The organism is Sinorhizobium psoraleae (assembly GCF_013283645.1).
GTDB classification, from domain to species: Bacteria; Pseudomonadota; Alphaproteobacteria; order Rhizobiales; family Rhizobiaceae; genus Sinorhizobium; species Sinorhizobium psoraleae.
On the sequence record NZ_JABEKV010000004.1, the window covers coordinates 1 to 223305 of the forward strand.

The window sequence follows — 223305 nt, forward strand, 5'->3', positions numbered from 1 at the left end:
GCACGACGCGTCATTCCGGCTATGGGGTCAGCTTGCGCATCCGCAAGCGCATCGAGGAGGCATTCGGCTGGATCAAGACCGTTGCAGGGCAGGACAAGACGAAGTTCCGTGGCCGCGACCGCGTCGGATGGGCCTTCACCTTCGCGGCCGCCGCTTATAATCTGGTGCGGTTACCGAAACTGATGGCGGTGTTGTCATGAGCGCGGCCTCGAACTGCGGCCTGATTGGCCGCTGGCGGATCGTCGAGGCGGATCTGTGGAATCGGGACTATCTCGACCTGGTCGCGCCCGCCACAATCACCATCGGGGCTAATGGTCATGGCGAGATCGCCTTCGGTGCGATGCAAGCGGGCCTCGATCTCGGCTACAGCACGTCCATGGTCTCCTTCACATGGGCCGGATGCGACGAAATGGACGAGGTCTCGGGTGACGGACATGCCGAATTGCTTGACGATGGCACGATCGAGATCATTTTCGCATACCACAACGGCGACGAGGCCATCCTCAAGGCCAAACCGGAAACTTCTTCAACAGCCTGCTAGACGTCTGGATGATAGGCCGGGTCGTCGATCAGGCGACGGAGATGTTCGATCGCTATTGGAACAGCGCCTCCGTCCTGCCGATCGCGGCGCTGCGCACGCCGCGCAAGCAATATCTGCCGGCCCTGCGCGAAACGCTCGATGCGCTTTCCCGCACCGCCGCCGCACGTTTCTATCTGGAACGGGTAGGCAAGGCCGTCGCTGAGAAGGGGTGCTTTCGGGGCAGCCGACCGCTCCACCGGAGCGCCGATGTCCGTATCGCTTTCGATCCGCCTGAAAAGGCGCTGATGCAGAAGCGCCAGAATTGGCTGCTGCGTGAACTCTTTCCGCTGATCAATGCCACCAAGCGCGAGTTGCGCATCATCTCGCCCTATTTCATACCGGGCGCCGAAGGAACGCGCGAACTGACGGCTCTCGCCAGGAAGGGGGCGAAGGTGGCGGTGCTGACGAATTCGCTCGCGGCGACGGACGTCGCCGCCGTGCATGGCGGCTATATGAAGTATCGCAAAGGGCTACTGCGCGGCGGGATCGATCTTTTCGAACTCAAGGAACGCGGCGATTTCATCGACCGTCACCGCATGTCGCTGTTCGGCGCCCGCAACGCGAGCCTGCACACCAAGGCCTTCGTTATCGATGGGATGATCGGATATGTGGGCTCGATGAATTTCGATCCGCGCTCCGCCTCGCTCAACACCGAGATGGGTGTCGTGTTCTCGGATGAGGCGCTGGCCGCAGAGCTGCAATCGATATTCGACGACGAGACCTTGCCGGAGACGAGCTATCGGCTGGGGTTGGAGAACGGCAGGCCGGTCTGGCGCGATCGCACGAATGGAACGGAAAGATTGCTGCGGCGCGAGCCGGATGCCGGCATTCTTCGGCGGTTGATTGCCGGCGCAATCCGCTTCTTGCCGCTGGAATCCCAACTTTGAAGCGCGCGCTCTTCATGCGCGGGCGCGGTTTACCGATTGTTTACTGACGCATTGGGAATGCCTGTGAGCAATCCTGCAAGGAGGGCGTGTGCAGGAGAGCGGACCTTGAGGCGGATAGCCCGCGACCATTATGTCTATTGAATGTTCGCGACTTGAAGTGAAGGGCATTGACACTCTATGTAAGGGTAGAGGCTTATCCGATGATTCCCGGTCCGCGAAGGGATTGCGGGCCCGATTGATGAAGGTTCGATATGAGAAATCCAGTTGATACGGCCATGGCGTTGGTGCCGATGGTTGTTGAGCAGACCAACCGCGGCGAACGTTCCTACGATATCTATTCGCGTCTGCTCAAGGAGCGGATCATCTTCCTGACGGGCCCGGTCGAAGATCATATGGCAACGCTCGTCTGCGCCCAGCTGCTTTTCCTCGAGGCTGAAAACCCGAAGAAGGAAATCGCGCTCTACATCAACTCGCCGGGCGGCGTCGTGACGGCCGGCATGGCGATCTACGATACGATGCAATTCATCAAGCCGGCGGTCTCGACACTCTGCATCGGACAGGCGGCATCGATGGGTTCGCTGCTGTTGGCGGCGGGCCACAAGGACATGCGTTTTGCGACGCCGAATTCCCGCATCATGGTGCATCAGCCTTCCGGCGGCTTCCAGGGTCAGGCATCCGACATCGAGCGGCATGCAAAAGACATTCTGAAGATGAAGCGCCGGCTGAACGAGGTCTATGTCAAGCATTGCGGACGGACCTATGAAGAGGTCGAACAGACGCTCGATCGCGACCATTTCATGAGTTCTGACGAGGCTTTGGACTGGGGGCTGATCGACAAGGTGATCACGTCGCGCGAGGCCGCCGAAGGCGTCGAATCGGCTTGACATCAAGCGTTTGTGTCGCCACCGATGCAATTGTGACACATTTGTAATTGCTAAGGGGCTTTATCGGCAGGGTAAAGCCGTTAATATGAACCAAAGCGCTATGTTGGAGTTTGAAACATAGCGGTCGGGTTTCGGCGGGAGAGTCGTTGCGGCCGAAATTCAGGCGTTTGCCTGTACGGTGAGTACTCCCAAGAACCTTGCGAAGAGCGGTGGGCTTTTACGCAAGGCGGATTGAGTGGTCCGGGATATCTTTCCGAAGGTGTCCGGCGTGCTGGAAGGAAGTGGAAATGAGCAAGGTCAGCGGTAGCAACGGCGGTGACTCGAAAAATACCCTCTATTGTTCGTTTTGCGGCAAGAGCCAGCATGAGGTTCGCAAGCTGATCGCAGGGCCGACCGTATTCATCTGTGATGAATGCGTGGAACTTTGCATGGACATCATCCGCGAAGAGAACAAGACCTCGATGGTCAAGTCGCGCGATGGCGTTCCGACTCCGCAGGAAATCATCAAGGTTCTCGACGAATACGTCATCGGTCAGCAACAGGCCAAGCGCATCCTGTCGGTCGCCGTGCACAACCACTACAAGCGCCTCGCGCATGCCGCCAAAAGCAGCGACGTGGAACTGGCGAAGTCGAACATCATGCTTGTTGGCCCGACCGGCTGCGGCAAGACGTATCTGGCCCAGACCTTGGCCCGGATCATCGACGTTCCCTTCACTATGGCCGATGCAACGACCTTGACGGAAGCGGGTTACGTCGGTGAGGACGTCGAGAATATCATTCTGAAGCTGCTGCAAGCGGCCGACTACAATGTCGAGCGCGCGCAGCGCGGCATCGTCTATATCGACGAGGTCGATAAGATTTCGCGCAAGTCGGACAATCCTTCGATCACCCGCGACGTCTCGGGTGAGGGCGTGCAGCAGGCGCTCTTGAAGATCATGGAAGGAACCGTGGCGTCCGTGCCGCCGCAGGGCGGCCGCAAGCATCCGCAGCAGGAGTTCCTGCAGGTGGACACGACCAACATCCTCTTTATCTGCGGTGGTGCGTTTGCGGGCCTCGACAAGATCATCTCGGCCCGCGGTGAAAAGACGTCGATCGGCTTCGGCGCCACCGTCCGCGCTCCGGAAGATCGCCGCGTCGGCGAGGTATTGCGCGAGCTCGAGCCGGAGGATCTCGTCAAGTTTGGCCTTATCCCCGAGTTCATCGGCCGTCTGCCGGTTCTGGCGACGCTCGAGGATCTCGATGAGGACGCATTGATCCAGATTCTTTCGGAACCGAAGAACGCTCTGGTCAAGCAGTATCAGCGTCTGTTCGAAATGGAGGACGTCGAATTGACCTTCCACGAGGACGCTCTGCGGGAAATCGCTCGGCGCGCGATCGTGCGCAAGACTGGCGCGCGCGGTTTGCGTTCGATCATGGAAAAGATCCTGCTCGACACGATGTTCGAGCTGCCCACGCTGGAAGGCGTTCGCGAGGTTGTGATTTCGGACGAGGTAGTCAAGGGAACCGCGCGGCCCCTCTACATCTATTCGGAGCGGTCCGAAGAGAAGACCAACGTTTCGGCCTAACGGCGCCATCACGATTGTTTGAGAAAGTCCGCCACGTGCGGGCTTTTTCATATTGTGCAATAGCTGTTGAGATACGGCCGCAGCCCGTTCGATTTAATGAAACGGTTGTTGCTAAAGTGCGGCAACAACGCGATGATGCGACGATTCAGTGAAGGCTCGTTTGCTGCCTGTCGTTGATGTTTCAGCGTCCCGTCGCAAGGTCCGCAACAGCGTCCGAGCATAGGGATCGGAAACTATCCGTGAAGGAGGAGGCTGCGCCGTACCTTGAAAAGGCCGCTCTTGCTCTCCACTTTCATGTAGAAAATATGACAGCCGGGAGTGCCGTAGGGCTCCCGGGAACGGGCCCGAAATCGGGACGGAAAGGAAATGATATGACGAACAAAACGTCCTCGGCGACTGAAAGCGCGACCTATCCGGTTCTGCCGCTGCGTGACATCGTAGTCTTCCCGCACATGATCGTGCCGCTCTTCGTCGGGCGGGAGAAGTCGATCCGCGCGCTGGAAGAGGTTATGGGCACGGACAAGCAGATAATGCTTGCCACCCAGATCAACGCCACCGATGACGATCCGGAACCGTCCGCCATTTATCATGTCGGAACCATTGCCAACGTATTGCAGCTGCTGAAGCTTCCCGACGGCACCGTCAAGGTCCTCGTCGAAGGGCGCGCGCGTGCGGAGATCGATCGTTATACCGAGCGCGAGGAATTTTATGAAGCACAGGCCAATGCGCTCCACGAACCGGAAGAAGATCCGGTCGAGATCGAAGCGTTGAGCCGCTCGGTGGTGTCCGAATTTGAAAGCTATGTAAAGCTCAACAAGAAGATTTCTCCCGAGGTCGTCGGCGTCGCAAGCCAGATCGAAGATTATTCGAAGCTCGCCGACACGGTCGCATCGCACCTCTCCATCAAGATCGTCGAAAAGCAGGAAATGCTGGAGACGACGAGCGTGAAGATGCGCCTCGAAAAGGCCCTCGGCTTCATGGAAGGCGAGATTTCGGTTCTCCAGGTCGAAAAGCGCATCCGTTCGCGCGTCAAGCGCCAGATGGAGAAGACCCAGCGCGAGTACTACCTCAACGAGCAGATGAAGGCGATCCAGAAGGAGCTTGGCGACAGCGAGGACGGCCGCGACGAGATGGCCGAAATCGAAGAGCGCATTGCCAAGACCAAGCTCTCCAAGGAAGCGCGCGAGAAGGCTGATGCGGAGCTGAAGAAGCTGCGCCAGATGAGCCCGATGTCGGCGGAAGCCACGGTCGTGCGCAACTATCTGGACTGGCTGCTCGGCATGCCCTGGGGCAAGAAGTCGAAGATCAAGACCGACCTCAACCACGCGGAGAAGGTGCTCGACACCGATCACTTCGGCTTGGACAAGGTCAAGGAACGCATCGTCGAGTACCTTGCGGTACAGGCGCGCTCCTCGAAGATCAAAGGACCGATCCTGTGCCTCGTCGGCCCGCCCGGCGTCGGCAAGACCTCGCTCGCCAAGTCGATCGCGAAGGCAACGGGCCGCGAATATATCCGCATGGCACTCGGTGGCGTTCGCGATGAGGCTGAGATCCGCGGCCACCGTCGGACCTATATCGGCTCGATGCCCGGCAAGGTCGTCCAGTCGATGAAGAAGGCGAAGAAGTCCAACCCGCTCTTCTTGCTCGACGAGATCGACAAGATGGGCCAGGACTTCCGCGGCGATCCGTCCTCGGCGCTTCTGGAAGTGCTCGATCCGGAACAGAACTCGACCTTCATGGATCACTACCTGGAAGTCGAATATGACCTCTCCAGCGTGATGTTCATCACCACCGCGAATACGTTGAATATTCCGGCGCCGCTCATGGACCGCATGGAGGTGATCCGGATCGCCGGTTACACCGAAGAGGAAAAGCTGGAGATTGCGAAGCGGCACCTGTTGCCGAAGGCGATACGCGACCACGCTCTGCAGCCGAAGGAATTCTCGGTGACCGACGATGCTCTGATGGCCGTCATCCAGACCTATACGCGTGAAGCCGGCGTCCGCAACTTCGAGCGCGAACTGATGAAGCTCGCCCGAAAGGCTGTGACGGAGATCCTCAAGGGTAAGACCAAGAAGGTCGAAGTGACGGCGGCGAACGTCAACGACTATCTCGGCGTGCCGCGGTTCCGCCACGGCGAGGCCGAGCGCGACGACCAAGTCGGGGTGGTCACGGGACTGGCTTGGACCGAGGTCGGCGGCGAACTGCTGACGATCGAGGGCGTCATGATGCCCGGCAAGGGCCGCATGACGGTCACCGGCAACCTGCGCGACGTGATGAAGGAGTCGATCTCGGCAGCGGCGTCCTACGTCCGTTCGCGCGCGATCGATTTCGGCATCGAGCCGCCGCTTTTCGACCGGCGTGACATCCACGTGCACGTGCCAGAAGGTGCGACACCAAAGGACGGACCGTCGGCTGGCGTCGCCATGGCGACCGCCATCGTCTCGGTTATGACCGGCATACCGATCTCCAAGGATGTCGCCATGACCGGCGAGATCACCTTGCGCGGTCGCGTGCTGCCGATCGGCGGCCTGAAGGAAAAGCTGTTGGCGGCCCTGCGCGGCGGTATCAAGAAGGTGCTGATCCCCGAGGAGAATGCCAAGGATCTGGCCGAGATTCCGGACAATGTGAAGAACAGCCTCGAAATCATCCCGGTTTCGCGGATGGGCGAGGTCCTCGAACATGCCCTGTTGCGTCGCCCGGAACCGATCGAATGGGATCCGGCGAACCAGCCTTCGCCGGTCGCAGCGGTCGATTCGCAGGACGAAGCGGGCGCTTCGATCGCGCACTGATCAAGTCGCGAAAGGGGCGTGGGACTGTGTCCCACTTGCGCCCCTGGCCAGAAAAACAAGGAAGACCGGCCTTTTGCCGGTCTTTTTTGTTGTAAAAGCCTTCCGCAAGCCTTGCATTCCAAGGGATTAGGCGCAATTGGGAATGGCAAGACGTGGGCGATGCGCAAGCCGCCCCGGCTTAGGAAGACAGTCGTTTCGAACCATATGAAAGGGGTGGAAACATGAACAAAAATGAGCTCGTGTCTGCCGTTGCTGAGAAGGCCGGACTTTCCAAGACCGATGCATCTTCTGCAGTTGATGCAGTTTTCGAGACCATCCAGGCTGAGCTGAAGAACGGTGGCGATATCCGCCTCGTCGGTTTCGGCAATTTCTCCGTGACCCGCCGCGAAGCCTCGAAGGGCCGCAACCCGTCCACGGGCGCGGAAGTTGACATCCCGGCACGCAACGTGCCGAAGTTCACGGCCGGCAAGGGCCTGAAGGACGCTGTCAACTAATCTGGTGTTTGCGGGGGTTCGAGAACCCGAGCGAACATCGCACCCTGTCTTGCCCGTTTCCCTCGTGAGAACATAGGCAGCAGAGAGGTTCATGTTTCATCTGCCGCGGAGCCGCTTGATGGCGGAAGCACGCAAGCAGATCAATTGAGGCCCGGTCCGCCCGGGCCTCTTTTCGTTTCTATCTCCTGTCATTGAGCTGTTACAGGACGGTTGCAAAAGCCTCCCATCCGGCGCGTGAAACGATCGAGCGATTCCGGATGCCAACAGTGGCACATGCGTGAGGGATATTTGCTCATGTGTCGCGACACGGAGGGACACATGAAGACATTTTCAATCACCGCAGCATTGGCGGCAGCGCTCGCCGCATCGACGGCGTCAGCCGTACAGGCAGAACAGGTTTTCAACCGCATCGCATCCTTTGCCGTCGCCGACAATCTGCCGGAAGGTGCGGATCGCAAAGCCGCGACCTCGGCCGAAATCATAACGGCAAGCGAAGATGGCAAAACGCTCATCTACTCCGACAGCCCCGGCAAGCGCATCGGCTTCATCGACATCACCGATGCCAAGGCACCGAAAGCGGGCGGCATCGTCTCTTTTGATGGCGAACCGACATCGGTTGCTGTCGCCGGCACGAAGGCCCTCGTTGCCGTCAACACGCGCGAAAGCTTCACCAAGCCCTCCGGTCTTGTCGCCGTCGTCGATTTTGCGACGAAGAAGATCGATGCGACCTGCGACCTTGGCGGCCAGCCGGATTCGGTTGCGATCAATAAGGACAAGACGCTTGCCGCAATTGCGATCGAAAACGAGCGCGACGAAGAGGTGAATGACGGGGAGATTCCGCAGATGCCGGCGGGCGATCTCGTCATTCTTTCCTTGAAGGATGGTGTCGCCGACTGCGCGAGCATCAAGCATGTGGCGCTGACCGGTCTCGCCGATGTGGCCGGCGAAGACCCGGAGCCGGAATTCGTTGCCTTCAACGGCAAGGACGAAATCGCCCTGACGCTGCAGGAAAACAACCACATCGTCATCATCGACGGCAAGTCTGCGAGCGTGAAGACGCATTTCTCCGCTGGCACCGTCGACCTCAAGGGCATTGATACCAAGCGTGACGGCGCCATGTCCTTCGACAGCGAACAGGCAGGCCGCAAGCGGGAGCCGGATGCCGTGAAGTGGCTCGATGACAATCGCCTGGTTGTTGCCAACGAGGGCGACTACGAAGGCGGAGCGCGCGGTTTCACGATCTTCGATACGACCGGCAAAGTGCTGTTCGAGTCCGGCGCGGGCTTCGAGCATGCGATTGCGGCGATCGGCCACTATCCGGACAAGAGATCATCCGCGAAAGGCGTTGAGCCGGAGGGTCTCGAAGCGGCGCGTTTTGGTGACGACAATCTCTTCTTCGTTCTTTCGGAGCGCGCCTCGATCGTTGGCGTCTACAAGGACACCGGCGCCGAACCCGAGCTGCTCCAGCTTCTCCCCTCCGGAGTATCTCCCGAGGGCGGAGTCGCGATTCCGAGTCGGGACCTGTTTGCGACGGCGAACGAAGTCGATCTCGTCGAAGACGGCGGCGCGCGCGCCCATGTCATGATCTATGAACGCGCGGAAGGCGATGCCGCCTATCCGCAGATCCGCTCCTCGGAGAAGGACGGACTGCCTATAGGCTTCGGCGCTCTTTCGGGGCTCGCTGCGGTCGAAGACAAGCCGGGCTTCCTGCGCGCCGTCAACGATTCGGTCTTCGCGTCCCGGCCGACGATTTTCACGATCGACGCCTCGCAGAAGCCGGCCGTGATCATCGAAGCTCTGCCGATCACGCGCGACGGTGTGCCGGCTCAGAAGCTCGACATCGAAGGCATCGCCAATGATGGCGAAGGCGGCTTTTGGCTCGCCTCGGAAGGCAACTCGGACAAGCTTTACAGCCACGCGATTTTCCATGTGAACAAGAAGGGCGAGATCAAGGAAGAGATCGCACTGCCGGAAGCGCTGCGCGCGAACGAGATCCGCTATGGCTTCGAAGGCATCGCGACGGTCGGCGAGGGCGACGATCAGGTTCTCTGGATGGCGGTTCAGCGCGAATGGAAGGATGACGAGAAGGGCTTCGTCAAGCTCGTCTCCTATAATCCGGCGACCAAGGAATGGGGTGGCGTGCGGTATCCGCTCGACAAGTCCGAAGATGGCTGGGTCGGCCTTTCGGAAATCTCCGTCCACGGCAGCTACGCCTACATCATCGAGCGCGACAATCTGATCGGTGAGGCAGCTGGGCTCAAGAAGCTTTACCGCGTTTCACTTGCTGATCTGAAGCCGGCTGCATTCGGCGGCGAACTGCCGGTCGTCAAGAAGGAAGAGGTGCGTGACCTCATTCCGGAACTGAAAGCGCTGAACGGTTATGTCGTCGACAAAGTCGAGGGCTTTACCGTCGATGCGGCTGGCAACGGTTATGTGGTCACGGACAACGACGGCGTCGACGATTCCTCCGGCGAAACCCTGTTCTTCTCCATCGGCGCCATCGACGCGATGTAAGCGCAGCGCCTGGAGAAAATGAAAGAGGCCGGGACATGACGTTCCGGCCTCTTTCTGATTTTCTGGGAACTTCGTGGATGGTGGGCGAGTCTAGCGCGCGACGGCCACCTCAGCCTCTTCGGCTTCTTCCTTGCGTTTGCGAATTTCGTCGGTCTTCTCCACGAGTTGCCTGACGATTTCGTAAAGCTGGTCCAGCTGCTCGTCGTCGAGTGCCGAGAAGATTTCCTCGATAAGCTGCTTGCGCGGATGTTCGGCCGCTTCGAGCACGACCCGGCCGGTCTCGGTGATGGAGACGATTTTTGCGCGACGGTCCTCGGGATCAGGCTTCCTCATCACCAGACGGTCGCGCTCCAGCCCGTCGATCGCCTCGGTGACTGTGCGTGGCGCGAAGTTGAGCGCACAGGCGATATCGGTGGATCGACAAGGGCCGAGCTTGCTCAGAAAGAACAGGAACTTGCTTCGGGCAAGCGATACGCCTTCCTCCGTCATCGACTCGTTCACCAATCGATGAACGCGATGATAAAGTTCGAACAGCTTCTCGGAAACTTCGATTGTCTTCTTCATGACCGTCATAGGTATATGTTGAGGTGCCATGTCAAATGGCAGTAACACTATTGATAGTTACAATTGGCACATTTGTCGACAAAAACCTCCTAATTCTTAAGGTGCGCTTGTTCAGCAAAAGGAAACGGCCCGCGTTGTAGAGGGCCGTCTGTATTGTGAGGCGAAGAATTGCTGTCTGCGGTTGTATCGGGTCGGCGCAATCGGCTGCGCGATCCGTTGAAAGGAGAGCGATCTTGTTGATGAGGCCGACGGGGATGGTGACCGGATCACCTGTGGTCGAGTGATTAGGCGCCATTGACGGGTGAGGCAACGCCGGGCCATGGTCCGGCCATGCCCTTCCGCTTCGTCCACACCGCAGACCTCCACCTCGATTCACCCTTGCGAAGCCTGGCCCTCAGGAATGCGGAGCTCGCCGATCTCGTGCGCGGCGCCACCCGAGGCGCATTGGCAAAGATCGTCGACCTGTGTATCGCCGAAAGCGTCGACGCCCTGTTGATAGCCGGCGACCTCTATGACGGCAGCCAGACCTCCATGAACACGGCGCTTTTCCTCGCCGGCGAGCTGCGTCGCCTGGACGGGGCCGGCATCAGGACGTTTCTCATTCGCGGCAACCATGACGCCCAATCCCAGGTGACGCGCGAGCTGACGCTGCCACCTTCCGTTCACGTCTTCCAGGGGCGGAGCAAGCCGATGCTTGCCAAGACACTGGCAAACGGGAGGACGGTTCATGTCCACGGAATGAGCTTCGCCAATCCGCACGCACCGGAGAGCCTGCTGCCGTCATTTCACCCGCCGGTCGCCGAAGCGATCAACATTGGCATGCTGCACACGAGCCTTTCCGGCTCGCCGGGACATGATCGCTACGCGCCCTGCAGCGTCGTCGATCTCCAACGGCACGGCTTCGACTATTGGGCGCTCGGCCATGTTCACCAGCGCCAGGTGCACAGCACGCAGCCCTTTGTCGTCATGCCGGGCATGCCGCAGGGTCGCGACATCAACGAAGCGGGTGCGAAGGGCGTAACCGTTGTTACGATCGACGACGACGGACGTGTCGAGATTGAGGAGCGCTCGATCGGCGCGGCCGTGTTTGAGCGGCTTTCCGTGGATATCACCGGCGCCGTGGAATGGCGCGACGCATTGGATCTGGTGACCCGTGGACTCGCCCGACTCCGACACCAGATCTCGGCGGAGAACCTCATTCTGCGTTTATCGCTGACGGGCGCTTCTCCGCTTGCCTGGCGCCTGAGAAGAGACGCGGATCTTTTGGAAACCGAACTCACGAACATTGCTGCTGGGCTCAGTGGATGCTGGGTAGAGAAAATTGAGCTTCACTGCCGGGAGCCGCGAGATGAATACCATCGGCCTTCGCGAGAGCCGGTGGAGGAACTTGCCGCCCTTGTCGAAAACGAGGTGCTACCGGGCTTCGGCTTTCGGAAGGAAATAAGAGCTGTCGCCGAAGAGCTCTTGCAGCAGTTGCCGCTCGAGCTGCGACAGACGCTGGCGCCCGATGAAAGCGCGCTCGAAGAACTGGTGATGGGTGCCGGGCTGATGGGGAGCGCGGATGTGCTGGCGCATCTCCACGGCGCCGCCGCCAAGGGTGGCGATTGATGCGGCTCCAGCAACTCGATCTTGTGCGCTACGGCAAGTTCACCGGGCGGACCCTCGATTTCGGCGACGCCAAATCCGGGCAACCGGACTTTCACCTTGTCTACGGTCCGAATGAGGCCGGCAAGTCGACGTTGTTTGCCGGTTTTCTCGATCTGCTTTTCGGAATCGAGCGCCTCAGCCCCTATGGCTTTTTGCACCCGTACCAGACGATGCGTGTCGGTGGCATCGTCGAAACCGGCGGTCGGCGACATCACGCCTACCGCATCAAGCGCAACGCAAACAGCCTGATCAGCCACGACGAACAGCCGCTGCCGGAAAATCTCTTTTCGGCCGCCCTCGGCTCTATCGATCGCGCGACCTATCGAATGATGTTCTCGCTGGACGATGACAGCATTGAACAGGGCGGGGAAAGCATTCTGAAGAGCGAAGGAGAGCTTGGTTCGCTCCTCTTCTCGGCGAGTTCCGGTCTGCCGGATAGCAGCGCCGTGCTGGCGAACTTGCGCGCCGAGGCGGATGCCTTCTACAGGCCGCAAGGGCGAAAGCACGGACTCGCCGAACTGAGGGGCGAACTCGATGCGCTGAAGGTCGAGCGCAACGCGGTCGACATCAATGCGCGCGAATATGCGTCGCTTCGCAAGACGCTGGCAAGCGCCCGCGAGCGCCATGACAGGGCGTCGGCGCAGCGCACGGAATTGCGCGTTGACCGGGACCGGGTGCGTGCGCAGCTCGACTGTCTGCCGCTTCTCGGGCGGCTGCGCGCGGCGCAGGAAGAACTCGCGCGGCAAGAAGCTCTGCCGCTGCCGCCTTCGGAATGGTGGAGCGAACTGCCGGCGCTTCGCAAAACGGAAGCGGAAATCGCCGCCCGGTTTGTACAACTGAGCGAGGAATTGCGCCTCCGGCGCGAAGAGCTGGAAGACCTGCCTCTGGACGACCTGGCGCTGACGCTTGTGGACAGGTTTAAGGTGCTTCGCGAAACCGCGCTCGACGCCCGCTATCTGACGGCCGCGAGGGACATGCCGTCTCGCCTTGAAGAGCTTGCCGTTACGTCAAGCGGGATCGACGCCTGTCTCGTCCGTCTCGGTGAGGCGGGCAATCCCGATCCCGTCGCACTACTCTTGCCCGCCGCAGTCGGCGCCCGGCTGCAGGATCTCGTACGGCGACATGCGATGCTCGCCGAAAGGCTCTCATCCGCACGCGAGGAGGCGGGGAAAGCAAAGCGGCAGTGGCAGGAGGCCGACCGCAATCTTTCCGGGCTGGGTGGAGGCGGGAAGGACCTCAGCCATCTCACCGAACGTCTGCGGCTGGCTCGCCAGAGCGATTGCCTGCTTCGTCAACAGGCAGCAAGACGCGAGGTCGACCGACTGGAGGCGGAACTTTCCGACAAGCTCGAAGCGCTCCGGCCGTTCGACGGAAATGCCGACGAGCTTGCGGCGGTTTGCGTTCCGGCGCCGAGCATGGTCGAGGCCTGGCGGGCGGAGGCAGCGCTGCAGGCGGAACGGAGATTGCGCCTCGACGCCAGGATTGCAGATGAAAGCGAGCGTCAGGCTGGAGACGAAGCGCGTCTTGCGGCGTTCAACTCTTTCGGCGGCGCGGTGGACGACGCGGCCGCGGGCGAGTTGCGCCAGCGGCGCGATCTCGCGTGGCAGGCGCACCGCCTTCGGCTGGATGACGTCACGGCGGGCGCCTTCGAGACGCTGCTGAAGGAGGATGATCGAGCCACCGCGTTCCGTTTGAGGCAGGCGGAACGGCTCGCAGAGATACGCGGCCTGACATGCGCGATTGCCGAACGGCGCGCCCGCTTGCAGGAACTTGAAGAGCAAAGAAGAGCAGCGGTCAGGGAGCGCGGGGAGTTGGACGCGGCGGTGGGTCAGGCCGCGAGCGCCTGCGGTTTACCTAACGTCATGCTGTTGCCGCAACTGGACGCCTGGTTGGCGACGCGTGCCGCCGCCTTGGAAATACGGGTGGCTTTGCGTGCGGCGCGCCAGCAGCACGAGCGGGCGGCCTGCGAAGAAGCGACAACCGTCAGCACGCTTCAGGACGAACTTGCCCGGGTTGGAGTGACCGGGAACGTGCCAGGACGTTTGGACGGCCTGCTGGCGGTCGTTGAGCGTGTCGTCTCCGAGGCGCAGACGGCCGCCGCCGCGCATCGTGCTGCTGTTGAGCAGCATCGCAGGGCTTCGGAATCGCTGGAAGGCCGGGAGGCGGCGCTTGCGATCGTCGAGGTTGAGATGGCCGCCTGGCAGCGGGAATGGGACGAGGCGCTCGCAACGACCTGGCTGGCTCGCCGGATCGAGCGGCCTGTTCCACAAGAGATTGGGCCTATGCTCGCCGTCTTGCAGGACTTCGACAAGCTGATGCAGCGCAAGGCTGATCTCGATCATCGAATCGCAGGCATGCGCAAGGACCAGGTTGCGTTCTGCGACGCGGTTTCAAATCTGGCCGAAACATTCGGGCTGAAGCAGACCGCAGGCGACCCGCTGGTTCTCTTCGGATCCTTGCGCGACCGAATCAGTACTGCTCATCAGCAGCAGGAGCGCCGCGGGGCGGTCCTTGCGGGCATCGAGCGAACGGAGGAGAACCTAAGAGCGCTGCGCGCGGAGGAGCGACTCCATCTCTGCGCAAAACAGGTCATTCTCGATTTCTTTGGATGCACCACGCTTGATGACGCCGGCGCTTGCCTTGACGCAGTGCGCGAGCAGGAGAGGTTGCGGCAGAGGCTCGCCGAGCTTGAGAATGATCTTGTCACACGGCTTTGCGTGGCCACATGCGAAGAGGCCGAGACAATCCTCGCAGCGGTCGACGAGACGAAATTGCGCCACGACCTCGCCAGGTTGGAGGAGGCGATTGACGCTGCCGATCGCGATGTCAGCGAACTGCATGCGGAGGTGCGGAGTGCGGAAAAGGCGATTGCCGGCGTCGAAGGTGGGGACACGGTCGCTGAATTGGAGCAGCGGCGCCGGACGTTGCTTCTAGACATCGAAAACAGGGCGATCGGTTATTTGCGACTAAGAGCCGGCGTTGTTGCCGCCGAGCAGGCGCTACGGCTGTTTCGCGAGCGCCATCGCAGCGCCATGATGCAACGCGCTTCCCGGATGTTCATGAAGATCAGCGGCGGCGAATATTCCGGCCTCTCCACGCATGCGGACAAGGGGCAGGAATTCCTGATCGCGAACGTCGCCTCGGGCGGGTCGAAGCTCGCCGGCGATCTTTCGAAAGGCACACGGTTTCAGCTTTATCTCGCTCTCAGGATTGCCGGCTACCACGAGGTTGCTGCCGCCAGGGAGGCGCTACCGTTTATCGCCGACGACATCATGGAAACATTCGACGACGATCGCGCCGGCCGTGCCTTCGAGCTGATGGCGGACATGGCGCGAGTCGGGCAGGTGATCTATCTTACCCACCACGAACATCTGTGCGATGTCGCGCGGGACGCGTGCCCGTCAGTAACCATTCACAGGCTTTAACCGAAGCGCGCCCGCTTCACGCTGTCTTGGATATTGGATCGACAACACGGAGGACTCCCCGATGGAAATCATGGAATGCGGATCGCGGCCTTCTGTGCGCGGGGCGGCGGAGTACTTCACCGGATCGGTGCGGCAGGATCCCGTGCTGGAGGCACCTGAGCCGGCGCGCGTTCGCGCCGTCACCGTGACGTTCGAGCCCGGCGCACGCACGGCCTGGCATACGCATCCGCTCGGCCAGACCTTGATCGTGACGGCTGGCCGTGGACTCGCACAAAGCTGGGGCGGGGCGCTGCGTGAGATTCGCGCGGGCGACGTCGTGTGGTTTCCGCCGGGCGAAAAACACTGGCACGGCGCCGGGCCGGACACGGCCATGACCCATATCGCGATCCAGGAAGCGCTCGACGGCAAAGTCGTGGATTGGCTCGAACACGTAACGGTTGAGCAGTATAGCGGAACGTGACGAGGAAATGTTATCAGGCGAGACGCGTGCCGTTGCGCTCACATCGTTGACGATATTGGGATGAAATGGTGGGCGATGAGAGACTCGAACTCCCGACATCCTCGGTGTAAACGAGGCGCTCTACCAACTGAGCTAATCGCCCGTTCGCGTTTCGAACACGTGTCCGCCGCGTCGGTGGGCGTGATCTATGCGCAACGGGGAAAAACCGCAAGAGCATTTGCGAGGTTTTTTCGATTTTTTTTATGAACACCGTTTTCGCGCACCGGAGCGCATCTTCCCCGCCTGTGGACAAGCTCCCGCGAGTGTGGCGGTGTTGTCAGATAAGGCACGGCTTTCTCGTTGAGGTATCCGGCGGCAGCCGCGGCCAACGGCAAAGAAAGTGTGCGGGGGCGACAGGTCACCCGCTGGCGTCTCGGTCCGTGCCTGATTTCGTGTCGCGAAGTCGGCTGTGGATCAAAATTCGCTCCGTCACGGATTTGTCTTCAAACACGCTTGACACCCAAATGCGAACCGCTTAGTTAGCCGCTCATCGAACGGCAGGGCCGCTTTGATGCGGGGCGCACGAAAGTCGCTCCGGCCTAGTCAAGATGATGCGGGTGTAGCTCAGTCGGTTAGAGTGCCGGCCTGTCACGCCGGAGGTCGCGGGTTCGAGCCCCGTCACTCGCGCCACTCTTGAAAGGCAAACCAGCGGCATTCTCAAAATGTGCCGATGATGTAATAATGACCACGCGTGGTCATGATGCGCGGGTGTAGCTCAGTCGGTTAGAGTGCCGGCCTGTCACGCCGGAGGTCGCGGGTTCGAGCCCCGTCACTCGCGCCACTCTTGAAAGGCAAACCAGCGGCATTCTCAAAATGTGCCGATGATGTAATAATGACCACGCGTGGTCATGATGCGCGGGTGTAGCTCAGTCGGTTAGAGTGCCGGCCTGTCACGCCGGAGGTCGCGGGTTCGAGCCCCGTCACTCGCGCCATTTCTCCTGTCCTTCGATCGGTTCTGATGGTCCGGATTTTGGCATTTTTTGCATTGCGGCAATCTGTCTCGGTGGGCCATCGTCTACGGTAAGGTTCGTCGATTCCCGCAAATGCGCGTTTTGTCGCTGCTGCGCCGAATAATGCCGCTTCATCCGGTGTCGCGAAGCGGTTTAAATGCCCCTTGAAGGCTTGCGCGCGGGCGCGGGCTGCGCTAACCACTCTGGCGTTGCAACATATTTTTCGGCCTGCGAGATTTGTTGTTCAAGTGCCTCTCCGGCGCTCTCCCGCAGGCAGGGACGGATAACAATGACTGAACTTCTCGGTTCCTATGTTCCGATCGCGATTTTCATTGGAATCGCTCTTGTGATCGGCCTCGCACTCCTGGTCGCCCCCTTCGCCGTCGCCTTCAAGGCGCCTGATTCGGAAAAGCTGTCGGCGTACGAGTGCGGCTTCAACGCGTTTGACGACGCCCGCATGAAGTTCGACGTCCGTTTCTATCTCGTGTCGATCCTCTTCATCATCTTCGATCTGGAAGTGGCTTTCCTCTTCCCTTGGGCCGTTTCGTTCAGGGAAATGGGCTGGTTTGGCTTCTGGTCGATGATGGTCTTCCTCCTGGTGCTGACGGTCGGCTTTATCTATGAATGGAAAAAGGGAGCGCTGGAATGGAATTGATGTCCGGCACCACGCTCGTTGCGCCGCAGCCGAAGGGGATTATCGATCCCTCGACCGGCAAGCCGATTGGCAGCAATGACGCTTTCTTCGGCGAGATCAACAATGAGCTCGCCGATAAGGGTTTTCTCGTTACCTCAACCGACGAACTGATCAACTGGGCGCGTACCGGTTCGCTGATGTGGATGACCTTCGGTCTTGCCTGTTGCGCCGTCGAAATGATGCAGATGTCGATGCCGCGCTATGACGCCGAACGTTTCGGGTTCGCGCCGCGTGCCTCGCCGCGCCAATCCGACGTCATGATCGTCGCCGGTACGTTGACCAACAAGATGGCGCCCGCGCTTCGCAAGGTCTACGACCAGATGCCGGAGCCGCGCTATGTCATCTCGATGGGCTCCTGCGCCAACGGTGGCGGCTACTATCACTATTCCTATTCGGTCGTACGCGGTTGCGACCGTGTCGTGCCCGTCGACATCTACGTGCCAGGCTGTCCTCCCACGGCAGAAGCGCTGCTCTATGGCGTGCTTCTGCTGCAGAAGAAGATCCGCCGAACCGGCACGATCGAGCGCTAACGGCAGGGGGTTCTTTGACATGAGTGAAGCCCTGAACGAGCTTGCCTCCTATCTTCGCGAGATGCGCGGCGCGCTGATCGTCGACGCAGCCATCACCTTCGGCGAACTGACGGTGACGACCAAGGCGGAAAACGTCGTGGCGCTGTTGACGTTCCTGCGCGATGACGTGCAGTGCGCCTTCGTCAACCTGGTCGACGTCTGCGGCGTCGACTGGCCGCAGCGGCCGGATCGTTTCGACGTCGTCTATCACCTGCTCTCGCCGCGGCAGAACCTGCGCATCCGCGTGAAGGTCAAGACTGCAGAAGGTGAGCCTGTGCCGTCTGCGACGGCTGTTTACCCGGGCGCAGACTGGTTCGAGCGGGAAGCCTACGACCTGTACGGCATTCTCTTCACCGGCCATCCGGACCTGCGGCGCATCTTGACGGATTACGGCTTCGAGGGCCATCCGCTGCGCAAGGACTTCCCGGTCACCGGCTTCGTCGAAGTTCGTTACGACGACGAGGTCAAACGCGTCGTCTATGAGCCCGTCGAATTGAAGCAGGAATTCCGCAACTTCGATTTCCTCTCGCCGTGGGAAGGGACCGAATACGTCCTGCCCGGCGATGAAAAGGCGAAGGCACGCTGAGTTAAGTCGGCCCGTGACGATCCGCCGAGGATGTCATCCGGCCTGGAGCAATCGGTATGACCGAACACAACGTCCGCAACTTCAACATCAACTTCGGTCCGCAGCACCCGGCGGCGCACGGCGTTCTACGCCTCGTGCTTGAGCTCGACGGGGAGATCGTCGAGCGCGTCGATCCACATATCGGCCTCCTGCATCGGGGCACCGAGAAGCTGATCGAGACCAAGACCTACCTGCAGGCGATACCTTATTTCGACCGGCTCGACTACGTCGCGCCGATGAACCAGGAGCACGCCTTCGCGCTTGCCGTTGAAAGGTTGACGGACACGCAGGTGCCGATCCGGGGACAGCTTATCCGCGTCCTCTATTCGGAAATCGGCCGTATCCTTTCGCATCTTCTCAACGTGACGACGCAGGCGATGGACGTCGGCGCGTTGACGCCGCCGCTCTGGGGCTTCGAAGAGCGCGAGAAGCTGATGGTCTTCTACGAACGCGCCTGCGGTGCCCGCATGCACTCGGCCTATATCCGTCCGGGCGGCGTGCATCAGGACCTGCCGCACCAGTTGGTCGAGGATATCGGCAAGTGGATCGACCCGTTCCTGAAGACCGTTGACGATATCGACGAGCTCCTCACCGGAAACCGCATCTTCAAGCAGCGCAACGTCGATATTGGCGTCGTCAAGCTGGAGGATGCATGGGCCTGGGGCTTCTCCGGCGTCATGGTGCGCGGCTCGGGTGCCGCCTGGGATCTCCGCCGTGCACAGCCCTATGAATGCTATTCCGATCTCGAATTCGATATCCCGATCGGCAAGAACGGCGACTGCTACGACCGCTATCTGATCCGCATGATCGAGATGCGCGAGGCGGCAAAAATCATGCGCCAGTGCGTGAACCGTCTGCTCGGCGACGCGAAGGCGGGGCCGGTCTCGTCGATGGATGGCAAGATCGTGCCTCCGAAGCGCGGCGAGATGAAGCGCTCGATGGAGGCGCTGATCCACCATTTCAAGCTCTACACCGAGGGCTACCATGTACCGGCCGGCGAAGTTTACGCCGCGGTCGAAGCTCCAAAGGGCGAGTTCGGCGTCTATCTCGTCTCCGACGGCTCCAACAAGCCGTACCGGTGCAAGATCCGCGCCCCGGGCTACGCGCATCTGCAGGCCATGGACTTCCTCTGTCGCGGACACCAGCTTGCCGACGTCTCGGCTGTGCTGGGCTCCCTGGACATCGTTTTCGGCGAGGTAGACCGCTGATGCGTCTGGCGCCGCTTGCCGTTCTCGGGCTTCTTGCGTTCACTTCTGCGGCATCGGCCCAGGAGGAAGTGGACAGCGCGTCGTCCCAGGCCTTGCGCGGCGGCTCCATGTCCGCACTCCTGTCGAAGGGCTATGAGATCAAGGCCGCGGTCGCCAACGGCACGCGCTACATCGTATTTTTGCAGAAAGACCAGTCAGCCTATGCCTGCGAATTCGTCTCGGTGGCGAAATCGCGGTGTGGTTCGATTAACTGATAAGGTGTCCACTAGAATGTCCGTTCGTCGACTAGCCGAAGACACTGTCCAGCCAGCGAGCTTTGCATTCAACAAAGAGAATGCTGCCTGGGCCAAGGCAACGATCAAGAAATATCCGAAGGGCCGCGAGCAGTCGGCGGTCATCCCCCTGCTGATGCGCGCGCAAGAGCAGGACGGCTGGGTGACGAAGGCGGCGATCGAGTCGATCGCAGACATGCTCGGCATGCCCTATATCCGCGTTCTCGAAGTTGCGACTTTCTACACGCAGTTCCAACTGAAACCCGTCGGTACGCGCGCGCATGTGCAGGTTTGCGGAACGACGCCGTGCATGCTGCGTGGCGCCGAGGATCTGATCAAGGTCTGCAAGAGCAAGATTGCTTCGGAACCCTTTGCTCTGAACGAGAGTGGGACGCTGTCGTGGGAAGAAGTCGAATGTCAGGGCGCCTGCGTGAACGCTCCGATGGTGATGATCTTCAAGGATACTTTCGAAGACCTGACGCCTGAGCGGCTGGAACAGATCATCGACGGTTTCGAAGCAGGCAAGGGCGCGGAGATCAAGCCCGGCCCGCAGATCGATCGCGTCTATTCCGCGCCCGTTGGCGGTCCGACGACATTGCTGACGGCGGACCCGGCGATTAAGAACAGCCCCGCTCGGGCAAAAAAGGCGTCGAGCGAGCCGGCTGTCAGCGTGCCGCCGGCGAACGCGGGAAGGCCGAAGACCGCAAGCGCCGTCACCAACCCGACATTAAAGACTCCGGCGACCGCAAGAAAAGAAGCGGCCGCAATCGCCAAGACCGAAGGCGAGACGATTGACAAGTCCAAGCCGGCGAAGCCTGCGGTCACGGGCCGGCCATCCCTCGAGGACAAGGATCGCCCGGCGGGCATTGAGAAGCCGGCTGTCGTCGACGATCTCAAGCTGATCTCGGGCGTCGGCCCGAAGATCGAAGGCATCCTGAACGAGCTTGGCATCTACACCTTCGCCCAGGTCGCTTCCTGGAAAAAGGCCGAGCGCGAATGGGTCGACGGGTATCTGAATTTCAGGGGCCGCATCGAGCGCGACGATTGGGTCAAGCAGGCCAAGGCGCTCGCCAAGGGCGGCGAAGCCGAATACATCAAGGTTTTCGGCAAGAAGCCGCGGTAAAGAGGTGAACCATGCTAAAAGATGAAGATCGCATCTTTACCAATCTCTACGGCCTGAAGGACAAGTCCCTGAGCGGCGCCATGGCGCGCGGCCATTGGGACGGGACCAAGCAGATCCTTGAAAAGGGCCGCGACTGGATCATCAACGAGATGAAGGCTTCCGGCCTTCGCGGCCGTGGCGGCGCGGGCTTCCCGACAGGCCTGAAGTGGTCCTTCATGCCGAAGGAAAGTGACGGCCGGCCGCACTATCTGGTCGTCAATGCCGACGAGTCGGAGCCGGGGACCTGCAAAGACCGCGACATCATGCGCCACGATCCGCACACGCTGATCGAAGGCTGCCTGATTGCGAGCTTCGCCATGGGTGCCCACACTGCCTACATCTATGTACGCGGCGAATATATCCGAGAGCGCGAGGCGCTGCAGGCTGCGATCGACGAGTGCTATGACGCGGGCCTGCTCGGAAAGAACAACAAGCACGGCTGGGACATGGACATCTACGTTCATCACGGCGCCGGCGCCTATATCTGCGGTGAGGAGACCGCGCTGCTCGAAAGCCTCGAGGGCAAGAAGGGTCAACCGCGTCTGAAGCCGCCATTCCCGGCGAACATGGGTCTCTACGGCTGCCCGACGACCGTGAATAACGTCGAGTCGATCGCGGTTGCCCCGACGATCCTGCGCCGCGGCGCCGGCTGGTTCTCCTCCATCGGCCGGCCGAACAACGTCGGCACGAAGCTGTTCATGATTTCCGGCCACGTCAACAAGCCGTGCACGGTCGAAGAGGCGATGGGCATCACGTTCCGCGAGCTGATCGAAAAGCACGCCGGCGGCATCCGCGGTGGCTGGGATAACCTCCTGGCCGTCATTCCGGGAGGTGCGTCGTGCCCGGTGGTCAAGGCCGAAGACATCATCGACTGCCCGATGGACTTCGACGGCCTGCGTGAGGTGAAGTCGTCCTTCGGCACCGCTGCCGCGATCGTCATGGACCGGTCGACCGATATCATCAAGGCGATCGCCCGCATCTCGGCATTCTTCAAGCACGAGAGCTGCGGTCAGTGCACGCCGTGCCGCGAGGGCACGGGGTGGATGTGGCGCGTCATGGAGCGCATGGTGCAGGGCCGCGCGCAGAAGCGCGAGATCGACATGCTTTTCGACGTGACGAAGCAGATCGAGGGGCACACCATCTGTGCGCTCGGCGATGCGGCCGCCTGGCCGGTTCAGGGCCTCATCCGCAACTTCCGTCCCGAGATCGAAAAGCGCATCGACGAATACACACGCAACGCGACGTCGCACGGCGCGGTGCTCGAAGCAGCGGAGTAACGACCGATGGCCGGGGTACGCAGAGACGGACAGAGCAGCGAGAGGGTCGGCGTAGCCATTCCATTCGCACGGCCCCTCGACGTCGACCCGGCCGATCCGTTCGGCATGGCCGAATGGATGAAAAGCATGCAGAATCTCCCGCCGTACCCGCTGATGGCGCATCCGGCGGCGGCGGTTGCCGCGGCAACGGCGCTTGGTTTCGGCCTGTCCAGTCACATCGCCGGCATCATGTTCGGCGCCATGCAGGGCGCTGTCGGTGCCATGCAGAAAGGCATCCCGGCGCCGGCCGAGCCGGCGCCAACGGCTGCACCGGCCAGACAGGCGGTGCAGCAAGCGCCAGAAGCTTCGCCAGCCCCCGTTGTTGCGCCGTCTTCCAAGGTATCCAGGCCGAAGGCGAAAACGAAGGCGCCCGCCAAGGTGTCGAGGCAGGTTGCGGCCGATGACCTCAAGCGGATTTCCGGCATCGGTCCGAAGCTTGAGCAGGTCTTGAACGCCAGGGGCATTCGCCGCTTTGCGGACATCGCCGGCTGGAGCGAGGCGGATGTGGCGCGGCTGGATAAGGAACTCGGCTTCGACGGCCGCATCCTGCGCGACGACTGGGTGGGGCAGGCGAAGGCGCTCAAGGGCGCGTGATGAGAGATGAGGCGATGACCCTCTGCGGCCATCGCCAGCAAGCGGCATGGCTATAAAGGAATTGTCTGCCGCCGAGAGGCAGGCGGACGGAAGACAGGATTGAGTGCGAAGATGGCAAAGCTGAAAGTCGACGGAAAAGAGATCGAGGTCCCGGATCATTTCACGCTGCTTCAGGCGTGTGAAGAGGCCGGCGCCGAGGTTCCGCGCTTCTGTTTCCATGAGCGGCTTTCGGTTGCCGGCAACTGCCGCATGTGTCTGATCGAGGTGAAGGGCGGGCCGCCGAAGCCGGCCGCTTCCTGCGCCATGGGTGTGCGCGATCTGCGCCCCGGCCCGAACGGCGAAGTGCCGGAAGTCTTCACGACCACGCCGATGGTCAAGAAGGCACGCGAAGGCGTCATGGAATTCCTGCTGATCAATCATCCGCTCGACTGCCCGATCTGCGATCAGGGCGGTGAGTGCGACCTGCAGGACCAGGCCATGGCCTTCGGCATTGACAGCTCGCGCTATCAGGAGAACAAGCGCGCGGTCGAGGACAAGTATATCGGCCCGCTGGTGAAGACGGTAATGAACCGCTGCATCCACTGCACGCGTTGCGTCCGCTTCACGACGGAGGTCGCCGGCATTGCCGAACTCGGTCTCATCGGTCGCGGCGAGGACGCCGAGATCACCACCTATCTCGAGCAGGCGATGACGTCCGAGCTGCAGGGCAATGTCGTCGACCTCTGCCCGGTCGGCGCCTTGACGTCCAAGCCATTCGCCTTCACCGCACGCCCGTGGGAACTGAACAAGACCGAATCGATCGACGTCATGGACGCGCTCGGCTCGGCGATCCGCGTCGACACGCGCGGCCGCGAAGTCATGCGCATCATGCCGCGCGTCAACGAGGACATTAACGAGGAATGGATCTCCGACAAGACCCGTTTCATCTGGGATGGCCTGAAGACACAGCGCCTTGATCGCCCCTACGTCAAGAAGGACGGCCGCCTTCAGCCCGCAAGCTGGAGCGAGGCGTTCCAGGCGATCAAGGCTGCCGTTGCGAAGACCTCGGGCGACGCGATCGGCGCGATCGCCGGCGATCTCGCTTCTGTCGAGGAAATGTACGCGCTGAAGGAACTCGTTTCGTCGCTCGGCTCGCAGAATATCGACTGCCGGCAGGATGGTGCAGCGCTCGACCCGTCGCTTGGCCGCGCGAGCTACATCTTCAACCCGACGATTCAGGGCATCGAAAGTGCTGATGCGCTGCTTATCATCGGCTCCAATCCGCGCTTCGAAGCGTCCGTGCTCAATGCGCGCATCCGCAAGCGCTGCCGCATGGGCAACTTCCCGATCGCCGTGATCGGCGAACAGGGCGAACTGCGTTACGAATACGAGTATCTCGGTGCTGGCAGCGAGACGCTGGCCGAACTCCTTTCCGGCAAGGCCAAGTTCTTCGCGACCTTGAAGAAGGCGCAGCGCCCGCTGATCATCGTCGGCCAGGGCGCGCTGGCAGGGCAGGGCGGTGCGGCCGTTCTCGCAAACGCCGCGAAGCTCGCGGTCGCGGTTGGCGCGGTCGGCACAGACTGGAACGGTTTTGCCGTTCTTCATACGGCTGCCTCCCGCGTCGGCGGGCTCGATCTCGGCTTCGTCCCCGGGGAGGGCGGCAAGTCGGCAGCCGATATGGTCGGCAGCGCGGAAGTGCTGTTCCTGCTCGGCGCGGACGAGCTCGACCTTTCGGCGCGCAAAGCCGGCTTCACCGTCTATATCGGTTCGCATGGCGACAACGGCGCACATGCAGCCGATGTCATTCTTCCGGGCGCGACCTACACCGAAAAGTCCGGAATCTGGGTGAACACGGAAGGGCGGGTGCAGACGGGCAACCGCGCCGGCTTCGCTCCGGGCGATGCGCGCGAGGACTGGGCCATCATCCGGGCGCTTTCCGATGTGCTCGGCCGAAAGCTGCCCTTTGATTCGCTTGGTGAATTGCGCGCGAAGCTCTATGCGGCTCATCCGCATTTCGCCGAGAATGACACGATTGCTGCGGGCCGCAGCGATGAAATTGCCGCACTCGCACAAAAAGCCGGTGAGATGGCGAAATCCGTGTTTGCGTCTCCGGTCAAAGACTTCTATTTGACGAACCCGATAGCGCGCGCATCCGCCGTGATGGCCGAATGCTCGGCTTTGGCACGCAACAATTTCAAAGCTGCGGCGGAATGAGCGCGAGGGAATAGAGTATCATGGACGCTTTCGTTTCGACCTATGTCTGGCCTGCGATCATCATGGTCGCCCAGTCGCTGCTGTTGCTGGTCGCGCTGCTGCTCTTTATCGCCTATGTTCTGCTGGCCGATCGTAAGGTCTGGGCGGCCGTGCAGCTTCGCCGCGGCCCGAACGTCGTTGGCCCGTGGGGACTGTTTCAGTCCTTCGCCGACCTCCTGAAATTCGTCTTCAAGGAGCCGGTCATTCCGGCCGGCGCCAACAAGACGATCTTCCTGCTTGCGCCGCTGGTCTCGGTGACGCTTGCTCTTGCCGCCTGGGCGGTCATTCCGCTCAACGCGAACTGGGTGATCGCGAACATCAACGTCGGTATCCTCTTCGTCTTCGCCATATCTTCTCTCGAAGTTTATGGCATCATCATGGGCGGATGGGCGTCGAACTCGAAGTATCCCTTCCTCGGCGCGTTGCGTTCCGCCGCGCAGATGGTGTCCTACGAAGTCTCGATCGGCTTCGTCATCGTCACGGTCCTGCTTTGCGTCGGCTCGCTCAACCTGACGGACATCGTCATCGCTCAGAGCGACGGTCTCGGAACGATGATTGGCCTGCCGGCCTCTTTCCTCGACTGGCACTGGCTGTCGCTCTTTCCGATGTTCATCGTGTTCTTCATCTCGGCCCTTGCCGAGACGAACCGTCCGCCCTTCGATCTGCCCGAAGCCGAATCCGAACTCGTCGCGGGCTTCATGGTCGAATACGGCTCCACCCCGTACATGATGTTCATGCTCGGCGAATATGCGGCGATCTGCCTGATGTGCGCGCTGACGACGATCCTGTTCCTCGGCGGCTGGCTGCCCCCGGTTGACATCTGGCTGCTGAACTGGGTCCCGGGCATCGTCTGGTTCGTGCTCAAGGCCTCGTTCGTCTTCTTCATGTTCGCGATGGTCAAGGCGTTCGTGCCGCGCTACCGCTACGATCAGTTGATGCGCCTTGGCTGGAAGGTCTTCCTTCCGCTGTCGCTCGCCATGGTCGTGATCGTCGCATTCGTTCTGAAGCTGATGGGGTGGGCTTGATGTCCGCTCAAGCTTCGCTGAATACCGCCGGTGTCTTCGATGCCGGCAAGTTTGGAGGTAAATGATGGCCGGTCTTTCGCAAGCCGTCAACTCGCTGTTCCTCAAGGAATTCGTCGGCGCATTCTTCCTGTCGATGCGCTATTTCTTCAGGCCGAAGGCAACCGTGAACTACCCCTTCGAAAAGGGCCCGGTCAGTCCGCGGTTCCGCGGCGAACATGCGCTTCGCCGCTATCCGAACGGGGAAGAGCGCTGCATTGCCTGCAAGCTGTGCGAGGCGATCTGTCCCGCCCAGGCAATCACCATCGAAGCCGGCCCGCGCCGCAACGACGGCACGCGTCGCACGGTGCGCTACGACATCGACATGGTGAAGTGCATCTATTGCGGTTTTTGCCAGGAGGCCTGTCCGGTCGACGCCATTGTCGAGGGGCCGAACTTCGAATTCGCCACCGAAACGCGCGAAGAGCTTTACTACGACAAGGAGAAGCTGCTCGCCAACGGCGACCGGTGGGAACGGGAAATCGCGCGTAACATCGCGATGGACTCGCCCTACCGCTGAGGCTATCCGCGTGACGCTGCATCGCGCCGCTTCCGAGCGGTGCATGTGAAACAGGTACTGGGCATTTGGCCGGACCGTGTCCGGCATTGCCCGTGGAGTGGGGGCAGGCGCCTTCACGCCGAGCAAGACGAAAAAGGCACCGATCATGGGTCTGCAGGTTCTTTTTTTCTATCTCTTTGCCTTCATTGCGGTGGCATCGGCATTCATGGTCATTGCGGCCAAGAATCCGGTTTACTCCGTTCTGTTCCTGATCCTGACCTTCTTTAACTCGGCAGGGCTCTTCCTGCTGACGGGGGCCGAGTTCCTCGCGATGATCCTGCTCGTCGTCTATGTCGGCGCGGTGGCTGTTCTGTTCCTGTTCGTCGTCATGATGCTCGACGTCGATTTCGCGGAGTTGCGTGCGGGCGTGCTTGAATATGCGCCGATCGGCGCGTTGATCGGCTTGATCCTTGCGGCCGAGCTCATCGTCGTCGTCGGGGGCACCACGTTCTCGCCGGAAATCGCCAAGGGCATCTCGATGCCGATCCCGGCGGCAACCGAGCGGACGAATACCGCCGCACTCGGCGACGTTCTCTACACCCACTACATCTACTTCTTCCAGATCGCGGGGCTCGTGCTGCTCGTCGCCATGATCGGCGCCATCGTGCTGACGCTCCGTCACCGCCAGAACATCAAGCGCCAGAGCATTCCGCGCCAGGTTGCCCGCACACCGGAGACCGCCGTCGAGGTGGTCACGGTCAAGCCCGGGCAGGGCATCTAAGCCGGACGCGAGGTCGAGGAACTACAACATGGAAATCGGAATTTCCCACTATCTGACCGTCAGCGCCATCCTGTTCACGCTCGGCGTCTTCGGCATCTTTCTCAATCGGAAGAACGTCATCGTCATCCTGATGTCGGTGGAACTCATCCTGCTCGCGGTCAATATCAACATGGTGGCCTTCTCGGCCTTCCTCAACGACATCACCGGTCAGGTCTTCGCGCTGTTCATCCTGACTGTGGCGGCCGCCGAGGCGGCCATCGGGCTTGCAATTCTCGTCGTCTTCTACCGCAACCGCGGCTCGATTGCCGTCGAAGACGTCAACATGATGAAGGGCTGATTGGGCTATGGACACCATTATCAAGGCTATCGTCTTTTTGCCTCTGATCGGCTTTCTCATTGCGGGTCTTCTCGGCACGCAGATCGGTGCGAAAGCATCCGAATATGTGACAAGCGGATTGATGATCATCGCGGTCGCGCTGTCCTGGCTCGTTTTCTTCGATGTCGCGCTCGGCGAAGAGGAAATGATCAAGGTCTCGGTGTTGCGCTGGATCCAGTCCGGCAGCTTCGATGTCGAATGGGCCTTCCGTGTCGACACCCTGACCGCGGTCATGTTTGTGGTGGTCAACACGGTTTCGACGCTCGTGCACGTCTATTCGATCGGATACATGCATCATGATCCGCATCGGCCGCGCTTCTTCGCCTATCTATCGCTCTTCACCTTTGCGATGCTGATGCTGATCACGTCGGACAACCTCTTGCAGATGTTCTTCGGCTGGGAAGGCGTGGGCTTGGCGTCCTATCTCTTGATCGGCTTCTGGTACAAGAAGCCTTCCGCCAACGCGGCGGCGATCAAGGCCTTCATTGTCAACCGTGTCGGCGACTTCGGTTTCTCGCTCGGAATCTTCTGCGTCTTCGTGCTCTTCGGTTCGATCAACCTCGAAACCATCTTTGCCGCCGCACAAAGCTACCTGCCGGCGGAAGGCGCCGAGGCAGGGGAAGCCGTCATCACGCTGTTCGGTATGCAGCTCGACAAGGCGCATGCCTTGACCGCCACCTGCCTGCTGCTCTTCATGGGCGCAATGGGCAAGTCGGCGCAGTTCCTGTTGCACACTTGGCTGCCGGACGCGATGGAGGGCCCGACGCCGGTGTCGGCCCTCATCCATGCCGCAACCATGGTCACCGCCGGTGTCTTCCTCGTTGCCCGCATGTCGCCGCTGTTCGAGCTCTCGCCCGATGCGCTGACGGTCGTTACCCTGATCGGTGCCATTACGGCATTCTTTGCCGCAACCGTTGGCCTCGTGCAGAACGATATCAAGCGCGTCATCGCCTATTCGACCTGCTCGCAGCTCGGCTACATGTTCGTGGCACTCGGCGTCGGCGCCTATGGTGCCGCTATCTTCCACCTCTTCACGCACGCCTTCTTCAAGGCGCTCCTGTTCCTCGGCGCCGGTTCGGTGATCCACGCCGTCGATGGAGAGCAGGACATGCGTTACATGGGCGGATTGCGCACGCACATCCCGGTCACCTACTGGATGATGTTTATCGGTACGATCGCGCTGACCGGCGTCGGCATTCCGGGAACCGTCATCGGCACTGCTGGCTTCTTCTCGAAGGATGCGATCATCGAATCCACCTTCGCCTCGCATGGTGCCGTTTCCGGCGTCGCCTTCATCCTTCTCGTGATCGCCGCTCTGTTCACGAGCTTCTATTCGTGGCGTCTGACCTTCATGACGTTCCACGGCAGGCCGCGGGCTTCTTCGGACGTCATGCATCACGTCCACGAGTCACCGCAGGTGATGCTGGTGCCGCTCTATATCCTCGGCGCCGGCGCGCTCTTCGCGGGCTTCCTGTTCCATGATTATTTCTTCGGCCATCACTATGTCGAGTTCTGGCAGGGCTCTCTCTTCACGCTGCCTGAAAACGAAATTCTCGAGGAATACCACCACGTTCCGCTTTGGGTGAAATGGAGCCCGTTCGTGGCCATGGCGCTTGGTCTCTATACCGCCTGGTACATGTACATCCGCTCGCCGGAGACGCCGAAGTATCTCGCGCAGCAACACCGTGGTCTCTACCAGTTCCTGCTCAACAAGTGGTATTTCGACGAACTGTACGATTTCCTCTTCGTCCGCACCGCAAAGCGTCTCGGCACCTTCCTCTGGAAGGAGGGTGACGGCCGGGTGATCGACGGCTTCGGACCGAACGGTGTTGCGGCACGCGTTCTCGACGTGACCGACCGCGTCGTCCGGCTGCAGACCGGTTACCTCTATCACTACGCGTTCGCCATGCTGATCGGCATCGCTGCGCTCGTTACATGGATGATGCTCGGGAGTTCCTTCTGATGACCGATTGGCCCGTACTTTCCGCGGTCACCTTCATGCCGCTCGTCGGCGTTCTGCTTCTCTTGCTGACAAGGGAAGACAGCGTCTACGGCCGCCGCAACATCCTGAACGTGTCGTTGCTGACGACGATCTTCACCTTCGCCGTATCGCTCTACATCTGGTATCAATTCGACGCCTCGAACCCCGGCTTCCAGATGGTCGAGAAGCGCGAATGGCTCGGCACCGGCATCTCCTATCATCTCGGCATTGACGGCATTTCCGTTCTGTTCTTGCCTCTGACGGCTCTCTTGATGCCATTCTGCGTGCTCGCAAGCTGGCTCACGATCGAGAAGCGCCTGAAGGAATACATGATCGCGTTTCTGATACTGGAAACGCTGATGCTGGGCGTCTTCGTCTCGCTCGATATCGTGCTCTTCTACGTGTTCTTCGAAGCGGGCCTCATTCCGATGTTCATCATCATCGGCGTCTGGGGCGGCAAGGATCGCGTCTATGCGAGCTACAAGTTCTTCCTCTACACGCTGCTTGGCTCGGTGCTGATGCTGCTCGCCATCATGGCGATGTACTGGCAGGCTGGCACGACCGACATCACGGAACTGCTCGCCTACAAGTTCCCGCGCGGGATGCAGACCTGGCTGTGGCTTGCCTTCTTCGCCTCCTTCGCGGTGAAGATGCCGATGTGGCCGGTTCACACCTGGCTTCCGGACGCGCACGTCCAGGCGCCGACCGCGGGCTCCGTGATCCTCGCCGGCATCCTGCTGAAGCTCGGCGGCTACGGCTTCCTGCGCTTCTCGCTGCCGATGTTCCCGCTCGCGTCGGACTATTTCGCGCCGTTCGTCTTCACGCTCTCGATCATCGCAATCATCTACACCTCGCTGGTGGCGATGATGCAGACCGACATCAAGAAGTTGATCGCCTATTCCTCGGTGGCGCACATGGGCTATGTGACCATGGGTACTTTCGCCGCCAACACGCAGGGCGTCCAGGGCGCGATCTTCCAGATGTTGTCGCATGGCGTCGTCTCCGGCGCGCTCTTCCTTTGCGTCGGCGTCGTCTATGACCGGCTGCACACCCGCGAGATCGCTGCCTATGGCGGCCTCGTCAACAACATGCCGAAATATGCGGTCGCCTTCATGGTCTTCACCATGGCGAACGTCGGCCTTCCGGGCACCTCCGGCTTCGTCGGCGAAGTACTGACGCTGGTCGGCGCCTTCCGCGCCAATACCTGGGTCGCCTTCTTCGCGACCACCGGCGTCATTCTGTCGGCCGCCTATGCGCTCTGGCTCTACCGTCGGGTGATCTTCGGTGCGCTCGAGAAGGAGAGCCTGAAGGCGCTGCTCGATCTGTCGGCGCGCGAGAAGCTCATTCTCTACCCGCTGGTGATCCTGACGATCTTCTTCGGTGTCTATCCGGCGCCGGTCTTCGATGCGACGGCGGCTTCCGTGGATCTGCTCGTCAACAACTACTCCGCAGCCCTGCAGGCAGCGCAAGACGTTGCGCTTTCGGTGCAATGACCACAGGACGTGACTGGACATGACTGCTGAAACCCTCTTTGCAAGCCTGCAACTCTCGGTCCCCGAACTGATCCTCGCGGTCGGCGCGATGGTACTGTTGATGATCGGCGTCTTTTCGAGCGAACGGTCCACGCCGACGGTAACCGGGCTTGCGGTCGCACTGCTGATCATCGCAGGGCTGTGGCTCGTCCTGAAGACGGGCGAGGGCGAGGCCTATGGCGGCGCCTTCCTCTCCGATCCCTTCGCCAAGTTCATGAAGGTCCTGGCGCTGATCGGCTCCATTACTGCGATGGTGATGACCGTCGGTCATGCCCGCTCGGCCCAGATCGATCGTTTCGAGTTTCCGGTGCTCCTGGTTCTGGCGACCCTCGGCATGCTGCTGATGATCTCCGCCAACGACCTGATCTCGCTCTACCTGTCGCTGGAATTGCAGTCGCTCGCCCTCTACGTGGTAGCGGCAATCAATCGTGACAGCATCCGTTCGACGGAAGCCGGATTGAAATATTTCGTTCTCGGTGCCCTGTCATCGGGCATGATGCTTTACGGCATGTCGCTCGTTTACGGTTTCACCGGCCATACCGGCTTCGACGAGATCGCTGCGGCGCTGACGGCGGAAGGCCGTTCGCTCGGCCTGGTCTTCGGCTTGGTATTCATTCTCGCCGGCCTCGCCTTCAAGATTTCCGCGGTTCCGTTCCACATGTGGACGCCGGACGTCTACGAGGGCGCACCGACCCCGGTCACGGCCTTCTTCGCCGCCGCTCCGAAGGTCGCGGCGATGTCGATCCTCGTTCGCATCGTCATCAACGCCTTCGAACCGGTGGTGGCCGACTGGCAGCAGATCATCGTCTTCATCTCGATCGCTTCCATGCTGCTCGGTGCCTTCGCGGCAATCGGCCAGAGGAACATCAAACGGCTGATGGCCTATTCCTCGATTGGCCACATGGGCTATGCCCTGGTCGGCCTTGCGGCCGGCTCGATGGCCGGAGTGCGCGGCGTGATCCTCTACATGCTGATCTACATGATCATGACGCTCGGCACCTTTGCCTGCATTCTCGCCATGCGCCGCAAGGAAGGCGAGCACGTCGAGAACATCGATGATCTTGCCGGTCTCTCGCAGACCAATCCGTTCATGGCAACGGTGCTGACGATCCTGATGTTTTCGCTGGCCGGCATTCCGCCGCTCGCAGGTTTCTTCGCGAAGTATTTCGTGTTCGTGGCCGCAATCGAGGCGCATCTCTACGCGCTCGCGATCATAGGCGTGCTCGCGTCCGTCGTCGGCGCCTATTATTACCTGCGCGTGATCAAGGTCATGTGGTTTGATGAAGCCAAGGGTGAATTTGCCCGCACTGCTGGCGAACTGCGTCTTGTCTTCGGCCTTTCCGGTCTGTTCGTTCTCGGGTACGTGCTGATCGGCGGTCCGCTCGGAAGCGCCGCGGAAGTTGCGGCCCGGACCTTCTTTTGACCGGCGGGAAGGGCGGCGGCCGGATTTCGCTTGACGACTTCCGGCACGTCGCACTTGCCGAGACCGTCTCGACCAACAGCGAGTGCCTGGCGAGGGCGCGCGAAGGCGACCCAGGCAATCTCTGGATCACCGCCGGGCGCCAGACGGGCGGTCGCGGCCGTCGCGGCCGCGCCTGGTTTTCCGAGCCTGGCAATCTCTACGCATCGCTGCTTCTCATCGATCCGGCACCGATCGCGCGCCTGCATTCCCTGCCTCTTGCAGTCGCGGTGGCGGCGCACCGGGCGATCCGGATGGTGATGCCGCCGGCGGCAGCGCCGGTTGAGATCAAATGGCCAAACGACATCCTCATCGATGGAAAGAAGGCATGCGGCATTCTTCTCGAAGGGGAGGAGCTTGCCGATGGCCGCCGGGCGCTGGTCATCGGCTTCGGAGTGAATGTCGGTGTCGCGCCCGAGGGGGCGCTCTATCCTGCGACATCTCTTCGTCGCGAAGGGGCGTCGGCGTCTCCCGAGGAACTGTTCGCACATCTCTTTCTCGCCGTGGCCGAGATGCTCGCGCTCTGGGATCGCGGCACCAGCGTCGGCAAGATCATTGAGCTTTGGCGTTCGGCGGCGCGCGGCATTGGCGAGACGATCACGGTCAACCTGCCGGATCGATCGCTTTCGGGCCGTTTTGTCGGTATTGACCACGACGGCAGGTTGTTGCTCGATACCGGCGCCGGCACGCAGCAGGCGATCGCCGCCGGTGATGTATTTTTTGGATGATTGAAGAATAGGGGCGCGCAAAGATATGGCGCAGGAAGAAGAACTGGTGTTCTTGCCGCTCGGCGGCGTCGGCGAAATCGGCATGAACCTCGGCCTTTATGGCTATGGCCGGCCGGGCAACCGCCAGTGGATCATGGTTGACTGCGGCGTGACCTTTCCCGGCCCGGAACTGCCGGGCGTCGAACTGGTCTTGCCGGATATCGCCTTCCTCGCGGAGGAGCGCCGCAATCTGAAGGCGATCATCATCACGCATGCGCATGAGGACCACTATGGTGCGTTGAACGATCTTTGGCCCGGCTTGAACGTTCCGGTCTATGCCTCGCCCTTCACCGCCGGCATGCTTGAGGCGAAGCGCGATTTCGAAAAGAGCCGCGGCGAAATTCCGATCACGATCTTCAAGCAGGGTGACCGGATCAATGTCGGCCCCTTCAGCATCGAGGCGGTCGGCGTCAATCATTCGATCCCGGAACCGATGTCACTCGTCATCCGCACGCCGCTCGGCACCGTTGTACACACGGGCGACTGGAAGATCGATATCGAGCCGTCGCTCGGCCCGATCACGGATGAGGCGCGCTTCCGCCGGGTTGGCGAAGAAGGCGTGCTGGCGCTCGTCTGCGACTCGACCAACGCACTTCGCGATGGGGTTTCGCCCTCCGAACAGGAGGTTTCCGAAAGTCTGGCCAGGATCATCGCCAACGCTGAAGGTCGTGTCGGCATCACCACGTTCTCCTCGAACGTCGGCCGCATTCGCTCCGTCGCCGAAGCGGCGGAAGCAGCGGGCCGAGAGGTGCTGCTGCTCGGCAGTTCTATGAAGCGGGTCGTGGACGTAGCGAGGGACCTCGGCCTGATGGAAGGGCTGAAGCCGTTCCTGGCGGAGGACGAGTTCGGCTATATTCCGCGCGATAAGGTCGTCGTGATCCTGACCGGCAGCCAGGGCGAGCCCCGGGCAGCGCTTGCCAAGATTGCCCGGGACGAGATGCGCAATGTGGCGTTTTCCGCCGGCGACACGATCGTCTTCTCTTCGCGAACCATCCCCGGCAATGAGAAAGCCATCAACGATATCAAGAACGGTCTGATCGAACAGGGCATTCACATCATCACCGACAGTGAGGCGCTGGTGCATGTTTCCGGTCACCCGCGGCGCAACGAGCTGCAGCAGATGTATCAGTGGGTCAAGCCGCAGATCGTCGTGCCCGTCCACGGCGAGGCAGCCCACTTGACGGCGCATGCCGAACTGGCGCTGCATTCCGGGGTCGCCAGTGTACCGCGGCTGCGCAACGGCCAAATCTTGCGCCTGGCTCCAGGGCCGGCGGAAGTGATCGACGAGGCGCCACACGGCCGCATCTATAAGGACGGAACCCTGATCGGCGATTTCGACGAGATGGGCATCGGCGAGCGGCGCAAGCTTTCCTTCGCCGGGCACGTCTCCGTCAACGTCGTGCTCGACAACCGCTATGATTTCCTCGGTGATCCGGTTGTCGTGCCGATCGGGCTTCCGGAGTTCGATGACGAGGGCGAGGACATGAATGACACGCTCTATGACGCAGTGCTCGGCGCAGTGGAAAGCATTCCTCGGGCAAAGCGGAAGGATCTGGCCATGTTGCAGGAAGCGGTTCGCCGCGCCGTGCGCAGCACGGCCAATCAGGTCTGGGGCAAGAAACCGGTCGTCACGGTCTTTGTCACCAAAGTCTGATTTCCTCGCCACCAAGGTACGATGTAAACGGTCACGCAGCCATCGGCTTTGGTCTTTGAGCGAACGGAGCATTCGATGTTGGGAAGGGTAAACCACGTGGCGATCGCCGTGCCGGATTTGTCTTCGGCCGCTGAAAGCTATCGTTCGACGCTCGGTGCAAACGTCACCGAGCCACAGGCGCTTCCCGAACACGGTGTCACGGTTGTGTTCGTAACGCTCCCGAACACGAAGGTGGAACTGCTGGAACCGCTGGGCGAGGCATCTCCGATTGCCGCCTTCCTTGCAAAGAACCCGGCGGGCGGCATGCACCACATTTGCTATGAGGTGGCGGATATCATCGCGGCGCGCGATCGGTTGAAGCAGGCGGGCGCGCGGGTGCTCGGCGATGGAACGCCGAAAATCGGCGCGCACGGCAAACCGGTCCTGTTCCTCCATCCCAAGGATTTTCAGGGTACTCTGATAGAGTTGGAACAGGTGTGACAGTCGGGCGCGGCCCACTTGTTTGCCGGCTGGGCTGAGGAACGCTATAAGGCGGACGCCATAGCCTTGGCGGCAGTTCCGGCGGAAACGCGCCGGCGCTCGGTCTGTCCAGCGATTTGAATTGAGACCCGCAATGTCCGCTTTTTCGACCCTTGCCATCTACTTCATCATCTGGTGGCTGACGCTGTTTGCCGTTCTGCCTCTGGGAGTCCGGACGCAGGCCGAGGAAAACGATGTCGTACCCGGCAGTGTCGAAAGCGCTCCAGCGCGGTTTCGTGCACTTCGTGTCGTTTTGCTGACCACTGTCATCGCTGCGGCCATTCACCTCGGTTGGTACGTCGTTTCTGTCAAACTCGGATACGGGATCGATTCTATCCCGCGGTTCGCTCCGGAATTTTACTGAACGGCCGCCGCGCCTGCCGGGTGGATGGCAAAAAAACATGCTACGGGCGAAGCCGACAGCCGTGTCGCCAGCGTTCTGCCACCCCATCTCGTGACGGCTCCTACAGGGCCGCGTGTCTCATCAGACGCGCCAAAGGAGCCTGTAGCACGTTGAATTGCTGCATGTTTTTGGCGCTAAATCGAATACGACTAAGGAAACATGAGCAGGAGATGCGGATAGCATTCCTGCCAGCCCCTCGGCGCCAACGGGAAATTCGCGGCCTTGACAACCGGAGAATTGACATTTTTGAAAAGTGCTTCGGTTCTGGGGTATTGTGAAAAAGCAAAAAAAAACAAGGCGTAAAGCCTTGTTTTTAAGTTTCGCGTGATCTTTAATCCGTTTCCGGCGGCAGCGGACGAGCGCGCCTAAGATCTTATCCTCCCAAGACTTGACCGCGAATTTCGGCAAGAATTTGGTCTTCTTGCCTGTTTTGTGAGCCGAAATTAGCTCAAACATTGGGCGCTGTCATCTGCTTTTTTTGCATTTTTGCTACAGTCTGACAAAATTTTCCCGTTGACAGGAGCCGTCATTGTCCTGTTACTACCGTGCTCTTTTGACGCAGGCGAGCTCGGCGCATTTCCTGTCAAATCCCATCTGTTATGTGGCTTTCTTCCCGCCGCGGCAGGGTTTTCTTCCGCTCGCGAAGCGGTTATGAACGCTGAGCTCGAATGCTTTCCACACCGGCGGTGCCGGAGGAGAAATTCAAGAGTACGATCGCAGTAAGGCAAAGCCGCTTCTCCTCGCTTGCAGGTGGACGGCGGCCGAAGCACAACGTCATTTCGCCCGAATCCGCCGATAGTGCGAAGTCCACCAAGTTCTGGAACCCGTCATGCGCCTGTCCCGCTATTTCATGCCCATCTTGAAGGAAAATCCGAAGGAAGCGGAAATCGTTTCCCACCGTCTGATGCTGCGGACGGGCATGATCCGCCAGCAGTCTGCCGGCATCTACACCTGGTTGCCGCTCGGCAAGCGCGTGCTCGACAAGGTCAATGCGATCATTCGCGAAGAGCAGAACCGCTCCGGCGCGATCGAGCTCCTGATGCCGACGCTGCAGTCGGCAGAGTTGTGGCAGGAGAGCGGGCGCTACGATGCCTATGGCAAGGAAATGCTACGCATCAAGGACCGGCAGGACCGGCCGATGCTCTATGGTCCGACGAACGAGGAGATGATCACGGACGTGTTCCGCTCCTATGTGAGGTCCTACCGCGACTTGCCGCTGAACCTCTATCATATTCAGTTGAAGTTCCGCGACGAGATCCGTCCGCGCTTCGGCACGATGCGTTCGCGCGAGTTCCTGATGAAGGACGCCTATTCCTTCGATCTTAACCGCGAAGGGGCGGAACATGCCTATAACAGGATGTTCGCCGCCTATTTGCGCACTTTCGCCCGCATGGGCCTGCGCGCCATTCCGATGCGCGCCGATACCGGCCCCATTGGCGGTAATCTCAGCCACGAGTTCATCATTCTCGCCGACACCGGCGAGTCCGAAGTCTTCTGCCACAAGGATTTCCTCGGTTTCGATATTCCGGGTGAGGAAACCAATTTCGATGACGTCGCCGGCCTGAAGACGATCTTCGAGAAATGGACGTCGCGCTATGCGGCGACGTCGGAAATGCATGACGAGCCGGCTTTCAACGCGATCCCCGAGGGGGAGCGTCTTTCCGCGCGCGGCATCGAGGTTGGCCATATCTTCTATTTCGGCACAAAATACTCCGAAGCGATGGGCGCGAAGGTGCTTGGGCCGGACGGCAAGGAGCACGTCGTGCATATGGGCTCCTACGGCATCGGTCCGACGCGTCTCGTGCCGGCGATCATCGAAGCGTCGCACGACGAAAACGGCATCATCTGGCCGAAGTCGGTCGCCCCGTTCGATGTGGTGGTAATCAACATGAAAGCGGGTGATGCCGCTTGCGATGCGGCCTGCGGCACGCTCTACTCGGATCTCGGCAAGGCTGGATTCGACGTGCTTCTGGACGATACCGATGATCGCGCCGGCGCGAAATTCGCGACCGCCGATCTCATTGGCGTTCCGGTTCAGATCATCGTCGGCCCGCGTTCGGTCGCGAATGGCGAGATCGAGGTCAAGGACCGCAAGACCGGCGAACGCGAGACGATGACGATCGAAGCCGCGATCAACAAGCTGGTTGCGACCAGATAGAGACGAAGGAAGCGAAGATGACCGCGGCGACGGAAGACCAGGTGCAGGCTGCCGCTCCGTCTGGGGCGCCTTCCAGTCGTCCCTTTTCCGCGTTCGAGCGCATGGTAGCCTGGCGCTATCTGCGCTCGCGACGGAAGGAAGCCTTTATCTCGGTCATCGCCGGCTTTTCCTTCATCGGCATCATGCTGGGTGTGGGGACGCTGATCATCGTCATGGCGGTGATGAACGGATTCCGTACCGAGCTTATTTCGCGCATCCTCGGCATGAACGGCCATATCATCGTTCAGCCGCTCGATGGACCGCTCACCAACTATGCCGATCTCGCCACCAAGTTTTCCGCGGTCCCCGGCGTCACCATGGCGATCCCTATGGTCGAAGGGCAGGTTCTCGCCCAAGGGCTGGGTGACGCGTCAACAGGAGCCCTCGTTCGCGGTGTCCGTGCCGACGACCTCTCGAAGATGAAATCCATCTCGGAGCACATTCAGCAGGGCGATCTTGTCGGCTTTGCGTCGGGCAGCGGCGTCGCCATCGGTTCGCGTATGGCCGAACAACTGGGCATCCGTGTCGGTGGCACGATCACGCTGACGTCGCCGAATGGCGATGTGACGCCCATGGGCATGAATCCTCGCGTCAAGGCCTATACGGTCTCGGCGATCTTCGAGATCGGAATGTCGGAATACGACGCAACGATCGTCTTCATGCCGCTCGAGGAGGCGCAGCTTTATTTCAATGCGGAAGGTCTCGTCCAATCGATCGAGATTTTCGCCGAGCATCCGGACGCCGTCGACGCCTTGCGCAAGCCCCTTGAAGACGCGGCCGGCCGGCAGATCTTCATCAGCGACTGGCGCGACCGCAACAAGACCTTCTTCTCCGCGCTCGAGGTCGAGCGGAACGTCATGTTCATGATCCTGACGCTGATCGTACTGGTGGCGGCCTTGAACATTATTTCGGGCCTCATCATGCTGGTGAAGGACAAGGGCAGCGACATCGCGATTCTCAGAACGATGGGCGCGACATCCGGGTCGGTGATGCGCATCTTCTTCATGACCGGGGCTGCCATCGGCGTCACCGGCACCATCGCCGGGGTGCTCCTTGGCGTCGTTGTCTGTCTCAATATCGAATCGATCCGTCAGTTCTTCTCCTGGATTTCGGGAACGACGCTCTTCAATCCGGAACTTTATTTCCTGAGTCAGCTTCCTGCGGATATGAATGCCGACGAGACCGTCGCCGTCGTCATCATGGCGATTGCCCTTTCCTTCCTTGCCACGATCTTTCCAGCCTGGCGCGCCTCGCGCCTCGATCCGGTGCAGGCCCTGCGATACGAATAATAAGGACAATAACGCAAATGAATGCGCGAGTGGCACTGCAGCTCTCCGGCATCGAGCGGCACTATGGCGAGGGCGACACCTACCTCCCGATTCTCAAGGGCGTCGATCTCACGCTGCGGGCCGGCGAGACGGTCGCGCTCGTGGCACCCTCCGGAACCGGAAAGTCGACGCTCCTGCATATTGCCGGCCTGCTTGAGCATCCGGACGCGGGTGAAGTCGTCGTGAGCGGGTTGGCCTGTAATGGGCTTAGCGATGACCGGCGCACGGCGATCCGCCGCAAGGAGATCGGCTTCGTCTACCAGTTCCATCACCTTCTGCCCGAATTTTCCGCGCTGGAAAACATCATGATGCCGCAACTGATCGCCGGCCTTTCCAAAGCGGAAGCGGCGGAGAGAGCGACGGCGTTGCTCGATTACATGCGCATCGGGCACCGGGCCAGTCATCGGCCGACCGAACTTTCCGGCGGCGAGCAGCAGCGTGTCGCGATCGCCCGCGCCGTGGCCAATGCGCCGCTCGTTCTCCTGGCCGATGAGCCGACCGGCAATCTCGATCCCGAGACCGCAGGCTATGTGTTCGAGGCGCTGGAGGCTTTGGCGCGACAGTCGGGGCTGGCCGCGCTGATCGCGACGCACAACCACGAACTCGCCTCGCTGATGGATCGCCGCGTAACGATCGAGGATGGCAAGGTCGTCGAACTGAAGTAGCCATACGGCAATTCAAAGTGTCTGCAGCGACTTTTGCGCGTCTGGGGTGACGCGCAGCGCTGTCGCGTCAGGGAACGATGAGGCCACCGCGATATTCAAGCTCATAGGCTTCTTCGCCATCGACGAAAATCACTTCGCGGCCGGAAAAGTGATCTGTCGCGCCGCGGCTGCTATCGACATAGCAACCATAGGCGTGCTGATACTCCATGCCGCCGAGGAAATGGCGCTTCTCACGATACATCGTCTGTAGCGCGGCCTTGATAACGGCGCCGGCTCGTTCAGCATCGATCAGGTCCGGACGAACGATGCGGCCGAAGTAATTCATGGCCCAGCGCGGATTGCCCTCATGCCAGACCGCCTCTTGGCCGGCAAAATCCGTTCCGCCAAAATAGCTGTCGAGATAGCTCCACACGCCGCGCCGATGTCCGATATCGCGAGAGCCGGGTCTGCAGGCGGGAAGCTCGGCGCCGTTGCCGACATAGGTCTTCGATTTCGCCTCGACGATGAAGTCGGTGAGTTCCTGTATGCTGAACATGAGCGTGCTCCCAATTCGGCCGCCGAGGATGCCGGAACATTGCCGCCATGTAAAGAACAAAACAGGAACATACGTGTGAATTGTGTGGCTACGAGTTGCCTGTCTTGGTGTCGACCTCGGGGAAGCCGTGAGTCGTTGGTGCGCTTGGTTTAGCCTTCCTTGACCGAATCCGGAGCGGCACAGTCGTGGCGCCACGCCGGCTGCGCGGGCGCATTAACCATGAAAGCTGAATAGCGGGACCTTTTATGCAGCCTTGCTTGACTATGGAACAAAAAAAGAACAAAAGAAAAACAATAGCGGAAAAGGAGCCATGTTATGACTGATTTCGTTCGTGATCTCGCCGCCTTCGCCTCGATGAGCCTCTTCATCGCCAGCATTTCCGTGATTGCGCTCGGATTGTAACCCTCCTGCTTCGGTGTCGTCTCGCAGGGTAGGGCCGCGTCGGGTTTGCGCTTTCCTCGGATGCAGTGTTGAAAAAGACGGCGGTTCCGGTCGTTACACTGGACACGGGGGACCGGACACGGGATACCCTCTGCTCCTACAGCGCCGCGCGTCTTGTCAGACGCGCAAAAGGACGCTGTAGCACTTTGAATTGCTGCATGTTTTGTCCCTGAATCGGCTACGATTTAAGCAACATGCGGTAGCGCGAATCGGAGTACGACGATGGCGAATGACGAAGGCCTTGGGCAGCGGGCAACTGCGACGGATCCGCAGTTTGTTCACTTGCGTGTGCATTCGGCCTTTTCGTTGTTGGAGGGTGCGCTGCCGTTGAAGAAAATCATCGGCAAGGCTGTCGCGGATGAGCAACCGGCCATAGGCATTGCCGACACCAACAATCTCTTCGCGGCCCTCGAATTTTCGCAGAAGGCAGCGGATGACGGCTTGCAGCCGATCATCGGCTGTCAATTGTCGATCGACATGGAGGACGAGGCGGAAGGGGAACGGCGCGGCCACCATCACCAGCTTGCTAAGCTGCCGTCGCTCGTGCTGATCGCCGCAACCGATGACGGCTATGTCCGGCTCGTCGACCTCGTCAGCCGCGCCTATTTGGATGGCGAGGGCAGCCAGTCCGCGCGAATAACACGGTCATGGTTGGCTGAGGGCGGGACCGATGGTCTGATTGCGCTGACGGGCGCGGCCGGCGGCCCGATTGACATGGCGCTGAAGGCGGGTTCGTCGGCTCTGGCGGAGACGCGCCTGAAGGCGTTGATCGAGCTCTTCGGCGACCGGCTCTATCTGGAACTGCAGCGGCACGGCAACTATGACCGGCGCCACGAGAGCCGCCTGGTCGAACTCGCCTATCGGTTTGATGTCCCGCTGGTGGCGACCAACGAGGCGTTCTTTCCTTCGCCAGCTGACTATGACGCGCACGACGCACTGATGGCGGTCGCTCACAACGCGATGGTCTCGGATGACAGCCGTTTCCGACTGACCCCGGATCATTACCTGAAGAGCCGCAAGGAAATGGCCGCGCTCTTCGCCGATCTCCCTGAAGCGTTGCAGAACACGATCGAAATCGCCCGGCGCTGCTCCTTCATGCTGAAGACCCGCGGGCCGATCCTGCCGCGCTTCACCGGCGCTTCGGATGATCCGGAGGAGGCCGAGCGCGCGGAGGCGGCAGAGCTTCGCCGGCAGGCGGAGGAGGGGCTTGAAGGTCGCCTGGCGAAGCTCGGTATGGCGCCGGGCTACAAGGAAGAGGATTACCGCGAGCGGCTGGCTTTCGAACTCGGCGTCATCGAGCGGATGAAGTTTCCGGGCTACTTCCTTATCGTTTCGGACTTCATCAAATGGGCCAAGCAGCATGGCATTCCCGTCGGACCGGGCCGCGGCTCGGGTGCCGGGTCGCTCGTTGCCTATGCGCTCACGATCACGGATGTCGATCCGATGCGTTTCTCGCTGCTGTTCGAACGCTTCCTCAACCCTGAGCGCGTGTCGATGCCGGACTTCGATATCGACTTCTGCCAGGACCGGCGTGAAGAGGTCATCCGTTACGTCCAGGGCAAATACGGTCGCGAGCAGGTGGCGCAGATTATAACCTTCGGATCGCTGCAGGCGCGTGCGGCTTTGCGCGACGTCGGCCGCGTGCTCGAAATGCCCTATGGCCAGGTCGACAAGATCTGCAAGCTCGTGCCGAACAACCCGGCCAATCCGACTCCGCTTTCGAAAGCGATCGAGGAGGAGCCGCGGCTGCAGGAGGAGGCGGAAAAGGAGCCGGTCGTGGCTCGCCTTCTCGATATCGCCCAGAAGATCGAGGGTCTCTACCGCCATGCCTCGACGCACGCCGCCGGCATCGTCATCGGCGACCGGCCGCTCTCGAAGCTGGTGCCGATGTACCGCGATCCGCGCTCGGACATGCCGGTCACCCAGTTCAACATGAAATGGGTGGAGCAGGCCGGTCTCGTCAAGTTCGACTTCCTCGGCCTGAAAACGCTGACGGTACTGAAGACCGCGGTCGATTTCGTCGCCAAGCGCGGCGTTGACATCGATCTTGCGAGCATTCCGCTGGACGACACGAAGACCTACGAGATGCTTTCCCGCGGCGAGACGGTCGGCGTGTTCCAGGTGGAAAGCGCCGGCATGCGCAAGGCGCTGATCGGCATGCGGCCGGACTGCATCGAGGACATCATCGCGCTTGTCGCGCTCTACCGTCCCGGCCCGATGGAAAACATCCCGGTCTATAACGCCCGCAAACATGGTGAGGAAGAGATCGAGTCGATCCATCCGAAGATCGACTATCTGCTGAAGGAGACGCAGGGCGTCATCGTCTACCAGGAGCAGGTGATGCAGATCGCGCAGGTGCTCTCGGGCTATTCGCTCGGCGAGGCCGATCTCCTGCGCCGCGCCATGGGCAAGAAGATCAAGGAGGAGATGGACAAGCAGCGCGCCCGCTTCGTCGAAGGCGCCGTCAAGAACGACGTGTCGAAGCCGCAGGCCGACCTGATCTTCGACCTGCTCGCGAAGTTCGCCAACTACGGCTTCAACAAGTCGCATGCGGCCGCTTACGCCATCGTCTCCTACCAGACCGCCTATATGAAGGCGCATCATCCGGTCGAGTTCCTCGCGGCATCGATGACGCTCGATATGTCGAACACGGAAAAGATCAACGATTTTCGCCAGGACGCCATGCGCCTCGGCATTGAGGTGATCGCTCCGTCGGTGCAGACGTCCTTCCGCCATTTCGAGACCGGCGACAACCGCATTTATTATTCGCTTGCCGCCATCAAGGGCGTCGGCGACTCGGCCGTCGAGCATATCGTTGCCGTTCGCGGCGACCGCCCGTTTGCGAGCCTCGAGGATTTCTGCCTCCGGATCGACCCGAAGCTTCTGAACAGGCGCGTCTTCGAAAGTCTGATCGCGGCTGGCGCATTTGATTGCTTCGGCTACGACCGGGCCGAACTCATTGGCGGGCTTGACCGGATCCTGGGCTTCGCCCAGCGCGCGCAGGAAAACAAGGTGAGCGGCCAGAGCGATATGTTCGGCGCCGGGGCAGCGACCGGACCGGAACGGATCGCGCTGCCGGCCTACACGCCCTGGCTCGCCTCCGAGAAGCTGCACCGGGAGTTTCAGGTGCTCGGCTTCTATCTTTCTGCCCATCCGCTCGATACCTACAACAAGCTGCTGGCGAAGATGCGCGTGCAGACATTTGTGGATTTCGCAGCGGCGGTGAAGCAGGGGGCGACCGCTGGCCGGCTGGCGGGAACGGTGACCTCGAAGCAGGAGCGCAAGACGCGTACCGGCAACAAGATGGGGATCGTCGCCTTCTCCGACGCGTCGGGTCAGTTCGAAGCCGTTCTCTTCTCGGAGATGTTGAACCAGTACCGCGATCTCCTGGAGCCGGGCAAATCGCTGGTCATGACGGTCGCCGCCGAGGAGCGGCCGGAAGGAATCGGCCTTCGCATCCAGACTTTGCGCTCTCTCGAAGAGGAGTCGCTGCAGATGCAGAAGGCGCTGCGCGTCTTCGTGCGCGACGCCGGCCCTCTGCGCTCCATCGCCTCCCATCTCAACACGAAGGGCGATGGTCTCGTTTCCTTCGTCGTCATCAAGGAAAACGGCCAGCGGGAAATCGAGGTCGAGCTCAACGAGAAATACCGGATTTCGCCGGAGATCGCGGCGGCGCTTCGCTCGGCCCCAGGGGTCGTCGATGTCGAACTCGTCTAAAGTGTTTCCAGGAGTGTGTTTAGCGGTTGTCCGGTCGGAATTGCATAATTCCAAAGGCTTCGAGGCGGACAGTCGTCAGCGTGGGCCAGAGCGTGTGATGGTGATGAAGTCCGTTCCCTCGCCAGTTTCCTGTCCGCTCTCCGCATCGGATATCGACAAGGACGATCCGTTGACGAGAAGAGCTGCGATCCGTTTACGCACATCAGGGGGTACCGTGAGCCGATCCAGCGTTGCTTGAAGCGCGTTGGAATCAAACAGATCGGTATCGATGGAAATGCCGAGTCGTTTTTTCGTCGACGCGGGAAGGTGATTTTCCAGGGAAACGCCAAACCATTTGCCGCTGCCGCTTGCCGCATCGAGATCCTGGAACTGCAGGAAGTGCGTTCCCAGGGCCACCTCCGGCTGCTCGATGTGGATGTCGGCCGAGAGGAGCGGCTGGAACTGTTGACGCACGAGCAAGATGCCGTTCGACGGTTTCTCGCGACCGGCTTTGCGGAACACCGCGTCAATCAGTTCCGGGGTTATTTTGCCGTCAGCTGGAAGACCTTGAGCCGACTGGAAAGCGCTGATAGCGTCAAACGTGGCGGGACCGGCCCAGCCATCCGGGACGCCGGCATCAAAGCCGAGGCTGCTCAGCAGCGTCTGCAACTCGCGAACGACGTCGCGAGTGCTGCGTCGGGTGATCAAAATGCGAATCGGTAGTTGGGATTGGCCGGAGACGGCAGGCACGGCAGCCGTCTTTATCATTGCCACTTTGAGTGTGTCGGTCTCTTTCTGACTAAGCGCCGGACGCAAAGGGACGTCGGAAAGCGGGGCCGGCTCTTCCTCATGCGCTTGGTTCGGCTGGAAAAGCGTGGCGTTCGAAACCTCGGCGGGGATCACCGGACGATCCGATATCAGAACGTGCATTCCGTGCCTGGTCATCTTGAACAGTTTCGCCGCAAATTTGCTGGGCAACCGCACGCAACCGTGAGAGGCCGGGTGTTTCGGCACATGGCTGGAGCCATGCAGGGCAATTCCTGACCAGGTCAGTCGCTGCATGAACGGCATCGGTGCGTTCGAATAGATGTTGGACTTGTGGTGACGGCGTTTCTCGAGGATCGAGAAGATGCCCGTGGGCGTCGAGTGACCGGCCTTCCCGGTCGATACCTTTGACTTGGCTACGACGGCATTGCCGTCATAGACGGTGACCGATTGCTGCTGCGTCGAGACGATCACCTGCAGCGGTGTATCGCTGGCTGCAAACACGGACGAGGCCGACGCCAGCAGGAGGGCAAACCCGCCTCCGAGAGTGAAACGCAAAACCATCCGCTCATTCCAACGCAAGAACTGTCGAATGAGCCTATCCGCCAATATTTAAGGAATTCGATCACAGCGGCCGTCCCCGCGCGAGAGCATTATTGATCGCGACGCCGGTGGCCGAAGGTGTAGCCCGTCTCGACGGTTGTCTTGCCGAACTTGTCACGCAGCTTGTTGATCGCATCTTCGGCAGCCGCGCGTCTCGTCGCCCCCGGGTCCACCAGATCCGGCGGATCGGCAAGACCGGGATCGGACAGGTCGCTAACGCCTATGCCGATGAGCCTGTATCGGGTGCCGTCGGCTTCTTTTTCCAGAAGCTGAAGGCCGGTGCGGAAGATACGATCCGCCAGGCGCGTCGGGCTGTCGAGCCGCCGGTTACGCGTGCGGGTCTTGAAGTCGGCGGTCTTTAGCTTGAGCACCACGGTTTGCCCGGCAAGCTCTGCCTTGCGCAGCCGCAGCGCCACCTGTTCGCTGAGCCTCCTCAGATGGGGGATCAGTTCTTCCGGACGCGAGAGGTCGTCGTTGAATGTGGTTTCCGACGACACGCTTTTCGCTTCCCCGTCCGTTTCCACGATCCGCTCGTCCTGACCGCGCGAGAGGCGATAAAGCCTTTGGCCCATCGTGCCGTAGCGGCGCATGAGGTCGGCTTCCTCCATCATCTGCAACTGGCCGATCGTGCGAATGCCATCCCGCTCGAGCGTCGCGGCAAAGGCCTTGCCGACTCCCCAGATCAGCGTCACGGAACGCTCCTTGAGGAAGTCGACGGCCTCGGCCTGTCCGATGACGGAAAAACCTCGCGGCTTCTGCAGGTCGGAAGCGACCTTGGCGAGGAACTTGCAATAGGACAGGCCGACCGAGACGGTGATGCCGATTTCCCGCTCCACCCGCTTGGCGAACCGGGCGAGCGTTCGGGCCGGAGGATCATGGTGGAGCCGCTCGGTGCCGCTGAGATCGAGAAAAGCTTCGTCTATCGAAAGCGGCTGCACAAGCGGCGTCAATTCCAGCATCAGCGACCGCACTTCGCGCCCGACGCGGGAATATTTCTCCATGTTCGGCTTGATCACGACCGCCTGCGGACAGGCTTCCAGCGCCTTGAACATCGGCATGGCGGAGCGCACCCCGTGAATGCGGGCGATATAACACGCGGTGGAGACGACGCCGCGTTTACCGCCTCCGATGATCACCGGCTTGTCGGCGAGTTCCGGATCGTCGCGCTTTTCAATCGAGGCATAGAATGCGTCGCAGTCGATATGCGCCAAGGTCAGCTTGTAGAGTTCGGAATGGCGAAGAAGTCGCGGGCTGCCGCAGGAAAGGCACCGCCGCGCCGCGACGGTTTGTTCCCTGAAGCAGTCTCGGCAGAAGCCAGGAATCGATGCAGCGCTGTCGGGCATATCCGGAACAAATGTTGAACGCGGCGACTTTACGCTCTACGCTACTGAGTCTCAAGGCGGAGATCGGAGGGGAGTTTGGATATCGCCCTGGAATTTCAACCGGTCACGGCAGAGCGCTGGCAGGATTTCGAACAGCTCTTCGGCCGGCAAGGAGCCTTCTGCGGCTGCTGGTGCGTTGCCCTGCGACTGCCGCACGCGATTCGCACCCGCATGTCGGCCGATGAGCGCAAGGGCTTCATCAAGGATCGGATTGCCGCCGGACCGCCACCCGGCATCCTCGGCTATTGCGAAGGGGCGCCCACCGCCTGGGTGCAGGTCGGCCCGCGTTATGACGTGCCCCAATTCAATTCGCCGCGCACGGTTTCTCGACCACTCGCAGAGGGCGAGGCCGAGGACGCGAGTGTCTGGGCGCTGAGCTGTCTCTTTCTACTGCCGCGGTTGCGGGGCCATGGATTGAGCCATCGCCTGCTTGGTGCGGCGATCGATTACGCGCGAGCCGGGCGCGCGCGCTTTCTTGACGCATGCCCGATCGACCACGCCAAGCAGTCGAAATCGGCGACCCTTTGCATCGGCTCCACCGCGATCTTTGACCTTGCCGGTTTCGAGACCGTTGCGCGACGCAAGGACGGCAGACCGCTGATGCGGCTGGATTTGAGTCAATGAGTGCAACAGCGGGCATCACCTGGGCATTGCATTCGGCGGGCGTGGCCTTCCGCCGCAAAACGGCGCGCCGACAGGGCTGCTCAAGGCGCGGCGCTGACTCAGCGGCTTGCCGTCGAACGTCCGACGTGAGCGCGGATCAGGCGCGCTGCATCGGCCCAATCCGCAACGGTATGGATGCCTATATCCGGGACCGGGGCGAGGGCGCGAAACTCCGCGTTTGCCATCAGGTTTATGAGGAGGCAGGGAGGTGCGTAATCCCTTACCGAGTGGAGATTGCGCAGGATGTCGTCGATAAAGACGACCGGGAGCTTCCGGGCGCCGTGCAGTCGCTCGACCAGCGGACCTTTGGGCTCTTCGGAGGCGAACAGCGGATAGGGGAGGCCGAGGGCGTCGAGCAACGCACGCCGCACGGCAGCGTGGCGTGGTGGCATCGCTGTCAGAAACACGATGTCCGCCTCGGCGGAGAGTTCCGCGAGCGTCTTGACCACCAGCGCGGCCGGTATCTGCCACTGCTCCTGCGCGGCGTAGAAGGCGTCAAGCAGCGCCTTCACAGCGGCTTCGCTCGCCGCCTCACCGTTTTGCAGGTCGACTATGTTGCCTGCCAGGCGGAAGGAACGAGGCAGCAGCCTGTGCCGACGACTTTCGAGGAAGAGCTTGAAGGGCGTCAGGAATTCGAGGACGACTTCATCGACATCGCTGACGATCAGAGGCCTGTTCCCGAGAACGATGTCATCGGATCGGTCGGTGGCCTCGCTCAGCTATCCTCGAAATCCGATGCACCGGAGAGAAGCTGGTGCGCCCGCACGACGTCTTCCGGGGTCGTTTGCGTTGCCGCGCAAAAAGCCATCAGCGTCGGTTCGTGGTCCATCAGGAAAGCAACCAAACCGCCCATGAAACCCGGCTCGCCGATTGCCGCGCGCAGCGAGCCGGGATCGGTTCCGGTCAGGGCGAGGAAACGCGACAGAAGTTCCGGTTCGTCAGCGAGCCAGGCGAGGATCGCGATCGCCGTTTCGTCAGCACTCTTCATGGTGTCGAACCCCGCGTCATCTTGCGCCCGGAATTACCTATTTTTCAACCAAATAGCGCTAGCCTCGCGACTGAGGAAATGGGCCGAGTCGTTGATTGTGCAACTTATATCTCTTCAGTGGACTTGCAAGGCGGCGGCGGACAGCAAGGTATCGACATGCCCAAACAGGTGATGATTGTTGAGGACAACGAGCTGAACATGAAGCTCTTCCGCGACCTGATTGAGGCTTCTGGCTATCAGACGATCCAGACGCGGAACGGCATGGAGGCGCTCGAGCTTGCGCGCAAGCACCGGCCCGATCTGATTCTGATGGACATCCAGTTGCCCGAGGTTTCCGGCCTGGAGGTTACGAAATGGCTCAAGGAAGACGATGAACTCCATGTCATTCCGGTCATTGCGGTGACCGCCTTCGCAATGAAGGGCGATGAGGAGCGTATACGTCAGGGCGGTTGCGAAGCCTATGTCTCCAAGCCGATTTCGGTTCCGAAATTCATCGAAACGATCAAGACCTATTTGGGCGATGCCTGAGCGTCGGGGAAGATTGAGATGACAGCGCGTATCCTCGTCGTCGATGACGTACCAGCCAATGTGAAGCTCCTCGAGGCGCGTCTGGTGGCTGAGTATTTCGACGTTTTGACGGCCGGGGACGGGCAATCGGCATTGGCGATCTGCGAAAGGACGCCGGTGGACCTGGTGCTGCTCGACATCATGATGCCGGGCATGGACGGGTTCGAGGTTTGCGAGAGGTTGAAGGCAAACAGCCGTACCGCGCATATTCCGGTGGTCATGGTGACCGCGCTCGATCAGCCGTCCGACCGCGTGCGCGGGCTGAAGGCGGGGGCGGACGACTTCCTCACAAAGCCAGTCAACGATCTGCAACTGATGTCGCGCGTGAAAAGCCTGGTGCGGCTGAAGAATGTCAGCGATGAATTGCGTCTGCGGGCGCAAACGGCACACACGATCGGCCTTCAGGAACTTGCGCGGCCGGATCGCCCGGACGAACCGGGCAACATCCTCCTGGTGGACGCACGCGCCTCATCCCAGGAACGGCTTGTGCGCGCGCTGAAACCGATCGCCGACGTTTCGGTCATATCGGATCCCCAGGCTGCCTTATTCGAGGCGGCCGAAAGCAGTTTCGATCTGGTCATCGTCAACGCAAACTTCGATGACTACGATCCGTTGCGCTTGTGCTCGCAGCTGCGCTCGTTGGAGCGCACACGCTTCATCCCGATCCTGCTCGTCACCGAGCAGGGGCGTGACGAGATGGTCGTTCGGGCGCTCGAACTTGGCGTGACGGACTATGTGATGCGTCCGGTCGATCCCAATGAACTTGTCGCTCGCTCGCTCACGCAGATCCGTCGCAAGCATTGCAATGACCGGCTGCGGGCGAGCGTCCAGCAGACGATCGAACTGGCGATCACCGACGATCTCACCGGTCTTCACAATCGCCGATACCTGGACAACCATCTAAAGCTGTTGATGGACCGCGCCGCTGCCCGCGGTCGCCCGCTTTCCATCTGCATTACCGATATCGATCGCTTCAAATACGTCAACGATACCTATGGCCATGACGCAGGCGACGAGGTGTTGCGCGAGTTTGCCAACCGCGTGCGAGCGACGGTCCGTGGTGCCGATCTCGCGTGCCGGTTTGGTGGCGAGGAGTTCGTGATCGTCATGCCGGACACCACGCCAGAAATGGCGGCAATCGTCGCCGAGCGCCTTCGTCTGGCGGTTGAGAGCCGTGCATTCCCCATTTCGCGGGCTGATACGCTTCATTCCGTCACGGCCTCCCTTGGCATCTCCAGCCTGAGAGCGGACGGCGACACCCCGGAAGCGTTGTTGAAGCGAGCCGACACGGCGCTGTATCAGGCAAAAAACAACGGCCGCAACAGGGTAGTGGCGGCAGCCGCCTGACCTTGATGCGGCAAGTAACACGGTCGCACGACCGCGATTAGAATGCTCTTTTCAGGCTCTTGTTAAGTTTCTTTAAAGTTGTATTCTCCGCTCGGTCGCTAGTGCTGGGGCAAAGCATTTCCATAAGCGGCAAATTCGGCGTTGTCCGAATATGAGACAGAATTAACCAAACGCCGAGCAACCTTGTTTCGGCGATTAAGAATTCGTTGATTTTTTTTTATTTTCAGGCAATGCTGATACGTATGGAAGTATGACTTCCGTCACCAATCGGTTACCCCATGATGCTCAGGTCCGCCGCATCTCCTGGGTCGTGGGGTCGGTCGGCTGGCTCTGATGTTCGCGGATTCCTCGTGCCGCAGTCGGAAGTCAGCCGACCCCCTTTCAAAACGCCGCTTCGCAAGAGGCGGCGTTTTTCGTTTCGGTTCAGCTAGATAGAGCGTCGGGAAAGGCGCACCATTGAGGCCTTCGTCGAAGACAACAAGATCAAAGAAAAAGCGCCGACCTTGCGGCCGGCGCTTAAAGCAGACTGGAACGCTGATCTTACTTGATCTTCGTTTCCTTGAACTCGACATGCTTCTTTGCGACCGGATCGTACTTGGTCTTCGTCATCTTTTCCGTCATCGTACGGCTGTTCTTGGTCGTGACGTAGAAGAAACCCGTGTCCGCTGTCGACAGAAGCTTGATCTTGATGGTGGTAGCTTTCGCCATGGTCGTCCTGCCTTTATAAAGATGAAAGCCGTGGACAACCGGTTGCGGGCCACGGTCAAGGTTGGCGCGAAACTACAAATCGCGGCCGAAAAGTCAAGGCCGTTTTGGTTTCAAAACGATCCGGACCACTGAAAGCGCAACATAAAGCCCGAAGAACGCCGCGATCGCCCAGGCAAAACCGCTGTTGCCGGTGACGTCCATTGCCGCTCCGATCACCTGCGGACCGGCAACGGTGCCGACCGCGTAGGAGAAAACGAAGGCCGCATTCGCTGCGGCGAGGTCAGCGCCCTGGAGCCGGGAACCCAGATGGCTGAGGCCGACTGTGTAGAGGCCTGAAACGCAACCGCCCCAGAACAACAGCACAAGGGCCATCAGAATCCAGCTTTCGATCAGCATCGGCAGGCACAGGGCGCCGATCAGGCCGATCACCGTCATCGCGGAAAGGAGCGTGCGGCGATCCTTGACTCGGTCGGACAACATGCCGAGCGGAATCTGGAAGATGAAGTTTCCGATGCCCATCACCGTCAACAGCAGCGCTGCCTGCGATTCGGTGAAGCCGGCCCGCGTCCCGAAAATCGGAAACAGCGAGAGGCCCCCCGATTCGACGGCGCCGAAGATGAACACCGCGGCGGTTGCCGTGGGTACTAGGAACACATAGCGCATGAAATGGCGCTCGGGCTTCTCGTCGAGCACGGGACTTTCATTGCGCGCCAGAAAGATCGGTATGGCCGCGAGCAGAATCACGCCGGCGCCAACGGCGAAGGGCAATATCCCGTCGCTACCGAGAATCGAGAAGAGCAGGGGACCGCTCGCGAAACCGAGCGACAGCACGGTGCCGTAGATGCCGAGCACGAAGCCCCGCCGGTTGGGGGGCGCCGTCGCATTGATCCAGAATTCAGAGAGGATGAAAAGGACGGTGATCGCGCCGTGGAATACGACGCGCAAGGGGAACCAGAGCCAGAAATTGGTAATGTAGTAAAAGCCGAGCGCGCTCGCGGCGGCAAACAATATCGCCAGGAGCATTGTCGGCGCGACGCCATGGCGGTGCGCGAACTTCGTCGTGAACGGGGCGGCTGCCATGGAGGCGAGGCCGGCCATTGCCGAATTGAACCCGATCAGAGTCGACGGAATTCCGCGCTTCTCCATGATGATGCTGAGCAACGGCAGTCCCAAGCCGATGGCAATGCCGACCGCGGTGATTGCGGCGACGGCGGCAATCAGCGAAAGCCAGTGAATTTCGTCAACCGGTGCAGGCGTACCGGACGGCGGCTTTGACATTCGAAAAGAACCCTTAGAGGAGCGTGCGGACGAAGCGCCCACGGCGCGTGAAGTAGAACGGCACTGACCTCTCACGAGGAAGGGAGGGATCCGATTCGAGGCTGCTCCTCAGGTCCGCAAGGATTATGGCGGTGATCTCCGGTATTTGGAGGGGCGGAAAATCGTTCACATCGATCCACTGCAAATCCTGAAGCTCCCGGCTTTCCAGAATCAGCGAAGCATCGATGTCAGCCTCATCCGCGAAAACCGCGAAGAAACGCGTGTCGAACCGCCTCGGGTATCCCGGAGGAGTGATGGCCCGAGCCATATAGCGCAAGTTTGCAAGATCGGGAAGGAAGGGAAGCTCGGCGTTTGGTTCAAGCCTCGGCTTGCCGACACGGACGCCGGCCTCCTCGTAGAGTTCTCTCAGGGCCGCCAGCGCCAGCGCCCGCGCGCGTGCATCGGTCACCGCTCGCCCGTCGACCGACCTCAGCGACCGCAGAACTGCCGGATGGAGATCGCCCGCAAAGGCCAGCCGGTGGTCGGAGGGGTCGCGCCTGCCGCCGGGAAAAACATAGAGGTCCGGCATGAACGCATGGGCGCTGTGCCGCCTGCCCATCAGCACGCGCACGCGCGCGTCGGAGCGGTCGAGGAGCATGATGGAAGCGGCGTCTCGCGGCCTCGCGGGCCGGCTGTTCGTTGCCTCGGCTGGCGGCGAAGGTGCCCTGCCGCTGATGCACTCCGACGTCATGCCGAAGGGTCTCGCGCCGGAAGAACGTCCTCCGGGGCATCCTCCTTGCCGCCGAAACCATGCATCTTAACGGCCCATTGCAGCCCGATGACGGCACCCTTGACCGGCTGCAGCAGTGCCAAAGAACTGGCAACCGTGACCGGCGCCCAGATCGCCAGATGCTGCCAGGTCGAAAGAGGGAGCACGAGGTCGGTCATCATGTAGCCCCCGAGCACAAGGTGGCCGACGATCGTGACGACGATGTAAGGCGGGAAGTCATCGGCGCGATGATGATCCATGCGCTCGCCGCAGACGGCACAGGCGTCGACCGACTTGATGAAGGCGCGGAAAAGACGCGCTTCGCCGCAGGCGGGGCACCGGCTGAGAAAGCCGCGCTTGATCGAGCGCATGACGGGACGTTCGCCGTCCTGCATTCCCCCGAGCCGTAGCTCTTCCGTGGCCGTTGCCTTCATAGCGATATCCTTCATGTCCGACCGCATTCCTGTCGGCTGCTATCGTCTGCCTCGCGGTGCTCGCGTTCCCGGTCGTTTGCCCGCGCCAGGTCGCTCGCGGCGACCGGCCTTGTGGAAGGAGCGTGTTGCGGTCGGCATCTTTCGCCCTTCGCTCAACATCTCGAAGCGGAGCGCGCCGGCAAGCGGCACGGCCTCTTCCAGTTTGACGCGCACCGGATCACCGAGGCGATAGCCAAGTCCGGATTTTTCACCGGAGAGGGCCTGATGGGCCTCGTCATAGATGTAGTAGTCGCGACCGAGCGTAGATATAGGGATAAAGCCGTCGGCGCCATAGGCGGGGAGGGTGACAAAAAGTCCCGCTCTCGTGACTCCGGAGACGCGCCCGTCGAATTCCTCGCCGACGCGTCCGTTCAGGTGATGCGCGATCAACCGATCGATCGTATCGCGTTCGGCCGCCATTGCGCGCCGCTCGAACGTCGAAATCTCGGCGGCGACGTCGTCAAGGGTACCTTCCTCCTGCGGTGTCGTGCCGCCCGCGCCGAGGCCGAGCGCGGTGACCAAGGCGCGATGCACGACCAGATCCGCATAGCGCCGGATGGGAGAGGTGAAGTGGGCATACTTCATCAGGTTCAAGCCGAAATGGCCGATATTCTCCGGGCTGTAGATCGCCTGGCTTTGTGAGCGCAGCACCATTTCGTTGACCATGGTCTCGTAGGGTTTGCCCTCGGCCGTCGAGAGCACGCCGTTGAAATGGTTCGAACGCATATTGCCGCCCTTGACGAGCGAGATGTCGAGCGTCGCCAGGAACTCGCGAAGCGTCTCCTGCTTTGCGAGCGACGGCTGATCATGAACACGATAGATGAGTGCCTGCTGCTTCTGCTCCAGCGTCTCGGCCGCCGCGACATTGGCCTGGATCATCATTTCCTCGATCAGCTTGTGCGCGTCGAGTCGTTCCGGCACGAAGACGCGGTCGACGGTGCCGTCCGGTTTCAGGATGATCTTGCGCTCCGGCATGTTGAGCTCGAGCGGCTGGCGACGGTCGCGTCCGCGCGTCAGTATGCGATAGGCTTCCCAGAGTGGCTTCAGGATCGTTTCCAGGATCGGCCCGGTCTTCTCGTCCGGCGCCCCGTCGATTGCAGCCTGAGCCTGATTGTAGGAAAGCTTGGCTGCGCTGCGCATCATGATGCGGTGGAACGTGTGTCCGGCCTTGCGGCCCTCTTTCGAAAAGCGCATCCGGACAGCTAGCGCGGGGCGGTCGACGCCTTCCTTCAGCGAGCAAAGATCGTTTGAAATGCGCTCGGGCAGCATCGGGACGACGCGGTCGGGAAAATAGACCGAATTCCCGCGCTTCAACGCTTCTAAATCGAGCGCAGACTTCGGCTGGACATACCAGGAGACGTCGGCAATCGCGACGGTGACGATCACGCCGCCCGGATTATCGGGTGAGGGATCCGGCTCGGCGTAAACGGCGTCGTCGTGGTCCTTGGCATCGGCGGGATCGATGGTGATCAGCGGCAGCGACCGCCAGTCCTCGCGGTGTTCCATGGTTGCCGGACGCGCTGCCTCGGCTTCTTTCAGCACACGCTCGGAAAAGACGTAGGGTATTCCATGCGCATGGATGGCGATCATCGAGATCGCCTTCTCCGACGCCACGGAGCCGATGACGTTCTGCACCTGGGCACGCGGCAGGCCGTAACGTCCGAGGCGGGCAAGGTGCACCTCCACGAGATCGCCGTCCTGAGCGTCGCCGGTGAAGTCCGGGTCGACCAAAACCTCTTCACCGCGCTTGTCGATCGGCATCAGCCGCCCGCCACCGCCGGGCGTGGCGCGAAAGACACCGAGCACGGCATCCTTGCGCTTGTCGAGAATCTTGATGATGCGAGCCGTATAGGCAGGGCCGCCGCGGTCCTTCGAGGGGAATATCTTGGCCAGCACCCGGTCGCCGAGACCGCCGACCGGCGCCTTGCCCTTTGCCTTCCCGACCGCGGATTGCTTGATAAGAACCGCGGGCGCAACGCCGTCGTCATCCAGCCACTCCGCCGGTCGGCCGATCAATTCGCCATCGATGTCGCGTATCGTGATGTCGAGCACTGTGACAGGGGGCAGGGCACCCGGACGGACGAGCGATTTGCGCTTCTTTTCGACCAGCCCGTCTTCCTCGAGCGAGCGCAACAGCGCCTTCAGCTCGACGCGTGCCTCCCCCTTCAAACCGAAGGCCTTCGCGATTTCCCGCTTCGACGCCTGTTGCGGGTTCTCGGCGATGAAACGCATCAGCACATCGCGAGGCGGAACCGCGCCGTGAATGATCGTTTCCTTTTCGGCGGCAGGTGCCGTCTTGGCCGCGCGGCCGTTCTTCTTGCCTGCGCCCTTTCCGGGCCGTTGGGTCGGGTCGCGCGGGATTCTGGTCAACGTCAGTCCTTCTTGGCCTTCGCGGCCGCTTTCGTTTTCGCCTTCGCGGCGGTCTTCGGCTTGGCGGCCTTTGCCGCGCCGTTCGAGGCAGTCTTGGTGGCCCTTGCCGCCGTTGATTTCGCTTTGGACGCCTTGCCTTTCGTTGAACCGCCCTTGGCCGCGCGTTCGGCAATGAGTGTCAGTGCCTCTTCCACCGTCACGGATTGCGGATCCTTGCCCTTCGGCAACGTCGCATTGACCTTGCCCCAGTTAACATAGGGGCCAAACCGCCCGTCGCGCACGGTGATCGGGCCGCCGTCTGGGTGCTCTCCAAGTTCCTTGAGCGCGGTCGCGGCCGTGCGTCCACGGGAGCCGTTGGCGCCCTTCGACTCCTTGTCTGCGAGCACCGAAACCGCGCGGTTGAGCCCGATCGCAAAAACATCTTCGATCGAATCCAGATTGGCGTAGGTGCCGTTGTGAAGCACGAAGGGTCCGTAGCGGCCGAGCCCGGTGGAGATCATCTTGCCGGTTTCCGGATGCGCGCCGATATCGCGCGGCAGCGACAGCAGCGCGATGGCCTTTTCATGGTCGATCGATGCCGGCGTCCAGCCCTTCGGCAGGCTGGAGCGCTTTGCTTCCTTGCCATCACCGCGCTGGACGTAGGGTCCGAAACGGCCGCTGCGGAGCGTGATTTCCTCGCCGGTATGCGGATCCTTGCCGAGGCTCAGCGGCTCGTTCGACACCGAGGCTTCCGCATCGCCGTTGGTTTCGGAGGAAAGCTGGCGCGTGTAGTTGCACTCCGGATAGTTGGAGCAGCCGACGAACGCACCGTATTTGCCGAGCTTCAACGAAAGTTTTCCCGTTCCGCAGACCTGGCAGATGCGCGGGTCGCTGCCATCTTCGCGTTTCGGGAAGACGAGCGGCGCCAGTTCCTCGTTGAGGGCGTCGAGCACGTTGGTGACGCGCAGTTCCTTGGTGTCTTCGACCTGCGAGAAGAAGTCTCTCCAGAACTCGCGCAGGACGTCCTTCCAGTTGAGTTCGCCGGCGGAAATCTGGTCGAGCTTTTCCTCCAGCGACGCGGTGAAATCATATTCCACATAGCGCGTGAAGAAGCTCTCCAGGAACGCTGTCACGAGACGGCCCTTGGCCTCAGGCACCAGCTTGCGCTTGTCGGTCGTCACATAGTCGCGGTCAATGAGCGTCGTGACCGTTGCGGCATAGGTCGAAGGGCGGCCGATGCCGAGTTCTTCCATCTTCTTGATCAGTGTCGCTTCCGAGTAGCGCGGCGGCGGCTCGGTGAAGTGCTGGGAGGCGTTGATCTTCTGCTTGGCGAGATTTTCTCGCGCGTTGATCTCCGGCAGCCGACCGTCCTCGTCGCCGTCGTCGGGCTGCTCGCCTTCTTCCTTCATATCGGTGTATGCAGCAATGAAGCCGTCGAAACGGATGACCGAACCGGTAGCTCTGAGACCAGCTTTCTTGCCGCCGTTATCAGCGGTGATCTCGGCGGTCGTCCGCTCGATTTCGGCCGAAGCCATCTGGCTCGCGATGCCACGCTTCCATACGAGATCGTAAAGTTTGAGCATATCGCCGTCGAGGAAGCGGCGCACCTGGTCGGGCGAGCGGTTGAAATCCGTCGGGCGGATGGCCTCGTGCGCTTCCTGGGCATTCTTCGCCTTGGTGGAATAGAAGCGGGGTTTTTCCGGCAGATACCGGTCGCCGAACTGGCTGCCGATCGCCCGGCGGGCAGCGTCGATCGCTTCGGGCGCCATCTGTACGCCATCGGTACGCATATACGTGATGAGACCGACAGTCTCGCCGCCGATGTCGACGCCTTCGTAGAGTTTCTGTGCCACCTGCATCGTGCGTGAGGCCGAGAAGCCGAGCTTGGAAGAAGCGGCCTGCTGCAGTGTCGAGGTGGTGAAGGGTGGCGCCGGATTGCGCTTGACCGGCTTTGCCTCGACGCTGTCGACGACATAGGTCGCGCCATCGAGCAGCGCTTTCAGCCGGTTGGCCTCGTCGCCGTTGCCGATCGCCCTCGGCTGCAGCCGCTTGCCATCGGCGGAGACGAGGCGTGCTTCGAATTCATCGCCGCGCGGCGTCTTCAGGAGCGCTGAGAGGTTCCAGTATTCCTCGGTGACGAAGCGCTCGATTTCAGCTTCGCGATCGCAGACGAGACGCAGCGCTACCGATTGCACCCGGCCGGCCGAGCGCGCGCCCGGCAACTTGCGCCAGAGGACGGGGGAGAGATTGAAACCGACGAGATAGTCGAGCGCCCGTCTGGCGAGATAGGCGTCGACCAGCGAGATGTCGATGTCACGAGGGTCGGCCATGGCGTCGAGCACGGCCTTTTTCGTGATCGCGTTGAAGACAACGCGCTTCACCGGCTTGTCACCGATGACCTTCTTCTTCTTCAGAAGGTCCAGCACGTGCCAGGAGATTGCCTCGCCCTCGCGATCCGGGTCGGTCGCGAGGATCAGTCCATCGGACGATTTCACGGCGTCGGCGATATCCTTCATGCGTTTCGCCGATGCGCCGTCGACCTCCCAGGACATCTCGAAGTCTTCATCCGGGCGGACGGAGCCGTCCTTGGCGGGCAGATCCCGCACGTGGCCGAACGAAGCAAGCACCTTGTAGCCGGGGCCCAGGTACTTGTTGATCGTCTTAGCCTTAGAAGGCGATTCCACCACTACAACATTCATCGTCATTCTCTGAGACAATCTCTTTTGGCAAAGCGCAAATGCTGCGCGCCGGATGTTGACGCCACGAAATGGACAGGGATTCGGGCGCGGTCAAGGGGTTTCATTGAAAATAGCAACATCGCCATGGACTGCAACCAAGCGGCAATATCCGAAATTCCGCAACCGAAGGTCGTTTTGTCCTGCAAGTTTGCATGTGCCCCGATGGCGCGTTGCCTGCCTTCTGGCACGTCACTCCTTGGGAGCAAGAGACACCAGGCTGGCGCCGTGCCGGCAAAGTTGGCCTGCGAGATCCAGTTCCAGAAGCACGAGATGGACCTGGGACGCGGAGAGCGCGGTGTGGCGGATGATGTCGTCGATTTTGACCGGCGTTGGCCCAAGCGCTTCGACGATGCGGTTGCGCTCGCTGTCATCGGGCGCCGCAGGTGGCGTTCGCGTGTTCTCGATCGTCGGTTCCTTGATGTCGAGGCGCGTAAGGAGGTCGTCACGCGTGAGCGGCGCGAGCGCTTCCAGAACGTCCGCCGAAGAGGTCGTGACGGTTGCGCCCTGCTTCAAGAGGTCGTTCGTGCCGTGGCAGCGCGGATCGAGTGGCGATCCGGGAACCGCGAAAACGAGCCTCCCGAAGTCGGCCGCGTAACGGGCGGTGATCAGTGAGCCGGAGCGGTTGGCCGCCTCGATGATGGCAACGCCAAGGCTGACGCCGGCGATGAGCCGGTTTCGCCGCGGAAAATCACGCGCGCGGGGTTCCCAGCCGAATGGCATTTCGCTGATCGCCAGTCCTTCGCCGGATGTCATCTCCTGCAACAGCCCGATATTCTCCGGCGGATAGGGCCGGTCGAGGCCGCCGGCAAGCGCTGCGATCGTGCCGGTCTGGAGACTTGCGCGGTGGGCGGACGTGTCGATGCCACGGGCGAGCCCCGACGTGATGACATAGCCTGCGGCCCCCGCATCGCGTGCGATCATGGCGGCGAATTTCGCTCCGCTCACCGAGGCATTGCGCGAACCGACGATGCCGAGGGAGGGGCGCGTTGCCGCTTGGATATGACCCTTCATGGCAAGCAGCGGCGGAGCGCCGTCGATCTCTCTCAAGGCCGGCGGATAGTCCGGCTCGCCGATCCCGACAAAAACGGCGCCGAACCGGTGCGCCGCCTCGAGCTCGCGTTCCGCATCTGCCGCCGTCGCAATGCGAAATGCACGCTCCGAGCCGCCGCGCCGGGAAAGTTCGGGCAGTGCTTCAAGAGCGGCCTCTGCCGTGCCGAAGTGATTGATCAGGTCTCGGAAGGTGGCGGGACCGACATTGTCGCTGCGGATGAGCCGTAGCCAGGCGATTTTCTGCCGTTCCGTCAGCGCGATTCCTCTTTGTTGGGCGCTGACGTTCAACATCACCCCTTTTCTCCGATCCGGCTTTCCGTGCCGCTGAGCAACCGCTGGATGTTCGCACGGTGTTTGATCCAGGTGATGATGGTCATGATTGCGAAGAGCAGCGCCACTTTTCCATATCCGGTGGCATAAAGGACGAGCGGCACGATAGCGGTCGCAGTGAGGGCGCTGAGCGACGAGTAACGCGTGACCTTGGCCATGGTGAGCCATATTGCGCCAAAGACGACCACCATGACCGGTGCAAGGCCCAGCAACACGCCGATGTAGGTTGCGGCGCCCTTTCCGCCCTTGAACGATAGCCAGACTGGATAAAGATGCCCGAGGAAAGCGGCAAGGCCGGCGGCAATACCGGCCTCAATACCCCAAAGAGAGGCGATGACGGCGGCGGCTGTGCCTTTGAGAGCGTCGAGGAGCAGGGTTGCCGCAGCGAGCTTCTTGTTGCCGGTCCGAAGCACGTTCGTCGCGCCGATGTTGCCCGAGCCGATCTTACGAACATCGCCGAGGCCTGCCATGCGGGTGAGAACGAGACCGAACGGGATCGACCCCAGAAGATAGCCGAAGACGAGGCACGCGAACGTCGCGGGCAGTCCGAGCTGCCAGGAAAATATCTCCACCGGTTCTCCTCCCCCGCCTGCAGTTCCGGTTTACGCCGAATGCACTAGTTTGCCCGCAACATAAGTTTGGACGACCCGTCCGGTAAAGCGGGCATTTTCAAAAGGTGTGTTCTTCGAGCGGGAGACCAGCGCCTTCTCGTAGAGAACCCAAGGCTCTTCCAGGTCGAGAACGGTGATGTCGGCTTTCGCGCCTGGTTTCAGCGTGCCTGCATCGAGGCCGAAGATCGCGGCCGGGCGCGTCGACATCGCATCGATCAGGCGCATCAGCGGTACCTGGCCGCTGTGGTAGAGCCGAAGAGCTGCCGCCGCGAGCGTTTCCAGGCCGATCGCACCGTCGGCCGCGTCGGAGAAGGGCAGGCGCTTGGTGTCGACATCCTGCGGATCGTGCGACGATACGATGATGTCGATGGTCCCGTTGGCAAGCGCCTCTGTCATGGCGACGCGGTCATCTTCGCCGCGCAACGGAGGCGACAATTTGAAGAAGGTCCGATATTCGCCGATGTCGTTCTCGTTCAACGTCAGATGATTGACCGAGATGCCGCAGGTGACATTGGTCCCGCGCTCCCGCGCGACGCGCACGGCATCGGCCGATTCCGGTACGGAAATCTCGGCAGCGTGGTAGGCGGCCCTGGTCAATCCGGCGATGCGAAGGTCGCGTTCGAGCGGAATGATTTCCGCTTCGCGCGGCACCCCTGAAAGGCCGAGCCAGCTGGCGAGCAGGCCTTCGTTCATGACGCCGTTGGCGCCAAGATATTTGTCGCGGGTCTCAAGAGCGATAACCGCTCCGAATTCGCGCGCGTACGTCATCGCGCGGCGCAACACGAGCGTGTCGTGAACCGGTTGCCGGCCGTTGGTGAAGCAGACAGCGCCCGCGTCGCGAAGCAGTCCGATTTCGGTCATTTCTTCGCCGAGCAATCCCTTGGTGAGGGCTGCAGCCGGGTGGACATTGACGAGCGCCTTGTCGCGCGCCGTCTTCTGCACAAATTCCACCAGGGCGATTTCGTCGATGACGGGATCGGTGTCCGGCATGGCGATGAACGATGTGACGCCACCCGTCGCCGCGGCCCGCGCGGCGGATTCGATCGTCTCGCGATGCTCGCTTCCGGGCTCGCCGACGAAGACGCGCGCATCGACGAGGCCCGGGACAGCCGCGAGACCCCCGCAATCCTTGACAAAGGCATCATCCGGTGCGCCCTGGTTCTGGGCGTCGCTACCGGCTGCAAGGATGCGGCCGTCGCTGCCGACGATGATCGTGCCCGTTTCGTCGAGATTGCGCGAAGGGTCGATAACGCGCAGGTTTTTCAGAACGAGTGGTCTGGTCATAGGCGCGGCCCCTGGTTCTGCGAAAGGAGAAGCGTTTCCATCACCGCCATGCGCACGGCAACACCCATCTCGACCTGTTGCTCGATGACGCTCTGAGGACCGTCGGCGACTTCGGAAGCGATCTCGACGCCGCGATTCATCGGCCCCGGGTGCATCACCAGCGCATCGTCCTTGGCCGCCTTCAGCTTTTCAGCGTCGAGGCCGTAATAGTGGAAATATTCGCGCACCGAGGGCACGAAAGAGCCGGTCATGCGCTCGCGCTGGAGCCGCAGCATCATCACTACGTCCGCGTCCTTCAAGCCTTCCGCCATGGAATGATAGACCTCGACACCCATCTGCGCGATGCCGGCGGGCAGCAGCGTTGCCGGTGCGACGACGCGCACGCGCGCTCCCATCTCGTTGAGCAGCAGAATGTTGGACCGGGCGACACGCGAATGCAGCACATCGCCACAGATTGCGACGATGATCCGCGAGAGCTTGCCCTTGGCGCGGCGGATCGTCAGCGCGTCGAGGAGCGCCTGGGTCGGGTGCTCGTGCTGACCATCGCCTGCGTTGACGACCGAACAGGAGACCTTCTGGGCAAGCAGCGCCGCCGCGCCCGCCGAGGAGTGGCGCACGACCAGCACGTCGGGATGCATCGCGTTCAGCGTCATCGCCGTGTCGATCAGCGTCTCGCCCTTCTTCACCGAGGAATTGCCGACGGACATGTTCATGACGTCGGCACCGAGACGCTTGCCCGCCAGTTCGAACGAAGATTGCGTCCGGGTGGAGGCTTCGAAGAAAAGATTGATCTGCGTCAGCCCGCGCAGCGAGGAGGTCTTCTTCTCCCTCTGCCGGGAGATCTTGACGGCTTCGTCGGCGCGATCGAGCAGGAGCGTGATATCCTGTTCCGTGAGCCCCTTGATGCCGAGCAGGTGGCGATGCGGGAAAGTGATCATGAGCCGCCCTTGCACTCTCTACTGCATGTTTCCTTATATCGACATCGATTTAAGGAAAAAGACACGCAGCAACTCAAAATGCTACAGCGACCTTTGCGCGTCTGATGAGGCGCGCGGCGCTGTAGTTTGGCTCGCTCTATAAAGCGTGGTCCCGGGCCGAGCAAGCGGCACACCACCCCTTCCGCAGAAAACTTGCGTGAGCCTCAGGGCGCGCCTGTTTCGCACCCACGAAACTTGCGCTAGAACCGGCCCATGAATCAGATGAACCGGACTGAACAGAAACTCGCCGAGCTGAACCAGCCAAAACCCTGGTCCGGTGTCAACGCCTATCGCTCCGATCCTCTCGTCGTCGATATCACGTCGAGCATGCCGAAGACGTTGCGCGACGAATTCGATGTGCTCGGACGGTACGTCACCTCGCCGGAAGCGCAGGAACTGGCGCGCATGGCCAATGAGGGCGTGCCGAAACTGAAGACCCACGGACCTCGCGGCGAGCGTCTCGATGTCGTCGACTTCCATCCGGCCTGGCATGCGCTGATGCGCCGGTCGATGACGACGGGTCTGCATTCGTCCGCATGGGAGAACCTGGCTGACGAAAGAGGCCGCTCGCACAAGGCGAGGGCGATCCGCTTCTATCTGACGGCACAGCTTGAATGCGGCCATCTCTGCCCGCTGACGATGACGAGCGCGTCGGTTGCGGCCATCACCGCGTCTCCGGCAGTCCAGAAGGAATGGGCGCCGAAGATCCTCTCGCGCAAATATGACTCCTCCAACCGCCCATGGATGCAGAAGACTGCCGTTACCATCGGCATGGGCATGACGGAGAAGCAGGGCGGGACCGACGTGCGCGCAAACACTTCGACAGCCGAGCGCGTCGGGGAGGGCATCTACCGTCTGAACGGCCACAAGTGGTTCATGTCGGCGCCGATGAGCGATGCTTTCGTGATGCTCGCGCAGACGCGTGACGGGCTCGGCTGCTTCTTGGTGCCGAGGCTGCTCGAGGACGGTTCCGCCAACGGACTGCGCTTCCAGCGTCTGAAGGACAAGCTTGGCAATCGCTCCAATGCTTCGTCGGAGGTGGAGTTTTCCGACACGTTCGGCTTCGTCCTTGGAACGCCCGACGCCGGCATCCGCACCATCCTCGACATGGTGACATTGACACGGCTCGACTGTGCGCTTGCTTCGGCGGGCATGATGCGGGCTTCGCTCGCCGAAGCCGTGCACCATACCCGCGGCCGCAAGGTTTTTGGAAAGGCGCTGGTCAGCCAGCCGATGATGACGCGTGTTCTGGCCGACATGGCGCTCGACGTCGCCGCGGCGAGCGCACTGTCGTTCCGTCTTGCCGATGCCTTCGACAAGGCCCACGGCAGCGCCGAGGATGCCGCCTATGCCCGCATCATGACGCCGGTCGCGAAATACTGGTGCTGCAAGATCGCGCCCGCCCTGATCTACGAGGCGATGGAATGTCTCGGCGGCAACGGCTACGTCGAGGAGCGGGCACTCGCCCGGCACTATCGCGAGGCGCCGGTCAATGCCATTTGGGAGGGATCCGGCAACGTCATGGCGCTTGACGTTCTGCGCGTGCTCGGGCGCCGCAAGGAATTGTTCGAACAGCTCTTCGGTGTCTTCAACCGTGATCTCGGTCCCGCCGGCCGAAAGACGATCGATGTCCTTCGCGCCGCCATGTCGCTCTGCGAGCGCGACGAAGGTGCAGCCCGCATGCTGGTCGAACAGCTTGCGCTTGCCGCTGCTGCCGCCGAACTTTATCGGCTCGGTGCCGGGCGCATCGCCGACGCCTTCCTCGAGTCGCGTCTCGCGGCGGGTTGGCGCTCCACTTACGGCATGCTCGATTCGCGCTTCGATTCGGGCTATGTGCTCGATCTGCTCTATCCGGCCGCGACGTAACCGGTGGCCGAAAGGACGAGCGGTATCGTAAAGAAGGATAACGCCGTCTGAACCGTCGCGACCGCGGCATAGAGTTCTGCATCTCCCCCCATTTGCTTGGCGAGAAGATAGCCGTTCATGGCTGTCGGAACGGCCGCTCCCAGCGCTATCACCAGCAGCGCATCGCCGCGGATGCCGAGCAGCGCACTGGCTCCGACCATGAAAGCCGGCATGACGATTAGCTTGAGCGCGACCGCCAGTATTGCGGCGCTGCTCGGCCTCAATGCGTCGGCGATCTTGAGACCGGCACCAACCATGATCAGGCCGAGACTAAGTGAGGCCGTCGCCAGCATGTCGATCGCCGTCATCACCGGTGCATAGAGTTCGATGCCGGTGATGTTGAACAATATCCCAAGCGCCGACGAAATGATCAAAGGATTGGTGATGATCTTTACGAAGAAGAAACCGAGACCGCGACCGCCGCCGCCGAACCAGACGAGCACGGCGACATTGTAGAAATTGATCGGGATGATGATCAGTGTCATCACCAGCGCGGTCAGGCTGAGACCGATCGCACCGTAGAGCTTTTGCGCCACGGCCAGCGCAATGAAGGCATTCCAACGCGTAGCGGTCTGAAAGATCGAGGTGAAGGCGGCGCCGGAGATCTGCCGGCTGCGCAGGAGTGGCCAGCTCAGAAGGAGTGCGGCCGACATCGCTGTAACGCTGCCGATGGTCGCAATCGCCGTTGCGTCTGCCTTCATTCCGGTGAAGTCCGCCTCGGCCAAGGTCGAGAAAAGCAGCGCGGGGAAAAGAAGATAGTACCCGAACTGCTCGAGCCCGATCCACAGCCCCTGATCGATAAGCTTCGACCGTCGAAGCCAGACTCCAAGAAGCACGAGCAGGAAGATGGGCAGAATGCTCTCGAAGATCACGGTCATGACGGGTCCATGCACAGGGGAGGACCTACGCATAGTTCGCACCATGGCCAGTCGCAAGCCGAACTTCGCTTGTGAATATTAACCTTAACAAATGGTTTACGTTGCAGGCGCGTGCCCAAGGGTGGAGATTGGGGCAGGAAATCGAGAACGGAGCGGTTCGATGAGAACTGGTTTGTTGATCATCATGATGATTTTTTTTGCCGGCCTGGCGCTCGACATCGGGGTGCTTGCGGCCGCTCTTCTGGCGTTCGTGCTGGTCGAGAGAGCGCTCTATCCGCTGCTCCGCCGGCGGATCCCGGAAAGGGCGAACGCATGAAGTGGCTCCTGATCTTTTGGGGTGCCCCGGTTACACTGCTGACCGGCTGGTATGGTCTTTCCTATTACGACATGAGCTTCGGCGTCTTCATGTTGACGCGTCAGGCGCATGACCTGGTTTTCGCGATCTATGGCCACGTGCTCGGAATTCCGCCCGAAACCATTCCGCCGCTCGTCGCGCGGGCAATGGTGGTGGATAGCGCCATCGTATTTGCGCTGGTCGCGCTCAGGAAACGCCGTGAGATCCTTGCCTGGTGCCGACGTCGTTTCGGCACGCGCGGCGCCGCTCAATCGCGGGAGGCGTTTGCGAGCGACGCTAACCTGTCGAGCGCCCCCTGAAGAATGAAGGAAGCGGCGGCGGAGTCGATGCGCCCGGCTCGCTTCTTCCGGGATACGTCCATCTCGATCAGCACCCGCTCCGCGGCGACCGTCGAAAGCCGCTCGTCCCAGAGCACGAAGGGAATATCGGTTTTCTCTCCCATGTTTCTGACGAAGGCGCGCGTCGCCTGGCAGCGCGGCCCCTCGGTCCCGTCCATATTAACGGGCAGGCCGATGATAAAGGCAGCGACCTTTTCTTTCTCCGCCACGGAGAGAAGCGCCTGCGCATCGACGCCGAACTTGACGCGCCGGATCACGTCGCGCGGTGTCGCGAAGCGCCGTCCGAGATCGGAGACCGACAGCCCGATCTTCTTCGTGCCGAGGTCGAGCCCGGCAATCGCCTGGTTGGGCGGCAAACGCGCTGCCAGTTCTTCGATCGTAAGAATTGCCATGGGATTTCCCGATTCGATCTTTCCACTTGTGTCGTCTGATCCATATGCTGGTCCGACACATAAATCATCAACGCGGTTCGCTCTAACTCTTTAAGAACGACAACGCCGTCAGGTTCGGTTGCTCGCTCAAACTTACCGTGATCCAAGGAGAACATCATGAAGATCAAATGGCTCGGCCATTCCGCCTTCCACATCGAGACGGCGAAAGCCAAAATCCTGATCGATCCCTTCTTCACCGGAAACCCGGCGTTCCGTGAAAGCGAACGCAAGGCGGCAACTGCGGGGCTCACGCATATCCTGCTCACGCATGGCCACGGCGATCATGTCGGCGACGCCGTCGCGATTGCCAAGGAAACGGGAGCCACGGTGCTTGGCAACTTCGACCTTTGCATGTGGCTCGGGCGGCAGGGCGTGTCGAAGATGGAGCCGGGCAATACCGGCGGCACGATCCAGCTTGACGGCTTTTCCGCAACATTCGTCAATGCGGTTCATTCCTCGGCGCAGATCACCGAAGACGGCGTTTCCCATTCGCTCGGCAGCGCCGGCGGCCTCGTGCTCCACTTCGAGGACGAACCGACGCTCTATCATATGGGCGACACAGATATTTTCTCGGATATGGCGCTGATCCACGAACTGCACGAACCGGACATCGGCATCGTGCCGATCGGCGACCGCTTCACGATGGGCGGCGCCGTGGCCGCTCTCGCGTGCCAGCGCTATTTCAAATTCAACACTGCCATCCCCTGCCACTATGGTTCGTTTCCGATCGTCGACCAGACGCCGCAGACCTTCGTCGCCGGCATGGATGGCGCCTCGACGCTGGTGGCAACGCCGGAAGTCGGTGGGATTGTCTCTCTCTAAAGAGCAATGGTGCCTGGCGCGAAGCCTGTCGGTGACATTCGCCCGTTGCACGTTGTGCAACTCGTCTTTATAGCGGGGGAAACTTTGAGATACCGGAGACGATCATGTCCGTAGACCTTGCCACCGTGAAGCGTGTCGCGCGCCTTGCCCGCATCGCCGTCAGCGAAGAGGAAGCCGCGCGGATGATGAGCGAGCTCAATGGCATTCTCGGCTTCGTCGAGCAACTGTCCGAAGTGAATGTCGACGGCGTCGAGCCGATGACTTCGGTAACGCCGATGAACATGAAGAAGCGCGCAGACACCGTCGCCGACGGCGGCAAGGCGGCTGACGTTGTCGCCAATGCACCGAATTCGGACCGCAACTTCTTCGTCGTCCCGAAAGTGGTCGAGTAAGAAACCGCGTCCCGCCCCGACGTTTCCGATTGCGAAAGCCCGATTACATCATGACCGAACTTACAAGCCTCACGATTGCCGAAGCCCGCACGAAGCTTTCCTCCAAGGAAATCACGGCGGTCGAATTGACGGATGCTTACATCGCCGCGATCGAGGCGGCCAACGACACGATCAACGCTTATGTCGCCGTGACACCGGAAAAAGCCCGCGAGATGGCGAAGGCCTCCGATGCCCGTATTGCAGCCGGCAAAGCCGGTGCCCTGGAAGGCATTCCGCTCGGCATCAAGGATCTCTTCGGTACCGAGGGCGTTCACACGCAGGCCTGTAGCCATATTCTTGACGGTTTCGAGCCGCGCTACGAATCGACCGTCACCCAGAACCTCTGGAACGACGGCGCCGTGATGCTCGGCAAGCTCAACATGGACGAGTTCGCCATGGGCTCTTCCAACGAGACGTCCTACTACGGACCGGTCAAGAACCCGTGGCGCGCCAAGGGTTCCAACCTTGACCTCGTGCCGGGCGGTTCTTCCGGCGGTTCGGCGGCTGCGGTCGCGGCCCATCTCTGCGCCGGTGCGACGGCAACGGATACCGGCGGCTCGATCCGCCAGCCGGCCGCCTTCACCGGTACTGTCGGCATCAAACCGACCTATGGCCGCTGCTCGCGCTGGGGCGTCGTCGCCTTTGCCTCCTCGCTCGACCAGGCCGGCCCGATCGCGCGCGACGTGCGCGATGCGGCGATCCTCTTGAAGTCGATGGCCAGCATCGATCCGAAGGATACGACCTCCGTCGATTTGCCCGTGCCGGATTATGAGGCGTCGATCGGCCAGTCGATCAAGGGCATGAGGATCGGCATCCCGAAGGAATACCGCGTCGACGGCATGCCGGAGGAAATCGAGGCGCTCTGGCAGCAGGGCATTGCCTGGCTGAAGGACGCCGGTGCCGAGATCGTCGACATTTCGCTGCCGCACACGAAATATGCGCTGCCGGCCTATTATATCGTCGCCCCCGCCGAGGCGTCGTCGAACCTCGCGCGCTATGACGGTGTCCGCTACGGCCTGCGCGTCGACGGCAAGGATATCATCGACATGTATGAGAGGACGCGGGCTGCCGGCTTCGGCCAGGAAGTCAAGCGCCGCATCATGATCGGGACCTATGTGCTCTCCGCCGGCTACTACGACGCCTATTATCTGCGCGCGCAGAAGGTCCGGACGCTGATCAAACGCGACTTTGAGGTCGTTTTCAATGCAGGCGTCGACGCGATCCTGACGCCCGCGACGCCGTCCTCGGCCTTCGGAATAGCGGATGAGGATCTCGCAGCCGATCCGGTGAAGATGTACTTGAACGACATCTTCACCGTTACCGTGAACATGGCCGGGCTGCCGGGAATTGCGGTGCCGGGTGGGCTTGATCGCAAGGGCCTTCCGCTAGGCCTGCAGCTCATCGGCAAGCCGTTCGAGGAGGAAACGCTGTTCAAGACGGCGCATGTCATCGAACAGGCGGCTGGCCGCTTCACACCGCCCAAATGGTGGTAAGAGGCCCAGCCGATCGCTGGCCACGCAGCGGAAGAAATGATGTAGTGGAGCGGAAAGGGACCGCTCCATGTTCATCGTCCGCCATGCCCGTCAAAGCGAAATTCGGCTTCTCGCCGCGATCGGCCTGAGGGCCTGGGAACAGGCTATTGCCGCGCTTGCCGATGCAGCAAAAATGCGCCGGCTCGCGGAACAGGCGTTCGACACCTTGGCACACCGTCCAGTTGGTCGAAGAAGGAGGGCGCGTCCGCGGTTGGGTAGCGCGCGAAGATCTCGACGGCACGATCTCCGACTTATGGATCGAACCGGAGGCTCAGGGCAGGGGCCTCGGTAGCTTTTTGCTTGCGCATATCGAGAAGCGCATCGTGGCAGACGGATTCGATACGGCAAGCGCCAGGACGCATGCGCAAAACGCCTTCGCCATTGCCTTCTTCCAGAGGTCCGGTTATCGCGTGAATTGGCTATCGACGGCCTATTCGCAGAAGCTCGATCGTGACGTCCAGTTCATCGGGCTGAGCAAACCGCTCATTTCAGACTCGATCGACGCGTTTTCTCAGAATAAATTTCAGGAAGTTTGACGCCGAGACCTGCAGCATATTTCCTTAAATCGGCGCCGCTCTAAGGAATCCCGGTTTCGAGAATGCTGCGTTTTCCACATTGCATATCTCCAAGGTCGCTTTATTCACACCTCGTTCACTGACTCCATGAAATGTTGCGGTTATGAAATTGCGTGGCGACGTGGGGGCGCTCGTTGCAGATATTTGAGATAGTATTGAACGACCGGCGTTTGTTAAGTTTTCCTTTCATCCGCTCCTGATTGCCGGCCTTGGACTGATCGTCTTCATCGCGAGCCTGCTCGGTATTTTCAGCCGACCGGTGGGGATGCTGGCTTCGATCTGGCCGGCAAACGCGATTTTGCTTGGTCTGATGCTGCGCAATCCATCGCTGGCTTCCCCGGTCGGATGGTTCTCGGCGGCAACCGGCTATGTGATGGCCGACGTCGTGACCGGCTCCGGTCTTTGGCAGGCGATCGGGCTGAATGCTGCGAACCTGGTCAGCGCCGGCCTAGGCTACAGCCTGTTCATGCGCCTTCGCGAGGAGGACCGGCGTCTGCGCCGGCCGCTCTCCGTCCTCTACATGTTCGCCGTCGCAGCAGTCGCCGGTGCTTGCGCATCCGTGGTCGGAGCCGTCGCCAGTGTGCGATTTTTCGATGAACCCGCCTGGACTGCGTATCTTTCATGGCTGACGACGGATCTGGTCAACTACACGGTGCTGGTGCCGGCCTTCCAGACTATGCCGTCCCTTGTTCGCAGATCGAGAAGGGCGGCGTTCTTAAAGCAGGGGCTGGCCCTGGCGGCACATCCGCTGCCTCTGATCCTCCTCCTGCTCTCCTGCGGTGCCGCTCTGCTCGTCGGCGGGCCGGGCGCCATAGCCTTTCCGGTTCCCGCATTGATCTGGTGCGCATTGAGCTACGGTCTCTTCGCGACCACGGCGTTGACGATGATTGTCTGTCTCTTGACGCAGATGGCGGTTGCGTCTGGCGCCTTGCGCCTTGGGGTGAGCGGCGTTGCCGAAGCGACGCTGACATCGACCCGGCTTGGGATAACGCTGCTTGCCCTCGGGCCTTTGACGGTGGCGAGTATCGACATGGCGCGCCGCAGCCTGATCGCCCGTCTTTCACATGCGGTCGACTATGACTCTCTTACGCAATGTCTGGCGCGCGGCGCCTTCATGGCGCGCGCGAGCGCCTTGATTGCCCGGCTGGAGAAGAGCAACGAGCGCGCCTTCGCAATGATGCTCGACATCGACCATTTCAAGGCCATCAACGATACTTACGGGCATGCCGTTGGCGACCGTGTCTTGCAGGTCGTGGCACGAACCATCTCCGGCACACTGCGGGCAGATGATCTCCTCGGCCGGCTGGGCGGCGAGGAGTTCGCGATCGTGCTCGCGCGCCAGTCCCTGCAAGACGCAAGCGACGTGGCAGAGCGCGTCGTGCACGCGGTCCGTTCTGCGACCGTCGATCTCACGCACGGCGGGAAGTTGAGCGTCACGGCCAGCGTCGGCGTTGCAACGCTGGCGTCGCCGAAGCTGGGGCTCTCACACCTGCTGTCGCAAGCCGACGTCGCCCTCTATGGTGCCAAGGCGGCGGGGCGGGATCGCGTCGTTGGACCGGTCTCCGCCGAGAAGGTGATACCGCCGGAAGCGATCGTCGAAACGTGAGGCCGATCCAGACGGATCCCGTCAACTCCCCGGAGATCGCAAAGTCTCCGGGGATGATCGGAGTTGGAGCACTCAGCGGTTGTTGAGTTCCGATCTGACGAGATAGAGACCGCGCTCGGTGATGCGGTAGGGCTTTCCGCCCGAGGACTTGATCGCCTTTTTTTGTTTCAGCTTGCGAAAGAGCTCGAGATCGACGCCGGGATAGACCCAGCCGTCTCGTGTGAAACAACGGATTTCGGCGATCGCCTTGCCGTCGCGGGTAATTTCAATGCGGCCGCCTTGGGCCAAATGATGAAGAATGCGCTGTTCCGCGCGCGAAATGTCCATGGTTTGAGTATTCCGGAATGGCGCTCGTGAGAACGCAGGAAAACGTTCCGCAAATCCTGGGATGAGCGGGGTTCACGTTTCCGGCCCGTGCGCGCAAGTCGTGGTGACCGCCGGCAGGGCCCTTACCGGGACTCAGACTGAAAGAACATAAAGACTCCATTCGGACGGTGATTGTTCTAAAAAATGGCCGCCCAAGCGTCAAGGAGTGACGGCGACTCTGGATCTGTGGCGGCGGTGGCGACGATGAGGCCGATATGGAAGGTGACGATGGAGAGAAGCAACGTCCGGAACGGTTCTTTGCGTGTCTTGTGCCGATGAATATGACACGCGGCGAGCGCACCGAGAGAGCCACCGGCAATGGCAAACGTCAGCAACATGCGCTCCGACACGCGCCAGGCGTTGTGCTGCGCCGCTCGTTTATCCAGCCAGAACAAACAGTAAGTGGCGAGGTTGATACTTGCGAGAACAACAAGGGTCATCATTGGCGACATAGGCGACAATAGGCACAAGGTGCCCAATGCTTCATTAAAGGCGGTCCCGACCGCGCGGTCGGTCTACCCGGGTCTCACAAGCCTTGCACCAGCGGTCCAATTGCTCTACCGAGAAACCTCGAAAATCAGGCTTCAAAGAAGAGCATGACATGAGCATCGTCGACGTCCGCACTCCCGATCCGAAACGCTTCATTCCCGGTGCCACCGGCGACTGGGAGGTCATCATCGGCATGGAAGTCCATGCCCAGGTGCTCAGCAATTCGAAGCTGTTCTCGAGTGCGTCGACGGAGTTCGGCAATGCGCCGAATGCCAATGTCTCGCTCGTCGATGCCGCGATGCCGGGCATGCTGCCGGTCATCAATGAGGAATGCGTCAAGCAGGCGGTTCGCACTGGCCTCGGCCTCAAGGCCAAGATCAACAATCGTTCCATCTTCGACCGGAAGAACTACTTCTATCCGGACCTGCCGCAGGGCTATCAAATCTCGCAGTACAAGGATCCGATCGTCGGCGAAGGCAAGATCATCATTTCGATCGGGCCGGACCGGCAGGGACAGTTCGAGGATGTCGAGATCGGTATCGAGCGTCTGCATCTGGAGCAGGATGCCGGAAAATCGATGCACGACCAGCATCCGTCGATGTCCTATGTCGATCTGAATCGCTCGGGCGTCGCGTTGATGGAAATCGTTTCGAAGCCGGATTTGCGCTCGTCGGACGAGGCGAAGGCGTATCTCACCAAGCTGCGCTCGATCGTGCGCTATCTCGGCACCTGCGACGGCAACATGGATGAAGGCTCGATGCGGGCGGACGTCAACGTTTCGGTCCGCCGCCCCGGCGAGTCTTTCGGCACGCGCTGCGAAATCAAGAACGTCAACTCGATCCGCTTCGTCGGCCAGGCGATCGAATACGAGGCACGCCGCCAGATTGCGATCCTCGAGGATGGCGGCGTCGTCGATCAGGAAACGCGGCTCTTCGACGCGAACAAGGGCGAGACGCGTTCCATGCGCTCGAAGGAGGAGGCGCATGACTATCGTTACTTCCCAGATCCGGACCTGCTGCCGCTCGAATTCGACGACGCGTTCGTCGAGGCCTTGAAGGCCGATCTTCCGGAACTGCCGGACGACAAGAAGGAGCGCTTCATCCGCGACATGGGCCTTTCGGTCTATGACGCCTCGGTTCTCGTTTCGGAGAAGGCGATCGCCGACTATTTCGAGGCGGTGGCCGCCGGACGTGACGGCAAGATGGCAGCCAACTGGGTCATCAACGACCTGTTGGGCGCCTTGAACAAAGCCGGTAAAACCATTGAAGAGACTCCGATTTCGCCCGCTCAGCTCGGCGGCATCATCGACCTCATCAAGGCCGAAACCATCTCCGGCAAGATCGCCAAGGACCTCTTCGAAATTATCTGGAACGAAGGTGGCGATCCGGCCGAGATCGTCGAGACACGCGGCATGAAGCAGGTCACCGACACCGGTGCAATCGAGAATGCCGTCGATGAAATCATTGCCGCCAATCCCGATCAGGTGGAAAAGGCCAAGGCAAAGCCTTCGCTCGCCGGCTGGTTCGTCGGCCAGGTCATGAAGGCAACTGGCGGCAAGGCGAACCCGCAGGCTGTTCAGGCGCTTGTCAAGGCCAAGCTCGGCATCGAGGAATGACCATGTTTTTCGTCCGCACGGCCAGTGAGCGCGACCTCGAAAAGGTCCGCGCCTTGCTGGCCGAGACGTGGCATGCGACCTACGACACGCTTTACGGAGCCGACAAAGTCGACGAACTCACCGCCAGATGGCATTCGATCGACGCCTTGAGAAAGCGTCTGCAGCGAAAGAATGCCGAATTCGTCGTTGCCGATAACGGCAGAGAGCTTGCCGGCATGGGCTATGCGGCAATGTCGGACTCGCTTGCGAAAACCGCCGTCCTCCACCAACTCTACGTTCTTCCGAAATATCAAGGACAGGGCATCGGCCGCGACATGTTTGCCGAACTCGAAACCTGTTTTCCGGATGCTGAGCGCATGCGCTTGGAAGTCGAGCCGCAAAACCTTCACGCACTGGGGTTCTATCGGGCGCATGGCTTTTCCGAAGTAGGAAGGACGGCGAATTGCGGAGACGAACAGTCGGGCGTTCCGGCGCTTATCCTGGAGAAGCAGCTTCCCTAGCCCTCGCGGTCAGTTTCGATGCGAATACGCGCCGGTTGTCATGAAATTGCAGCCTCCTGGTGATTGATGCGCCGCAGCGTTGATGCCACGGGAGAAACGGGAAATGACGATCGACCTCGAAATCCGCCAAGCCGAGCGCGGGGACTTGCCCGCGATCATTGCCCTTTTTGCCAACGATCGGCTCGGCGGGCACGGCGATACGACTGAACCGGAAGCCTCCGGCGACTATGTCTCGGCGTTCGAAGAGATCAGCGGGTCACCCCACCAGACCCTGTATGTGGCGATCCTCCGCGGCGAGGTGGTAGGCACGTTCCAGACGGCGCTGCTGACATCGCTTCCCGGGCGAGGCAGTTCGAGCCTCGTGATCGAGGCTGTACAGACACGCGAAGACATGCGGGGTCTCGGCATAGGCGAGCGCATGGTTCGCCACGCGGTCGCCGAGGCTCGGGAGAAGGGAGCCTCGAAAGTCCAACTGACCTCCAACATCGTGCGAGCCGATGCGCATCGATTTTACGAGCGCCTTGGTTTTGAGCGCAGTCATATCGGCTTCAAGATGCGGCTGAAATGACTGGCGGCAAAGCAGAATCACTGGACAAGGCATGAGTGGCGGGGCATAAGCGGGAGCATGATATTGATGTCCGGCTGCCTTCCCAACGGCCGGTGAAGGAAGACCCATGAAGCTTCTGCTGCAGATTTTCACTTGGTGGAACCAACAGACAATCGGTACGCGTTTTCATACCTGGCGCTTTGGCAAACGCGTGGGTGAAGACGAATTCGGCAACGTCTACTATCAGGGTGGTACGGATTCCGAAGGTCGTACGCGGCGCTGGGTGATCTACAATGGACCTGCCGAGGCTTCGGCCATCCCGCCCGGCTGGCACGGCTGGATGCATCACCGTACGGACATTTCCCCCGCCGACGAGAAATACGTAGCCCGCGAGTGGCAGAAGCCGCATCGTTCGAACCAGACGGGCACGCCGAACGCCTATCGCCCGAAAGGGTCTATCGCGGGCGTGGGCGAGCGCCCGCGCGTGACCGGCGACTACGACGCCTGGACGCCACGCTCCTGAGCCCGGTTCATCTTTACAAGATATGAGCGAACCCCTCGATCATGGCGCAGCCACATTTCGGGTTTAGCGCCTGAAGGCCGGAGCAATTCCAGGTGATACGGAAATCGGTTGCCGTCCGGAAATGCGGCAAACAGGAGTTGGCGCATGGTTCAATTGGAACGAACCGCTCCAAGCACGAATAGGAAAGCGCGGGGGAGACTGGCGTAAATGGCAGGTTTCTGTCTGCAGAACTGGATCGGCCGGGCGGCCCGTCAAGCGAGCCTTGCGCTGCTGATGGCGCTGCCGTTGATGTCCTCCACCGATATCGCGCGTGCAACGCGTCTTTCCAATCCCGTCGCGGTTTTCTCCGGTATCGACAAGATCACCGGCCGCATCACGACGTTCGACGTTTATATCGGCGAGACCGTGCAATTCGGCGCACTGCAGGTGACGCCACGCGTCTGCTACAGCCGCGACGATACGGAGGCGCCGAAGACCACGACCTTCGTGGAAGTCGAAGAGATCACGCTCGATCGCAAGATCCGGCGCATCTTCACCGGCTGGATGTTCGCTGACAGCCCGGGCCTGAATGCCGTTGAGCACCCCGTCTATGACGTCTGGCTGCAGTCCTGCAAGGCAACGTCCGACCTGCCGCCACCGGACACTGCAGCGAAGCAGTAGATTTCCGGCAACCGTCGCTATGACATACCTTGCAGCGCCGCCCGTCCTATCACACGCGCAAAGATGTCGAATTGCTGCATGGCTGACCTTGGATCGGCAAGCAATGATGCAGTAACCGAAGCCGATTTAACGAGAAGATTTATCTTGAAGCGCAAAACGCTGCAGCGCGACGCCGTTGAAGCGTGAATGACAGGCCGCCGCGTGCTGGGCAAGCGCGCAGCTAGAACGGCAAGTCAGACGAGGCCATCGCTCTCGCCAGCAGAACCTCGTACTCGGCTTTGGGCACATCGATCGCGCCGAACGATTTCAGGTGCTCGGTCGTGAACTGGGTATCGAGGAGCTGGAATCCCTTCGCCCGCAGGCGCTCGACCAGGTGGACGAGGCAGATCTTGGAGGCATCGCTGCGCAGCGAGAACATGCTCTCGCCGAAGAAGGCGGCCCCTAGCGAGACTCCATAGAGACCGCCCACAAGCGCGTTATCCTGCCAAGCTTCGACGCTGTGGGCATAACCCATCCGGTGAAGGGCCGCATAGAGCGAGCGGATCTTGTCGTTGATCCAGGTCGTGGGCCGGTCAGGCGCTGGTTTTGCGCATCCTTCGATCACCGCTTCGAAAGCGGTGTTGTAGCGAATCTCGAACGGACGCCGGCGAATTGTCTTCGCCAGGCTGCGGGAGATATGGAAGGCATCGAGCGGAATGATGCCGCGTATTTCCGGCTCGACCCAGAAGAGTTCCGGATCATCGGCCGAGTCGGCCATTGGGAAGAGGCCGATCGAATAGGCGCGCAGCAACATGTCCGGCGTTATGTCCGGTTGTTTGCTGCGCGTCCCTTTCAACTCTTTGTCCTATGCGGATGTTGTGGCCAGATGGTGCTCCAGCCAGTGGATGTCATAGTCGCCGTTGGCGATGTCCTGATTGTTGATCAGTTCCTGGAACAGCGGCAAGGTCGTCTTGATACCGTCGATGACGAATTCATCGAGTACGCGGCGAAGCCGCATCATGCACTCGACGCGCGTCCGGCCGTGGACGATCAGTTTGCCGATCAGGCTGTCGTAATAGGGCGGAATGCGATAGCCCTGATAGGCGCCGCTGTCGACACGCACGCCGAGGCCGCCCGGCGCGTGGAAATGCGTGATCGTACCCGGGGAGGGCACGAAGGTGCGTGGGTCTTCCGCATTGATGCGGCATTCGATGGCGTGGCCCGAGAAAACGATATCTTCCTGCTTGACCGAGAGACCGGCGCCCGATGCCACGCGGATCTGCTCGTGCACCAGGTCGATGCCGGTGATTGCCTCGGTGATCGGGTGCTCCACCTGCAGGCGCGTGTTCATTTCGATGAAATAGAACTCGCCGTCCTCATAGAGGAACTCGATCGTCCCGGCGCCGCGATACTTCATCTTCTTCATCGCATCGGCACAGATCTGGCCGATTTTCATGCGCTGATCGACGTTGAGGGCAGGCGAGTTGGCTTCTTCCCAGACCTTCTGGTGGCGGCGCTGCAGCGAGCAGTCGCGTTCACCGAGATGGATGGCATTGCCTTCGCCGTCGCCGACGATCTGGACTTCGATATGGCGCGGCCTGCCGAGAAACTTTTCCATATAGACGGCTTCGTTGCCGAAAGCCGCTGCCGCCTCGGCGCGCGCCGTTGCGACGGCATGCTCGAGGTCGTCTTCGGTTCTCGCGACCTTCATGCCGCGGCCACCGCCGCCGGCCGTCGCCTTGATCAGCACCGGGAAGCCGATCTTGCGGGCGACTTCAAGCGCATTCTCGGGCTTCACCTCGCCTTCGGAACCAGGCACGACCGGAATGCCAAGCGCTTCCGCCGTCTTCTTGGCAGTGATCTTGTCGCCCATGAGACGAATATGTTCGGCCGTCGGACCAATGAAGGTTATGTCGTGCGCGTCGAGGATGTCCGCGAACTTGGCGTTTTCCGAGAGGAAGCCGTAGCCCGGATGCACCGCATCGGCGCCGGTGATTTCACAGGCGGCGACGATCTGATGGATATTCAGATAGCTTTCGCGTGAAGGCGGCGGTCCAATGCAGACGCTTTCGTCCGCCAGCCGGACATGCATCGCGTCGCTGTCGGCCGTCGAATGCACGGCAACGGTTGCGATGCCGAGCTCCTTGCAGGCGCGTAGCACCCGCAGAGCGATTTCGCCGCGATTGGCAATGAGGATTTTCGAGATCATCGCCATCGTGCGTTACTCGATCACGATCAGGGGTTCGCCATATTCTACAGGGGCCGCGTCCTGAACGAGAATCTCGGTGACCTTGCCGGCGCGCGGTGCCGGAATCTGGTTCATCGTCTTCATCGCCTCGATGATCAGGATCGTCTGGCCTTCCTTGACCAGCGCGCCGACTTCGATGAACGGGCGGGCGCCCGGCGCAGGAGACAGATAGGCGGTACCGACCATCGGGGCCGTTACGGCATTCTTGGAATTACGGCCGCCTTCGGCGACCGGGGCGGCGGCGGGCTGAGCCGCGGCGACCTGGGGCGGCGCCTGATAGGTGGGCATTGCCGGCATCGACATCGCGACAGGCGTGCCATTGCGCGAAACGCGGATGCGCAGATCGTCCTGCTCCACCTCGATCTCGGTCAGATCGGTATCATTGAGGATATTGGCGAGATCGCGGATCAGCGCCTGATCGATACCCGGTTTCTTTTCAGCCATGGGAGTATGAGCCTCGTGTTCTTCTTATTTCGATTTGTCCGTCAGGTTCTTTAGCGCATGCAGCGCCAGAATGTAACTCTGCGCGCCGAACCCGCAGATCACGCCCTTGACGGCCGGTGCGATCATCGACTTGTGGCGGAATTCCTCGCGCGCATGGATGTTGGAAAGATGCAGTTCCACGACGGGAACAGCAATTGCACGAATGGCATCATGCATGGCAATCGAGGTGTGGCCGTAGGCGCCCGGGTTGATGGCGACGCCTGCGGCCTTTTCGCCGGCTTCGTGCAGCCAGTCGACCAGAGTGCCTTCGTGGTTCGATTGCCGGAAATCGACGTCGAAGCCAAGCAAGTTGCCCTCAGACTTGCACATCGCCTCGAGGTCGGCCAACGTCTGGCCGCCATAAATACCTGGCTCGCGCTTGCCGAGCGCATTCAGGTTGGGGCCGTTCAGCACAAAAATCGTCGAGGGCATAAGGGATTCCGGTCCGATGATGGAGGGTTACCTATAGACTGATGGTTTCGCGAGGAAAAGCCCCTTAGGCCCTCGCCGGATTTGTCCACAAGTGACGGTGATTTGAGAGGAACACGACCTGGGGAAGGCCGCTTGACATCTTTGTGGTGTCTCTCGGTTCAGCAGACGGTCTTGCCGCAGCTGCGCATGTTCGCCACCTTCGTCACGATCTCGTTGGCCCCGACGGCGCCGAAGACCGCTTCATTGCCGATCACATAGGATGGTGTGCCGGTGATGCCGAGCTCGTTTGCGAGCGTATAAGCCTCGCGCACGGCGGAATCGTGCGGTTCTTTTTCCATCTTCTCCCGCAGCTGTTCCTCGGTTACGCCGAGTTTCGCCGCGACGGCAATCGCCGTTTCCTCAGTCGCCCGCTCCTCGCCTCCAAGCAGAGCGCGGTGGAAGTCGCCGTATTTTTCGGGAGCGATCAGGCGGAAGGCAGCGCTGACCTTGTGCGCGGCAAGGGAGTCAGGCCCGAGGATCGGCAGTTCCTTCAGCACGAAACGGACGTTCTTGTCCGCCGTGATGATCTCATCCATGTCGGAGAGTGCACGTTTGCAGTAGCCGCAATTGTAATCATAGAACTCGACGATCGTCACGTCGCCGTCAGGATTGCCGAGGGTCACATCGTGATCGGATTGGAAGATCGCCTTCTTGTTCTTGGCGATCGCCGCCTCGGACGCTTCCTGCTGCTTGGCGCGCTGCTTGGCTGCAAGGGCTTCCTGCACCTCGAGCATGACCTCGGGGTTGGCGAGCAGATATTCCTTGATGAAGGCGCCGAACTCTTCCTTCTGTTTCGCATCGAGCGCGGCGGCCGTCTGCGGCAAGGCTACGCCCGCAACAAGCGCGAGCAGCGTCCCAGCGGCAATCATCTTCTTGAAGGTCATTCTTTCCTCGTTGTCTTTCCGTATTCTGTCTGTCGTTCATTTCGCACGGCTGCGTCAATGTGCGTATTTGAAAGACAACAATTATCCAAGGTTCGCACCCTTTTATGCGAGCATAGGGTGCGCCGCGGCGAAACGAAACGGCAAAATCGGCGGAAATGCGGCACTCTCGCACTTGTGAAGCTCGAGATGATCAGGCAAAGGGGCGCAAACTAGCCCGCTTCCACAGCGCCGCGCGTCTTGTCAGACGCGCAAATGACGCTGTAGCAATTTGAATTGCGGCATGTTTTCCTCTTTCGATTTTATGGACATGCAGCAGAGGATTTACATTGACACAGATGTCGAGACGCAGTGCCGTCGAGCCCTTTCATGCCATGGATGTGCTGGCGGAAGCCACGCGGCGGCGCGATGCTGGCCATCCGGTCATTTCGATGGCAGTGGGTCAGCCGGTCCATCCGGCCCCGAAGGCGGCGCTTGAAGCAGCAAGGTGCGCCCTTGAACACGGCCGCCTCGGCTACACTGACGCGCTTGGCACGCTGTCATTGAAGACGGCGATCGCTCGCCACTACCACAGACGTCATGGCCTTGCCTTCGATCCGCAGCGGATTGCTGTCACGACTGGCTCGTCGGCCGCCTTCAATCTCGCCTTCCTCGCGCTCTTCGATCCAGGTGATTGCGTCGCCATCGCCCGTCCGGGATATCCCGCCTATCGCAACATATTGCAGGCCCTGGGTCTTACGGTCGTTGAGGTTGAGGCAGGCAGTGAAACCGGCTTCACCTTAACGCCGGAAAGCCTCGCGCGCGTGGCCGACCGCATCGGCAAGCCACTCAAGGGCGTGCTTCTTGCAAGCCCGGCCAATCCCACCGGAACTGTGACAGGCCGGGCGGGTCTCAAGGCACTTGCGGATTATTGCAGCGCCGAGCGTATCACTTTCATTTCCGACGAGATCTATCACGGTCTGACATTCGTTGGCGAAGAGGCCACGGCGCTTGAAGTGACCGACGATGTGGTCGTGATCAACTCCTTCTCGAAATACTATTGCATGACCGGTTGGCGCATCGGCTGGATGGTGCTGCCGGAGGTGCAGGTGCGCAGCTTCGAGCGCCTGGCCCAGAGCCTTTATATTTCGCCGCCGGAGCTTTCCCAGATCGCCGCCGAGGCGGCGCTCGACGCGCATGAAGAGTTGGACGGGTACAAGGCCGCCTATGCAGCCAACCGCGAACTTTTGATGAAGCGCCTGCCGCAGATCGGCCTCTCGATCGCCTCGCCGATGGACGGGGCCTTCTACGCCTATGTCGACGTCAGCCGATTTACCAATGACAGCATGGCCTTTGCGCGCCGGATGCTGGCCGAGATCAATGTGGCGGCGACGCCCGGTTTCGACTTCGACCCTGTGGAAGGGCACCGCACAATGCGGTTCTCCTACGCTGGATCCGCAGCGGAGATGTCGGAGGCGATGGATCGCGTCTCCCGCTGGCTGGCCTGATTGACACGTCGTTTCAGGTGGTTATGGCGATTGTTGGAATCTTCGTCGCAAGCGTGCGATGTACTGTCGCTCGCGATCGCTCGGCTACGATACACCGCCTGCGGCAGCCGTAGCGGGCGGGACCAAAAAAAGCCCGGAGCGAATCCGGGCTTTTTGTTCAGTCATTCTATCTCTGGCTCAGAAGAAACCGCGACGTTGCCACCAGCCGCCCTTTTTCGGCTTCGGAGGCTCCTCGTCGTTGGTCTCCTTCTTGTTTGAGACATTCGAGGTGATGACGGGTTCGGACGCGATCGTCGCGAGGTCGCGATTAGCCCTCGTGGGCTTAGCCCCTTCGAGATCAGCGCCGGCTTCCTCGACGGCTTCTGCCACCGGATCTACAGTCTCCGACTGCGCTTCGACTGCCGTCTGGGCTGCCTCGTCAACGTCAGCGTCGACTTTCACCGCCTTCTTGCGAGTACGCTTCGGCTTGGCCGGCTTCGTTTCTTCCGACACCGTTTCCACGGATGCGGCCTCTGCCAAAACAGGCGCTTCGGCTACAGGCTCCGCCGCTTCCGCCTCTTCAGCTACGGCGTCTTCGGCTGCAGCATCTTCGTCGGCGGCCTCAGCAGCAACATCGCCAGTGGTCTCGCCTTCTACCGATTCCAGCTTGTTGCGGCGGCCGCCACGCTTGCCGCGGCGTCGACGCTTGCGCTTCTGCTCGGCATCGTCCTCCGCTGCTGCTCCTGCCTCCTGAGCGTCTTCTTCGTCCTCGGCCTCTTCAGCTTCGTCGGCCACACTTTCCAGCGTCTCGTCAGCTTCAGCGGCCACTGCTTCCGTCGCCGGACCACCGCCCTTGCCGCGCCGACGACGACGGCGCTTGCGCTTGCGGCCACCCTGTTCGTCGGCCTGCTGTGCCTTTGCGGGCTCCGGACGCTCGGCCGCGGCTTCTGCGGCTTCTTCCTCGTCCAGATCTTCCTCGATCACGACGTCGTCTTCTTCCGGTTCCGGCTCGAAGTGCAGAAGCTGTTCGATCTTGACCGGGTTCTCGACCGGCTCTCCGCGATCTATCGCGAAATGCTGCGCGCCGACATGGGCGTCGGCCTCAATGATGATCGAGACTCCGAAGCGCTGTTCGTAATCCATGATCGTACCGCGCTTCTGGTTGAGCAGGTAAAGCGCGATTTCGGGGATCGTGCGTACGGTGATGTCGTGCGTCGTGTTCTTGAGCAGATACTCCTCGATGCCGCGCAGCACATGCAGCGCGACCGAGGACTGCGAACGGACATGACCCGTGCCGTTGCAGTGCGGGCAGGTCTGCATCGTGCTTTCAAGAACCGAGGCACGGATGCGCTGGCGCGACATTTCGAGCAGGCCGAAATGCGAGATGCGGCCGACCTGAATGCGTGCTCTGTCGTTCTTCAGGCAGTCTTTGAGCTTCTTCTCGACCGCGCGGTTGTTGCGCTTCTCCTCCATGTCGATGAAGTCGATCACCACGAGGCCGGCAAGGTCGCGCAGGCGCAATTGCCGCGCCACTTCCTCGGCCGCCTCCAGGTTGGTCTGGAGGGCGGTGTCCTCGATCGAGTGCTCGCGGGTCGACCGGCCGGAGTTGACGTCGATCGAAACGAGCGCTTCCGTCTGGTTGATGATGATATAGCCGCCCGACTTGAGCGTTACCTGCGGCTGCAGCATGCGATCAAGCTGTGCCTCGATGCCGGAGCGCGAGAAGATCGGATGCACGTCGCGATAGGGCTGCACGACCTTCGCGTGGCTCGGCATCAGCATCTTCATGAAGCTCTTGGCTTCCTTGTAGCCTTCCTCGCCGGAGACGATGATCTCGCTGATGTCCTTGTTGTAGAGATCCCGGATCGAGCGCTTGATCAGGCTGCCTTCCTCGTAGACGAGGCAAGGCGCGGTCGAGTTCAACGTCAGCGTACGGACGTTTTCCCAAAGGCGCATCAGGTATTCGAAGTCGCGCTTGACCTCGACTTTGGTGCGGTTGGCGCCGGCCGTGCGCAGGATCACGCCCATGCCCTGCGGCACTTCGAGTCCGCGAGCGATTTCCTTCAGGCGCTTGCGGTCTTGGAGGTTGGTGATCTTGCGGGAAATGCCGCCGCCGCGCGCAGTGTTCGGCATCAGAACCGAGTAGCGACCCGCGAGCGAGAGATAGGTGGTGAGTGCGGCACCCTTGTTGCCGCGCTCTTCCTTGGCAACCTGGACCAGCAGGATCTGCCGGCGCTTGATCACTTCCTGAATGCGGTACTGCTTGCGGGGCCTGCGCACCTGACGGTCCGGAACTTCTTCCATCGCGTCTTCGGCGCCGACGGATTCGATGATTTCCTTCTCGCCGTCATGGGCGTCGTCGTCGTCATCATCGTCGTCGCGGCGCCGCCGCGTATCGACGTCCTCGGAAATCGAATCGGTTTCGACCATGGCGGCCATCTCGCCGCTGCCAGTCTCTTCGCCGCCGTCCTGGCTCTCCGTCGTCTCGGAAGCTTCTTCGGCGACCTTCGCCTTCGTCCGGCGGGTGCGCTTCGGCTTTGCCTTTGTCTTCGGCTTCTCCGCGACGGCTTCGACTTCCGCGGGCTCCTCGGCGGCCGCTTCGACGGCTTCGGCGAGCTCGGCCACGGTTTCCGCTTCGGCTTCGACCGGCGCGGGCTTCTGCTCGCTCGCCGTCTCGACCGGTTCGACGTCGTCGTCGCGGCGGGCCTCTTCGGCCTCCGCCTTCAAAAGCGCCTGACGATCGGCGAGGGGGATCTGGTAATAGTCCGGATGGATTTCGGCGAAAGCCAGGAACCCGTGGCGATTGCCGCCATAGTCAACGAAAGCGGCCTGGAGCGAAGGCTCCACCCTGGTCACCTTGGCCAGGTAAATATTGCCGCGGATCTGCTTCTTGTGTTCCGATTCGAAGTCGAATTCTTCTATGCGGTTCCCGCGTACGACAACGACGCGCGTCTCCTCTGCGTGAGACGCATCGATAAGCATTTTCTCTGCCATCTAAGTTGTGCTCCTCGGCGCGAGGGTGCAACGGCAGACAGACCTGCTTCCTTGGGAAGGCCGTCAGACACGTCGAAAACTGCGCCGGATGTGAAAGGTCCTGTTTGGTGCAGGTGAAGGTGCAGCAGCCAGACGGCAGCCGGAACGTTCACGTCCCGGGGCCTCTTTACTTCTGACCGATACTGCTGAGTCACATCAAAGACCAAACAAGAATGCCAATGTCCTGGACCTCGAAGGCGAGGCCCGATGAATGCGCCCGCTTGCGGGCATCTGGTGAAAATCACCATCAAGAACTCCGGCCACCGCCGGAAATTTGCGATCCAGTATACGGGGAGGAAATGCAGCGACGGCGGATGAACACCTGCGGCCGCGTAAGGCATGATACGGTTGTAACCGGCATTTCCGGCTCGATCATTCCTGGCGCCAAGCTCTGGAAAAGCTCCGGCTGCCCGGCCGACGATTCTATCCCGTCAACACTTTCTCCTTGTGACGCTTTTATGGTTTCTATGTCACATTGGCAAGGGAAAAGCCTTTGACGCCACAATATTGATCGATTCGCTTGCCCCGGTGAAATTGATCGGTAAGGAAGCCGTTCGCGCCAGCGAGTCGCGTTGTCATGCCGCCATCATGAGGATTATCAAGGTTTGGTTAACCATGAGGGTTCATTGGTTGAGGGGATAGCGGTCTTGCCGGAGGGCGGACCGCCGATATCCGACGGAATTTGTGGGGAGCCCAGGGTGATGCCTTCGGCGAAACGTTTGCGTTCTTTGCGATCTGTGACGTCGTGGTGTCGTTCTCTGCGAGTGATCGCCTTTGCATTTGCTGCGATGACCGTGGTGCAGGACGCGGCCGATGTGCGGGCCGCGGAGCCGATCCCCTTGCTTGCCTTCGGTGCTCGCATCGCCGGCGACGATGCCCGCACGCGCATCGTTGTCGAATTCGACCGAAAGCCGGAATTTTCCATCCATTACGTGGGAAATCCCGTCCGTATCATCGTCGATTTGCCGCAGACCTCCTTCGGCCTGAAGCCGGAGAGCCTGGAGCCGCGCGGGCTGTTCGACGCCATCCGCTACGGCGGGATGGGGGTCGGTACCTCGCGGCTCGTCCTGTCCGCCAAGGGACCGGTGGAGGTCAGCCACGCGGAAGTGAAGGCCGAAGAGGACGGCAAGAGCTTCCGGCTCATCCTTGATGCCGAAAAGATCGACCAGGCCCGCTTCGATGAGCTTCTCGGCGACCAGCAGTGGACGGGAACGGTACGTGCGGCAAAGACCGATCGGCCGGTCGCCGCCGCAGTGAAAAACCCTAGTGCCTTCGTGATTGCTGTCGACGCCGGCCATGGCGGCATCGATACAGGCGCGATCGGCACCGTCACCAAGACCGAGGAAAAGCATGTGACCCTCGCTTTCGCCGAGGAACTGGTCGCGACGCTCAAGCGCGAAGCCGGCGTCGAGGCGTTCCTGACCCGCGATCGGGACGAGTTCCTGTCGTTGCCGCAGCGTGTGCAGATCGCACGGCAGAAAGGCGCCAACCTCTTCATCTCCGTTCACGCCGACACGCTGAAACAGAAGGATATTCGCGGGGCCACGGTCTACACGATTTCCGACAAGGCATCCGATCACCTCGCAGCCAATCTGGCCGAGCGCGAAAACCTGTCCGACGAGATCGCCGGCGTGCCCTTGGAAAGCGAACCGGCAGAGGTGGCGGACATCCTGATCGATCTCACGCGACGCGAAACCCAGGCCTTCTCGGTCAATCTCGCGCGCACGGTCGTTTCCTCCTTTGAGGGGCAGATCAAACTGATTAACAATCCCCATCGCCATGCCGGTTTCCGCGTCCTGCAGGCGCCGGATGTGCCCTCGATCCTGCTCGAACTCGGCTTTCTTTCGAACAAGGACGACGAGAAGCAGCTGCTCGATCCGGAATGGCGCAAGAAGGTGTCGGGTCTGCTCGCTGTGGCCGTTCGACGCTATCGCGAGACGGCCGTTGCAAACGGCGGTTAGTCAATCCCAAGTTCGACGGCACCGTGGCGTGTGGGAAGTGATTTGTGTCGCTCGGGTAACAGCGATATGCTTTTCAACAGGATGCGCACGGGATAATCAGCGACAAGCCCTATTTTACTCACAATCCGGGCACTTTAGGAACAAGGCGCCCGGATTTGTTGGGAAACAATGTTGATGCGTAGGCTCCCTCGCCATAAGAGGGAGCGCAGAAACGTGCAGCTGTAATACCAGACGATTTCTGACGGAATAGTTTGGCGAGGTCGATTTCGTTGGCGAGAACACGGAGCCTTCGAGCTTTCGCGTTATGCGGCGGCGGCCTGGCAATGGGACGATAATTAGGTACCGGTATCTGACTGATGATCAGACTGATTGGATATTTTTTCGGCGTTGGTGCGTTTCTGCTGCTTGGCGTCGCTGCAGCCGTCGCGATCTACCTTGGTGCCATCACCAAGGACCTGCCGGATTATGAGGTGCTGGCCAACTATGCGCCGCCGGTAACCACACGCTTCCATGCCGGCAATGGCGCCCTGATGGCCGAATATGCCCGCGAGCGGCGCCTCTATCTGCCGATCCAGGCGATCCCCGACCGCGTCAAGGCGGCTTTCATTTCCGCCGAAGACAAGAATTTCTACCAGCATCCCGGCGTCGACATCACCGGTCTTGTGCGCGCGATCGCCGTCAACCTGCAGAACTTCGGCTCCGGCCGTCGCCCGGTCGGCGCTTCGACGATCACCCAGCAGGTCGCGAAAAACTTCCTGCTGACCTCCGACCAGACGATTGATCGCAAGATCAAGGAAGCAATCCTCTCTTTCCGCATCGAGCAGGCCTACAGCAAGGACCGTATCCTCGAACTTTACCTGAACGAGATCTTTTTCGGCCTGAACTCCTACGGGATTGCCGGCGCGGCGCTGACCTATTTCGACAAGTCGGTGACCGAACTGACCGTTGCCGAAACCGCCTACCTCGCCGCTCTGCCGAAGGGACCAGCCAACTATCATCCCTTCCGCAAGACGGAGGCCGCGATCGAGCGCCGCAACTGGGTGATCGACCGGATGGTGGAAAATGGCTACGTGACCAAGGCGGACGGTGAAGATGCGAAGAAGCAGCCGCTAGGTGTGACGCCGCGCCGCGGCGGCGCCCATCTTTTCGCGTCGGACTTCTTCGCCGAGGAAGTGCGCCGGCAGATCATCCAGAAATATGGCGACAACGCTCTCTACGAAGGCGGCCTTTCGGTGCGTACGTCGCTTGATCCGCAGCTGCAGATCGTAGCGCGCAAGGCGCTGCAGGACGGCCTTTTGAGCTATGACGAGCGCCGTGGGTTTCACGGTCCGATCAAGACGATCGAGATCGGCGGCGACTGGGGCGAGCCGCTCGGCAAGATTGCGTCCTTGAGCGATGTGCCTGAATGGAAGCTGGCGGTCGTGCTGTCCGTCGATGCGGAAGGGGCGGAGATCGGCATCCAACCGGAGAAGGAAGCCTCCGGTAAGATCGTTCCGGAACGTTTGACAGGGCACATTTCGGCAAAGAACATGCAGTGGGCTTACCGTTCCGCCGGTGGCCAGCGCAAGACCGCCAAGTCGCCGGAAGGCGTGCTCGGCCCGGGTGATGTCGTCTATGTCGAACCGACCGGCGAAAAGGGCGAATATCGGCTGCGTCAGCCACCGAAGGTGCAGGGCGGGCTGGTTGCGATGGATCCGCACACCGGCCGCGTGCTGGCGATGGTAGGCGGCTTCTCTTATGCCCAGTCTGAATTCAACCGTGCGACGCAGGCGATGCGCCAGCCCGGCTCGTCCTTCAAGCCCTTCGTCTACGCGGCGGCGCTCGACAACGGCTACACGCCGGCCTCGGTTATCCTCGATGCGCCGATCGAGATCGTTGCCGGCGGCCAGGTCTGGCGTCCTGAGAATTACGGGGGCGGTTCGGCCGGTCCTTCCACCCTGCGTCTTGGCATCGAGAAGTCGCGCAACCTGATGACGGTGCGCCTTGCGAACGACATGGGCATGAACATCGTTGCCGAATATGCCGAGCGTTTCGGAATCTACGACAAGATGCCGCCGCTGCTTTCGATGTCGCTCGGCTCGGGCGAAACCACGGTGCTGCGCATGGTCTCGGCTTATGCGGTCATCGCCAATGGCGGCAAGCAGATCAAGCCGTCGCTGATCGACCGGATTCAGGACCGCTACGGCAAGACGATTTTCCGGCACGAGGATCGCACCTGCGACAACTGCAATGCCGGCGACTGGGAAAAGCAGGAAGAGCCTGTACTGACGGACAATCGAGAGCAGGTCCTCGATCCGATGACCTCCTATCAGATCACCTCCATGATGGAAGGTGTCATCGCGCGTGGCACGGCGGCCGGCAAGATCCAACTCGATCGTCCGATTGCCGGCAAGACCGGAACGACCAACGACGAGAAGGACGCCTGGTTCGTCGGCTATACGCCCGATCTCGTGGCAGGCCTCTATCTCGGCTTTGACGATCCGGCGCCGCTCGGCCGTGGGGCGACCGGCGGCAGTCTTTCGGCGCCGATCTTCAACGCCTTTATCCAGGAGGCGGTTAAGGGCACGCGTCCCGGCAAGTTCGTGGTGCCGGAAGGCATGAGCCTCATTCCGGTCAACCGAAAGACAGGCATGGCGGCTGTCGAAGGCGAGCCGGACACGATCATCGAAGCCTTCAAGCCGGGCACGGGCCCTGCTGATAGCTTCTCCGTCATCGGTGGCCTCGACCAATATGTGCCGCCGGAGGAGATCCTGCGGAACTCCCCGCAGGCCAACCAGGCGGTAACCTCCGGCTCGAACGGCCTGTTCTGACCCTTTATGTCCGATGCGCCGCGCGTCGCCTTTACATCGGCGGCGGGCGTCGCTATTTGAGCCTCACGTTTTTTACGGGTTCACAAGAAGCAGGATCATGCGTAGCGAAATCGAGAACATTGTCGACGAAATCAAGCAGGCCATAAGCCTGCTGAGGAGGCATCTTTGACTGGGACCAGGCGGTAAGACGACTGGACTGGTTGAACAACAAGGCGGAGGACCCGTCGCTCTGGAACGATGCCGCTGAGGCTCAGAAGCTGATGCGTGAGCGCCAACAGCTCGACGACGGCATAAACGGTCTGCGCCGGTTCGAGCAGCAGCTCAATGACAATATCGAACTCATCGAACTCGGCGAGGAAGAAGGCGACGCAGCAATCGTTGCGGACGCCGAGGAGGCCTTGAGACAGCTGCGCAACGAGGCCGCGAAGAAGCAGGTCGAGGCCATGCTTTCCGGCGAGGCGGATCAGAACGACACCTACCTCGAAGTCCATTCGGGCGCCGGCGGCACCGAAAGCCAGGACTGGGCGAACATGCTGCTGCGCATGTACACCCGCTGGGCCGAGCGTCAGGGCTATAAGGTGGAGCTTATGGAAATCCAGGATGGGGAAGAAGCCGGCATCAAGTCGGCAACGCTCCTCGTCAAAGGCCATAACGCCTACGGCTGGCTGAAGACAGAGTCGGGTGTGCATCGGCTTGTCCGTATTTCGCCCTATGACAGCAATGCCCGGCGGCATACGTCGTTCTCGTCCATCTGGGTCTACCCGGTCGTCGACGATTCAATCCAGATCGATATTAACGAAAGCGACTGCCGCATCGATACCTACCGTTCCTCGGGTGCCGGTGGCCAGCACGTCAACACGACCGATTCTGCCGTGCGTATCACGCACATGCCGAGCGGCATCGTCGTGCAGTGCCAGCAGGAGCGCTCACAGCACAAGAACCGGGCCAAGGCCTGGGATATGTTGCGCGCGCGGCTTTATGAAGCCGAGCTCAAGAAGCGCGAGGAAGCAGCGAACGCCGAGGCGGCTTCCAAGACCGATATCGGATGGGGTCACCAGATCCGTTCCTATGTTCTCCAGCCCTACCAATTAGTGAAGGACCTTCGCACGGGCGTCGAAAGCACGAGCCCCGGCGATGTGCTCGACGGCGAGTTGAACGACTTCATGGAAGCTGCCCTTGCCCACCGTGTACAGGGTGGCGCGGATGCCCTTGTCGAAGATCTAAGCTAGAGCAATTCCAGGTAACGGTTTTGTCCGGAACTGCGTAGGATTATCGAAGGCCGGGTCTCGCGCCCGGCCTTATATATTGACTGATCTCAGTTCGTTGCGCGCTCGATCTTGATGTCACCAAGATCGTCAATCAGCACGGTCCACGATTCCGGTTCTTTGGCAGACGGATCGGTCTTCAGATAGACGGTCGCGAACATGCCCGGCTGCGTGGTGATGCCGGTCGACGTTTCGGGACGAATGTCCGTGATATACGGCTTCAGTGCGGTGAATTCTTCCAGTTCGGCGGAGGAAACCACTTCAGGGCCAGTCGGTGCCGACGCAATCTGCTGAAGGTGCACCTGCGCGGTGCCATCGCTCTGGCGGACCGCAATGAGCTTGTAGTAGCCGCGCTTCCCATCAGGCGAACTTTCCGGCGCCCCTTGCGAACCGGGCGTTGCGCCGCCCGCCCTTTCCTCCGCATGACCCTGCGAAAGCGCGCCGCTCTCCTCCCAGAAACCGGTGCTTGTCACGAAGATGACGTTCGAGGGAAGGATGGGGGATTCCTGCGCGAGCAACTTGCTCGGTGGCAGGGCGAGGGACAGCGCAAGAAACAGGACTTTGTACATCGGTCGGCGCATCCTCCTGATATGCGTGATTGACAGCCAGCGCCTATCGTTTTGAACCATATCACATCCGTCTTGCAACGCGTGATTTCAATTGGAGAATTGCTCGGCAAGAATGCGGTCGGACCAGGAGTGGTCCGGGTCGGAGAGGATGCGGGCGGTCAGCTTTTCAGATTCGGCGATGCGCACCTTGACGACCGACTTGACCTCCTGGTGATCGGCGACCGCGTTGACCGGCCGCTTGTCCGCTTCAAGGATCTCTATCTCCACGGTGACGTGGTTGGGCAACAGCGCGCCGCGCCAGCGCCGCGGGCGGAACGGGCTGACGGGGGTGAGCGCCAGCAGCGGTGCTTCCAACGGCAGGATTGGACCGTGCGCGGAAAGATTGTATGCCGTCGAGCCCGCCGGTGTCGCCAGCAGAAGCCCGTCGCAGGTCAGTTCCTCGAGCCTCGTCTTGCCATCGATGATGACCTTGAGCTTGGCGGCCTGGTAGGATTGGCGGAACAGATAGACTTCATTGATCGCCAGCGCCGTAAATATGTTGCCGTTGACGTCGGTTGTCCGCATCTCCAGCGGATGGAAGGCGTTCTCGACCGCCTTCTCGATGCGCTGATGCAGGTTTTCCGTGCTGTAGCGGTTCATCAGAAAGCCGACCGAACCGCGGTTCATGCCATAGACGAGTTTGCCGGTATTCATAGTCTTGTGCAGTGTGTGCAACATGAAGCCGTCACCGCCGAGCGCGACGATCACATCGGCCTCGTCCGCTTCGTGGTCGCCATAGATGGCCCTGAGGTCTTTCGCCGCTTTTTCCGCTTCTTCGGCCGAGGAGGCGAGGAAGGCGAGTGAGTTGAACTTGCGGGCCATGAAACTCAGTCCGTTCGTCGTGAGAGGGCAGGGCGATTGGCTTGCTGAACCCATTTTCTGGCACGGCCTTGCCGTGAACGCATCCGAAAAATTCGGAGAAGTCGCATTTTTGCTTTACACGGAATCAGAATATGATAACTCCCAGCGCGGAAAGTGCCCTTATAGCTCAGTTGGTAGAGCGGCTGATTTGTAATCAGTAGGTCGGGAGTTCGAGTCTCTCTGGGGGCACCATTTTTTCAAAGACTTAACTGAATTTGGTTTGGCAGGGCTGTCTCGAGCGCTGGTGGACACGCGTCTGGTCCTATGGCGTCATCCGCACCTGATCATATGTCGAACGATGCGGGCTTCGGGTCGACCTCTCGGCAGCGTTCCAAGGCATTGAGCAGGTTCTCGGCCAGATAGTCGATCAGTGCCCGCGTCGCCGGCAGCATGCCGTGGCGCGATGGGAAAACAAGGTGGACGACGACGTCGCCTGACGTCCACTCCGGCAGGACCGGAACGAGGACGCCGGTACGGAAGGCGCGCTCGCAAATATGGTCCGGCAGCAGCGCTATCCCCATGCCTTCGATTGCCGCGCGCTCCAGGATGAGAAAATCGCTGCAACCTATGATCGGACGGTGTGCAATTTCGATTGTGCTTCCGTCCGCATGCAGCAGCCGCCAGGTGTCGGTTGGATGCTGTTCGTTCATCGAAAGCGTCGGCAACTGGGCCAGATTATCGATCGTGATGCCACCGAGGCGGGCGAGAAGCGTCGGGCTTGCGGCAAGGCGCTGGCGCACTTCGCCGAACCTGCGCACGATCAGTTGATTGTCGGTGTCAAGTTGATCGCGGGCACGCAGGGCGACATCGATTCGTTCCTCGATCAGGTCGATCCGCCTGTTGGTCGTCATGATGAGCAGGCGCACGCCTGGATAACGGCGGTGAAATGCCGGCAGAATATCGGCAAGCATCGGGGTGAAGCCCAGGGGACAGCCGAGTCGCACGATACCTGTCGGCTCCGCGCGCACCGCCGCAATCTCGGCTTCCGCCGCTGCCACGCCATTCAGCAACCCCTGGCAGTGTTCATAGAAAACGCGCCCGATTTCGGTCATGCGCAGCTTGCGCGTCGACCGCTCAAGAAGGCGAACGCCCAGTTGCCCTTCCAGGCGCGCGACGTGCTTGCTGAGCTTTGACTTGGGCATATTCAGGTCTCGCGCGGCCGCGCTGAAACCATTGTTTCTTACAACGGCTGCAAAGAGCGCAATATCATTGAGATCCTGCATTCCTGTCTCCCCCCGGGGCCGTTCGTCTGAAATAAATTGTTTCCATCAGGAAACAGAATGTCAAATATCTGCGCACTTATCCGGCGATTGTTTTCCGATCATATGTGGGGCACCGCAACGCAACATAAAGGTGCTCCCATGAAAGTCCTTCATATCGACTCCGGCATTCTCGGAGAACATTCGGTTTCCCGCCGCCTGACAGCGGCAGTCGTCTCGCAGATCAAGGTCGACCGGCCCGACGCCGAGATCACCTATCGCGACCTGATCGCCAACGGTGTACAGCACTTGACCGGTTCGCAGATCATGGCGCCGGCCGATCTCGGTGGCGTGGACCCGGCTCTCGCCGCCGACGTTCAGAGCGGGCGTCAGATGCTGGAAGAGTTCCTCGCCGCCGATACGGTCGTCGTTGGTGCGCCGATGTACAACTTCTCCATTCCGAGCCAGCTGAAGGCCTGGATCGACCGTCTCGCCGTCGCCGGCAAGACCTTCCGTTACACCGAAGCCGGCCCGGAAGGGCTTGCAAAGGGTAAGAAGGTCATCATCGCTTCGACCCGCGGCGGACATTATTCCGCTGGCCCGGCTGCCGTTATGGATCATCAGGAAAGCTACCTGAGGACCGTCTTCGGCTTCTTCGGCATCACCGACGTCGAATTCGTCCGCGCTGAAGGCCTCAACCTCGGTGACGATTCGAAGCAGTTCGCGATTTCCGAGGCCGAGAAGACGATTGCCCAGGGCAACGTTCTTCGTCTGGCGAGCTAAGACTTTCATATGGACCGTGAAACATCGGTTCGTTGCGGAGAATGCCGGCTGTGAAAGCAGCCGGCATTCTCCGTTTTTGCTGGTCGTCGTTTTGCGATATGATCCGCCGATGGAACGCCTGCGCGTGATGCTGATCGCAACACTGGGCCTGGCGGCGATCATGGCCGCCGGAAGCGTTTTGGCGGCCCCTCCGGATGCGCGCTGCACCTGCCGCAATCGTGACGGATCGAAATACGAGCTCGGGCAAACCGCCTGCATCAGGGTTGGGGGCATTTCCTATCTGGCGCGCTGCGAAATGAATCTCAACGTGACGACGTGGAAGAAACTCCGTGACGGCTGCCCGACGGCTCAACTCAGTACGGCGGATATTCGCCTCAATTGAAGGCCATGCGGCCGCCTGCCGCCTAGATCTTCAGGAACTGCCTTGCCGCATACATCGCGATCGCCGCAGCGTTGGAGACGTTCAGCGACTTGATCGCGCCTGGCATGTCGAGCCGGGCGAGCGCCTTCACCGTCTGACGCGTCTTTTGCCGCAATCCCTTGCCCTCCGACCCGAGCACGAGGGCGATCCTGTTGCCGGTAAAGGTGCTTTCCAGCGGTTCCGGGCCTTCAGAATCGAGACCGATCGTCAGAAAACCGAGCTTGTGCAGTTCGTCTATCGCATCGGCGAGATTGGTGATCTGGATATAAGGGATCAGTTCCAGCGCGCCGGATGCGGATTTCGCCAGCACGCCAGATTCGGTCGGGCTGTGGCGCATGGTGGTGATGAGCGCGCCGGCATCAAACGCCACCGCCGAGCGCATGATCGCGCCGACATTGTGAGGATCGGTCACCTGATCGAGCACCAGGATCAACGGGCAGTCGCGCAGCGCTTCGAGCCTGCGGTGCGGCAACGGCCGCGTCTCCAGCATCACGCCCTGATGAATCGCGTCCGGCCCGAGAATCCCGTCGAGGTCCTGCGGCGTCACGATCTCGGTCGGAAAGGGGAGTGCTGAGAGGTCGCCGAGGTCCAGCCGTGCAGCCGCGTTCTGGGTTACAGAGAACCGAACGATTTTTCGTTCCGGATTGTCGAGGGCGGCGCGAACCGTGTGCAGCCCGTAGAGAAGCACCTGCTCCGGCGCCAGCGCCTGTGGTTTCCAGTCCGCGGGCATCTTCTTGCGCTTGTCCTGCCGCGGCGTGGGAATCTCACCGCGTTCGCGCCGGGCGTCGCGATGGGCGCGCCGGAGATTGGCATAGTGGGTGTCCTTGGCGCTCTTGTCGCCGCTCTTGTCCTTGGTCATGCGCGTCTTATAGTGGCGTTCGGTCAACGTGGGAAACGGTTTCGGCGATCTTCGCCGGCGCGGCTGTGGAGAATTTCTGAAATTTTGCGTTTCGCCGTGTTGACAGGACGAAGGAGGGCGGTCATATACCCGGCGCAGATCGCGAGGCGGTAACAAACGTCGCCGCTTCCTTTACGATCTCAAATGCTTGGTCGATTGATCCCGACAGAATAATGGAGGGATGCCCGAGTGGTTAAAGGGGACGGACTGTAAATCCGTTGGCTCAGCCTACGTTGGTTCAAATCCAACTCCCTCCACCATTCTGCTCAGGATCGAAGACCCGCGGGTATAGCTCAATGGTAGAGCAGCAGCCTTCCAAGCTGAATACGCGGGTTCGATTCCCGCTACCCGCTCCAGTTCGCTTCCCGCGTTGCAAAGACAGCTCAGACTGCGCTTCAAATAAACACCGCATGTCGATGATTGCGTTAATATTCGCGCGTCCGACAGGTGGGAGTGCTAGTGTTCGGCAAGGCGTTTGATACCGAAGGGCCGGACGGCTATGCGGCCCCATCCTCGTGCACGCAATTAAGTCTTGCGCAAATCCCGCGAAACCCTTAAACGGCTCGACAAACCGGCCCAGCCGGCTGATCCATCTTATTTGACCACAGGAAACGTACCCATGGCAAAGAGCAAATTTGAGCGCAACAAGCCGCACGTTAACATTGGCACGATTGGCCACGTTGACCATGGCAAGACGTCGCTGACGGCAGCGATCACGAAGTATTTCGGCGAGTTCAAGGCGTATGACCAGATCGACGCTGCGCCGGAAGAAAAGGCCCGTGGTATCACCATTTCGACGGCGCACGTCGAGTATGAGACGCCGAACCGTCACTATGCGCACGTCGACTGCCCCGGCCACGCCGACTACGTCAAGAACATGATCACCGGCGCGGCGCAGATGGACGGCGCGATCCTGGTTGTTTCGGCTGCCGATGGCCCGATGCCGCAGACCCGCGAGCACATCCTGCTCGCCCGCCAGGTCGGCGTTCCGGCAATCGTCGTGTTCCTGAACAAGGTCGACCAGGTCGACGACGCCGAGCTGCTCGAGCTCGTCGAGCTGGAAGTGCGCGAACTGCTGTCGTCCTACGAATTCCCGGGCGACGACATTCCGATCGTCAAGGGCTCGGCGCTGGCAGCACTCGAAGATTCCGACAAGAAGATCGGCGAAGACGCGATCCGCGAGCTGATGGCAGCGGTTGACGCCTACATCCCGACGCCGGAGCGTCCGATCGACCTGCCGTTCCTGATGCCGATCGAAGACGTGTTCTCGATCTCGGGCCGCGGTACGGTTGTGACCGGTCGCGTCGAGCGCGGCATCGTCAAGGTCGGTGAGGAAGTCGAGATCGTCGGCATCCGTCCGACGACGAAGACGACCTGCACGGGCGTTGAAATGTTCCGCAAGCTGCTCGACCAGGGCCAGGCCGGCGACAACATCGGTGCGCTCCTGCGCGGTGTCGACCGCACCGGCGTCGAGCGTGGCCAGATCCTGTGCAAGCCGGGTTCGGTCAAGCCGCACAAGAAGTTCAAGGCGGAAGCCTACATTCTGACGAAGGAAGAGGGTGGCCGTCATACGCCGTTCTTCACCAACTACCGTCCGCAGTTCTACTTCCGCACGACGGACGTGACCGGCATCGTGACGCTGCCGGAAGGCACGGAAATGGTGATGCCGGGCGACAACGTGACGGTTGACGTCGAGCTGATCGTGCCGATCGCGATGGAAGAAAAGCTGCGCTTCGCCATCCGCGAAGGCGGCCGCACCGTCGGCGCAGGCATCGTCGCCTCGATCATCGAGTAATTTCCGGCACATCCGGATTTCGAGGCCCCGCAGGCAACTGCGGGGCTTTTTCATTGCAATGTGCAGGGCCTGCGTTTTCCAGATGCGAGAAGTCGCTGTACCACTTTGAATTGCTGCATGTTTCGGGTCCATAAATCGGCTCCGATTCAAGGAATATGCAGTGGGAGGCGGGTGTCATTCTGAAATTGTTTGCGTGTGATGTTTGCAACAGTCCTCACGCAGTTCGGTGCGTTGCGGCCGATTAACATAAGGTCATCGCCTCCGATCTGTGCTATTTTCCGAGCCTGACGATTTTGCCGGAACGGCAACGGTTGCGACCGAGGATCGGAATCCCAAATGAAAAGAAGTATCGCTACGCGCCTCGCCGCGATTGGCATAGCTTTTGTTTGTGTCGGGCCTTTTCGGCAATCGGCATCGGCCGCCGACGACGGCCCGCTTATCTGGGCACCTGCAAAGACCGGAGCCAACGCCTACAGGCTTCGGCTCGGCATGCGTTTCCCGGGGCAATGGGATACAACCGCCGGGGCGGAATTCTCGATGGGCGCGGAGTCGTCGGGCAAGATCAAGCCGCCCACCGCCCCCGTACGCCTCTGGGGGTCGCTTTCGCGCAAGAGCAAGGGACGGGCGACCACGCGCTCCTCTCTATTCAACATGGACTTCAACGCCTTGACCGGCACCAGCAATGTGGGCGCCGGTACCGCGCGAACATGGATTGTGACGCCGACACTCGATGCGGAGGTCCACCGCAGCATCGCCCTTCAGTGCAACGCCTATGAGAACAGTTGCGCCCAGCCGAGGCTGACGCAAACAGCCCGGCTCGCATCTCCAGCGACCCGGACGTCACTTGTCGCGCAGGGTGAGCTTTCCAGCGACGGCATCAGCGGCTTGAGCCGCATTGGCTTCGAGCAGAAGTTCGGCAATTTACAGCTCGGGGCCGCAGTCGCCGACCCGTTGTTGGCGCCCCGCAGCGTGTTCGATATCCGCTACAGCCTGCGATGGTGATGTGCGGCATGCGACGTGGGCGCATCTTGTGCAAAAGAACAAAGCAGCTAACTATTGCTTCGCTTTCTGCAGGCCGTGCATCTTTGAGACGCGCAGGTCGCTGCAGCACTTTGAATTGCTGCATGTTTCCTTAATTTGGCTCGGATTTAAGGAAACCTGCAGCAGGGGAGGCGTCATGAAAAAGCGTATTCTTTTTACCGGCGGCGCAGGCAAGGCCGGGCGGCATGCGGTACCTTATCTTGTTGAGGCGGGTTACGAGGTGCACAATGTCGACCTCGTTCCGCTCGAAAGCCCCGGCGTCACGAACCTCATGGCCGACATCACCGATAGTGGCCAGATGTTCAATGCGCTGTCGATGCATCGGGACTTTCCCGATCTCGATCGGGGGCAGCAGTCCTTCGATGCCGTCGTGCACTTTGCCGCCATTCCGCGCATTCTCATCAAGCCGGATAACGAGACCTTCCGGGTCAATGTCATGGGCACGTACAACGTGATCGAGGCGGCGGTGAAGCTCGGTATCCGCAAGATCATCGTTGCTTCCAGCGAGACGACCTACGGCGTCTGCTTTGCGGAGGGTCATCGCGATTTCCACCAATTCCCTCTGGAGGAGGACTACGACGTCAATCCGATGGACTCCTACGGTCTCTCCAAGGTGGTGAACGAGAAGACGGCGCGCGCCTTTGCCGAACGCTCGGGGTTCGACATCTATGCATTGCGCATCGGCAACGTGATCGAGCCGCATGAATATGCGAATTTCCCGCATTATTTCGCCAATCCCGAAATCCGCAAAAGGATTGCCTGGAGCTACATCGATGCGCGCGATCTCGGCCAGATCGTCAAGCTCTGCATAGAGAAGGACGGCCTCGGCTTTACGATATTCAACGCCGCGAACGACACGGTCTCGGCCAACACGCCTTCGCGTGAACTTGCCAGGCGGTTTTATCCGAATGTTCCCTTCAAAAGAGAGATCGGCGAGTTCGAAGGTCTTCTCTCGAACAGGAAGATTCGCGAGGTTCTCGGGTTCAAGGAGGAACATGACTGGCGGAAATACGTCCAGTTGGAGAATTGAAGCGCCGCGACTGCTTGCAGCGTTGCGGCCGCGAAATTTTCTTGGAACTTTTTTCCCTTTTGCCGCAAATGCGCTTGAAAGCGTCCGGCAAACTGAATATGAAGCCGCTGACCTGAGACGCGTGCGGGCCATTTGGCCGGTTGGCGTTTCGATCTAGGGGTATAGCTCAGTTGGTAGAGCGGCGGTCTCCAAAACCGCAGGTCGGGGGTTCGAGCCCCTCTGCCCCTGCCAGTTTCGTCATTCTTGCCTCATCGTCTGAATTCGGCCAGAATGAAAAAAGGTAGGGCGGCGCGGCCGCCTTTTTATATTCACAAAAAGACTGATTGGCTCTTGTGGTTTTCGGAATCGGTCTTTATGTAGGGTCCAAACAGACACGCGGTGCGTGGGGCTGAATCATCGGCTTTACGCGCCGTAATGGCGTGAGCATTTTATGGCATCCAAAACGAATCCGTTCACGTTTCTGCAGCAAGTTCGCTCCGAAACGTCAAAAGTGACTTGGCCTTCACGGCGCGAGACGATGATCTCGACGCTGATGGTCTTTGTCATGGTCTCTTTTGCCGCCGCCTTTTTCTTTGGTGCGGACCAGTTGATGGGCTGGCTGATGAGCCTCGTCCTCAACGTTGGCGCTTGATTGGGTGGAGAGTAGCATGGCTGCGCGCTGGTATATCGTTCACGCCTATTCGAATTTCGAAAAGAAGGTCGCCGAGTCGATCGAGGAAAAGGCCAAGCAGAAAGGTCTGGATCACCTTTTCGAAAAGATTCTCGTTCCGACGGAAAAGGTCGTCGAGATCCGCCGCGGCCGCAAGGTCGACGCGGAACGCAAGTTTTTTCCGGGCTACGTGCTTGTTCGCGCCAATCTGACCGATGAGGCCTATCACCTCATCAAGAATACGCCGAAGGTCACGGGTTTCCTCGGGACCGATAGCAAGCCCGTTCCGATTCCGGATCATGAGGCAGAGCGGATCCTTGGTCAGGTCCAGGACGGTGTCGATCGTCCGAAGCCGTCGGTTTCTTTCGAGATCGGCGAGCAGGTCCGGGTATCGGATGGTCCGTTCGCATCCTTCAACGGCATCGTCCAGGATGTCGATGAAGAGCGGTCGCGCTTGAAGGTCGAGGTTTCGATCTTTGGTCGCGCGACCCCCGTCGAGCTGGAATATGGCCAGGTCGAAAAGGTCTGAAAACCATAGGTTTAAAAAGGGATGGGCGGGCCGACTGGCCTGTTCCGGCGGAGTGATCCGCATGCGCGTGGGAGGTGTCCGGTCTTAGCCGGGTCGGATTGTCCGCACCACGCAACCGCAGCCGCCGGTCGAGAGACCGGTAAATGGCCGGGCGACCGGCTCAACAGTTCCTCTTCCGATTTGATCGTGAAGAGGCATTCAGAGGCAGAGAGAAATGGCTAAGAAAGTTGCAGGCCAGCTCAAGCTGCAGGTGAAGGCCGGCTCGGCGAATCCGTCGCCGCCGATCGGTCCTGCGCTTGGTCAGCGTGGCATTAACATCATGGAATTCTGCAAGGCGTTCAATGCCGCTACGCAGGAAATGGAAAAGGGTATGCCGATTCCGGTCGTCATCACCTATTACCAGGACAAGTCCTTCACCTTTGTCATGAAGCAGCCGCCGGTCAGCTACTTCCTGAAGCGTGAAGCAAAGATCCAGTCGGGCTCGAAGACCCCGGGCAAGGCCAGGGCCGGCTCGATCTCCAAGGCTCAGATCCGTACGATCGCAGAGGCCAAGATGAAGGACCTCAACGCGGCCGATATCGAAGGCGCAATGGCAATGGTCGAGGGCTCTGCCCGCTCCATGGGCCTGGAAGTGACGGGCTAAGACCATGGCGAAGATTGCAAAGCGTGTACAGAAGTCCCGCGAGGGCATCGATCCGGCGAAGACCTACGGCCTCGGTGAAGCCGTAACGCTGGTCAAGGAGCGTGCGACGGCAAAGTTCGATGAAACCATCGAAGTCGCCATGAACCTCGGCGTCGATCCGCGCCACGCCGACCAGATGGTCCGCGGCGTTGTCAACCTGCCGAACGGCACCGGCCGCTCGGTTCGCGTTGCCGTTTTCGCGCGCGGCGCGAAGGCTGACGAAGCCAAGGCCGCCGGTGCTGACGTCGTCGGCGCCGAAGACCTCGTCGAGATTGTCCAGGGCGGCAAGATCGACTTCGATCGCTGCATCGCGACCCCGGACATGATGCCGCTCGTCGGCCGTCTCGGTAAGGTTCTCGGTCCGCGTGGCATGATGCCGAACCCGAAGGTGGGCACGGTCACCATGGACGTAGCCGCTGCCGTCAAGGCCTCCAAGGGTGGTGCGGTCGAGTTCCGCGTCGAAAAGGCCGGTATCGTTCACGCCGGCGTCGGCAAGGCGTCCTTCGATGCAAAGGCGCTGGAAGAAAACATCCGCGCCTTCGCTGATGCCGTGATCAAGGCAAAGCCGGCTGGCGCCAAGGGCAACTACGTCAAGCGCGTAGCGATCTCCTCGACCATGGGTCCGGGCCTCAAGATCGATCCGGCAACGCTGAGCGTCGCCTGACCCAAATGCTATAGCGCCGTGCGTCTGTATATACGCACAAAGATCGCTATAGCGCTTTGAATTGCTGCATGTTTTCTTAAATCGGATCCGATCCAAGGAGAAAACATGCAGGGGCTTCGGCCCGAAACAGAATTTCCGGCCTTTCGGGGCCGGAAATCCGGACCTAAAGTCCGGAACTCCTGTCCGAGATTGCGGGTGGTTTTACCTTAATCACCATTGCCCGCATGAGACGGGTAAGATCTGAATTTTGAACAACGCCTTCGGCGTCGAAATTCGGTTCGAACCTCGCTTGCCTTGTGTCAGACCCGGCTCTTCCGGGAACGCCAAGGGACAGGATCCTTAAGCGTTGCTTGGGATCGAGCATGATCCCGGGTGACAAAGGCAAACCCGGCAGGGCTGCGTGAAGCAACCCTGTCAACTGGAGACAGACAGTGGAAAGAGCGGAAAAACGCGAATTCGTCACGGAGCTGAACGAAGTCTTCAAGGCTTCCGGTTCGGTTGTCGTGGCCCACTATGCTGGTGTCACAGTTGCGCAGATGAACGACTTCCGTTCGAAGATGCGCGCTGCTGGCGGCACCGTCAGAGTCGCGAAAAACCGCCTGGCCAAGATCGCTCTTCAGGGCACGGAGTCTGAAGGGATGACCGATCTCTTCAAGGGGCAGACGCTGATTGCATACAGCACTGACCCTGTAACGGCTCCGAAGGTCGTCGTGGATTTCGCCAAGACCAACGATAAGCTCGTTGTGCTCGGCGGCGCCATGGGGACAACCACGCTCAACGCCGAAGGTGTCAAGTCGCTTGCGACCCTGCCTTCGCTCGACGAGCTGCGCGCGAAGCTGCTGGGCCTTCTCAATGCCCCGGCAACCCGCGTCGCGACGGTTGTCGCAGCACCGGCAAGTCAGCTTGCTCGCGTGTTCTCGGCCTATGCCAAGAAGGACGAAGCCGCCTGAGGCGGAATTTCGCTGTTGTATTTAGAACCAGTTCGAACCGAACAAAAGGAAAAGTAAAATGGCTGATCTCGCAAAGATCGTTGAAGACCTCTCCTCGCTGACCGTTCTGGAAGCTGCAGAACTTTCGAAGCTTCTCGAAGAAAAGTGGGGCGTTTCTGCTGCTGCTCCGGTAGCAGTTGCTGCCGCTGGCGGCGCTGCTGGCGCTGCTGCCCCGGCTGAAGAAGAGAAGACCGAGTTCGACGTCGTCCTGACGGACGCCGGCGCCAACAAGATCAACGTCATCAAGGAAGTCCGCGCCATCACCGGCCTCGGCCTCAAGGAAGCCAAGGACCTGGTCGAAGGCGCTCCGAAGCCGGTCAAGGAAGGCGTTTCCAAGGCTGAAGCTGCGGACCTCAAGAAGAAGCTCGAAGACGCTGGCGCCAAGGTTGACGTCAAGTAATTCGACGAAATGCAAAGGAGGGGTGGCCGTTTTGGCCGCCTCTCTTTGACCGTTTTTAGAACATATTACCCAAAAGCCTGTCGAAAACGGCTTTTGGGTAATGGGTTCTTCAAGAGGATGGTCTCGAACGGAGGACAGCACAGCAATCCGCGCTGGGCGTTTTCCGGAAGTTGGACGAGATTGAACTACCCATTGATTGACGGGATCGACTGGCCATCGGTTCCCGTCCGTTGCAGGCCCGGATGCAAGATTGACAAGGAGCGACGATGGCTCAGACCCTTTCGTTTAACGGTCGCAGGCGCGTACGCAAGTTTTTTGGAAAAATTCCCGAAGTCGCTGAGATGCCGAACCTCATCGAGGTTCAGAAGGCGTCCTACGACCAATTTCTTATGGTTGAAGAGCCCAAGGGTGGACGCCCTGATGAGGGCCTTCAAGCCGTTTTCAAGTCGGTATTTCCGATAAAGGATTTCTCGGGCGCTTCCATGCTCGAGTTCGTGTCCTACGAATTCGAGCCGCCGAAGTTCGACGTCGAAGAATGCCGCCAGCGTGACCTCACCTATGCGGCGCCGCTGAAGGTGACGCTGCGCCTGATCGTGTTCGATATTGACGAAGACACGGGCGCAAAGTCGATTAAGGACATCAAGGAACAGAACGTCTACATGGGCGACATGCCGCTCATGACGGACAACGGTACCTTCATCGTCAACGGCACCGAGCGCGTCATCGTTTCGCAGATGCACCGCTCCCCAGGCGTGTTCTTCGATCACGACAAGGGCAAGAGCCACTCGTCCGGCAAGCTGCTCTTCGCAGCGCGCGTCATTCCGTATCGCGGTTCATGGCTCGACATCGAATTCGACGCCAAGGACATCGTGCACGCCCGCATCGACCGTCGCCGCAAGATTCCGGTGACGTCGCTGTTGATGGCGCTCGGCATGGACGGTGAAGAGATCCTCGACACCTTCTACACGAAGTCGCTCTACCAGCGCGACGGCGAAGGCTGGCGCGTGCCGTTCCAGCCGGATGCCCTCAAGGGCCAGAAGGCGATCACCGACATGGTCGACGCCGATACCGGTGAAGTCGTTGTCGAAGCCGGCAAGAAGCTCACCCCGCGCCTGTTGCGTCAGTTGCAGGACAAGGGCCTGAAGGCGCTCAAGGCGACCGACGACGATCTTTACGGTAATTACCTTGCCGAAGACGTCGTCAACTACGGTACGGGTGAGATCTACCTGGAAGCCGGCGACGAGATCGACGAGAAGACGCTTCCCGTCATCCTCTCGGCTGGCTTCGAAGAGATCCCGGTTCTCGACATCGACCACATCAATGTCGGCGCCTATATCCGCAACACGCTTGCCGCCGACAAGAACGAAAACCGCCAGGACGCGCTGTTCGACATCTATCGTGTTATGCGCCCGGGCGAGCCGCCGACCATGGATTCTGCCGAAGCCATGTTCAACACGCTGTTCTTCGACGCCGAGCGCTACGATCTCTCGGCTGTCGGCCGCGTGAAGATGAACATGCGTCTCGACCTTGACGTTCCGGACACGGTTCGCACGCTCCGCAAGGAAGATATTCTTGCTGTCGTCAAGATGCTCGTCGAGCTGCGCGACGGCAAGGGCGAGATCGACGACATCGACAACCTCGGCAACCGCCGTGTTCGCTCGGTCGGCGAGCTCATGGAGAACCAGTATCGTCTCGGTCTCCTGCGCATGGAGCGCGCGATCAAGGAACGCATGTCCTCGATCGAAATCGACACGGTCATGCCGCAGGATCTGATCAATGCGAAGCCGGCCGCAGCCGCCGTTCGCGAGTTCTTCGGTTCCTCGCAGCTGTCGCAGTTCATGGACCAGGTGAACCCGCTTTCGGAAATCACCCATAAGCGCCGTCTTTCGGCTCTTGGCCCGGGTGGTCTGACCCGCGAGCGTGCGGGCTTCGAAGTCCGCGACGTTCATCCGACCCACTACGGCCGTATCTGCCCGATCGAGACGCCGGAAGGTCCGAACATCGGTCTGATCAACTCGCTCGCAACCTTCGCCCGCGTCAACAAGTACGGCTTCATCGAGAGCCCGTACCGCAAGATCGTCGACGGCAAGGTCACGAACGACGTCGTCTATCTGTCGGCGATGGAAGAAGCGAAGTACCACGTCGCGCAGGCGAACTCGGTACTGAACGACGACGGCTCCTTCGCGGAGGAATTCGTCGTTTGCCGTCACTCCGGCGAAGTCATGCTGGCGCCGCGCGACAACATCAACCTGATGGACGTATCGCCGAAGCAGCTTGTCTCCGTCGCCGCGGCGCTCATTCCGTTCCTCGAGAACGACGACGCCAACCGCGCGCTGATGGGCTCGAACATGCAGCGCCAGGCCGTGCCGCTGCTGCGTGCGGAAGCCCCGTTCGTGGGCACCGGCATGGAGCCGGTCGTCGCCCGCGACTCCGGTGCTGCGATCGCTGCCCGCCGCGGCGGTGTCGTCGACCAGGTCGATGCGACGCGTATCGTCATCCGCGCTACGGAAGACCTCGATCCTTCGAAGTCCGGCGTCGATATCTATCGCCTGCAGAAGTTCCAGCGTTCGAACCAGAACACCTGCGTCAACCAGCGCCCGCTGGTCACCGTCGGTGACGTTCTCAACAAGGGCGACATCATCGCGGACGGTCCTTCGACCGACCTCGGCGATCTGGCTCTCGGCCGCAACGCGCTCGTCGCGTTCATGCCCTGGAACGGCTACAACTACGAAGACTCGATCCTGCTTTCCGAACGGATCGTGCGCGACGACGTGTTCACCTCCATCCACATCGAAGAATTCGAAGTGATGGCGCGCGATACCAAGCTTGGTCCGGAAGAAATCACCCGCGATATTCCGAACGTTTCGGAAGAAGCGCTGAAGAACCTCGACGAAGCCGGTATCGTCTACATCGGTGCCGAAGTTCAGCCGGGCGACATCCTCGTCGGCAAGATCACGCCGAAGGGCGAAAGCCCGATGACGCCGGAAGAAAAGCTTCTGCGCGCGATCTTCGGTGAAAAGGCCTCGGATGTCCGTGATACCTCCATGCGCATGCCTCCGGGCACGTTCGGTACGGTCGTCGAAGTGCGCGTCTTCAACCGCCACGGCGTGGAGAAGGACGAGCGCGCGATGGCGATCGAGCGCGAGGAAATCGAACGCCTCGCCAAGGACCGCGACGACGAACAGGCGATCCTCGATCGTAACGTCTATGCGCGTCTGGTCGATATGCTGCGCGGTCACGTCGCGGTTGCCGGTCCGAAGGGCTTCAAGAAGGGCACCGAGCTTTCGAACGCCGTCGTCAGCGAATATCCGCGCTCGCAGTGGTGGATGTTCGCCATCGAGGACGAGAAGGCTCAGGGCGAAATCGAAGCGCTCCGCGGTCAGTACGATGAATCCAAGTCGCGCCTTGAACAGCGCTTCATGGACAAGGTCGAGAAGGTCCAGCGCGGCGACGAAATGCCTCCGGGCGTCATGAAGATGGTCAAGGTCTTCGTCGCTGTGAAGCGCAAGATCCAGCCGGGCGACAAGATGGCCGGCCGTCACGGCAACAAGGGTGTCGTGTCGCGCATCGTGCCGATCGAAGACATGCCGTTCCTCGAGGACGGTACCCATGTCGACGTTGTGCTGAACCCGCTCGGCGTGCCGTCGCGCATGAACGTCGGTCAGATCCTCGAAACCCACCTTGGCTGGGCTTGCGCCGGCATGGGCAAGAAGATCGGCGCGATGCTCGATGCGTACCGGGAAAACGGCGACATCAAGCCGCTGCGTGCAACGATCGACGACGTCATTGGATCCGGTCCGAAGGGCGAGCCGATCAAGCAGTACGACGACGAGTCGGTGGTTCGGTTGGCCGAGCAGACCCGCCGTGGCGTTTCGATCGCGACGCCGGTCTTCGACGGTGCCGTCGAGGCCGACGTGAATGAGATGCTGAACAAGGCAGGTCTAAAGGTGACCGGTCAGTCGACCCTCTTCGACGGCCGCACCGGCGAACCGTTCGACCGTCAGGTGACCGTGGGCTACATCTACATGCTGAAGCTCAACCACCTGGTCGACGACAAGATCCACGCCCGTTCGATCGGTCCTTACTCGCTCGTTACCCAGCAGCCGCTGGGCGGCAAGGCGCAGTTCGGCGGTCAGCGTTTCGGGGAAATGGAGGTCTGGGCGCTGGAAGCTTACGGCGCGGCCTACACGCTCCAGGAAATGCTAACGGTCAAGTCGGACGACGTTGCTGGCCGTACCAAGGTCTACGAGGCGATCGTCCGGGGCGACGACACGTTCGAGGCAGGCATTCCGGAGAGCTTCAACGTTCTCGTCAAGGAAATGCGTTCGCTGGGCCTCAGTGTCGAGCTCGAAAACTCGAAGGTCGACGACCTCGGCGCCGCGGCGCAACTGCCGGACGCAGCAGAGTAAGACGACATCAGGTGCGTGCCGCGTCGCGGCACGCACCGTTTCCGCCGCAGGGCAGTTTCTTGTCCGCGGTAGGAACAGGGCCGCACCCGATGCGGTTTTAGCTGTTTATAGGGCAGGGGCCGGCGCCCGGGATTTGCCGGCACCCCCGCCAAGCTCAGGGCGTAATGCCCGCAAAGGAGACAGGCATGAACCAAGAGGTCATGAATCTTTTCAATCCGCAGGTGCCTGCACAGACTTTCGATTCCATCCGGATTTCGATCGCCTCGCCGGAGAAGATTCTTTCCTGGTCTTACGGTGAGATCAAGAAACCGGAGACGATCAACTACCGTACCTTCAAGCCGGAACGCGACGGTCTGTTCTGCGCCCGCATCTTCGGTCCGATCAAGGATTACGAATGCTTGTGCGGCAAGTACAAGCGCATGAAGTACAAGGGCATCATCTGCGAAAAGTGCGGCGTCGAAGTCACGTTGTCGCGCGTTCGTCGCGAGCGCATGGGCCACATCGAGCTCGCGGCGCCCGTTGCCCATATCTGGTTCCTGAAGTCGTTGCCGAGCCGTATCGCCACGCTGCTCGACATGACGCTGAAGGATATCGAGCGCGTTCTCTATTTCGAAAACTACATCGTCACCGAACCGGGCCTGACTTCGCTCAAGGAGAACCAACTCCTCAGCGAAGAAGAATACATGCTCGCCGTTGACGAGTTCGGCGAAGACCAGTTCACGGCGATGATCGGCGCCGAGGCGATCTACGAGATGCTCGCTTCGATGAATCTCGAGAAGATCGCTGGCGATCTGCGCTCGGAAATGGCCGAGACGACCTCGGATCTGAAGCAGAAGAAGCTGATGAAGCGGCTGAAGATCGTCGAGAACTTCATGGAATCCGGCAACCGTCCGGAATGGATGATCATGAAGGTCGTTCCGGTGATCCCGCCGGATCTGCGCCCGCTCGTTCCGCTCGACGGCGGTCGGTTCGCGACGTCCGACCTGAACGATCTCTATCGCCGCGTGATCAACCGTAACAACCGTCTGAAGCGGCTGATCGAGCTGCGCGCGCCGGGCATCATCATCCGCAACGAAAAGCGCATGCTGCAGGAATCCGTCGATGCGCTGTTCGACAACGGCCGTCGCGGCCGCGTCATCACCGGCGCCAACAAGCGTCCGCTGAAGTCGCTCTCCGACATGCTGAAGGGCAAGCAGGGCCGGTTCCGTCAGAACCTGCTCGGCAAGCGCGTCGACTATTCCGGCCGCTCGGTCATCGTGACCGGTCCGGAACTCAAGCTGCATCAGTGCGGCCTGCCGAAGAAGATGGCGCTCGAACTCTTCAAGCCGTTCATCTACGCCCGCCTCGACGCCAAGGGTTACTCCTCGACCGTCAAGCAGGCCAAGAAGCTGGTCGAAAAGGAAAAGCCGGAAGTCTGGGATATCCTCGACGAGGTCATCCGCGAGCATCCGGTTCTCCTGAACCGCGCCCCGACGCTGCACCGGCTGGGCATCCAGGCGTTCGAACCGATTCTTGTCGAAGGCAAGGCGATCCAGCTGCATCCGCTCGTCTGCACCGCCTTCAACGCCGACTTCGACGGCGACCAGATGGCCGTTCACGTGCCGCTGTCGCTCGAAGCTCAGCTTGAAGCACGCGTTCTGATGATGTCGACGAACAACATCCTGCATCCGGCAAACGGTGCGCCGATCATCGTTCCGTCGCAGGACATGGTTCTCGGCCTCTATTACCTGTCGATCATGAACCAGAACGAGCCGGGCGAAGGCATGGCTTTCTCCGACATGGGCGAACTGCACCATGCTCTGGAAACCAAAGCCGTAACGCTGCATGCCAAGATCCGCGGCCGCTACAAGACCGTCGATGCCGAGGGCAACCCGGTTTCGAAGATCTATGAAACGACGCCCGGCCGCATGATCATCGGCGAACTCCTGCCGAAGAATCCCAACATTCCGTTCGACATCTGCAACCAGGAGATGACGAAGAAGAACATCTCGAAGATGATCGACACGGTCTACCGCCACTGCGGTCAGAAGGACACGGTGATCTTCTGCGACCGGATCATGCAGCTCGGTTTCTCGCATGCCTGCCGCGCCGGCATTTCGTTCGGCAAGGACGACATGGTGATCCCCGATACCAAGGTGAAGATCGTCGGCGATACCGAAGCGCTCGTGAAGGAATACGAGCAGCAGTACAATGACGGCCTCATTACCCAGGGCGAGAAGTACAACAAGGTTGTCGACGCCTGGGGCAAGGCGACTGAAAAGGTCGCCGAAGAAATGATGGCGCGCATCAAGGCGGTCGAGTTCGACGACAATGGTCGCCAGAAGCCGATGAACTCGATCTACATGATGTCGCACTCGGGCGCCCGCGGTTCGCCGAACCAGATGCGCCAGCTGGGCGGTATGCGCGGCCTCATGGCCAAGCCGTCGGGCGAGATCATCGAAACGCCGATCATCTCGAACTTCAAGGAAGGCCTGACCGTGAACGAGTACTTCAACTCGACGCACGGTGCCCGTAAGGGTCTGGCGGATACCGCCTTGAAGACTGCGAACTCCGGTTACCTGACCCGTCGTCTCGTCGACGTGGCGCAGGACTGCATCGTCACGCATACGGATTGCGGCACCGACAAGGGCCTCACCATGACGGCGATCGTTGACGCCGGTCAGGTCGTTGCTTCGCTCGGCCAGCGCATCCTTGGTCGTACCGCGCTCGACAACATCGACAACCCGGTCACCGGTGAGCGTATCGTCGACGCCGGCAAGATGATCCTGGAAGCCGATGTGGTCGAGATCGAGAAGGCCGGTATCCAGTCGGTCCGCATTCGTTCGGCGCTGACCTGCGAGATCCAGACCGGCGTCTGCGGCGTCTGCTACGGTCGCGACCTGGCTCGCGGTACGCCCGTCAACATGGGCGAGGCCGTCGGCGTCATCGCGGCACAGTCGATCGGTGAGCCGGGCACGCAGTTGACCATGCGTACCTTCCACCTTGGTGGTACCGCGACCGTGGTCGACCAGTCGTTCCTGGAAGCGTCCTACGAAGGTACGGTTCAGATCAAGAACCGCAACATGCTGCGCAACTCCGATGGCGTACTCGTTGCCATGGGCCGCAACATGGCGATCCAGATCCTGGACGAACGCGGCGTTGAGCGATCCTCGCAGCGCGTCGCCTATGGTTCAAAGATCTTCGTCGACGATGGCGACAAGGTGAAGCGCGGCCAGCGTTTCGCCGAATGGGACCCTTACACCCGTCCGATGATGACGGAAGTGGAAGGCACCGTTCACTTCGAGGACGTGGTCGACGGCATCTCGGTGCTCGAAGCGACGGACGAGTCGACCGGCATCACCAAGCGCCAGGTTATCGACTGGCGTTCGACGCCGCGCGGCACCGACCTCAAGCCGGCGATCGTCATCAAGGACAAGAACGGCGCCATCGCCAAGCTGTCGCGTGGTGGTGAAGCTCGCTTCATGCTGTCGGTTGATGCGATCCTCTCGGTCGAGCCGGGGCAGAAGGTGAGCCAGGGTGACGTTCTCGCCCGTTCGCCGCTCGAAAGCGCCAAGACCAAGGACATCACCGGTGGTCTGCCGCGCGTTGCGGAACTGTTCGAGGCTCGTCGTCCGAAGGATCACGCCATCATTGCAGAGATCGATGGTACGGTTCGTTTCGGCCGCGACTACAAGAACAAGCGTCGCGTGCTGATCGAGCCTGCGGAAGACGGTGTCGAGCCGGTCGAATACCTGATCCCGAAGGGCAAGCCCTTCCATCTTCAGGATGGCGACTACATCGAGAAGGGCGACTATATCCTCGATGGCAACCCGGCGCCGCATGACATTCTGGCGATCAAGGGCGTGGAAGCGCTTGCTTCCTACCTCGTGAACGAAATCCAGGAAGTCTATCGTCTGCAGGGCGTTGTCATTAACGACAAGCACATCGAAGTCATCGTTCGGCAGATGCTGCAGAAGGTTGAAATCACCGATGCCGGTGACTCGACCTATATCGTCGGCGACAACGTCGACCGCATCGAGCTCGAGGATGTCAACGACGCGCTGATTGCGGAAGGCAAGAAGCCCGCCTTCGGCGATCCGGTTCTGCTCGGCATCACCAAGGCGTCGTTGCAGACGCCGTCCTTCATCTCGGCCGCTTCGTTCCAGGAAACCACCAAGGTCCTGACCGAGGCTGCTGTCGCGGGCAAGATGGACGGTCTGCAGGGGCTCAAGGAAAACGTCATTGTCGGCCGCCTCATCCCGGCCGGTACCGGCGGTACCATGACGCAGATCCGCCGCATCGCAACGGCGCGCGACGAGATGATTCTCGAAGAGCGCCGCAAGGGCACCGGTGCGGATGCTGCGACTCCGATGCTCGCCGACATGGCGAACGAGAACGCCGCGGCCGAATGATCGCAAGGGGTGGGCGCGACCAGCGCCCGCTCCCCCAGAGAGTAAAGAAGCCGCCCGGAGCGATCCGGGCGGCTTTGTCATTCCGTCTGTGCAGGCAATACGAGCCGCGCGGTTCCGTTATGCGAAGCGGATGATCGCTACCTCACCCTCCAGTGCGCCCTGATAGGCAGAGGCGTGCGGCTCTTCATCCGGGATATCCGTCAAGGTTCCGATCTGATCGAGATCCGCCTGGAGGAAGCCTTCTTCGGCGAGCGCATTGAGTGCCTCGCGCACGGCGGTATCGTCGTCGGGCGCCCGCAGCATCACATGGATGTCGATACCCTCGTCGTCGCCGTCGGCTTCGTAGGCCTTGCCGATGATGATGAAAACCAGCGGTTCGTCTGGCACATTGTCGTTGTCCGGCGTAACGGGCATGGGATGTCCTTTCGAGTTTTGCGCGATCTTAGCGCGCTTTTCGACAGCGCGCGAAAAAAATAGGGAAATAGGAAACGGCTGTGGGAATCAGTCGACCGGCATCGCCGACGCATGATCGTGGAAAAGATTCAGAAAGAAGTTGCTGATTCCTTAATTGCGAAGGACAATACCGGCGTTGAGGCGCAATCTTTGCGACGCCGCCGGACCGACCTGCCGCCAAAGCCTTGTTTTCCAGGCATGGCAGGGCTGCGCAAGCCAGAATATTTCTTAATTGCCCTTGACGGATGGCCCCGAAATCAGTACACCCCGCCGCATCGGAGCCCATGTGAGGCTGGCTGGTTCGGAACGTCGCGTTCTGGAGTTCGCCTCAAACAAGGTTCGAAACGCACGCTGAAGACAAAAATGCTGCACGCAAGACGCGCGAGATAGTGCGTCCTCTGCTTTTGGTGGGGCCATCTGCGGAAAAGCGGATCGGCCCTCCTTTTGCGCATTTCATAGGCGTTCGAGACCGCCGGCGACGGCAACGATCCGCCCGAAAGGGTAACGAGACAAGATTTTGCAAGGGATGGTTACATGCCTACCGTAAACCAGCTGATCCGCAAGCCGCGTCAGGCACAGGTAAAGCGCAACAAGGTTCCTGCTCTGCAGGAAAACCCGCAGAAGCGCGGCGTTTGCACCCGCGTCTACACGACGACCCCGAAGAAGCCGAACTCGGCTCTGCGTAAGGTTGCAAAGATCCGCCTGACGAACGGCTTCGAAGTTATCGGCTACATTCCGGGCGAAGGTCACAACCTGCAGGAGCACTCCGTGGTCATGATCCGCGGCGGCCGCGTAAAGGACCTTCCCGGTGTTCGTTACCACATCATCCGTGGCGTTCTCGATACGCAGGGTGTGAAGAACCGCAAGCAGCGCCGCTCCAAGTACGGCGCGAAGCGTCCGAAATAACATCGCAACCGGCGCCATTTCGCTGGTCAAGTTTTTAAAAGTTGAGAGACGAGAAGTATGTCCCGACGTCACAGAGCAGAAAAGCGTGAGATCAACCCGGATCCGAAGTTCGGTGATCTGGTTGTCACGAAGTTCATGAACGCAATCATGCTGCACGGCAAGAAGTCCGTTGCTGAAAGCATCGTCTATGGTGCTTTCGATGCGGTCCAGTCGAAGCTGAAGCAGGAACCGATCGCTGTGTTCCATTCCGCGCTCGACAACATTGCTCCGCACGTTGAAGTGCGTTCGCGCCGCGTCGGTGGTGCTACCTATCAGGTTCCGGTCGATGTCCGTCCGGAGCGTCGCCAGGCCCTCGCCATTCGCTGGCTGATTGCGGCCGCACGCAAGCGCAACGAAACGACCATGGTCGATCGCCTCTGCGGCGAACTCATGGATGCAGCGAACAACCGTGGCAGCGCCGTGAAGAAGCGCGAAGACACCCACAAGATGGCTGATGCCAACCGTGCGTTCTCGCACTACCGTTGGTAATCTGGAACAGGTCCTGAAAGGCAGTCTCTCATGGCTCGCGAATATAAAATCGAAGATTACCGAAATTTCGGTATCATGGCGCACATCGACGCCGGCAAGACGACGACGACCGAGCGCATCCTTTACTACACCGGCAAGTCCCACAAGATCGGCGAAGTCCACGACGGCGCCGCAACCATGGACTGGATGGAGCAGGAGCAGGAACGCGGCATCACGATCACGTCTGCTGCCACCACGACCTTCTGGAAGGGCCGTGACGGCAAGATGCGCCGCTTCAACATCATCGACACCCCCGGCCACGTTGACTTCACCATTGAAGTCGAGCGTTCGCTGCGCGTTCTCGACGGCGCCATCGCGCTGCTCGACGCTAACGCTGGTGTTGAGCCGCAGACCGAAACCGTCTGGCGTCAGGCTGAGAAGTATAATGTTCCGCGCATGATCTTCTGCAACAAGATGGACAAGACCGGCGCGGACTTCTACCGCTCTGTCGAGATGATCAAGACCCGTCTCGGCGCAACGGCCGTCGTCATGCAGCTCCCGATCGGGGCCGAAAGCGAATTCAAGGGCGTTGTCGACCTGATCGAGATGAACGCTCTCGTCTGGCGCGATGAGTCGCTCGGCGCCCAGTGGGACGTCGTCGAGATTCCGGCGGACATGAAGGAAAAGGCCGAAGAATACCGCGAAAAGCTGATCGAGACCGTTGTCGAGATCGACGAAGCGGCTATGGAAGCCTACCTGGAAGGTACCTATCCGGACAACGACAAGATCCGTGAACTGGTTCGTCGCGGCACGATCGACGTGAAGTTCCACCCGATGTTCTGCGGCACGGCCTTCAAGAACAAGGGCGTTCAGCCGCTGCTCGACGCCGTCGTCGACTACCTCCCGTCCCCGGTCGATATCCCGGCGATCAAGGGCATCGACGTCAAGACCGAAGGTGAAATCACCCGTAAGGCCGACGACAACGAGCCGCTCTCGATGCTGGCGTTCAAGATCATGAACGACCCCTTCGTCGGTTCGCTGACCTTCGCCCGCATCTATTCCGGCAAGCTCGAAAAGGGCACGTCGGTGATGAACACGGTCAAGGAAAAGCGCGAGCGCGTCGGCCGCATGCTGCAGATGCACTCGAACTCCCGTGAAGACATCGAAGAAGCCTTCGCTGGCGACATCGTTGCTCTCGCAGGTCTCAAGGAAACCACCACGGGCGACACGCTCTGCGATCCGCTGAAGCCGGTTATCCTCGAGCGTATGGAATTCCCCGAGCCGGTTATCCAGATCGCGATCGAGCCGAAGACCAAGGGCGACCAGGAAAAGATGGGCCTCGCGCTCAACCGCCTGGCAGCAGAAGATCCGTCCTTCCGCGTCAAGACCGACGAGGAATCCGGCCAGACGATCATCGCCGGCATGGGCGAACTTCACCTCGACATCATCGTCGACCGCATGCGTCGCGAGTTCAAGGTCGAAGCTTCGGTTGGTGCTCCGCAGGTTGCTTACCGTGAAACCATCACGCGTCAGCACGAAGAAGACTACACGCACAAGAAGCAGTCCGGCGGTACCGGTCAGTTCGCGCGCGTCAAGATCGTCTTCGAACCGAACCCGGAAGGCGAAGATTTCGTGTTCGAATCCAAGATCGTCGGCGGTGCTGTTCCGAAGGAATACATCCCGGGCGTTCAGAAGGGTATCGAAAGCGTTCTGTCCTCGGGTCCGCTCGCTGGCTTCCCGATGCTGGGCGTCAAGGCGACGCTCATCGACGGTGCCTTCCACGACGTCGACTCGTCGGTCCTGGCGTTCGAAATCGCCTCGCGTGCCTGCTTCCGTGAAGCAGCAAAGAAGGCCGGTGCTCAGCTCCTCGAGCCGATCATGAAGGTCGAGGTCGTCACGCCGGAAGATTACGTCGGTGACGTGATCGGTGACCTGAACTCTCGCCGTGGCCAGATCCAGGGCCAGGAAGCGCGCGGCGTGGCCGTGGTGATCAATGCCCACGTGCCGCTCGCGAACATGTTCAAGTACGTGGACAACCTGCGCTCCATGTCGCAGGGCCGCGCTCAGTACACGATGCTGTTCGATCACTACGCGCCGGTTCCGTCGAACGTCGCGCAGGAAATCCAGGCGAAGTATTCCGGTCAGAAGTGACCGGAATAGCCTCGCGCTGAAACAGAATGAAAAGATTTCCCCTCTAGGGGGCAGAAAACGGAGAGCCGGAAATGGCAAAGAGCAAATTTGAGCGCAACAAGCCGCACGTTAACATTGGCACGATTGGCCACGTTGACCATGGCAAGACGTCGCTGACGGCAGCGATCACGAAGTATTTCGGCGAGTTCAAGGCGTATGACCAGATCGACGCTGCGCCGGAAGAAAAGGCCCGTGGTATCACCATTTCGACGGCGCACGTCGAGTATGAGACGCCGAACCGTCACTATGCGCACGTCGACTGCCCCGGCCACGCCGACTACGTCAAGAACATGATCACCGGCGCGGCGCAGATGGACGGCGCGATCCTGGTTGTTTCGGCTGCCGATGGCCCGATGCCGCAGACCCGCGAGCACATCCTGCTCGCCCGCCAGGTCGGCGTTCCGGCAATCGTCGTGTTCCTGAACAAGGTCGACCAGGTCGACGACGCCGAGCTGCTCGAGCTCGTCGAGCTGGAAGTGCGCGAACTGCTGTCGTCCTACGAATTCCCGGGCGACGACATTCCGATCGTCAAGGGCTCGGCGCTGGCAGCACTCGAAGATTCCGACAAGAAGATCGGCGAAGACGCGATCCGCGAGCTGATGGCAGCGGTTGACGCCTACATCCCGACGCCGGAGCGTCCGATCGACCTGCCGTTCCTGATGCCGATCGAAGACGTGTTCTCGATCTCGGGCCGCGGTACGGTTGTGACCGGTCGCGTCGAGCGCGGCATCGTCAAGGTCGGTGAGGAAGTCGAGATCGTCGGCATCCGTCCGACGACGAAGACGACCTGCACGGGCGTTGAAATGTTCCGCAAGCTGCTCGACCAGGGCCAGGCCGGCGACAACATCGGTGCGCTCCTGCGCGGTGTCGACCGCACCGGCGTCGAGCGTGGCCAGATCCTGTGCAAGCCGGGTTCGGTCAAGCCGCACAAGAAGTTCAAGGCGGAAGCCTACATTCTGACGAAGGAAGAGGGTGGCCGTCATACGCCGTTCTTCACCAACTACCGTCCGCAGTTCTACTTCCGCACGACGGACGTGACCGGCATCGTGACGCTGCCGGAAGGCACGGAAATGGTGATGCCGGGCGACAACGTGACGGTTGACGTCGAGCTGATCGTGCCGATCGCGATGGAAGAAAAGCTGCGCTTCGCCATCCGCGAAGGCGGCCGCACCGTCGGCGCAGGCATCGTCGCCTCGATCATCGAGTAACAAGAAAACGGCTTTGCCGTTTCGGCAGGGACATGGTCGCCCATGTCCCTGCGATTTTTGAAAGAAGCGGCAGAGCGTAACGAATTCAGAAGTTTAAGTGTGTGCCGTAAGAGGCATACCGGAAACACGAGCAAGGACAAGTCGAATGAACGGCCAGAATATCCGCATCCGCCTTAAGGCGTTTGATCACCGGATCCTCGATGCCTCCACGCGCGAAATCGTGTCGACGGCCAAGCGCACCGGTGCGAGTGTGCGCGGGCCCGTGCCGCTTCCGACCCGGATTGAAAAATTCACGGTCAACCGGTCGCCGCACGTCGACAAGAAGAGCCGCGAACAGTTTGAGATGCGCACGCACAAGCGCCTTCTCGATATCGTTGATCCGACCCCGCAGACGGTTGATGCGCTGATGAAGCTCGATCTGGCCGCTGGCGTCGACGTCGAGATCAAGCTCTAAGGTCCGGCGCAAGCCGAAATAACAAGGAAGGTACGTGGAGTTATCCAACGGCTTCCAGGAACAGGAAACCGGAAGGTGCAAGAGGCGCCCGACGGGAACCCTAAACAAGAGGCGTGAACCGATGCGTTCAGGTGTGATTGCACAGAAGGTGGGAATGACCCGCGTCTACAACGACGCCGGCGAGCATATCCCGGTAACAGTATTGCGGCTGGAGAACTGCCAGGTAGTGGCCCACCGCACGGAAGAGAAGAACGGTTATACCGCAGTTCAGCTGGGTGCCGGCCGTTCCAAGGTCAAGAATACGCCGAAGGCCATGCGCGGCCATTTTGCCGCTGCAAACGTTGAGCCGAAGGCAAAGCTCGTCGAGTTCCGCGTTTCCGCGGACAACATGATCGACATCGGTTCCGAGCTGACGGCCAGCCACTTCGTCGCAGGGCAGCTCGTCGACGTGACCGGGACGACAATCGGTAAGGGCTTTGCCGGCGCCATCAAGCGTCACAACTTCGGCGGTCTGCGCGCCACCCACGGCGTTTCCGTATCGCACCGCTCGCATGGTTCTACCGGTTCCAACCAGGATCCGGGCCGTGTTTGGAAGGGCAAGCGCATGGCCGGCCACATGGGCCAGACCCGCGTTACCACCCAGAACCTGGAAGTCGTATCGACGGACGAAGACCGTGGCCTGATCCTGGTCAAGGGTGCAGTCCCCGGCTCCAAGGGTGCCTGGATCGTCGTTCGCGACGCAATCAAGTCAGGCACTCCGGAAAGCGCTCCGCGCCCCGCCGGCGTGCGCGCCGAAGCATCGAAGTAAGGGAGCCGAATTATGGATCTCACCGTCAAAACCCTCGAGGGCAAGGACGCGGGAAAGGTTTCCCTTTCTGACGCCATTTTCGGCCTCGAACCCCGTGAAGACATCATCGCCCGCGTCGTTCGCTGGCAGCTTGCCAGGAAGCAGCAGGGCACGCACAAGGCAAAGGGCCGCGCAGAAGTTTCGCGCACCGGCGCCAAGATGTACAAGCAGAAGGGTACGGGCCGCGCCCGCCACCACTCCGCTCGTGCTCCGCAGTTCCGCGGCGGCGGCAAGGCTCATGGCCCGGTTGTCCGCAGCCACGCTCATGACCTTCCGAAGAAGGTCCGTGCGCTGGGCCTGCGCCATGCTCTGTCGGCCAAGCTGAGGGCTGAAGAGATCATCGTCATCGACGATCTCGTTGCCAAGGAAGCAAAGACGAAGGCTCTCGCCGGCGTATTCGCGTCGCTCGGCCTCACCAATGCTCTGATCATCGGCGGCGCCGAAATCGAGAGCAACTTCAAGCTCGCCGCCCAGAACATCCCGAACGTGGACGTTCTGCCGGTTCAGGGCATCAACGTTTACGACATTCTGCGCCGCGGCAAGCTCGTGCTTTCCAAGGCTGCCGTAGAAGCTCTGGAGGAGCGGTTCAAATGACGGATCTTCGCCACTACGACGTGATCGTGTCTCCCTCGATCACTGAAAAGTCGACGCTGGTTTCCGAACAGAACCAGGTCGTCTTCAACGTCGCCAAGGGTGCTTCGAAGCCTGAGATCAAGGCTGCTGTCGAAGCGCTGTTCGGCGTCAAGGTCACGGCCGTGAACACGCTCCTCCGCAAGGGTAAGCTGAAGCGTTTCCGCGGTTTTGCCGGGAAGCAGAAGGACGTGAAGAAGGCGATCGTTACGCTCGCCGAAGGTCAGTCCATCGACGTCTCCACCGGTCTCTAACGGATAGGCCCATTAGGGTAAAAACCCAAAAGGGAACAAGAAAATGGCATTGAAAAGCTTCAATCCGACGACCCCGAGCCAGCGTCAGCTGGTCATCGTAGACCGGGCCGGCCTCTACAAGGGCAAGCCGGTCAAGGCGTTGACCGAGGGCCTGTCCTCCAAGGGCGGTCGCAACAATCTGGGCCGCATCACCGTCCGCTTCCAGGGCGGTGGTCACAAGCGGTCCTACCGTCTGGTCGACTTCAAGCGTCGCAAGTTCGACGTCGAAGGTACGGTCGAGCGTCTGGAATACGACCCGAACCGCACCGCCTTCATCGCGCTCGTCAACTATGCCGACGGCGAACAGGCCTACATCCTGGCGCCGCAGCGCCTGGCTGCCGGCGACAAGATCGTCGCTTCGGACAAGGCGGTTGACGTCAAGCCGGGCAACGCGATGCCGCTGCAGTTCATCCCGGTCGGCTCGATCATCCACAATGTGGAAATGAAGCCGGGCAAGGGTGGCCAGATCGCTCGCTCCGCCGGCACCTATGCGCAGCTCGTCGGCCGCGACCAGGGCATGGCGATCCTTCGCCTGAACTCGGGCGAGCAGCGCCTGGTGCATGGCTCTTGCCTTGCATCGATCGGTGCTGTATCGAACCCCGATCACGGCAACATCAATGATGGTAAGGCTGGTCGTTCGCGTTGGCGCGGCAAGCGCCCGCACGTTCGCGGTGTCGTCATGAACCCGGTTGACCACCCGCACGGCGGTGGTGAAGGCCGCACATCCGGCGGTCGTCACCCGGTTACGCCTTGGGGTAAGCCGACGAAGGGCAAGCGCACGCGCTCCAACAAGTCGACCGACAAGTTCATCATGCGCTCGCGTCACCAGCGCAAGAAGTAAGAGAGGAAGTCTCAAGTGGCTCGTTCAGTATGGAAAGGTCCGTTTGTTGACGGCTATCTTCTCAAGAAGGCTGAGAAGGTTCGCGACGGCGGTCGTAACGAAGTGATCAAGATGTGGAGCCGTCGCTCCACGATCCTTCCGCAGTTCGTCGGTCTGACCTTCGGCGTCTACAACGGCAACAAGCATGTTCCCGTCTCCGTGACCGAGGAAATGGTCGGTCACAAGTTCGGTGAATTCGCTCCGACGCGGACCTACTATGGTCATGGCGCGGACAAGAAAGCGAAAAGGAAGTAACAATGGGCAAGGCAAAAGCCGAACGCCGGCTGAAGGATAATGAGGCGCAGGCAGTTGCGCGCACGATCCGTGTCAGCCCCCAGAAGCTCAACCTCGTTGCCGCGATGATCCGTGGCAAGAAGGTTGATCGAGCTCTGGCCGAACTCGAGTTCTCGCGCAAGCGCATAGCAGATACCGTCAAAAAGACGCTTGAATCTGCAATCGCAAACGCTGAGAACAACCACGATCTCGACGTTGATTCGCTCATCGTCGCGGAAGCTTTCGTTGGCAAGTCGATCGTGATGAAGCGCTTCCACGCTCGTGGTCGCGGCCGTGCATCGCGTATTGAAAAGCCGTTCGCTCACTTGACGATCGTTGTTCGTGAAGTGGAAGCCAAAGGGGAGGCCGCATAATGGGCCAGAAGATTAATCCGATCGGTTTCCGTCTCGGCATCAACCGGACCTGGGACAGCCGTTGGTTTGCGGACAACGCTGAATACGGTCAGCTTCTTCACGAAGACCTAAAGATCCGTGCATACCTGATGGAAGAGCTGAAGGCTGCCGGTATCGCCAAGGTCGTGATCGAGCGCCCGCACAAGAAGTGCCGTGTGACGATCCACTCCGCACGCCCGGGCCTGATCATCGGCAAGAAGGGCGCCGACATCGAAAAGCTGCGCAAGAAGCTTTCCGAGATGACCAATTCCGAAACGCACCTCAACATCGTCGAAGTGCGCAAGCCGGAAGTCGACGCGACCCTCGTTGCCCAGTCGATCGCTCAGCAGCTCGAGCGCCGCGTAGCATTCCGCCGTGCGATGAAGCGTGCTGTTCAGTCGGCCATGCGTCTTGGCGCCGAAGGCATCAAGATCACCTGTGCGGGCCGCCTCGGCGGTGCCGAAATCGCTCGTACCGAATGGTATCGTGAAGGCCGCGTTCCGCTGCACACGCTGCGCGCCGACATCGATTACGGCACGGCAGAAGCTGAAACCGCTTTTGGTATCTGCGGTATCAAGGTCTGGATCTTCAAGGGTGAAATCCTCGAGCACGATCCGATGGCCTCGGAGCGCCGCGCGACCGAGAGTGACAACCAAGGCGGTGGCGGCAGGGACCGTCGTCGTGAAAACGCGTAACATTCGCGCGTGGCAGCCAATATCGGAGAAGTAAAAAAATGTTGCAGCCAAAGCGTACGAAGTATCGCAAGCAGTTCAAGGGCCGCATCAAGGGCGTCGCCAAGGGCGGTTCTGATCTCGCCTTCGGCGAATTCGGCCTGAAGGCTCAGGAGCCGAACCGCGTCAACGCCCGTGAGATCGAAGCGGCTCGCCGCGCGATCACCCGCCACATGAAGCGCGCCGGCCGCGTTTGGATCCGCGTGTTCCCGGACGTTCCGGTCACCGCCAAGCCGACCGAAGTCCGCATGGGTAAGGGTAAGGGTTCCGTGGAATACTGGGCATGCAAGGTCAAGCCCGGTCGTATGATGTTCGAGATCGATGGTGTCAGCGAAGAACTCGCCCGTGAGGCACTTCGTCTTGGCGCTGCCAAGCTCTCTGTCAAGACGCGCTTCGTGCAGCGTATCGCAGAGTAAGGAGTGAAGCTCATGAAAGCCGCAGATGTTCGCGCTCTGAGCGCCGATCAACTCAACGAAGAGCTTGCCAAGCTGAAGAAGGAGCAGTTCAACCTGCGCTTCCAGAAGGCAACAGGCCAGCTCGAGAAGTCTTCGCGTGTTAACGAGGTCCGCAAGGACATCGCACGCATCAAAACAATTGCCCGCCAGAAGGCGGCAGAAGCCAAGGCCTAAGGACCAGAAAATATGCCGAAACGCATTCTGCAGGGCACCGTCGTCAGCGACAAGAACGACAAGACCATCGTCGTCAGGGTCGAGCGCCGCTTTGCGCACCCGATCCTTCAGAAGACCGTCCGTCGTTCCAAGAAGTACAAGGCCCACGACGAAAACAACCAGTACAAGGTCGGTGATGTCGTTTCCATTGAGGAATGCGCGCCGATCTCGAAGGATAAGCGCTGGACGGTGGTTTCCGCCCAGGCTTGATTTCTGCAGGTTTTACCCCCGAGACCCTTGCGTCTCGGGCAAATATCTGTATGAAGCACGCAATTAAAGCTGAGGAACGCTCGAGTCCGGGCGTTCTTTTGCTTTGAGATGAGCAAAATAAGCCGGGCGAGGGGGTTTCGACCCAACCGGCCTGGTAACAACAAGAAGGCGACCTGACATGATTCAGATGCAAACAAACCTCGACGTGGCGGATAATTCCGGCGCACGTCGTGTCATGTGCATCAAGGTGCTGGGCGGCTCCAAGCGCAAGTATGCGTCGATCGGCGACATCATTGTCGTTTCGATCAAGGAAGCCATTCCGCGCGGCCGCGTGAAGAAGGGTGACGTCATGAAGGCTGTTGTCGTTCGCACTGCGAAGGACATCCGCCGTCCGGATGGCAGCGTCATTCGTTTCGACACCAACGCAGCCGTTCTTATCGATAACAAGAAAGAGCCGATCGGCACCCGTATCTTCGGACCGGTTCCGCGCGAACTTCGCGCCAAGAACCACATGAAGATCATCTCGCTGGCTCCGGAAGTACTCTAAGGGAGCGTTGAGAGATGCAGAAGATTCGCAAAGGCGACAAGGTTGTCGTTCTCACCGGTAAGGACAAGGGCCGTACCGGCGAGGTAATTCAGGTCATGCCGAAGGAAGACCGGGCTGTCGTGCGTGGCGTCAACATGGTGAAGCGTCACCAGCGCCAGACCCAGAGCCAGGAAGCGGGCATCATCAACAAGGAAGCCCCGATCCATCTTTCGAACATCGCGGTCGCCGATCCGAAGGACGGCAAGCCGACCCGCGTCGGCTTCAAGATCGAAGGTGACAAGAAGGTCCGCGTGGCCAAGCGTTCGGGAGTAGTGATCGATGGCTAAGACCGCTTATGAGCCGCGGCTCAAGAAGGAATATGTAGAGCGCATCCGCAAGGCGATGCAGGAGAAGTTCTCCTACGTCAACGAAATGCAGATCCCGCGTCTCGACAAGATCGTTATCAACATGGGTGTTGGCGAAGCGACCGGCGATTCCAAGAAGCCGACCGTTGCAGCTGCCGACCTCGCTGCGATTGCTGGCCAGAAGCCGGTGATCACCCGCGCTCGCACTTCCATCGCTGGCTTCAAGCTGCGCGAAGGCATGCCGATTGGTGCCAAGGTTACCCTGCGCGGCGTTCGGATGTATGAGTTCCTGGATCGTCTCATCAACATCGCTCTTCCGCGTGTTCGAGACTTTCGTGGCCTCAATCCGAAGTCCTTCGATGGTCGTGGCAATTTCGCCATGGGCATCAAGGAGCACATTGTGTTCCCTGAGATCAACTACGACAAGGTTGATCAGATGTGGGGCATGGACATCATCGTTTGCACGACGGCAACTAACGACGACGAAGCTCGCGCTCTGCTCGCAGAGTTCAACTTCCCGTTCCGTCAGTAGTCCGTAACGACAAGCGTAAAGAAGGATAACTGTTATGGCGAAAACGAGCGCAGTTGAAAAGAACAAGCGCCGCCGCAAACTGGTTGCCGGACAAGCCGCTAAGCGTGCGGCCCTCAAGGCAATCATCATGAACCAGTCTCTGCCGATCGAAGAGCGGTTCAAGGCAACCCTCAAGCTGGCAGAACTGCCGCGTGATGGCTCCAAGACCCGCATCCGCAATCGCTGCGAAGTGACCGGCCGCCCGCGTGCCTACTATCGCAAACTTCGTATGTCGCGTATTGCGCTTCGCGAACTGGGCAACCTCGGCAAGGTGCCGGGCGTCGTCAAGTCGAGCTGGTAAGGAGACGGGCACATGGCAATGACTGATCCCTTGGGCGATATGCTCACCCGTATCCGCAACGGCGCTGCTCGCCGCAAGTCCAGCGTTTCGACGCCGGCTTCCAAGCTTCGCGCACGCGTTCTGGATGTTCTTCAGGCTGAAGGCTACATCCGCGGATACTCCGAAGTCGAATTCGGCAACGGCAAGTCCGAGCTGAACATCGAACTGAAATACTACGAAGGCTCGTCCGTGATCCGCGAGATCGCACGCGTCTCCAAGCCGGGCCGCCGGGTTTATGTCTCGGTCAAGTCCATTCCGCAGGTCGCGAACGGCCTCGGCATCACCATCCTTTCGACCCCGAAGGGCGTGATGGCCGATCATCAGGCACGCGAACAGAATGTTGGTGGCGAGGTTCTTTGCTCGGTCTTCTAAGGCCGAGCAGGATCTCCATGGCGAACAGACAGGTATAAAAATGTCTCGTATCGGTAAGAAACCCGTTCAAGTTCCGGCAGGCGTCACGGCTAGCGTTGATGGCCAGAAGGTAACGGCGAAGGGTCCGAAGGGCGAACTGTTCTTCGTCGCAAACGACGAAGTTTCGGTGAAGCTCGAAAACAATGCGGTTCTCGTTCAGCCGCTCAATGAGAGCAAGGATGCTCGTTCGAAGTGGGGCATGTCCCGCACGATGATCGAGAACATCTTCAAGGGCGTGAAGGACGGTTACGAGCGCAAGCTCGAGATCAACGGCGTCGGTTACCGCGCGTCCATGCAGGGCAAGAACCTGCAGTTGGCGCTCGGTTTCAGCCACGACGTGGTCTACCAGACGCCGGAAGGCATCACGATCGCTGTTCCGAAGCCGACGGAAATCGTCGTCTCCGGCATCAACAAGCAGCAGGTCGGCCAGGTAGCTGCGGAAATCCGCGAATACCGTGGCCCCGAGCCCTACAAGGGCAAGGGTGTCAAGTATGCCGAAGAGCGGATTGTCCGCAAAGAAGGCAAGAAGAAGTAAGGATCACGCGAAATGGCTAGCAGGAAAGATACTCTTGTGCGTCGCGCCAGCCGCGTGCGCCGTCAAATCAAGGCGGTCGCCAACGGCCGTCCGCGCCTGTCGGTTCATCGCTCGTCGAAGAACATCTACGCGCAGATCATCGATGATGTTGCCGGCAAGACCATTGCCTCCGCATCGACCCTCGACACGGATCTGCGGTCTTCGCTGAAGACCGGCGCTGATACTGCGGCAGCTACGGCTGTCGGCAAGCTCCTTGCGGAGCGCGCATCCCAGGCGGGTGTCAAGGACGTTGTCTTTGACCGCGGCGCCTTCATCTACCACGGCCGCATCAAGGCGCTGGCCGAGGCAGCTCGCGAAGGCGGCCTGAACTTCTAAGGTTCATCGCCCGGGCAGTCATGTCCGGGCGAAAGCCCGGCTTCGCAAATCTACCAGCCGCTTCGATTTCCAAGGAAGTGAGGCGGCTTTCGTCAATCTGCCGATTGCACCCGGAAAAGAAAAAGGAAGAGGACAATGGCACAAGAAAAAAGAGGTTCTCGCGAAGATCGCCAGAGCCGCGAAGAGCGCGACAGCGAATTTGTCGATAAGCTCGTCGCAATCAACCGCGTCGCCAAGGTGGTGAAGGGCGGTCGTCGTTTCGGTTTCGCAGCCCTCGTCGTCGTTGGCGACCAGAAGGGCCGTGTTGGCTTCGGTCATGGCAAGGCGCGTGAAGTGCCGGAAGCCATCCGCAAGGCGACGGAAGCTGCAAAGCGCGACCTGATCTTCGTGCCCCTTCGTGGTGGCCGCACCCTGCATCACGACGTCCATGGCCGTCACGGCGCCGGCAAGGTGCTGCTGCGTTCGGCCAAGGCCGGTACCGGTATCATCGCCGGTGGCCCGATGCGCGCCGTCTTTGAAACGCTCGGCGTTCACGACGTCGTCGCCAAGTCGACCGGTTCGTCGAACCCCTACAACATGGTTCGCGCGACTTTCGACGCGCTCAAGAACCAGATGCACCCGAAGGACATCGCGGCACAGCGCGGCATGAAGTACGCCACGCTCCAGTCTCGTCGCGTTGCCGCCGGCGCTGCTTCCGAAGAATAAGGGAGCTGACAGATGGCTAAGAAAGAAGTTGCCAAGAAGACGGTTACCGTCGAGCAGATCGGTAGCCCCATTCGCCGTCCGGCCGTACAGCGTCAGACGCTCATCGGCCTGGGCCTCAACAAGATGCACCGGGTTCGCACGCTGGAAGACACTCCGGCCGTTCGCGGCATGATCCGGGCCGTCCAGCACCTCGTTCGCGTTGTCGACGAGAAGTGAGGGGGATCCAGAAATGAAACTGAATGAAATCAAGGACAACGAAGGTTCGACGAAGAACCGCAAGCGTCTTGGTCGCGGTATCGGTTCCGGCTCCGGCAAGACCGGTGGCCGGGGTGTGAAGGGTCAGAAGGCTCGCTCGGGCGTTGCCATCAACGGCTTCGAAGGCGGCCAGATGCCCATCTACCGTCGCCTGCCGAAGCGCGGCTTCAACAACATCTTCGCTTCGGAGTTCGTCGTTGTGTCGCTCGCTCGCATCCAGGCAGCCGTCGACGCCAAGAAGCTCGACGCGTCGAAGACGGTCGATGCGGCTGCGCTCAAGGCTGCCGGCGTTATCCGTCGTGCCAAGGACGGCGTCCGCGTTCTGGCTGATGGTGAACTGAAGGCCAAGGTCTCGCTCGAAGTTGCCGGCGCTTCCAAGTCGGCGATCGAGAAGATCGAAAAGGCCGGTGGTTCGATCAAGCTGCTCGCAGCAGCCGCGGAATAATATGACTGATGAACCGCCCGGGTGCTTCACTCCGGGCGGTTTTGCTCCCATATGTGAGCCTCACGTTCGAAGCGGCGAATCGCTCGCCGCGGCGGACATAGCGGAAACCACGGTGAGGCATCCGATTGCAGCGACAATCGCCTCGCGTCCGGTTTTCCAAGACGAAAACTTACTCTTTCCGGAACTGACCGGGTTTTCCCGCTGATTCCGAAATTTGGTACGCGGAGAATCGCATGGCTTCTGCAGCGGAACAGCTCGCCTCGAACCTGAATTTTTCGACTTTCGCCAAGGCGGAAGATCTGAAAAAGCGCCTCTGGTTCACGCTTGGTGCGCTTCTGGTTTACCGTCTCGGCACCTATATCCCGCTGCCCGGCCTCAACCCGGAAGCGTTTGCGCAGGCCTTCCAGGGGCAGAGCGGCGGCATTCTCGGGCTCTTCAACATGTTTTCGGGCGGTGCAGTAGAGCGCATGGCGATCTTCGCGCTCGGCATCATGCCCTACATTTCCGCCTCGATCATCGTGCAGCTGATGACGTCGGTAGTTCCGGCGCTCGAGCAATTGAAGAAGGAAGGCGAGCAGGGCCGCAAGATCATCAACCAGTACACCCGCTACGGCACGGTGCTTCTTGGCGCGATGCAGGCGTATGGCATTGCCATCGGCCTTGAGAGCGGCAGTGGCCTAGTGGGCGATCCGGGTTGGTTCTTCCGGATCTCCACCGTGATTTCGCTTCTCGGCGGTACGATGTTCCTGATGTGGCTCGGTGAGCAGATCACTTCGCGCGGCATCGGCAACGGCATCTCGCTTATCATCTTTGCCGGTATTGTCGCGGCGCTTCCGTCGGCGCTGGCCGGTACGCTCGAACTCGGCCGCACAGGCGCACTCTCGACCCCGCTCATTCTCGCGATCATCGTCATGGTCGTGGCTGTGATCGCACTGATCGTGTTCGTTGAGCGCGCGCAGCGTCGATTGCTGATCCAGTATCCGAAGCGTCAGGTGGGCAATCGGATGTTCCAGGGCGATACGTCGCACCTGCCGCTGAAGCTCAACACCTCGGGCGTCATTCCGGCGATCTTTGCTTCCTCGCTGCTGCTTCTGCCGGCGACGCTGGCTGGTTTCGCCAACACGGCGACGCTGCCCGGCTGGGCGACGGCGATCGTCACCGCGCTTGGCCATGGCCAGCCGCTCTATATGGTGCTCTACGGCGCGATGATTGCCTTCTTCGCCTTCTTCTACACCGCGATCGTGTTCAATCCGAAGGATACGGCGGACAATCTGAAGAAACATGGCGGCTTTATTCCCGGCATTCGCCCGGGTGAGCGCACGGCCGAATACATCGATTTTGTGTTGACGCGCATCACGGTTATCGGTGCGATCTACCTGATCTTCGTATGCATCCTGCCTGAAATCCTCATCTCGCAGACCGGCGTGCCGTTCTACCTTGGTGGTACGTCGCTTTTGATTGTTGTCAGCGTGACCCTTGATACGGTAGCACAGATCCAGGGTCACCTCATTGCTCAGCAATATGAGGGGCTGATCAAGAAGTCGAAGCTGCGCGGAGGAAAGAGGGGACGATGAGACTGATTTTTTTGGGACCGCCGGGCGCTGGCAAAGGAACACAGGCCAAGCTTCTGACGGAGAGATACGGCATTCCGCAGCTTTCCACAGGCGACATGCTACGGGCGGCCGTGGCTCAGGCGACTGAAGTAGGCAAGCGGGCAAAGGCGGTCATGGATGCCGGCCAGCTCGTTTCCGACGAAATCGTCAATGAAATCGTCTCTGATCGTATCGACGCGCCGGACTGCGCCAAGGGGTTCATCCTCGACGGTTATCCGCGCACCGTGCCGCAGGCCGTGGCGCTGGACCGGATGCTTGAAAGCAAGGGCCTGAAACTCGATGCCGTCATCGAGCTGAAAGTCGATGAGGCAGCTCTTGTGCGGCGGATGGAGAATCGCGTAGCGGAAACCGTCGCTGCGGGCGGAACCGTTCGCTCCGACGACAATCCGGAAGCCTTCAAGCGCCGCCTGACGGAATATCGCGAAAAGACGGCTCCGCTGTCGGAATACTATGCCGGTACAGGCCAGTTGAAGACTGTGGACGGCATGGCGGACGTGAATACCGTAACCGCCGAAATCGAGAAGATTCTGGCTTAGACATTCGTCTTTGCCAAAATGGAACCACCGGGGGAGTTGACTTTTCCGGCCGATTCCTCCAAAGACAGCGTCAACTCGCGACATGAGAAGCGATCGGCGCGGTCTTCAAAGCAATGAAGTCCGGGTACGGTCGTTTTTGACGTGTCTCGAACCTCAATTAACGTGCGGCTCTTCGAGGTCGCGTAACGAAGCACCTATTGCCGGATGGCAACTGGAACGCAAGGAGAATAGACGTGGCACGTATCGCTGGCGTCAACATCCCGACCGCAAAGCGCGTCGTCATCGCGCTGACGTATATTCACGGGATCGGCACGAAATTCGCACAGGAAATCATCGAGAAGGTCGGCATTCCGGCTGATCGCCGCGTGCATCAGTTGACGGATGCTGAAGTCCTTCAGATCCGTGAAACGATCGACCGGGACTACCAGGTCGAGGGCGATCTGCGTCGCGAAACCTCGATGAACATCAAGCGCCTGATGGATCTCGGCTGCTACCGTGGCCTTCGCCATCGTCGCGGTCTGCCGGTGCGCGGTCAGCGCACGCACACCAACGCCCGCACCCGCAAGGGTCCGGCAAAGGCGATCGCCGGCAAGAAGAAGTAATTTCCCGAAAAGGGAAGGCGGGAGGCTGGCGTCGTGCGCCGGCCTCCTTTTGCAGTTTGGAAGGGCGATCTGCCCGACCGTCGCGGACCGGTATCGGTGTCGCGAAAAATCCGTCGAGCCGGCGCGCCGGTTCGGCAAGAAGTGAAGATGCAGGGCAGGGGACGAACAATCCTTTTCCCGGTGGAGCCGCTGGAATTACGGCGGTGCAGAGATCTAAGAAAGGGATCCAATGGCCAAGGAAGCCACCCGCGTTCGCCGCCGCGAGCGCAAGAACATCACGTCTGGCGTCGCACACGTCAATTCGTCGTTCAACAACACGATGATCACCATCACCGACGCACAGGGCAATGCAATTGCCTGGTCGTCCGCCGGTGCAAAGGGTTTCAAGGGTTCACGTAAGTCGACCCCGTTTGCCGCCCAGATCGCCGCTGAAGACTGCGCCAAGAAGGCTCAGGAGCACGGCATGAAGTCGCTGGAAGTGGAAGTTTGCGGTCCGGGTTCGGGTCGTGAGTCTGCACTTCGCGCGCTCCAGGCTGCGGGCTTCATGATCACGTCGATCCGCGATGTGACCCCGATCCCGCACAACGGCTGCCGCCCGCGCAAGAAGCGCCGCGTCTGATCATATGCATTCAACATCCCGGTGAGGGCGGCGCTCAGGCGCTCTCCCGGACTTCGGGGCTCGGTTGTCACGATTGGATGGTGGCAACGAACGGAAGGCAGAAAACATGATCCAGAAAAATTGGCAGGAATTGATCAAGCCGAACAAGGTGGAGTTCGCCTCCTCCGGCCGCACCAAGGCAACGTTGGTCGCGGAGCCGCTTGAGCGCGGCTTTGGCCTGACGCTTGGCAACGCGCTTCGCCGCGTGCTTCTGTCGTCGCTGCGCGGTGCTGCTGTTACCGCGGTGCAGATCGACGGCGTGCTGCACGAGTTCTCCTCGATCCCGGGCGTCCGGGAAGATGTGACCGACATCGTGCTCAACATCAAGGAAATCGCCATCAAGATGGATGGCGACGACGCAAAGCGCATGGTCGTGCGCAAGCAGGGCCCGGGCGTCGTGACGGCCGGTGATATCCAGACGGTTGGCGACATCGAAATCCTCAACCCGAACCATGTGATCTGCACCCTCGACGAGGGCGCGGAAATCCGCATGGAGTTCACCGTAAACAACGGCAAGGGCTACGTGCCGGCTGACCGCAACCGCTCGGAAGATGCGCCGATTGGGCTCATTCCGGTCGACAGCCTGTACTCTCCGGTCAAGAAGGTCTCTTACAAGGTGGAAAACACCCGTGAAGGCCAGGTTCTCGACTATGACAAGCTGACGATGTCCATCGAAACCGATGGCTCTGTCACCGGTGAAGATGCGATCGCCTTTGCGGCGCGCATCCTTCAGGACCAACTGTCGGTCTTCGTCAACTTCGAAGAGCCGCATAAGGAAGCAGAGGAAGAGGCAGTCACCGAACTCGCCTTCAACCCGGCGCTTCTCAAGAAGGTCGACGAGCTGGAGCTCTCCGTCCGTTCGGCCAACTGCCTGAAGAACGACAACATCGTCTATATCGGCGACCTCATTCAGAAGACCGAAGCAGAAATGCTCCGCACACCGAATTTTGGTCGCAAGTCGCTCAACGAAATCAAGGAAGTTCTCGCTTCCATGGGCCTGCACCTCGGCATGGAAGTGCCGTCCTGGCCGCCTGAGAACATCGAAGATCTCGCCAAGCGTTACGAAGACCAATACTAAGGCCGCACGCGTTCGAGAGAACGCGTAAAGCTGGCCTTAGAAAGTTAAACTGCGTATATGTCTCATCGCTTCAAGCCTTCGGCTCTCAGCGGAATATACGCCCCATTAGACTGCGGGCGGATGCCTGCAAGTAAAGGAGAATAGCCATGCGCCACGGTAAAGCCGGCCGCAAGCTGAATAGAACCGCCAGCCACCGCAAGGCGATGTTTGCCAACATGGCAGCTTCGCTGATCGAACACGAACAGATCGTCACGACCCTGCCGAAGGCAAAGGAAATCCGTCCGATCGTCGAAAAGCTTGTCACGCTCGGCAAGCGCGGCGACCTGCATGCCCGCCGTCAGGCGATCTCGCAGATCCGCGACGCTGCCGTCGTCTCGAAGCTGTTCGACACGATCGCATCGCGTTACGCCACCCGCAACGGCGGCTACCTGCGCATCATGAAGGCAGGCTTCCGTCATGGTGACAACGCCGCTCTCGCCGTCATCGAATTCGTTGACCGCGATGTCGATGCCAAGGGCGCGAAGGACCGCGCTCGCGTTGCAGCCGAAGCCGAGGCGGCCGAAGCAGCCTGATCGCTACCGCATGTTCCTTAAATCGGAGCCGATATAAGGATAGAAACATGCAGCAGTTCAATGTGCTACAGAGCTATTTGCGCGCCTGATAAAACGCGCGGCGCTGGAGGAAGCGATCGAAGGAATTGAGCGGCCGGGTGACAATCACCCGGCCGCTTTTTCCATTGCGGAACGAGTTGGAACTGCCTGCTGACGCTTCCAGCGAAGGAAGCGCGTTCGGACCGCGCGCCACCCAAGGAGCAGGGCGACGAGAACGAGATAAAGCACCTGCTCCGGTCCCACCACCTTCACAGCCATGGCGAAATGAAGAGCGCCGGCAGCCGCTATCACATAGGCCAGTCGATGAAGCTTGTTCCATCGTGGCCCGAGCCTGCGGATCGACCAATTGTTCGACGTGAGCGCAAGTGGAAGCAACATCGCGAGCGCAGCCATGCCTATGGTTATGAAAGGCCGGCGAGCTATATCGGCGATGATCGGCTGAATTCGCAACGTCTGGTCCAGCACCATATAGGCCAGAAAGTGCATCAGAACATAGTAGAAGGCGAGCAGGCCAAGCGCGCGACGGTATCGCAGCCAGTTCATGCCGAAAAGATCACGGATCGGCGTGATCGTCAGCGTCGCGACGAGGAAGCGAAGCGCCCAAAGGCCCAGCAGATGTTCGAACTCCTTGACGGCGTTGCCGGGCAGCTGTCCTGTTGCGCCAAGATAGAAGGCCGATATCGCCGGACAGAAGCCGAGTGCATAAAGCACCCAGACGGAAGGACCATGGAAGCGCTTCGGCAGGGCGGGGAGGATGGCCATCGTCAGAAATTCGCTCCTAGATCCATGCCGGAGTAGAGGCTGGCGACGTCCTCTCCATACCCGTTGAAGGGGAGCGTGTCGCGCCGATTGGCGCCGAAGAAGCCGCCTTCGCCGATGCGATTCTCCGTCGCCTGGCTCCAGCGCGGGTGATCGACGGCAGGGTTCACATTGGCGTAGAAGCCGTACTCGTTCGGAGCACTGAGATTCCACGTGCAGGGCGGCGCCGTCTCGGTCAATGAGATTCGAACGATCGACTTGATCCCCTTGAAGCCGTACTTCCACGGCACCACCAGCCGGATCGGCGCGCCATTCTGGTTCGGCAGGGTCTTGCCGTAGAGTCCGACCGAAAGGATCGTCAGCGGGTGTCGTGCCTCGTCCAGCCTCAAGCCTTCACGATAGGGCCATTCCAGCGGCTGGAAATAGCCGGCCTGGCCGGGCATTTCCTCCGGCCTTACGACGGTCTCGAAGGCGACGTATTTGGCGCTCCCGAGCGGTTCGACCTTGTCGAGAAGTGCCGCCAGCGGAAAGCCGATCCACGGGATGACCATCGACCAGGCCTCGACACAGCGCATACGATAGATCCGCTCTTCAAGGGGGAAGGCCAGAAGCTCCTCAAGCCCGAATTCCTTCGGCTTGCCGACCATGCCGTCGACTTTCACCGTCCAGGGCGAAGACTTGAACGCCCCGGCATTGGCGGCCGGATCGCCTTTGCCAGTGCCGAATTCGTAATAGTTATTGTAGCTCGTCACATCCTCCTCAGGCGTCATGGCCTCATCGACCTGATACGGGCTCGCCGAAGCCTTGAGCGCCGCCGCACCCGCGGCCGTCGCCCCACCCAGGACCAGCCCGCCGGCTGCGGCCGTAAGAAATGTCCTTCGATTGAGGAAGAAGCGTTCGGGCGTTATCTCTGACGAAGCGATACACGGCGGGCGGTAGGCAGGCATGGAACTTCCTCGATAACGATAGCTGACATGGGAGATTAGGTCCCGACGTAGATGATCAGAGTTTCAATCACTGGAAAAGGTGCGCGGAACCACGTTTTCGTGCGTTGGCCGTGAGTGTTACCCCGTTCAGCCGTTTGCCTTTTTTCTCACGAAATCCTATCTGAACGTAGCGGCAACGAAAGGGAGAAGTGCTACATGATCTTTGGCCGTCGAGCATTGGTTCCGCTCGTCCTCGCGGTTGCACTGTCCGTTCCGGCGGCGGCGCAGGACGCGAAGGTCGTGCCCGAATCCCGCGCCGAGATGCAGCTTTCCTTTGCGCCTCTGGTCAAGCAGACGGCGAATGCCGTGGTGAACGTCTATGCCGAACGGGTCGTCGAGCGGCGATCGGTTTTTGCCGATCCCTTCTTCGAAGAGTTCTTCGGCCAACGCATGCCGAACAGGACCGAAAAACAGTCGTCGCTCGGGTCGGGCGTGATCGTCGGTCGGAACGGCGTCGTCGTCACGAACAACCACGTTATCGAGGGCGCCGACGACATCAAGGTCGCGCTTGCCGACGGTCGCGAATTCCCCTGCAAGATCATGCTCAAGGATGACCGACTCGACCTGGCCGTTCTGAAGATCCAGTCGGACGGGCCGTTCGACATCATTCCCATCGGCGACTCCGATGCCGTCGAGGTGGGCGATCTGGTCCTCGCGATGGGCAATCCGTTCGGCGTCGGCCAGACGGTCACGAGCGGCATCGTATCGGCGCTCGCCCGTAACCAGATTAGCTCCGGCGACTTCGGCTTCTTTATTCAGACGGACGCCGCCATTAATCCAGGCAATTCCGGCGGTGGTCTGATCGACATGAACGGGCAACTGATCGGCATCAATACGGCGATCTTTTCAAGGGGCGGTGGCTCCAACGGCGTCGGCTTCGCTATTCCCGCCAATCTGGTCAAGGTCTTTGTCGCGTCCGCGGAGGGCGGCGGCGGCTCCTTCATCCGTCCCTTCATCGGCGCGACCTTTGAACCTGTCACGTCCGAGGTGGCCGAGGCGCTCGGGCTCGACCGGGCACGCGGCGCTCTGGTCACGGCCGTCGCCGCGAACGGTCCGGCCGCAGCCGCCGGCATCAAGCCCGGGCAAGTGGTTAGCGCGGTCAACGGCATTGCCGTCGAGCATCCCGACGCGCTCGGTTATCGCCTGACGACCGTCGGCATCGGTCACGAAGCGCGCGTGACGATTTCCGACAACGGAGAGACGCGCGACGTCGTCCTGAAGCTCGAGCAGGCACCGGAGACCTCGCCGCGTGATGAGCGCTTGATCGAGGGGCGCAATCCTTTCGCTGGTGCAGTGGTGGCAAATCTCTCACCCCGACTGGCGGAAGAGTTGCGCATGCCGGCTTCCCTGCAAGGTGTCGTCGTGACCGAGATCAACCGTGGCTCACCGGCGGCCCGTATAGGCCTCGAACCGAAGGACATCGTTCGCTCGGTCAACGGAACGGCCATCGACAGTTCGGAGACGCTGGAGACCGTGGTGGCTGAGGACGCATCCGTCTGGCGCGTCGAGATTGAGCGCGACGGCCAGATCATCCGACAGTTCTTCCGATGAGCGACCTGTTTTCTCCAGTTGAACCACCGGAAATGGCGTCGGCGAGGCCGCTCGCCGATCGGCTGCGGCCGCGGACGCTTGCCGAAGTCACGGGGCAGGAGCACCTGACCGGCGAAGATGGTACCCTTACGCGCATGATAGCATCCGGTTCGCTGGGCTCTATGATCTTTTGGGGGCCGCCGGGCACGGGCAAGACGACGGTCGCCCGCCTGCTCTCCGGAGAAGCTGGCCTCGCCTTCGAGCAGATTTCGGCGATCTTCTCCGGCGTCGCTGACCTCAAGAAAGTATTCGAGTCTGCGCGCGCCAGACGGATGTCGGGCCGGCAGACCCTGCTGTTCGTAGACGAGATCCACCGCTTCAACCGGGCCCAGCAGGATAGCTTTCTGCCGGTGATGGAAGATGGAACGGTGATCCTTGTCGGCGCAACGACGGAGAACCCGTCTTTCGAGCTCAATGCCGCGCTCCTGTCGCGCGCACGCGTCTTGACCTTCAAGCCGCATGACGAAGCGAGCCTGGAGGAACTCTTGCGGCGCGCCGAGCAGGCGGAGGGCAAGCCGCTGCCGCTCGACGAGGATGCCCGCGCCAGCCTCCTGCGCATGGCGGACGGCGATGGGCGCGCCGTGCTGACGCTCGCCGAAGAAGTCTGGCGCGCGGCGCGTCGGGATGAAATCTTCGATGCCAATGCTCTGCAGAACATCGTCCAGCGTCGTGCCCCTGTCTACGACAAGGGCCAGGATGGGCATTACAATCTGATCTCGGCGCTCCACAAGTCCGTTCGTGGCTCCGATCCCGATGCTGCGCTTTATTATCTCTGCCGCATGTTCGATGCCGGCGAGGACCCGCTTTATCTCGGCAGGCGGCTGGTCCGCATGGCCGTCGAAGACATCGGTCTCGCGGATCCTCAGGCGCTCGTCATCTGCAACGCCGCCAAGGATGCCTATGACTATCTCGGCTCGCCAGAAGGAGAGCTTGCGCTGGCCGAGGCCTGTGTCTATCTCGCGACGGCACCGAAGTCGAACGCGGTCTACACGGCCTACAAGGCGGCAATGCGCGCGGCGAAGGAAAACGGCTCGCTGCTTCCGCCGAAACATATTCTGAATGCTCCGACGAAGCTTATGAAGGGCGAGGGCTACGGCGAGGGATATCGTTACGACCATGACGAGCCGGACGCATTTTCGGGGCAGGACTATTTTCCGGAGAAGATGGGGCGCAAGACCTTCTACGACCCGCCTGAGCGCGGCTTCGAGCGCGAGCTTCGCAAGCGACTGGAGTGGTGGCAAAAACTTCGGCGCGAGCGAAACTCTTAGAGCCATCCAGGAAAGCGTGTAACGGTTTTCGTCCAGAATTGCGTAGTCTCAAAGAGTTGGATCACCTTACTGTTTCAATGCAACAATGAAACGACCTAAGGCGACATCTGCCCGCCGCGCAGGGCAGGCTTGCCGGGAGGTGCCTTGCTCCCCGCAAGTCGCCGTGGCATAGAGCGCCTATTGCAGACGGCTGCACGGGTTCGATATCCATCGTCCCGAACATCCGCGGGGACGGCCTCGCTCCAGACAAGGGAGTTTGAAAATGGCCTGGTTCACCCTTCTGCTTGCCGGCATTCTCGAAATCGGCTGGGCGATCGGTCTCAAATACACGGATGGTTTTACGCGGGTCACGCCGACGGTGCTGACGGTCGGATCGATGATCTTGAGCATCGTGCTTCTCGGGCTTGCTGTCCGTTCGCTACCGCTCGGCACGGCCTACGCCGTTTGGACCGGCATCGGAACCGTGGGCACGGTTGTGCTGGGAATTTTTCTATTTGCCGAGCCGGCGACACTCATTCGTCTCGGCTGCATAGGCCTGATTGTCGCCGGCATTGCCGGTCTCAAATTTTTCGCCTAACTTTTTGCATGTTTCCGTAAAATAGGAGCCGATTTACGGATAAAACAGCAATTCAAAGTGCTACAGCGTCCTTTCGCGCGTCTGAGAAGACGCGCGGGCGCTGTAGGGTGAGTTGTCTGTCGTAACGGCAGGCAACTCCCGTGCTCGACGCTATTTCAAGGCGTCGAGCGCCGTTGCGGCCGCCTTCATTTCCTGCCAGCGGTTCTCGCGGCGCTGGAAAGCCTCCTCGTCGGTTCCCCAATGTTCGATCTGCCAGTCCTCGTCGATATGGGCGGCGGTCCAGGCTTCCTCCGCTGTCAGCCGCCCCATGGCAAAGGCGAGCGCGAGCAGTGCTGATCCGGTGAGTGTCGTCAGCGTATGCAGGCAAGCGAGTCCGAGCGGCGTCGCAAAAGCACGCAGGCCTTCGGCATAGGCCGAGATTGCTTCGGGGGGCTGTTCCTGGTGGATCACGCCCTCAATCAGAATGAAGCGGGCGCCAAGCGATTGCGCTGCCCAGTCGACGACTGGATTCCAGAGATCGTTCTGTCGTGCGACGAGCCCTTCCGGACCGTCGGCGCGATAGCAGAGAAGATCGCTGCCGGCGAAGCGCAGAATGTCGTCGAACACGGCGCGATGATCGACCGCGACGCCGTCGATCGCCGTGTTGACGATGCGCGTGATCGGCATTGCCGTCGGGTCGATGACCTCGGATTGCGCATCCCACTCGGCCGCCAATAGTTCGGCAAGCTTGCGCGTCGGAACCGCAAGCGGGTGTCTTGCCGGTGTGCGCACCGTGCGGCCGTCAAGAAGCACGGCATGAGCGCCGTCGTCGGCGGAACCGATGCTAACATCCTTGTAGAAGCGCTTCGCTAGCGGCTTTTGCATCTGGATTTGTGCACGCCGCACCGGGTCTTCATGGCTCAGCGCGCCGCTCAACTCGTCGCGTATATCAGGCATGGTTGCGCTCCATCCATTCGATTATGTCTCCCGGGACGTGGGCAATGTGGTCGGCGCCAGCTTCGATCAGGTTCGGAACGCTTGCATAGCCCCAGGCGACCCCGAGAGCATCCGCGCCGGCCGCCTTCGCCATCTGCATGTCGAAGATCGCATCACCGATGACGATCGTGTCCTTCGCATCGATACCCGCCTCCGCACAGCATTCCATGACCATGGCCGGGTGCGGTTTCGACGGGCAATCGTCTGCGGTCCGGGAAACGAAGAAGATCTTGTCGAGCCCATGGGTGGCCGAGATGTGTGTCAGGCCCCGGCGCGATTTTCCGGTTACGGCTCCGATCAGCAATTCATCGCGCGCGGCGAGCGTCTGCAACATTTCGGCAATGCCGGGAAACAGCTGCTCCTGAAAGCCCGCTTCACCCCGCACCGAAGCAAAGATCTCCTTGTAATGTGCCGTCATTATGGTCGCCTGATCGTCGACGTGTTGCCGGCCCAACAGTCGGGCGATCGCTATGTCGAGCGTCAGGCCGATGATCGTCTTGGTCGCTTCGGTCGTCGGCCGCGGATGGTCAAAGGCTTCGAAGGTGCGGGCCATCACTTCGTGGATCAACCCGACGCTGTCGACCAGCGTCCCATCGCAATCGAACAGGACGAGTTTCATCAGTCTTCCCCGTCGGCCGTGTTTTCGTCGAAGCCGAGCAGGTTCCAGCTCTGCACCATGTGCGGGGGCAGGGGAGCGGTGACCTTCAGCCGCCCGCCGTTCGGATGCGGAATATCGATATGCCGGGCGTGCAAATGCAGCCGATTCTGCATCCCGCCCGGGAAGGTCCAGTTGATGTCCGCCTCGAAGTATTTCGGATCCCCTATGATCGGATGACCGATGTGAGCGGCGTGGACGCGGAGCTGGTGCGTGCGGCCGGTATAGGGTTCCATTTCGAGCCAGGCGAGGTTCTGCCCGGCTTGCTCGACGATACGGTAATAGGAAATCGCATGGTCGGCGCCTTCTTCGCCGTGTTTGGCAATCCGCATGCGGTCCCCGTCCGGCGTCTGCTCCTTGACGAGCCACGTCGAAATACGGTCCTCGCGCTTGCGCGGCACACCTTTGACCAGGGCCCAATAGGCCTTCTTGGTGTCACGCTCGCGGAAGGCGGCGGTCAACTGCTGTGCGGCGCCGCGGGTACGGGCGACGACGAGGACGCCCGACGTGTCGCGGTCGAGACGGTGCACCAGTCGCGGCTTTTCGCCCTTCTGGTTCGTCCACGCTTCAAGCATCTTGTCGATATGGCGGCTGACGCCGGAACCGCCCTGCACGGCGAGGCCGGCGGGCTTGTTGAGCACGATCACCTTGGCGTCTTCGTGGAGCACCATGCGCGACAGCAACTCGCCATCGGGTGAATGGCGCAAGTCACGACCGCCGATCGGACCCGTCTTGGTGTCCTTCGCATCGACGCCGAGAGGCGGAATGCGGATCGTCTGGCCCGGCTGAACGCGCGTGTCGGATTTCGCGCGGGCGCCGTCCACGCGGATCTGACCGGAGCGCAGCAGCTTCTGCAGCGGTCCGAAGCCGAGTCCGGGAAAATGCACCTTGAACCAGCGGTCGAGGCGCATTCCCGCCTCGTCACCGTCCACCTGCCTGTGTTCTATGCCTGCCATCTGCAAAAATCCTGTTCTTCTACGGCGCCGCGCGTCTTATCAGACGCGCAAAGGACGCTGTAGCACTTTGAATTGCTGGCTTTAGACCATTGCGCGCATCAGGGCCAGTCCGGCGAAGACGGCAAGGATGGAAAGAGTGACGCTTGCGATAATATAGGCGATACCGAGCGTCTGCTGGCCGTGTTCCAGCAGGGTTATCGCATCCAGCGAGAAGGCGGAGAAGGTGGTGTAACCCCCAAGCACGCCGGTGATCAGGAACACGCGCATCTCCGCAGACGCCCCCATCTTGCGCATGATGAACTCTGCCAGGAAGCCGATCAGGAACGAGCCACTGACGTTTACGCACAAGGTGCCCCAGGGAAAGGCGGGGCCGAACCGATGGAGCGTCCAGAGGCCGACGAGATAACGCAGCACGGAGCCCAGCGCGCCACCGGCGCCGACGAGCAGGATATGGAACATGGAGCCGATTTCCGTTGGGGTAGATGAGGGCGACGATCGCGGGGCGAGCACCCCACAGCGGGGTGCAAAACCATTCGTTAAGTGGCACTGGCTAGCATTGTGAGAAATTTCGCATGCAGGTTTCCGGTCCAGGTTGGCGATGACAAAGCGAGCAGTGAACTATACGCACTACGACCTCAAGGAACAAAGGGCCGGGACAACGATCGAAGTGACGCTGTCCGCCGTTGCCAACGTCCGGCTGATGACCGACGATAACTTCACCCGGTACCGGGAGACGTTGAAGCATCAGTTTCTTGGCGGCGTCGCGCGAAAATCGCCGCTGCGCATGACCATTCCCGAGACCGCCCATTGGCACCTCGTCATCGACATGGAAGGTCACCACGGTCTTGCCGAGTCAAGCGTCCGCCTGGTCGAAACGGCTGGCCAGCCACGTTTTCAATCCATGTCGTGACTAAATCGCCGCGCGTCTTATCAGACGCGCCCACATGACCCGTCTCAGCCGAGCCGCTCGGCGTGCCATTTCAGATGATCGTCCATGAAGGTCGAAATGAAGTAATAGGAATGGTCGTAACGCTCATGCATCCGGAGCGTCAGCCCTATTCCGGATCCGTTTATCGCTTCCTCGAACAACCAGGGGCGCAAGCCGTTATCGAGAAATCCGTCCGCCTTACCTTGATCGATCAGGAACTCCGGGAAGCGCGCGCCGTCCCTGACCAATGCGCAGGCATCGTACTGGCGCCAGGTCGCCTTGTCCGAGCCGAGGTATTTTTCGAAAGCACCGATCGACCAATCGGCGGTCGAGGGTTCCACGATCGGCGCAAAGGCCGAGCAACTCCTGAAACGCTGAGGATTCTTGAGGGCGATCGTCATTGCGCCATGCCCACCCATCGAATGGCCGAAAATGCCCTGTCGGCCCATGTCCACGCGAAAATGTTGGCTGACGACGGCGGGCAGTTCCTCCGTGATGTACGTGTACATCTGATAATGCTCGGCCCAGGGCATTTCCGTCGCGTCGAGATAGAAGCCGGCACCCTTGCCCATCTGCCAGTTGGTCACTTCGTCGGGCACATCGTTGCCGCGCGGACTGGTATCCGGGCAGACGATGATGAGGCCAAGCTCTGAGGCCATGCGCCGATACTCGCCCTTTTCCATCACGTTCGCGTGGGTACAGGTAAGCCCGGACAGATACCAGAGGACCGGGCGCGGCTCGTTGATCGCCTGCGGCGGCACATAGACGGCAAAGGTCATTTCGCCCTTACAGGCCGCCGAATCATGGGAAAAGACGCCCTGCATGCCGCCAAAGGCAGTATTTTGCGAGATAACTTTCATGACTTACTCCTTGAAGTAGGGCAGGCGTCAGCCGGCCAGCTGGACAGCGGCGTTGACCGCCGCGGCGACCAGCACGGTGTTGAAGAAGAACGAAACGACGGCGTGCGCCAGATTGATGCGGCGCATCGCCGTTGTCGTGATCGCCACGTCCGATGTTTGCGCAGTCATGCCGATGACGAAGGCGAAATAGAGAAAGTCATAGCCGCCGGGCATGTCCGTTTCCGGAAACATAAGTCCGCGTGCCGGCTCGATCGGATCACGGCTCTCATCGGTCACCCAATAGACGTGCGCGTAATGCATGGCCGCCATGGTGTGGATCGTCGCCCAGCCGAGCGCCACGGAGGCAAAAGCAAGGAGAAGCTCGAAGCCATTGCCCTGACCTTGCCGATTGAGCGCCAGGAAAAGTGACAGCAGCGAGACGGCAGCCGCAGCAAGGGTAACCAGAAAAATGACCGCTTCAGGTTCGTCGGTGCTATGCGCATGGTGTTCGAGATAACCTCCGGTCAAGCGCCTGAGCCGCACGGCCGCCTTGATGAGATAAACGCAGAAGAATGTGATGGCGGTGATCTCCAGCGCAAAGCGTGGAGCAAGGACCAGGGAGATCGGTAGGCTCACCAAGGCGCAGCCAAGCGCAGCATAGAATGGCCAATGTCGCAGCCTCGTCGTCCGTTTCATCGCGCGGCCCAGCATCCTTCCGCGTTCATCTTTTGGCTTGGCGGCAGAGCCGGTCAAGTGTCTCCAAGAAGGCCGAGCGGTCCCTTGCCGTGAAGGCTGCATTGTAGCCTTTGCTTTCGCCGGTTTCCCTTAAGTGCGCGCCGAGGTCGCGCATGGCCGAAGCCATGCCGATATTGCTCTTGTCGAAGAGCCGACCGGACGGTCCGGTGACGAGCGCGCCAGCGGCGACACAGCGTGCGGCGAGCGGGACGTCCGCCGTAACCACGATGTCGCCTTCTCCTGCGCGTTCGGCAATCCAGTCGTCGGCTGCATCGAAGCCCGCCGATACGATGACGTTGTGCACCATCGGGTCTCGTGACGGGCGCAGGCCGGAATTGGCGACCAAAGTCACCTCGAAGCCGTGACGCTCCGCCACTTTCAGGATTTCCGCCTTCACGGGACAGGCGTCGGCATCGACATAGATGATCATGTTTAAGCGCACTTCCGAACAGTCAAGAAGCGCCGAAATACAATCGATTCCGGCGCTCTGTTGATCCAGTTTGACAGCTTAGTAGAGGACGACGCTGCGGATGCTTTCGCCGGAATGCATCAGTTCGAAGCCCTTGTTGATGTCGTCGAGCGGCATCGTGTGGGTGATCATCGGGTCGATCTCGATCTTGCCCTCCATGTACCAGTCGACGATCTTCGGCACGTCGGTGCGGCCGCGCGCGCCGCCGAAGGCGGTGCCCATCCAGGTGCGGCCGGTGACCAGTTGGAACGGCCGGGTGGCAATCTCCTGGCCGGCACCGGCAACGCCGATGATCACCGACTTGCCCCAGCCGCGATGCGAGGCCTCGAGCGCCTGGCGCATCACCTTGACATTGCCGGTGCAGTCGAAGGTGTAGTCGGCGCCGCCGATCTGGTCGGCGCCGCGTTTCGTCAGGTTGACAAGATGGGGCACGATGTCGTCGCCGACCTCCTTCGGATTGACGAAGTGGGTCATGCCGAACTTCTCGCCCCAGGGCTTCTTGTCGTTGTTCAGATCGACGCCGATGATCATGTCGGCGCCGGCAAGGCGAAGCCCCTGGATGACGTTGAGGCCGATGCCGCCAAGCCCGAAGACGATCGCCGTCGCACCGATCTCGACCTTGGCCGTGTTGATCACCGCGCCGATGCCGGTGGTGACGCCACAGCCGATGTAGCAGATCTTGTCGAACGGCGCGTCCGGGTTGACCTTGGCAACGGCGATCTCCGGCAGCACGGTGAAGTTCGCAAAGGTCGAGCAGCCCATGTAGTGGTGCAGCTTCTCGCCGTTGATCGAAAACCGCGAGGTGCCGTCGGGCATCAGCCCTTGCCCCTGGGTGGCGCGGATGGCGGTGCAGAGATTGGTCTTGCGCGACAGGCAGGAGGGGCAGGCGCGGCATTCCGGGGTATAGAGCGGGATGACGTGGTCGCCCTTCCTGACGCTGGTGACGCCGGGGCCGACATCGACGACGATGCCGGCGCCCTCGTGGCCGAGGATGGCCGGGAACAGCCCTTCCGGATCGGCGCCCGAGAGGGTGAAATCGTCGGTGTGGCAGATGCCGGTCGCCTTGATCTCGACCAGCACCTCGCCGGCCTTCGGCCCTTCGAGCTGAACCGTCATGATTTCCAGAGGTTTGCCGGCCTCAGTGGCGACGGCGGCGCGTACGTCCATGTCTCTTCTCCCTTGAATGCAAGTGTTTGCAGGCAGCGATTGCGATCGTCGATGCCGTGGCAATCGCTGCGATAAGCTGGAATCGGCTTTAAGCTATTTTACTACGTTAAATGGGAAACGGGCGGAAAACGCGCTTCAGCCTTGTTCATCCTTTTGAGCGAATAGTCTGCTGGATACGGTCGAGTTCCGCTTCCAGCGCCGCGATGGCCTCACCGGTCTGAGCGTGCAGTTTCTTGATGAGATCGAGTTGCTCGCGAAGCGCTTCCCTCGAGGCAACGGCTGCATCGTCGTCCGGTGCACGACCGATGCCGGCAATCAGCCAGGCCGGAGTGACGCCCAGCACGCCAGCCAACATGAAAAGGCGGTTGGTACGAGGTTCGGCGCGGTCGCGTTCCCACGCTGCCACGGTTTCGCAGCGTACGCCAAGCTGATCCGCTAGGTCCTTCATCGAGAGGTTCGCGGCGTCACGCGCCCTCCAGATGCGTCCCCCAAGCGTGTCGCCGTCTCCTGTTTCGCGAAGACGCGCGATCATGGTTTCGGTCGATAAGCGCATGGCTTTCTCCCTTGGCACTGTTACGTTCAAAGGTCCCGGATAGTTGCCGGAAGCGCCCCTGGCTTCCCGCTGCGGGGCGAGAATGAAATGAGCTTATAGGCATTCCCCTGTCGACGGACCACCTCGAAACGCCAAAAACCCTGTCAAATGCGGCTCACTATCCGTCGCGCGTTGAAACCTCGACGAAACGGGTTAAGTTCGGCCCCGATATTGGAAATCTGCCCATGAATGAATATGTGCCAACGGCCGCTGCGCCGCACAATACGGTCATGCGGGGCGTGGCGATCATGCTTTTCGCCATGCTCATCCTGCCCTGCATGGATGCCATTGCAAAATATATGGCGGTCTATGAGGGGATGTCGCCCGGCCAAGTGACCTTCTATCGCTTCTTCTTTCAACTCGTATCGACGGCGCCGTTGTTGCTCTCGGCAGGCGGCGTGCGGGCGTTCTATCCGAAGCGGCTCTGGCCAAATATTCTTCGCGGGGTGCTGCTCGCGGCGGCGGCGCTCTTTTTCTTCGTTTCAGTGAAATACATGCCACTCGCGGACGTGTTCGCCATCTACTTCGTCGAACCGTTCATTCTGACATGCCTTTCGGCGCTTATCCTGCGCGAGAAGGTGGGATGGCGCCGGTGGTCGGCGATCGCGGTCGGTTTCTGCGGCGCAATGGTCGTCATCCAGCCGAGCTTTGCCATCTTCGGGCTGACGTCGCTGCTGCCGGTCGCCTGCGCCTTCCTCTTTGCCTGCTACCTTTTCCTCAACCGCGCGGTCGGCAACGCCGATCCACCGCTGACCATGCAGACCGTTGCCGGAATAGGGGGAACGCTGTTCATGGCCGCCGTGATCGCCTTCGGCAATGGGATGGGTGCCGTCGATTTCGAACCGTCGCTGCCGCAATCGGCGCTTGGCTGGGTGCTCGTCGTTGCTCTAGGGGCCATTTCCGGCTGGGGCCATCTTCTCGTCGTCAAGGCATTCCAGGCGGCACCGATATCGCTGCTTGCGCCGTTCCACTATTTCGAGATCGTCTCGGCGACGGCGCTCGGCTATATCGTCTTTGAAGACTTTCCGACGCCGTCGAAGTGGCTCGGCATTCTCGTGATCGTCGCATCGGGACTGTATATTATCTGGCGAGAGCGCAAGGCGCAGAGGCGAAAGTCGGCGTGAGTCTCGCCGGCCGGCGGTCCGGGTTGCTGGTCCTCAGATCGAGTGTCCCTCGGTGTCGGCCCGTGTCGGCCCGAAGATCGTTTCGAATGCCTCTCTCAGTCGAATATCGACGTCCGGCATCATGACGGGCAGACCAAGGTCGACCAGGCTCGTGACCCCATAGCCGCGGATGCCGCAGGGAACGATACCCCCGAAATGATCGAGGTCGGGATCGACATTCAGCGCGAAGCCATGGAAGCTTACCCACTTGCGCAGCCGGATGCCGATGGCGGCGATCTTGTCCTCGGCCTCGGATCCGTCTGGCAGAAGCGGCTTTTCCGGACGACGCACCCAGACGCCGACCCGGTCCTCTCGGCGTTCGCCTTTGACATTCATCGAATCGAGCGTGGTAATAATGACTGCCTCGAGCGCTGCGACAAAGGCGCGCACATCCTGCCGGCGCCGTTTCAGGTCAAGCATGACATAGACGACTCTTTGGCCCGGACCGTGATAGGTGTACTCGCCGCCTCGGCCGCTCGCAAAGACGGGGAAGCGGTCGGGCATCACCAGGTCGGAGGCATCGGCGCTGGTGCCCGCCGTGTAAAGAGGCGGATGCTCGACCAGCCAGACCAATTCGTCCGCGGTGCCGGCCGCGATCGCCGCGGCTTCCCGTTCCATGATTTCGACCGCCTGTGGATAATCGACGATGGAGGGGGCGATCCGCCAGCGCACTGCCGGCGAACCCGGCGGTGCGAACATGTTTTGGCTGAGATTGTCGCGCTGCATGAGGCCGTATTCCTGGTTTTCCCGGCTCCGTAAATGGGATGGTGCGCGCCAAGAGTCCAGCATTTCCAACACCTCGCGAGGGCGCTGTTGAAATAGTTTCTTTTCTCGTCAAATTTCTGTCGTCTTGCCCTTGTGCACCCCAGATGCTTTTGCTACATGCACCCCCGCCGACGCAATCGGCACCTACCACGATGCGGTCGTGGCGGAATTGGTAGACGCGCAGCGTTGAGGTCGCTGTGGGGCAACCCGTGGAAGTTCGAGTCTTCTCGACCGCACCAAATTAGACTAAGAAGCCCTCGTAACCGTTCGGTTCTACGGGGTTTTTCATTTCTGGGGATTGGTTGTCAGTGACGCCACGGCCGGTTGTGCCCGCAGCGCCGCGCAATGCGGGCATGTGCACACGTTACTCGCACTTCGACGCCGGAAACCCCAAACAATTGCCTCCGGTAGCACCCGCGACCAAAATGCCATATTGTGTTGTTAGAAGAGCTATCGAGCGGTGTCGCCGACGCATGCTGTAACGAGCAAGCGAAATGGAGCCGCCGCCGCACTTGTGCCAGAATCTGGCCGTGGGGTCTCTGCAGAATTTTCGTCCGGCCCGAATTCGGACTACGGAGACGACGGCGAAGTTGTGCCTCGCCCGCGCAGCGGTTCTTCGGGACCATTTCGCGGGAAGATCAGCCGTCCGTTCAAAAACCGGAGACGACGGTAGAGCCTGGATGCGATCCCCCATCCTCATCGCGGAATTGTGAAAAGCGGTCAATATGATGGGGTGACAGAGCGGCGAACCTGCTGCATGATTTCTTATATCCGATTCGACTTTTAGGATAAGATCTGTAGCAATTCAAAGTATTACGGTGCCCGTTGCGCCTGTGGAAAGCGCCGCGCGCCGTACCGAGAAGGCGGGTGCTCACCGTTGGCCACTGCTTCGGCATCCGCTGGCTAAACCGCAACGTGTTGAAGGAACTTTGGAGGCAGGAAACAGTTCACTGTAAGCAGGGAGCCAACAGGCAGCGAACCCGTCTCGGTTAACCGGCCTCCCGCGGGAGAGCATGATGACAAGGAGTGAATCTGACGTCTTCGATCTCTTTTCAGAGATCTATACGAGCGCAGCGCAAGAAGAGATAAGTCTGCAAGAATATCTCCTCGCCTGCCGCGACGATAAGAGTATGTATGCCACCGCGCAGGAGCGGATGGTGGAAGCTATTGGAGAGCCGACCCTCGTCGACACGAGCGCGGACGAGCGTCTTGGCCGAATCTTCGCCAATCGAACGATCAAGATCTATCCCTCATTCTCCGACTTCTATGGCATGGAGGATACGATCGAGCGCATTGTCGGGTATTTCCGCTATGCAGCCCAGGGTTTGGAAGAGCGCAAGCAAATTCTATACCTGCTGGGACCGGTCGGCGGAGGCAAGTCTTCGTTGGCTGAGCGCCTCAAGAAGCTGATGGAGCAGCGGCCGATCTATACGTTGATGGTCAACGGCAAGATCAGCCCCGTGTTCGAATCGCCGCTCGGTCTGTTCCACCCGGAACGCATGGCCGATCTTCTCGAGGACAAGTACGGGATTGCCAGGCGGCGGCTCACCGGGCTGATCTCGCCCTGGGCGGCCAAGCGGCTGGACGAAGTCGGCGGCGACATCTCGAAATTCAGCGTCGTCAAACTGGTACCGTCCCGCTTGCGCCAGATTGGCATCGCGAAGACCGAGCCGGGCGACGAGAATAACCAGGACGTCTCCTCGCTCGTCGGCAAGGTCGACATCCGCCAGCTCGAGAACTACAGCCAGGCCGACCCGGACGCCTATTCGTACAGCGGCGGGCTGAACCGCACCACGCAGGGCTTGCTTGAATTCGTGGAGATGTTCAAGGCGCCGATCAAGGTTCTCCACCCGCTGCTGACAGCGACGCAGGAGGGGAACTACAACGGCACCGAGAATTTCGGCGCGTTTCCCTACCAGGGCACCGTGCTGGCGCATTCCAACGAGTCCGAGTGGCTTCAGTTCAAGAACAACAAGAACAATGAGGCATTCCTCGACCGCATTCTGGTGGTCAAGGTGCCCTATTGCCTGCGCGTCACCGAAGAGAAGCTGATCTACGAGAAGCTCCTTCGTGAAAGCGAGTTGGTCGACAATCCTTGCGCGCCGGAAGTTCTGGAGTGCCTGAGCCGGTTCACGGTGTCGACCCGCCTCACGCCGCACGAGAATTCACCGCTTTACACGAAGATGCGGGTCTATGACGGCGAGAACCTGAAGGACACCGATCCGAAGGCCAAATCGGTACAGGAATACCGTGACGCCGCCGGCGTGGACGAGGGCATGACGGGCGTCAGCACCCGCTTTGCCTTCAAGGTGCTGTCGGAGACGTTCAACTACGACACCAAGGAGGTCGCGGCCGATCCCGTGCATCTGATGTACATCATGGAGCAGGCGATCAAACGTGAGCAGTTTCCAAAGGAAACCGAGGCAGCCTATCTCGACTTCATCAAGTCGGAATTGGCCTCGCGCTATGCCGAATTCATAGGCCACGAGATCCAGAAGGCCTATCTGGAATCCTATAGCGAATATGGTCAGAACCTTTTCGACCGGTATATCGCCTATGCTGACGCATGGCTTGAAGATCAGGACTTCAAGGACCCCGACACCGGACAGATCCTCAATCGGAAGGTTCTCGATAGCGAGCTGTCGCAGATCGAGAAGCCGGCGGGTATCGCCAATCCGAAGGACTTCCGCAACGAGGTCGTGAAGTTCACATTGCGTGCCCGCGCCAAGAACAGCGGCCGCAATCCCTCCTGGACGAGTTATGAAAAGCTGCGCGAAGTCATCGAAAAGCGTATGTTCGGCCAGGTCGAGGATCTGCTGCCAGTCATCAGCTTCGGCTCCAAGAAGGACAGCGCAACCGAGAAACAGCATGCCGAGTTCGTCCAGCGCATGATTGAACGCGGATATACCGAACGGCAGGTTCGGCGGCTCGTCGACTGGTACATGCGAGTGAACAAGGCGGGCTGAAGATGCGCACGGGGGTTTGCCAATGCCGAATTTCATCGACCGCCGTCTTAACCCGAAGGACAAGAGTCTCGGCAACCGACGGCGTTTCCTGAAACGGGCGCGGGAAGAGCTGAAACGGACGATCAAGGAGCAGATCAAAGCAGGCAAGATCGCCGACGTGGATGCCGAGCACCGTGTGCCCATGCCCGAGCGCGGCGTGGGTGAACCATCCTTCCAGCCTTCGCCAAACAGCGGCGAGAGGCAGTATATCCTGCCCGGCAATCATGAGTTCTCGCCGGGCGATCGCATCCCGAAGCCAAGTGCGCGCGGCGGTGCCTCGGGCTCCGGCGCGGGAACCGGTGAGAGCGAGGACGATTTCCAGTTCGTGCTGTCGCGCGACGAGGTCCTCGATCTCTTTTTCGAAGATCTTGAGCTTCCGGACATGGTGAAGCTCAATCTGAAAGAGTCGGTAGCGTTCAAGCGGCGTCGGGCCGGCTTCGCGACATCCGGGTCCCCCACGAACATCAATGTGGGGCGCACAATGCGCAACAGCTATGGCCGCCGCATCGCGCTGCGGCGGCCGCGACGCGCGGAACTGGCCGCAATCTCCGAAGAGATCGCCAAACTGGAGGAGGAACAGAACGCCGGTCGCATCCACCAGAAGCGCATCGAGGCGTTGCGCCAAGAATTGGACAAGCTGGAGCGCCGCCGCCGGCGCATTGCCTATGTCGATCCCGTCGATATCCGCTTCAATCGCTTCGAACCGCAGCCGCTGCCGAACGCAAGCGCCGTGATGTTTTGCCTGATGGACGTTTCAGCCTCGATGGGCGAGCGGGAGAAGGACCTGGCCAAGCGCTTCTTCGTCCTGCTGCATCTCTTCCTCAAACGACGTTACGAGCGGATAGATATCGTCTTCATTCGTCACACGGATGAGGCAGGGGAGGTTGACGAAAATACCTTTTTCTACAGCAAACAGAGTGGTGGCACCGTTGTTTCCACGGCTCTGGAGGAGATGCTCCGCATCATTGAGGAGCGTTATCCGGCACGGGAGTGGAACATCTATGCCGCTCAGGCCTCCGACGGCGAGAACAGCGCCGGGGATTCGGATCTTTGCGTCTCGCTTCTCCACCGGCAGGTGATGCGCCTTTGCCAATATTATGCCTATGTTGAAATCATAGATGAGCGCGAGACGGAGATTTTCGGTACGACCGACAACGGTACGTCCCTCTGGCGTGCCTACCGCACGGTCGACAGCGAATGGTCGAATTTCCAGATGACGCGGATAGCGAGACCGTCGGACATCTATCCGGTCTTCCGGAAGCTTTTCGCCAGACAGCCAACCATGCAACTGCGCAACTGAAAAGGCGACCGGAATGCCCAAGGGCGCAGCCTCAAACCTTCTGTTTCATGGTTCCGATTGGAACTTCGAAACGCTGTCGCGCACTTATGATGCGATCGAAACGATCGCACTCGATGAACTGCAGCTCGACGTCTATCCGAACCAGCTCGAGATCATCTCGTCCGAGCAAATGCTCGATGCCTATTCTTCGGTCGGGATGCCGCTGATGTACCAGCACTGGTCCTTCGGCAAGCGTTTCGTTTTCGAAGAACATCTCTATCGCAAGGGCCGCCGCGGCCTCGCCTATGAGCTGGTCATCAACTCCAATCCCTGCATCACCTATCTGATGGAGGAAAACACCATGGCCATGCAGGCCTTGGTGACGGCGCACGCGGCCTTCGGCCATAACCACTTTTTCAAGAACAATTACCTGTTCCAGCAATGGACCGACGCCAGCGCCATCCTCAGCTATATGGAGTTTGCCAAGAAATATATCACCAAATGCGAGGAGCGTTACGGAACGTCCGAAGTCGAGGTCATTCTCGATTCCGCCCACGCGCTCATGGACCAGGGAGTCTTCCGCTATCGTCGTCCACCGCGTCTTTCGTCCGAGAAGGAGCGGGAGCGAGCCCGGGAGCGGCTGGAATACGAGGAGCAGACCTACAGCGATCTTTGGAGGACGCTTCCGCCTTCAGCCGATGGCGAAAGCACCAAGGAGGCCGCCGAGCGCGACGCTTCGGAGCGAAAGAAGGCGCTTAACTTGCCGGAAGAAAATCTGCTCTACTTCCTGGAAAAGACCAGCCTGATCCTTGAACCCTGGCAGCGGGAGCTTTTGCGTATCGTGCGCGTCATCGCGCAGTACTTCTATCCACAGCGGCAGACGAAGGTGATGAACGAGGGATGCGCGACCTTCGTGCACTACACCATTATGAACAGGCTCTTCGATCAGGGCAGGATCAGTGAAGGCGCCATGTTGGAAATTCTTCACAGCCACTCCAACGTGGTCTTCCAGCCCTCTTTCGACGATCCGCGCTTTCCCGGCATCAATCCCTATGCGCTGGGATTTGCCATGATGCAGGACATCCAGCGCATCTGCACCGATCCGACATCGGAAGATCGCGACTGGTTTCCCGAGATCGCCGGCAGCGGCAAATGGCGCGAGACGTTGATCGATGCTTGGGCGAACCACCGCGACGAATCCTTCATTCTGCAATATCTGAGCCCTGCGTTGATCCGCAAATTCAGGCTGTTCCTGCTGACCGACGAGGCTGGCGACAATTACTGCGAGGTTGGCTCGATCCACAATGAACGCGGCTACGAGACCATCCGCACTGCACTTGCCCGCAACTATGATGTCGCGGCGAACCAGTCGGATATCCAGGTCGTGGATGTTGACCTCCTGGGCGACCGCCATCTTCGCCTGCAGCACAACGTCAAGAACGGCATTCTCCTTGACGAGGCGAGCCGCGACGCCACGCTTCGTCACGTGCGCCATCTCTGGGGATACGACGTCAGCCTGGCCGGCATCGACGCGGAAACGGATGACGTGCTCTATGAATGCTCGACGGCGCTGGATCTCGATTAGACGCGACTGCGTGCTTCCTAAATCCGAGCCGATTCAAGGATCAGACGTACAGCGATCAAAGCGCTACGCGACCGTCGCGCGGCTGTAGCGTGTAACGGTTTTCCGGGATTGCGTAGTTTCAACGGGCTCACTGTTACGATGAAACAATAAGCCTGTTCGCCGTGAAGGAATGATTACCCCGGCATCACGGCAACCGACGGCCCGTCATTTCTCCGTGCCGTCGGGCGAGATCTGTTGCGATGGTCCACCGGTTCCCGACTCGGCAGTCGGATCTCTGTCGGTCGGGGACGCCTCTTGGCCGTCGGCGGGGGCGGGTGCCTGGACGCTGCCGGTTTGTTCGGGCGATGGAGCAGGTTGAACTTGCTCCGTTTGCGTTGCCTGATCGTTGTCGTTGATTTCGCCCCAGAGTTCGACGGCGCCCCACGCCAGCAAGGCGAGAAACAGCCCGCCGGTCAGCACCGCCAGGACACGGACGCCGAGCGAGCCTTGCCTGGTTTCCTGCGCCGAGAATTTCTCCCTGTCCGCGTCATGCGTCTTCGAGACCGGATCGCCGCGTTCATCGAGGTACTTGGTCATCGAATAATCTCCACTGATCCTATCAATGGAAAACGAGACGGCGATCACAAATGTTCCGGGTCGCAAGGACCTCGTGGCCGATTTGTCCTCGAACGCTTCGACCTCAGCGAGGGGGCCAGGTGTCCGCGACGCTGCGGCGAACGAGCTTGTAGGAATGGTCAGCCTGAACCTCGTACGTTTCGAAGACCATGGTCCCCTGATGCAGGAAGCGGTTCTGGATCATCGTGCCGGGCGCTGCTTGCGTTCTGCGCGATGCCGCCGTCTCGCCATAAGTGAGGCTGCCGGGGAGGGGTTCGAGATCAGGTGAAGCAGCCGTGCATCCAGCCAACACAAATGCAAAGACGGGTATCAGGCGCAGGACTTTCATATTGTATCCCTTGATGAAACGTATTTCGGCGGAAGCAATCATTCAGTTGATCGGACTGTGGATCACCGCTCACCTCTGGTCAATTTTTCGAATCGCTTGATGGCGCGCTCGCGTTTTAGCCGCGAAAGGCGCTGCGTCCAGAAGATGCCGGAAAGCTGGTCGATCTCGTGCTGCAGGCAGATCGCCATCAGTCCTTCGGCATATTCTTCGAGCGTTCCTCCAGACAGCGATTGAAAGCGCACCCGTACAGCGCGCGGTCGCTCGACTTCCTCCGAAATACCAGGCATCGAGACGCTGCCTTCTGCATGCCGCATCAGATCCTCGGATTGCCAGATAACCTCGGGATTGACGAAGGTGCGCGCGCCGCTTTTCTCATCCAGTTCGATCACCATCACCTGTCGCAAAACACCGACGTGGTTCGCGGTAATGCCAATCCCCGGGGCGGCACGCATCGTCTCGAGAAGGTCGGTTGCGAGTTGCCGAAGATCGTCGTCGAAACGTTCAATGGTTTCAGCCGCCGTAGCGAGTGCCGGATGCGGAAATCGTACGATGGGGAGAATAGCCATGCGTCGCTCTTCGTCTCGGCTGTCATCTGCCGTTTCGGCTGATTGATCTACGAGTTTCATATGCATTTGCAACAGCTTGAACAAAACTTTCGCCGGTTCTTCATTCGCACCTTCTGCGCTGTGGACCTCGCTGGAGCTTTGCGCTACTGCATGAGTTCCGGGGTCGGAATCGATCCGAGGATAAAATCACCCGGTAATTCAAAGTGTTACAGCGGCTTTGCGAGGAGGGAAGCGGGGCGCTGTGGCGAGGCAAGACGCCGTTTTGCTCGCGAGGGCACGGCAGTCAATTGGAATGGCACGCTCGCCTTTCGGGATCTTCGACCCAATTGATTCGGGCGGCTTTGTTTTTTCGAGGGCGGCTCCATGAGCAATATCGGCGACGACGACCGCGGTCCGGAAGAAATCACCGCTTATGACGGCTCGGATATCTATGCCGACGACGGCTCCGTGCGTTCCGATTTCCTGATGCATGTAGGCGCCGCGATTGCGGACCGTGATACGATCTACCTGCGGCAGCACGTCGCCGGCCTTCACGCCTCCGAGCTCGGCGATCTTCTCGAGGCTATCCAGCCGGAACAACGATTGGCGCTCGTCTCGCTGCTCGGCAAGGAGTTCGATCTCTCGGCGCTTACCGAGGTCGACGAGGCCATCCGTCTCGATATCGTCGAACATCTGCCCAACGAACAGATTGCCGAGGCGATCGGGGAGATGGACTCCGACGACGCGGTCTACATTCTGGAAGACCTCGATCAGGAGGACCAGGAAGAGATCCTCGCCAAGCTGCCCTTCACCGAACGCGTTCGCCTGCGCCGTTCGCTCGATTATCCGGAAAGCACCGCCGGCCGGCGCATGCAGACGGAGTTCGTTGCGGTGCCGCCGTTCTGGACCGTGGGCCAGACGATCGACTACATGCGCGAGGACGAGGATCTTCCCGACAGTTTCACGCAGATCTTCGTCATCGACCCGACCTTCAAGCTCCTCGGAACCGTCGATCTCGACCGTGTGCTGCGCACCAAGCGTTCGATCAAGGTCGACGCCATCATGCGCGACACCAGCCATGCCGTCCCCGCCGAGATGGACCAGGAAGAGGCAGCCCAGCTCTTCGAGCAGTACGACCTCCTGTCGGCCGCCGTCGTTGACGACAACGGCCGGCTCGTGGGCGTGCTGACCATCGACGACGTGGTCGACGTGATTCAGGAGGAGGCAGAAGAGGACCTGCTGCGCCTGAGCGGGGTGGGCGACGAGGAATTGTCCGACTCCGTTGCCGAAGCCTCGCGCTCTCGGGTGCCGTGGCTTTTCGTCAACTCGATGACGGCCTGCATATCCGCGTCGGTGATCGGTCTTTTCGACGCGACCATCCAGCAGATCGTGGCCTTGGCCATTCTGATGCCGATCGTAGCCGGCATGGGTGGCAATGCCGGTTCGCAGACCATGACCGTGACCGTGCGGGCGCTTGCCACCCGCGGTCTCGATATTCACAACGCGCCGAGGATCATCCGCCGCGAAGCCGGAGTTGGTCTTCTGAACGGCATGATCTTCGGGACGCTCATCGGTCTTGTGGCGGGGCTGTGGTTTCAGGACCCCAATATCGGCGGCATCATCGCGACGGCAATGCTGATCAACATGATGGCCGCGGCCCTCGCTGGCATCATGATTCCGCTTCTTCTGGAAAAATCCGGTGCCGATCCGGCCGTTTCCTCGGCGGTTTTCGTCACCGCGGTCACGGACATCACCGGCTTCTTCAGCTTTCTCGGTATTGCCACCTGGTGGTTCCACGTCACGTGACGGTGACGGCGTTGTTTGACTTTTACGTCAAAGTCAACGATAGTGGCGCCTCGGAATTTGATGGGACGGCGGCGTGAATAAATACTATAGCATCACTGAGTTGACACGGGAATTCGGCATCTCGACCCGAACGCTGCGCTTCTACGAGGATGAGGGCCTTATTCATCCGGAGCGTCGCGGCCGCACGCGACTGTTTCGACCGGCGGACCGTCACCTCATCAAGGAAATCCTGCGTGGCCGGCGCATTGGCTTCACCATTGCCGAGATCCGGGAGATCATTCAGGTCTACAAGGATCCGCCGGGCGAGATGGGCCAACTGCAGCTTCTGATGACGCGCGTTGAGGAAAAACGCGAGGAGTTGCGGCAGAAACGCAAGGATATCGACGACACGCTTGCCGAGCTCGACAACGTCGAGGAAGCCTGCCTGACGCGTCTCGCGGAGATCGGCGTCGGCACTTGAGGCCAGAGCAATTCCAGGAAAAGTGTATAACGGTCTGCCGTCCGGAATTGCGTAGTTTCAAAGAGTTAGATCATTCAAGAGATGGCCTCGCGCCACCTTTTTGCTGACCGGTTTTAAATCCATCGGGTGGTGTGACGGCAATACCGTTCGAATTCGAAGCCGAAGCGCGACAGCAAATGCTGCTCTTCATTGCGGATGACAAAAAGGGTCGTCAGCGCCACAGCCGTGATCGCCGCGATGAAGAACCATGGATTGGCCGTAACCAGTCCGATGCCGACCATCAGCAGCGTGTAGCCGAGATAAATCGGGTTGCGGGTAAAGCGGAAAGGTCCGCAGGTGACGAGGCAGGTAGCGCATCGTGTCGGCAGGATGGCAGTGTGCCGGTCGAGCAGCGTCTTGACAGCCCACAGGTCTATGGAGATCGCCGCAAAGATCAATGCGCCTCCGACCAGCCATGCGAACCAGCCGGGTCCATTCGCCACCGGGATCGGGAAGAAATGGTTGAAAACCAGTGCAGCCAGAGCAGCCGCACCATAGAGCACGGGCGGCCATGGGAAACTCAGCGGCTTGGCACGATAGGCATTCATGTCCTAGTCCCCTGATTGCACGTCCATTGTGCATTGACTGGCGATTCGCGCAATGCGTTCATCCGTGTTTACGTCGATCTTGCCCATGTTTAAGTCCTCGAAAAGGCTCTGTTCTTTCAGCCGGTCGAGTGTGCAGCCGCAGAAGGCTTCGCATGGCGCGGCGGGATCTCCGCGGTTGCATGCCGCCACGCAGTTCGCGCGGTAGGCTTGTGCCGGGTCCGGTGCTGCGGCGGGTGCGATCTGCGCAAAGAGGTAGACGAGGCCGATAAGCAGCGGCTGGTGTACGAGGTATACGGCCAGACTGTGACGCCCGCCGAAGGCGAGCGGCTTGATCCACAGGCTGCTCCGGCTTTCCTGCGATCTCGCGGACACCCCGCGGCTCATTAGCAGCGGGTGAAGCAGCTTCGCCGTCCCAAGGCCGACCAGAAAGGGCGCGAGCCAGGGAAGGAGAGGTACGTAGTCGTTCGAGCGCGGGACCGTCTCGGAAAGTCCAACCCACCAGAGCAGCGGCGCATCGAAGATGGCCGAGCGCAGGTAGAGTGGCGCTGCGAAGGCGGCGGCAGCGGCCAGAAAGGCGACGACCGCGGGAAGCGGCAGGAACAGGAGGCCGACGAGGCTTGCCGCCGCGATCGAGTGAAGGATGCCGAAGAAGATGAAAGATTCCGGGATGGCGAACCAGGTCGCAATGCTGATCAGCATCGCCGCGCCGGCGATCTTCACGAAGCGGCGAGCGAAGGCGGCCGGGCGAAAATGTGGGCGCTGGCCGAGCACCAGGCTGTAGCCCGCCAGGAACAGGAAACTGCTTGCAATCAGCCGCGCGAAAAGCCGCCAGCCGCCGGTACCCGCGGTGCCCGCCGCCACATAGCCGAAGAATTCGAGATCCCAGACGAAGTGATAGATCGCCATGGCAACGAGCGCCAAGCCCCGGAGCGCGTCTAAAAGCGTGATCCGACGACGCTTGTCCACGCCTGACGAAGAGCGTTGCGTCTCGGTGATCGTCGTTGCTGTGTTCTCGGACATCGGCCCTGGCCATCCTGTTTCGCGATAAGGTCGCATGTCTGGCTTGCGCCGGCCACGCGAATGCTTTTCGCACAGAGGAGCAGCGCTTGTTTGCCTACAGCGCCGCGCGTCTTAATCAAACGCGTAAGGACGCTGTAGCACTCTGAATTGCTGCATGTTTTCAATCTTAGATCGGCTACGATTTAAGGAACATGCGGTAGTGCAGATCCTAGTGCTTGAGAGCCTCGTGAGCATCCTCGATGAGCGCGGTTCTCGCCTCGGAAAAGAACTGCCGGCGCGTTAGTACGAAGATCACGAAGCTGGTGAGAACGATGAACACATAGGGGCTGATGAACCAGCCGAGATAACCGATCGACAGAAAGATCGCTCTCAATCCCGCATTGAAATGCTTGGCCGCCAGGATGTTCAGGCGAATTGCACGTTCTGCGGCCCTCTCGGCCGCCTGCCGGTCGCGCGTCATTTCCGCCGTCATCGGAATGCCGCCCATCAGGATGGAGCAATAGTTGAACAGGCGATAGGACCAGCCGAATTGGAAGAACGAGTAGCCGAAGAGGCAGGTCAGCCCGCCGACCTTCAGTTCGAAGCCCGTCCGTCCGCCGCGAAAGACCTGCGGAAGGTCGTTGAAGATCATCTGCACCTGTTCGGTCGCGCCAAGCAGCGCAAAGCAGCCGCCGAGCGCGAAGATGGTGGTCGAGGCAAAAAAGGCGGTGCCCGCCTGCAACCCGGCGATGATCTGCGTGTCGATCATCTTCAGATCGCGGTTGAGCGAGTTGCGGATCCATCGCCGCCGGTTTTCGTTCATCAGCCGGGTCAGGCTGACACGCGTGAAATTGCGTCGGCCGTCGGTTGCCCAGCTGAAACCGCCCCATAGCAAGACGAAGATGGCAAGTGCGATGTAATCTTCGAAGGTCATGCATGCGTTTTTGGCACGGCTGTTCGAAAATGCAAGATCGGCACCCCGGCACACAGTCGCGTGCGAGATTAATCATTGCGCCGCAATTGCGGCGAATTCGCAGGGAAATTGGGTGCAAGGCGCGCGCCTGGCGCTGGAAAAGCGCCGATGTTCCCGCACTGTCGTGTACTGCGAGTTCGTCTTGACACGATTTTGCCATATTTCGGCGTTGCACATTTACCCATTCTTCAGTATGCATGGCGCATGCGCGGGTAGCGAATACGTACTCGCCGACCGCTGAGTACTCGGAGACATCATGGACAATACAATACAGAAGTCGTGCTGGGGCGTGACCGTTCGCGCCGTAGCTGGTTTCGCTGGCGTTCTGGTCCTGGCCTATCTTTTCGGCGGCCTTTGAGATCAAAACATTTCGTCAGAGCGACGCGGTTTCCCAAGGACCGCGTCGTTTTGATTCGATGGCAGCCTTTCTGTAAGCAAGCTTTTGCGTCATGTCGCACGAACAAGATCCGATGTCGGTCGGTCGCCTGATCGATCGGCATAGGATGGCTTAGGGTTTGATCCTATATCTATGGACAACTGACACCGCAGGCGCTCAAGGAGGAGCCGATGCGGGCGTCGACCTTGCAATCATCGGCTGGCGCTTCGGGTGGCGTGCCCGACGGCGTTCCCGTGCTCCAGGACAGGCAGTTTATGTTTCTTTCCGTCTTCGACGTTTTCAAGATCGGCATCGGCCCTTCGAGTTCGCACACGATGGGACCGATGTCGGCGGCAAACAGGTTCCTCGACCTCATCCTGTCGGATGACTGGCCGCGACCGGCACATGCGAGCGTTGCCGCCATCAAGGTCAGCCTGCATGGTTCGCTGGCGCATACGGGCATCGGCCATGGTACCGGCCGCGCGGTTATCCTTGGATTGATGGGCGAGCGTCCGGATCTCGTAGACCCCGACAGCATGGGCACGATCATCGACACGGTGGAGCGCACGGGCCGCATCACGCCCGCCGGGCATCCGCCCTACGCATTCCAGCCGAAAACGGATCTCGTCTTCGACAAGAAAGTGCCTTTACCCGGCCATGCCAACGGCATGTCCTTCTCGGCCTTCGATCGCGACGGCCGGCTGCTTTTGAAGCGAATCTACTATTCGATCGGTGGTGGCTTCGTCGTGACCGATACGGAGCTTGAGGCGATGCGGGCCGCCAAGAATAAGCCGGGGGGCGTAAAGGTGCCTTATCCCTTCGCGACGGCGCAGCAGATGCTCGATATGGCCGCACGGTCGGGGCTCACCATCGCCCAGATGAAGCGGGCGAATGAGGAATGCACCATGTCGAGAGAAGAGCTCGACGCCGGCCTCGATCGCATTTGGGCGGCGATGAAGAGCTGTATCGACCGGGGTTTGAGCCAGGACGGCATCATGCCGGGCGGCCTGAAGGTTCGCCGGCGGGCCCGTTCGATTCACGACAAGCTTCAGGAGGAGTGGCGCTCCAACAAGACCAACCCGCTGCTCGCAAACGACTGGCTGAGCGTCTACGCGATGGCGGTCAACGAGGAGAACGCCGCCGGTGGCCGCGTCGTGACGTCGCCGACGAATGGTGCCGCGGGCGTCGTTCCGGCGACCATCCGCTATTACATGCATTTCCATGACGACGCCGATCAGGAGGGTATCCGCGACTATCTGCTGACGGCTGCTGCGATCGGCGGCATCATCAAGCACAATGCCTCGATCTCCGGCGCAGAGGTAGGCTGTCAGGGCGAAGTCGGCTCGGCCTCCGCCATGGCGGCCGCCGGCCTGGCCGCGGTCATGGGGGGCACCCCGGAGCAGATCGAGAACGCCGCCGAGATCGCCCTCGAGCACCATCTCGGCATGACCTGCGATCCTGTCGCCGGCCTCGTGCAGGTGCCTTGTATAGAGCGCAACGCACTTGGTGCCGTCAAAGCAGTCACCGCGGCATCGCTCGCCCTCAAGGGGGATGGCAAACATTTCGTGCCGCTCGATGCCTGTATCGAGACCATGCGGCAGACCGGCGTCGACATGAACGAGAAATACAAGGAAACCTCCACAGGCGGTCTCGCGGTGAACGTCGTCGAGTGCTGATGCTTCCGCCTGGGCGTTGCCGGAACGCGTAAGCCGCGACCAACGCGGTTTTCCGCCCCAATCCCGTCATAGGATGGTGAGTGCCGGACGGGGCGTTGCTATTGTGGACGAACGGGTTCAGCGCGCTTGACCGTGGCCGGTGGACGGGTGTTCAAGGTTCTCATGGCGTTGCATCTCATAAAGCTCTGCGTCGGAGCAGAATCAGTCGAGGACTTGCGCGAATGGGTGTCGCGCAAGGCGCTTGCCGCGATTGCGGCCGGGCAGGAGCCTCACTCGTTCCATACGACCCGGATGGTTCCCAAACGCACCGAGGAACTCCTTGCCGGCGGATCGCTCTACTGGGTGATCAAAGGACATGTGCAGGCGCGGCAGTCGTTGATCGGCGTAGAGACCTTCACCGACAGCGACGGCATAGGCCGTTGCAACCTTATCCTCGGGCCGGAAGTGGTGGAGACCGAGCTTCAGCCGCGCCGCGCGTTTCAGGGATGGCGCTACCTGCAGGACAAGGAGGCGCCGCGCGATCTCGCTTCGCTTTCCTCCGGCGAGGCGGATATGCCGCTGGAACTGCGGCGTGAACTGGCGGAACTCGGCCTTCTCTAGGCGGAAGGGGAGCGCAGCTCCCGGCAATTCTCGGTATCAATGGATGCGCAATCGGAGCGGATGACGGCGGCCCGGCGCGGACACGTGAAGGTGAATACCGGCGCGGGGCTGGGTCGAGCGCCATGCGCGCGCACCATGCGTCAAAAGCATGCCGACGAGATCGCGTGTCTTCGCTTTCGACCGGTTCAGCCCCATGTCGGCGATGCGCATGGCAGCTTCATGCAGCGGGTGCAGACCAATGCGCGAAGATTTAGTTTTCTTTCCCGGCATCACGGTAACACCGGGAACGTTCTCGTTCACTGCCATGACCAACCTCGTTACGCTTTACAAATCCGAGGAAGACGGCCGGCAAAACACACCCGGCCGTCAGCAAGTCGCGTTTGTTACTGCTGGCTCGCCCAGCAAGCGAAACCCTTCTTCTTCAGGGCCTTGCATGCATTGACGGCCTTGTCCTGATCGTCGAAGCCGCCGAAGCGCGCGCGGTAAAGCTGGCCGCCGCCGTTGCTGAAGGCGACGGTAAACGGCGTCGCGTTGCGCAGTGCCTTGCCGCCCTTCTCCTTGGCATTGCCGAGAAGCGTCATCGCTTGCGCCTTGTCGGGCGTCGCGCCGATCTGGATCACCCAACCCTCCGGTTGTGTCTCTGCTTCCGGCTGAGCCTCAGCCTTGGCGGCAACCGAGTTGGTGATCTGGGTATCGACGTCGGCGTCGGCCGGCTGTGCGGCGAGCCTGGCGCTTTGCGCTTCGAGCGTGTTCGGCGCGATCTTGTCCGAAAGCACCGGATTGTCGGACGCGGGCTTCGTTGCGGCGTAGGCCATTTCCACAGGCCTTGAATTTTCGCCGTTGTAGCGGAAATCCGGAACAGGGCCGGTGTTGGGCAAATCCATGGCCGCCGAGGCGACGGCGACGGGCGCTGCCGCGGACCGGACCTTAGCCTGCGCGACGGCCGCGACTGGCGGTTCTGCGATCGGCGCTTGCGCGATCAGATTGCCCCCGCCACGGCGCGAGGCTGCGGGCAGGTATTTGGCGACGAGCTTGCGCATCTGGGCGTCGCGGGAACCACCGGACGTTCCGCCGAGGACGACGGCGACAATGCTGCGGCCGTCGAGTTCTGCCGAGGTTGCCAGATTGAAGCCAGATGCACGGGTATAGCCGGTCTTGATGCCGTCGACACCGCGGACATTGCCAAGCAACCGGTTATGGTTGCCGATCGTCTGCTTGCCGAAACGAAAGCTTCGCGTTGAGAAATAGTCATAATACTGCGGAAAGTGCTGACGCAGGGCCAGGCCGAGCCGCGCCTGATCGCGCGCCGTCGTCTTCTGCTCGGGGTTCGGCAGGCCGTTGGCGTTGCGATAGGTCGTGCGCGTCATGCCGAGCGCGCGCGCCTTGTTGGTCATCATCCGGGCAAATCGCTGTTCCGAACCGCCCAGGAGCTCCCCCAGCGCCGTGGCGGCGTCATTGGCGGAGCGCGTCACGAGAGAGAGGATCGCCTGCTCGACGGTGATAGATCGACCGGCTTTGACGCCCAGTTTCGACGGGGGCTCTGCTGAAGCGTTCTTGGAGAATGGAACCACCGTGGATTTGCTGATCCGTCCGGCTTCGAGAGCTTCGAACGTCAGATACAGTGTCATCATCTTGGTGAGAGAAGCCGGGTAGCGCAACTCGTCGGCATCTTCGCCGTAAAGCACCTTGCCGGTCTTCGCGTCGACGACGATGCCGGCGTATTTCGGATTGGCATTTGCCGGAGCGGAGAGGGCCAATACGGCAATGGCGGCGGCGAGGACAATCCGTCCTGCGATTTTTGAAAAGACCCCAAGCGGGCGTTTCGCGATATCAAAAAAAACGGATTGAGACACTACGCTGCTCTTCATTCTCATTTAATGGGTGCCGTCCGGACGCCGTCGCCGGGAACGACCGTTCCTGCGACAGTATCGGGATAGCGTTACCAATCGGTTTATGATGAATGATTGGTTTCCCCGGGTGGCCCGTTTTGTTCGGGAACGGCACCCGGTCGACCAAGACGGTCGGCGCTTCGCTGCACCACGACTCTTGGACAAAATCAGGGCGTGAGCCGGCTGCGAACGAAGGTTTCTACGGAATCGTCGATCAATCGCCATTGCGGCAGCAGCTTGCTCGAAAAGCGGTAGAGGACGGCGAGGTCCTTGCCGACGTGCACGTCGCGCTGACAATCGGCGCTCGTCGACGCGTCGGCGTCGTCGGGCAGTATGCAGCGCAGGACGTAGGATGGTCGCCCGTCGCGGTCCGCGGTGAAGAAAACCTCGCCGGCATAACCGGTATTCGATTTGGTGTCATGTCGGGTCAACCCGGCGGGACCGGGCCGCGTCTCTTCACTGAGGATGTGGCGATAGATAGGCCCGAGCCGACCCGACATGTCCTGCGACATCGTGCTCTGCGAAAGTTGCAGAAAGATCAGGTTTTCCGGCCGGTTGATATCGTTGAACAGGTGCCGGGTTTCGTCGCTGTAGCCTTCCAGCGCCGGCCAAGTCAGGTAAAGATCGACGCGCTCGGCAATGCTGGTCGCGCGCTGGCTTTCGAAGCGGATGATATTGGCCGGCAGCCGCAGGTGATCCTGTCCGATGAAAATATCGTAGGTCTCACGACTGGAGGTGTGTCCGGCAAGAGCGAGATTTTCTCCAAACCAGTGTCCGGAGAATGAGACCATCGTAGTCAGGACCGCCAGCAGAACGACGACAGCCGTAACCTTGTATATGAAGCGCGGCGAGAGGAGCGGCGAAAATTCCGGTTCGGGGCTGCCGCTGGATGGCGCGTTCATGAAGGGTCGTCCGTCGCGGTAGCCTGGTGGTGCGTTCTATCCGCCCGACGGTCGTTGAAGATGGTTAATTTTCGATGAAGTCCGTTCGTCGCGGCGTGGTTACGGACGGGCGGCGGACCCTTGGAAAAGAGAAAGCCGGCCCCGGGGACAACGGGAACCGGCGAGGGCTTGGTCTTGCACGGGGACGCGGGACCGCAAGCCCGAAAGGCATTGCAGACGGGGGTGCTTCGATATTCTCTATTGCGTCTTCACGCTGCCGACTGCCACGGCGCGGCCGTCCTGCAATTTCACCCAGCGTCCGGCGTTCTCCGAAGACTGCCTCTTCAGAAAGGTATATTCGGTCTCCGACCAGCGGAGCACCTTGCTGCGCATGTTGTCGAGGATGAAGTCGCCGCGGTCGGTGCGGACGGTCAGAACCGCATGGCCGTCGCCGTTTGGCTGCAGCACGACGGTGATCAAGAGATCGGCGGGAGAGAAACCGCTCTCGATCAGCTTGCGGCGCTTAAGGAGCACATAGTCCTCGCAGTCGCCGACTGCGTCCGGATAGGACCATTCTTCTTCGACGCCATGGATTTCCATATCCGTCATCGGGGTCACGGCCTGATTGACCTCGTAATTGACCTCGAGAATTTTCTGCCATCCTTCGCGGGTCAGACCCATCGGGCCGCTATTGGTTTCATTGGCGGTGCATTCGGATGGATTGCTCTTGCAAAATTCGTAGTGACCGATCGGCGGGTTGGTGGTGCCGCCCACCGTGATGTTCGCCGGAAGGGCGAGGGCTGCCTCGGTCAGGAACCCGACGAAAAGGGCCGCGACGGCTATCGTCTTGGTGATGGCGTTGTGCATTGTTGTCTCCCCGTTACGGTTCGACAATGGCACAGAGTTTTTTATCTGCGGCGAAGACGCGAGGTAAAAACAAGTACAAATAAGAATAGTATGCGCGGCAAATAAGAATAAATATCGGCTCAAATAAGAATAGATTTTGATTCAAATTTTATTGAAATTTCCCGCGCTCGAGAACGCAAGGGAGTACTGGAGTTTTTCTATCGGCCGGAAAAACAAGGGTTATTTCGAACGGAGCGCTCGGCAAAGCCAAAATGCAGGCGCCATGTATTCAACCTTGTCGCCGGTCCCGATGTCGAGCATTCCGGTCGTCAAGACTGCGGTTAATGCGCAATTCTGCGCTGGCAGGGGCGAGGAGCGAGAGACTTTTCCGAAAAAATATTCGAGCAGCGCGCGCGAATGTCATACGGCATGACGCGCGCCCGTTGGCGCTCTGCGGAGCGCTCAGCGCCCACGCGATGGTGCCTGTCGTTGCAAACGACGGCCACAAGCGCGTGCACGACGGCGAACGACCGTCATTGGTGCGGCGGGGTGCCTATGCGCGAGATGTCGGTGGGATGTCCGTTATCGAGAATGTTCTTGGATGCTGCTGGCAGCCCGGCGGGCGCCGCCGGTATCACTCAAAGGAATTCGGCCAGCGCTTCGCGAGACTGGATGCCGGAGAATTCGATCGCCACGCCTTCCTGGAAGTGGCGGACGATCTTGCCTTTCATGGTACCGAGTTTGACGGGCGTGCCTATCGCGGGCCGGTTCTCGATGTCGATCGCGGCACCCGAGAGGGAGAGATCGATGAGGCGGCAGGCGTATTTTTCGCCGTTGCCGAGCGTGAGTTCCGTCAGCACCTTGCGCGGGACGAGACGGTCGTGGCGCCGGTCTTCCGGCAAGCCGAGTTCATGCTTGTTTGCGATCCAGGTAAGTTGCGCTGCCAGTTTCTCGCGCTTTCGCTCCGTCGCATTAAGCTGGATGACAAAAGCATGTTCCGCGAGCCGCGACACGGTGCCCTCGAGACGCCCGACGTGCTCGATATAGGCTATGATCCGCTCGCCGGCGCGCGGGCGGGCGGGCGAGGAAAAGAGCACGTCGCCCGGCGACATGTCGACGGCGGTGCAATCAAATTCATCGCGATTGGCAAGCATCAGCCGCCCCGAAAGATTTACCGAAACGCGCTGAAAGGCACTTTCCTGGTGCGGCTTCGGGCCGTTGTTTTGTGCGTGCTGAAACGAGAACATGGTCACTCTGCGATCGAAGCATCCTTGCTTGCAAAAATATAAGTGGTCTCGGTTAATAGAAGGTTCGCTCAATGCTTGGCTGGACCATCCGCGCCTCCCGATCAGCTTTCCCGTCCGCCTTCGAAGATGCGCAGATGCTGAACCCTGCGGCCGACTTTTCCATGTCGGCTCGTCGTGTCCGCAGCATGGGGTGTTTCCGCCAAATCCTCAAGACCATGATGCCCGCTGTCGAGGATCCGCAGGCCGTGCGCGACAATGCATTCAAGCGATATCATGTGGAGCCATGACGGACGCGACAACGGTGCCAACGAACCAAGGATACGGTCGCTGTGGCCCTGCGGCGAGCCGAGTGGCGTGAGCAGCAATTCGGTGTCCAGTCGCTCACCGCCTGCCGTCACGCCGCAGGCGGAAAGCACGACCGGAGAGCATTGCATCATCACCTGATCGGCAATCCGAACGGTTTCACTCGCATCGCCGGCAGGCCAGAGCGCGGCGAACGGCTGTCTTCGCAGCTCTCGACCGAAAAGAGCGCAGACATGAGTCCCGGCGAGCCGGAAGCGGATGTCACCGCTTGCCTGCCGTTCAAGGATGAAGAGGTTCGGCAGCAGCGAACAGATTTCTTGAGGTTCGATCTCGTCGCGGCGAGGGAGATCCCGTTCGCCCCGCAACCTGTTCCAGTATCGCAATAGCTCTATCGTTGTTTTGCTGCGCATGATGCCCGTTCATTCCGTCAACCGTGCCCCGACTGTTTCCAATTGGCACAGCCGCCGCGGTTCCTTGGATTTCAGGAATGGAGGAGCGAATTTCGTGCCACGCCGATATTAAGGTTAATGATCGGTTTCGATTGCGTTCGGCGCCGCCTGCTGGCACTGAAATGCCATCACTCACGAAGGTTTGCCTTCAGCACGCGATTGGAGCTCGGCTATAAGGGCTCACCGACCGTTCAGTTTTTACTGGACGGTCTTTTTTTGTTTGCTTATGCCTTCGCGCTATCCGGCGGCGGCATAGCCGTCGAACCTGATCGCGAACGCGTAAGCGATGGAAGAGAACAGCCATGGAACGAGATCAGGCAGCGACGCCAACCGATGCCGAGAACGAAGGGGACCGCAGCCGCGAGCCTGCCTTCAACCTGCCGGCGGGGCTTACTGGTATCCTCTTGCTCCTGATCGGCGTCCATGCGTTGAGAACCTATCTCTTGTCGGCGGCCGCAGATCAGGAACTGATCCTCAACTTCGCCTTCCTGCCCGTGCGTTACACCCTTCCGCTGTCGGAGCAAGGACTCGTCTGGCTCTGGACCCCGGTCACCTATTCGTTTCTGCACGGCAGCTGGGATCATCTCATCTTCAATATCTTCTGGATGGTCGCATTCGGGGCGCCGGTCGTGCGGCGCATCGGCATGGCACGTCTGGCCGTCTTCTGGTGCCTTTCGGCCGCTGCCGCCGTCGCGTTGCACACGGCGTTTCACTGGGGGGAAATTGTCGTCGTGGTTGGCGCCTCCGGCGTTGTTTCCGGCTTCATGGGGGCGGCGGCGCGTTTCGTTTTCTCGCCGAGCGGCCGCATCAGCCGCCAATTCGCCCATCTCAACCGCCGACTTTCGCTAACGGAAACGCTCGCCAACCGCTCGGTTCTGGTCTTCACCGGCATCTGGTTCCTGACCAACTTTCTGGTGGGACTCGGCATGTTCTCCGTCGGTGGTGCGGGAACCGTGGCCTGGGAAGCGCATATCGGTGGTTTCCTCTTCGGCTTCCTCCTGTTCGGGCTTTTTGATCCGCGCGACTAAGCGGGATGAGGAAAAGTGGGCACCGGTTTTCCGCCCGCATCCCGCGTCGGATCAAGCGGGATGAGGAAAAGTGGGCACCGGTCTTTCTCCAACGTCCATTTGTAACCCACGAAAAACGATCACATTTGTGATCCCGGATTGTTTCAATCCGGATTCACAAATGTGATGCCTGGGAGACCCGAGAGGCCGGGCTACAAGGCTTGATTTCCCAAGATCACTGGAGCACCATTCCCTACGGTCGCCTTGAGGCGAGCGGTGGAAGACCGGATGTCGGGGGCTCGGCGTTGCGCAGAAGCGTGCGACGGCCAGTGAACGGCATAGGAAATTGGGACGAGTTCCTGCGCCAATACCACTCTGCATAGTTCCTTGATTATGCTGAGGTTCAGGGTGTTACAGCGACCATCAAGCATCCGAAACGACGCTCGGCGCTGCACACGAGACGGCCAGAAACTCTCCCCGCCGGCCCGGCTTAGTCGTAACGGGAGATGTGTGCATGTCGGTAAGAGCGATTCTCAACGAAAAAGGCCACAACGTCGTGACCGTCACGCCCCATGTGACAGTTCATCAGGCCGCGACCTTTTTGCATGATAACCATATAGGGGCGGTCGTCGTCGTCGATCCGGACGATCAGATCGTCGGCATTCTGACGGAGCGGGATGTCGTGGCCGCGATCGCCAAATATGGTGCTGCCTGTCTCGACAGCCCGGTTTCTACCGTCATGTGGCAGAACGTCTATTGTTGCCGCGAAGAAATGTCGATCGATACGCTGATGGAAATGATGAGCAAGCTGCGCGCACGGCATTTGCCGGTAGAGAGGGAAGGCCGCCTGGCCGGCATCGTTTCCATCGGTGACGTCGTGAAGCACCATATCCGCGCAATTGAGCACGAGGCCGAACAGATCAAGGCCTATATTGCAGGCTGATAGGAGAGGGGCGGCGCGAGGCCGCCCTCTACAGGGCATAACTTCTTTCGTCCCCCGCCGCCGTCCTTAAGCCGGAGTGACTTGACGCATTTGAGCTTGTGACGGGTCGCCACTCACACTGGGGTGCGCTCAGCGCACCAGCACTTCCTGCATGCGCCGGATTTCAGCGAGTTTGGCTTTCGCCTCGTGGTAGCCGCGATCGATTGCCTCGCCGGCCCGATGAAATTCCGAAAGGCCGATATCGTTGAGCTTTGGATGAAGCGCGAGATCCGGCGGATCGCCGGCAAGCCGGGCGCGTGAAATTCTGTCCTGGATGATATTGAAGGCCTGTACCATGACGCTGGTCATGCCGAGCCGCGCGGAATAACCATCCTTGATCTGCGAATCCACTGCTTCCATGCCGGCGCTGTGCTTGACGACAGCCGAGCGCCCATAGAGATCGTAGTTGAGGTTGACCGCGACCACGAGCTGCTGCTCGTAAGCGCGACAAACCGAAACCGGAACCGGGTTGACCAGAGCGCCGTCGACGAGGAGTCGACCATTGGCGTTGATCGGCTCGAAAATTCCGGGGAGCGCATAGGACGCGCGAATAGCGGTTATAAGCGAACCTTTCTCGATCCAGACTTCATGACCGCTGTGAACTTCGGTCGCGACCGCAATGAAGGGGCGATCGAGATCCTCGATAATGAGACCCTGCAGGTGCTCCTGCATGCGTTTTGTCAGTCGCAGGCCGCCGAACAAGCCCCCGCCACGGATCGCAAAATCGAGCAGGCCGGCAATGCGGCGCACGGTGAGGGAGCGGGCGAAGGACTCCAGTTCGTCGAGCTTGCCGGCGAGATAGCAGCCGCCCACAAGGGCGCCGATCGACGTGCCGGCAATCATGCCCACTTCGATGCCTTCCTCGTCAAGTGCCCGGAGGACGCCGATATGCGCCCAGCCGCGAGCTGCGCCGCCGCCAAGGGCTATGGCGATCTTCGGTTTCGAGGGGTAAGGAGCGGGTGCAGGCGGAGCAGTCGTAAGCGAAGATCCATCTGGACCGGATAAATCGGGGACCTGATTGCTGCGCGTGAATGTCCAATTCAACATCCGGCACCTCCAACATCGCCGAATAGATTACTAAGTGCGCGCGTCTTGTAGGAGGCCCCTGCCAAGCCGGCGATGGTGCCATCTTGTTCGAATTCATTGCTGAAAGACTGGCACCTTATTTGAGATATACCACCGATCCCGCCTTCAATCTTGGCGGGAGCGATAAACATTAGATACAGCCTGCAACACTTTCGGCTTGGCCGCTGTTTCGACGGTAACCGCTTCATGAATAATGATTAGGCGCCCTTTTGGTTGCCAAAAAATAAATATAACACCTAGTTGCACCAAGAAAATGCAGATGTTTAATTTTTGCCGTAAACTGCTGCGGGATCGAAATGTCTGTGGTCGTCCGTAATCGTGACCGTGGCTTTGCCGTCCTCGACGCCCACAGTGCGGTAAAAGCAGGAGCGGCGGCCCGTGTGACACGTGGCGTCGTGGCCGGCGACCGAGACCTTCAGCCAAACGGCGTCCTGGTCGCAATCGGTTCGGATTTCCTGGACATTTTGCAGGTTTCCCGAACTCTCGCCCTTCTTCCACAGGCCTTTGCGCGAACGGCTGTAATAGTGCGCAATGCCGGTCTCGATCGTCAGGGCCAGCGCTTCGGCGTTCATATGAGCGACCATCAGCAACTCGCCGTCGCGCGCATCGGTGACGACGGCCGTGACAAGTCCTTTCTCGTCGAAGCGGGGCGTAAAGCCCGGTCCGATCTCCAGAACGGCCTTGTCTTCTGAGGGGACGTCGAAGGTGAGGGGCATGGTGTAGGCTCCGTCGCTACAGCGCCGCGCGTCTTATCAGACGCGCGAAGACGCTGTAGCACTTTGAATTGCTGCATGTTTTTATCCCTAAATCGGCCCACGATCTAAGGAAACATGCAGTAGAGCTTACTTGAAGCCCCGCAGCATGGTCATGAAACGAGCCTGTTCGGCCGGATCGGTTTGGAAACTACCGGTAAATGTCGTCGTCAGCGTTGTCGAGCCCTGCTTCTGAACGCCGCGCATGGCCATGCACATGTGCTCCGCCTCGATCATGACGGCAACGCCGCGCGGCGCCAGCGTTTCATCGATGGCCTTAGCGATCTGCGCCGTCATCGTCTCCTGCGTCTGCAGCCGGCGGGCATAGATGTCAACGACACGGGCGATCTTGGAAAGGCCGAGGACGCGGCCATTCGGCATGTAGGCGACATGCGCCTTGCCGATGATCGGCACCATGTGATGCTCGCAATGCGAAAAGAACGGAATGTCCTTTACCAGCACCATATCGTCATAACCGGCGACTTCCTCGAAAGTTCGTCCGAGGACATCCTCTGCCGCGAGGTCGTAGCCGCCGAACAGCTCCTTGTAAGCCTTGACGACACGCGCCGGCGTGTCTTTAAGGCCCTCGCGTTCCGGATCGTCGCCCGCCCACCTGAGCAGCACGCGAACGGCTTCCTCGGCCTCCTTCTGGGTCGGCCGGCCGCTCGTATCGTCGAGCAAAGGAAAGTTCTTCACTATGGCGTCCATAATGGCCCCTTTAAGCAATACGGGATTGCTGACGTTTTATCTTTCGGACAACTCGCCACTGGCCATTCGCCTAACCCTGCAGGCTTGGGTTCCGTTGGCGGGCTCCGGGGCTTTCGGGTCCTGGCTTAGCAGTGCACTGGACCGTCCGGCACGGTTTCCCAAACAACAGGCGACTTGATGCTCCCTTGCGGAACTGTCGCCCCAACACGACATAGCATATAGTATGGTGCCACATGGATGAAAGAGGCCGAATGTGCAGCGCCGTGCTTTTTTCCTATGTACCGGAGAAAATCATGCGCCAATTACCCAAAACCGCGAAAAATAAGCCGGATCGCGTCAAATGATGGATGACATCTACAACAATAGAATTCTCGAGTTCGCTGGCAACATCCCTCGCATCGGGATGCTGGCGGACGCCGACGCCGAGGCGGCGGCACATTCGAAGCTCTGCGGCTCGAAAGTAAGGATCTGGCTGAAGATGGATGGTGAGGTCGTGACCGACTTTGCCCATGACGTCAAGGCGTGCGCGCTTGGACAGGCATCGTCCTCGATCATGGCGCGCCATGTCGTCGGCGCGAACGCCGATGAAATCCGGAGAGCCCGGGAAGATATGCTGGCCATGCTGAAGGCGGACGGCGAGGGCCCGTCGGGTCGCTTCGAGGACATGCGTTTCCTGAGACCGGTTCGCGATTACAAGGCGCGCCATGCCTCGACCATGCTGACCTTCGATGCGGTGGTTGACGCCATAGGCCAGATCGAGGCGAGGCGGCTTGCGGCCGCAGTCTGAGCGATGTGCAACAAGCCTCACGATGACCATGCTTTCGCCCCGGTGGCTCGCCGGAGGGGGCGGAATTGGGCCGGCCCGTTTCGCAAGACGCCGGGGCGGATCGTCGGCATGGCCTTCATCCGAGCCTATCAGCTCACATTGTCGAGTTTCATCGGCAACTCCTGCCGGCATCTGCCCACCTGCTCGGAATACGGTTTCGAGGCGATTGCCCGCCACGGCCTTTGGGCTGGTGGCTGGATGACGTTCTTCCGCGTGGCGCGCTGCGGGCCCGGGGGGACCCATGGTTTCGATCCGGTGCCGGAAACGCTGACGTCACGCCAGATCTGGTACAGGCCATGGCGCTATTGGCAATCGCGGCCAAAGGAGGCGTGAGCACGATGACAGTGCCGCTGGAATACCGGCAGGCCTCTGCCGATTTCGACCGGTTCATTCTGGACGTGCGCGATATTGCCGGTCTTCAGACCACCAATCAGGCCTATACCATGGTGCAGGCGGTTTTGCAGACTTTCCGGCGGCGTCTCGATGTTCCCGACGCGCTGCTTTTCGCAAATGCCTTGCCGCCGGTGCTTCGGGCGATCTTTGTCGCCGACTGGGACCTGGAAGAGCCGCAGATGCCCTTCGCCGGCCGCTTTGCGATGACGCGCGAAGTGCAATCGCTCCGCCCCGATCACAACCTTTCTCCGGATACCGCAATTGCCGATGTTGCGGCAGCGTTGCGTCGAAACGTGGACGAAGCGGTACTTGACCGCGTGCTGGCGCGGCTGCCGGCAGGCGCAGCCGATTTCTGGCGCGCCTGAGTTCGGGGTCGGCGGATGAAGAATTATGTGGCCTTGCTCTACAGCATCATCCTTGGGGAAAAGCGGCGTGTTGTCATGACCGACCTGCGGGCCATGGCCGAGCGTCTCGGCTATCTCGGACCGCGCACCCTTGTCTCCACGGGCAATATCGTGTTCGACGCGCCCGACAAGCCTCTTGCCGACATTGAGGCCGAACTGGAAGCGGCATTTGCCGCCACGTTCGGGCGGCACGTCGACATTATCGCGCGGGTTGGCGAGGATTGGCGGAAGCTTGCCGCCGGTAACCCGTTTCCCGCCGAAAGCGAGGCAGATCCGACGCGTGTCCATGTTCGGGTGATGCGCTCACCACTTCGCCCCGAGGTGCTCGAAATGTTCCGCGGCCATTGTTCCCGGGGTGAGCGTATGGAAATCGTCGGCGGCGACCTCTGGGTGGATTTCGCCGGAAAGGCCAGCGAATCGAAGCTGCTTGGCACCCTGACCACCAAGCGCCTGGGCGTCGGTACGTTCCGCAACTGGAACACCGTGCGCGGTCTGCGCGAGATGGTGACCGGTTGACCGCTGCATGTTTCCTTAAATCGTATCCGGTTTAAGCAAAAAACGTGCGGCCATTCAAAGTGCTACAGCGTCCTTTGCGCGTCTGATAAGACGCGCGGCGCTGTAGGCCGCTCCTTTACTCGACCGTCAAAAACATTTATCAGGCGCGCGTCAATAATCGGCGGCTGCAGTCATGCAGAAGTCGGCAACCACACCACCCGCATTCGTTGGCGGGACTGGATAGGAGATCATGATGTCGCATACCGTTTCCCTTACATTTCCTGATGGCTCCGTTCGCGAATTTGCTGCCGGAACGACCGGTCGCGATGTGGCGGAGTCGATTTCGAAGTCGCTTGTGAAGAAGGCTGTCGCGATCGCGCTCGATGGCGAGCTGCGCGACCTTTCGGACGCCGTGACCGATGGACGCATCGAGATCGTCACGCGCGAAGACAAGCGTTCGCTTGAGCTTATCCGCCACGACGCGGCCCACGTCATGGCCGAGGCCGTCCAGGAACTGTGGCCGGGAACGCAGGTGACCATCGGTCCGGTTATCGACAACGGCTTCTACTACGACTTCGCCAAGAACGAGCCCTTCACGCCCGACGACCTGCCGGTCATCGAGAAGAAGATGAAGGAGATCATCGCGCGCAATAAACCCTTCACCAAGGAGATCTGGGCGCGCGAGAAGGCGAAGGAGGTTTTTGCCGCCAAGGGCGAGAACTACAAGGTCGAACTCGTTGATGCGATCCCTGAAGGCCAGGACCTGAAGATCTACTATCAGGGTGACTGGTTCGATCTCTGCCGCGGGCCGCACATGGCCTCGACGGGCCAGATTGGCACGGCCTTCAAGCTGATGAAGGTGGCCGGCGCCTACTGGCGCGGCGACAGCAACAATCCGATGCTAACGCGCATCTACGGCACCGCGTGGCACACGCAGGAAGAACTGGATCAATATCTCCATGTGCTTGCCGAAGCCGAAAAACGCGACCATCGCCGTCTCGGCCGCGAGATGGACCTCTTCCATTTCCAGGAGGAGGGCCCTGGCGTCGTCTTCTGGCACGGCAAGGGCTGGCGCATGTTCCAGACGCTGGTCGCCTATATGCGCCGGCGACTGGCCAACACCTATCAGGAAGTCAACGCGCCGCAGGTACTGGACAAGTCGCTCTGGGAAACCTCGGGCCACTGGGGCTGGTATCGCGACAACATGTTCAAGGTGACTGTCGCCGGCGAAGAGACGGATGACGATCGCGTCTTTGCGCTGAAGCCGATGAACTGCCCGGGTCACATCCAAATCTTCAAGCACGGCCTGAAGTCCTACCGTGAATTGCCGGTTCGGCTCGCCGAGTTCGGCAACGTGCACCGTTACGAGCCGTCGGGCGCGCTTCACGGTCTGATGCGCGTGCGCGGCTTCACGCAGGATGACGCGCATGTCTTCTGCACGGATGAGCAGATGGCGGCCGAATGCCTGCGCATCAACGACCTCATCCTGTCGGTCTACGAGGATTTCGGTTTCAAGGAAATCGTCGTCAAGCTGTCGACGCGGCCGGAGAAGCGCGTCGGCTCCGACGCGCTCTGGGACCGCGCCGAGGCCGTGATGACGGAGGTGCTGAAGACGATCGAGACGCAGTCCGAAGGCCGCATCAAGACCGGTATCCTGCCGGGCGAGGGTGCCTTCTACGGTCCGAAGTTCGAATATACGCTGAAGGACGCCATCGGCCGCGAATGGCAGTGCGGTACAACGCAAGTCGATTTCAACCTGCCGGAGCGCTTCGGCGCCTTCTACATCGACAAGGACTCCGAAAAGCGCCAGCCGGTGATGATCCACCGTGCCATTTGCGGTTCCATGGAACGCTTCCTCGGCATCCTGATCGAGAACTTTGCCGGTCACATGCCGCTCTGGATCTCGCCGCTGCAGGTGGTAGTCGCCACGATTACCTCCGAGGCCGACGACTACGGTCGCGAGGTTGCCGCGCTTCTGCGTGAGGCGGGGCTCACCGTCGAAACGGACTTCCGCAACGAGAAGATCAACTACAAGGTCCGCGAACATTCGGTGACGAAGGTGCCCGTAATCGTCGTGTGCGGCAAGCGCGAGGCGGAGGAGCGTTCGGTCAACATCCGTCGTCTGGGCTCGCAGGCGCAGACGGCGATGTCGCTTGATGAGGCGATCGCATCGCTCTCGGCAGAGGCGATGGCGCCGGACCTCAAGCGCAAGGCGGAAAAGAAAGCCCGGGGCTAGCGCTCCGGGACTTTCGTCCTGTCAGAAAACTGTAATGTTCCGGGACTATCCGGATCTGAAGGCGCCGCCCAGAACGGGCGGGCAGGTGTGAAGCGGTCTTCTGTGCAGTTCAAAGAATTGTCCTATGCGAACGAGAACGACCGGCGCCTGAAGCGCTGGTTCATTCGCTCCGTTGAGGGCCTGTCCGGCCGCAACCGCTACGCCAAGCTCTATGCCCGCTGGCGCGCCGACATCGTCGGCAAGAGCGACCGCGTCTTCGGCGAAATGTTGCAATTGATCGACGTGCGCATGCGTGTCCAGGGAGAATGGCCGCCGCGCGATCTGCCCGAGACACCGCTCGTTATCGTCGCCAATCATCCCTTCGGCATCGGCGATGGCATCGCAATTCTTTCGCTTGCGGAGCAACTCGGCCGTCCGTTCCGGGTACTGATCCACAACGAGCTCCTCAAGGTGCCGGAGATCGCACCCTATTCGCTTCCCGTTTCCTTCGATGAGACAAAGGAAGCATTGGCGCTCAATATGGCGACGCGCCACGAGGCGGTGCGGCTTCTGAAGGAGGGGGTCACGATCGTCGTTTTCCCCGCCGGCGGCGTTGCGACGGCGAAAAGAGGCTTCGGCAAGGCCGAGGATCTGCCATGGAAAATGTTCCCGGCGCGACTGATCCAGTCTGCCCGGGCAAGCGTCATCCCAATCTACTTCGAGGGGCAGAACGGGCCGCTGTTTCATCTCGCCAGCAAGGTGTCGCTGACGCTGAGGATTTCATTGCTGATCCGCGAATTCCGACGGCTATCAGGCACAACGATTGCCGCTCGCATCGGCCGTGTTCTTGCCTGGGAAGAATTGCGCGTTCATGGCGACCGCAAGGATCTGCTTGCCCGTATTTATGACGCAGTGTTCTCGATGGCTCCACCGCATCGTCGGCTTCTCAAGCGTATCCGGTGACGTGACGACAGGAGGCTCCCGTAGGGAGCGGGAGCGCAATCGTTCGCGTCAGTCCTGTGCTTCCGCGTTCGCGGCCGTATTGGCCGCGTCGTTCCCGTTTAGCAGCACTTCCACGTCGGTGTTGACGCCCGCCTTCACGGCAAAATCGCGCTGATAGATCTTGTCCTTGTTGCGCGCCACGGCCGTATATCCGCCTTCGGCGAGTACGAGCGTCGGGAAGGCACCGACGCTTTCGCTGACGACATCGCCCGAGGAGGTGAGGATCGACCAGGCCGTGTCGGCGATCGCTTCGCCGCCCGCTTCCGAGACGAGCTTCAAAGTCAGTTTCGCCGCGCGGTGCTGGATCGTCGCTTCGGTCAATTTTCCTGCTTCCACCTGAATGTCGGCGCGGATCACGGCGTTGACCGAGCCGTAATCGGAGACGACGTGATAGGTTCCGGCATTGAGCCGGATCACCGTGTTAGGCTTGACGTCGGCGATGATCAGGGCGCGCTCGCCATCTTCCTTCACGTCGGAGGAGAAGATCGAAAAACTGAGTTCGTTCGGCGGGATGCGCACGTCGCTGCCGGAAACGGCATTAAGCGTGACGCCACCGGCATCGAGCACCAGCACCTGCTTGTCGAGGCTGCCTTGCTCGGGCACGCGAATCTTGCGCGTGGCGCCGGCTCGGCCGAACGCGACATTGACGAAGTACTCGCCGGGCACCAGGTTGAAGGCTGTCGAACCACCCTCGGACGTGGCGAGCAACGGCAGCTTTCCGTCGCTGCCGGGGATCGGGCTGAAGACCCGCCAAGTCAGGCCCGATTCGACCGGCTTTCCCTTTGCCGTCAACAAAGCCTCGAGCTTGACGTCCTTGATTTCTCCGCCCTGGGTCGGATCGGAAATCAGCGGGTTGAAGCTTGTGAGCTTCGGCATTTTCCGGGTGCCGGAAATCGACGGGAAGCTCTTGAAAGCGTCGGTCGGATCTTCTGCAAGCGCATATCCTGCACCGACACTGACGAGCATGATCGCCAAGACGGTACTCGGAAAAATACGAGGACGGATGCGCATGAGAACAGTTGACTTCCTGACTGGGTGACTCCACTTGAGACGCCGGTATGGCATTTTCGTGGCTGCCGGTCCGGCGGCAAATTAATGGAATTCAGACAATATGAAAACCGAAATAAAGCTTGTCGATTATCTCGCCTCGCGCAGGTCCATTCCCGCCTTCCAGATGGGGCCTCCCGGCCCGAGCAAGGCCGAGGTCGAGGAAATGCTGACGCTCGCGTCGCGCGTGCCGGACCACGGCAAGCTCGCACCCTGGCGCTTCATCGTCTATCGCGGCGAGGAGAGGGCGCGCATCAGCACTGAGTTGAAGAAGATGGCCCTTGCCGCGAGACCCGAGCTTCCTGAGGACCTGATCAAGGTGGAAGAGACGCGTCTGACGCGCGCACCGGTCGTTGTCGCCGTGGTCAGCAAGGCCGCGCCGCACTTCAAGATCCCCGAGTGGGAACAGGTGATGTCCGCGGGGGCCGTCTGCCTCAACCTGCTGATGGCCGCGAATGCACTTGGCTATGCTTCCAACTGGCTCACCGAATGGTTCGCCTTCGACGAGAGGGCCTATCCTCTGCTCGGTGTCGGGCCGGGCGAAAGGGTTGCCGGGTTCATTCACATCGGCACTGCCATGGTGCCGCCGACCGAACGCCCCCGGCCGGAACTCGCCGAAATCGTCACCTGGGTCGGAGAAGAGACCTGATGTTCTACGACACGGCCGCGAACCGGCATGGCCTGCCACACGATCCCTTCAAGGCCATCGTGTCGCCGCGGCCGATCGGCTGGGTCGGCACGCGGGCCGCAGGTGGCTCGCAAAACCTCGCGCCCTATTCCTTCTTCAACGCGATCAGCGACCACCCGAAGCTCGTGATGTTCTCCTCGAGCGGCTACAAGGATTCGGTGCGCAATATCGAGGAGACCGGCGAGTTCACCGCAAGCTTTGCCAGCCGCAACTTGAGTGCCGCCGTCAATTTGACCTCGGTTGCTGCACCACATGGTGAAAGCGAGTTCGAAGTCGCGGGGTTGATGCCGGTCGAAGGCACCCTTGTCAAGGCACCATTCGTCGGCGAGGCTTTCGCGGCGCTCGAATGCCGCATGACCGAAATATTCCGCCCCAAGGGTCTCGATGGCGTGGTTTCCGAGAGCTATGTCGTCTTCGGTGAGGTCGTGGGCATTCATATCCGCGATGAAGCGATCCGCGATGGCCGTTTCGACGCGGCGACCGTCAGACCGCTCGCCCGACTGGGTTACATGGACTATTGCGATGGCGGCGACGTCTTCGAGATGGTACGGCCCAGGCGCTGAAGCCGGATTCCGACCCTATCGCTGAGCGCCCGCTGTGGGACGAGACGATAGCGAAGCCGACGTATCGAGTAGAGCGACCTGTTGCGGCTGCACGACCACCGCCGAAAAGCCGTTCCTCGTGCTCGTCGCGCAATATCGTTTGACGGCAGCGTCGTCGAGCGCATGAGCCGGCAGCACGTCATAGGCGGCAATTCCTGCCTCCCGCGCCCTGAGCACGGCCGCTGCACGGCCAACAACAATGACGGACGCCGTGTCAGTTTCCCCCGTCGGCTCGCGGCAACCGGTCGCTTCGGCAAGTGCTGATGCGCTGAAGATCAATCCCGTCAGGCGCCGCGAAGCGCCCGCGAGCGAGTGAGGCGACAAAACGCTTTGCGGCGTCGTCGCATATTCCGCAAGAATCGCCGTGCCCTCGGCTGCGATTCCGGCGTTTGCTTCCGCAACTCTAAGCAACACATCCAGATTCTGGATATCCGCAGGCCCGCGACATCCGGCAAGGACCACACCATCAATCCCCGACGCAAGGAGCGAATCGAGAGCCGCCTCGGTGATGGTCTCGATCGGCCCGATCCTCGCAAGACGAAGCAAAGATGCACTTTTAGGTGCAGCGGCTCCGGCTACCTGGTGTATTCCGTTGTCGCCTGTCGCGTCGACAACGATGGCTTGAACCGCGTTCAGGATGCCCGGCTCAGGAAGCGATGCGGTTGCCGGCAGATAGAGGAGCGGCTTGATGGTTTGCTGGCGGTTAACAGACATGGTGAACCAATCTTAAACCTTTGGCCGCTAGGCTCCGAACATTGGGGCTGTTCGGTGTCTAGTGGGGCATAGGTGATCATACAAGCATTTCTTCGCTGGGTAGAAACGGCGAGAACGAGCGATCGCGTCCGCGCCGCAAGCGCGCTGGGCCGCGCCTATGTCGAAGCGGAGATGAACGGGATCGACCGGCGCGCCGCCGAAATGGCCATGACCTTTCTGCTCGACGATCCTTCTCCGAAGGTGCGGTGTTCTTTGATCGAGGCGCTAGCGGATTGCTCGACGGTTCCACGCGCGATCGTCATGGCGCTCGCGGAAGACCAGCCCGAGATCGCCTACGTCGCCATTTCCCGTTCGCCCGTATTGACGGATGAAGACCTCGTCGATCTGGCGGCGCGGGGAACGGCAGAGACTCGCGCGCTGATCGCGGCCCGCAGCGCGGTGTCCCGCGCGGTCGCGGCAGCCATCGCGGAGATCGGCGGCGAGGACGAGGTGTTGATCCTGCTCGAGAACGAGGGTGCAACGCTGTCGCGCTGGTCGTTGAAAAGGATCGCCAACCGTCTTGGCAATGCGCCGGCGGTGCGCGATCGGTTGCTGTCGCGCGATGACCTCCCGAGCGAGGCCCGCCATGAGTTGGTCGAGAAGGTCGGCGCTGCGCTCGCGATTTGCGGACTTGTGCAGGCGGTGATCGGTGAAGGGCGCGTGCAGCGCGTCGCGCGAGAGGCCTGCGACACGGCTGCCCTTGCAATCATCGAGGCCGCTTCGCAAAAGGAGTTGCCTGACCTTGCCACCCATTTGCGCGAGGCAGGCCGCCTGACGCCGGCCTTCCTCCTCAACGCGCTCTGCAGCGGTCGAACAGAATTCTTCTCGGCCGCGATCGTCGATCTCTCAGGTGTCGCGGAAAAGCGCGTTCGCGCGATCCTTTCAGGTGGCCGCGTCCATCCGATCCGCGCACTGTTCGAAAGTGCCGGGCTCGGTCGCGACGTGAGCGAAGCCTTTGCGGAGGCCGTGCTTCTCTGGCGAAAGGACATCGGCGCGGGTGCCGATGGTGCGCCGCAATCAGTCGCCGCGGCTCTCCTTGCGCACATTCGCCGCCAGCCTAAGCCTTCCGAAGCCTTGAGCGCGATGGCGGAGCTCGTGGAACGCCTGGCTTTCGCCGAGCAACGGAAAACTGCTCGAAACTATGCACTGGTGGCCGCGCGCCAAGCTGCCTGAGCAGTTCGTTGCGCTTGTGGCTCGATCCGATGCTGGCAGGGGTACCGGTCAGTCGCCGAAACGACGTGCGACCCACGAGTAGCCATCCTCGATATAGTGGACGGGTGCGCTGACGATCGCCTTTAGCTTCTCCCGATCCGGGACAGCACCGCTGAGCAAGGCCAGGGCTCGCTTCGGCATGCCCGGCTTCGCTTCATCCGGTTGCGGCTGCGGTTGCGCTGTTGTTTGCAGCGGCTCTGCTGTCGTCTGCTGCGGAGCGGCGGCGACATTCGGTTGAGGGGCGGTGGATGCCATCATGTCCGGCCCCGAGGTTTCGCATACGGCAACGACGACAGGATAGTTCTTGTCCGAAAACCTGGGGAGTTCCTGCTCAGATTCCGCGTCGCAATGGGTAATCGACTGCCAACTGCCATTGACGGTCGAGATATAGTGGCACTGGCTGACATTGTCGTCGCAGCCGAGGATCGTCATGACGATGAGGGCGGCTTTCATGGTCTCTCCGGTGTTTGAGCAGGCAGCGGGCGCATAGTCTGGCAGTTGTTATGACGGACCGATTCTTTCGGGAGTAGGGCAAACTTGTTGCGACGGCAAAAAGAATTGTTTCCGCTTGTTACCCGTTTTGAAATCCGCGATCCGCAATCCTGCGCCATTTGTCGTATTGGTCCGGTTGAAATGCGGCGCTATCCATTGTGCTGCAAAGCTTCTGTCGAGGAACTGAAATTGAACGCTGTCACCATTGCCGAGGAAAGCCCCCGCCAGCCGGCCGTCGTGCGTCTGCTCGAATTGTCCGATGCCTACGCGGCGTCGCTTTACCCGGCAGAGAGCAACCACCTTGTCGATCTCTCCACGCTGGAAAAGTCGACCGTTTCCTTTTTCGTCGCGCGGCGCGACGGTGAAATCGTCGGTTGCTGCGCGCTCGTGGAAGCGGGCGACGGCACGGCGGAAATCAAGCGGATGTTCGTCGACCCCGAGGTGAGGGGCCTGAAGATCGGCAAGCACCTTCTTGCAGCTCTCGAAGCCAAGGCAGAAACGCGCGGGCTTGCGGCAATCCGGCTGGAAACGGGCATTTATCAGCCGGAGGCGATCGGCCTCTACAAGGCATTCGGCTATGAGGAGCGCCCGCCCTTCGGGAGCTACCTGCCCGATCCGCTGAGCCTCTTCATGGAAAAGTCGGTCCGGCAGGCTGCCTGAGCGCGAAAGGCGCGCGTCGCCCTTCCGCTCAGATGTCCAGGTTGTCGGCGAAAACCGCGCGTTCCTGGATGAAGCGGAAACGGGCGTCGGCCTTGGTTCCCATCAGATTGTCGACGGCCTCGCGCGTACCCTCGAAATCGACGTCGTCGATCTCGACCTTGAGCAGCGTCCGGTTTGCCGGATTCATGGTCGTTTCCTTGAGCTGTGCCGGCAACATCTCGCCGAGACCCTTGAACCGCCCGATTTCAACCTTGCCGCGGCCGTTGAACTCCGTGCGCATCAGCTCCTCGCGATGCGCATCGTCGCGCGCATAGAACGTCTTCGAGCCTTGACTGAGGCGATAGAGCGGGGGGACCGCGAGGTAGAGATGACCGCCGCGGATGAGTTCCGGCATCTCCTGATAGAAGAAGGTGATGAGCAGTGACGCGATGTGGGCTCCGTCGACGTCGGCGTCGGTCATGATGATGACGCGCTCGTAGCGCAGGTCCTCTTCGCGATATTTCGACCGCGTGCCGCAGCCGAGCGCCTGGATCAGATCGGCGATCTGCTGGTTGGCGCTGAGCTTTTCGCGCCCCGCGCTGGCGACGTTCAGGATCTTGCCGCGCAGCGGCAGGATGGCCTGGTTCGCGCGGTTACGTGCCTGCTTCGCCGACCCGCCTGCCGAGTCGCCCTCGACGATGAAGAGTTCGGCACCTTCAGCCGTGTTCTGCGAGCAGTCGGCGAGTTTGCCCGGCAGACGCAGCTTGCGCACCGCCGTCTTGCGGTTGACTTCCTTTTCCTTGCGCCGGCGAACACGCTCTTCGGCGCGCTCGACCACCCAGTCGAGAAGCTTTGCGGCTTCCGCCGGATTGTCGGCGAGGTAGTGGTCGAAAGGATCGCGCAGGGCGTTTTCGACGATGCGCTGTGCCTCGACGGTCGCCAGCTTGTCCTTGGTCTGGCCGACGAATTCCGGCTCGCGGATGAAGACCGAGAGCATGCCGGCCGCCGAGATCATCACGTCGTCGGTAGTGATGATCGCCGCGCGCTTGTTCTGGGTCAGCTCCGCATAGTTCTTGAGCCCCTTGGTGAGCGCAATGCGGAAGCCCGCCTCATGCGTTCCGCCTTCCGGGGTCGGGATCGTGTTGCAATAGGAGTGAACCTGCTGGTCGCCGCCGTACCAGGTGACGGCCCATTCGAGCGATCCGTGGCCGCCGGACTTTTCCGATTTGCCGGCAAAGATCTCACGCGTGACGGTGAATTCCTTGCCGAGTGTTGCCGCGAGATAGTCCTTGAGGCCGCCCGGGAAATGGAAGACGGCCCTGTCCGGGATCTCCGAACCTTCCGGCAGCAGCGATGGATCGCAGGACCAGCGGATTTCGACGCCGCCGAAAAGATAGGCCTTCGAGCGGGCCATGCGGAAAAGCCGTGCCGGCTCGAAATGCGCGTGAGGGCCGAAGATCTGCGGATCCGGATGGAAGCGCACCCTGGTGCCGCGGCGGTTGTGGACATCGCCGAGTTCCTCGAGGCCGCCCTGCGGGATCCCGCGCGAAAAGCGCTGGCGGTAGAGTTTCTTGTTGCGCGCGACCTCGACCTCGAGCGAGTCCGACAGTGCGTTGACGACGGAAACGCCGACGCCGTGCAGACCGCCGGAGGTTTCGTAGGCCTTGCCGTCGAACTTGCCGCCGGCGTGCAGCACCGTCATCACCACTTCAAGCGTCGACTTGTTGGGGAATTTCGGATGGTTTTCGACCGGGATGCCACGGCCATTGTCCGTTACGGTAAGGAAGCCGTCGGCGTCGAGGCTCACTTCGATGAAATTCGCATGCCCTGCGACCGCTTCGTCCATCGAGTTGTCGATGACCTCGGCGAAGAGATGATGCAGCGCCTTCTCGTCCGTGCCGCCGATATACATGCCCGGACGGCGGCGCACAGGCTCCAGCCCCTCGAGCACTTCGATCGCCGAGGCGTCGTAGTCGCTGCCGTCGCTGGTCTTCGGGGCAGGGCGCGGTTCTTCGCTGGCCGTGGGCGGTGCCGGCTTGCGCGAAGGCGCGTTGGCTGCCGCCGGCTTCGGCTGCGGGGGCATTGCTGAAAAGAGATCGCTGCTGTCGTCCATGGGGTCGTTCAGATCGTTCCTGTCGTCTGGCTTAGCAGAGGCCCATAGCAAGAGCTGGACGCTGCCGCCATCGTTGTGTCGCGCGAATCACCCGAATTCTGCCAGAGTCTTGCGCCAAGCGCGAACAAAAGGCGAATTTCGGTATCTCGGACAGGCAGAATACCGTAAGAGCTTGGGCTGTCTGCTTCAGTGTTGCTTTGCCGACATGGCGATGGCAAGGCATGTACCGAACGAGGGAGCCCGTCGGCTGTTCATGTCCACAACTGTTTTTTCCGTCCGGCGCCTGATGGCAGGGCTTCTCTTCCCGAGCCTTCTTCTTGTCGGTCTCGCCGCCGAGGCAGCGCCCCTGAAGCCATACAGGGACGAACTGTTCGGTTATCGCAATGTGCTCGAAGAGACCGACGGTGGTGATTTCCGCGTCGTCGACTACCAGGAACTGCGCGATATCAACGAGCGCGACCAGATTCCGGAAAGGCGTGTCAAGCGGGCCTACGTTTCCCTTGGGGTCAAAAGCGCGCAGGTCAACGAGACACTCAACCTTGGCGGACGCTCGCTCAATGTCATGCGCGTCGGTCCGGATCGCGGTGCCGCATTTACGGTGATCTTCATCCATGGTCGCGGCGGCGACCGGCGTCTCGGTGCAAACGATTTTTCCTTCGGCGGCAATTTCAACCGCCTCAAGAATCTCGCCTTTGCCAATGGCGGCACCTATTATGCTCCAAGCGTGCGGTCCTTCGATGCGGCGGGCGTCGACGATATCTCGGCATTGATCCGCTTCGCCGCCGAGCGCTCCGGCGGCCGGCCCGTCGTGCTTTCCTGTGCTTCGATGGGGAGCTTCATCTGCTGGGGCGTCGCTCGCGAACAGACGGCAGTGGCGGCGCTCGGCGGCATGATGGTCATGGGTGGCGCGACCGATCCGGAATTTGTGGGAAGCGCCGCCTATAGGGCCAGGCTGCCGGTGTTTTTCAGCCACGGCAGCCGCGACAGTGTCTATCGCGCCGAGGATCAGGTGGCGCTCTATCGCACACTCAGAGCCAGAGATTATCCGGCGCGTTTCGTGCTGTTCGAGACAGGTTCGCATGGTACACCGGTTCGGATGACCGACTGGCGAGACGCCCTGAATTGGATTGCCAGCCGGTAGAGGACGTCTTGAAGCGGACCGCAACAAAGATGAACGCGTTCGAACGTTCGGGACGTATCGAGGACTGGCCGCGCCGGGCCGTGTCTCCGGACGACTATGAGGATCAGGTTGGCTCGATTGAACCGATGGCATACCTGCCGTTCGGCAACGGCCTCAGCTACGGTGACTGCTGCCGCAACAATCGCGGAACTCTTATCGACAGCGCGAGGCACAACCGCATCCTGGCATTCGATCCGGGAACGGGCCTGATCTCCTGCGAAGGCGGCGTCACGCTCCACGACATCCTTCTTCGGGCGATCCCCCACCGCTTCTTCCCGCCAGTCACGCCCGGCACCGCATTTGCGACGGTCGCCGGTGCCGTCGCCACGGACGTGCATGGCAAGAATCATCATGCCCGCGGCACCTTCGGCAATCACGTCCAACGCCTGACCCTGTTGCGGTCCAACGGCGAGCGTTTGGTTTGTTCAGTGAACGAAAACGCCGAACTCTTTGCCGCCACGATTGGCGGCATGGGGCTGACGGGACTGATCCTAACCGTCGATCTTCGGCTGATGAAGGTGCCGTCGCCGCATGTCCAGCAGCATGCAATCCGCTTCGGCAATCTCGATGAATATTTCGCTCTCGCCGAGCGCATCGATGAAGAACATGAATACTCCATCGCCTGGATCGATCAGCTTGCGACCGGGCGCCGGATGGGCCGGGGCGTCTTTCTAGCCGGCGATCATGCGGATGGATCCTGCGAATTCCCGGACATTCCCAAGAAATCGCGGTTTCCCGTACCCTTCTCCCTGCCGTTCAATCCCCTGAACACGATTACACTGAGAACTCTGAACGAATACCGCTTTCGTCGGGAAAGGGCCGTCGAGACCGTTTCGACGATGAAATGGACCTCCTACTTCTATCCGCAGGATGCGATCGGCGACTGGAATCGGCTCTATGGTCCGAGAGGACCGTGCCAGCATCAAAGCGTCTATCCCACCGAGAATGCACCGGAGATCACCGCGCGACTATTGGAGACGGCGCGCCGCGCCGGGCATGCTTCCGTTCAGACGGTGCTAAGGCGCTTTGGCGACATTGTCCCTCGCGGCCTTCTTTCCTTCGCACGGCCGGGTTTTGCTTTGACTTTGGATTTTGCCGATCAGGGTGACGCAACGGCGAAGTTACTGGATGCCCTCGACCGCATCGTCATGGACGCTGGAGGCTCTGTAAATCCATGCAACGACACTCGCATGAGCCCGGAAATCTTCGAAGCGTCGTTCCCCTCATGGGAAAGACTCGAAAAGCTGCGCGATCCGGCTATGGTTTCTGACTTCTGGCGGCGCACCGCACTGGCCTTGAAAAGATAAGGGCAGGGCGGCCTTCATCTCCTTTGCCCGATTATTCTCATGTCGAACTCGACCACATTGGAATAGATCGGCGTGCCGACGTCCATGCCATAGGGTGAACGGCGGATGCTGCCACGGATGGTGAAGGAGATCGAGCGCCTGTTCCAATCGATGAGCGTAACCGCAAAGCGCTCCTTGCGTGTCTTGCCGCGTGCCGTCAGCGCACCTTCGATCGTTGCAGTGGCAGGCCCCGTTTGCCTGACGCGGGTCGAACGGAAGGTCACGGTTTGAAAGTTTGCCGCATCGAAAACAGCACTGGAACGCAGGAAATCCTCCACCCGCCGCTCGCTCGCCCTCACGCTTTCCGGGTAAAGCGTGAACTCGACGGAGGAGCGCTCGATATTGCCGCCATCGATACGGAAGCCGCCGGAGAACTTGGCGAATCTGCCGGCGATGCCGCCACCGCCGCCAACCTGCCCAACGCTGAACCGGATGCTCGAAGAACTGGCGATACGGTAGCTTCCGGCGGCGTCCGCAAGTGCCGGTGCCTGGGCGTTTGCCGCTGATGTTGAGAATATGAAGGCGATGTACACCGTCGCTTTTACCGCCGAATTGATCGTAACCGTCATCGATCATTTCCTCTCTACAGCCGCGTCGTCGCGCTTTCGCGCGCTGGTGCCGCCCGAGCCCGCGCCAACTGGGCGAACTCCCGGGCGGAGCATTCGTGTAAGCACCTCGTCACCTCGCTTGAAATGGTGGAAGAGCGCCGCAGCAGCGTGGATCGCGACTAGGGCCAGCGTCACATAGGCAAGCAGCGCATGGGCGAAGGTCCAGAAATTTTCCGAAGTCTCCGATCTCGCCAGCGGCAGATGCGGAATGACGATCATGTTGAAAAAGAAGCTCGGAATGTTCAGCGTCGACGCAGAGGCGACCGCCCAACCGGCAAACGGCACGACGATCGCAAGGACGATCAGAGTGTCATGTGTCAGGCGAGCGGCCTTGCGTTCGAGCGGGCTGACGCTCGCGGGCGGCGATGGGGTTCGTTCGACGAGCCACCAGATCGCACGGATGAGGGCAAGCCCGAGCGCGGCGAAGCCGAACGATTTGTGCCATTGATAGAGCGCGAACTGTAGCGCCGGATCGATCCCGGTGCGTCGCATGATGAAGCCGAGCAAAAGCAACCCGAGGATCAGCAATCCAATCGTCCAATGCAGCACGATTGTCACCAATCCGAATCGGGTCTCGCTGTTGCGCAACATCGCAACCTCCGGGCATCCAGGTCGCAATTCTTTCTGCCGGCCGGTGCACCGCATGAGACGCATGACGCCCCGTTTTTATTCGTTGGCGATGCCGCAAAATCGGTTCGCGACAGTGCGGCAAAGGCGCGCCGAACACTTCGGGGCAGCAGAGAATATGTCTCCGGCCGGGTGCGGGATCGTCGGCAGTACCGGATTATTCCGGACGAAGCGCTTTTTTTTGCCCCCGCGATTTGCTAGGCCGCTAGCCGGAAAAGAGACCCGACCCGGAGGAATTTCATGACGCCCGATATCCGCCCGCTCGTTGCCGGAAACTGGAAGATGAATGGAACACGTGCCTCGCTCGACCAGATCAAGGCGATGGCCGAGGGCGTCAAGGGCGGTCTGTCCGAAAAGGTGGAAACGCTGATCTGCCCGCCGGCAACATTGCTCTACGTCGCCACCGCCCTTTGCGACGACAGTCCACTGATGATCGGCGGGCAGGATTGCCACCAGAAACAGTCCGGCGCCCACACGGGAGACGTCTCGGCCGAGATGATCGCCGACTGCTTCGGCACCCATGTCATCGTCGGTCATTCCGAACGCCGCACCGACCACGCCGAGAGTGACGCGCTGGTGCGCGCCAAGACGGAAGCCGCTCATGCCGCCGGCCTCGTTGCCATCGTCTGCATCGGCGAAACCGGCGATGAGCGCAAGGGCGGCAAGACGCTCGATGTCCTGAAGCGCCAGCTCGTAGAAAGCCTGCCGGATGGCGCGACCGCGGAGAACACGGTGATTGCCTACGAGCCTGTCTGGGCGATCGGCACCGGCCTCACACCGACAGCATCGGACGTAGAGGAGGCGCATGCTTTCATGCGCAGCGAACTGGTCTCGCGCTTCGCGGCTGCAGGCGGCAAGATGCGCATTCTCTATGGCGGCTCCGTCAAGCCCGGGAATGCCAAGGAACTGATGGGCGTCGCAAACGTGGACGGTGCCCTGATCGGCGGCGCAAGCTTGAAAGCGGAAGACTTCCTCGCCATCTACGGGGCATATAAAGAATTGACAGCCTGATTGTTCCTCCGCGCGGGCGGGGGGTTGGAATAGCCGGCGGCTTGGTATAAAGAGGCGCCAACTTGCGCCCGGCCATGTGTTTCGCGCCGGGTTTGATTCGTGTGCCCAAGAGGGCAGGACTGGAAGCTGATGCAGACCGTACTACTCGTCATCTATCTCATGGTCGTCGTCGCCCTCATCGGCGTCGTCCTCATTCAGCGTTCCGAAGGTGGCGGTCTCGGCATCGGCGGTGGCTCGGGCTTCATGTCCGCCCGCGGTACGGCCAACGCGCTGACCCGCACGACAGCCGTTCTCGCCTTCCTCTTCTTCGGTCTGGCGCTCGCGATGGGCATTCTCTCCCGCTACGAGCCGCAGGCGACCGACATTCTCGATCGCATCCCGGGCACGAGCTCGAGCGGCGGTGGCGTGCTCGACTCGCTCGGCGGCGGTGAGACTCCTCCGGCTGGCGGAAACGCCCAGCAGCCGCCTGCCGGCAACGGCACCAACAACGCTGCGCCGGCCGGCGGTGCGCCCGCCACGGGTCAGGCACCCGCAGGTGCCGCACCCTCGACCGAAACGCCGGCCAACGGCAATACGGGATCGCAAGTTCCGAGCGGCCAGTAAGGTCGCAAATCAGAAGAACCCACCGGCGGATGTTTCATCCGCCGGTTTTGTTTTGTGTGAAATCTGCCCCTTCGAAGACGGAAAAATTCCAGAAAACGAATTTTTCGGTGGCGGAATCATTTGTGAAAAGGTATCCGGTGACTCCCATGGCGCGATATGTATTCATCACTGGCGGCGTGGTTTCCTCCCTCGGAAAAGGCATCGCTGCAGCCGCTCTCGGAGCGCTTCTGCAGGCGCGTGGCTATCGGGTGAGACTGCGCAAGCTTGACCCCTATCTCAATGTCGATCCGGGCACGATGAGCCCGACACAGCACGGTGAGGTGTTCGTCACCGACGACGGGGCGGAAACCGATCTCGATCTCGGTCACTACGAACGCTTCACGGGGCGCTCGGCGACGAAGACCGACAACATCACGACGGGTCGGATCTACAAGAACATCATCGATAAGGAGCGGCGCGGCGACTATCTCGGTGCGACGGTCCAGGTGATCCCGCACGTCACCAACGAAATCAAGAATTTCGTCACCGAGGGCAATGACGATTACGATTTCGTCATCTGCGAGATCGGCGGCACCGTCGGCGACATCGAAGCGATGCCCTTCATGGAGGCGATCCGCCAGCTCGGCAACGACCTGCCGCGCGGCACCGCTGTCTACGTTCACCTGACGCTGATGCCCTATATCCCCGCAGCCGGTGAGCTGAAGACCAAGCCGACGCAGCATTCGGTCAAGGAACTGCAGGCGCTCGGTATCCATCCCGATATCCTGCTCGTTCGCGCCGATCGCGAGATCCCGGAAGCGGAGCGCCGCAAGCTGTCGCTCTTCTGCAATGTCCGCCAGTCCGCCGTCATCCAGGCACTCGATGTCGCCTCGATCTATGACGTGCCGATCGCCTATCACAAGGAGGGCCTCGACAACGAGGTCCTGGCCGCCTTCGGTATCGAGCCGGCGCCAAAGCCACGCATGGAAGCCTGGGAAGACGTTGCCCATCGTATCCGCACACCGGAAGGTGAAGTGACGATTGCCATCGTCGGCAAGTATACCGGCCTCAAGGACGCCTATAAGTCGCTGATCGAAGCGCTCTACCACGGTGGCATCGCCAACCGCGTCAAGGTCAAGCTCGAATGGATCGAATCGGAAATCTTCGAGAAGGAGGATCCGGCGCCCTGGCTTGAGAAGGTCCACGGCATTCTCGTTCCCGGCGGTTTCGGCGAGCGCGGTTCCGAAGGCAAGATCAATGCTGCCCGCTTTGCGCGGGAACGGAAGGTTCCCTATTTCGGCATCTGCTTCGGCATGCAGATGGCCGTCGTCGAGGCTGCCCGCAACCTCGCTGGCATCGAGAAGGCCTCTTCGACCGAATTCGGCCCGACCAAGGAGCCTGTGGTCGGGTTGATGACCGAGTGGGTGAAGGGCAACGAACTTGAAAAGCGCTCCGCCTCCGGCGATCTTGGCGGCACCATGCGCCTTGGCGCCTATCGCGCGGCCCTCAAGCAGAACACCAAGATTGCCGACATCTACGGCTCGACCGACATTTCCGAGCGCCATCGTCACCGCTACGAGGTCAACAACGATTATAAGGAGCGGCTGGAATCCTGTGGCCTGGTCTTCTCCGGCATGTCGCCGGACGGCGTTTTGCCTGAAACGGTCGAGTACCAGGACCATCCCTGGTTCATCGGCGTTCAGTACCACCCGGAACTGAAGTCTCGGCCGCTCGATCCGCACCCGCTTTTCGCGAGTTTCATCGAGGCGGCGCTGGAGCAATCGCGCCTCGTCTAACGGGGCCTTCTCAGACTGTCGTTTCTTTTGCGGCCGGCCATCACGGACCGGCCGCTTCCGTTTTTCGGGCGGCATGGTGCGTCGCCGCCAAATCCTCCATCGTCCAGCGTCCGTCTGATCGGGCCATGCTTGCAATCGGCCGGCAAAAGTTGCAAACAGCGACGAACCGGCCATCAGGGAACACGCCATGAGCTTATCCAAGCGCACCACCCGCCCGCTCGATCATCTCGTGCTGCCGGTGGCCGAGCTTGCGCAGGCGAGACGGCGCTTGAGCGATCTCGGCTTTGTGGTTGCCGACGATGCGCGCCATCCCTTCGGCACGGAGAATGCGTGCGTCTTCTTCGCCGATAACACCTATCTGGAACCGCTTGCCATCGCCTCGCGCGAGGAGTGCGAGGCCGCGGCGCTCGCCGGCAACGTCTTTGTCGCCCGTGACCAGGCATTCCGCTTCCGTCAAGGCCCGGAAGGGATGTCGGCGATCGTTGTCGGAACCTCCGATGCCGCGACCGATCACATGCGTTTCCGCGCGAGTGGCGTTTCTGGCGGCGACATGCTGGAATTCTCGCGGCCGATGCGGTTGCCGGACGGCCGTGAAGGCCTCGGCTCCTTCCGGCTGGCATTTGCCGCGGATCTGCGTTCCCCGGATTTCTTCCTCTTCAGTTGTCAGCGCATTCGCGCGCTGCCGGTCGAGCAGACCGCCCTTCACCGTCATGAGAACGGTGTGCTCGGCATTGCCGAGGTGGTGTTGTCGGAGCCAAATCCCACCGACTTCCAGTATCTGCTGCAGGAAGGCGTCGATGACCGCGAGGTTTCGGCCCACTCCTTCGGCATGGACATTCAAACGGGCAATGCCAAGCTTTCGGTGCTCAACGCTGCCGGAATGGAGGCCTTTTTCGGCCGTTCCGTCCGCAGTGCCGAGCGCGGCCTGCGAGGGCGCGCCGTCGTGTTTCGTGTCGCTGACCTCGAAGCGACGCGCGCGCTCTTTGCCAAGAACGATATCGAATTTGCAGAAATGGGCGGACGTCTCATTGTCCCGGAAGCGCCGGGGCAAGGGGTGATTTTCGCATTTGGAGTGTGATGATGGAAACGAATGCCAGGGTTGTCGTCGGCGAGGGTGCCGGCCAGGTGGTCTTTTCGCAGAAGGAGCGGCTGGCGTTGATCGCTGGCCCCTGCCAGATGGAGAGCCGCGATCATGCCTTCATGATGGCCGGAAAGCTCGTCGAGCTTTGCAAGTCGCTGGGGCTCGGCCTCGTCTACAAGTCTTCCTTCGACAAGGCGAACCGCACCTCGCTCTCCGGCAAGCGCGGCATCGGCCTCGACAATGCGCTGGATATTTTCGCGGACCTCAAGAAGGAGTTCGGCTTTCCGGTGCTGACCGACATTCACACCGAAGAGCAATGCGCGATCGTCGCGGAGACGGTCGACATCCTGCAGATCCCGGCCTTTCTGTCGCGCCAGACCGACCTGCTCGTCGCGGCCGCCAAGACCGGGCGCGCGATCAACGTCAAGAAGGGCCAGTTCCTCGCGCCCTGGGATATGAAGAACGTGCTCGCCAAGTTCACGATGAGCGGCAATCCGAATGTTCTTCTGTGTGAGCGTGGCGCCTCCTTCGGTTACAACACACTGGTTTCCGACATGCGTTCGCTGCCGATCATGGCCGCGCTGGGTGCGCCGGTGATCTTTGACGCCACGCATTCCGTGCAGCAGCCGGGCGGACAGGGCGGCTCCACCGGCGGCCAGCGCGAGTTCGTTGAAACCTTGGCGCGCGCCGCTGTTGCTGTCGGCGTCGCCGGCCTCTTCATCGAGACGCACGAAGATCCAGACAACGCGCCTTCGGATGGCCCCAATATGGTGCACCTGAAGGACATGCCGCGGCTTCTTGAAAAGCTGCTTGCCTTCGACGCGATTGCCAAGGCCTGAGCTGCCCTGGCCTTCGTGAAATTTTCATGAACCGCAATGGCGCTTCGGCATTTGCATCCTTCGCGCCATTGTAATTTCGAGGCCATGAATTAAGACAGGCCCGACCACACCGTCGTCCTAACCAGGGAAGAGATCATGACTGCAATCATCGATATCATCGGCCGCGAAATTCTGGACAGCCGCGGCAACCCGACCGTCGAGGTCGACGTTCATCTCGAAGACGGTAGTTTCGGCCGGGCCGCTGTTCCCTCGGGCGCCTCGACCGGTGCCCACGAAGCGGTCGAGCTGCGCGACGGCGGTACTCGCTATCTCGGCAAGGGCGTCGAGCGCGCCGTCGACGCGGTCAACGGAGAGATCTTCGAAGCGATCGGGGGCCTCGACGCCGAAAACCAGATCCAGATCGACAGGACCATGATCGAGCTCGACGGCACGGCGAACAAGTCGCGCCTCGGCGCCAATGCCATTCTCGGCGTTTCGTTGGCGGTTGCAAAGGCCGCGGCGGAAGCGGCCGGCCTGCCGCTCTACCGCTATGTCGGCGGTCCGAACGCGCATCTCCTGCCGGTTCCGATGATGAACATCATCAATGGCGGTGCGCATGCTGACAACCCGATCGATTTCCAGGAATTCATGATCATGCCGGTCGGCGCGGAAACGCTGAAGGACGCCGTGCGCATGGGCTCGGAAGTCTTCCACACGCTGAAGAAGCAGCTAGCTGCCGACGGCCACAACACCAATGTCGGCGACGAGGGTGGCTTCGCGCCGGGCCTGGCTTCCGCCCCCGCGGCGCTCGACTTTATCATGAAGTCGATCGAGAAGGCTGGCTACAAGCCGGGCGAGGACATGTATGTCGCGCTCGACTGCGCTTCGACGGAATTCTTCAAGGACGGCAAGTACGTGCTCGAAGGTGAGGGTCGCACGCTGGAGCCCGGCGCCATGGCGGAATACCTCGCCGAACTCGCTGCCAAGTACCCGATCATCTCGATCGAGGACGGTATGGCCGAGGACGACTGGGATGGCTGGAAGGCGCTGACGGACAAGATCGGCTCCAAGGTCCAGCTCGTCGGCGACGATCTCTTCGTCACCAACTCGGCTCGACTGCGCGACGGCATTAAGATGGGTGTCGCCAACTCGATCCTCGTCAAGGTCAACCAGATCGGCTCGCTCTCAGAAACGCTCGATGCGGTCGAGACGGCCCACAAGGCCCGCTACACCGCCGTTATGTCGCACCGTTCCGGCGAAACCGAGGACGCGACGATCGCCGATCTCGCGGTCGCCACCAATTGCGGGCAGATCAAGACCGGCTCGCTCGCGCGCTCCGACCGGCTTGCGAAGTACAACCAACTGATCCGCATCGAAGAGCAGCTTGGTCTGCAGGCCAAATACGCCGGCCGCTCGATCCTGCGGGGTTAAATAAGTCCGGCCCCGACGCCGCCCCTGATCCGCCTGCCGGCACCTTTTCCCCGCAGGCGGGGAGAAGGGACAAGCGGATAGCTCGGCGGCCGAAGTTCCCTCTTCCTGCATTCGCGGGGAGGGCACGGTGAGGGCGAATCCCGCGCCAAACTTCGCGATCTGTTAATTTCGACCCGTCTGCCTCACGGCAGGCGGGTTTCGTTTTTCCTGCCATTCATGGTCAACGGTCGGTTAATCAATCGACGTTAGTCTCGTCTTGTATTGCGTATCAGGGCATGGATCATGTGGACACGACATCACAAGAAACGGAGATTGGGGCGGCTGGTGGTGCCGCTCATGGCGGTCGCGTTTCTTTCCTATTTCGGCTATCATTCGATCCACGGAGGATACGGCCTGAGAGCGACAGAGGAGTTCGACCGACAGATCGCCGTGCGGCAAGCCCGATTGGATGAACTGACCCATCAGCGAAAAATCCTCGAAAAGGAGGTCGAGCTGATGAGCGACGGTTCGCTGGAACGAGATATGCTGGATGAGAAGGCTCGCCTCGCGCTCAACATGTCGCGGAGCGATGAGATTGTTATTTTTCATCGCGGGCAGAATTAACCTAAATTGAGTTAATTGGAAATTCTCTATAAAAATCAAATAATTACTCAGAATAATAGCCATGCAAATATGGCATTGCTGTGTCGCTCTTCTTTCCCTATGGTAGCCGGCAAAGGCTAACCATTTGGGAGGAATGAATGGCTCCGCGAAAAACCGCGTCCGTCTCCAGCCGCAAGACCGCTGCCAAGTCCGCAAAAAAGGATTTCGCCGGCGGCACCATCGCCGAATTCTCCAAGGAAGATGATCTCAAAGCCTACCGCGAAATGCTGCTGATCCGGCGTTTCGAGGAAAAGGCCGGCCAGCTTTACGGTATGGGCTTCATCGGCGGCTTCTGTCACCTCTATATCGGTCAGGAAGCCGTCGTGGTCGGCATGCAGTTGGCGCTCAAGGAAGGTGATCAGGTCATCACCGGTTACCGTGATCACGGCCATATGCTCGCTTGCGGGATGAGTGCGCGCGGCGTGATGGCGGAACTGACTGGCCGTCGCGGCGGCCTTTCCAAAGGGAAAGGCGGCTCGATGCACATGTTCTCTAAGGAAAAGCATTTCTATGGCGGCCACGGCATCGTTGGCGCGCAGGTCTCGCTCGGCACCGGTCTTGCCTTCGCAAACAAGTACCGCGGCAATGACAATGTCAGCCTCGCCTATTTCGGCGATGGTGCCGCCAACCAGGGGCAGGTCTATGAGAGCTTCAACATGGCTGCTCTCTGGAAGCTGCCGGTGATCTACATCGTCGAGAACAACCGCTACGCCATGGGCACGTCCGTGTCCCGCGCATCGGCGCAAACCGACTTCTCGCAGCGCGGCGCGTCCTTCGGCATTCCCGGTTATCAGGTCGACGGCATGGATGTTCGCGCGGTCAAGGCGGCAGCCGATGAAGCCGTTCAATATTGCCGTTCCGGCAAGGGGCCGATCATCCTCGAGATGCTGACCTATCGCTATCGCGGCCACTCCATGTCCGACCCGGCGAAGTACCGGTCGAAGGACGAAGTGCAGAAGATGCGCTCCGAGCATGACCCGATTGAGCAGGTAAAGGCCCGGCTTACCGAAAAGGGCTGGGCGAGCGAGGACGAGCTGAAGCAGATCGACAAGGATGTTCGCGACATCGTTGCGGATAGCGCCGATTTTGCTCAGTCTGATCCGGAGCCGGATGTATCCGAGCTCTACACCGACATCCTGCTTTGATCCGGGGAGGGACAATCATGCCAGTAGAAATTCTCATGCCCGCCCTTTCCCCGACGATGGAGGAAGGCACGCTCTCCAAATGGCTGAAGAACGAGGGCGACAAGGTGTCGTCAGGCGACGTCATTGCCGAGATCGAAACCGACAAGGCGACCATGGAAGTGGAAGCCGTCGATGAAGGCACGATCGGAAAGCTCCTGATCGCAGCCGGCACCGAAGGCGTGAAGGTCAATACGCCAATCGCCGTCCTGCTGCAGGACGGTGAGGCTGCCGGCGATATTGCGACGGCGAAGGCGGAGGCACCGAAGCCTGCTGCGAATGAAGCGCCTGCCGCCGCGCCGGCCCCGGCGCCGGTTGCGGCACAGCCGAAGGCGGAAGTTCCTGCCGATCCCGCGATCCCCGCCGGCACGGAAATGGTTTCGATGACGGTGCGCGAGGCGCTTCGTGATGCGATGGCCGAAGAAATGCGCGCCAGCGACGACGTGTTCGTCATGGGTGAGGAAGTCGCCGAATACCAAGGCGCCTACAAGATCACCCAGGGCCTGCTGCAGGAATTCGGCCCGCGTCGCGTGGTCGATACCCCGATCACCGAGCATGGTTTTGCCGGCGTCGGCGTCGGCGCGGCAATGACCGGTCTGCGGCCGATCGTCGAGTTCATGACCTTCAACTTCGCCATGCAGGCGATCGACCAGATCATCAACTCGGCCGCCAAGACGCTTTATATGTCGGGCGGTCAGATGGGCGCGCCGATCGTTTTCCGTGGTCCGAGCGGTGCGGCCGCCCGCGTCGCCGCGCAGCACTCGCAGTGCTATGCCGCCTGGTACAGCCACATTCCGGGTCTCAAGGTCGTCATGCCGTATACGGCCGCTGATGCGAAGGGCCTCTTGAAGGCTGCGATCCGCGACCCGAACCCGGTGATCTTCCTCGAGAACGAAATCCTTTACGGTCACTCCTTCGAGGTGCCGAAGCTCGATGATTTCGTTCTGCCGATCGGCAAGGCTCGCATCCATCGCGTCGGCAAGGATGCAACCATCGTTTCCTTCGGCATCGGCATGACCTATGCCGTCAAGGCTGCAGCCGAACTCGAAGCGCAGGGCATTGACGTCGAGATCATCGATCTTCGCACGATCCGCCCGATGGATCTTCCGACTGTGATCCAGTCGGTGAAGAAGACCGGCCGGCTGGTCACCGTCGAGGAAGGCTACCCGCAGTCCTCCGTCGGTACCGAAATCGCCACCCGCGTCATGCAGCAGGCCTTCGATTACCTCGATGCGCCGATCCTGACGATCGCCGGCAAGGATGTGCCGATGCCCTATGCCGCAAACCTCGAAAAGCTGGCGCTGCCGAGCGTTGCCGAGGTCGTCGATGCCGTGAAAGCCGTTTGCTACAAATAAGGGGAGGGCGCTTCGATGCCAATCAACATCACGATGCCTGCCCTCTCTCCGACCATGGAAGAAGGCAATCTGGCCAAGTGGCTGGTCAAGGAAGGCGACAAGGTGAGGTCCGGCGATGTCATCGCCGAGATCGAGACCGACAAGGCGACCATGGAAGTGGAAGCCGTCGATGAGGGTACCGTTGCCAAGATCGTCGTTCCGGCCGGGACCGAAGGCGTCAAGGTCAATGCGCTGATCGCCGTTCTGGCCGCCGATGGCGAGGACGTGGCAACGGCTGCGAAGGGTGGCAACGGAGCGGCGGCGCCGGCACTCGCCGCCAAAGCCGAACAACCGGCTCCGGCAGCGCCGGCCGCTGCGCCTGCGCCCGCTGCGGCACCTGTTGCCCAGCCGACCGCAGCGCCATCGCCAGCACCCGCTGCGGGGGATGGCAAGCGTGTATTCTCTTCGCCGCTTGCGCGCCGTCTCGCCAAGGAAGCTGGCATCGATCTCTCGGCAATCGCCGGGTCCGGCCCGCATGGCCGTGTCGTCAAGAAGGACGTCGAGACGGCTGTTGCCGGCGTTGGCGCCAAGCCGGCAGCTGCACCTCAGGCCGCTGCCGCGGCTGCCCCCGCTCCGGCGGCCCTCGCCAAGGGCATGTCCGAGGACGCAGTGCTCAAGCTCTTCGAGCCGGGTTCCTACGAACTCGTCCCGCACGACGGCATGCGCAAGACGATCGCCAAGCGCCTCGTCGAATCGAAGCAGACGATCCCGCATTTTTATGTTTCGATCGATTGCGAGCTCGATGCTCTGCTTGCGCTTCGCGCACAGCTCAATGCCGCTGCCCCGGAAAAGGACGGCAAGCCGGTCTACAAGCTCTCGGTCAACGACATGGTAATCAAGGCATTGGCGTTGGCGCTGCGCGATGTTCCGGATGCGAACGTATCCTGGACTGACACGAACATGGTCAAGCACAAGAACGCCGATGTCGGCGTTGCCGTATCCATTCCCGGCGGTCTGATCACGCCGATCGTCCGCCAGGCGGAGTTGAAGAGCCTTTCGGCCATCTCCAACGAGATGAAGGATCTCGGCAAGCGCGCCAAGGAGCGCAAGCTGAAGCCGGAAGAGTACCAAGGCGGCACCACGGCCGTCTCCAACATGGGCATGATGGGCGTCAAGAACTTCGCCGCCGTCGTCAACCCGCCGCATGCGACCATCCTTGCGGTCGGTGCCGGCGAGGAACGCGTCGTCGTCAAGAACAAGGAAATGGTCATCGCCAACATGATGACCGTGACGCTTTCGACCGACCATCGCTGCGTCGATGGCGCGCTCGGCGCCGAGCTGCTCGCCGCCTTCAAGCGCTACATCGAAAACCCGATGGGCATGCTGGTCTGATGCGATCCGGACCGGCTTTTCTGGCCGGTCCATTCCCCTGCTGCATGTTTCCTTAAATCTTAGCCGATTTAAGGACAAAAACATGCAGCGATTCAAAGTGCTACAGCGTCCTTTGCGTGTCTGAGAAGACGCGCGGCGCTGTAAACGCGGGCACAAGCGATGAAGACAGTCCTTTGCTACGGTGACAGTCTGACGTGGGGCTATGACGCGAGCGGCCTTGGCCGGCATGCGTTGGAAGACCGCTGGCCGAGCGTGCTGCAGAAGGCGCTTGGTTCGGACGCCCACGTGATTGCGGAGGGTCTGAACGGCCGCACGACAGCCTATGACGACCATCTCGCCGATTGCGACCGCAACGGAGCCCGCGTCCTGCCGACCGTGCTCCACAGCCACGCGCCGATCGATCTCATGATCTTTCTGCTCGGCACAAACGACATGAAGCCGGTGATCCACGGCACGGCCTTCGGCGCCGTCAAAGGGATTGCACGCCTCGTCAATCTCGTCCGGCGGCACGACTGGCCGGTCGAAGCCGAGGAGGGGCCGGACATTCTCATCGTCTCGCCGCCGCCGCTTTGCGAAACCGCGAACAGCGCCTTTGCAGCGATGTATGCGGGCGCTATCGAGCAGTCGGCAATGCTGGCACCGCTCTACCGCGATCTCGCCGACGAGCTCGACTGCGGTTTTTTCGACGCCGGCTCGGTGGCAAAGACCACGCCGCTCGATGGCGTCCATCTTGATGCCGAGAACACCCGCGCGATCGGACGCGGCTTGGAACCGGTCGTGCGGATGATGCTCGGGCTCTGACCATGGCGGCCGGCGCGACCCTCAGATCTGCGGAACGAAGAGAGGCAGCGGAACTGGCTGTCCTGATCGATATTGCCTCGCACGGATTTGCGGCCTGGCTCTGGTATGGCGGTGTGTTGCGTGGCGTCGCCGAAACGGCGTTCGAACACGGCCGCAACAAACTACGCGAAGACGCGGGGCGGGGTACGTGGCGCGATGCGATCGTTGCCGAAGTCGAGGACGAGATTGCGGGTGTAGCGGTCTCCTACGCGATCGATTCCTCCGTCCGCGATATCGAGGCGAAGCATCCGGTGCTCGCCCCTTTGCTAGCCCTTCAGAGGCAGGTGGTGGGCCATTGGTTCATCGACAGCCTGGGAGTCTACAAGCATCATCGCGGCAAGGGGATCGGCCGCGCTTTGCTGGAACACGAAATTGCCCGCGCCAGGTCGGCGCCGGTGAGCCTGATCACCGAAAGCCACAATGAAACGGCTCAGGCACTCTATAAGGTCAACGGCTTCGAGGAGGTGGCGCGCGTTGAAGCCGTGCCGCTTTTCGAGGACAGCAAGAAACACGACTGGGTGCTTTTCACCCGACAGGTCGCTTGAGACAAAGGCAGGAACATATGGCTGAGAATTACGACGTCATCGTTATCGGTTCGGGTCCGGGGGGCTATGTCACCGCCATCCGTTCGGCTCAGCTTGGGTTGAAGACGGCGATCGTCGAACGCGAGCACCTCGGCGGCATCTGCCTCAACTGGGGCTGCATTCCCACCAAGGCGTTGCTGCGTTCCGCCGAGATACTCGACCACGCCAATCACGCCAAGAAATACGGCTTGACGTTGGAAGGCAAGATGACCGCCAACGTCAAGGACGTCGTCGCCCGCTCGCGTGCTGTCTCCGCTCGGCTGAACGGTGGCGTTGGTTTCCTCATGAAGAAGAACAAGGTCGACATCATCTGGGGCGAGGCCAAGCTGACGAAGCCCGGCGAGATCGTCGTTGGCGCGCCGTCTAAGCCCGCGGTCCAGCCGCAGAACCCTGTGCCGAAGGGCGTGAAGGGCGAGGGCACGTACACCGCCAAGCACATCATCGTCGCGACCGGCGCCCGGCCACGCGCGCTCCCGGGCATCGAGCCTGATGGCAAGCTGATCTGGACCTATTTCGAGGCGATGAAGCCTGAGGAAATGCCAAAATCCATGCTCGTGATGGGCTCCGGCGCCATCGGCATCGAATTCGCAAGCTTCTACCTGTCGATGGGCGTGGACGTCACCGTCGTCGAGCTGTTGCCGCAGGTCATGCCGGTAGAGGATGCGGAGATTTCCGCTTTCGCCCGCAAGCAACTCGAAAAGCGCGGCATGAAGATCTTCACCGACGCCAAAGTGACGAAGGTGGAGAAGGGCGCGAATGATGTCACCGCGCATGTCGAGACGAAGGACGGCAAGGCAACGCAGATCAAGGCCGACCGCCTGATCTCCGCCGTCGGCGTGCAGGGCAATATTGAGAATCTTGGGCTTGAGGCGCTTGGCGTCAAAACCGATCGCGGCTGCATCGTCACCGATGGTTATGGCAAGACGAATGTAGCCGGCATCTACGCGATCGGCGACGTCGCCGGGCCGCCGATGCTGGCGCACAAGGCCGAGCACGAGGGCGTGATCTGCGTGGAGAAGATCGCCGGTGTCCCAGGCGTGCACGCGCTCGACAAGGGCAAGATCCCGGGCTGCACGTATTGCGACCCGCAGGTTGCCTCTGTCGGACTGACTGAAGCGAAGGCGAAGGAACTCGGCCGCGAGATCCGTGTCGGCCGCTTTAACTTCGCCGCCAACGGCAAGGCCATCGCGCTCGGCGAGGACCAGGGGCTGATCAAGACGATCTTCGATAAGAAAACCGGCGAACTGTTGGGTGCGCATATGGTCGGTGCCGAGGTAACCGAACTTATCCAAGGCTTCGTTGTTGCCATGAATCTCGAAACGACCGAGGAAGAACTGATGCACGCGGTCTTCCCGCATCCGACGCTGTCGGAAATGATGAAGGAAAGCGTGCTTGACGCGTACGGCCGGATGCTGAACGCCTGATGACGTGCCGCCGTTCGGAACTTTTGATCCGATCATGCATTGAAGCCGCTGGTGCTTTTTCACTGCGGGGAGGTCGCGATGAGCTTGAATGGCGTCGGTATTCTTGCTGCAATCATCATAGGCGGATTGGCCGGTTGGCTTGCGGAGAGATTCATGAACAGCGAGATGGGGCTGTTCATGAACATTGTTCTCGGCATTCTGGGCGCCATCGTACTGAACTTCATTCTGGCCGCCTTCGGTATGACCTACACCGGCTGGCTCGCCTATCTGGTCATCGGCTTTATCGGCGCCTGCCTGCTGATTGCCGCGGGGCGCGCTGTGAGAAGGTAGCGCCGCGCAAGCCATGCGTCTGCTGTCGGGCCGCATTGCAACTGGCGGCCTGACTTTTCCTGTCGGGCCGTTTATATAGATCGAAAAGGGCAGCTCGGCGGCACGCCGCGCGCTCGACGCGACAAAGGAAGACACATGGTAACGGTTTTCGATGCTGTCTCGGACCGGGCGCAACGCGTCCGCCATCCGGAAAAGGCGCACAAGCCTGACACGGAAGTCCTGCGCAAGCCCGATTGGATTCGGGTAAAGGCGCCGACGTCGAAGGGATACATGGAAACCCGCTCGATCGTGAAGGGCAACAATCTGGTCACCGTCTGCGAGGAGGCCGGCTGCCCGAACATCGGCGAATGTTGGGACAAGAAGCACGCGACCTTCATGATCATGGGCGAGATCTGCACGCGGGCCTGCGCCTTCTGCAACGTCTCGACGGGCAAGCCGAATGCGCTCGACATGGAAGAGCCAGCCAACGTTGCCAGGGCGGTCAAGCAGATGGGGCTCAGCCACGTCGTCATCACCTCGGTCGACCGCGACGACCTGGACGACGGTGGTGCCGAGCATTTCGAGAAAGTCATCTTCGCGGTCCGCGAGGCCTCTCCCGAAACGACCATCGAGATCCTGACACCCGACTTTCTGCGCAAGCCCGGTGCGCTGGAGCGTGTGGTCGCCGCCAAGCCTGACGTTTTCAACCACAATCTCGAAACGGTGCCCTCGAACTATCTGACCGTCCGTCCTGGCGCTCGCTACTTCCATTCGATCCGGCTCCTGCAGCGGGTGAAGGAACTCGATCCGTCGATGTTCACCAAATCCGGCATCATGGTCGGCCTTGGCGAAGAACGGAACGAGGTGCTGCAGTTGATGGATGACCTGCGTACCGCTGACGTCGATTTCCTGACGATCGGCCAGTATCTGCAGCCGACCCGCAAGCACCACAAGGTCGAGAATTTCGTGACCCCGGAGGAGTTCAAGTCCTATGAGACGGTCGCCTACACGAAGGGCTTCCTGATGGTCTCCTCAAGCCCGCTGACACGCTCGTCGCATCACGCGGGCGACGATTTTGCGCGGTTGAGGGCCGCGCGCGAAAAGAAGCTTCTGGCCGAAGCGGAGTAGTTCATTCCCACAGCCGGTGAAAAACAGCCGCGGCGTTGTATCGTCGCGGCTCTTTTTTGGGGAGCGAGAGTGGCAGATAATCTGACGGACACGAAGCGGGTTGCATCTATTCTCTCGGAGGCAAAACGTGTTTTGGTCATCGGCTGCTCGGGGGGAGGCAAGACGACACTCGCCCGACGCTTGTCGGAACACTACGAACTCCCATTTGTTTCGATGGACAGAGAGTTCTTCTGGCTGCCCGGTTGGGTTTCCAGAGCGCGGGAGGAACAAAGAAACCTCATCACCGCCAGGGTCGCTGAAGCTCGATGGGTGATGGATGGGACGAACCCGTCGACCTTCGATCTGCGACTGCCCCGCGCCGACGTCGTGCTCTGGGTGAGGATGCCACGCTTGCTGTGCCTGATAGGCGTGATGCGGCGTTGGCTGAAATGGCGAGGGGCGGCACGGCCGGAAATGGCCGACGGATGTCCGGAACGGGTAAGTTGGGAGTTCGTCCGCTACATCTGGACGTTCGAGCGCAAGTTCGTGCCGCGGATCGAGACCGGCCTGCGGGAGCACGGGCCGGACGTTCCGGTCCTGCAGATAAGAAGCCGGGCACAAATGCGCACGCTGCTTGAACTTCTCGCGGCACGCGCTTAACTGCGAGTCATGCCACACTTTGAAACCAACCATGTCGTCAAGCATTCGGCCGATCAGATGTTCGATCTCGTCGCCGACGTCGAGCGCTATCCGGAGTTTCTGCCGCTTTGCGAGGCCTTGAGCGTGCGTTCACGTAAGGAGCGTGACGGCAAGGTGTTGCTGCTGGCCGACATGACCGTCGGTTACAAGGCGATCCGCGAGACCTTCACGACCCAGGTTCTGCTCAACAAGGCCGAGCGTACGATCGACGTCAACTATATCGACGGGCCGTTCAAATATCTCGACAATGAGTGGCGCTTCGAGCCGACCGGCGAAAAGCTGTCGATCGTGCACTTCTATATCGACTACGAGTTCAAGAGCCGCATTCTGGGGGCTTTGATGGGCTCCATGTTCGACCGGGCGTTCCGCATGTTTTCGGAAGCCTTCGAAAAGCGAGCCGATGAAGTCTACGCTCCCTGAGCGACCTCTTCGAGGAGACCGAGTGCGGTTCTGATGGCCGCCATTCGAACCGCGTCGCGGCCGATGTCGCCATAGCGCATCTCACGGTGAAGCACCCTGCCATTCCGCCCTGTTGCCGCCAGGTGGACGAGCCCGACCGGCTTTTCCACCGAACCTCCGCCCGGGCCAGCTATACCCGTCACTGCGACCGTGACATCCGCCCCGGAATGGGAGACGGCGCCCCGTGCCATTTCGATGGCGGTCTCGCGCGAGACCGCGCCGTGGGCGGCGAGCGTCGCGAGCTCAACACCGAGCATCTGTACCTTGGCGTCGTTGGAATAGGTGACGAAACCACGATCGACGACGAGTGACGAACCGGCAATCTCGGTTAGCGCGCCGGCAATCAGGCCGCCGGTGCAGGACTCCGCCGTGGCTAGCTTCAGCTTGCGTTGGGTGAAGTCGGCGATGATCGCGTGGGCCTTTCGTTCGATATCGGCCGGCCACATCATGCGCTGCTCCCCGGCGCGTAGATGACCGTCGCAGTTGCGATTGCAGCGATGCCTTCGTTTCGGCCGATGAAGCCGAGCTTTTCGTTGGTGGTCGCCTTGATCGAGCAGCGGTCGATTGCGATGTCGAGCATTGCTGCCAGGTTCTCCCGCATCTGCTGCCGGTGCGGCCCGACCTTCGGTGCTTCGGCGATGATCGATACGTCCGCATTGGTGATGACGCCGCCACGCTCGCGCACGATCCGCGCCGCATGCTCCAGAAAGATACGGGAAGGCGCACCCTTCCATTGCGGGTCCGACGGCGGGAAGTGATCGCCGATATCACCTGCGCCGCAGGTTGCGAGAAGTGCATCGGTCAGCGCATGCAGCGCGACATCGGCATCGGAATGGCCGGAGAGTTTGCGATCGTGCGGAATGAACACGCCGCAAAGCGTGACGCCGTCGCCTTCGATGAGTTGATGGACGTCGTAGCCATTGCCGGTGCGCACGTCCGGGATCGTGCTGCCCGTGAGCCTTTCATCAGCCATCGAAATATCCCTCTGCAACGTGAGCTTGACGTTGTCCACCATACCTTCGACCAGGACAACGGGAATGCCCGCCCATTCGGCAATGGACGCGTCATCGGTGAAATCCGCTTTGGCGCCGGCGTTGGCGGCACGGTGCGCGGAGAGGATCGCGTCCAACTTGAAGCACTGCGGCGTCTGTGCCGCAAAGAGGTTGGTCCGTGGGACGGTCTCTCTTACGACGCCTTTTGCGCCGGCCCGCTTCAGCGTATCGGCGACGGCGATCGCCGGCAGGACCGCCTCCGCGCCGGCCAGCAGCGCTGCCCGGCAGCGATCGAGCAAGGCGTGATCGGCAAAGGGGCGCACGGCGTCGTGGATCATGACGTATTTGGCGCCAGCAGCCGCAATCGCCTCCAAGCCGGCGAGGACCGAAAGCTGCCGCGTCGCTCCTCCGTGCGCGATGGTCAAATCGCTTGGCGTGGGCACGCGCTTCAAAGCGGAGGCAAACAATTCCTCGTCATCGGGGTGGATAACCACAACCAGCGGCCCCGTTCCTGCCCATGTCGCGAAAATGTTAAGCGTGTGCGCAATAACGGGGCGGCCGCCGATCGTCCGGTACTGTTTCGGCCCCTCCGCCGATTGGCCGGCACGCTCGCCGCGACCAGCCGCGACGATCACGACACCACAGGAGAACTGTTCTTCAGGCTGCATCTTATGTATGTGGTCCCGCGTTTCGCCGATCTTCGCCGTGATCTACCGCGAAGGCCCTGCCATTGCCAGCCCCCGCCGTTGGAAGCCGTCATTGGAGCCATGTGGGGAATTTTGTCGGGCGCGCGGAAATCGCTTGGCAAGCCGAATAACAATGTCTAAAAATAGTGCAAGAAGAACATGTGCCTGAAAGATATGCATTTGCCACTACCGGCCCTGTCATCGTCGCTCCGGATCGGGAATGTTGAAATCCGCAACCGGGTGGCGCTCGCGCCGATGTCCGGGGTGACGGATCTGCCTTTCCGGGCGCTCGCCTGGCGTTTCGGCGCGGGATTTGTGGTGACGGAAATGGTCGCCAGCCGTGAACTGGTCTGTAACGCCGCCGAATCCTGGGTGCGGCTGAAGAATTCGGGCATCGAGCCGCACATCGTCCAACTCGCAGGGCGTGAAGCGCACTGGATGGCCGAAGCCGCAAGAATTGTCGAGGCGAACGGCGCCGATATCATCGACATCAACATGGGCTGCCCGGCGAAGAAAGTGACCGGCGGCTATTCCGGCTCGGCCTTGATGCGCGACCCCGATCACGCGCTGTCGCTAATCGAAGCAATCGTCAAGGCCGTTTCCGTGCCTGTAACGCTGAAGATGCGGCTCGGTTGGGACGAGAACTCGATTAATGCTCCGTTGATTGCTCGCAGGGCCGAAGACGCGGGTGTGCAGGCCATCACGATTCACGGCCGCACACGGATGCAGTTCTACAGCGGAAAGGCGGACTGGGACGCGATCCGTGCGGTTCGCGACGTCATCTCGGTCCCTCTCATCGCCAATGGCGACGTCGATACGGTGGCGGACACCACGGAAATCCTGCGCCGGTCGGGTGCCGACGCGGTCATGGTCGGTCGGTCGTCACAGGGGCGGCCGTGGCATGCGGGTGTCCTTGCCGGCGCTCGTCTTCATCCCGACGCATTGGAGATCGCGCGGATCTTCGCCGAGCACTATGCAACGATGCTCGAATTCTATGGGCCCCAGATCGGCATTCGGCACGCCCGCAAGCATGTCGGCTGGTACATGGAGCGTTTCGCACCGGATCTCTCGTCCACCGACAAGGCGGCGATCCTGACATCCACCGATCCGGATCTGGTCAGCGACCGGGTCGCTGCAGCGATCGCGAATTCCGGCGTCGCATCGGTCAACGAGGAGATGGCGGCATGACGGACAAGGCAATGGCAATGGACCCGGCGGGAGATGCGAACGATCTTTCCATGGCGGTTCTGAACGCGATCCAGAACCCCGTCATCCTTGTTGACGAAGACGGCCTGGTGGCCTTCGCCAACTGGGAAGCAGAGTCCTTTTTTGGCGCCAGCGCCAATCATCTCGCCCGCCACAACATCAGCGCGTTCATTCCATTCGGCAGCCCGCTGCTGACGTTGATCGATCAGGTTCGCGAACGACGAGCGCCTGTCAACGAATACCGGGTCGATCTGAGTTCGCCGCGCCTTGGCGCCGACAAGCTCGTCGATCTCTACGTCGCGCCCGTTCTCTCCGCACCAGGATCTGTGGTCATCGTCTTCCAGGAGCGCTCGATGGCCGACAAGATCGATCGGCAACTGACCCATCGGGGCGCCGCACGATCGGTGACCGGTCTCGCCTCGATGCTGGCCCACGAGATCAAGAACCCGCTTTCCGGAATTCGCGGCGCTGCACAGCTTCTCGAAACATCGGTCAATGACGAGGACCGGGCCTTGACGCGGCTGATCTGTGACGAGACGGACCGTATCGTATCGCTCGTCGACCGCATGGAGGTGTTCTCCGACGAACGGCCGGTCGATCGCGTACCGCTCAATATCCATTCCGTGCTCGACCACGTGAAGGCGATTGCCAAGGCTGGCTTTGCCCGCAGAATCAAGATTTCCGAGAACTACGACCCGTCGCTGCCCCCGGTTTATGCCAATCGAGACCAACTCGTTCAGGTGTTCCTCAACCTGATCAAGAATGCCGCCGAGGCGATCGGCGACCGGACGGACGGCGAGATCATGCTGACGACGGCCTATCGGCCCGGCATTCGGCTCTCGGTTGCGGGAACGCGCGAAAAGATCTCGCTACCGCTGGAGTTCTGCGTGCACGACAACGGACCCGGCGTTCCGTCGGATCTGCTGCCGCATCTTTTCGACCCCTTCATCACCACGAAGACGAACGGCTCGGGCCTTGGGCTGGCGCTGGTCGCCAAGATCATCGGCGGCCATGGGGGCATCGTCGAGTGCGATAGCCAGCACAACCGCACCACCTTCCGTGTTCTGATGCCGGCCTCCAAGGGGCCAGCGGCGGATGACGACGAAATTCCGATGACAAAAGGAAACATTGCATGACGGGCGCTACGATCCTCGTCGCGGATGACGATGCCGCCATTCGCACCGTGCTCAACCAGGCTCTGAGCCGCGCCGGCTATGATGTGCGCATCACCTCCAATGCGGCGACGCTGTGGCGCTGGATCGCTGCCGGCGACGGTGATCTGGTCGTGACCGACGTCATAATGCCGGATGAGAACGCCTTCGACCTCCTGCCTCGGATCAAGAAGGCGCGTCCGGATCTGCCTGTTCTCGTGATGAGCGCGCAAAACACGTTCATGACAGCCATCAAGGCGTCGGAAAAGGGAGCCTATGACTACCTGCCGAAGCCTTTCGACCTGACGGAACTGATCGGGATCATCGGTCGGGCGCTCGCCGAACCGAAGCGTCGTCCCTCCAAGATCGACGACGATTCGCAGGACGGCATGCCGCTTGTCGGCCGCTCGGCCGCCATGCAGGAAATCTACCGGGTGCTCGCGCGTCTGATGCAGACCGATCTGACATTGATGATCACCGGGGAATCGGGGACGGGCAAGGAACTGGTCGCGCGGGCGCTGCACGACTACGGCAAGCGCAGGAATGGCCCCTTCGTTGCAATCAACATGGCGGCGATCCCGCGCGACCTTATCGAATCGGAGCTGTTCGGCCACGAGAAGGGCGCCTTTACCGGCGCACAGACGCGCTCGACCGGCCGTTTCGAGCAGGCGGAAGGCGGGACGCTCTTCCTCGACGAGATCGGCGACATGCCGATGGATGCCCAGACCAGACTCCTGCGTGTGTTGCAGCAGGGGGAATACACGACCGTCGGCGGGCGTACGCCGATCCGCTCGGATGTACGGATCGTCGCCGCGACGAACAAGGACCTGAAACAGTCGATCAACCAAGGGCTTTTCCGCGAGGATCTCTACTATCGCTTGAACGTCGTGCCACTGCGCTTGCCGCCGCTCAGGGATCGGGCCGAGGATATTCCGGATCTCGTCCGCCATTTTGTCCAGCAGGCCGAAAAGGAAGGGCTCGACGTCAAGCGTTTCGACCAGGAAGCGCTGGAACTGATGAAGGCGCATCCGTGGCCCGGCAATGTGCGAGAACTCGAAAATCTGGTACGGAGGCTGACCGCCCTCTATCCACAGGATGTGATCACCAAGGAAATCATCGAGAACGAGCTACGCTCGGAGATCCCCGACAGCCCGATCGAAAAGTCGGCGACCCGCTCCGGTTCGATGTCGATTTCCCAGGCAGTCGAAGAGAATATGCGGCAGTACTTCGCAAGTTTCGGCGATGCCCTGCCGCCCACCGGCCTCTATGATCGGGTGCTCGCGGAGATGGAGTACCCGCTGATCCTCGCAGCCCTGACGGCGACCCGGGGCAACCAGATCAAGGCTGCCGACCTCCTCGGCCTTAACCGAAACACGCTGCGCAAGAAGATCCGCGAACTCGGAGTCTCCGTTTACCGGAGTTCACGCAGTGCTTGACTGTGATGCAACACCGTTGCATTTTCGCCACAATGCGTTGCTTGAACGTCCATAGCGTCGATTCGCTGCGTCGTCATTGAACGCGACTCATCCGGTCGAGGCTCGCCGATACGTTTGGGGCGGGGCGTTGCGGTCAGTTTCTTTGACCTGTTAAAGTTCGCGTTTGCCGGCGCCGTCGGGCGCCGGTTTGGGGGAAGCATTTTACATGGTGGACGGAATGGCCCTGCCATTGGGCACAGAGGACAGGGTCGCAACTGTCCAGGATCGGCGGGCATCCTTCGCCCTGCCTGGATTGATGCTCGCCACCGGCGCGCTGATCTGTGCCACCTTGTCGCTGCTCGTTCTCCTCGGCCTTACCCCCGTTCGACCAGAGCGAAACATCGTCATCGCCTGTGCGGGTATCAACGGCGTCTTCGTCGTCGGCCTGATCTATCTGATCGCGCGCGAAATCCTCAGACTGCTGAGGGCGCGCAGCAAGGGAAGAGCGGCAGCGCGGCTGCATGTGCGCATCGTCGCGCTGTTTTCGATCGTCGCGATAACGCCTGCGATTCTGGTCGCGATTTTCGCGAGCATTACCCTCGACGTCGGGCTCGACCGCTGGTTCTCTCTGCGGACACAGGCGATCGTCCGCTCGTCGCTGAACGTCGCGCAAGCCTATGTGCTGGAGAATGCCAGCTATCTGCAAGGCCAGACTGTGTCGATGGCGAACGACCTCGAGCGCAACCGGCAGCTTTACAGCCTCGATCGCACCGGCTTCACCGAATTGATGACGCGGCAGGCGAGGGGGCGCGGCATGCTTGGCGCCTTCCTGGTCCGCGCCGACGGCAGCGCCATCCTTCAAGCGAATATCTCGACCGAGCGGCCGCTGCCGGCTATTCCGCAGGATGCGCTCAAAAGCACTATTTCCGGCCAGCCGACGCTTATTCCTCCGGGCGTCACCAACCTCGTCGGCGCCGTCATTCCACTCGACAATATACCCGGTACCTATCTCTACACGGTTCGCAACGTCGATCCCGAAGTGATGCGTTCGATGCGGCTGATGGAGGAGAACACTGCCGAATACAAGGCTCTGGAGGCCGGGCGCACGTCGCTGCAGATCGCCTTCGGCGTTCTCTATATCGGCTTTGCTCTCATCGTTCTGCTGGCGGCAATCTGGACGGCGATTGCCGTTGCCGATCGTATCGTTCGACCGATTCGGCAGTTGATCGGTGCCGCGGACAGCGTGGCCTCCGGCAATCTCGACGTCGTCGTTCCGGTGCGCGCCGTCGATGGCGACGTGGGCAATCTGTCGCGCACCTTCAACAAGATGGTCAGCGAGATCCGTACGCAGCAGGAGCAGATCCTGGTGGCGAAGGACGAAGTGGATCAGCGCCGCCGCTTTATCGAGGCCGTGCTCTCCGGCGTCACGACCGCGGTTATCGGCGTCGGCAAAGACCGTCGCATTACCATCGCCAATCCTTCATCGGAAGAATTCCTGAGGACGGCCGCGCCGGGACTGCTGGGCGCAAGCCTCAGCGAGGTTGCGCCGGAGATCGATGCGGTGCTGATCGAGGCCGAAAGCCGCTATCGCAACGACTACCGCAAGCAGATCAACATCATGCGCGGCGGAACCGAGCGCACGCTGAATGTTCAGGTGACGCGGGAGGAAGGCGACGACTCGCACGGTTCCTACGTGATCACCATCGACGACATCACCGATTTGGTGATCGCGCAGCGGTCGACCGCATGGGCCGACGTGGCGCGCCGCATTGCTCACGAGATCAAGAACCCGCTGACACCGATCCAGCTTTCGGCCGAGCGCCTGAGGCGCCGGTACGGCAAGCAGATCGACCAGCAGGACCGGGCCGTCTTCGACCAATGCACCGATACCATCGTGCGGCAGGTGGAGGATATCGGCCGGATGGTCGACGAATTCTCTGCCTTTGCACGGATGCCGAAGCCGACGAAGGAAAAATCCGACCTGCGCTCGATCCTCAAGGATGCCGTATTTCTGCGCGAGATGGGCAACACGCACATCACCTTCGTTCGCGATTTCGGTGACGAGCCGCTCGAAGGGCAGTTCGATGGCCGCATGCTCGGCCAGGCTTTCGGCAACATCGTCAAGAACGCGGTCGAGGCGATCGAGGCCGTCCCCGCTGGAACGTCGCGTGGTGCGCCGACCATCATCATTCGCTCCCGTCGCGAGGGTGCTTCCGGCCGCTTCGTTGTCGATGTCATCGACAACGGCAAGGGGCTGCCGACCGAGAACCGGCACAGAATTCTGGAGCCGTACATGACGATGCGCGAAAAGGGCACCGGTCTCGGCCTCGCAATCGTCAAGAAAATCATCGAGGACCATGGCGGACAACTGGAACTGCACGACGCACCGGTCGATTTCGACGGCGGCGTCGGGGCGATGATCCGGGTGATTCTGCCGCCTGCCGGGGAGACCGGGGGCGAAGATACTGTAAAGGATAAGGGTAATACCAATGGCGGCTGATATTCTGGTTGTGGATGATGAGGAGGACATCCGGGAGATCGTCTCGGGAATCCTGTCGGACGAGGGTCACGAGACCCGGACGGCTTTTGACAGCGACAGCGCGCTTGCGGCGATCAACGATCGTGTGCCGAGACTGGTTTTCCTGGACATCTGGATGCAGGGTAGCCGCCTCGACGGACTGGCGCTGCTTGACGAAATCAAGGGCCGCCATCCCGATCTGCCAGTGGTGATGATTTCCGGTCACGGCAACATCGAAACGGCCGTTTCCGCCATCAAGCGTGGCGCTTACGATTTCATCGAGAAACCGTTCAAGGCGGACCGGCTGATTCTCATCGCCGAGCGGGCGTTGGAGAATTCCAAGCTCAAGCGCGAGGTCTCGGAACTGAAGAGAAAGTCCGGCGATCCGGTGGAGCTCATCGGAACCTCCGTCGCCGTATCGCAGCTGCGGCAGACGATCGAGAAGGTGGCGCCGACCAACAGCCGAATCATGATCCAGGGCCCTTCGGGTTCCGGCAAGGAACTTGTCGCACGCATGATCCACCGCAAATCCACGCGTTCGTCCGGGCCGTTCGTCGCGCTGAACGCGGCAGCAATCACCCCGGATCGCATGGAAATCGCGCTTTTCGGCACGGAAGGGACGCCCGGCCAACCGCGCCGAACAGGTGCGTTGGAAGAGGCCCATGGCGGCATTCTTTATCTCGACGAAATCGGCGAAATGCCGCGGGAAACGCAAAACAAAATCCTGCGCGTGCTTGTCGATCAGCAGTTCGAGCGCGTCGGCGGTTCGAAGCGCGTCAAGGTGGATGTGCGCATCATCTCCTCGACCGCTTACAATCTGGAAAACATGATTTCCGAAGGCCTTTTCCGCGAGGACCTGTTTCACCGGCTGGCGGTGATCCCGGTGCGCGTTCCGGCTCTTGCCGAAAGGCGCGAAGACATACCCTTCCTCGTGGACATGTTCATGCGTCAGGTGAGCGAACAGGCCGGCATACGCCCCCGCAAGATCGGCGAGGATGCGCTCGCCGTCCTGCAGGCGCATGACTGGCCGGGCAACATCCGCCAGTTGCGCAACAACATCGAACGCCTGATGATTCTCGCACGCAGCGACGGGCCCGATACGCCGATCACCGCCGACATGCTGCCGACAGAGGTCGGCGACACGTTGCCGAAGATTTCCGCACAGGGTGATCAGCACATCATGACCTTGCCGCTGCGCGAGGCTCGTGAAATGTTCGAGCGCGATTATCTGATCGCCCAGATCAACCGATTCGGCGGAAACATCTCGCGCACGGCGGAGTTCGTCGGCATGGAGCGTTCCGCGCTTCATCGCAAGCTGAAGTCGCTGGGCGTCTGATCCGGAGCGGGTTGGCGGCGGTTTTTCGCTTCTCTGCGCTGCAGCTTGTGGGATGAAGGAACGGCGATGAAAGTTGTCATTTGCGGCGCCGGACAGGTCGGATACGGGATCGCCGAGCGTCTGTCACAGGAAAACAACGACGTTTCGGTGATCGATACGTCCGCCGCGCTCATCGCGCACATCACCGAGACGCTGGATGTGCGCGGCTATGTCGGTCACGGCGCCCATCCGGATGTGCTGGCGAGAGCCGGTGCCGATCAGGCTGACATGATCATCGCGGTGACCCTTTTCGACGAGGTCAACATCGTCGCCTGCGAAGTGGCGCATGCGATCTTCAACGTGCCGACCAAGGTCGCCCGGATTCGCGCTCAGAATTATCTCGTACCGGAGTATTCGGACCTCTTTTCACGGGAGAACGTCCCGATCGACGTGACGATTTCGCCGGAGATCGAAGTCGGGCGTCTGGTTCTTCGGCGCATTTCCTTTCCCGGCGCGACCGATGTGGTTCGCTTCGCCGAGGATCGCATCGCCATGGTTGCGATCGAGTGCATGGAAGATTGTCCTGTCGTGGACACGCCGCTGCAGCAACTGAGCGAGCTCTTCCCGGATCTTCTGGCGACCGTCACCGGCATTTTCCGGGACGGAAAGCTGATCGTGCCGCATTCCGCCGATCAATTGCAGATGGGGGATCTCGCTTATGTCGTCTGCGATCGAGATCATACGCGCCGCACGCTGGGACTCTTCGGGCACGAGGAGCAGGAGGCGCGGCGGATCATCATCATGGGCGGCGGCAACATCGGCTATTTCGTCGCGCGCACCATCGAGGAGCAGCAGCCCCGCATGCGCGTCAAGCTCATCGAGAGCGACCGGGACCGCGCGGTGCTCTTGGCCGACAAGCTGAGCAACACGGTCGTCTTGAACGGCTCGGCCATGGATCAGCGGATCCTGATGCAGGCGGATGTTCAGGAAGCCGATCTCGTGGTCGCCCTCACGAACAACGATCAGATCAATATTCTCGGCAGCATGATGGCCAAGCGCCTGGGCGCCAAGTCGACCCTGGTGCTGATCAATGAGCCGGCCTACCAGGATTTTGCCGGCACCGCCGGAGTCGACGCGCATATCAACCCGCGGGCGGTGACGATCTCCCGCGTCCTGCAGCATGTCAGGAAAGGTCGCATCCGGTCGGTCTATGCGGTGCAGAACGGCGCGGCGGAAGTCATCGAGGCCGAGGCACTCGAAACATCGCCGCTGGTCGGCAAGGCGCTCCGCGAGCTTGAACTGCCGGAAGGGATCCGCATCGGCGCGCTCTATCGCGACAAGACTTTCATTCGTCCTGACGGCAACACGAGGATCAAGGCGAAGGATCGCGTCGTTCTTTTCGCATCCGCCGACGCCGTGCGCCACGTCGAACAGCTTTTCCGAGTCAGCATCCAATATTTCTGAGGTCGCGATCCCGATGCCGAGAATTGCCTATGTCAACGGCGCTTACGTGCCGCATTCCGAAGCTGCAGTTCATGTCGAAGACCGCGGCTACCAGTTCGCGGACGGCGTCTACGAGGTCTGCGAGGTTCGGCACGGCTTCATCGTGGACCTCAGCCGGCATCTGGATCGCCTCGACCGATCCCTGAAGGAACTGCGGATCGGCTGGCCGATGAGCCGGGCGGCGCTGATCCACGTCATTCGCGAGGTGTTGCGCAGGAACCGGGTGCGCAACGGGCTCTTCTACCTGCAGGTAACCCGTGGCGTTGCGCGGCGCGATCACGTTTTTCCGACAAAAGATACGCCGCCGTCGCTCGTCGTTACGGCCAAGCGGACGGACGCCGCGGCAATCGCAAAGAAGAATGCCGAGGGAATCGCTGCGATCACGGTGCCGGAGAACCGATGGGATCGGGTCGATATCAAGTCGGTCGGCCTTCTGCCGAATGTTCTCGCGCGACAGAAGGCAAAGGAGCTCGGAGCGCAGGAGGCGATTTTCGTCGACGTAGACGGCACCGTCAAAGAGGGGGCGGCGACGAACGTCTGGATCGTCGATGGCGATGGCACGTTGCGCACACGTCCGGCAGAGCACGGCATTCTGCGGGGCATAACCCGGACGACACTGATGGACGTGGCGAAGCCCCTTGGCCTGAAGGTCGAGGAAAAGGCGTTTTCGGTAGAGGAAATGTTTGCGGCGCGTGAAGTGTTCATCACCGCGGCGACGAGCATCTGCTTTCCCGTCGTCTCGGTCGACGGAAAGACGATTGGCAATGGCCATCCCGGAAGCATAGCACAGAATATTCGCGAAGCCTTTTTCGACATTGCGGAAAAGACATTGATTTGATACCAAACTTGGAGAGGTGTCGGGGAAGGATACTGTGACGCCTCGAAACGCAGAATTAGACAAAATGCACCGGCGCGCAAAGGCCGGCAAATAAGAAAGAAGCGGCGCGATGGCGGAACGTTCTCAAAACTTGCAGGATCTCTTTCTCAATACCGTCCGCAAGCAAAAGATTTCATTGACCATTTTCCTCATCAACGGCGTCAAATTGACGGGTGTGGTCACATCTTTTGACAATTTCTGTGTATTGTTGCGCCGCGACGGCCATTCTCAGCTCGTCTATAAGCACGCCATCTCGACGATCATGCCGGGTCAGCCGCTGCAAATGTTCGAGAATGAGGAAGCCGCATCCTGACGGGACGTGAGGAACATTACCAAGCGTGATTCAAAATCGTCGTCGGTCATTCCGGAGCTGGAAAAGCTCCGCGATGACATGCGCGCGGTCGTCGTCGTTCCTGTTCTGAAGAAGACAGGAAAGGCATCAGCCGAGATCCTGTCTGCACCGGTAACGCGCTCCGACGAAAGCCGTCTGGAAGAGGCCACCGGTCTTGCGCTCGCCATCGATCTCGACGTCGTGCACGGCATGATCGTTCCAGTGGCCCAGCCGAAGCCGGGAACTTTGCTCGGCAGCGGCAAGATCGAGGAAATCGGCCACATCCTGAACGAAAAGGATGCCGGGCTGGTGATCGTCGATCACCCGCTGACGCCGGTGCAGCAGCGCAATCTCGAGAAGGAATGGAACGCCAAGGTCATCGACCGCACGGGCCTCATTCTGGAAATCTTCGGGCGTCGTGCCTCCACCAAGGAAGGCACGCTTCAGGTCGATCTCGCGCACCTCAACTATCAGAAGGGCCGGCTGGTCAGAAGCTGGACCCACCTTGAACGCCAGCGCGGCGGCGCGGGCTTCATGGGCGGCCCCGGTGAAACCCAGATCGAGGCCGACCGCAGGCTGCTCCAGGAAAGGATCGTCCGCCTGGAGCGTGAGCTCGAGCAGGTACGGCGCACCCGCCAGCTTCATCGCTCGAAGCGAAAGAAGGTGCCGCACCCGATCGTGGCACTGGTCGGCTATACGAACGCGGGCAAATCGACGCTCTTCAATCGGATGACCGGCGCGGGCGTGCTGGCCGAGGACATGCTTTTCGCGACGCTCGATCCGACGCTTCGGCGTCTAAAGCTTCCGCATGGGCGTATGGTCATTCTGTCCGATACGGTCGGCTTCATCTCCGATCTGCCAACACACCTTGTCGCAGCTTTCCGGGCGACTCTTGAGGAAGTGCTCGAAGCAGACCTGATCCTGCATGTGCGCGACCTTTCCGATCCGGACAACCAGGCGCAGGCAAGCGATGTGTTGCGCATCCTTGCCGATCTCGGCATCGACGAGAAGGAAGGCGCCGCGCGTATCATCGAAGTCTGGAACAAGATCGACAGGCTCGAACCGGAAATGCACGAGGCGCTGGTGAACAAGGCGGCAGCTGCGGCCAATACGGTCGCCGTTTCCGCGATTACCGGCGAGGGTGTCGATCAACTGCTTGCCGAGATCGGCCACCGTCTTTCGGGTGTGCTGACTGAGTGCACGGTCGTGCTCGGTCTCGATCAGTTGCAGCTCTTGCCTTGGGTGTACGAACACTCGATCGTTGATGGACGCGACGATCTGGAAGACGGAAGGGTCAGCCTTGATCTGCGCCTGACCGAAGGCGAGGCCGCCGAGCTTGAACGGCGGCTCGGTAACGGACCGAAACCGGTCGAAGAGGACTGGTGACGAGCTGACGCAACGGCATCCCGTTACGTCAGCTGGCGCTCGATCGCCTTGGCGGCCTGCCAGAGTTCTTCCATGCGCTCCAGCGAGGCGACGTCGAGGCTCTCTCCGCCTGCTTCCAGCTCCTGCTCTATATGACCGAAGCGTCGGCGGAACTTGGTATTGGTGCCGCGGAGCGCCATTTCCGGATCGGTGCCGACGTGGCGCCCGATATTGACGACAGCGAAAATCAGGTCGCCGAGTTCGTCGGCCACCTTTCGCTGGTCTCCATCCTTGAGGGCCTGCCGCAGTTCGGTGATCTCCTCCTCGATCTTGTCGAGGATAGGTTCGGGCTTCGACCAGTCGAAGCCGACTTTTGCCGCGCGTTCCTGAAGCTTGAGTGCTTCGACCAGGGCCGGGAAACTGCGTTGCACGGAACCGAGATGGCTGGCGTCCGCGTCCTGCGGCAGGCCACGCCGCATGCGCCGCTGCCGCCGGTCGGCCTTCTCGGCCCGTTTGATCTCGTCCCATTGCAGCTTGACCGCCTCAGGCGTATCGGCGTCCGAGCGCGCGAAGACATGCGGATGGCGACGGATCATCTTGCGGGTGACGGCTTCGACGACGTCGCCGAAGGAGAATTCGCCGGCCTCTTCCGCTATGCGGGCATGAAAGACCACTTGTAAGAGAAGGTCGCCGAGCTCGTCGCAGAGATCGTCCATGTCGTGGCGCTCGATGGCGTCGGCGACCTCGTAGGCTTCTTCGATCGTGTAGGGCTTTATCGTCTCGAAAGTCTGGACGATATCCCAGGGGCAGCCGGTGTCCGGCTGGCGGAGCGCCGCCATGATTTCGAGCAGGCGTTCAATGTCGCGAGAGGGTTCCATGGCTCAGTTCAGCGGTATCGTGTTCCGGTCCTTGCCTGCCTGGTAGTCTCGAGACAGACGGTGATAACGCTCGCGGATGCGGCCATCCTGCGCAGCGAGTCGTTCCTTTGTCAGTTGATCGGTATCGCGCGTCAGTGCCGCAATCGAGGCCGATTTCCAGAAGGCGTTTTCCTGTGCGTAGCCGCCCGGTTCCAGCCGGAAGACTTCCTTCAGGATCTTCAGGTCGTGAGGGATCGAGAAGCTGTCGCGCGAATCCTCGTGGCTGAAGAAATAGTAGAAATTGTCGAAGCCGGCCCAGGTGATCGCGGAGAGGCACATGGAGCAGGGCTCATGGGTGGAGAGAAAGATGAGTTCCCGTGTGTCGGGCTTGTCTGCCATCTCGTAAAAGCGCTTGAGCGCATGGACTTCGCCATGCCACAGCGGATTTTCCGTCTCGTTGTTGGTTTCGGCAAGCACCAGCGAAAGATCGGACTTGCGCAGGATCGCCGCGCCGAAGACCTTGTTGCCGGCTGACACGCCTTTTTCCGTCAGCGGAAGGATGTCTTTTTCGATCACCGTCAACAGGCGTTCGGCCAGTTCCGATTGTCTCATTTCTGTACTCTCCGCAAATATCAGGCGGCATTTAACGGAGGTCGGCTCGCCAGCGCAATGGCCGAGCCAGGCTCGCGGAGCTGTCTGTCCCGGAGATATTTACTCAAAATGGCTGACTGTCGAGCAAAACAATACGTGGCCGGAAAAGCATTGAAATTTCTGTTTCTTCAATTGTTGCCGGCTATGGAGGATATTCGCCGCAGCCTGTAGAAGGAGCCGCTCTTTCAGTGATGTCGCAGCAACTGTCCTTTTTCCCGACATTCTTTAGCGTCGCGCAGAAGCGCGTGGCGGTGTTCGGCAATGGGGACGAGGCTTTTGCCAAGGTGCGGCTGCTTCTGAATACCGAGGCGCGCATCGTCGTTTATGCGGATGCGCCCGAGGCCTCGTTCGAGACATTCCTCCAGACCAACGGCCTTGAGACCGTTCGGGAAGCCTTTGCCGCGCATCAGGTCGAGAGCGCCGTCCTCGTGTTCGCTGCGACCGGCGATGCCGTGGCGGACAGGGCGATCGTTGCCGCCGCGCGGGAAAGAAAAATCCCCGCGAATGCCGTCGATCAGCCGGATTATTGCGATTTCCTGACGCCCGCTCTTGTAAATCGCGCACCGGTCGCCGTCGCGATCGGTACGGAAGGGGCGGGACCCGTTCTGGCGCAGATGATCCGCGCCCAGATCGATCAATTGCTTTCTCCGTCGCTCGGTATCGTCGCATCTTTGGCTGCAAGCTATCGCGATGCGGTCGAGCGGCTGGTCCCGCGCGGTGTCGCGCGCCGCGTTTTCTGGCGGCGGTTCTTCTCCGGTCCGGTGGCCGATCATGTTGCGCTTGGCGATGTCGCCTCAGCCCGCCGCGAGGCGTCGCGGCTGCTGGATGGTGCAGATCGCGTTTCCGGTCATGTCTGGCTCGTGGGTGCCGGGCCGGGAGCGGAAGACTTGCTGACGCTCCGCGCGCAGCGCGTGATGATGGAGGCCGATGCGATCGTCTATGACGCACTCGTGCCGCAGGCGATCGTCGATATGGGGCGCCGCGATGCCGAGCGTCTTTCGGTCGGCAAGCGCAAAGGCTGCCACACGAAATCGCAGGACGAAATCAACCAGTTGCTGGTGAAACTCGCAGGCGAGGGCAAGCGTGTCGTTCGGCTGAAATCCGGCGATCCTCTAATCTTCGGTCGAGCCGGCGAGGAGATGGCTGCATTGCGGGAAGCCGGCATGAGCTACGAGATCGTTCCCGGTATCACTTCCGCTTTTGCCGCAGCGGCAGACTTCGAGTTGCCGTTGACCCTTCGCGGCGTCGCGTCGTCGCTGGTCTTCACGACCGGCCACGACCTTGCCGGTGACGTGCTGCCGGACTGGGCGCGGCTTGCCGTTTCCGGCGCGACGATCGCGGTCTATATGGGGCGCACTGTGGCGGCTTCGGTTGCCGCACGGCTCATGCAGGCGGGCCTTCCGCAGGAGACGACCGTCGCCGTGATCGAGAACGCCAGCCGCGCCGAACGTCGCCTGTTGCACGGGATTCTACGCGACCTGCCGGACCTTGAAGCCCGCACGGAGCTCGACGGCCCGGTCATGGTGATCATTGGTGATGCTGTTGCGGGTGCGAATTTCGGCCGGTCGGAGCCGCTTGCTGCCGGGCGGCGGCAGGGCACCGAGGCCAGGGACGCTTCTAGCGCGAAACGCGCTGAACAGATTTTGAATTGAGGACGACGCGAATGGTGGACAAGGTTTTGAC

General features: G+C 60.7%; 221 protein-coding genes, 9 tRNA genes and 1 pseudogene (1 of these 231 only partly in view). 162 read left to right on the forward strand and 69 right to left on the reverse strand.

Annotated elements, in window-relative coordinates:
* From ILFOPFJJ_RS20910 to ILFOPFJJ_RS20945, 8 genes and pseudogenes are all read left to right on the forward strand, one after another.
* Positions 1-200, forward strand: a 200-nt coding sequence (locus tag ILFOPFJJ_RS20910) for a transposase (protein WP_173512525.1), incomplete at its 5' end; no start/stop codon positions are given.
* The gene (locus ILFOPFJJ_RS20915) at positions 197-541 is read left to right on the forward strand and encodes a hypothetical protein (RefSeq protein ID WP_173512526.1); all 345 of its coding nucleotides are present in this window, start codon (positions 197-199) and stop codon (positions 539-541) included. The genes ILFOPFJJ_RS20910 and ILFOPFJJ_RS20915, both read left to right, overlap by 4 nt.
* Positions 538-1467 (forward strand): annotated as a pseudogene (locus ILFOPFJJ_RS20920) (phospholipase D-like domain-containing protein); the annotation flags it as partial. The gene ILFOPFJJ_RS20915 and the pseudogene ILFOPFJJ_RS20920, both read left to right, overlap by 4 nt.
* A gap of 251 nt (positions 1468-1718) precedes the next feature.
* Positions 1719-2351 carry an ATP-dependent Clp endopeptidase proteolytic subunit ClpP gene (clpP, locus tag ILFOPFJJ_RS20925; protein ID WP_173512527.1) on the forward strand — a complete coding sequence of 211 codons (633 nt, stop codon included), beginning with the start codon at positions 1719-1721 and terminating at the stop codon, positions 2349-2351.
* Positions 2352-2638: 287 nt separating this feature from the next.
* Positions 2639-3916 (forward strand): ATP-dependent Clp protease ATP-binding subunit ClpX, encoded by a 1278-nt coding sequence (clpX, locus tag ILFOPFJJ_RS20930; RefSeq protein ID WP_136504267.1) that lies wholly within the window; start codon positions 2639-2641, stop codon positions 3914-3916.
* Between the two features lie 371 nt (positions 3917-4287).
* Complete coding sequence (gene lon / locus ILFOPFJJ_RS20935) at positions 4288-6708, forward strand: endopeptidase La (protein ID WP_173512528.1); 2421 nt, start codon at positions 4288-4290, stop codon at positions 6706-6708.
* 221 nt (positions 6709-6929) lie between these two features.
* Positions 6930-7202, forward strand: a complete 273-nt coding sequence (gene hbs, locus ILFOPFJJ_RS20940) for a non-specific DNA-binding protein Hbs (RefSeq protein ID WP_136504269.1) — start codon at positions 6930-6932, stop codon at positions 7200-7202.
* Between the two features lie 318 nt (positions 7203-7520).
* A complete protein-coding gene (locus ILFOPFJJ_RS20945; protein WP_173512529.1) occupies positions 7521-9716 on the forward strand; it encodes an esterase-like activity of phytase family protein in 2196 nt (731 codons plus the stop codon).
* Between the two features lie 90 nt (positions 9717-9806).
* On the opposite strand, the gene ILFOPFJJ_RS20950 is transcribed toward ILFOPFJJ_RS20945, so the two are convergent.
* The gene (locus ILFOPFJJ_RS20950) at positions 9807-10280 is read right to left on the reverse strand and encodes a MarR family winged helix-turn-helix transcriptional regulator (RefSeq protein WP_173512530.1); all 474 of its coding nucleotides are present in this window, start codon (positions 10278-10280) and stop codon (positions 9807-9809) included.
* A gap of 330 nt (positions 10281-10610) precedes the next feature.
* On the opposite strand from ILFOPFJJ_RS20950, the gene ILFOPFJJ_RS20955 reads away from it, so the two are divergent.
* The 3 genes from ILFOPFJJ_RS20955 to ILFOPFJJ_RS20965 all read left to right on the forward strand — a co-directional run bounded on the left by ILFOPFJJ_RS20955 (position 10611) and on the right by ILFOPFJJ_RS20965 (position 15812).
* A complete protein-coding gene (locus tag ILFOPFJJ_RS20955) occupies positions 10611-11888 on the forward strand; it encodes a metallophosphoesterase family protein (protein ID WP_173513306.1) in 1278 nt (425 codons plus the stop codon).
* Positions 11888-15352, forward strand: coding sequence for an AAA family ATPase (locus ILFOPFJJ_RS20960; protein WP_173512531.1), 3465 nt, complete (start codon positions 11888-11890; stop codon positions 15350-15352). Before ILFOPFJJ_RS20955 ends, ILFOPFJJ_RS20960 begins: the two co-directional genes overlap by 1 nt.
* Positions 15353-15413: 61 nt before the next feature.
* Positions 15414-15812, forward strand: a complete 399-nt coding sequence (locus tag ILFOPFJJ_RS20965; RefSeq protein ID WP_173512532.1) for a (R)-mandelonitrile lyase — start codon at positions 15414-15416, stop codon at positions 15810-15812.
* A 66-nt stretch (positions 15813-15878) separates the two neighbouring features.
* Here ILFOPFJJ_RS20965 and ILFOPFJJ_RS20970 read toward each other — a convergent pair.
* Positions 15879-15954 (reverse strand) — tRNA-Val (locus ILFOPFJJ_RS20970).
* Between the two features lie 450 nt (positions 15955-16404).
* On the opposite strand from ILFOPFJJ_RS20970, the gene ILFOPFJJ_RS20975 reads away from it, so the two are divergent.
* The 26 genes from ILFOPFJJ_RS20975 (at position 16405) to ILFOPFJJ_RS21100 (ending at position 40695) form a co-directional block, all read left to right on the forward strand.
* A tRNA-Asp gene (locus ILFOPFJJ_RS20975) sits at positions 16405-16481 on the forward strand.
* A 74-nt stretch (positions 16482-16555) separates the two neighbouring features.
* Positions 16556-16632: transfer RNA gene (locus ILFOPFJJ_RS20980), tRNA-Asp, on the forward strand.
* 74 nt (positions 16633-16706) lie between these two features.
* Positions 16707-16783 (forward strand) — tRNA-Asp (locus tag ILFOPFJJ_RS20985).
* Positions 16784-17090: 307 nt separating this feature from the next.
* A complete protein-coding gene (locus ILFOPFJJ_RS20990; protein WP_136504274.1) occupies positions 17091-17456 on the forward strand; it encodes an NADH-quinone oxidoreductase subunit A in 366 nt (121 codons plus the stop codon).
* Positions 17447-18025, forward strand: coding sequence for a NuoB/complex I 20 kDa subunit family protein (locus ILFOPFJJ_RS20995; RefSeq protein WP_173512533.1), 579 nt, complete (start codon positions 17447-17449; stop codon positions 18023-18025). The genes ILFOPFJJ_RS20990 and ILFOPFJJ_RS20995 overlap by 10 nt, the downstream gene beginning before the upstream one ends.
* A 19-nt stretch (positions 18026-18044) precedes the next feature.
* Positions 18045-18650 carry an NADH-quinone oxidoreductase subunit C gene (locus ILFOPFJJ_RS21000; protein WP_173512534.1) on the forward strand — a complete coding sequence of 202 codons (606 nt, stop codon included), beginning with the start codon at positions 18045-18047 and terminating at the stop codon, positions 18648-18650.
* A gap of 56 nt (positions 18651-18706) precedes the next feature.
* Positions 18707-19897, forward strand: coding sequence for an NADH-quinone oxidoreductase subunit D (locus ILFOPFJJ_RS21005; protein WP_173512535.1), 1191 nt, complete (start codon positions 18707-18709; stop codon positions 19895-19897).
* On the forward strand, positions 19897-20151 hold the full coding sequence (locus ILFOPFJJ_RS21010) for a hypothetical protein (protein WP_173512536.1): 255 nt from the start codon (positions 19897-19899) through the stop codon (positions 20149-20151). Before ILFOPFJJ_RS21005 ends, ILFOPFJJ_RS21010 begins: the two co-directional genes overlap by 1 nt.
* Before the next feature lie 16 nt (positions 20152-20167).
* Positions 20168-21292: an NADH-quinone oxidoreductase subunit E gene (locus ILFOPFJJ_RS21015; protein ID WP_173512537.1), complete on the forward strand. Its 1125-nt coding sequence runs from the start codon at positions 20168-20170 to the stop codon at positions 21290-21292.
* An 11-nt stretch (positions 21293-21303) separates the two neighbouring features.
* A complete protein-coding gene (nuoF, locus tag ILFOPFJJ_RS21020; RefSeq protein ID WP_173512538.1) occupies positions 21304-22608 on the forward strand; it encodes an NADH-quinone oxidoreductase subunit NuoF in 1305 nt (434 codons plus the stop codon).
* A gap of 6 nt (positions 22609-22614) precedes the next feature.
* Positions 22615-23241, forward strand: a complete 627-nt coding sequence (locus ILFOPFJJ_RS21025) for a helix-hairpin-helix domain-containing protein (RefSeq protein ID WP_173512539.1) — start codon at positions 22615-22617, stop codon at positions 23239-23241.
* Between the two features lie 111 nt (positions 23242-23352).
* A complete protein-coding gene (gene nuoG, locus ILFOPFJJ_RS21030) occupies positions 23353-25434 on the forward strand; it encodes an NADH-quinone oxidoreductase subunit NuoG (RefSeq protein ID WP_173512540.1) in 2082 nt (693 codons plus the stop codon).
* Between the two features lie 20 nt (positions 25435-25454).
* Positions 25455-26498 (forward strand): NADH-quinone oxidoreductase subunit NuoH, encoded by a 1044-nt coding sequence (nuoH, locus tag ILFOPFJJ_RS21035; RefSeq protein WP_173512541.1) that lies wholly within the window; start codon positions 25455-25457, stop codon positions 26496-26498.
* 64 nt (positions 26499-26562) lie between these two features.
* Complete coding sequence (gene nuoI / locus ILFOPFJJ_RS21040) at positions 26563-27054, forward strand: NADH-quinone oxidoreductase subunit NuoI (protein ID WP_136504284.1); 492 nt, start codon at positions 26563-26565, stop codon at positions 27052-27054.
* Between the two features lie 145 nt (positions 27055-27199).
* Positions 27200-27814, forward strand: coding sequence for an NADH-quinone oxidoreductase subunit J (locus tag ILFOPFJJ_RS21045; protein WP_173513307.1), 615 nt, complete (start codon positions 27200-27202; stop codon positions 27812-27814).
* 28 nt (positions 27815-27842) lie between these two features.
* Positions 27843-28151 (forward strand): NADH-quinone oxidoreductase subunit NuoK, encoded by a 309-nt coding sequence (gene nuoK / locus ILFOPFJJ_RS21050; protein ID WP_034803568.1) that lies wholly within the window; start codon positions 27843-27845, stop codon positions 28149-28151.
* 7 nt (positions 28152-28158) lie between these two features.
* A complete protein-coding gene (gene nuoL, locus ILFOPFJJ_RS21055) occupies positions 28159-30153 on the forward strand; it encodes an NADH-quinone oxidoreductase subunit L (RefSeq protein ID WP_173512542.1) in 1995 nt (664 codons plus the stop codon).
* Positions 30153-31664, forward strand: coding sequence for an NADH-quinone oxidoreductase subunit M (locus ILFOPFJJ_RS21060; RefSeq protein WP_173512543.1), 1512 nt, complete (start codon positions 30153-30155; stop codon positions 31662-31664). Before nuoL ends, ILFOPFJJ_RS21060 begins: the two co-directional genes overlap by 1 nt.
* A gap of 19 nt (positions 31665-31683) precedes the next feature.
* Positions 31684-33126 carry an NADH-quinone oxidoreductase subunit NuoN gene (nuoN, locus tag ILFOPFJJ_RS21065; protein ID WP_173512544.1) on the forward strand — a complete coding sequence of 481 codons (1443 nt, stop codon included), beginning with the start codon at positions 31684-31686 and terminating at the stop codon, positions 33124-33126.
* The gene (locus tag ILFOPFJJ_RS21070; RefSeq protein ID WP_173512545.1) at positions 33123-33890 is read left to right on the forward strand and encodes a biotin--[acetyl-CoA-carboxylase] ligase; all 768 of its coding nucleotides are present in this window, start codon (positions 33123-33125) and stop codon (positions 33888-33890) included. Before nuoN ends, ILFOPFJJ_RS21070 begins: the two co-directional genes overlap by 4 nt.
* A 25-nt stretch (positions 33891-33915) precedes the next feature.
* A complete protein-coding gene (locus tag ILFOPFJJ_RS21075; protein WP_173512546.1) occupies positions 33916-35583 on the forward strand; it encodes a ribonuclease J in 1668 nt (555 codons plus the stop codon).
* 75 nt (positions 35584-35658) lie between these two features.
* The gene (mce, locus tag ILFOPFJJ_RS21080) at positions 35659-36063 is read left to right on the forward strand and encodes a methylmalonyl-CoA epimerase (RefSeq protein WP_173512547.1); all 405 of its coding nucleotides are present in this window, start codon (positions 35659-35661) and stop codon (positions 36061-36063) included.
* A 133-nt stretch (positions 36064-36196) separates the two neighbouring features.
* Complete coding sequence (locus ILFOPFJJ_RS21085; protein ID WP_173512548.1) at positions 36197-36466, forward strand: DUF1467 family protein; 270 nt, start codon at positions 36197-36199, stop codon at positions 36464-36466.
* A gap of 868 nt (positions 36467-37334) precedes the next feature.
* Positions 37335-38663, forward strand: a complete 1329-nt coding sequence (gene proS / locus ILFOPFJJ_RS21090; RefSeq protein ID WP_173512549.1) for a proline--tRNA ligase — start codon at positions 37335-37337, stop codon at positions 38661-38663.
* Between the two features lie 17 nt (positions 38664-38680).
* Entirely contained in the window at positions 38681-39991 is a 1311-nt protein-coding gene (locus tag ILFOPFJJ_RS21095; protein ID WP_173512550.1) for a lipoprotein-releasing ABC transporter permease subunit, read from the forward strand.
* 17 nt (positions 39992-40008) lie between these two features.
* Positions 40009-40695, forward strand: coding sequence for an ABC transporter ATP-binding protein (locus ILFOPFJJ_RS21100; protein WP_173512551.1), 687 nt, complete (start codon positions 40009-40011; stop codon positions 40693-40695).
* 67 nt (positions 40696-40762) lie between these two features.
* Here ILFOPFJJ_RS21100 and ILFOPFJJ_RS21105 read toward each other — a convergent pair whose 3' ends face one another.
* Entirely contained in the window at positions 40763-41230 is a 468-nt protein-coding gene (locus tag ILFOPFJJ_RS21105) for a DUF5680 domain-containing protein (RefSeq protein ID WP_173512552.1), read from the reverse strand.
* 663 nt (positions 41231-41893) lie between these two features.
* Between ILFOPFJJ_RS21105 and dnaE the strand changes: the two genes are divergently transcribed.
* Complete coding sequence (dnaE, locus tag ILFOPFJJ_RS21110; protein WP_173512553.1) at positions 41894-45388, forward strand: DNA polymerase III subunit alpha; 3495 nt, start codon at positions 41894-41896, stop codon at positions 45386-45388.
* A gap of 75 nt (positions 45389-45463) precedes the next feature.
* Here dnaE and ILFOPFJJ_RS21115 read toward each other — a convergent pair whose 3' ends face one another.
* The gene (locus ILFOPFJJ_RS21115; RefSeq protein WP_173513308.1) at positions 45464-46690 is read right to left on the reverse strand and encodes a L,D-transpeptidase family protein; all 1227 of its coding nucleotides are present in this window, start codon (positions 46688-46690) and stop codon (positions 45464-45466) included.
* 95 nt (positions 46691-46785) lie between these two features.
* Positions 46786-48078 (reverse strand): DNA polymerase IV, encoded by a 1293-nt coding sequence (locus ILFOPFJJ_RS21120; RefSeq protein ID WP_173512554.1) that lies wholly within the window; start codon positions 48076-48078, stop codon positions 46786-46788.
* A 75-nt stretch (positions 48079-48153) separates the two neighbouring features.
* On the opposite strand from ILFOPFJJ_RS21120, the gene ILFOPFJJ_RS21125 reads away from it, so the two are divergent.
* Positions 48154-48741, forward strand: coding sequence for a GNAT family N-acetyltransferase (locus ILFOPFJJ_RS21125; protein WP_173512555.1), 588 nt, complete (start codon positions 48154-48156; stop codon positions 48739-48741).
* Positions 48742-48839: 98 nt separating this feature from the next.
* Here ILFOPFJJ_RS21125 and ILFOPFJJ_RS21130 read toward each other — a convergent pair whose 3' ends face one another.
* A complete protein-coding gene (locus ILFOPFJJ_RS21130) occupies positions 48840-49292 on the reverse strand; it encodes a hypothetical protein (RefSeq protein WP_312032727.1) in 453 nt (150 codons plus the stop codon).
* Between the two features lie 203 nt (positions 49293-49495).
* A complete protein-coding gene (locus ILFOPFJJ_RS21135) occupies positions 49496-49768 on the reverse strand; it encodes a DUF3572 domain-containing protein (RefSeq protein WP_173512556.1) in 273 nt (90 codons plus the stop codon).
* A gap of 156 nt (positions 49769-49924) precedes the next feature.
* Here ILFOPFJJ_RS21135 and ILFOPFJJ_RS21140 point away from each other — a divergent pair, with 156 nt between their 5' ends.
* Both ILFOPFJJ_RS21140 and ILFOPFJJ_RS21145 read left to right on the forward strand, forming a co-directional pair.
* Positions 49925-50296 (forward strand): response regulator, encoded by a 372-nt coding sequence (locus ILFOPFJJ_RS21140; protein WP_037382972.1) that lies wholly within the window; start codon positions 49925-49927, stop codon positions 50294-50296.
* 18 nt (positions 50297-50314) lie between these two features.
* Positions 50315-51682 carry a PleD family two-component system response regulator gene (locus tag ILFOPFJJ_RS21145; protein ID WP_173512557.1) on the forward strand — a complete coding sequence of 456 codons (1368 nt, stop codon included), beginning with the start codon at positions 50315-50317 and terminating at the stop codon, positions 51680-51682.
* A gap of 540 nt (positions 51683-52222) precedes the next feature.
* On the opposite strand, the gene rpmG is transcribed toward ILFOPFJJ_RS21145, so the two are convergent.
* From rpmG to ILFOPFJJ_RS21195, 10 genes are all read right to left on the reverse strand, one after another.
* The gene (gene rpmG / locus ILFOPFJJ_RS21150) at positions 52223-52390 is read right to left on the reverse strand and encodes a 50S ribosomal protein L33 (RefSeq protein ID WP_006727600.1); all 168 of its coding nucleotides are present in this window, start codon (positions 52388-52390) and stop codon (positions 52223-52225) included.
* 93 nt (positions 52391-52483) lie between these two features.
* Positions 52484-53668 (reverse strand): MFS transporter, encoded by a 1185-nt coding sequence (locus ILFOPFJJ_RS21155; RefSeq protein WP_173512558.1) that lies wholly within the window; start codon positions 53666-53668, stop codon positions 52484-52486.
* Positions 53669-53681: 13 nt separating this feature from the next.
* A complete protein-coding gene (locus ILFOPFJJ_RS21160) occupies positions 53682-54398 on the reverse strand; it encodes an NUDIX hydrolase (RefSeq protein ID WP_173512559.1) in 717 nt (238 codons plus the stop codon).
* Positions 54395-54850 carry a DUF983 domain-containing protein gene (locus ILFOPFJJ_RS21165; protein ID WP_173513310.1) on the reverse strand — a complete coding sequence of 152 codons (456 nt, stop codon included), beginning with the start codon at positions 54848-54850 and terminating at the stop codon, positions 54395-54397. The genes ILFOPFJJ_RS21160 and ILFOPFJJ_RS21165 overlap by 4 nt, the downstream gene beginning before the upstream one ends.
* A gap of 39 nt (positions 54851-54889) precedes the next feature.
* Positions 54890-57259 carry a ribonuclease R gene (gene rnr, locus ILFOPFJJ_RS21170; protein ID WP_173512560.1) on the reverse strand — a complete coding sequence of 790 codons (2370 nt, stop codon included), beginning with the start codon at positions 57257-57259 and terminating at the stop codon, positions 54890-54892.
* A 2-nt stretch (positions 57260-57261) separates the two neighbouring features.
* Positions 57262-59937: a type I DNA topoisomerase gene (gene topA / locus ILFOPFJJ_RS21175; protein WP_173513311.1), complete on the reverse strand. Its 2676-nt coding sequence runs from the start codon at positions 59935-59937 to the stop codon at positions 57262-57264.
* Positions 59938-60165: 228 nt separating this feature from the next.
* The gene (gene dprA / locus ILFOPFJJ_RS21180) at positions 60166-61317 is read right to left on the reverse strand and encodes a DNA-processing protein DprA (protein ID WP_173512561.1); all 1152 of its coding nucleotides are present in this window, start codon (positions 61315-61317) and stop codon (positions 60166-60168) included.
* Positions 61317-61928 carry a glycerol-3-phosphate 1-O-acyltransferase PlsY gene (plsY, locus tag ILFOPFJJ_RS21185; RefSeq protein ID WP_173512562.1) on the reverse strand — a complete coding sequence of 204 codons (612 nt, stop codon included), beginning with the start codon at positions 61926-61928 and terminating at the stop codon, positions 61317-61319. Before plsY ends, dprA begins: the two co-directional genes overlap by 1 nt.
* Before the next feature lie 30 nt (positions 61929-61958).
* Positions 61959-63251, reverse strand: a complete 1293-nt coding sequence (locus tag ILFOPFJJ_RS21190; protein ID WP_173512563.1) for a dihydroorotase — start codon at positions 63249-63251, stop codon at positions 61959-61961.
* A complete protein-coding gene (locus ILFOPFJJ_RS21195; protein ID WP_173512564.1) occupies positions 63248-64189 on the reverse strand; it encodes an aspartate carbamoyltransferase catalytic subunit in 942 nt (313 codons plus the stop codon). Before ILFOPFJJ_RS21195 ends, ILFOPFJJ_RS21190 begins: the two co-directional genes overlap by 4 nt.
* Positions 64190-64441: 252 nt before the next feature.
* On the opposite strand from ILFOPFJJ_RS21195, the gene ILFOPFJJ_RS21200 reads away from it, so the two are divergent.
* Positions 64442-66094, forward strand: coding sequence for an acyl-CoA dehydrogenase family protein (locus ILFOPFJJ_RS21200; protein WP_173512565.1), 1653 nt, complete (start codon positions 64442-64444; stop codon positions 66092-66094).
* Here the strand turns inward: ILFOPFJJ_RS21200 and ILFOPFJJ_RS21205 are convergent.
* Positions 66076-67011, reverse strand: a complete 936-nt coding sequence (locus ILFOPFJJ_RS21205) for an AEC family transporter (RefSeq protein WP_173512566.1) — start codon at positions 67009-67011, stop codon at positions 66076-66078. The genes ILFOPFJJ_RS21200 and ILFOPFJJ_RS21205 overlap by 19 nt on opposite strands.
* A 160-nt stretch (positions 67012-67171) precedes the next feature.
* Here ILFOPFJJ_RS21205 and ILFOPFJJ_RS21210 point away from each other — a divergent pair, with 160 nt between their 5' ends.
* Complete coding sequence (locus tag ILFOPFJJ_RS21210) at positions 67172-67327, forward strand: hypothetical protein (protein ID WP_173512567.1); 156 nt, start codon at positions 67172-67174, stop codon at positions 67325-67327.
* Positions 67324-67665 (forward strand): DUF6105 family protein, encoded by a 342-nt coding sequence (locus ILFOPFJJ_RS21215; RefSeq protein ID WP_173512568.1) that lies wholly within the window; start codon positions 67324-67326, stop codon positions 67663-67665. The genes ILFOPFJJ_RS21210 and ILFOPFJJ_RS21215 overlap by 4 nt, the downstream gene beginning before the upstream one ends.
* Here ILFOPFJJ_RS21215 and ruvX read toward each other — a convergent pair.
* A complete protein-coding gene (gene ruvX, locus ILFOPFJJ_RS21220; protein WP_173512569.1) occupies positions 67614-68096 on the reverse strand; it encodes a Holliday junction resolvase RuvX in 483 nt (160 codons plus the stop codon). The genes ILFOPFJJ_RS21215 and ruvX overlap by 52 nt on opposite strands.
* Before the next feature lie 156 nt (positions 68097-68252).
* Between ruvX and ILFOPFJJ_RS21225 the strand changes: the two genes are divergently transcribed.
* The 5 genes from ILFOPFJJ_RS21225 (at position 68253) to ILFOPFJJ_RS21245 (ending at position 73101) form a co-directional block, all read left to right on the forward strand.
* Positions 68253-68957, forward strand: coding sequence for a metal-dependent hydrolase (locus ILFOPFJJ_RS21225; protein WP_173512570.1), 705 nt, complete (start codon positions 68253-68255; stop codon positions 68955-68957).
* Positions 68958-69061: 104 nt separating this feature from the next.
* Positions 69062-69349, forward strand: a complete 288-nt coding sequence (gene gatC, locus ILFOPFJJ_RS21230; protein WP_173512571.1) for an Asp-tRNA(Asn)/Glu-tRNA(Gln) amidotransferase subunit GatC — start codon at positions 69062-69064, stop codon at positions 69347-69349.
* A 50-nt stretch (positions 69350-69399) separates the two neighbouring features.
* A complete protein-coding gene (gene gatA / locus ILFOPFJJ_RS21235; RefSeq protein ID WP_173512572.1) occupies positions 69400-70881 on the forward strand; it encodes an Asp-tRNA(Asn)/Glu-tRNA(Gln) amidotransferase subunit GatA in 1482 nt (493 codons plus the stop codon).
* A gap of 161 nt (positions 70882-71042) precedes the next feature.
* The gene (locus tag ILFOPFJJ_RS21240; RefSeq protein WP_376741439.1) at positions 71043-71456 is read left to right on the forward strand and encodes a GNAT family N-acetyltransferase; all 414 of its coding nucleotides are present in this window, start codon (positions 71043-71045) and stop codon (positions 71454-71456) included.
* 304 nt (positions 71457-71760) lie between these two features.
* Positions 71761-73101, forward strand: a complete 1341-nt coding sequence (locus ILFOPFJJ_RS21245; protein ID WP_173512573.1) for a GGDEF domain-containing protein — start codon at positions 71761-71763, stop codon at positions 73099-73101.
* A gap of 72 nt (positions 73102-73173) precedes the next feature.
* Here the strand turns inward: ILFOPFJJ_RS21245 and ILFOPFJJ_RS21250 are convergent, their stop codons facing one another.
* Together ILFOPFJJ_RS21250 and ILFOPFJJ_RS21255 are read right to left on the reverse strand one after the other, a co-directional pair.
* Positions 73174-73428: a YjhX family toxin gene (locus ILFOPFJJ_RS21250; RefSeq protein ID WP_173512574.1), complete on the reverse strand. Its 255-nt coding sequence runs from the start codon at positions 73426-73428 to the stop codon at positions 73174-73176.
* A 176-nt stretch (positions 73429-73604) separates the two neighbouring features.
* Positions 73605-73907: a DUF1294 domain-containing protein gene (locus ILFOPFJJ_RS21255; protein WP_173512575.1), complete on the reverse strand. Its 303-nt coding sequence runs from the start codon at positions 73905-73907 to the stop codon at positions 73605-73607.
* Between the two features lie 161 nt (positions 73908-74068).
* On the opposite strand from ILFOPFJJ_RS21255, the gene gatB reads away from it, so the two are divergent.
* From gatB to ILFOPFJJ_RS21280, 5 genes are all read left to right on the forward strand, one after another.
* Positions 74069-75571 (forward strand): Asp-tRNA(Asn)/Glu-tRNA(Gln) amidotransferase subunit GatB, encoded by a 1503-nt coding sequence (gatB, locus tag ILFOPFJJ_RS21260; protein ID WP_173512576.1) that lies wholly within the window; start codon positions 74069-74071, stop codon positions 75569-75571.
* A gap of 2 nt (positions 75572-75573) precedes the next feature.
* Positions 75574-76071, forward strand: coding sequence for a GNAT family N-acetyltransferase (locus tag ILFOPFJJ_RS21265; protein WP_173512577.1), 498 nt, complete (start codon positions 75574-75576; stop codon positions 76069-76071).
* Positions 76072-76174: 103 nt separating this feature from the next.
* The gene (locus tag ILFOPFJJ_RS21270) at positions 76175-76639 is read left to right on the forward strand and encodes a GNAT family N-acetyltransferase (RefSeq protein WP_173512578.1); all 465 of its coding nucleotides are present in this window, start codon (positions 76175-76177) and stop codon (positions 76637-76639) included.
* A 106-nt stretch (positions 76640-76745) separates the two neighbouring features.
* Positions 76746-77141, forward strand: a complete 396-nt coding sequence (locus tag ILFOPFJJ_RS21275) for an NADH:ubiquinone oxidoreductase subunit NDUFA12 (protein WP_173512579.1) — start codon at positions 76746-76748, stop codon at positions 77139-77141.
* Positions 77142-77348: 207 nt separating this feature from the next.
* Positions 77349-77801: a DUF2155 domain-containing protein gene (locus tag ILFOPFJJ_RS21280; RefSeq protein WP_173512580.1), complete on the forward strand. Its 453-nt coding sequence runs from the start codon at positions 77349-77351 to the stop codon at positions 77799-77801.
* Between the two features lie 220 nt (positions 77802-78021).
* Here ILFOPFJJ_RS21280 and aat read toward each other — a convergent pair whose 3' ends face one another.
* The 5 genes from aat to ILFOPFJJ_RS21305 all read right to left on the reverse strand — a co-directional run bounded on the left by aat (position 78022) and on the right by ILFOPFJJ_RS21305 (position 81866).
* Positions 78022-78636 carry a leucyl/phenylalanyl-tRNA--protein transferase gene (gene aat / locus ILFOPFJJ_RS21285; RefSeq protein WP_173512581.1) on the reverse strand — a complete coding sequence of 205 codons (615 nt, stop codon included), beginning with the start codon at positions 78634-78636 and terminating at the stop codon, positions 78022-78024.
* Positions 78637-78645: 9 nt separating this feature from the next.
* A complete protein-coding gene (accC, locus tag ILFOPFJJ_RS21290; RefSeq protein ID WP_173513312.1) occupies positions 78646-79989 on the reverse strand; it encodes an acetyl-CoA carboxylase biotin carboxylase subunit in 1344 nt (447 codons plus the stop codon).
* A 12-nt stretch (positions 79990-80001) separates the two neighbouring features.
* On the reverse strand, positions 80002-80472 hold the full coding sequence (gene accB, locus ILFOPFJJ_RS21295) for an acetyl-CoA carboxylase biotin carboxyl carrier protein (protein WP_173512582.1): 471 nt from the start codon (positions 80470-80472) through the stop codon (positions 80002-80004).
* A gap of 24 nt (positions 80473-80496) precedes the next feature.
* Positions 80497-80943 (reverse strand): type II 3-dehydroquinate dehydratase, encoded by a 447-nt coding sequence (aroQ, locus tag ILFOPFJJ_RS21300; protein WP_173512583.1) that lies wholly within the window; start codon positions 80941-80943, stop codon positions 80497-80499.
* A 158-nt stretch (positions 80944-81101) separates the two neighbouring features.
* A complete protein-coding gene (locus tag ILFOPFJJ_RS21305) occupies positions 81102-81866 on the reverse strand; it encodes a DsbA family protein (RefSeq protein ID WP_173512584.1) in 765 nt (254 codons plus the stop codon).
* Positions 81867-82201: 335 nt separating this feature from the next.
* On the opposite strand from ILFOPFJJ_RS21305, the gene ILFOPFJJ_RS21310 reads away from it, so the two are divergent.
* Positions 82202-83350 (forward strand): pyridoxal phosphate-dependent aminotransferase, encoded by a 1149-nt coding sequence (locus ILFOPFJJ_RS21310; protein ID WP_376741440.1) that lies wholly within the window; start codon positions 82202-82204, stop codon positions 83348-83350.
* A gap of 177 nt (positions 83351-83527) precedes the next feature.
* Here the strand turns inward: ILFOPFJJ_RS21310 and ILFOPFJJ_RS21315 are convergent, their stop codons facing one another.
* Positions 83528-86323 carry an Rne/Rng family ribonuclease gene (locus ILFOPFJJ_RS21315; RefSeq protein WP_173512586.1) on the reverse strand — a complete coding sequence of 932 codons (2796 nt, stop codon included), beginning with the start codon at positions 86321-86323 and terminating at the stop codon, positions 83528-83530.
* Positions 86324-87150: 827 nt separating this feature from the next.
* On the opposite strand from ILFOPFJJ_RS21315, the gene ILFOPFJJ_RS21320 reads away from it, so the two are divergent.
* The 3 genes from ILFOPFJJ_RS21320 (at position 87151) to prfB (ending at position 92362) form a co-directional block, all read left to right on the forward strand.
* Positions 87151-88323: an N-acetylmuramoyl-L-alanine amidase gene (locus ILFOPFJJ_RS21320; RefSeq protein ID WP_246299757.1), complete on the forward strand. Its 1173-nt coding sequence runs from the start codon at positions 87151-87153 to the stop codon at positions 88321-88323.
* Between the two features lie 356 nt (positions 88324-88679).
* Complete coding sequence (locus ILFOPFJJ_RS21325) at positions 88680-91133, forward strand: penicillin-binding protein 1A (RefSeq protein ID WP_173512588.1); 2454 nt, start codon at positions 88680-88682, stop codon at positions 91131-91133.
* A 97-nt stretch (positions 91134-91230) separates the two neighbouring features.
* Positions 91231-92362 (forward strand): peptide chain release factor 2 gene (gene prfB, locus ILFOPFJJ_RS21330; protein WP_173512589.1). Its coding sequence is split into 2 segments (ribosomal slippage): positions 91231-91299 and positions 91301-92362, totalling 1131 coding nucleotides; the frame shifts between segments, so codons are not numbered across the junction.
* 86 nt (positions 92363-92448) lie between these two features.
* On the opposite strand, the gene ILFOPFJJ_RS21335 is transcribed toward prfB, so the two are convergent.
* Together ILFOPFJJ_RS21335 and ILFOPFJJ_RS21340 are read right to left on the reverse strand one after the other, a co-directional pair.
* Positions 92449-92967: a hypothetical protein gene (locus tag ILFOPFJJ_RS21335; RefSeq protein ID WP_173512590.1), complete on the reverse strand. Its 519-nt coding sequence runs from the start codon at positions 92965-92967 to the stop codon at positions 92449-92451.
* 87 nt (positions 92968-93054) lie between these two features.
* The gene (locus ILFOPFJJ_RS21340; protein ID WP_173512591.1) at positions 93055-93828 is read right to left on the reverse strand and encodes an NAD kinase; all 774 of its coding nucleotides are present in this window, start codon (positions 93826-93828) and stop codon (positions 93055-93057) included.
* Between the two features lie 155 nt (positions 93829-93983).
* Between ILFOPFJJ_RS21340 and ILFOPFJJ_RS21345 the strand changes: the two genes are divergently transcribed.
* Positions 93984-94059: transfer RNA gene (locus ILFOPFJJ_RS21345), tRNA-Thr, on the forward strand.
* Between the two features lie 92 nt (positions 94060-94151).
* Here ILFOPFJJ_RS21345 and ILFOPFJJ_RS21350 read toward each other — a convergent pair.
* Positions 94152-95090, reverse strand: a complete 939-nt coding sequence (locus ILFOPFJJ_RS21350) for a LysR family transcriptional regulator (RefSeq protein ID WP_173512592.1) — start codon at positions 95088-95090, stop codon at positions 94152-94154.
* A 138-nt stretch (positions 95091-95228) separates the two neighbouring features.
* Between ILFOPFJJ_RS21350 and ILFOPFJJ_RS21355 the strand changes: the two genes are divergently transcribed.
* Positions 95229-95849, forward strand: coding sequence for an FMN-dependent NADH-azoreductase (locus ILFOPFJJ_RS21355; protein ID WP_173512593.1), 621 nt, complete (start codon positions 95229-95231; stop codon positions 95847-95849).
* Positions 95850-95958: 109 nt separating this feature from the next.
* Complete coding sequence (locus ILFOPFJJ_RS21360) at positions 95959-96231, forward strand: hypothetical protein (RefSeq protein ID WP_173512594.1); 273 nt, start codon at positions 95959-95961, stop codon at positions 96229-96231.
* A gap of 22 nt (positions 96232-96253) precedes the next feature.
* On the opposite strand, the gene ILFOPFJJ_RS21365 is transcribed toward ILFOPFJJ_RS21360, so the two are convergent.
* Complete coding sequence (locus ILFOPFJJ_RS21365; RefSeq protein ID WP_173512595.1) at positions 96254-97129, reverse strand: TrmH family RNA methyltransferase; 876 nt, start codon at positions 97127-97129, stop codon at positions 96254-96256.
* 214 nt (positions 97130-97343) lie between these two features.
* On the opposite strand from ILFOPFJJ_RS21365, the gene ILFOPFJJ_RS21370 reads away from it, so the two are divergent.
* From ILFOPFJJ_RS21370 to rpoC, 14 genes are all read left to right on the forward strand, one after another.
* Positions 97344-97428: transfer RNA gene (locus ILFOPFJJ_RS21370), tRNA-Tyr, on the forward strand.
* Between the two features lie 22 nt (positions 97429-97450).
* Positions 97451-97524 (forward strand) — tRNA-Gly (locus ILFOPFJJ_RS21375).
* Between the two features lie 263 nt (positions 97525-97787).
* Positions 97788-98963, forward strand: a complete 1176-nt coding sequence (tuf, locus tag ILFOPFJJ_RS21380) for an elongation factor Tu (RefSeq protein ID WP_173512596.1) — start codon at positions 97788-97790, stop codon at positions 98961-98963.
* Between the two features lie 336 nt (positions 98964-99299).
* Entirely contained in the window at positions 99300-99965 is a 666-nt protein-coding gene (locus ILFOPFJJ_RS21385; protein ID WP_173512597.1) for a hypothetical protein, read from the forward strand.
* A 175-nt stretch (positions 99966-100140) separates the two neighbouring features.
* Positions 100141-101034 (forward strand): NAD-dependent epimerase/dehydratase family protein, encoded by an 894-nt coding sequence (locus tag ILFOPFJJ_RS21390; RefSeq protein WP_173512598.1) that lies wholly within the window; start codon positions 100141-100143, stop codon positions 101032-101034.
* A 155-nt stretch (positions 101035-101189) separates the two neighbouring features.
* A tRNA-Trp gene (locus tag ILFOPFJJ_RS21395) sits at positions 101190-101265 on the forward strand.
* 199 nt (positions 101266-101464) lie between these two features.
* Positions 101465-101665, forward strand: a complete 201-nt coding sequence (gene secE, locus ILFOPFJJ_RS21400; protein ID WP_136504339.1) for a preprotein translocase subunit SecE — start codon at positions 101465-101467, stop codon at positions 101663-101665.
* 16 nt (positions 101666-101681) lie between these two features.
* Positions 101682-102212, forward strand: a complete 531-nt coding sequence (gene nusG / locus ILFOPFJJ_RS21405) for a transcription termination/antitermination protein NusG (RefSeq protein ID WP_173512599.1) — start codon at positions 101682-101684, stop codon at positions 102210-102212.
* 214 nt (positions 102213-102426) lie between these two features.
* Positions 102427-102855 carry a 50S ribosomal protein L11 gene (gene rplK / locus ILFOPFJJ_RS21410; protein WP_173512600.1) on the forward strand — a complete coding sequence of 143 codons (429 nt, stop codon included), beginning with the start codon at positions 102427-102429 and terminating at the stop codon, positions 102853-102855.
* A gap of 4 nt (positions 102856-102859) precedes the next feature.
* Positions 102860-103558 (forward strand): 50S ribosomal protein L1, encoded by a 699-nt coding sequence (rplA, locus tag ILFOPFJJ_RS21415; protein WP_173512601.1) that lies wholly within the window; start codon positions 102860-102862, stop codon positions 103556-103558.
* Between the two features lie 431 nt (positions 103559-103989).
* Entirely contained in the window at positions 103990-104508 is a 519-nt protein-coding gene (rplJ, locus tag ILFOPFJJ_RS21420; RefSeq protein WP_173512602.1) for a 50S ribosomal protein L10, read from the forward strand.
* A gap of 58 nt (positions 104509-104566) precedes the next feature.
* Positions 104567-104947, forward strand: a complete 381-nt coding sequence (gene rplL, locus ILFOPFJJ_RS21425; protein WP_173512603.1) for a 50S ribosomal protein L7/L12 — start codon at positions 104567-104569, stop codon at positions 104945-104947.
* 266 nt (positions 104948-105213) lie between these two features.
* Positions 105214-109356, forward strand: coding sequence for a DNA-directed RNA polymerase subunit beta (rpoB, locus tag ILFOPFJJ_RS21430; RefSeq protein ID WP_173512604.1), 4143 nt, complete (start codon positions 105214-105216; stop codon positions 109354-109356).
* A 185-nt stretch (positions 109357-109541) separates the two neighbouring features.
* Positions 109542-113747, forward strand: coding sequence for a DNA-directed RNA polymerase subunit beta' (gene rpoC / locus ILFOPFJJ_RS21435; RefSeq protein WP_173512605.1), 4206 nt, complete (start codon positions 109542-109544; stop codon positions 113745-113747).
* Positions 113748-113864: 117 nt separating this feature from the next.
* Here rpoC and ILFOPFJJ_RS21440 read toward each other — a convergent pair whose 3' ends face one another.
* Positions 113865-114161, reverse strand: coding sequence for a transcriptional regulator (locus ILFOPFJJ_RS21440; protein WP_136504346.1), 297 nt, complete (start codon positions 114159-114161; stop codon positions 113865-113867).
* Between the two features lie 111 nt (positions 114162-114272).
* On the opposite strand from ILFOPFJJ_RS21440, the gene ILFOPFJJ_RS34695 reads away from it, so the two are divergent.
* The 32 genes from ILFOPFJJ_RS34695 to rplQ all read left to right on the forward strand — a co-directional run bounded on the left by ILFOPFJJ_RS34695 (position 114273) and on the right by rplQ (position 133976).
* Positions 114273-114590: a hypothetical protein gene (locus ILFOPFJJ_RS34695; protein ID WP_210267524.1), complete on the forward strand. Its 318-nt coding sequence runs from the start codon at positions 114273-114275 to the stop codon at positions 114588-114590.
* A 144-nt stretch (positions 114591-114734) separates the two neighbouring features.
* Positions 114735-115106 carry a 30S ribosomal protein S12 gene (gene rpsL / locus ILFOPFJJ_RS21445; RefSeq protein WP_003507760.1) on the forward strand — a complete coding sequence of 124 codons (372 nt, stop codon included), beginning with the start codon at positions 114735-114737 and terminating at the stop codon, positions 115104-115106.
* Between the two features lie 57 nt (positions 115107-115163).
* Positions 115164-115634: a 30S ribosomal protein S7 gene (gene rpsG, locus ILFOPFJJ_RS21450; protein WP_153439690.1), complete on the forward strand. Its 471-nt coding sequence runs from the start codon at positions 115164-115166 to the stop codon at positions 115632-115634.
* Positions 115635-115664: 30 nt separating this feature from the next.
* Entirely contained in the window at positions 115665-117764 is a 2100-nt protein-coding gene (fusA, locus tag ILFOPFJJ_RS21455) for an elongation factor G (RefSeq protein WP_173512606.1), read from the forward strand.
* Between the two features lie 71 nt (positions 117765-117835).
* Positions 117836-119011: an elongation factor Tu gene (tuf, locus tag ILFOPFJJ_RS21460; protein WP_173512596.1), complete on the forward strand. Its 1176-nt coding sequence runs from the start codon at positions 117836-117838 to the stop codon at positions 119009-119011.
* A gap of 145 nt (positions 119012-119156) precedes the next feature.
* Complete coding sequence (rpsJ, locus tag ILFOPFJJ_RS21465; RefSeq protein ID WP_003507767.1) at positions 119157-119465, forward strand: 30S ribosomal protein S10; 309 nt, start codon at positions 119157-119159, stop codon at positions 119463-119465.
* A 121-nt stretch (positions 119466-119586) separates the two neighbouring features.
* Entirely contained in the window at positions 119587-120273 is a 687-nt protein-coding gene (gene rplC / locus ILFOPFJJ_RS21470) for a 50S ribosomal protein L3 (RefSeq protein ID WP_173512607.1), read from the forward strand.
* A gap of 12 nt (positions 120274-120285) precedes the next feature.
* Positions 120286-120906, forward strand: a complete 621-nt coding sequence (gene rplD, locus ILFOPFJJ_RS21475; protein WP_173512608.1) for a 50S ribosomal protein L4 — start codon at positions 120286-120288, stop codon at positions 120904-120906.
* Entirely contained in the window at positions 120903-121196 is a 294-nt protein-coding gene (locus ILFOPFJJ_RS21480) for a 50S ribosomal protein L23 (protein ID WP_066875657.1), read from the forward strand. Before rplD ends, ILFOPFJJ_RS21480 begins: the two co-directional genes overlap by 4 nt.
* A gap of 43 nt (positions 121197-121239) precedes the next feature.
* On the forward strand, positions 121240-122076 hold the full coding sequence (rplB, locus tag ILFOPFJJ_RS21485; RefSeq protein ID WP_173512609.1) for a 50S ribosomal protein L2: 837 nt from the start codon (positions 121240-121242) through the stop codon (positions 122074-122076).
* Between the two features lie 15 nt (positions 122077-122091).
* Complete coding sequence (gene rpsS, locus ILFOPFJJ_RS21490) at positions 122092-122370, forward strand: 30S ribosomal protein S19 (RefSeq protein WP_173512610.1); 279 nt, start codon at positions 122092-122094, stop codon at positions 122368-122370.
* A 2-nt stretch (positions 122371-122372) separates the two neighbouring features.
* The gene (gene rplV, locus ILFOPFJJ_RS21495) at positions 122373-122762 is read left to right on the forward strand and encodes a 50S ribosomal protein L22 (protein WP_173512611.1); all 390 of its coding nucleotides are present in this window, start codon (positions 122373-122375) and stop codon (positions 122760-122762) included.
* Positions 122762-123475: a 30S ribosomal protein S3 gene (gene rpsC, locus ILFOPFJJ_RS21500; protein WP_173512612.1), complete on the forward strand. Its 714-nt coding sequence runs from the start codon at positions 122762-122764 to the stop codon at positions 123473-123475. The genes rplV and rpsC overlap by 1 nt, the downstream gene beginning before the upstream one ends.
* A 38-nt stretch (positions 123476-123513) precedes the next feature.
* Complete coding sequence (gene rplP, locus ILFOPFJJ_RS21505; protein WP_011975175.1) at positions 123514-123927, forward strand: 50S ribosomal protein L16; 414 nt, start codon at positions 123514-123516, stop codon at positions 123925-123927.
* A gap of 12 nt (positions 123928-123939) precedes the next feature.
* A complete protein-coding gene (gene rpmC, locus ILFOPFJJ_RS21510) occupies positions 123940-124140 on the forward strand; it encodes a 50S ribosomal protein L29 (protein WP_173512613.1) in 201 nt (66 codons plus the stop codon).
* Between the two features lie 12 nt (positions 124141-124152).
* Positions 124153-124389: a 30S ribosomal protein S17 gene (rpsQ, locus tag ILFOPFJJ_RS21515; protein ID WP_173512614.1), complete on the forward strand. Its 237-nt coding sequence runs from the start codon at positions 124153-124155 to the stop codon at positions 124387-124389.
* A gap of 178 nt (positions 124390-124567) precedes the next feature.
* On the forward strand, positions 124568-124936 hold the full coding sequence (gene rplN, locus ILFOPFJJ_RS21520; RefSeq protein ID WP_012707761.1) for a 50S ribosomal protein L14: 369 nt from the start codon (positions 124568-124570) through the stop codon (positions 124934-124936).
* Positions 124937-124950: 14 nt separating this feature from the next.
* The gene (rplX, locus tag ILFOPFJJ_RS21525; RefSeq protein ID WP_136504356.1) at positions 124951-125262 is read left to right on the forward strand and encodes a 50S ribosomal protein L24; all 312 of its coding nucleotides are present in this window, start codon (positions 124951-124953) and stop codon (positions 125260-125262) included.
* Complete coding sequence (gene rplE, locus ILFOPFJJ_RS21530; protein ID WP_173512615.1) at positions 125255-125812, forward strand: 50S ribosomal protein L5; 558 nt, start codon at positions 125255-125257, stop codon at positions 125810-125812. Before rplX ends, rplE begins: the two co-directional genes overlap by 8 nt.
* 34 nt (positions 125813-125846) lie before the next feature.
* Complete coding sequence (rpsN, locus tag ILFOPFJJ_RS21535; protein ID WP_026617384.1) at positions 125847-126152, forward strand: 30S ribosomal protein S14; 306 nt, start codon at positions 125847-125849, stop codon at positions 126150-126152.
* A 12-nt stretch (positions 126153-126164) separates the two neighbouring features.
* The gene (gene rpsH / locus ILFOPFJJ_RS21540) at positions 126165-126563 is read left to right on the forward strand and encodes a 30S ribosomal protein S8 (RefSeq protein ID WP_136504358.1); all 399 of its coding nucleotides are present in this window, start codon (positions 126165-126167) and stop codon (positions 126561-126563) included.
* 40 nt (positions 126564-126603) lie between these two features.
* Entirely contained in the window at positions 126604-127137 is a 534-nt protein-coding gene (gene rplF / locus ILFOPFJJ_RS21545) for a 50S ribosomal protein L6 (protein WP_173512616.1), read from the forward strand.
* Positions 127138-127149: 12 nt separating this feature from the next.
* Positions 127150-127512 (forward strand): 50S ribosomal protein L18, encoded by a 363-nt coding sequence (gene rplR / locus ILFOPFJJ_RS21550; protein WP_173512617.1) that lies wholly within the window; start codon positions 127150-127152, stop codon positions 127510-127512.
* Positions 127513-127647: 135 nt separating this feature from the next.
* Positions 127648-128217, forward strand: coding sequence for a 30S ribosomal protein S5 (gene rpsE / locus ILFOPFJJ_RS21555; RefSeq protein WP_173512618.1), 570 nt, complete (start codon positions 127648-127650; stop codon positions 128215-128217).
* Positions 128218-128229: 12 nt separating this feature from the next.
* Positions 128230-128433 carry a 50S ribosomal protein L30 gene (gene rpmD / locus ILFOPFJJ_RS21560; RefSeq protein WP_026617379.1) on the forward strand — a complete coding sequence of 68 codons (204 nt, stop codon included), beginning with the start codon at positions 128230-128232 and terminating at the stop codon, positions 128431-128433.
* 13 nt (positions 128434-128446) lie between these two features.
* Positions 128447-128917: a 50S ribosomal protein L15 gene (gene rplO / locus ILFOPFJJ_RS21565; RefSeq protein WP_173512619.1), complete on the forward strand. Its 471-nt coding sequence runs from the start codon at positions 128447-128449 to the stop codon at positions 128915-128917.
* A gap of 233 nt (positions 128918-129150) precedes the next feature.
* Complete coding sequence (gene secY / locus ILFOPFJJ_RS21570) at positions 129151-130491, forward strand: preprotein translocase subunit SecY (RefSeq protein WP_173512620.1); 1341 nt, start codon at positions 129151-129153, stop codon at positions 130489-130491.
* On the forward strand, positions 130488-131066 hold the full coding sequence (locus ILFOPFJJ_RS21575) for an adenylate kinase (RefSeq protein WP_173512621.1): 579 nt from the start codon (positions 130488-130490) through the stop codon (positions 131064-131066). Before secY ends, ILFOPFJJ_RS21575 begins: the two co-directional genes overlap by 4 nt.
* 233 nt (positions 131067-131299) lie before the next feature.
* Positions 131300-131668, forward strand: a complete 369-nt coding sequence (gene rpsM, locus ILFOPFJJ_RS21580; protein ID WP_014328076.1) for a 30S ribosomal protein S13 — start codon at positions 131300-131302, stop codon at positions 131666-131668.
* 229 nt (positions 131669-131897) lie between these two features.
* Positions 131898-132287 (forward strand): 30S ribosomal protein S11, encoded by a 390-nt coding sequence (gene rpsK / locus ILFOPFJJ_RS21585; RefSeq protein ID WP_003536496.1) that lies wholly within the window; start codon positions 131898-131900, stop codon positions 132285-132287.
* Between the two features lie 106 nt (positions 132288-132393).
* A complete protein-coding gene (locus tag ILFOPFJJ_RS21590; RefSeq protein ID WP_136504366.1) occupies positions 132394-133404 on the forward strand; it encodes a DNA-directed RNA polymerase subunit alpha in 1011 nt (336 codons plus the stop codon).
* Between the two features lie 146 nt (positions 133405-133550).
* Complete coding sequence (gene rplQ / locus ILFOPFJJ_RS21595) at positions 133551-133976, forward strand: 50S ribosomal protein L17 (protein ID WP_173512622.1); 426 nt, start codon at positions 133551-133553, stop codon at positions 133974-133976.
* A 144-nt stretch (positions 133977-134120) separates the two neighbouring features.
* Here the strand turns inward: rplQ and msrQ are convergent, their stop codons facing one another.
* Complete coding sequence (gene msrQ / locus ILFOPFJJ_RS21600) at positions 134121-134777, reverse strand: protein-methionine-sulfoxide reductase heme-binding subunit MsrQ (RefSeq protein WP_173512623.1); 657 nt, start codon at positions 134775-134777, stop codon at positions 134121-134123.
* A 2-nt stretch (positions 134778-134779) separates the two neighbouring features.
* Positions 134780-135721, reverse strand: coding sequence for a protein-methionine-sulfoxide reductase catalytic subunit MsrP (gene msrP / locus ILFOPFJJ_RS21605; RefSeq protein WP_173512624.1), 942 nt, complete (start codon positions 135719-135721; stop codon positions 134780-134782).
* Between the two features lie 195 nt (positions 135722-135916).
* On the opposite strand from msrP, the gene ILFOPFJJ_RS21610 reads away from it, so the two are divergent.
* The 3 genes from ILFOPFJJ_RS21610 (at position 135917) to sugE (ending at position 139195) form a co-directional block, all read left to right on the forward strand.
* Positions 135917-137311, forward strand: coding sequence for a DegQ family serine endoprotease (locus tag ILFOPFJJ_RS21610; protein WP_173512625.1), 1395 nt, complete (start codon positions 135917-135919; stop codon positions 137309-137311).
* Positions 137308-138618, forward strand: coding sequence for a replication-associated recombination protein A (locus tag ILFOPFJJ_RS21615; RefSeq protein ID WP_173512626.1), 1311 nt, complete (start codon positions 137308-137310; stop codon positions 138616-138618). The genes ILFOPFJJ_RS21610 and ILFOPFJJ_RS21615 overlap by 4 nt, the downstream gene beginning before the upstream one ends.
* Before the next feature lie 262 nt (positions 138619-138880).
* On the forward strand, positions 138881-139195 hold the full coding sequence (gene sugE / locus ILFOPFJJ_RS21620; RefSeq protein ID WP_173512627.1) for a quaternary ammonium compound efflux SMR transporter SugE: 315 nt from the start codon (positions 138881-138883) through the stop codon (positions 139193-139195).
* A gap of 150 nt (positions 139196-139345) precedes the next feature.
* Here sugE and ILFOPFJJ_RS21625 read toward each other — a convergent pair whose 3' ends face one another.
* The 4 genes from ILFOPFJJ_RS21625 to crcB form a co-directional block, all read right to left on the reverse strand.
* A complete protein-coding gene (locus ILFOPFJJ_RS21625) occupies positions 139346-140131 on the reverse strand; it encodes an ATP12 family chaperone protein (protein WP_173512628.1) in 786 nt (261 codons plus the stop codon).
* Complete coding sequence (locus tag ILFOPFJJ_RS21630) at positions 140124-140789, reverse strand: HAD-IA family hydrolase (protein ID WP_173512629.1); 666 nt, start codon at positions 140787-140789, stop codon at positions 140124-140126. Before ILFOPFJJ_RS21630 ends, ILFOPFJJ_RS21625 begins: the two co-directional genes overlap by 8 nt.
* Positions 140789-141781: an RluA family pseudouridine synthase gene (locus ILFOPFJJ_RS21635; RefSeq protein ID WP_173512630.1), complete on the reverse strand. Its 993-nt coding sequence runs from the start codon at positions 141779-141781 to the stop codon at positions 140789-140791. Before ILFOPFJJ_RS21635 ends, ILFOPFJJ_RS21630 begins: the two co-directional genes overlap by 1 nt.
* An 81-nt stretch (positions 141782-141862) precedes the next feature.
* Positions 141863-142240, reverse strand: coding sequence for a fluoride efflux transporter CrcB (crcB, locus tag ILFOPFJJ_RS21640; protein ID WP_173512631.1), 378 nt, complete (start codon positions 142238-142240; stop codon positions 141863-141865).
* Between the two features lie 139 nt (positions 142241-142379).
* On the opposite strand from crcB, the gene ILFOPFJJ_RS21645 reads away from it, so the two are divergent.
* Positions 142380-142691 (forward strand): DUF1883 domain-containing protein, encoded by a 312-nt coding sequence (locus ILFOPFJJ_RS21645; protein WP_173512632.1) that lies wholly within the window; start codon positions 142380-142382, stop codon positions 142689-142691.
* A gap of 44 nt (positions 142692-142735) precedes the next feature.
* Here the strand turns inward: ILFOPFJJ_RS21645 and fghA are convergent, their stop codons facing one another.
* The 5 genes from fghA to ILFOPFJJ_RS21670 all read right to left on the reverse strand — a co-directional run bounded on the left by fghA (position 142736) and on the right by ILFOPFJJ_RS21670 (position 146472).
* Positions 142736-143569, reverse strand: a complete 834-nt coding sequence (fghA, locus tag ILFOPFJJ_RS21650) for an S-formylglutathione hydrolase (protein ID WP_173512633.1) — start codon at positions 143567-143569, stop codon at positions 142736-142738.
* 27 nt (positions 143570-143596) lie between these two features.
* Positions 143597-144244 carry a DUF1345 domain-containing protein gene (locus ILFOPFJJ_RS21655; RefSeq protein WP_173512634.1) on the reverse strand — a complete coding sequence of 216 codons (648 nt, stop codon included), beginning with the start codon at positions 144242-144244 and terminating at the stop codon, positions 143597-143599.
* Positions 144245-144269: 25 nt separating this feature from the next.
* Positions 144270-144710 carry a YaiI/YqxD family protein gene (locus ILFOPFJJ_RS21660; RefSeq protein ID WP_173513313.1) on the reverse strand — a complete coding sequence of 147 codons (441 nt, stop codon included), beginning with the start codon at positions 144708-144710 and terminating at the stop codon, positions 144270-144272.
* A gap of 81 nt (positions 144711-144791) precedes the next feature.
* Positions 144792-145919 carry an S-(hydroxymethyl)glutathione dehydrogenase/class III alcohol dehydrogenase gene (locus ILFOPFJJ_RS21665; RefSeq protein ID WP_173512635.1) on the reverse strand — a complete coding sequence of 376 codons (1128 nt, stop codon included), beginning with the start codon at positions 145917-145919 and terminating at the stop codon, positions 144792-144794.
* A 145-nt stretch (positions 145920-146064) separates the two neighbouring features.
* On the reverse strand, positions 146065-146472 hold the full coding sequence (locus tag ILFOPFJJ_RS21670) for a helix-turn-helix domain-containing protein (RefSeq protein WP_173512636.1): 408 nt from the start codon (positions 146470-146472) through the stop codon (positions 146065-146067).
* Between the two features lie 224 nt (positions 146473-146696).
* On the opposite strand from ILFOPFJJ_RS21670, the gene ILFOPFJJ_RS21675 reads away from it, so the two are divergent.
* On the forward strand, positions 146697-147635 hold the full coding sequence (locus ILFOPFJJ_RS21675) for a DMT family transporter (protein WP_246299732.1): 939 nt from the start codon (positions 146697-146699) through the stop codon (positions 147633-147635).
* A 33-nt stretch (positions 147636-147668) separates the two neighbouring features.
* Here ILFOPFJJ_RS21675 and lipB read toward each other — a convergent pair whose 3' ends face one another.
* Entirely contained in the window at positions 147669-148400 is a 732-nt protein-coding gene (gene lipB / locus ILFOPFJJ_RS21680; protein ID WP_173512637.1) for a lipoyl(octanoyl) transferase LipB, read from the reverse strand.
* A gap of 193 nt (positions 148401-148593) precedes the next feature.
* Here lipB and ILFOPFJJ_RS21685 point away from each other — a divergent pair.
* The 4 genes from ILFOPFJJ_RS21685 (at position 148594) to ILFOPFJJ_RS21700 (ending at position 154308) form a co-directional block, all read left to right on the forward strand.
* A tRNA-Leu gene (locus tag ILFOPFJJ_RS21685) sits at positions 148594-148678 on the forward strand.
* Positions 148679-149455: 777 nt separating this feature from the next.
* Complete coding sequence (locus ILFOPFJJ_RS21690) at positions 149456-151405, forward strand: PrkA family serine protein kinase (protein ID WP_173512638.1); 1950 nt, start codon at positions 149456-149458, stop codon at positions 151403-151405.
* Between the two features lie 22 nt (positions 151406-151427).
* Positions 151428-152744 carry a YeaH/YhbH family protein gene (locus ILFOPFJJ_RS21695; protein WP_173512639.1) on the forward strand — a complete coding sequence of 439 codons (1317 nt, stop codon included), beginning with the start codon at positions 151428-151430 and terminating at the stop codon, positions 152742-152744.
* A 13-nt stretch (positions 152745-152757) separates the two neighbouring features.
* Entirely contained in the window at positions 152758-154308 is a 1551-nt protein-coding gene (locus ILFOPFJJ_RS21700) for a SpoVR family protein (protein WP_173512640.1), read from the forward strand.
* Between the two features lie 204 nt (positions 154309-154512).
* On the opposite strand, the gene ILFOPFJJ_RS21705 is transcribed toward ILFOPFJJ_RS21700, so the two are convergent.
* The 3 genes from ILFOPFJJ_RS21705 to ILFOPFJJ_RS21715 form a co-directional block, all read right to left on the reverse strand.
* Entirely contained in the window at positions 154513-154884 is a 372-nt protein-coding gene (locus ILFOPFJJ_RS21705) for a hypothetical protein (protein WP_173512641.1), read from the reverse strand.
* 103 nt (positions 154885-154987) lie between these two features.
* The gene (locus ILFOPFJJ_RS21710) at positions 154988-155251 is read right to left on the reverse strand and encodes a hypothetical protein (RefSeq protein WP_173512642.1); all 264 of its coding nucleotides are present in this window, start codon (positions 155249-155251) and stop codon (positions 154988-154990) included.
* Positions 155252-155313: 62 nt separating this feature from the next.
* Positions 155314-155817 (reverse strand): peptide deformylase, encoded by a 504-nt coding sequence (locus tag ILFOPFJJ_RS21715; protein ID WP_173512643.1) that lies wholly within the window; start codon positions 155815-155817, stop codon positions 155314-155316.
* Positions 155818-156180: 363 nt separating this feature from the next.
* Between ILFOPFJJ_RS21715 and mgtE the strand changes: the two genes are divergently transcribed.
* Positions 156181-157602, forward strand: a complete 1422-nt coding sequence (gene mgtE, locus ILFOPFJJ_RS21720) for a magnesium transporter (protein WP_173512644.1) — start codon at positions 156181-156183, stop codon at positions 157600-157602.
* A 73-nt stretch (positions 157603-157675) separates the two neighbouring features.
* Positions 157676-158062, forward strand: coding sequence for a MerR family transcriptional regulator (locus ILFOPFJJ_RS21725; protein WP_136504391.1), 387 nt, complete (start codon positions 157676-157678; stop codon positions 158060-158062).
* Positions 158063-158175: 113 nt separating this feature from the next.
* Here the strand turns inward: ILFOPFJJ_RS21725 and ILFOPFJJ_RS21730 are convergent, their stop codons facing one another.
* The 3 genes from ILFOPFJJ_RS21730 to ILFOPFJJ_RS21740 all read right to left on the reverse strand — a co-directional run bounded on the left by ILFOPFJJ_RS21730 (position 158176) and on the right by ILFOPFJJ_RS21740 (position 160582).
* Positions 158176-158649, reverse strand: coding sequence for a methyltransferase family protein (locus tag ILFOPFJJ_RS21730; RefSeq protein WP_173512645.1), 474 nt, complete (start codon positions 158647-158649; stop codon positions 158176-158178).
* 3 nt (positions 158650-158652) lie between these two features.
* Positions 158653-159669, reverse strand: a complete 1017-nt coding sequence (locus tag ILFOPFJJ_RS21735) for a heparan-alpha-glucosaminide N-acetyltransferase (RefSeq protein ID WP_173512646.1) — start codon at positions 159667-159669, stop codon at positions 158653-158655.
* 208 nt (positions 159670-159877) lie between these two features.
* Positions 159878-160582 carry a DUF599 domain-containing protein gene (locus tag ILFOPFJJ_RS21740; protein WP_173512647.1) on the reverse strand — a complete coding sequence of 235 codons (705 nt, stop codon included), beginning with the start codon at positions 160580-160582 and terminating at the stop codon, positions 159878-159880.
* Between the two features lie 690 nt (positions 160583-161272).
* Between ILFOPFJJ_RS21740 and ILFOPFJJ_RS21745 the strand changes: the two genes are divergently transcribed.
* Positions 161273-162673 (forward strand): L-serine ammonia-lyase, encoded by a 1401-nt coding sequence (locus ILFOPFJJ_RS21745; RefSeq protein WP_173513315.1) that lies wholly within the window; start codon positions 161273-161275, stop codon positions 162671-162673.
* A gap of 162 nt (positions 162674-162835) precedes the next feature.
* Positions 162836-163273 (forward strand): DUF1489 family protein, encoded by a 438-nt coding sequence (locus ILFOPFJJ_RS21750; protein ID WP_173513316.1) that lies wholly within the window; start codon positions 162836-162838, stop codon positions 163271-163273.
* 36 nt (positions 163274-163309) lie between these two features.
* Here ILFOPFJJ_RS21750 and ILFOPFJJ_RS21755 read toward each other — a convergent pair whose 3' ends face one another.
* The 6 genes from ILFOPFJJ_RS21755 to ILFOPFJJ_RS21780 all read right to left on the reverse strand — a co-directional run bounded on the left by ILFOPFJJ_RS21755 (position 163310) and on the right by ILFOPFJJ_RS21780 (position 168849).
* Positions 163310-163579, reverse strand: a complete 270-nt coding sequence (locus tag ILFOPFJJ_RS21755; RefSeq protein WP_173512648.1) for a hypothetical protein — start codon at positions 163577-163579, stop codon at positions 163310-163312.
* A 77-nt stretch (positions 163580-163656) separates the two neighbouring features.
* Entirely contained in the window at positions 163657-165147 is a 1491-nt protein-coding gene (locus tag ILFOPFJJ_RS21760; RefSeq protein WP_173512649.1) for an SPOR domain-containing protein, read from the reverse strand.
* Between the two features lie 182 nt (positions 165148-165329).
* Entirely contained in the window at positions 165330-166064 is a 735-nt protein-coding gene (locus ILFOPFJJ_RS21765) for a hypothetical protein (protein ID WP_173512650.1), read from the reverse strand.
* A 237-nt stretch (positions 166065-166301) separates the two neighbouring features.
* Positions 166302-166910 (reverse strand): transglutaminase-like cysteine peptidase, encoded by a 609-nt coding sequence (locus tag ILFOPFJJ_RS21770; protein ID WP_173512651.1) that lies wholly within the window; start codon positions 166908-166910, stop codon positions 166302-166304.
* A gap of 617 nt (positions 166911-167527) precedes the next feature.
* Entirely contained in the window at positions 167528-168136 is a 609-nt protein-coding gene (locus ILFOPFJJ_RS21775; RefSeq protein WP_173512652.1) for a PilZ domain-containing protein, read from the reverse strand.
* A 101-nt stretch (positions 168137-168237) separates the two neighbouring features.
* Positions 168238-168849, reverse strand: a complete 612-nt coding sequence (locus ILFOPFJJ_RS21780; protein WP_173512653.1) for a PAS domain-containing protein — start codon at positions 168847-168849, stop codon at positions 168238-168240.
* Between the two features lie 341 nt (positions 168850-169190).
* On the opposite strand from ILFOPFJJ_RS21780, the gene ILFOPFJJ_RS21785 reads away from it, so the two are divergent.
* Together ILFOPFJJ_RS21785 and ILFOPFJJ_RS21790 are read left to right on the forward strand one after the other, a co-directional pair.
* Positions 169191-169916, forward strand: coding sequence for a rhomboid family intramembrane serine protease (locus ILFOPFJJ_RS21785; protein ID WP_173512654.1), 726 nt, complete (start codon positions 169191-169193; stop codon positions 169914-169916).
* A 493-nt stretch (positions 169917-170409) separates the two neighbouring features.
* Positions 170410-170838 (forward strand): CBS domain-containing protein, encoded by a 429-nt coding sequence (locus ILFOPFJJ_RS21790; RefSeq protein ID WP_173512655.1) that lies wholly within the window; start codon positions 170410-170412, stop codon positions 170836-170838.
* Between the two features lie 129 nt (positions 170839-170967).
* On the opposite strand, the gene ILFOPFJJ_RS21795 is transcribed toward ILFOPFJJ_RS21790, so the two are convergent.
* From ILFOPFJJ_RS21795 to folE, 3 genes are all read right to left on the reverse strand, one after another.
* Positions 170968-171924, reverse strand: a complete 957-nt coding sequence (locus ILFOPFJJ_RS21795; protein WP_173512656.1) for a patatin-like phospholipase family protein — start codon at positions 171922-171924, stop codon at positions 170968-170970.
* Positions 171925-172226: 302 nt separating this feature from the next.
* Positions 172227-172679 carry a phosphoribosyl-AMP cyclohydrolase gene (gene hisI, locus ILFOPFJJ_RS21800; RefSeq protein WP_173512657.1) on the reverse strand — a complete coding sequence of 151 codons (453 nt, stop codon included), beginning with the start codon at positions 172677-172679 and terminating at the stop codon, positions 172227-172229.
* A 126-nt stretch (positions 172680-172805) separates the two neighbouring features.
* A complete protein-coding gene (gene folE / locus ILFOPFJJ_RS21805; RefSeq protein ID WP_173512658.1) occupies positions 172806-173423 on the reverse strand; it encodes a GTP cyclohydrolase I FolE in 618 nt (205 codons plus the stop codon).
* A 340-nt stretch (positions 173424-173763) separates the two neighbouring features.
* Between folE and ILFOPFJJ_RS21810 the strand changes: the two genes are divergently transcribed.
* From ILFOPFJJ_RS21810 to ILFOPFJJ_RS21835, 6 genes are all read left to right on the forward strand, one after another.
* Positions 173764-174210, forward strand: a complete 447-nt coding sequence (locus ILFOPFJJ_RS21810) for an iron-sulfur cluster assembly scaffold protein (RefSeq protein ID WP_173512659.1) — start codon at positions 173764-173766, stop codon at positions 174208-174210.
* Positions 174211-174213: 3 nt separating this feature from the next.
* Entirely contained in the window at positions 174214-174582 is a 369-nt protein-coding gene (gene yidD, locus ILFOPFJJ_RS21815; RefSeq protein ID WP_173512660.1) for a membrane protein insertion efficiency factor YidD, read from the forward strand.
* Between the two features lie 5 nt (positions 174583-174587).
* The gene (locus tag ILFOPFJJ_RS21820; protein ID WP_173513317.1) at positions 174588-175007 is read left to right on the forward strand and encodes a DUF2267 domain-containing protein; all 420 of its coding nucleotides are present in this window, start codon (positions 174588-174590) and stop codon (positions 175005-175007) included.
* 15 nt (positions 175008-175022) lie between these two features.
* Entirely contained in the window at positions 175023-175562 is a 540-nt protein-coding gene (locus ILFOPFJJ_RS21825; RefSeq protein WP_173512661.1) for a DUF1697 domain-containing protein, read from the forward strand.
* Between the two features lie 232 nt (positions 175563-175794).
* The gene (thrS, locus tag ILFOPFJJ_RS21830) at positions 175795-177777 is read left to right on the forward strand and encodes a threonine--tRNA ligase (protein WP_173512662.1); all 1983 of its coding nucleotides are present in this window, start codon (positions 175795-175797) and stop codon (positions 177775-177777) included.
* Positions 177778-177879: 102 nt separating this feature from the next.
* Positions 177880-178719 (forward strand): lysophospholipid acyltransferase family protein, encoded by an 840-nt coding sequence (locus tag ILFOPFJJ_RS21835; RefSeq protein ID WP_173513318.1) that lies wholly within the window; start codon positions 177880-177882, stop codon positions 178717-178719.
* 48 nt (positions 178720-178767) lie between these two features.
* Here the strand turns inward: ILFOPFJJ_RS21835 and ILFOPFJJ_RS21840 are convergent, their stop codons facing one another.
* The gene (locus tag ILFOPFJJ_RS21840) at positions 178768-179769 is read right to left on the reverse strand and encodes an RgsD C-terminal domain-containing protein (protein ID WP_173512663.1); all 1002 of its coding nucleotides are present in this window, start codon (positions 179767-179769) and stop codon (positions 178768-178770) included.
* Between the two features lie 100 nt (positions 179770-179869).
* Between ILFOPFJJ_RS21840 and ILFOPFJJ_RS21845 the strand changes: the two genes are divergently transcribed.
* Together ILFOPFJJ_RS21845 and ILFOPFJJ_RS21850 are read left to right on the forward strand one after the other, a co-directional pair.
* A complete protein-coding gene (locus ILFOPFJJ_RS21845) occupies positions 179870-180454 on the forward strand; it encodes a nitroreductase family protein (protein WP_173512664.1) in 585 nt (194 codons plus the stop codon).
* Entirely contained in the window at positions 180454-181056 is a 603-nt protein-coding gene (locus ILFOPFJJ_RS21850; protein WP_173512665.1) for a flavin reductase family protein, read from the forward strand. The genes ILFOPFJJ_RS21845 and ILFOPFJJ_RS21850 overlap by 1 nt, the downstream gene beginning before the upstream one ends.
* Positions 181057-181071: 15 nt before the next feature.
* Here ILFOPFJJ_RS21850 and ILFOPFJJ_RS21855 read toward each other — a convergent pair whose 3' ends face one another.
* Positions 181072-181809 carry an aldolase/citrate lyase family protein gene (locus ILFOPFJJ_RS21855; RefSeq protein WP_173512666.1) on the reverse strand — a complete coding sequence of 246 codons (738 nt, stop codon included), beginning with the start codon at positions 181807-181809 and terminating at the stop codon, positions 181072-181074.
* A gap of 72 nt (positions 181810-181881) precedes the next feature.
* Here ILFOPFJJ_RS21855 and ILFOPFJJ_RS21860 point away from each other — a divergent pair, with 72 nt between their 5' ends.
* Positions 181882-183021: a DUF2336 domain-containing protein gene (locus ILFOPFJJ_RS21860; protein ID WP_173512667.1), complete on the forward strand. Its 1140-nt coding sequence runs from the start codon at positions 181882-181884 to the stop codon at positions 183019-183021.
* A 48-nt stretch (positions 183022-183069) separates the two neighbouring features.
* On the opposite strand, the gene ILFOPFJJ_RS21865 is transcribed toward ILFOPFJJ_RS21860, so the two are convergent.
* Positions 183070-183513 carry a hypothetical protein gene (locus tag ILFOPFJJ_RS21865; protein ID WP_173512668.1) on the reverse strand — a complete coding sequence of 148 codons (444 nt, stop codon included), beginning with the start codon at positions 183511-183513 and terminating at the stop codon, positions 183070-183072.
* Positions 183514-183741: 228 nt separating this feature from the next.
* On the opposite strand from ILFOPFJJ_RS21865, the gene ILFOPFJJ_RS21870 reads away from it, so the two are divergent.
* A complete protein-coding gene (locus tag ILFOPFJJ_RS21870; protein ID WP_173512669.1) occupies positions 183742-184212 on the forward strand; it encodes a GNAT family N-acetyltransferase in 471 nt (156 codons plus the stop codon).
* A 28-nt stretch (positions 184213-184240) separates the two neighbouring features.
* Here the strand turns inward: ILFOPFJJ_RS21870 and parE are convergent, their stop codons facing one another.
* Positions 184241-186304 (reverse strand): DNA topoisomerase IV subunit B, encoded by a 2064-nt coding sequence (gene parE / locus ILFOPFJJ_RS21875; protein ID WP_173512670.1) that lies wholly within the window; start codon positions 186302-186304, stop codon positions 184241-184243.
* A 211-nt stretch (positions 186305-186515) separates the two neighbouring features.
* Between parE and ILFOPFJJ_RS21880 the strand changes: the two genes are divergently transcribed.
* Entirely contained in the window at positions 186516-187445 is a 930-nt protein-coding gene (locus ILFOPFJJ_RS21880; RefSeq protein ID WP_173512671.1) for an alpha/beta hydrolase, read from the forward strand.
* Positions 187446-187474: 29 nt separating this feature from the next.
* Positions 187475-188791, forward strand: coding sequence for an FAD-binding oxidoreductase (locus tag ILFOPFJJ_RS21885; protein ID WP_173512672.1), 1317 nt, complete (start codon positions 187475-187477; stop codon positions 188789-188791).
* A 14-nt stretch (positions 188792-188805) separates the two neighbouring features.
* Here ILFOPFJJ_RS21885 and ILFOPFJJ_RS21890 read toward each other — a convergent pair whose 3' ends face one another.
* Together ILFOPFJJ_RS21890 and ILFOPFJJ_RS21895 are read right to left on the reverse strand one after the other, a co-directional pair.
* Positions 188806-189399: a YceI family protein gene (locus ILFOPFJJ_RS21890; protein ID WP_173512673.1), complete on the reverse strand. Its 594-nt coding sequence runs from the start codon at positions 189397-189399 to the stop codon at positions 188806-188808.
* 3 nt (positions 189400-189402) lie between these two features.
* On the reverse strand, positions 189403-190029 hold the full coding sequence (locus ILFOPFJJ_RS21895; protein WP_173512674.1) for a cytochrome b: 627 nt from the start codon (positions 190027-190029) through the stop codon (positions 189403-189405).
* 276 nt (positions 190030-190305) lie between these two features.
* Between ILFOPFJJ_RS21895 and tpiA the strand changes: the two genes are divergently transcribed.
* The 17 genes from tpiA to ILFOPFJJ_RS21980 all read left to right on the forward strand — a co-directional run bounded on the left by tpiA (position 190306) and on the right by ILFOPFJJ_RS21980 (position 206716).
* Positions 190306-191076, forward strand: a complete 771-nt coding sequence (gene tpiA / locus ILFOPFJJ_RS21900) for a triose-phosphate isomerase (protein ID WP_173512675.1) — start codon at positions 190306-190308, stop codon at positions 191074-191076.
* A gap of 129 nt (positions 191077-191205) precedes the next feature.
* A complete protein-coding gene (secG, locus tag ILFOPFJJ_RS21905; RefSeq protein WP_173512676.1) occupies positions 191206-191679 on the forward strand; it encodes a preprotein translocase subunit SecG in 474 nt (157 codons plus the stop codon).
* 137 nt (positions 191680-191816) lie between these two features.
* On the forward strand, positions 191817-193454 hold the full coding sequence (gene pyrG, locus ILFOPFJJ_RS21910; RefSeq protein WP_312032735.1) for a CTP synthase: 1638 nt from the start codon (positions 191817-191819) through the stop codon (positions 193452-193454).
* Between the two features lie 187 nt (positions 193455-193641).
* Positions 193642-194532, forward strand: a complete 891-nt coding sequence (locus ILFOPFJJ_RS21915; RefSeq protein WP_173512678.1) for a VOC family protein — start codon at positions 193642-193644, stop codon at positions 194530-194532.
* On the forward strand, positions 194532-195374 hold the full coding sequence (gene kdsA, locus ILFOPFJJ_RS21920; protein ID WP_173512679.1) for a 3-deoxy-8-phosphooctulonate synthase: 843 nt from the start codon (positions 194532-194534) through the stop codon (positions 195372-195374). The genes ILFOPFJJ_RS21915 and kdsA overlap by 1 nt, the downstream gene beginning before the upstream one ends.
* A gap of 135 nt (positions 195375-195509) precedes the next feature.
* Positions 195510-196784, forward strand: a complete 1275-nt coding sequence (eno, locus tag ILFOPFJJ_RS21925) for a phosphopyruvate hydratase (RefSeq protein ID WP_173512680.1) — start codon at positions 195510-195512, stop codon at positions 196782-196784.
* A 282-nt stretch (positions 196785-197066) separates the two neighbouring features.
* Complete coding sequence (locus ILFOPFJJ_RS21930) at positions 197067-197387, forward strand: FtsB family cell division protein (protein WP_136504430.1); 321 nt, start codon at positions 197067-197069, stop codon at positions 197385-197387.
* Positions 197388-197524: 137 nt separating this feature from the next.
* Entirely contained in the window at positions 197525-198571 is a 1047-nt protein-coding gene (pdhA, locus tag ILFOPFJJ_RS21935; RefSeq protein ID WP_173512681.1) for a pyruvate dehydrogenase (acetyl-transferring) E1 component subunit alpha, read from the forward strand.
* Positions 198572-198588: 17 nt separating this feature from the next.
* Positions 198589-199962: a pyruvate dehydrogenase complex E1 component subunit beta gene (locus ILFOPFJJ_RS21940; protein WP_173512682.1), complete on the forward strand. Its 1374-nt coding sequence runs from the start codon at positions 198589-198591 to the stop codon at positions 199960-199962.
* A 15-nt stretch (positions 199963-199977) separates the two neighbouring features.
* Positions 199978-201333: a pyruvate dehydrogenase complex dihydrolipoamide acetyltransferase gene (locus ILFOPFJJ_RS21945; protein ID WP_173512683.1), complete on the forward strand. Its 1356-nt coding sequence runs from the start codon at positions 199978-199980 to the stop codon at positions 201331-201333.
* A 159-nt stretch (positions 201334-201492) separates the two neighbouring features.
* A complete protein-coding gene (locus ILFOPFJJ_RS21950) occupies positions 201493-202134 on the forward strand; it encodes an SGNH/GDSL hydrolase family protein (RefSeq protein ID WP_173512684.1) in 642 nt (213 codons plus the stop codon).
* Positions 202135-202136: 2 nt separating this feature from the next.
* Positions 202137-202718: a GNAT family N-acetyltransferase gene (locus ILFOPFJJ_RS21955; RefSeq protein WP_173512685.1), complete on the forward strand. Its 582-nt coding sequence runs from the start codon at positions 202137-202139 to the stop codon at positions 202716-202718.
* 17 nt (positions 202719-202735) lie between these two features.
* Positions 202736-204181, forward strand: coding sequence for a dihydrolipoyl dehydrogenase (lpdA, locus tag ILFOPFJJ_RS21960; protein WP_173512686.1), 1446 nt, complete (start codon positions 202736-202738; stop codon positions 204179-204181).
* Between the two features lie 78 nt (positions 204182-204259).
* On the forward strand, positions 204260-204511 hold the full coding sequence (locus ILFOPFJJ_RS21965; RefSeq protein WP_173512687.1) for a GlsB/YeaQ/YmgE family stress response membrane protein: 252 nt from the start codon (positions 204260-204262) through the stop codon (positions 204509-204511).
* A 135-nt stretch (positions 204512-204646) separates the two neighbouring features.
* On the forward strand, positions 204647-205618 hold the full coding sequence (gene lipA, locus ILFOPFJJ_RS21970; RefSeq protein ID WP_173512688.1) for a lipoyl synthase: 972 nt from the start codon (positions 204647-204649) through the stop codon (positions 205616-205618).
* 69 nt (positions 205619-205687) lie between these two features.
* Complete coding sequence (locus ILFOPFJJ_RS21975; RefSeq protein WP_173512689.1) at positions 205688-206257, forward strand: P-loop NTPase family protein; 570 nt, start codon at positions 205688-205690, stop codon at positions 206255-206257.
* A 9-nt stretch (positions 206258-206266) separates the two neighbouring features.
* Entirely contained in the window at positions 206267-206716 is a 450-nt protein-coding gene (locus ILFOPFJJ_RS21980; protein WP_173512690.1) for a type II toxin-antitoxin system RatA family toxin, read from the forward strand.
* Here the strand turns inward: ILFOPFJJ_RS21980 and ILFOPFJJ_RS21985 are convergent.
* Positions 206704-207201, reverse strand: coding sequence for a CinA family protein (locus ILFOPFJJ_RS21985; protein ID WP_173513319.1), 498 nt, complete (start codon positions 207199-207201; stop codon positions 206704-206706). The two genes, ILFOPFJJ_RS21980 and ILFOPFJJ_RS21985, sit on opposite strands and share 13 nt — an antisense overlap.
* Positions 207201-208415, reverse strand: coding sequence for a bifunctional 2-C-methyl-D-erythritol 4-phosphate cytidylyltransferase/2-C-methyl-D-erythritol 2,4-cyclodiphosphate synthase (locus ILFOPFJJ_RS21990; RefSeq protein ID WP_173512691.1), 1215 nt, complete (start codon positions 208413-208415; stop codon positions 207201-207203). Before ILFOPFJJ_RS21990 ends, ILFOPFJJ_RS21985 begins: the two co-directional genes overlap by 1 nt.
* A gap of 177 nt (positions 208416-208592) precedes the next feature.
* On the opposite strand from ILFOPFJJ_RS21990, the gene dusB reads away from it, so the two are divergent.
* The 9 genes from dusB (at position 208593) to hflX (ending at position 220135) form a co-directional block, all read left to right on the forward strand.
* The gene (gene dusB, locus ILFOPFJJ_RS21995) at positions 208593-209621 is read left to right on the forward strand and encodes a tRNA dihydrouridine synthase DusB (protein WP_173512692.1); all 1029 of its coding nucleotides are present in this window, start codon (positions 208593-208595) and stop codon (positions 209619-209621) included.
* Positions 209618-210775, forward strand: coding sequence for a two-component system sensor histidine kinase NtrB (locus ILFOPFJJ_RS22000; RefSeq protein ID WP_173512693.1), 1158 nt, complete (start codon positions 209618-209620; stop codon positions 210773-210775). The genes dusB and ILFOPFJJ_RS22000 overlap by 4 nt, the downstream gene beginning before the upstream one ends.
* Positions 210772-212226, forward strand: coding sequence for a nitrogen regulation protein NR(I) (ntrC, locus tag ILFOPFJJ_RS22005; RefSeq protein ID WP_173512694.1), 1455 nt, complete (start codon positions 210772-210774; stop codon positions 212224-212226). Before ILFOPFJJ_RS22000 ends, ntrC begins: the two co-directional genes overlap by 4 nt.
* Positions 212227-212431: 205 nt before the next feature.
* On the forward strand, positions 212432-214705 hold the full coding sequence (locus ILFOPFJJ_RS22010) for a sensor histidine kinase NtrY-like (protein ID WP_173512695.1): 2274 nt from the start codon (positions 212432-212434) through the stop codon (positions 214703-214705).
* Entirely contained in the window at positions 214695-216059 is a 1365-nt protein-coding gene (ntrX, locus tag ILFOPFJJ_RS22015; RefSeq protein ID WP_173512696.1) for a two-component system response regulator NtrX, read from the forward strand. The genes ILFOPFJJ_RS22010 and ntrX overlap by 11 nt, the downstream gene beginning before the upstream one ends.
* 66 nt (positions 216060-216125) lie before the next feature.
* Positions 216126-217502, forward strand: a complete 1377-nt coding sequence (trkA, locus tag ILFOPFJJ_RS22020; RefSeq protein ID WP_173512697.1) for a Trk system potassium transporter TrkA — start codon at positions 216126-216128, stop codon at positions 217500-217502.
* A gap of 13 nt (positions 217503-217515) precedes the next feature.
* Positions 217516-218379, forward strand: coding sequence for a D-amino-acid transaminase (locus ILFOPFJJ_RS22025; RefSeq protein WP_173512698.1), 864 nt, complete (start codon positions 217516-217518; stop codon positions 218377-218379).
* A 109-nt stretch (positions 218380-218488) separates the two neighbouring features.
* Positions 218489-218731: an RNA chaperone Hfq gene (gene hfq, locus ILFOPFJJ_RS22030; protein WP_003535434.1), complete on the forward strand. Its 243-nt coding sequence runs from the start codon at positions 218489-218491 to the stop codon at positions 218729-218731.
* A gap of 6 nt (positions 218732-218737) precedes the next feature.
* A complete protein-coding gene (gene hflX / locus ILFOPFJJ_RS22035) occupies positions 218738-220135 on the forward strand; it encodes a GTPase HflX (RefSeq protein WP_173512699.1) in 1398 nt (465 codons plus the stop codon).
* A 23-nt stretch (positions 220136-220158) separates the two neighbouring features.
* On the opposite strand, the gene mazG is transcribed toward hflX, so the two are convergent.
* Both mazG and ILFOPFJJ_RS22045 read right to left on the reverse strand, forming a co-directional pair.
* Positions 220159-220992, reverse strand: coding sequence for a nucleoside triphosphate pyrophosphohydrolase (gene mazG / locus ILFOPFJJ_RS22040; RefSeq protein WP_173512700.1), 834 nt, complete (start codon positions 220990-220992; stop codon positions 220159-220161).
* Between the two features lie 3 nt (positions 220993-220995).
* On the reverse strand, positions 220996-221583 hold the full coding sequence (locus ILFOPFJJ_RS22045) for a deaminase (RefSeq protein ID WP_173512701.1): 588 nt from the start codon (positions 221581-221583) through the stop codon (positions 220996-220998).
* A 230-nt stretch (positions 221584-221813) separates the two neighbouring features.
* Here ILFOPFJJ_RS22045 and cysG point away from each other — a divergent pair, with 230 nt between their 5' ends.
* Positions 221814-223274 (forward strand): siroheme synthase CysG, encoded by a 1461-nt coding sequence (gene cysG, locus ILFOPFJJ_RS22050; protein ID WP_173512702.1) that lies wholly within the window; start codon positions 221814-221816, stop codon positions 223272-223274.
* 11 nt (positions 223275-223285) lie between these two features.
* A protein-coding gene (locus ILFOPFJJ_RS22055; protein ID WP_173512703.1) for a DUF2849 domain-containing protein crosses the window boundary here: on the forward strand, positions 223286-223305 show its start. The gene runs 295 nt beyond the window's last position; the window shows 20 of its 315 coding nt (coding positions 1-20); it begins with the start codon at positions 223286-223288; the stop codon falls past the right edge of the window.

What these genes read in the sequence shown, in the direction of transcription:
- ILFOPFJJ_RS20915 (WP_173512526.1), top strand. Translation starts at nt 197, where the DNA reads ATGAGCGCGGCCTCGAACTGCGGCCTGATTGGCCGCTGGCGGATCGTC.
- clpP (WP_173512527.1), top strand. Translation starts at nt 1,719, where the DNA reads ATGAGAAATCCAGTTGATACGGCCATGGCGTTGGTGCCGATGGTTGTT.
- clpX (WP_136504267.1), top strand. Translation starts at nt 2,639, where the DNA reads ATGAGCAAGGTCAGCGGTAGCAACGGCGGTGACTCGAAAAATACCCTC.
- lon (WP_173512528.1), top strand. Translation starts at nt 4,288, where the DNA reads ATGACGAACAAAACGTCCTCGGCGACTGAAAGCGCGACCTATCCGGTT.
- hbs (WP_136504269.1), top strand. Translation starts at nt 6,930, where the DNA reads ATGAACAAAAATGAGCTCGTGTCTGCCGTTGCTGAGAAGGCCGGACTT.
- ILFOPFJJ_RS20945 (WP_173512529.1), top strand. Translation starts at nt 7,521, where the DNA reads ATGAAGACATTTTCAATCACCGCAGCATTGGCGGCAGCGCTCGCCGCA.
- ILFOPFJJ_RS20950 (WP_173512530.1), bottom strand. Translation starts at nt 10,280, where the DNA reads ATGAAGAAGACAATCGAAGTTTCCGAGAAGCTGTTCGAACTTTATCAT.
- ILFOPFJJ_RS20955 (WP_173513306.1), top strand. Translation starts at nt 10,611, where the DNA reads ATGCCCTTCCGCTTCGTCCACACCGCAGACCTCCACCTCGATTCACCC.
- ILFOPFJJ_RS20960 (WP_173512531.1), top strand. Translation starts at nt 11,888, where the DNA reads ATGCGGCTCCAGCAACTCGATCTTGTGCGCTACGGCAAGTTCACCGGG.
- ILFOPFJJ_RS20965 (WP_173512532.1), top strand. Translation starts at nt 15,414, where the DNA reads ATGGAAATCATGGAATGCGGATCGCGGCCTTCTGTGCGCGGGGCGGCG.
- ILFOPFJJ_RS20990 (WP_136504274.1), top strand. Translation starts at nt 17,091, where the DNA reads ATGACTGAACTTCTCGGTTCCTATGTTCCGATCGCGATTTTCATTGGA.
- ILFOPFJJ_RS20995 (WP_173512533.1), top strand. Translation starts at nt 17,447, where the DNA reads ATGGAATTGATGTCCGGCACCACGCTCGTTGCGCCGCAGCCGAAGGGG.
- ILFOPFJJ_RS21000 (WP_173512534.1), top strand. Translation starts at nt 18,045, where the DNA reads ATGAGTGAAGCCCTGAACGAGCTTGCCTCCTATCTTCGCGAGATGCGC.
- ILFOPFJJ_RS21005 (WP_173512535.1), top strand. Translation starts at nt 18,707, where the DNA reads ATGACCGAACACAACGTCCGCAACTTCAACATCAACTTCGGTCCGCAG.
- ILFOPFJJ_RS21010 (WP_173512536.1), top strand. Translation starts at nt 19,897, where the DNA reads ATGCGTCTGGCGCCGCTTGCCGTTCTCGGGCTTCTTGCGTTCACTTCT.
- ILFOPFJJ_RS21015 (WP_173512537.1), top strand. Translation starts at nt 20,168, where the DNA reads ATGTCCGTTCGTCGACTAGCCGAAGACACTGTCCAGCCAGCGAGCTTT.
- nuoF (WP_173512538.1), top strand. Translation starts at nt 21,304, where the DNA reads ATGCTAAAAGATGAAGATCGCATCTTTACCAATCTCTACGGCCTGAAG.
- ILFOPFJJ_RS21025 (WP_173512539.1), top strand. Translation starts at nt 22,615, where the DNA reads ATGGCCGGGGTACGCAGAGACGGACAGAGCAGCGAGAGGGTCGGCGTA.
- nuoG (WP_173512540.1), top strand. Translation starts at nt 23,353, where the DNA reads ATGGCAAAGCTGAAAGTCGACGGAAAAGAGATCGAGGTCCCGGATCAT.
- nuoH (WP_173512541.1), top strand. Translation starts at nt 25,455, where the DNA reads ATGGACGCTTTCGTTTCGACCTATGTCTGGCCTGCGATCATCATGGTC.
- nuoI (WP_136504284.1), top strand. Translation starts at nt 26,563, where the DNA reads ATGGCCGGTCTTTCGCAAGCCGTCAACTCGCTGTTCCTCAAGGAATTC.
- ILFOPFJJ_RS21045 (WP_173513307.1), top strand. Translation starts at nt 27,200, where the DNA reads ATGGGTCTGCAGGTTCTTTTTTTCTATCTCTTTGCCTTCATTGCGGTG.
- nuoK (WP_034803568.1), top strand. Translation starts at nt 27,843, where the DNA reads ATGGAAATCGGAATTTCCCACTATCTGACCGTCAGCGCCATCCTGTTC.
- nuoL (WP_173512542.1), top strand. Translation starts at nt 28,159, where the DNA reads ATGGACACCATTATCAAGGCTATCGTCTTTTTGCCTCTGATCGGCTTT.
- ILFOPFJJ_RS21060 (WP_173512543.1), top strand. Translation starts at nt 30,153, where the DNA reads ATGACCGATTGGCCCGTACTTTCCGCGGTCACCTTCATGCCGCTCGTC.
- nuoN (WP_173512544.1), top strand. Translation starts at nt 31,684, where the DNA reads ATGACTGCTGAAACCCTCTTTGCAAGCCTGCAACTCTCGGTCCCCGAA.
- ILFOPFJJ_RS21075 (WP_173512546.1), top strand. Translation starts at nt 33,916, where the DNA reads ATGGCGCAGGAAGAAGAACTGGTGTTCTTGCCGCTCGGCGGCGTCGGC.
- mce (WP_173512547.1), top strand. Translation starts at nt 35,659, where the DNA reads ATGTTGGGAAGGGTAAACCACGTGGCGATCGCCGTGCCGGATTTGTCT.
- ILFOPFJJ_RS21085 (WP_173512548.1), top strand. Translation starts at nt 36,197, where the DNA reads ATGTCCGCTTTTTCGACCCTTGCCATCTACTTCATCATCTGGTGGCTG.
- proS (WP_173512549.1), top strand. Translation starts at nt 37,335, where the DNA reads ATGCGCCTGTCCCGCTATTTCATGCCCATCTTGAAGGAAAATCCGAAG.
- ILFOPFJJ_RS21095 (WP_173512550.1), top strand. Translation starts at nt 38,681, where the DNA reads ATGACCGCGGCGACGGAAGACCAGGTGCAGGCTGCCGCTCCGTCTGGG.
- ILFOPFJJ_RS21100 (WP_173512551.1), top strand. Translation starts at nt 40,009, where the DNA reads ATGAATGCGCGAGTGGCACTGCAGCTCTCCGGCATCGAGCGGCACTAT.
- ILFOPFJJ_RS21105 (WP_173512552.1), bottom strand. Translation starts at nt 41,230, where the DNA reads ATGTTCAGCATACAGGAACTCACCGACTTCATCGTCGAGGCGAAATCG.
- dnaE (WP_173512553.1), top strand. Translation starts at nt 41,894, where the DNA reads ATGGCGAATGACGAAGGCCTTGGGCAGCGGGCAACTGCGACGGATCCG.
- ILFOPFJJ_RS21120 (WP_173512554.1), bottom strand. Translation starts at nt 48,078, where the DNA reads ATGCCCGACAGCGCTGCATCGATTCCTGGCTTCTGCCGAGACTGCTTC.
- ILFOPFJJ_RS21135 (WP_173512556.1), bottom strand. Translation starts at nt 49,768, where the DNA reads ATGAAGAGTGCTGACGAAACGGCGATCGCGATCCTCGCCTGGCTCGCT.
- ILFOPFJJ_RS21140 (WP_037382972.1), top strand. Translation starts at nt 49,925, where the DNA reads ATGCCCAAACAGGTGATGATTGTTGAGGACAACGAGCTGAACATGAAG.
- ILFOPFJJ_RS21145 (WP_173512557.1), top strand. Translation starts at nt 50,315, where the DNA reads ATGACAGCGCGTATCCTCGTCGTCGATGACGTACCAGCCAATGTGAAG.
- rpmG (WP_006727600.1), bottom strand. Translation starts at nt 52,390, where the DNA reads ATGGCGAAAGCTACCACCATCAAGATCAAGCTTCTGTCGACAGCGGAC.
- ILFOPFJJ_RS21155 (WP_173512558.1), bottom strand. Translation starts at nt 53,668, where the DNA reads ATGTCAAAGCCGCCGTCCGGTACGCCTGCACCGGTTGACGAAATTCAC.
- ILFOPFJJ_RS21160 (WP_173512559.1), bottom strand. Translation starts at nt 54,398, where the DNA reads ATGACGTCGGAGTGCATCAGCGGCAGGGCACCTTCGCCGCCAGCCGAG.
- ILFOPFJJ_RS21165 (WP_173513310.1), bottom strand. Translation starts at nt 54,850, where the DNA reads ATGAAGGCAACGGCCACGGAAGAGCTACGGCTCGGGGGAATGCAGGAC.
- topA (WP_173513311.1), bottom strand. Translation starts at nt 59,937, where the DNA reads ATGAATGTTGTAGTGGTGGAATCGCCTTCTAAGGCTAAGACGATCAAC.
- dprA (WP_173512561.1), bottom strand. Translation starts at nt 61,317, where the DNA reads ATGTTGAACGTCAGCGCCCAACAAAGAGGAATCGCGCTGACGGAACGG.
- ILFOPFJJ_RS21190 (WP_173512563.1), bottom strand. Translation starts at nt 63,251, where the DNA reads ATGACCAGACCACTCGTTCTGAAAAACCTGCGCGTTATCGACCCTTCG.
- ILFOPFJJ_RS21195 (WP_173512564.1), bottom strand. Translation starts at nt 64,189, where the DNA reads ATGATCACTTTCCCGCATCGCCACCTGCTCGGCATCAAGGGGCTCACG.
- ILFOPFJJ_RS21200 (WP_173512565.1), top strand. Translation starts at nt 64,442, where the DNA reads ATGAATCAGATGAACCGGACTGAACAGAAACTCGCCGAGCTGAACCAG.
- ILFOPFJJ_RS21205 (WP_173512566.1), bottom strand. Translation starts at nt 67,011, where the DNA reads ATGACCGTGATCTTCGAGAGCATTCTGCCCATCTTCCTGCTCGTGCTT.
- ILFOPFJJ_RS21210 (WP_173512567.1), top strand. Translation starts at nt 67,172, where the DNA reads ATGAGAACTGGTTTGTTGATCATCATGATGATTTTTTTTGCCGGCCTG.
- ILFOPFJJ_RS21215 (WP_173512568.1), top strand. Translation starts at nt 67,324, where the DNA reads ATGAAGTGGCTCCTGATCTTTTGGGGTGCCCCGGTTACACTGCTGACC.
- ruvX (WP_173512569.1), bottom strand. Translation starts at nt 68,096, where the DNA reads ATGGCAATTCTTACGATCGAAGAACTGGCAGCGCGTTTGCCGCCCAAC.
- ILFOPFJJ_RS21225 (WP_173512570.1), top strand. Translation starts at nt 68,253, where the DNA reads ATGAAGATCAAATGGCTCGGCCATTCCGCCTTCCACATCGAGACGGCG.
- gatC (WP_173512571.1), top strand. Translation starts at nt 69,062, where the DNA reads ATGTCCGTAGACCTTGCCACCGTGAAGCGTGTCGCGCGCCTTGCCCGC.
- gatA (WP_173512572.1), top strand. Translation starts at nt 69,400, where the DNA reads ATGACCGAACTTACAAGCCTCACGATTGCCGAAGCCCGCACGAAGCTT.
- ILFOPFJJ_RS21240 (WP_376741439.1), top strand. Translation starts at nt 71,043, where the DNA reads ATGCAGCAAAAATGCGCCGGCTCGCGGAACAGGCGTTCGACACCTTGG.
- ILFOPFJJ_RS21245 (WP_173512573.1), top strand. Translation starts at nt 71,761, where the DNA reads ATGCTGGCTTCGATCTGGCCGGCAAACGCGATTTTGCTTGGTCTGATG.
- ILFOPFJJ_RS21250 (WP_173512574.1), bottom strand. Translation starts at nt 73,428, where the DNA reads ATGGACATTTCGCGCGCGGAACAGCGCATTCTTCATCATTTGGCCCAA.
- ILFOPFJJ_RS21255 (WP_173512575.1), bottom strand. Translation starts at nt 73,907, where the DNA reads ATGACCCTTGTTGTTCTCGCAAGTATCAACCTCGCCACTTACTGTTTG.
- gatB (WP_173512576.1), top strand. Translation starts at nt 74,069, where the DNA reads ATGAGCATCGTCGACGTCCGCACTCCCGATCCGAAACGCTTCATTCCC.
- ILFOPFJJ_RS21265 (WP_173512577.1), top strand. Translation starts at nt 75,574, where the DNA reads ATGTTTTTCGTCCGCACGGCCAGTGAGCGCGACCTCGAAAAGGTCCGC.
- ILFOPFJJ_RS21270 (WP_173512578.1), top strand. Translation starts at nt 76,175, where the DNA reads ATGACGATCGACCTCGAAATCCGCCAAGCCGAGCGCGGGGACTTGCCC.
- ILFOPFJJ_RS21275 (WP_173512579.1), top strand. Translation starts at nt 76,746, where the DNA reads ATGAAGCTTCTGCTGCAGATTTTCACTTGGTGGAACCAACAGACAATC.
- ILFOPFJJ_RS21280 (WP_173512580.1), top strand. Translation starts at nt 77,349, where the DNA reads ATGGCAGGTTTCTGTCTGCAGAACTGGATCGGCCGGGCGGCCCGTCAA.
- accC (WP_173513312.1), bottom strand. Translation starts at nt 79,989, where the DNA reads ATGATCTCGAAAATCCTCATTGCCAATCGCGGCGAAATCGCTCTGCGG.
- accB (WP_173512582.1), bottom strand. Translation starts at nt 80,472, where the DNA reads ATGGCTGAAAAGAAACCGGGTATCGATCAGGCGCTGATCCGCGATCTC.
- aroQ (WP_173512583.1), bottom strand. Translation starts at nt 80,943, where the DNA reads ATGCCCTCGACGATTTTTGTGCTGAACGGCCCCAACCTGAATGCGCTC.
- ILFOPFJJ_RS21305 (WP_173512584.1), bottom strand. Translation starts at nt 81,866, where the DNA reads ATGACCTTCAAGAAGATGATTGCCGCTGGGACGCTGCTCGCGCTTGTT.
- ILFOPFJJ_RS21310 (WP_376741440.1), top strand. Translation starts at nt 82,202, where the DNA reads ATGTCGAGACGCAGTGCCGTCGAGCCCTTTCATGCCATGGATGTGCTG.
- ILFOPFJJ_RS21315 (WP_173512586.1), bottom strand. Translation starts at nt 86,323, where the DNA reads ATGGCAGAGAAAATGCTTATCGATGCGTCTCACGCAGAGGAGACGCGC.
- ILFOPFJJ_RS21320 (WP_246299757.1), top strand. Translation starts at nt 87,151, where the DNA reads ATGACCGTGGTGCAGGACGCGGCCGATGTGCGGGCCGCGGAGCCGATC.
- ILFOPFJJ_RS21325 (WP_173512588.1), top strand. Translation starts at nt 88,680, where the DNA reads ATGATCAGACTGATTGGATATTTTTTCGGCGTTGGTGCGTTTCTGCTG.
- ILFOPFJJ_RS21335 (WP_173512590.1), bottom strand. Translation starts at nt 92,967, where the DNA reads ATGTACAAAGTCCTGTTTCTTGCGCTGTCCCTCGCCCTGCCACCGAGC.
- ILFOPFJJ_RS21340 (WP_173512591.1), bottom strand. Translation starts at nt 93,828, where the DNA reads ATGGCCCGCAAGTTCAACTCACTCGCCTTCCTCGCCTCCTCGGCCGAA.
- ILFOPFJJ_RS21350 (WP_173512592.1), bottom strand. Translation starts at nt 95,090, where the DNA reads ATGCAGGATCTCAATGATATTGCGCTCTTTGCAGCCGTTGTAAGAAAC.
- ILFOPFJJ_RS21355 (WP_173512593.1), top strand. Translation starts at nt 95,229, where the DNA reads ATGAAAGTCCTTCATATCGACTCCGGCATTCTCGGAGAACATTCGGTT.
- ILFOPFJJ_RS21360 (WP_173512594.1), top strand. Translation starts at nt 95,959, where the DNA reads ATGGAACGCCTGCGCGTGATGCTGATCGCAACACTGGGCCTGGCGGCG.
- ILFOPFJJ_RS21365 (WP_173512595.1), bottom strand. Translation starts at nt 97,129, where the DNA reads ATGACCAAGGACAAGAGCGGCGACAAGAGCGCCAAGGACACCCACTAT.
- tuf (WP_173512596.1), top strand. Translation starts at nt 97,788, where the DNA reads ATGGCAAAGAGCAAATTTGAGCGCAACAAGCCGCACGTTAACATTGGC.
- ILFOPFJJ_RS21385 (WP_173512597.1), top strand. Translation starts at nt 99,300, where the DNA reads ATGAAAAGAAGTATCGCTACGCGCCTCGCCGCGATTGGCATAGCTTTT.
- ILFOPFJJ_RS21390 (WP_173512598.1), top strand. Translation starts at nt 100,141, where the DNA reads ATGAAAAAGCGTATTCTTTTTACCGGCGGCGCAGGCAAGGCCGGGCGG.
- secE (WP_136504339.1), top strand. Translation starts at nt 101,465, where the DNA reads ATGGCATCCAAAACGAATCCGTTCACGTTTCTGCAGCAAGTTCGCTCC.
- nusG (WP_173512599.1), top strand. Translation starts at nt 101,682, where the DNA reads ATGGCTGCGCGCTGGTATATCGTTCACGCCTATTCGAATTTCGAAAAG.
- rplK (WP_173512600.1), top strand. Translation starts at nt 102,427, where the DNA reads ATGGCTAAGAAAGTTGCAGGCCAGCTCAAGCTGCAGGTGAAGGCCGGC.
- rplA (WP_173512601.1), top strand. Translation starts at nt 102,860, where the DNA reads ATGGCGAAGATTGCAAAGCGTGTACAGAAGTCCCGCGAGGGCATCGAT.
- rplL (WP_173512603.1), top strand. Translation starts at nt 104,567, where the DNA reads ATGGCTGATCTCGCAAAGATCGTTGAAGACCTCTCCTCGCTGACCGTT.
- rpoB (WP_173512604.1), top strand. Translation starts at nt 105,214, where the DNA reads ATGGCTCAGACCCTTTCGTTTAACGGTCGCAGGCGCGTACGCAAGTTT.
- rpoC (WP_173512605.1), top strand. Translation starts at nt 109,542, where the DNA reads ATGAACCAAGAGGTCATGAATCTTTTCAATCCGCAGGTGCCTGCACAG.
- ILFOPFJJ_RS21440 (WP_136504346.1), bottom strand. Translation starts at nt 114,161, where the DNA reads ATGCCCGTTACGCCGGACAACGACAATGTGCCAGACGAACCGCTGGTT.
- ILFOPFJJ_RS34695 (WP_210267524.1), top strand. Translation starts at nt 114,273, where the DNA reads ATGATCGTGGAAAAGATTCAGAAAGAAGTTGCTGATTCCTTAATTGCG.
- rpsL (WP_003507760.1), top strand. Translation starts at nt 114,735, where the DNA reads ATGCCTACCGTAAACCAGCTGATCCGCAAGCCGCGTCAGGCACAGGTA.
- rpsG (WP_153439690.1), top strand. Translation starts at nt 115,164, where the DNA reads ATGTCCCGACGTCACAGAGCAGAAAAGCGTGAGATCAACCCGGATCCG.
- fusA (WP_173512606.1), top strand. Translation starts at nt 115,665, where the DNA reads ATGGCTCGCGAATATAAAATCGAAGATTACCGAAATTTCGGTATCATG.
- tuf (WP_173512596.1), top strand. Translation starts at nt 117,836, where the DNA reads ATGGCAAAGAGCAAATTTGAGCGCAACAAGCCGCACGTTAACATTGGC.
- rpsJ (WP_003507767.1), top strand. Translation starts at nt 119,157, where the DNA reads ATGAACGGCCAGAATATCCGCATCCGCCTTAAGGCGTTTGATCACCGG.
- rplC (WP_173512607.1), top strand. Translation starts at nt 119,587, where the DNA reads ATGCGTTCAGGTGTGATTGCACAGAAGGTGGGAATGACCCGCGTCTAC.
- rplD (WP_173512608.1), top strand. Translation starts at nt 120,286, where the DNA reads ATGGATCTCACCGTCAAAACCCTCGAGGGCAAGGACGCGGGAAAGGTT.
- ILFOPFJJ_RS21480 (WP_066875657.1), top strand. Translation starts at nt 120,903, where the DNA reads ATGACGGATCTTCGCCACTACGACGTGATCGTGTCTCCCTCGATCACT.
- rplB (WP_173512609.1), top strand. Translation starts at nt 121,240, where the DNA reads ATGGCATTGAAAAGCTTCAATCCGACGACCCCGAGCCAGCGTCAGCTG.
- rplV (WP_173512611.1), top strand. Translation starts at nt 122,373, where the DNA reads ATGGGCAAGGCAAAAGCCGAACGCCGGCTGAAGGATAATGAGGCGCAG.
- rpsC (WP_173512612.1), top strand. Translation starts at nt 122,762, where the DNA reads ATGGGCCAGAAGATTAATCCGATCGGTTTCCGTCTCGGCATCAACCGG.
- rplP (WP_011975175.1), top strand. Translation starts at nt 123,514, where the DNA reads ATGTTGCAGCCAAAGCGTACGAAGTATCGCAAGCAGTTCAAGGGCCGC.
- rpmC (WP_173512613.1), top strand. Translation starts at nt 123,940, where the DNA reads ATGAAAGCCGCAGATGTTCGCGCTCTGAGCGCCGATCAACTCAACGAA.
- rpsQ (WP_173512614.1), top strand. Translation starts at nt 124,153, where the DNA reads ATGCCGAAACGCATTCTGCAGGGCACCGTCGTCAGCGACAAGAACGAC.
- rplN (WP_012707761.1), top strand. Translation starts at nt 124,568, where the DNA reads ATGATTCAGATGCAAACAAACCTCGACGTGGCGGATAATTCCGGCGCA.
- rplX (WP_136504356.1), top strand. Translation starts at nt 124,951, where the DNA reads ATGCAGAAGATTCGCAAAGGCGACAAGGTTGTCGTTCTCACCGGTAAG.
- rplE (WP_173512615.1), top strand. Translation starts at nt 125,255, where the DNA reads ATGGCTAAGACCGCTTATGAGCCGCGGCTCAAGAAGGAATATGTAGAG.
- rpsN (WP_026617384.1), top strand. Translation starts at nt 125,847, where the DNA reads ATGGCGAAAACGAGCGCAGTTGAAAAGAACAAGCGCCGCCGCAAACTG.
- rpsH (WP_136504358.1), top strand. Translation starts at nt 126,165, where the DNA reads ATGGCAATGACTGATCCCTTGGGCGATATGCTCACCCGTATCCGCAAC.
- rplF (WP_173512616.1), top strand. Translation starts at nt 126,604, where the DNA reads ATGTCTCGTATCGGTAAGAAACCCGTTCAAGTTCCGGCAGGCGTCACG.
- rplR (WP_173512617.1), top strand. Translation starts at nt 127,150, where the DNA reads ATGGCTAGCAGGAAAGATACTCTTGTGCGTCGCGCCAGCCGCGTGCGC.
- rpsE (WP_173512618.1), top strand. Translation starts at nt 127,648, where the DNA reads ATGGCACAAGAAAAAAGAGGTTCTCGCGAAGATCGCCAGAGCCGCGAA.
- rpmD (WP_026617379.1), top strand. Translation starts at nt 128,230, where the DNA reads ATGGCTAAGAAAGAAGTTGCCAAGAAGACGGTTACCGTCGAGCAGATC.
- rplO (WP_173512619.1), top strand. Translation starts at nt 128,447, where the DNA reads ATGAAACTGAATGAAATCAAGGACAACGAAGGTTCGACGAAGAACCGC.
- secY (WP_173512620.1), top strand. Translation starts at nt 129,151, where the DNA reads ATGGCTTCTGCAGCGGAACAGCTCGCCTCGAACCTGAATTTTTCGACT.
- ILFOPFJJ_RS21575 (WP_173512621.1), top strand. Translation starts at nt 130,488, where the DNA reads ATGAGACTGATTTTTTTGGGACCGCCGGGCGCTGGCAAAGGAACACAG.
- rpsK (WP_003536496.1), top strand. Translation starts at nt 131,898, where the DNA reads ATGGCCAAGGAAGCCACCCGCGTTCGCCGCCGCGAGCGCAAGAACATC.
- ILFOPFJJ_RS21590 (WP_136504366.1), top strand. Translation starts at nt 132,394, where the DNA reads ATGATCCAGAAAAATTGGCAGGAATTGATCAAGCCGAACAAGGTGGAG.
- rplQ (WP_173512622.1), top strand. Translation starts at nt 133,551, where the DNA reads ATGCGCCACGGTAAAGCCGGCCGCAAGCTGAATAGAACCGCCAGCCAC.
- msrQ (WP_173512623.1), bottom strand. Translation starts at nt 134,777, where the DNA reads ATGGCCATCCTCCCCGCCCTGCCGAAGCGCTTCCATGGTCCTTCCGTC.
- msrP (WP_173512624.1), bottom strand. Translation starts at nt 135,721, where the DNA reads ATGCCTGCCTACCGCCCGCCGTGTATCGCTTCGTCAGAGATAACGCCC.
- ILFOPFJJ_RS21610 (WP_173512625.1), top strand. Translation starts at nt 135,917, where the DNA reads ATGATCTTTGGCCGTCGAGCATTGGTTCCGCTCGTCCTCGCGGTTGCA.
- ILFOPFJJ_RS21615 (WP_173512626.1), top strand. Translation starts at nt 137,308, where the DNA reads ATGAGCGACCTGTTTTCTCCAGTTGAACCACCGGAAATGGCGTCGGCG.
- sugE (WP_173512627.1), top strand. Translation starts at nt 138,881, where the DNA reads ATGGCCTGGTTCACCCTTCTGCTTGCCGGCATTCTCGAAATCGGCTGG.
- ILFOPFJJ_RS21625 (WP_173512628.1), bottom strand. Translation starts at nt 140,131, where the DNA reads ATGCCTGATATACGCGACGAGTTGAGCGGCGCGCTGAGCCATGAAGAC.
- ILFOPFJJ_RS21630 (WP_173512629.1), bottom strand. Translation starts at nt 140,789, where the DNA reads ATGAAACTCGTCCTGTTCGATTGCGATGGGACGCTGGTCGACAGCGTC.
- ILFOPFJJ_RS21635 (WP_173512630.1), bottom strand. Translation starts at nt 141,781, where the DNA reads ATGGCAGGCATAGAACACAGGCAGGTGGACGGTGACGAGGCGGGAATG.
- crcB (WP_173512631.1), bottom strand. Translation starts at nt 142,240, where the DNA reads ATGTTCCATATCCTGCTCGTCGGCGCCGGTGGCGCGCTGGGCTCCGTG.
- ILFOPFJJ_RS21645 (WP_173512632.1), top strand. Translation starts at nt 142,380, where the DNA reads ATGACAAAGCGAGCAGTGAACTATACGCACTACGACCTCAAGGAACAA.
- fghA (WP_173512633.1), bottom strand. Translation starts at nt 143,569, where the DNA reads ATGAAAGTTATCTCGCAAAATACTGCCTTTGGCGGCATGCAGGGCGTC.
- ILFOPFJJ_RS21655 (WP_173512634.1), bottom strand. Translation starts at nt 144,244, where the DNA reads ATGAAACGGACGACGAGGCTGCGACATTGGCCATTCTATGCTGCGCTT.
- ILFOPFJJ_RS21665 (WP_173512635.1), bottom strand. Translation starts at nt 145,919, where the DNA reads ATGGACGTACGCGCCGCCGTCGCCACTGAGGCCGGCAAACCTCTGGAA.
- ILFOPFJJ_RS21670 (WP_173512636.1), bottom strand. Translation starts at nt 146,472, where the DNA reads ATGCGCTTATCGACCGAAACCATGATCGCGCGTCTTCGCGAAACAGGA.
- ILFOPFJJ_RS21675 (WP_246299732.1), top strand. Translation starts at nt 146,697, where the DNA reads ATGAATGAATATGTGCCAACGGCCGCTGCGCCGCACAATACGGTCATG.
- lipB (WP_173512637.1), bottom strand. Translation starts at nt 148,400, where the DNA reads ATGCAGCGCGACAATCTCAGCCAAAACATGTTCGCACCGCCGGGTTCG.
- ILFOPFJJ_RS21690 (WP_173512638.1), top strand. Translation starts at nt 149,456, where the DNA reads ATGACAAGGAGTGAATCTGACGTCTTCGATCTCTTTTCAGAGATCTAT.
- ILFOPFJJ_RS21695 (WP_173512639.1), top strand. Translation starts at nt 151,428, where the DNA reads ATGCCGAATTTCATCGACCGCCGTCTTAACCCGAAGGACAAGAGTCTC.
- ILFOPFJJ_RS21700 (WP_173512640.1), top strand. Translation starts at nt 152,758, where the DNA reads ATGCCCAAGGGCGCAGCCTCAAACCTTCTGTTTCATGGTTCCGATTGG.
- ILFOPFJJ_RS21705 (WP_173512641.1), bottom strand. Translation starts at nt 154,884, where the DNA reads ATGACCAAGTACCTCGATGAACGCGGCGATCCGGTCTCGAAGACGCAT.
- ILFOPFJJ_RS21710 (WP_173512642.1), bottom strand. Translation starts at nt 155,251, where the DNA reads ATGAAAGTCCTGCGCCTGATACCCGTCTTTGCATTTGTGTTGGCTGGA.
- ILFOPFJJ_RS21715 (WP_173512643.1), bottom strand. Translation starts at nt 155,817, where the DNA reads ATGGCTATTCTCCCCATCGTACGATTTCCGCATCCGGCACTCGCTACG.
- mgtE (WP_173512644.1), top strand. Translation starts at nt 156,181, where the DNA reads ATGAGCAATATCGGCGACGACGACCGCGGTCCGGAAGAAATCACCGCT.
- ILFOPFJJ_RS21730 (WP_173512645.1), bottom strand. Translation starts at nt 158,649, where the DNA reads ATGAATGCCTATCGTGCCAAGCCGCTGAGTTTCCCATGGCCGCCCGTG.
- ILFOPFJJ_RS21735 (WP_173512646.1), bottom strand. Translation starts at nt 159,669, where the DNA reads ATGTCCGAGAACACAGCAACGACGATCACCGAGACGCAACGCTCTTCG.
- ILFOPFJJ_RS21740 (WP_173512647.1), bottom strand. Translation starts at nt 160,582, where the DNA reads ATGACCTTCGAAGATTACATCGCACTTGCCATCTTCGTCTTGCTATGG.
- ILFOPFJJ_RS21745 (WP_173513315.1), top strand. Translation starts at nt 161,273, where the DNA reads ATGTTTCTTTCCGTCTTCGACGTTTTCAAGATCGGCATCGGCCCTTCG.
- ILFOPFJJ_RS21750 (WP_173513316.1), top strand. Translation starts at nt 162,836, where the DNA reads ATGGCGTTGCATCTCATAAAGCTCTGCGTCGGAGCAGAATCAGTCGAG.
- ILFOPFJJ_RS21755 (WP_173512648.1), bottom strand. Translation starts at nt 163,579, where the DNA reads ATGGCAGTGAACGAGAACGTTCCCGGTGTTACCGTGATGCCGGGAAAG.
- ILFOPFJJ_RS21760 (WP_173512649.1), bottom strand. Translation starts at nt 165,147, where the DNA reads ATGAGAATGAAGAGCAGCGTAGTGTCTCAATCCGTTTTTTTTGATATC.
- ILFOPFJJ_RS21765 (WP_173512650.1), bottom strand. Translation starts at nt 166,064, where the DNA reads ATGAACGCGCCATCCAGCGGCAGCCCCGAACCGGAATTTTCGCCGCTC.
- ILFOPFJJ_RS21770 (WP_173512651.1), bottom strand. Translation starts at nt 166,910, where the DNA reads ATGCACAACGCCATCACCAAGACGATAGCCGTCGCGGCCCTTTTCGTC.
- ILFOPFJJ_RS21775 (WP_173512652.1), bottom strand. Translation starts at nt 168,136, where the DNA reads ATGTTCTCGTTTCAGCACGCACAAAACAACGGCCCGAAGCCGCACCAG.
- ILFOPFJJ_RS21780 (WP_173512653.1), bottom strand. Translation starts at nt 168,849, where the DNA reads ATGCGCAGCAAAACAACGATAGAGCTATTGCGATACTGGAACAGGTTG.
- ILFOPFJJ_RS21785 (WP_173512654.1), top strand. Translation starts at nt 169,191, where the DNA reads ATGGAACGAGATCAGGCAGCGACGCCAACCGATGCCGAGAACGAAGGG.
- ILFOPFJJ_RS21790 (WP_173512655.1), top strand. Translation starts at nt 170,410, where the DNA reads ATGTCGGTAAGAGCGATTCTCAACGAAAAAGGCCACAACGTCGTGACC.
- ILFOPFJJ_RS21795 (WP_173512656.1), bottom strand. Translation starts at nt 171,924, where the DNA reads ATGTTGAATTGGACATTCACGCGCAGCAATCAGGTCCCCGATTTATCC.
- hisI (WP_173512657.1), bottom strand. Translation starts at nt 172,679, where the DNA reads ATGCCCCTCACCTTCGACGTCCCCTCAGAAGACAAGGCCGTTCTGGAG.
- folE (WP_173512658.1), bottom strand. Translation starts at nt 173,423, where the DNA reads ATGGACGCCATAGTGAAGAACTTTCCTTTGCTCGACGATACGAGCGGC.
- ILFOPFJJ_RS21810 (WP_173512659.1), top strand. Translation starts at nt 173,764, where the DNA reads ATGATGGATGACATCTACAACAATAGAATTCTCGAGTTCGCTGGCAAC.
- yidD (WP_173512660.1), top strand. Translation starts at nt 174,214, where the DNA reads ATGTGCAACAAGCCTCACGATGACCATGCTTTCGCCCCGGTGGCTCGC.
- ILFOPFJJ_RS21820 (WP_173513317.1), top strand. Translation starts at nt 174,588, where the DNA reads ATGACAGTGCCGCTGGAATACCGGCAGGCCTCTGCCGATTTCGACCGG.
- ILFOPFJJ_RS21825 (WP_173512661.1), top strand. Translation starts at nt 175,023, where the DNA reads ATGAAGAATTATGTGGCCTTGCTCTACAGCATCATCCTTGGGGAAAAG.
- thrS (WP_173512662.1), top strand. Translation starts at nt 175,795, where the DNA reads ATGTCGCATACCGTTTCCCTTACATTTCCTGATGGCTCCGTTCGCGAA.
- ILFOPFJJ_RS21840 (WP_173512663.1), bottom strand. Translation starts at nt 179,769, where the DNA reads ATGCGCATCCGTCCTCGTATTTTTCCGAGTACCGTCTTGGCGATCATG.
- ILFOPFJJ_RS21845 (WP_173512664.1), top strand. Translation starts at nt 179,870, where the DNA reads ATGAAAACCGAAATAAAGCTTGTCGATTATCTCGCCTCGCGCAGGTCC.
- ILFOPFJJ_RS21850 (WP_173512665.1), top strand. Translation starts at nt 180,454, where the DNA reads ATGTTCTACGACACGGCCGCGAACCGGCATGGCCTGCCACACGATCCC.
- ILFOPFJJ_RS21855 (WP_173512666.1), bottom strand. Translation starts at nt 181,809, where the DNA reads ATGTCTGTTAACCGCCAGCAAACCATCAAGCCGCTCCTCTATCTGCCG.
- ILFOPFJJ_RS21865 (WP_173512668.1), bottom strand. Translation starts at nt 183,513, where the DNA reads ATGAAAGCCGCCCTCATCGTCATGACGATCCTCGGCTGCGACGACAAT.
- parE (WP_173512670.1), bottom strand. Translation starts at nt 186,304, where the DNA reads ATGGACGACAGCAGCGATCTCTTTTCAGCAATGCCCCCGCAGCCGAAG.
- ILFOPFJJ_RS21880 (WP_173512671.1), top strand. Translation starts at nt 186,516, where the DNA reads ATGGCAAGGCATGTACCGAACGAGGGAGCCCGTCGGCTGTTCATGTCC.
- ILFOPFJJ_RS21885 (WP_173512672.1), top strand. Translation starts at nt 187,475, where the DNA reads ATGAACGCGTTCGAACGTTCGGGACGTATCGAGGACTGGCCGCGCCGG.
- ILFOPFJJ_RS21890 (WP_173512673.1), bottom strand. Translation starts at nt 189,399, where the DNA reads ATGACGGTTACGATCAATTCGGCGGTAAAAGCGACGGTGTACATCGCC.
- ILFOPFJJ_RS21895 (WP_173512674.1), bottom strand. Translation starts at nt 190,029, where the DNA reads ATGTTGCGCAACAGCGAGACCCGATTCGGATTGGTGACAATCGTGCTG.
- tpiA (WP_173512675.1), top strand. Translation starts at nt 190,306, where the DNA reads ATGACGCCCGATATCCGCCCGCTCGTTGCCGGAAACTGGAAGATGAAT.
- secG (WP_173512676.1), top strand. Translation starts at nt 191,206, where the DNA reads ATGCAGACCGTACTACTCGTCATCTATCTCATGGTCGTCGTCGCCCTC.
- ILFOPFJJ_RS21915 (WP_173512678.1), top strand. Translation starts at nt 193,642, where the DNA reads ATGAGCTTATCCAAGCGCACCACCCGCCCGCTCGATCATCTCGTGCTG.
- kdsA (WP_173512679.1), top strand. Translation starts at nt 194,532, where the DNA reads ATGATGGAAACGAATGCCAGGGTTGTCGTCGGCGAGGGTGCCGGCCAG.
- eno (WP_173512680.1), top strand. Translation starts at nt 195,510, where the DNA reads ATGACTGCAATCATCGATATCATCGGCCGCGAAATTCTGGACAGCCGC.
- ILFOPFJJ_RS21930 (WP_136504430.1), top strand. Translation starts at nt 197,067, where the DNA reads ATGTGGACACGACATCACAAGAAACGGAGATTGGGGCGGCTGGTGGTG.
- pdhA (WP_173512681.1), top strand. Translation starts at nt 197,525, where the DNA reads ATGGCTCCGCGAAAAACCGCGTCCGTCTCCAGCCGCAAGACCGCTGCC.
- ILFOPFJJ_RS21940 (WP_173512682.1), top strand. Translation starts at nt 198,589, where the DNA reads ATGCCAGTAGAAATTCTCATGCCCGCCCTTTCCCCGACGATGGAGGAA.
- ILFOPFJJ_RS21945 (WP_173512683.1), top strand. Translation starts at nt 199,978, where the DNA reads ATGCCAATCAACATCACGATGCCTGCCCTCTCTCCGACCATGGAAGAA.
- ILFOPFJJ_RS21950 (WP_173512684.1), top strand. Translation starts at nt 201,493, where the DNA reads ATGAAGACAGTCCTTTGCTACGGTGACAGTCTGACGTGGGGCTATGAC.
- ILFOPFJJ_RS21955 (WP_173512685.1), top strand. Translation starts at nt 202,137, where the DNA reads ATGGCGGCCGGCGCGACCCTCAGATCTGCGGAACGAAGAGAGGCAGCG.
- lpdA (WP_173512686.1), top strand. Translation starts at nt 202,736, where the DNA reads ATGGCTGAGAATTACGACGTCATCGTTATCGGTTCGGGTCCGGGGGGC.
- ILFOPFJJ_RS21965 (WP_173512687.1), top strand. Translation starts at nt 204,260, where the DNA reads ATGAGCTTGAATGGCGTCGGTATTCTTGCTGCAATCATCATAGGCGGA.
- lipA (WP_173512688.1), top strand. Translation starts at nt 204,647, where the DNA reads ATGGTAACGGTTTTCGATGCTGTCTCGGACCGGGCGCAACGCGTCCGC.
- ILFOPFJJ_RS21980 (WP_173512690.1), top strand. Translation starts at nt 206,267, where the DNA reads ATGCCACACTTTGAAACCAACCATGTCGTCAAGCATTCGGCCGATCAG.
- ILFOPFJJ_RS21985 (WP_173513319.1), bottom strand. Translation starts at nt 207,201, where the DNA reads ATGTGGCCGGCCGATATCGAACGAAAGGCCCACGCGATCATCGCCGAC.
- ILFOPFJJ_RS21990 (WP_173512691.1), bottom strand. Translation starts at nt 208,415, where the DNA reads ATGCAGCCTGAAGAACAGTTCTCCTGTGGTGTCGTGATCGTCGCGGCT.
- dusB (WP_173512692.1), top strand. Translation starts at nt 208,593, where the DNA reads ATGTGCCTGAAAGATATGCATTTGCCACTACCGGCCCTGTCATCGTCG.
- ILFOPFJJ_RS22000 (WP_173512693.1), top strand. Translation starts at nt 209,618, where the DNA reads ATGACGGACAAGGCAATGGCAATGGACCCGGCGGGAGATGCGAACGAT.
- ntrC (WP_173512694.1), top strand. Translation starts at nt 210,772, where the DNA reads ATGACGGGCGCTACGATCCTCGTCGCGGATGACGATGCCGCCATTCGC.
- ILFOPFJJ_RS22010 (WP_173512695.1), top strand. Translation starts at nt 212,432, where the DNA reads ATGGTGGACGGAATGGCCCTGCCATTGGGCACAGAGGACAGGGTCGCA.
- ntrX (WP_173512696.1), top strand. Translation starts at nt 214,695, where the DNA reads ATGGCGGCTGATATTCTGGTTGTGGATGATGAGGAGGACATCCGGGAG.
- trkA (WP_173512697.1), top strand. Translation starts at nt 216,126, where the DNA reads ATGAAAGTTGTCATTTGCGGCGCCGGACAGGTCGGATACGGGATCGCC.
- ILFOPFJJ_RS22025 (WP_173512698.1), top strand. Translation starts at nt 217,516, where the DNA reads ATGCCGAGAATTGCCTATGTCAACGGCGCTTACGTGCCGCATTCCGAA.
- hfq (WP_003535434.1), top strand. Translation starts at nt 218,489, where the DNA reads ATGGCGGAACGTTCTCAAAACTTGCAGGATCTCTTTCTCAATACCGTC.
- mazG (WP_173512700.1), bottom strand. Translation starts at nt 220,992, where the DNA reads ATGGAACCCTCTCGCGACATTGAACGCCTGCTCGAAATCATGGCGGCG.
- ILFOPFJJ_RS22045 (WP_173512701.1), bottom strand. Translation starts at nt 221,583, where the DNA reads ATGAGACAATCGGAACTGGCCGAACGCCTGTTGACGGTGATCGAAAAA.
- cysG (WP_173512702.1), top strand. Translation starts at nt 221,814, where the DNA reads ATGTCGCAGCAACTGTCCTTTTTCCCGACATTCTTTAGCGTCGCGCAG.